Annotated in this window: 199 protein-coding genes and 28 pseudogenes (1 of these 227 running past the window's edge); 134 read left to right on the top strand and 93 right to left on the bottom strand. The window is 70.4% G+C overall.

What is annotated here, in order from left to right:
* The first annotated feature begins 35 nt into the window (after positions 1–35).
* A complete protein-coding gene (locus tag OHA81_RS01350) occupies positions 36–332 on the top strand; it encodes a YkvA family protein (RefSeq protein ID WP_329191882.1) in 297 nt (98 codons plus the stop codon).
* Between the two features lie 98 nt (positions 333–430).
* On the opposite strand, the gene OHA81_RS01345 is transcribed toward OHA81_RS01350, so the two are convergent.
* From OHA81_RS01345 to OHA81_RS01335, 3 genes are all read right to left on the bottom strand, one after another.
* Complete coding sequence (locus OHA81_RS01345; RefSeq protein WP_329191880.1) at positions 431–646, bottom strand: DUF6243 family protein; 216 nt, start codon at positions 644–646, stop codon at positions 431–433.
* 481 nt (positions 647–1,127) lie between these two features.
* Entirely contained in the window at positions 1,128–1,751 is a 624-nt protein-coding gene (locus OHA81_RS01340) for an Hsp20/alpha crystallin family protein (protein WP_329191879.1), read from the bottom strand.
* A gap of 132 nt (positions 1,752–1,883) precedes the next feature.
* Entirely contained in the window at positions 1,884–2,153 is a 270-nt protein-coding gene (locus tag OHA81_RS01335; protein ID WP_329191877.1) for a hypothetical protein, read from the bottom strand.
* 622 nt (positions 2,154–2,775) lie between these two features.
* On the opposite strand from OHA81_RS01335, the gene OHA81_RS01330 reads away from it, so the two are divergent.
* Positions 2,776–4,011, top strand: coding sequence for a serine hydrolase domain-containing protein (locus tag OHA81_RS01330; RefSeq protein WP_329191875.1), 1,236 nt, complete (start codon positions 2,776–2,778; stop codon positions 4,009–4,011).
* A 673-nt stretch (positions 4,012–4,684) separates the two neighbouring features.
* On the opposite strand, the gene OHA81_RS01325 is transcribed toward OHA81_RS01330, so the two are convergent.
* Together OHA81_RS01325 and OHA81_RS01320 are read right to left on the bottom strand one after the other, a co-directional pair.
* Positions 4,685–4,927, bottom strand: coding sequence for a hypothetical protein (locus OHA81_RS01325; protein WP_329191873.1), 243 nt, complete (start codon positions 4,925–4,927; stop codon positions 4,685–4,687).
* A gap of 182 nt (positions 4,928–5,109) precedes the next feature.
* The gene (locus OHA81_RS01320; protein WP_329191871.1) at positions 5,110–5,898 is read right to left on the bottom strand and encodes a PLAT/LH2 domain-containing protein; all 789 of its coding nucleotides are present in this window, start codon (positions 5,896–5,898) and stop codon (positions 5,110–5,112) included.
* Positions 5,899–6,395: 497 nt separating this feature from the next.
* Between OHA81_RS01320 and OHA81_RS01315 the strand changes: the two genes are divergently transcribed.
* Together OHA81_RS01315 and OHA81_RS01310 are read left to right on the top strand one after the other, a co-directional pair.
* A complete protein-coding gene (locus OHA81_RS01315) occupies positions 6,396–7,922 on the top strand; it encodes a serine/threonine-protein kinase (protein ID WP_329191869.1) in 1,527 nt (508 codons plus the stop codon).
* Positions 7,923–8,473: 551 nt separating this feature from the next.
* Entirely contained in the window at positions 8,474–8,905 is a 432-nt protein-coding gene (locus OHA81_RS01310; RefSeq protein WP_329191868.1) for a VOC family protein, read from the top strand.
* Positions 8,906–8,920: 15 nt separating this feature from the next.
* Here the strand turns inward: OHA81_RS01310 and OHA81_RS01305 are convergent.
* Positions 8,921–9,403 (bottom strand): annotated as a pseudogene (locus tag OHA81_RS01305) (transposase); the annotation flags it as partial.
* Between the two features lie 42 nt (positions 9,404–9,445).
* On the bottom strand, positions 9,446–10,294 hold the full coding sequence (locus OHA81_RS01300) for a LysR family transcriptional regulator (protein WP_329191867.1): 849 nt from the start codon (positions 10,292–10,294) through the stop codon (positions 9,446–9,448).
* A 96-nt stretch (positions 10,295–10,390) separates the two neighbouring features.
* On the opposite strand from OHA81_RS01300, the gene OHA81_RS01295 reads away from it, so the two are divergent.
* Positions 10,391–11,122, top strand: a complete 732-nt coding sequence (locus OHA81_RS01295) for an SDR family oxidoreductase (protein WP_329191866.1) — start codon at positions 10,391–10,393, stop codon at positions 11,120–11,122.
* 198 nt (positions 11,123–11,320) lie between these two features.
* Here OHA81_RS01295 and OHA81_RS01290 read toward each other — a convergent pair whose 3' ends face one another.
* Positions 11,321–12,118, bottom strand: a complete 798-nt coding sequence (locus tag OHA81_RS01290) for a maleylpyruvate isomerase family mycothiol-dependent enzyme (RefSeq protein ID WP_329191864.1) — start codon at positions 12,116–12,118, stop codon at positions 11,321–11,323.
* A 79-nt stretch (positions 12,119–12,197) separates the two neighbouring features.
* Here OHA81_RS01290 and OHA81_RS34550 point away from each other — a divergent pair.
* Positions 12,198–12,503, top strand: a pseudogene (locus OHA81_RS34550) (hypothetical protein); the annotation flags it as partial.
* 94 nt (positions 12,504–12,597) lie between these two features.
* The gene (locus OHA81_RS01280) at positions 12,598–13,338 is read left to right on the top strand and encodes a class I SAM-dependent methyltransferase (protein ID WP_329191862.1); all 741 of its coding nucleotides are present in this window, start codon (positions 12,598–12,600) and stop codon (positions 13,336–13,338) included.
* A gap of 371 nt (positions 13,339–13,709) precedes the next feature.
* Here the strand turns inward: OHA81_RS01280 and OHA81_RS01275 are convergent, their stop codons facing one another.
* Positions 13,710–14,015, bottom strand: a complete 306-nt coding sequence (locus OHA81_RS01275) for a chaplin (protein ID WP_329191860.1) — start codon at positions 14,013–14,015, stop codon at positions 13,710–13,712.
* A 401-nt stretch (positions 14,016–14,416) separates the two neighbouring features.
* Complete coding sequence (locus tag OHA81_RS01270) at positions 14,417–16,972, bottom strand: ABC transporter substrate-binding protein (protein ID WP_329191858.1); 2,556 nt, start codon at positions 16,970–16,972, stop codon at positions 14,417–14,419.
* A gap of 889 nt (positions 16,973–17,861) precedes the next feature.
* Here OHA81_RS01270 and OHA81_RS01265 point away from each other — a divergent pair.
* Positions 17,862–18,293: a CAP domain-containing protein gene (locus OHA81_RS01265; RefSeq protein WP_329201938.1), complete on the top strand. Its 432-nt coding sequence runs from the start codon at positions 17,862–17,864 to the stop codon at positions 18,291–18,293.
* A 1,131-nt stretch (positions 18,294–19,424) separates the two neighbouring features.
* On the opposite strand, the gene OHA81_RS01260 is transcribed toward OHA81_RS01265, so the two are convergent.
* A complete protein-coding gene (locus OHA81_RS01260; protein WP_329191856.1) occupies positions 19,425–20,426 on the bottom strand; it encodes a pentapeptide repeat-containing protein in 1,002 nt (333 codons plus the stop codon).
* Positions 20,427–20,919: 493 nt separating this feature from the next.
* Here OHA81_RS01260 and OHA81_RS01255 point away from each other — a divergent pair, with 493 nt between their 5' ends.
* From OHA81_RS01255 to OHA81_RS01215, 9 genes and pseudogenes are all read left to right on the top strand, one after another.
* A complete protein-coding gene (locus OHA81_RS01255; protein ID WP_329191855.1) occupies positions 20,920–21,378 on the top strand; it encodes a MarR family winged helix-turn-helix transcriptional regulator in 459 nt (152 codons plus the stop codon).
* Between the two features lie 11 nt (positions 21,379–21,389).
* Positions 21,390–21,809, top strand: coding sequence for a hypothetical protein (locus tag OHA81_RS01250; RefSeq protein ID WP_329191854.1), 420 nt, complete (start codon positions 21,390–21,392; stop codon positions 21,807–21,809).
* Positions 21,806–22,558: a DNA alkylation repair protein gene (locus OHA81_RS01245; RefSeq protein ID WP_329191853.1), complete on the top strand. Its 753-nt coding sequence runs from the start codon at positions 21,806–21,808 to the stop codon at positions 22,556–22,558. The genes OHA81_RS01250 and OHA81_RS01245 overlap by 4 nt, the downstream gene beginning before the upstream one ends.
* Before the next feature lie 249 nt (positions 22,559–22,807).
* Entirely contained in the window at positions 22,808–23,143 is a 336-nt protein-coding gene (locus OHA81_RS01240; RefSeq protein ID WP_329191852.1) for a hypothetical protein, read from the top strand.
* Positions 23,140–23,586, top strand: coding sequence for a MerR family transcriptional regulator (locus OHA81_RS01235; RefSeq protein ID WP_329191850.1), 447 nt, complete (start codon positions 23,140–23,142; stop codon positions 23,584–23,586). The genes OHA81_RS01240 and OHA81_RS01235 overlap by 4 nt, the downstream gene beginning before the upstream one ends.
* Positions 23,567–23,881: a hypothetical protein gene (locus OHA81_RS01230; RefSeq protein WP_329191848.1), complete on the top strand. Its 315-nt coding sequence runs from the start codon at positions 23,567–23,569 to the stop codon at positions 23,879–23,881. Before OHA81_RS01235 ends, OHA81_RS01230 begins: the two co-directional genes overlap by 20 nt.
* 59 nt (positions 23,882–23,940) lie before the next feature.
* Positions 23,941–24,216: pseudogene (locus OHA81_RS01225) on the top strand (YnfA family protein); the annotation flags it as partial.
* Positions 24,217–24,557: 341 nt separating this feature from the next.
* A complete protein-coding gene (locus tag OHA81_RS01220; RefSeq protein WP_329191845.1) occupies positions 24,558–25,088 on the top strand; it encodes a GNAT family N-acetyltransferase in 531 nt (176 codons plus the stop codon).
* 413 nt (positions 25,089–25,501) lie between these two features.
* Positions 25,502–26,281: an SDR family NAD(P)-dependent oxidoreductase gene (locus OHA81_RS01215; RefSeq protein WP_329191844.1), complete on the top strand. Its 780-nt coding sequence runs from the start codon at positions 25,502–25,504 to the stop codon at positions 26,279–26,281.
* 308 nt (positions 26,282–26,589) lie between these two features.
* Here OHA81_RS01215 and OHA81_RS01210 read toward each other — a convergent pair whose 3' ends face one another.
* On the bottom strand, positions 26,590–26,958 hold the full coding sequence (locus tag OHA81_RS01210; RefSeq protein ID WP_329191842.1) for a hypothetical protein: 369 nt from the start codon (positions 26,956–26,958) through the stop codon (positions 26,590–26,592).
* A 74-nt stretch (positions 26,959–27,032) separates the two neighbouring features.
* Entirely contained in the window at positions 27,033–27,608 is a 576-nt protein-coding gene (locus OHA81_RS01205) for a hypothetical protein (protein WP_329191840.1), read from the bottom strand.
* 87 nt (positions 27,609–27,695) lie between these two features.
* Here OHA81_RS01205 and OHA81_RS01200 point away from each other — a divergent pair, with 87 nt between their 5' ends.
* The gene (locus tag OHA81_RS01200; RefSeq protein ID WP_329191837.1) at positions 27,696–28,379 is read left to right on the top strand and encodes a GNAT family N-acetyltransferase; all 684 of its coding nucleotides are present in this window, start codon (positions 27,696–27,698) and stop codon (positions 28,377–28,379) included.
* A 300-nt stretch (positions 28,380–28,679) separates the two neighbouring features.
* Positions 28,680–29,237, top strand: coding sequence for a GNAT family N-acetyltransferase (locus tag OHA81_RS01195; protein WP_329191835.1), 558 nt, complete (start codon positions 28,680–28,682; stop codon positions 29,235–29,237).
* A gap of 31 nt (positions 29,238–29,268) precedes the next feature.
* Here OHA81_RS01195 and OHA81_RS01190 read toward each other — a convergent pair.
* Positions 29,269–29,448, bottom strand: a pseudogene (locus tag OHA81_RS01190) (TetR/AcrR family transcriptional regulator); the annotation flags it as partial.
* A 910-nt stretch (positions 29,449–30,358) separates the two neighbouring features.
* On the opposite strand from OHA81_RS01190, the gene OHA81_RS01185 reads away from it, so the two are divergent.
* The 5 genes from OHA81_RS01185 to OHA81_RS01165 all read left to right on the top strand — a co-directional run bounded on the left by OHA81_RS01185 (position 30,359) and on the right by OHA81_RS01165 (position 34,571).
* Positions 30,359–30,727 (top strand): hypothetical protein, encoded by a 369-nt coding sequence (locus OHA81_RS01185; protein WP_329191833.1) that lies wholly within the window; start codon positions 30,359–30,361, stop codon positions 30,725–30,727.
* A gap of 648 nt (positions 30,728–31,375) precedes the next feature.
* Positions 31,376–31,897 carry a hypothetical protein gene (locus OHA81_RS01180; protein WP_329191831.1) on the top strand — a complete coding sequence of 174 codons (522 nt, stop codon included), beginning with the start codon at positions 31,376–31,378 and terminating at the stop codon, positions 31,895–31,897.
* Positions 31,898–32,085: 188 nt separating this feature from the next.
* Positions 32,086–32,670 carry a hypothetical protein gene (locus OHA81_RS01175; RefSeq protein WP_329191829.1) on the top strand — a complete coding sequence of 195 codons (585 nt, stop codon included), beginning with the start codon at positions 32,086–32,088 and terminating at the stop codon, positions 32,668–32,670.
* 159 nt (positions 32,671–32,829) lie between these two features.
* Positions 32,830–33,576 (top strand): hypothetical protein, encoded by a 747-nt coding sequence (locus OHA81_RS01170; RefSeq protein ID WP_329191827.1) that lies wholly within the window; start codon positions 32,830–32,832, stop codon positions 33,574–33,576.
* Positions 33,577–34,046: 470 nt separating this feature from the next.
* Positions 34,047–34,571, top strand: a complete 525-nt coding sequence (locus OHA81_RS01165; protein WP_329191825.1) for a peptidylprolyl isomerase — start codon at positions 34,047–34,049, stop codon at positions 34,569–34,571.
* 571 nt (positions 34,572–35,142) lie between these two features.
* On the opposite strand, the gene OHA81_RS01160 is transcribed toward OHA81_RS01165, so the two are convergent.
* The gene (locus OHA81_RS01160) at positions 35,143–35,877 is read right to left on the bottom strand and encodes a dienelactone hydrolase family protein (protein ID WP_329191823.1); all 735 of its coding nucleotides are present in this window, start codon (positions 35,875–35,877) and stop codon (positions 35,143–35,145) included.
* Between the two features lie 434 nt (positions 35,878–36,311).
* Here OHA81_RS01160 and OHA81_RS01155 point away from each other — a divergent pair.
* Positions 36,312–36,580: pseudogene (locus tag OHA81_RS01155) on the top strand (ATP-binding protein); the annotation flags it as partial.
* On the opposite strand, the gene OHA81_RS01150 reads toward OHA81_RS01155, so the two are convergent.
* On the bottom strand, positions 36,510–36,959 hold the full coding sequence (locus OHA81_RS01150; protein WP_329202655.1) for a hypothetical protein: 450 nt from the start codon (positions 36,957–36,959) through the stop codon (positions 36,510–36,512). The pseudogene OHA81_RS01155 and the gene OHA81_RS01150 sit on opposite strands and share 71 nt — an antisense overlap.
* A gap of 428 nt (positions 36,960–37,387) precedes the next feature.
* Between OHA81_RS01150 and OHA81_RS01145 the strand changes: the two genes are divergently transcribed.
* Positions 37,388–37,864: a hypothetical protein gene (locus OHA81_RS01145; RefSeq protein ID WP_329191821.1), complete on the top strand. Its 477-nt coding sequence runs from the start codon at positions 37,388–37,390 to the stop codon at positions 37,862–37,864.
* Positions 37,865–38,816: 952 nt separating this feature from the next.
* On the opposite strand, the gene OHA81_RS01140 is transcribed toward OHA81_RS01145, so the two are convergent.
* Genes OHA81_RS01140 through OHA81_RS01130 form a run of 3 tightly spaced genes read right to left on the bottom strand, consistent with a single transcriptional unit; the run spans position 38,817 to position 40,460 of the window.
* On the bottom strand, positions 38,817–39,179 hold the full coding sequence (locus OHA81_RS01140; protein ID WP_329191819.1) for a hypothetical protein: 363 nt from the start codon (positions 39,177–39,179) through the stop codon (positions 38,817–38,819).
* Between the two features lie 10 nt (positions 39,180–39,189).
* Positions 39,190–39,858, bottom strand: coding sequence for a hypothetical protein (locus OHA81_RS01135; RefSeq protein ID WP_329191817.1), 669 nt, complete (start codon positions 39,856–39,858; stop codon positions 39,190–39,192).
* Entirely contained in the window at positions 39,849–40,460 is a 612-nt protein-coding gene (locus OHA81_RS01130) for an RNA polymerase sigma factor (protein ID WP_443056395.1), read from the bottom strand. The genes OHA81_RS01135 and OHA81_RS01130 overlap by 10 nt, the downstream gene beginning before the upstream one ends.
* A 216-nt stretch (positions 40,461–40,676) precedes the next feature.
* Here OHA81_RS01130 and OHA81_RS01125 point away from each other — a divergent pair, with 216 nt between their 5' ends.
* The 5 genes from OHA81_RS01125 (at position 40,677) to amaP (ending at position 43,207) form a co-directional block, all read left to right on the top strand.
* Positions 40,677–41,168 carry an Asp23/Gls24 family envelope stress response protein gene (locus OHA81_RS01125; protein ID WP_329191815.1) on the top strand — a complete coding sequence of 164 codons (492 nt, stop codon included), beginning with the start codon at positions 40,677–40,679 and terminating at the stop codon, positions 41,166–41,168.
* A gap of 99 nt (positions 41,169–41,267) precedes the next feature.
* Positions 41,268–41,444: a hypothetical protein gene (locus OHA81_RS01120; protein WP_329191814.1), complete on the top strand. Its 177-nt coding sequence runs from the start codon at positions 41,268–41,270 to the stop codon at positions 41,442–41,444.
* The gene (locus OHA81_RS01115; RefSeq protein ID WP_329191812.1) at positions 41,441–41,848 is read left to right on the top strand and encodes an Asp23/Gls24 family envelope stress response protein; all 408 of its coding nucleotides are present in this window, start codon (positions 41,441–41,443) and stop codon (positions 41,846–41,848) included. The genes OHA81_RS01120 and OHA81_RS01115 overlap by 4 nt, the downstream gene beginning before the upstream one ends.
* A 40-nt stretch (positions 41,849–41,888) precedes the next feature.
* Entirely contained in the window at positions 41,889–42,554 is a 666-nt protein-coding gene (locus OHA81_RS01110) for a DUF6286 domain-containing protein (RefSeq protein ID WP_329191810.1), read from the top strand.
* A gap of 44 nt (positions 42,555–42,598) precedes the next feature.
* Positions 42,599–43,207: an alkaline shock response membrane anchor protein AmaP gene (gene amaP / locus OHA81_RS01105; RefSeq protein WP_329191808.1), complete on the top strand. Its 609-nt coding sequence runs from the start codon at positions 42,599–42,601 to the stop codon at positions 43,205–43,207.
* A gap of 270 nt (positions 43,208–43,477) precedes the next feature.
* Here amaP and OHA81_RS01100 read toward each other — a convergent pair whose 3' ends face one another.
* On the bottom strand, positions 43,478–43,753 hold the full coding sequence (locus tag OHA81_RS01100; RefSeq protein WP_329191806.1) for a hypothetical protein: 276 nt from the start codon (positions 43,751–43,753) through the stop codon (positions 43,478–43,480).
* 327 nt (positions 43,754–44,080) lie between these two features.
* On the opposite strand from OHA81_RS01100, the gene OHA81_RS34545 reads away from it, so the two are divergent.
* Positions 44,081–44,401 (top strand): colicin E3/pyocin S6 family cytotoxin, encoded by a 321-nt coding sequence (locus OHA81_RS34545; protein WP_443056394.1) that lies wholly within the window; start codon positions 44,081–44,083, stop codon positions 44,399–44,401.
* Here the strand turns inward: OHA81_RS34545 and OHA81_RS01095 are convergent.
* Both OHA81_RS01095 and OHA81_RS01090 read right to left on the bottom strand, forming a co-directional pair.
* The gene (locus OHA81_RS01095; protein ID WP_329191804.1) at positions 44,349–44,777 is read right to left on the bottom strand and encodes a YunG family protein; all 429 of its coding nucleotides are present in this window, start codon (positions 44,775–44,777) and stop codon (positions 44,349–44,351) included. The genes OHA81_RS34545 and OHA81_RS01095 overlap by 53 nt on opposite strands.
* A gap of 231 nt (positions 44,778–45,008) precedes the next feature.
* A complete protein-coding gene (locus OHA81_RS01090) occupies positions 45,009–45,332 on the bottom strand; it encodes a DUF427 domain-containing protein (protein ID WP_329191802.1) in 324 nt (107 codons plus the stop codon).
* Positions 45,333–46,265: 933 nt separating this feature from the next.
* Between OHA81_RS01090 and OHA81_RS01085 the strand changes: the two are divergent.
* A pseudogene (locus tag OHA81_RS01085) lies at positions 46,266–47,042 on the top strand (collagenase); the annotation flags it as partial.
* A 284-nt stretch (positions 47,043–47,326) separates the two neighbouring features.
* On the opposite strand, the gene OHA81_RS01080 reads toward OHA81_RS01085, so the two are convergent.
* Together OHA81_RS01080 and OHA81_RS01075 are read right to left on the bottom strand one after the other, a co-directional pair.
* Positions 47,327–47,782, bottom strand: a complete 456-nt coding sequence (locus OHA81_RS01080; RefSeq protein ID WP_329191800.1) for a hypothetical protein — start codon at positions 47,780–47,782, stop codon at positions 47,327–47,329.
* Positions 47,783–48,178: 396 nt separating this feature from the next.
* Positions 48,179–49,060: an NAD(P)-dependent oxidoreductase gene (locus tag OHA81_RS01075; RefSeq protein ID WP_329191798.1), complete on the bottom strand. Its 882-nt coding sequence runs from the start codon at positions 49,058–49,060 to the stop codon at positions 48,179–48,181.
* A gap of 96 nt (positions 49,061–49,156) precedes the next feature.
* Between OHA81_RS01075 and OHA81_RS01070 the strand changes: the two genes are divergently transcribed.
* Together OHA81_RS01070 and OHA81_RS01065 are read left to right on the top strand one after the other, a co-directional pair.
* On the top strand, positions 49,157–49,519 hold the full coding sequence (locus OHA81_RS01070) for a winged helix-turn-helix transcriptional regulator (protein ID WP_329191796.1): 363 nt from the start codon (positions 49,157–49,159) through the stop codon (positions 49,517–49,519).
* Between the two features lie 501 nt (positions 49,520–50,020).
* On the top strand, positions 50,021–50,524 hold the full coding sequence (locus tag OHA81_RS01065; protein ID WP_329191794.1) for an N-acetyltransferase: 504 nt from the start codon (positions 50,021–50,023) through the stop codon (positions 50,522–50,524).
* 866 nt (positions 50,525–51,390) lie between these two features.
* Here OHA81_RS01065 and OHA81_RS01060 read toward each other — a convergent pair.
* Genes OHA81_RS01060 through OHA81_RS01050 form a run of 3 tightly spaced genes read right to left on the bottom strand, consistent with a single transcriptional unit; the run spans position 51,391 to position 53,530 of the window.
* The gene (locus OHA81_RS01060; protein WP_329191792.1) at positions 51,391–52,221 is read right to left on the bottom strand and encodes an MBL fold metallo-hydrolase; all 831 of its coding nucleotides are present in this window, start codon (positions 52,219–52,221) and stop codon (positions 51,391–51,393) included.
* Positions 52,214–53,086, bottom strand: coding sequence for an NAD-dependent epimerase/dehydratase family protein (locus tag OHA81_RS01055; protein WP_329191790.1), 873 nt, complete (start codon positions 53,084–53,086; stop codon positions 52,214–52,216). Before OHA81_RS01055 ends, OHA81_RS01060 begins: the two co-directional genes overlap by 8 nt.
* Positions 53,087–53,134: 48 nt before the next feature.
* Positions 53,135–53,530, bottom strand: a complete 396-nt coding sequence (locus tag OHA81_RS01050) for a nuclear transport factor 2 family protein (protein WP_329191788.1) — start codon at positions 53,528–53,530, stop codon at positions 53,135–53,137.
* Positions 53,531–53,845: 315 nt separating this feature from the next.
* Between OHA81_RS01050 and OHA81_RS01045 the strand changes: the two genes are divergently transcribed.
* The 3 genes from OHA81_RS01045 (at position 53,846) to OHA81_RS01035 (ending at position 56,563) form a co-directional block, all read left to right on the top strand.
* On the top strand, positions 53,846–54,328 hold the full coding sequence (locus OHA81_RS01045) for a hypothetical protein (protein ID WP_329191787.1): 483 nt from the start codon (positions 53,846–53,848) through the stop codon (positions 54,326–54,328).
* Between the two features lie 39 nt (positions 54,329–54,367).
* Positions 54,368–55,258 carry a LysR family transcriptional regulator gene (locus OHA81_RS01040; protein ID WP_329191785.1) on the top strand — a complete coding sequence of 297 codons (891 nt, stop codon included), beginning with the start codon at positions 54,368–54,370 and terminating at the stop codon, positions 55,256–55,258.
* Positions 55,259–56,056: 798 nt separating this feature from the next.
* The gene (locus OHA81_RS01035) at positions 56,057–56,563 is read left to right on the top strand and encodes a fascin domain-containing protein (RefSeq protein ID WP_329191784.1); all 507 of its coding nucleotides are present in this window, start codon (positions 56,057–56,059) and stop codon (positions 56,561–56,563) included.
* Between the two features lie 328 nt (positions 56,564–56,891).
* Here OHA81_RS01035 and OHA81_RS01030 read toward each other — a convergent pair whose 3' ends face one another.
* The gene (locus OHA81_RS01030) at positions 56,892–58,196 is read right to left on the bottom strand and encodes a YhgE/Pip domain-containing protein (protein ID WP_329191782.1); all 1,305 of its coding nucleotides are present in this window, start codon (positions 58,194–58,196) and stop codon (positions 56,892–56,894) included.
* A 384-nt stretch (positions 58,197–58,580) separates the two neighbouring features.
* Between OHA81_RS01030 and OHA81_RS01025 the strand changes: the two genes are divergently transcribed.
* Positions 58,581–59,003: a hypothetical protein gene (locus OHA81_RS01025; RefSeq protein WP_329191780.1), complete on the top strand. Its 423-nt coding sequence runs from the start codon at positions 58,581–58,583 to the stop codon at positions 59,001–59,003.
* Positions 59,004–59,060: 57 nt separating this feature from the next.
* A complete protein-coding gene (locus tag OHA81_RS01020; RefSeq protein ID WP_329191778.1) occupies positions 59,061–60,086 on the top strand; it encodes an alcohol dehydrogenase in 1,026 nt (341 codons plus the stop codon).
* Positions 60,087–61,097: 1,011 nt separating this feature from the next.
* Here the strand turns inward: OHA81_RS01020 and OHA81_RS01015 are convergent.
* From OHA81_RS01015 to OHA81_RS01005, 3 genes are all read right to left on the bottom strand, one after another.
* The gene (locus tag OHA81_RS01015; protein ID WP_329191776.1) at positions 61,098–61,427 is read right to left on the bottom strand and encodes a DUF6233 domain-containing protein; all 330 of its coding nucleotides are present in this window, start codon (positions 61,425–61,427) and stop codon (positions 61,098–61,100) included.
* Positions 61,424–61,720 carry a hypothetical protein gene (locus OHA81_RS01010; protein ID WP_329191774.1) on the bottom strand — a complete coding sequence of 99 codons (297 nt, stop codon included), beginning with the start codon at positions 61,718–61,720 and terminating at the stop codon, positions 61,424–61,426. The genes OHA81_RS01015 and OHA81_RS01010 overlap by 4 nt, the downstream gene beginning before the upstream one ends.
* A 535-nt stretch (positions 61,721–62,255) precedes the next feature.
* On the bottom strand, positions 62,256–62,987 hold the full coding sequence (locus OHA81_RS01005; protein WP_329191772.1) for an SDR family oxidoreductase: 732 nt from the start codon (positions 62,985–62,987) through the stop codon (positions 62,256–62,258).
* Positions 62,988–63,256: 269 nt separating this feature from the next.
* On the opposite strand from OHA81_RS01005, the pseudogene OHA81_RS01000 reads away from it, so the two are divergent.
* A pseudogene (locus OHA81_RS01000) lies at positions 63,257–63,690 on the top strand (glycoside hydrolase family 15 protein); the annotation flags it as partial.
* Between the two features lie 62 nt (positions 63,691–63,752).
* On the opposite strand, the gene OHA81_RS00995 reads toward OHA81_RS01000, so the two are convergent.
* On the bottom strand, positions 63,753–65,165 hold the full coding sequence (locus OHA81_RS00995; RefSeq protein WP_329191770.1) for an MFS transporter: 1,413 nt from the start codon (positions 65,163–65,165) through the stop codon (positions 63,753–63,755).
* 201 nt (positions 65,166–65,366) lie between these two features.
* Here OHA81_RS00995 and OHA81_RS00990 point away from each other — a divergent pair, with 201 nt between their 5' ends.
* Entirely contained in the window at positions 65,367–65,624 is a 258-nt protein-coding gene (locus OHA81_RS00990; protein ID WP_329191768.1) for a hypothetical protein, read from the top strand.
* Between the two features lie 171 nt (positions 65,625–65,795).
* Here the strand turns inward: OHA81_RS00990 and OHA81_RS00985 are convergent, their stop codons facing one another.
* Positions 65,796–67,031, bottom strand: a complete 1,236-nt coding sequence (locus OHA81_RS00985; protein WP_329191766.1) for a PP2C family protein-serine/threonine phosphatase — start codon at positions 67,029–67,031, stop codon at positions 65,796–65,798.
* A gap of 812 nt (positions 67,032–67,843) precedes the next feature.
* On the opposite strand from OHA81_RS00985, the gene OHA81_RS00980 reads away from it, so the two are divergent.
* From OHA81_RS00980 to OHA81_RS00955, 6 genes are all read left to right on the top strand, one after another.
* Positions 67,844–69,217, top strand: a complete 1,374-nt coding sequence (locus OHA81_RS00980) for a chloride channel protein (RefSeq protein WP_329191764.1) — start codon at positions 67,844–67,846, stop codon at positions 69,215–69,217.
* 470 nt (positions 69,218–69,687) lie between these two features.
* Positions 69,688–70,332: a GAP family protein gene (locus OHA81_RS00975; protein WP_329201934.1), complete on the top strand. Its 645-nt coding sequence runs from the start codon at positions 69,688–69,690 to the stop codon at positions 70,330–70,332.
* Positions 70,333–71,047: 715 nt separating this feature from the next.
* Complete coding sequence (locus OHA81_RS00970) at positions 71,048–71,653, top strand: hypothetical protein (RefSeq protein ID WP_329191762.1); 606 nt, start codon at positions 71,048–71,050, stop codon at positions 71,651–71,653.
* 889 nt (positions 71,654–72,542) lie between these two features.
* Complete coding sequence (locus tag OHA81_RS00965; protein WP_168713964.1) at positions 72,543–72,698, top strand: DUF6131 family protein; 156 nt, start codon at positions 72,543–72,545, stop codon at positions 72,696–72,698.
* A gap of 647 nt (positions 72,699–73,345) precedes the next feature.
* Complete coding sequence (locus OHA81_RS00960; protein WP_329201932.1) at positions 73,346–74,002, top strand: hypothetical protein; 657 nt, start codon at positions 73,346–73,348, stop codon at positions 74,000–74,002.
* A gap of 14 nt (positions 74,003–74,016) precedes the next feature.
* A complete protein-coding gene (locus tag OHA81_RS00955; RefSeq protein WP_329191760.1) occupies positions 74,017–74,472 on the top strand; it encodes a hypothetical protein in 456 nt (151 codons plus the stop codon).
* 87 nt (positions 74,473–74,559) lie between these two features.
* Here the strand turns inward: OHA81_RS00955 and OHA81_RS00950 are convergent, their stop codons facing one another.
* A complete protein-coding gene (locus tag OHA81_RS00950; RefSeq protein ID WP_329201931.1) occupies positions 74,560–75,396 on the bottom strand; it encodes a serine hydrolase domain-containing protein in 837 nt (278 codons plus the stop codon).
* 491 nt (positions 75,397–75,887) lie between these two features.
* Here OHA81_RS00950 and OHA81_RS00945 point away from each other — a divergent pair, with 491 nt between their 5' ends.
* The 3 genes and pseudogenes from OHA81_RS00945 to OHA81_RS00935 all read left to right on the top strand — a co-directional run.
* The gene (locus OHA81_RS00945) at positions 75,888–76,346 is read left to right on the top strand and encodes an ATP-dependent DNA ligase (RefSeq protein ID WP_329191758.1); all 459 of its coding nucleotides are present in this window, start codon (positions 75,888–75,890) and stop codon (positions 76,344–76,346) included.
* Positions 76,337–76,594, top strand: a complete 258-nt coding sequence (locus OHA81_RS00940; RefSeq protein WP_329191756.1) for a hypothetical protein — start codon at positions 76,337–76,339, stop codon at positions 76,592–76,594. The genes OHA81_RS00945 and OHA81_RS00940 overlap by 10 nt, the downstream gene beginning before the upstream one ends.
* A 124-nt stretch (positions 76,595–76,718) precedes the next feature.
* A pseudogene (locus OHA81_RS00935) lies at positions 76,719–77,082 on the top strand (transposase); the annotation flags it as partial.
* A 248-nt stretch (positions 77,083–77,330) separates the two neighbouring features.
* Here OHA81_RS00935 and OHA81_RS00930 read toward each other — a convergent pair.
* Positions 77,331–78,623: a penicillin-binding transpeptidase domain-containing protein gene (locus OHA81_RS00930; protein ID WP_443056392.1), complete on the bottom strand. Its 1,293-nt coding sequence runs from the start codon at positions 78,621–78,623 to the stop codon at positions 77,331–77,333.
* Positions 78,624–78,687: 64 nt separating this feature from the next.
* Positions 78,688–79,152 carry a recombinase family protein gene (locus OHA81_RS00925; protein WP_329191753.1) on the bottom strand — a complete coding sequence of 155 codons (465 nt, stop codon included), beginning with the start codon at positions 79,150–79,152 and terminating at the stop codon, positions 78,688–78,690.
* A 983-nt stretch (positions 79,153–80,135) separates the two neighbouring features.
* Between OHA81_RS00925 and OHA81_RS00920 the strand changes: the two genes are divergently transcribed.
* Both OHA81_RS00920 and fxsT read left to right on the top strand, forming a co-directional pair.
* Positions 80,136–80,372, top strand: a complete 237-nt coding sequence (locus OHA81_RS00920) for a hypothetical protein (RefSeq protein ID WP_329191751.1) — start codon at positions 80,136–80,138, stop codon at positions 80,370–80,372.
* Between the two features lie 173 nt (positions 80,373–80,545).
* A complete protein-coding gene (gene fxsT, locus OHA81_RS00915; RefSeq protein ID WP_329191749.1) occupies positions 80,546–82,984 on the top strand; it encodes an FxSxx-COOH system tetratricopeptide repeat protein in 2,439 nt (812 codons plus the stop codon).
* Between the two features lie 415 nt (positions 82,985–83,399).
* Here fxsT and uvrA read toward each other — a convergent pair whose 3' ends face one another.
* Positions 83,400–85,868, bottom strand: a complete 2,469-nt coding sequence (uvrA, locus tag OHA81_RS00910) for an excinuclease ABC subunit UvrA (protein WP_329191747.1) — start codon at positions 85,866–85,868, stop codon at positions 83,400–83,402.
* A 443-nt stretch (positions 85,869–86,311) separates the two neighbouring features.
* On the opposite strand from uvrA, the gene OHA81_RS00905 reads away from it, so the two are divergent.
* The 6 genes from OHA81_RS00905 to OHA81_RS00880 all read left to right on the top strand — a co-directional run bounded on the left by OHA81_RS00905 (position 86,312) and on the right by OHA81_RS00880 (position 91,732).
* On the top strand, positions 86,312–86,605 hold the full coding sequence (locus OHA81_RS00905) for a HopJ type III effector protein (protein ID WP_329191745.1): 294 nt from the start codon (positions 86,312–86,314) through the stop codon (positions 86,603–86,605).
* Positions 86,606–87,557: 952 nt separating this feature from the next.
* Positions 87,558–88,391, top strand: coding sequence for a PIG-L family deacetylase (locus tag OHA81_RS00900; protein WP_329191743.1), 834 nt, complete (start codon positions 87,558–87,560; stop codon positions 88,389–88,391).
* 71 nt (positions 88,392–88,462) lie between these two features.
* Positions 88,463–88,636, top strand: a complete 174-nt coding sequence (locus OHA81_RS00895) for a hypothetical protein (RefSeq protein WP_329191741.1) — start codon at positions 88,463–88,465, stop codon at positions 88,634–88,636.
* A gap of 399 nt (positions 88,637–89,035) precedes the next feature.
* A complete protein-coding gene (locus tag OHA81_RS00890; RefSeq protein WP_329191740.1) occupies positions 89,036–90,202 on the top strand; it encodes a serine hydrolase domain-containing protein in 1,167 nt (388 codons plus the stop codon).
* Positions 90,203–90,303: 101 nt separating this feature from the next.
* Positions 90,304–90,741: a hypothetical protein gene (locus OHA81_RS00885; RefSeq protein ID WP_329191738.1), complete on the top strand. Its 438-nt coding sequence runs from the start codon at positions 90,304–90,306 to the stop codon at positions 90,739–90,741.
* A gap of 328 nt (positions 90,742–91,069) precedes the next feature.
* A complete protein-coding gene (locus tag OHA81_RS00880) occupies positions 91,070–91,732 on the top strand; it encodes a serine protease (protein ID WP_329191736.1) in 663 nt (220 codons plus the stop codon).
* A 176-nt stretch (positions 91,733–91,908) separates the two neighbouring features.
* Here OHA81_RS00880 and OHA81_RS00875 read toward each other — a convergent pair.
* The 3 genes and pseudogenes from OHA81_RS00875 to OHA81_RS00865 form a co-directional block, all read right to left on the bottom strand.
* Positions 91,909–92,019: pseudogene (locus OHA81_RS00875) on the bottom strand (CsbD family protein); the annotation flags it as partial.
* Positions 92,020–92,936: 917 nt separating this feature from the next.
* Positions 92,937–93,218: pseudogene (locus tag OHA81_RS00870) on the bottom strand (TetR/AcrR family transcriptional regulator); the annotation flags it as partial.
* A 32-nt stretch (positions 93,219–93,250) separates the two neighbouring features.
* Positions 93,251–94,006 (bottom strand): polysaccharide deacetylase family protein, encoded by a 756-nt coding sequence (locus OHA81_RS00865; protein WP_329201930.1) that lies wholly within the window; start codon positions 94,004–94,006, stop codon positions 93,251–93,253.
* 860 nt (positions 94,007–94,866) lie between these two features.
* Between OHA81_RS00865 and cseB the strand changes: the two genes are divergently transcribed.
* The 5 genes from cseB to OHA81_RS34540 all read left to right on the top strand — a co-directional run bounded on the left by cseB (position 94,867) and on the right by OHA81_RS34540 (position 101,143).
* Positions 94,867–95,595, top strand: a complete 729-nt coding sequence (gene cseB, locus OHA81_RS00860; protein ID WP_329191734.1) for a two-component system response regulator CseB — start codon at positions 94,867–94,869, stop codon at positions 95,593–95,595.
* The gene (locus OHA81_RS00855; protein ID WP_329191732.1) at positions 95,592–96,863 is read left to right on the top strand and encodes a sensor histidine kinase; all 1,272 of its coding nucleotides are present in this window, start codon (positions 95,592–95,594) and stop codon (positions 96,861–96,863) included. Before cseB ends, OHA81_RS00855 begins: the two co-directional genes overlap by 4 nt.
* Positions 96,864–97,437: 574 nt before the next feature.
* Positions 97,438–98,211, top strand: a complete 774-nt coding sequence (locus OHA81_RS00850) for an ABC transporter ATP-binding protein (protein ID WP_329191730.1) — start codon at positions 97,438–97,440, stop codon at positions 98,209–98,211.
* A gap of 80 nt (positions 98,212–98,291) precedes the next feature.
* A complete protein-coding gene (locus OHA81_RS00845) occupies positions 98,292–100,853 on the top strand; it encodes an ABC transporter permease (RefSeq protein ID WP_329191728.1) in 2,562 nt (853 codons plus the stop codon).
* A gap of 41 nt (positions 100,854–100,894) precedes the next feature.
* Complete coding sequence (locus OHA81_RS34540; RefSeq protein WP_443056741.1) at positions 100,895–101,143, top strand: DUF6924 domain-containing protein; 249 nt, start codon at positions 100,895–100,897, stop codon at positions 101,141–101,143.
* A gap of 29 nt (positions 101,144–101,172) precedes the next feature.
* Here the strand turns inward: OHA81_RS34540 and OHA81_RS00840 are convergent.
* Together OHA81_RS00840 and OHA81_RS00835 are read right to left on the bottom strand one after the other, a co-directional pair.
* Positions 101,173–101,960, bottom strand: a pseudogene (locus OHA81_RS00840) (IS5 family transposase).
* Positions 101,961–102,274: 314 nt separating this feature from the next.
* Positions 102,275–102,704 (bottom strand): annotated as a pseudogene (locus tag OHA81_RS00835) (pyridoxamine 5'-phosphate oxidase family protein); the annotation flags it as partial.
* A 330-nt stretch (positions 102,705–103,034) separates the two neighbouring features.
* Here OHA81_RS00835 and OHA81_RS00830 point away from each other — a divergent pair.
* From OHA81_RS00830 to OHA81_RS00800, 7 genes and pseudogenes are all read left to right on the top strand, one after another.
* Complete coding sequence (locus OHA81_RS00830) at positions 103,035–103,319, top strand: SgcJ/EcaC family oxidoreductase (RefSeq protein ID WP_329191726.1); 285 nt, start codon at positions 103,035–103,037, stop codon at positions 103,317–103,319.
* Positions 103,292–103,573, top strand: a complete 282-nt coding sequence (locus tag OHA81_RS00825; RefSeq protein ID WP_329191724.1) for a hypothetical protein — start codon at positions 103,292–103,294, stop codon at positions 103,571–103,573. Before OHA81_RS00830 ends, OHA81_RS00825 begins: the two co-directional genes overlap by 28 nt.
* 321 nt (positions 103,574–103,894) lie before the next feature.
* Entirely contained in the window at positions 103,895–104,305 is a 411-nt protein-coding gene (locus OHA81_RS00820; RefSeq protein WP_329191722.1) for a nuclear transport factor 2 family protein, read from the top strand.
* A 1-nt stretch (position 104,306) separates the two neighbouring features.
* Positions 104,307–105,584 (top strand): glycosyltransferase, encoded by a 1,278-nt coding sequence (locus OHA81_RS00815; RefSeq protein ID WP_329191720.1) that lies wholly within the window; start codon positions 104,307–104,309, stop codon positions 105,582–105,584.
* Complete coding sequence (locus tag OHA81_RS00810) at positions 105,581–106,888, top strand: MFS transporter (protein ID WP_329191718.1); 1,308 nt, start codon at positions 105,581–105,583, stop codon at positions 106,886–106,888. The genes OHA81_RS00815 and OHA81_RS00810 overlap by 4 nt, the downstream gene beginning before the upstream one ends.
* Positions 106,889–106,934: 46 nt before the next feature.
* Positions 106,935–107,064, top strand: a pseudogene (locus tag OHA81_RS00805) (transposase); the annotation flags it as partial.
* A 280-nt stretch (positions 107,065–107,344) separates the two neighbouring features.
* Positions 107,345–108,154 (top strand): annotated as a pseudogene (locus OHA81_RS00800) (IS5 family transposase).
* Here the strand turns inward: OHA81_RS00800 and OHA81_RS00795 are convergent.
* A complete protein-coding gene (locus tag OHA81_RS00795) occupies positions 108,155–108,460 on the bottom strand; it encodes a barstar family protein (RefSeq protein ID WP_329191716.1) in 306 nt (101 codons plus the stop codon).
* Between the two features lie 112 nt (positions 108,461–108,572).
* On the opposite strand from OHA81_RS00795, the gene OHA81_RS00790 reads away from it, so the two are divergent.
* Positions 108,573–109,733 (top strand): IS701 family transposase, encoded by a 1,161-nt coding sequence (locus OHA81_RS00790; RefSeq protein ID WP_329191714.1) that lies wholly within the window; start codon positions 108,573–108,575, stop codon positions 109,731–109,733.
* A gap of 164 nt (positions 109,734–109,897) precedes the next feature.
* Here the strand turns inward: OHA81_RS00790 and OHA81_RS00785 are convergent, their stop codons facing one another.
* Positions 109,898–110,290 carry a hypothetical protein gene (locus OHA81_RS00785; protein WP_329191712.1) on the bottom strand — a complete coding sequence of 131 codons (393 nt, stop codon included), beginning with the start codon at positions 110,288–110,290 and terminating at the stop codon, positions 109,898–109,900.
* A gap of 94 nt (positions 110,291–110,384) precedes the next feature.
* On the opposite strand from OHA81_RS00785, the gene OHA81_RS00780 reads away from it, so the two are divergent.
* Positions 110,385–111,356: an LLM class flavin-dependent oxidoreductase gene (locus OHA81_RS00780; protein WP_329191710.1), complete on the top strand. Its 972-nt coding sequence runs from the start codon at positions 110,385–110,387 to the stop codon at positions 111,354–111,356.
* A gap of 75 nt (positions 111,357–111,431) precedes the next feature.
* A pseudogene (locus OHA81_RS00775) lies at positions 111,432–112,660 on the top strand (TerD family protein).
* Between the two features lie 153 nt (positions 112,661–112,813).
* On the opposite strand, the gene OHA81_RS00770 reads toward OHA81_RS00775, so the two are convergent.
* The 5 genes and pseudogenes from OHA81_RS00770 to rpmG all read right to left on the bottom strand — a co-directional run bounded on the left by OHA81_RS00770 (position 112,814) and on the right by rpmG (position 115,585).
* Positions 112,814–113,062, bottom strand: coding sequence for a hypothetical protein (locus OHA81_RS00770; protein ID WP_329191708.1), 249 nt, complete (start codon positions 113,060–113,062; stop codon positions 112,814–112,816).
* 612 nt (positions 113,063–113,674) lie between these two features.
* Positions 113,675–113,910 (bottom strand): annotated as a pseudogene (gene rpsR, locus OHA81_RS00765) (30S ribosomal protein S18).
* Positions 113,911–113,980: 70 nt separating this feature from the next.
* Positions 113,981–115,132 (bottom strand): CobW family GTP-binding protein, encoded by a 1,152-nt coding sequence (locus OHA81_RS00760; protein WP_329191706.1) that lies wholly within the window; start codon positions 115,130–115,132, stop codon positions 113,981–113,983.
* Complete coding sequence (locus tag OHA81_RS00755; RefSeq protein ID WP_329191705.1) at positions 115,132–115,377, bottom strand: type B 50S ribosomal protein L31; 246 nt, start codon at positions 115,375–115,377, stop codon at positions 115,132–115,134. Before OHA81_RS00755 ends, OHA81_RS00760 begins: the two co-directional genes overlap by 1 nt.
* 43 nt (positions 115,378–115,420) lie before the next feature.
* On the bottom strand, positions 115,421–115,585 hold the full coding sequence (gene rpmG, locus OHA81_RS00750; RefSeq protein ID WP_329191703.1) for a 50S ribosomal protein L33: 165 nt from the start codon (positions 115,583–115,585) through the stop codon (positions 115,421–115,423).
* A gap of 78 nt (positions 115,586–115,663) precedes the next feature.
* On the opposite strand from rpmG, the gene rpmB reads away from it, so the two are divergent.
* Entirely contained in the window at positions 115,664–115,900 is a 237-nt protein-coding gene (gene rpmB / locus OHA81_RS00745) for a 50S ribosomal protein L28 (protein ID WP_329191701.1), read from the top strand.
* Entirely contained in the window at positions 115,900–116,205 is a 306-nt protein-coding gene (gene rpsN / locus OHA81_RS00740) for a 30S ribosomal protein S14 (RefSeq protein WP_329191699.1), read from the top strand. Before rpmB ends, rpsN begins: the two co-directional genes overlap by 1 nt.
* A 595-nt stretch (positions 116,206–116,800) precedes the next feature.
* Here the strand turns inward: rpsN and OHA81_RS00735 are convergent.
* The gene (locus tag OHA81_RS00735) at positions 116,801–118,609 is read right to left on the bottom strand and encodes a putative Ig domain-containing protein (protein WP_329191698.1); all 1,809 of its coding nucleotides are present in this window, start codon (positions 118,607–118,609) and stop codon (positions 116,801–116,803) included.
* Positions 118,610–118,954: 345 nt separating this feature from the next.
* Positions 118,955–119,170, bottom strand: a complete 216-nt coding sequence (locus tag OHA81_RS00730; RefSeq protein ID WP_329191697.1) for a hypothetical protein — start codon at positions 119,168–119,170, stop codon at positions 118,955–118,957.
* Positions 119,171–119,425: 255 nt separating this feature from the next.
* On the opposite strand from OHA81_RS00730, the pseudogene OHA81_RS00725 reads away from it, so the two are divergent.
* Positions 119,426–119,678, top strand: a pseudogene (locus OHA81_RS00725) (hypothetical protein).
* Positions 119,679–119,729: 51 nt separating this feature from the next.
* On the opposite strand, the gene OHA81_RS00720 reads toward OHA81_RS00725, so the two are convergent.
* Positions 119,730–119,984: a hypothetical protein gene (locus tag OHA81_RS00720; RefSeq protein ID WP_329191696.1), complete on the bottom strand. Its 255-nt coding sequence runs from the start codon at positions 119,982–119,984 to the stop codon at positions 119,730–119,732.
* 247 nt (positions 119,985–120,231) lie between these two features.
* Here OHA81_RS00720 and OHA81_RS00715 point away from each other — a divergent pair, with 247 nt between their 5' ends.
* The 5 genes from OHA81_RS00715 (at position 120,232) to OHA81_RS00695 (ending at position 124,338) form a co-directional block, all read left to right on the top strand.
* The gene (locus tag OHA81_RS00715; protein WP_329191694.1) at positions 120,232–121,011 is read left to right on the top strand and encodes an ArsR/SmtB family transcription factor; all 780 of its coding nucleotides are present in this window, start codon (positions 120,232–120,234) and stop codon (positions 121,009–121,011) included.
* 80 nt (positions 121,012–121,091) lie between these two features.
* Positions 121,092–122,069, top strand: coding sequence for a DMT family transporter (locus OHA81_RS00710; RefSeq protein WP_443056740.1), 978 nt, complete (start codon positions 121,092–121,094; stop codon positions 122,067–122,069).
* Between the two features lie 73 nt (positions 122,070–122,142).
* Positions 122,143–122,535: a TraR/DksA family transcriptional regulator gene (locus tag OHA81_RS00705; RefSeq protein WP_329191690.1), complete on the top strand. Its 393-nt coding sequence runs from the start codon at positions 122,143–122,145 to the stop codon at positions 122,533–122,535.
* Between the two features lie 404 nt (positions 122,536–122,939).
* Positions 122,940–123,401: a DUF5709 domain-containing protein gene (locus tag OHA81_RS00700; protein WP_329191688.1), complete on the top strand. Its 462-nt coding sequence runs from the start codon at positions 122,940–122,942 to the stop codon at positions 123,399–123,401.
* Positions 123,402–123,867: 466 nt separating this feature from the next.
* Positions 123,868–124,338 (top strand): SPW repeat protein, encoded by a 471-nt coding sequence (locus OHA81_RS00695; protein WP_329191686.1) that lies wholly within the window; start codon positions 123,868–123,870, stop codon positions 124,336–124,338.
* A gap of 275 nt (positions 124,339–124,613) precedes the next feature.
* On the opposite strand, the gene OHA81_RS00690 is transcribed toward OHA81_RS00695, so the two are convergent.
* Positions 124,614–125,771, bottom strand: a complete 1,158-nt coding sequence (locus tag OHA81_RS00690; protein WP_443056390.1) for a PP2C family protein-serine/threonine phosphatase — start codon at positions 125,769–125,771, stop codon at positions 124,614–124,616.
* A 254-nt stretch (positions 125,772–126,025) separates the two neighbouring features.
* Here OHA81_RS00690 and OHA81_RS00685 point away from each other — a divergent pair, with 254 nt between their 5' ends.
* The 3 genes from OHA81_RS00685 (at position 126,026) to OHA81_RS00675 (ending at position 127,219) form a co-directional block, all read left to right on the top strand.
* Positions 126,026–126,343 (top strand): hypothetical protein, encoded by a 318-nt coding sequence (locus OHA81_RS00685; protein WP_329191682.1) that lies wholly within the window; start codon positions 126,026–126,028, stop codon positions 126,341–126,343.
* Positions 126,344–126,511: 168 nt separating this feature from the next.
* Positions 126,512–126,742 (top strand): hypothetical protein, encoded by a 231-nt coding sequence (locus OHA81_RS00680; protein ID WP_329191680.1) that lies wholly within the window; start codon positions 126,512–126,514, stop codon positions 126,740–126,742.
* Positions 126,743–126,841: 99 nt separating this feature from the next.
* On the top strand, positions 126,842–127,219 hold the full coding sequence (locus tag OHA81_RS00675) for a DUF2255 family protein (RefSeq protein ID WP_329191678.1): 378 nt from the start codon (positions 126,842–126,844) through the stop codon (positions 127,217–127,219).
* Here the strand turns inward: OHA81_RS00675 and OHA81_RS00670 are convergent.
* Positions 127,181–129,910, bottom strand: coding sequence for an ATP-binding protein (locus OHA81_RS00670; protein ID WP_329191676.1), 2,730 nt, complete (start codon positions 129,908–129,910; stop codon positions 127,181–127,183). The two genes, OHA81_RS00675 and OHA81_RS00670, sit on opposite strands and share 39 nt — an antisense overlap.
* Positions 129,911–130,130: 220 nt before the next feature.
* Here OHA81_RS00670 and OHA81_RS00665 point away from each other — a divergent pair, with 220 nt between their 5' ends.
* From OHA81_RS00665 to OHA81_RS00655, 3 genes are all read left to right on the top strand, one after another.
* Entirely contained in the window at positions 130,131–131,486 is a 1,356-nt protein-coding gene (locus OHA81_RS00665) for an MFS transporter (RefSeq protein WP_329191675.1), read from the top strand.
* A gap of 6 nt (positions 131,487–131,492) precedes the next feature.
* Positions 131,493–132,842 (top strand): carotenoid oxygenase family protein, encoded by a 1,350-nt coding sequence (locus OHA81_RS00660; RefSeq protein ID WP_329191674.1) that lies wholly within the window; start codon positions 131,493–131,495, stop codon positions 132,840–132,842.
* A gap of 105 nt (positions 132,843–132,947) precedes the next feature.
* The gene (locus OHA81_RS00655; RefSeq protein ID WP_329191672.1) at positions 132,948–133,391 is read left to right on the top strand and encodes an SRPBCC family protein; all 444 of its coding nucleotides are present in this window, start codon (positions 132,948–132,950) and stop codon (positions 133,389–133,391) included.
* Positions 133,392–133,672: 281 nt separating this feature from the next.
* Here the strand turns inward: OHA81_RS00655 and OHA81_RS00650 are convergent.
* Positions 133,673–133,798, bottom strand: a pseudogene (locus OHA81_RS00650) (IS21-like element helper ATPase IstB); the annotation flags it as partial.
* Position 133,799: 1 nt separating this feature from the next.
* Here OHA81_RS00650 and OHA81_RS00645 point away from each other — a divergent pair.
* A complete protein-coding gene (locus OHA81_RS00645; RefSeq protein ID WP_329191671.1) occupies positions 133,800–134,048 on the top strand; it encodes a hypothetical protein in 249 nt (82 codons plus the stop codon).
* A gap of 509 nt (positions 134,049–134,557) precedes the next feature.
* Here the strand turns inward: OHA81_RS00645 and OHA81_RS00640 are convergent.
* A complete protein-coding gene (locus tag OHA81_RS00640; protein WP_329191669.1) occupies positions 134,558–135,550 on the bottom strand; it encodes a DUF4344 domain-containing metallopeptidase in 993 nt (330 codons plus the stop codon).
* A 291-nt stretch (positions 135,551–135,841) separates the two neighbouring features.
* Between OHA81_RS00640 and OHA81_RS00635 the strand changes: the two are divergent.
* The 5 genes and pseudogenes from OHA81_RS00635 (at position 135,842) to OHA81_RS34535 (ending at position 139,843) form a co-directional block, all read left to right on the top strand.
* Positions 135,842–136,610 (top strand): annotated as a pseudogene (locus OHA81_RS00635) (transposase).
* Between the two features lie 327 nt (positions 136,611–136,937).
* A complete protein-coding gene (locus OHA81_RS00630; protein WP_329191667.1) occupies positions 136,938–137,501 on the top strand; it encodes a papain-like cysteine protease family protein in 564 nt (187 codons plus the stop codon).
* A gap of 10 nt (positions 137,502–137,511) precedes the next feature.
* Positions 137,512–138,393: a hypothetical protein gene (locus OHA81_RS00625; RefSeq protein ID WP_329191665.1), complete on the top strand. Its 882-nt coding sequence runs from the start codon at positions 137,512–137,514 to the stop codon at positions 138,391–138,393.
* A 117-nt stretch (positions 138,394–138,510) separates the two neighbouring features.
* Positions 138,511–138,822 carry a hypothetical protein gene (locus OHA81_RS00620; protein WP_329191663.1) on the top strand — a complete coding sequence of 104 codons (312 nt, stop codon included), beginning with the start codon at positions 138,511–138,513 and terminating at the stop codon, positions 138,820–138,822.
* A 175-nt stretch (positions 138,823–138,997) separates the two neighbouring features.
* Positions 138,998–139,843, top strand: a complete 846-nt coding sequence (locus tag OHA81_RS34535) for a replication-relaxation family protein (protein WP_443056389.1) — start codon at positions 138,998–139,000, stop codon at positions 139,841–139,843.
* Positions 139,844–140,058: 215 nt separating this feature from the next.
* Here OHA81_RS34535 and OHA81_RS00605 read toward each other — a convergent pair whose 3' ends face one another.
* A complete protein-coding gene (locus tag OHA81_RS00605) occupies positions 140,059–141,105 on the bottom strand; it encodes an L-serine ammonia-lyase (RefSeq protein WP_329201929.1) in 1,047 nt (348 codons plus the stop codon).
* Between the two features lie 248 nt (positions 141,106–141,353).
* Between OHA81_RS00605 and OHA81_RS00600 the strand changes: the two genes are divergently transcribed.
* The 10 genes and pseudogenes from OHA81_RS00600 to OHA81_RS34525 all read left to right on the top strand — a co-directional run bounded on the left by OHA81_RS00600 (position 141,354) and on the right by OHA81_RS34525 (position 151,201).
* Positions 141,354–142,472 carry a helix-turn-helix domain-containing protein gene (locus OHA81_RS00600; RefSeq protein WP_329191661.1) on the top strand — a complete coding sequence of 373 codons (1,119 nt, stop codon included), beginning with the start codon at positions 141,354–141,356 and terminating at the stop codon, positions 142,470–142,472.
* Positions 142,473–143,768: 1,296 nt separating this feature from the next.
* Positions 143,769–145,025 (top strand): S8 family peptidase, encoded by a 1,257-nt coding sequence (locus OHA81_RS00595; RefSeq protein WP_329191659.1) that lies wholly within the window; start codon positions 143,769–143,771, stop codon positions 145,023–145,025.
* 156 nt (positions 145,026–145,181) lie between these two features.
* Complete coding sequence (locus tag OHA81_RS00590; protein WP_329191658.1) at positions 145,182–146,078, top strand: alkaline phosphatase family protein; 897 nt, start codon at positions 145,182–145,184, stop codon at positions 146,076–146,078.
* Positions 146,079–146,080: 2 nt separating this feature from the next.
* Positions 146,081–147,352 (top strand): MFS transporter, encoded by a 1,272-nt coding sequence (locus OHA81_RS00585; RefSeq protein ID WP_329191657.1) that lies wholly within the window; start codon positions 146,081–146,083, stop codon positions 147,350–147,352.
* Between the two features lie 86 nt (positions 147,353–147,438).
* On the top strand, positions 147,439–148,461 hold the full coding sequence (locus tag OHA81_RS00580; protein WP_329191655.1) for a TolB-like translocation protein: 1,023 nt from the start codon (positions 147,439–147,441) through the stop codon (positions 148,459–148,461).
* A 199-nt stretch (positions 148,462–148,660) separates the two neighbouring features.
* Positions 148,661–148,807 (top strand): annotated as a pseudogene (locus OHA81_RS34530) (transposase); the annotation flags it as partial.
* Positions 148,808–149,307: 500 nt separating this feature from the next.
* Entirely contained in the window at positions 149,308–149,601 is a 294-nt protein-coding gene (locus OHA81_RS00570) for a hypothetical protein (protein ID WP_329191652.1), read from the top strand.
* A gap of 181 nt (positions 149,602–149,782) precedes the next feature.
* Positions 149,783–150,457: a YqjF family protein gene (locus tag OHA81_RS00565; RefSeq protein WP_329191650.1), complete on the top strand. Its 675-nt coding sequence runs from the start codon at positions 149,783–149,785 to the stop codon at positions 150,455–150,457.
* A 208-nt stretch (positions 150,458–150,665) separates the two neighbouring features.
* Positions 150,666–150,944 (top strand): annotated as a pseudogene (locus OHA81_RS00560) (SPW repeat domain-containing protein); the annotation flags it as partial.
* A 29-nt stretch (positions 150,945–150,973) separates the two neighbouring features.
* Positions 150,974–151,201, top strand: coding sequence for a DUF4142 domain-containing protein (locus OHA81_RS34525; RefSeq protein WP_443056739.1), 228 nt, complete (start codon positions 150,974–150,976; stop codon positions 151,199–151,201).
* 247 nt (positions 151,202–151,448) lie between these two features.
* On the opposite strand, the pseudogene OHA81_RS00555 reads toward OHA81_RS34525, so the two are convergent.
* A pseudogene (locus OHA81_RS00555) lies at positions 151,449–151,649 on the bottom strand (cold-shock protein); the annotation flags it as partial.
* A 739-nt stretch (positions 151,650–152,388) separates the two neighbouring features.
* Here OHA81_RS00555 and OHA81_RS00550 point away from each other — a divergent pair.
* From OHA81_RS00550 to OHA81_RS00505, 10 genes are all read left to right on the top strand, one after another.
* Entirely contained in the window at positions 152,389–153,249 is an 861-nt protein-coding gene (locus OHA81_RS00550) for an SDR family oxidoreductase (RefSeq protein WP_329191646.1), read from the top strand.
* A gap of 733 nt (positions 153,250–153,982) precedes the next feature.
* The gene (locus tag OHA81_RS00545) at positions 153,983–154,618 is read left to right on the top strand and encodes a DUF6875 domain-containing protein (RefSeq protein WP_329191644.1); all 636 of its coding nucleotides are present in this window, start codon (positions 153,983–153,985) and stop codon (positions 154,616–154,618) included.
* Between the two features lies 1 nt (position 154,619).
* Complete coding sequence (locus OHA81_RS00540; RefSeq protein ID WP_329191642.1) at positions 154,620–155,462, top strand: tryptophan 2,3-dioxygenase; 843 nt, start codon at positions 154,620–154,622, stop codon at positions 155,460–155,462.
* A complete protein-coding gene (locus tag OHA81_RS00535) occupies positions 155,459–156,151 on the top strand; it encodes a hypothetical protein (protein ID WP_329191640.1) in 693 nt (230 codons plus the stop codon). Before OHA81_RS00540 ends, OHA81_RS00535 begins: the two co-directional genes overlap by 4 nt.
* Positions 156,152–156,187: 36 nt before the next feature.
* A complete protein-coding gene (locus OHA81_RS00530; protein ID WP_329191638.1) occupies positions 156,188–156,949 on the top strand; it encodes a hypothetical protein in 762 nt (253 codons plus the stop codon).
* A 55-nt stretch (positions 156,950–157,004) separates the two neighbouring features.
* On the top strand, positions 157,005–159,275 hold the full coding sequence (locus tag OHA81_RS00525; RefSeq protein WP_329191636.1) for an MMPL family transporter: 2,271 nt from the start codon (positions 157,005–157,007) through the stop codon (positions 159,273–159,275).
* A 791-nt stretch (positions 159,276–160,066) separates the two neighbouring features.
* Positions 160,067–160,228: a hypothetical protein gene (locus OHA81_RS00520; RefSeq protein WP_037792689.1), complete on the top strand. Its 162-nt coding sequence runs from the start codon at positions 160,067–160,069 to the stop codon at positions 160,226–160,228.
* Positions 160,229–160,483: 255 nt separating this feature from the next.
* Positions 160,484–160,624 (top strand): hypothetical protein, encoded by a 141-nt coding sequence (locus tag OHA81_RS00515; RefSeq protein WP_329191628.1) that lies wholly within the window; start codon positions 160,484–160,486, stop codon positions 160,622–160,624.
* A 115-nt stretch (positions 160,625–160,739) separates the two neighbouring features.
* On the top strand, positions 160,740–161,201 hold the full coding sequence (locus OHA81_RS00510; protein WP_329191626.1) for a hypothetical protein: 462 nt from the start codon (positions 160,740–160,742) through the stop codon (positions 161,199–161,201).
* A gap of 405 nt (positions 161,202–161,606) precedes the next feature.
* Positions 161,607–162,407 carry an MBL fold metallo-hydrolase gene (locus tag OHA81_RS00505; protein WP_329191624.1) on the top strand — a complete coding sequence of 267 codons (801 nt, stop codon included), beginning with the start codon at positions 161,607–161,609 and terminating at the stop codon, positions 162,405–162,407.
* Positions 162,408–162,426: 19 nt separating this feature from the next.
* Here OHA81_RS00505 and OHA81_RS00500 read toward each other — a convergent pair whose 3' ends face one another.
* Complete coding sequence (locus OHA81_RS00500; protein WP_329191622.1) at positions 162,427–163,263, bottom strand: enoyl-CoA hydratase/isomerase family protein; 837 nt, start codon at positions 163,261–163,263, stop codon at positions 162,427–162,429.
* 603 nt (positions 163,264–163,866) lie between these two features.
* On the opposite strand from OHA81_RS00500, the gene OHA81_RS00495 reads away from it, so the two are divergent.
* On the top strand, positions 163,867–164,175 hold the full coding sequence (locus OHA81_RS00495) for an STAS domain-containing protein (protein WP_329191620.1): 309 nt from the start codon (positions 163,867–163,869) through the stop codon (positions 164,173–164,175).
* Positions 164,176–164,219: 44 nt separating this feature from the next.
* Here the strand turns inward: OHA81_RS00495 and OHA81_RS00490 are convergent, their stop codons facing one another.
* Entirely contained in the window at positions 164,220–164,756 is a 537-nt protein-coding gene (locus OHA81_RS00490; protein WP_329191617.1) for an ATP-binding protein, read from the bottom strand.
* Positions 164,757–164,836: 80 nt separating this feature from the next.
* Between OHA81_RS00490 and OHA81_RS34520 the strand changes: the two genes are divergently transcribed.
* Both OHA81_RS34520 and OHA81_RS34515 read left to right on the top strand, forming a co-directional pair.
* A complete protein-coding gene (locus tag OHA81_RS34520) occupies positions 164,837–165,226 on the top strand; it encodes a polyprenyl synthetase family protein (protein WP_443056387.1) in 390 nt (129 codons plus the stop codon).
* Positions 165,127–165,408 carry a polyprenyl synthetase family protein gene (locus tag OHA81_RS34515; RefSeq protein ID WP_443056386.1) on the top strand — a complete coding sequence of 94 codons (282 nt, stop codon included), beginning with the start codon at positions 165,127–165,129 and terminating at the stop codon, positions 165,406–165,408. Before OHA81_RS34520 ends, OHA81_RS34515 begins: the two co-directional genes overlap by 100 nt.
* 522 nt (positions 165,409–165,930) lie before the next feature.
* Here the strand turns inward: OHA81_RS34515 and OHA81_RS00480 are convergent.
* The gene (locus tag OHA81_RS00480) at positions 165,931–167,712 is read right to left on the bottom strand and encodes a 2-isopropylmalate synthase (protein WP_329191613.1); all 1,782 of its coding nucleotides are present in this window, start codon (positions 167,710–167,712) and stop codon (positions 165,931–165,933) included.
* 157 nt (positions 167,713–167,869) lie between these two features.
* Here OHA81_RS00480 and OHA81_RS00475 point away from each other — a divergent pair, with 157 nt between their 5' ends.
* Positions 167,870–168,562, top strand: a complete 693-nt coding sequence (locus tag OHA81_RS00475; protein ID WP_329191611.1) for a FadR/GntR family transcriptional regulator — start codon at positions 167,870–167,872, stop codon at positions 168,560–168,562.
* A gap of 316 nt (positions 168,563–168,878) precedes the next feature.
* Here the strand turns inward: OHA81_RS00475 and OHA81_RS00470 are convergent, their stop codons facing one another.
* The 4 genes and pseudogenes from OHA81_RS00470 to OHA81_RS00460 form a co-directional block, all read right to left on the bottom strand.
* Positions 168,879–169,172 (bottom strand): YciI family protein, encoded by a 294-nt coding sequence (locus OHA81_RS00470; RefSeq protein ID WP_329191609.1) that lies wholly within the window; start codon positions 169,170–169,172, stop codon positions 168,879–168,881.
* A 142-nt stretch (positions 169,173–169,314) separates the two neighbouring features.
* Positions 169,315–169,533: pseudogene (locus tag OHA81_RS34510) on the bottom strand (hypothetical protein); the annotation flags it as partial.
* 71 nt (positions 169,534–169,604) lie between these two features.
* Positions 169,605–170,096, bottom strand: coding sequence for a DUF1772 domain-containing protein (locus OHA81_RS00465; RefSeq protein WP_329191607.1), 492 nt, complete (start codon positions 170,094–170,096; stop codon positions 169,605–169,607).
* 37 nt (positions 170,097–170,133) lie between these two features.
* Entirely contained in the window at positions 170,134–170,784 is a 651-nt protein-coding gene (locus tag OHA81_RS00460; protein ID WP_329191605.1) for a maleylpyruvate isomerase family mycothiol-dependent enzyme, read from the bottom strand.
* A gap of 40 nt (positions 170,785–170,824) precedes the next feature.
* Here OHA81_RS00460 and OHA81_RS00455 point away from each other — a divergent pair, with 40 nt between their 5' ends.
* Both OHA81_RS00455 and OHA81_RS00445 read left to right on the top strand, forming a co-directional pair.
* Positions 170,825–171,115 carry a hypothetical protein gene (locus OHA81_RS00455; RefSeq protein ID WP_329191604.1) on the top strand — a complete coding sequence of 97 codons (291 nt, stop codon included), beginning with the start codon at positions 170,825–170,827 and terminating at the stop codon, positions 171,113–171,115.
* 219 nt (positions 171,116–171,334) lie between these two features.
* Positions 171,335–172,270 (top strand): annotated as a pseudogene (locus OHA81_RS00445) (serine hydrolase domain-containing protein); the annotation flags it as partial.
* Here the strand turns inward: OHA81_RS00445 and OHA81_RS00440 are convergent.
* The 18 genes from OHA81_RS00440 to OHA81_RS00355 form a co-directional block, all read right to left on the bottom strand.
* On the bottom strand, positions 172,192–172,419 hold the full coding sequence (locus OHA81_RS00440; protein ID WP_329201928.1) for a hypothetical protein: 228 nt from the start codon (positions 172,417–172,419) through the stop codon (positions 172,192–172,194). The pseudogene OHA81_RS00445 and the gene OHA81_RS00440 overlap by 79 nt on opposite strands.
* Positions 172,420–172,858: 439 nt before the next feature.
* Positions 172,859–174,022, bottom strand: coding sequence for a zinc ribbon domain-containing protein (locus tag OHA81_RS00435; protein ID WP_329191601.1), 1,164 nt, complete (start codon positions 174,020–174,022; stop codon positions 172,859–172,861).
* 5 nt (positions 174,023–174,027) lie between these two features.
* A complete protein-coding gene (locus tag OHA81_RS00430) occupies positions 174,028–174,600 on the bottom strand; it encodes a phage tail protein I (protein ID WP_329191600.1) in 573 nt (190 codons plus the stop codon).
* Entirely contained in the window at positions 174,597–176,579 is a 1,983-nt protein-coding gene (locus tag OHA81_RS00425; RefSeq protein ID WP_329191598.1) for a putative baseplate assembly protein, read from the bottom strand. Before OHA81_RS00425 ends, OHA81_RS00430 begins: the two co-directional genes overlap by 4 nt.
* Positions 176,579–177,001, bottom strand: a complete 423-nt coding sequence (locus OHA81_RS00420; protein WP_190184825.1) for a GPW/gp25 family protein — start codon at positions 176,999–177,001, stop codon at positions 176,579–176,581. The genes OHA81_RS00425 and OHA81_RS00420 overlap by 1 nt, the downstream gene beginning before the upstream one ends.
* Entirely contained in the window at positions 177,001–177,318 is a 318-nt protein-coding gene (locus tag OHA81_RS00415) for a PAAR domain-containing protein (RefSeq protein WP_329191595.1), read from the bottom strand. Before OHA81_RS00415 ends, OHA81_RS00420 begins: the two co-directional genes overlap by 1 nt.
* Positions 177,319–177,365: 47 nt before the next feature.
* A complete protein-coding gene (locus tag OHA81_RS00410) occupies positions 177,366–179,183 on the bottom strand; it encodes a VgrG-related protein (protein ID WP_329191593.1) in 1,818 nt (605 codons plus the stop codon).
* Complete coding sequence (locus OHA81_RS00405) at positions 179,180–179,905, bottom strand: CIS tube protein (protein WP_190184828.1); 726 nt, start codon at positions 179,903–179,905, stop codon at positions 179,180–179,182. The genes OHA81_RS00410 and OHA81_RS00405 overlap by 4 nt, the downstream gene beginning before the upstream one ends.
* Positions 179,906–179,950: 45 nt before the next feature.
* The gene (locus OHA81_RS00400) at positions 179,951–180,376 is read right to left on the bottom strand and encodes a phage tail protein (protein WP_190184829.1); all 426 of its coding nucleotides are present in this window, start codon (positions 180,374–180,376) and stop codon (positions 179,951–179,953) included.
* Positions 180,377–180,404: 28 nt separating this feature from the next.
* A complete protein-coding gene (locus OHA81_RS00395; RefSeq protein WP_329191591.1) occupies positions 180,405–183,617 on the bottom strand; it encodes a hypothetical protein in 3,213 nt (1,070 codons plus the stop codon).
* Between the two features lie 4 nt (positions 183,618–183,621).
* Positions 183,622–183,780, bottom strand: coding sequence for a DUF6760 family protein (locus OHA81_RS00390; RefSeq protein WP_167739575.1), 159 nt, complete (start codon positions 183,778–183,780; stop codon positions 183,622–183,624).
* On the bottom strand, positions 183,777–184,277 hold the full coding sequence (locus OHA81_RS00385) for a zinc-ribbon domain-containing protein (protein ID WP_190184832.1): 501 nt from the start codon (positions 184,275–184,277) through the stop codon (positions 183,777–183,779). Before OHA81_RS00385 ends, OHA81_RS00390 begins: the two co-directional genes overlap by 4 nt.
* Entirely contained in the window at positions 184,274–184,714 is a 441-nt protein-coding gene (locus OHA81_RS00380; RefSeq protein ID WP_190184833.1) for a phage tail protein, read from the bottom strand. The genes OHA81_RS00385 and OHA81_RS00380 overlap by 4 nt, the downstream gene beginning before the upstream one ends.
* Positions 184,715–184,764: 50 nt before the next feature.
* Positions 184,765–186,327 carry a phage tail sheath family protein gene (locus OHA81_RS00375; RefSeq protein WP_329191586.1) on the bottom strand — a complete coding sequence of 521 codons (1,563 nt, stop codon included), beginning with the start codon at positions 186,325–186,327 and terminating at the stop codon, positions 184,765–184,767.
* 162 nt (positions 186,328–186,489) lie between these two features.
* Positions 186,490–188,598, bottom strand: a complete 2,109-nt coding sequence (locus tag OHA81_RS00370) for an AAA family ATPase (protein ID WP_329191585.1) — start codon at positions 188,596–188,598, stop codon at positions 186,490–186,492.
* A complete protein-coding gene (locus OHA81_RS00365) occupies positions 188,595–189,317 on the bottom strand; it encodes a DUF4255 domain-containing protein (RefSeq protein ID WP_329191583.1) in 723 nt (240 codons plus the stop codon). Before OHA81_RS00365 ends, OHA81_RS00370 begins: the two co-directional genes overlap by 4 nt.
* Positions 189,314–192,493: a hypothetical protein gene (locus OHA81_RS00360; protein ID WP_329191581.1), complete on the bottom strand. Its 3,180-nt coding sequence runs from the start codon at positions 192,491–192,493 to the stop codon at positions 189,314–189,316. Before OHA81_RS00360 ends, OHA81_RS00365 begins: the two co-directional genes overlap by 4 nt.
* A gap of 151 nt (positions 192,494–192,644) precedes the next feature.
* Positions 192,645–193,376 (bottom strand): helix-turn-helix transcriptional regulator, encoded by a 732-nt coding sequence (locus tag OHA81_RS00355; protein WP_329191579.1) that lies wholly within the window; start codon positions 193,374–193,376, stop codon positions 192,645–192,647.
* 179 nt (positions 193,377–193,555) lie between these two features.
* Between OHA81_RS00355 and OHA81_RS00350 the strand changes: the two genes are divergently transcribed.
* On the top strand, positions 193,556–194,908 hold the full coding sequence (locus OHA81_RS00350) for a COG1470 family protein (RefSeq protein ID WP_329191577.1): 1,353 nt from the start codon (positions 193,556–193,558) through the stop codon (positions 194,906–194,908).
* Between the two features lie 1,710 nt (positions 194,909–196,618).
* On the opposite strand, the pseudogene OHA81_RS34505 reads toward OHA81_RS00350, so the two are convergent.
* Both OHA81_RS34505 and OHA81_RS00340 read right to left on the bottom strand, forming a co-directional pair.
* A pseudogene (locus OHA81_RS34505) lies at positions 196,619–197,182 on the bottom strand (eCIS core domain-containing protein); the annotation flags it as partial.
* Positions 197,183–197,455: 273 nt separating this feature from the next.
* Positions 197,456–197,647 (bottom strand): annotated as a pseudogene (locus OHA81_RS00340) (PucR family transcriptional regulator); the annotation flags it as partial.
* 1,039 nt (positions 197,648–198,686) lie between these two features.
* On the opposite strand from OHA81_RS00340, the gene OHA81_RS00335 reads away from it, so the two are divergent.
* Positions 198,687–199,661 (top strand): TolB family protein, encoded by a 975-nt coding sequence (locus OHA81_RS00335; RefSeq protein WP_329191573.1) that lies wholly within the window; start codon positions 198,687–198,689, stop codon positions 199,659–199,661.
* Positions 199,662–200,760: 1,099 nt separating this feature from the next.
* On the opposite strand, the gene OHA81_RS00325 is transcribed toward OHA81_RS00335, so the two are convergent.
* Both OHA81_RS00325 and OHA81_RS00320 read right to left on the bottom strand, forming a co-directional pair.
* Entirely contained in the window at positions 200,761–201,216 is a 456-nt protein-coding gene (locus tag OHA81_RS00325; protein WP_329191572.1) for an STAS domain-containing protein, read from the bottom strand.
* A 1,256-nt stretch (positions 201,217–202,472) separates the two neighbouring features.
* Positions 202,473–202,997 (bottom strand): deaminase domain-containing protein, encoded by a 525-nt coding sequence (locus tag OHA81_RS00320; protein WP_329191571.1) that lies wholly within the window; start codon positions 202,995–202,997, stop codon positions 202,473–202,475.
* 920 nt (positions 202,998–203,917) lie between these two features.
* Between OHA81_RS00320 and OHA81_RS00315 the strand changes: the two are divergent.
* Positions 203,918–206,221 (top strand): annotated as a pseudogene (locus OHA81_RS00315) (glycoside hydrolase family 3 C-terminal domain-containing protein); the annotation flags it as partial.
* 26 nt (positions 206,222–206,247) lie between these two features.
* Positions 206,248–207,315, top strand: a complete 1,068-nt coding sequence (locus OHA81_RS00310; RefSeq protein WP_329191570.1) for a LacI family DNA-binding transcriptional regulator — start codon at positions 206,248–206,250, stop codon at positions 207,313–207,315.
* A 133-nt stretch (positions 207,316–207,448) separates the two neighbouring features.
* Here the strand turns inward: OHA81_RS00310 and OHA81_RS00305 are convergent, their stop codons facing one another.
* Complete coding sequence (locus OHA81_RS00305) at positions 207,449–208,759, bottom strand: ROK family transcriptional regulator (RefSeq protein WP_329191568.1); 1,311 nt, start codon at positions 208,757–208,759, stop codon at positions 207,449–207,451.
* A 155-nt stretch (positions 208,760–208,914) separates the two neighbouring features.
* On the opposite strand from OHA81_RS00305, the gene OHA81_RS00300 reads away from it, so the two are divergent.
* From OHA81_RS00300 to OHA81_RS00285, 4 genes are read left to right on the top strand one after another with little or no spacing between them, the layout of a single operon-like run.
* Entirely contained in the window at positions 208,915–210,234 is a 1,320-nt protein-coding gene (locus OHA81_RS00300; protein ID WP_329191566.1) for an ABC transporter substrate-binding protein, read from the top strand.
* A 10-nt stretch (positions 210,235–210,244) separates the two neighbouring features.
* Positions 210,245–211,246 carry a carbohydrate ABC transporter permease gene (locus tag OHA81_RS00295; RefSeq protein ID WP_329191564.1) on the top strand — a complete coding sequence of 334 codons (1,002 nt, stop codon included), beginning with the start codon at positions 210,245–210,247 and terminating at the stop codon, positions 211,244–211,246.
* Complete coding sequence (locus OHA81_RS00290; protein ID WP_329191562.1) at positions 211,236–212,099, top strand: carbohydrate ABC transporter permease; 864 nt, start codon at positions 211,236–211,238, stop codon at positions 212,097–212,099. The genes OHA81_RS00295 and OHA81_RS00290 overlap by 11 nt, the downstream gene beginning before the upstream one ends.
* On the top strand, positions 212,096–213,514 hold the full coding sequence (locus tag OHA81_RS00285) for a GH1 family beta-glucosidase (protein WP_329191560.1): 1,419 nt from the start codon (positions 212,096–212,098) through the stop codon (positions 213,512–213,514). The genes OHA81_RS00290 and OHA81_RS00285 overlap by 4 nt, the downstream gene beginning before the upstream one ends.
* A 331-nt stretch (positions 213,515–213,845) precedes the next feature.
* Here OHA81_RS00285 and OHA81_RS00275 read toward each other — a convergent pair.
* The 3 genes and pseudogenes from OHA81_RS00275 to OHA81_RS00265 all read right to left on the bottom strand — a co-directional run bounded on the left by OHA81_RS00275 (position 213,846) and on the right by OHA81_RS00265 (position 218,962).
* Positions 213,846–215,575 (bottom strand): annotated as a pseudogene (locus OHA81_RS00275) (galactose-binding domain-containing protein).
* A gap of 41 nt (positions 215,576–215,616) precedes the next feature.
* Positions 215,617–216,687 carry a DUF1996 domain-containing protein gene (locus OHA81_RS00270; protein ID WP_329191558.1) on the bottom strand — a complete coding sequence of 357 codons (1,071 nt, stop codon included), beginning with the start codon at positions 216,685–216,687 and terminating at the stop codon, positions 215,617–215,619.
* A gap of 118 nt (positions 216,688–216,805) precedes the next feature.
* Positions 216,806–218,962 carry a discoidin domain-containing protein gene (locus tag OHA81_RS00265; RefSeq protein ID WP_329191556.1) on the bottom strand — a complete coding sequence of 719 codons (2,157 nt, stop codon included), beginning with the start codon at positions 218,960–218,962 and terminating at the stop codon, positions 216,806–216,808.
* Between the two features lie 40 nt (positions 218,963–219,002).
* Between OHA81_RS00265 and OHA81_RS00260 the strand changes: the two genes are divergently transcribed.
* The gene (locus OHA81_RS00260) at positions 219,003–219,167 is read left to right on the top strand and encodes a hypothetical protein (protein ID WP_329191554.1); all 165 of its coding nucleotides are present in this window, start codon (positions 219,003–219,005) and stop codon (positions 219,165–219,167) included.
* A gap of 817 nt (positions 219,168–219,984) precedes the next feature.
* Positions 219,985–220,767, top strand: a complete 783-nt coding sequence (locus tag OHA81_RS00255; RefSeq protein WP_329191552.1) for a hypothetical protein — start codon at positions 219,985–219,987, stop codon at positions 220,765–220,767.
* Between the two features lie 49 nt (positions 220,768–220,816).
* On the opposite strand, the gene OHA81_RS00250 is transcribed toward OHA81_RS00255, so the two are convergent.
* Positions 220,817–221,110, bottom strand: a complete 294-nt coding sequence (locus tag OHA81_RS00250; RefSeq protein ID WP_329191550.1) for a hypothetical protein — start codon at positions 221,108–221,110, stop codon at positions 220,817–220,819.
* On the opposite strand from OHA81_RS00250, the gene OHA81_RS00245 reads away from it, so the two are divergent.
* Positions 221,106–221,582 carry a nuclear transport factor 2 family protein gene (locus OHA81_RS00245; protein ID WP_329201926.1) on the top strand — a complete coding sequence of 159 codons (477 nt, stop codon included), beginning with the start codon at positions 221,106–221,108 and terminating at the stop codon, positions 221,580–221,582. The genes OHA81_RS00250 and OHA81_RS00245 overlap by 5 nt on opposite strands.
* 572 nt (positions 221,583–222,154) lie before the next feature.
* Positions 222,155–222,730: an RICIN domain-containing protein gene (locus OHA81_RS00240; protein WP_329191547.1), complete on the top strand. Its 576-nt coding sequence runs from the start codon at positions 222,155–222,157 to the stop codon at positions 222,728–222,730.
* Positions 222,731–223,339: 609 nt separating this feature from the next.
* Here the strand turns inward: OHA81_RS00240 and OHA81_RS00235 are convergent.
* Positions 223,340–223,720 carry a nuclear transport factor 2 family protein gene (locus OHA81_RS00235; RefSeq protein WP_329191544.1) on the bottom strand — a complete coding sequence of 127 codons (381 nt, stop codon included), beginning with the start codon at positions 223,718–223,720 and terminating at the stop codon, positions 223,340–223,342.
* 113 nt (positions 223,721–223,833) lie between these two features.
* On the opposite strand from OHA81_RS00235, the gene OHA81_RS00230 reads away from it, so the two are divergent.
* Positions 223,834–223,989, top strand: a complete 156-nt coding sequence (locus tag OHA81_RS00230) for a hypothetical protein (RefSeq protein WP_329191542.1) — start codon at positions 223,834–223,836, stop codon at positions 223,987–223,989.
* A 405-nt stretch (positions 223,990–224,394) separates the two neighbouring features.
* Positions 224,395–225,649, top strand: partial view of a sensor histidine kinase gene (locus tag OHA81_RS00225; RefSeq protein WP_329191541.1) — the 5' portion only. The gene runs 401 nt beyond the window's last position; 1,255 of the gene's 1,656 nt are visible here — the first part of the coding sequence; the start codon lies at positions 224,395–224,397; the stop codon falls past the right edge of the window.

Below are 225,649 nucleotides of genomic sequence, written 5' to 3'. Positions count from 1 at the left end.
CGGTACGGGGGCATCCAACGGGGTATACGGCGGCAATGGACGGAAAGGTCTGGCTCACGCTGGCCGCGGTCGTCGCCGCCGCGCTCGCGCTTTACGCGGCCGTACTGCTCGTACGGGTCTTCAAGGCGCGGCGCCTGCTGCTCGACGCCGGGATCCCGCTGCGCGACAAGGCCCTCTTCTGGGTCGCCGTGCTCTACACGGTCTCGCCGGTGGACCTGATCCCGGATCCGGTGTACCTGGACGACATCGGCGTCCTGCTGCTGGCCCTGCGCTCCCTCCACGCGGCGGCGGCCCGGCTGCCCGCGTCCAAGGACACCGCACCCGAGGCGTAGAGCCGAACGGCGGGCGGGCCCCTCATACGGCGGCTGGGACCGACCGCGCGTCGCGGTCGGTCCCAGGCCCGGGTCTGCGGCGGGTGCGGCGGTGCGTGTCAGCTCTGTGCGGTGTCGCCGCTCGCCTGCTCGGTGGCCTCGGCCGTGCCTGCCTTCTCACGCATCTTGCGCACCAGCTCCGCCTTCTGGTCGGCTGCACTCTGGCGGTCGCGGTTGCGGTGGGGGCCGTTGTTCTGTCGTTCGGCGCGGGACAGCTTCTTGCGCTGGCCGCCGCCCTGGCCCACGGGGTTGTTGATGTTCTTGCTGTCGGTCACGGGTTCTCCCGGTAATGATTGAAGTGATCTACGGATTCATCGGTGGGGGACGGGCGGCGACGTCGGAGGACGTCAGCAGGGGCCCATCTCGCTCTCACTCGTGAATCGGCGCCTGGAAGAACATGACAAAGACGTTACCCGGTTCCGCCGGCCCCGCGCACCATCCTGCCCACTGGTGCGGAACACCCCGATGGGCCCTGCCGTCCCGCCCCACTGGGGGTAGATGGCCTGTGGACGGGTGGTGTGGTGGCAGCGGTTGGTGTGCCTCTGCACCGCGTAGCCGCCGACCTGCTGCAATACCTCCCGCTGGCCCGCAGGGGAGAGACCGGAACCAGGCAACCCCGTCGTCCCAGGTGCGGAGCTCCTGGGCGAACCCGGCCCTCGGCCGGTCCGGAGGTGGACTGACCAGCAGGATTCATCGGGCCTGAGACGGATCGGGCCGACCAAGTTCTCGTTATTCCTGCTACGGGGGCAGGTGCATTCATGCCGCTCCGGTGGGGCCAGTGCGGCCCGACGTGTCATCGCTGCTCCGCGGGCCGGCGGCCGGGGTCGGGGCGGTGGTGCCGGGCTCGAAGGTGTTGCGTGCTTCGGCCGTGGTGGGTCCGCCCTCGCCCGTGAGCTTGCTTGGGGCCTGTCCTTCGAGGGTGCGGTGTCCTTTTCCGATTTCGATCTTGCGGCGTTGCGGTTGTGCCGTCTTGGGGACGGTCAGGGTCAGGACACCGTTGTCGAGCTCGGCGTCGCAGTGCTCGACGTCGGCCGCGGCGGGCAGGCTGGTGCGGTACATGAAGCTGCCGTGCCTACGGGTGAGGACCTTGCCCTGGTGTTCTTCGGACAGTTCGCCGCTGATCACCAGTTCGTCGCCTTCCATCTCGATGTCGATGTTCTCAGGCGGGTACCCAGGCAGCTCGAGCTTGAGCGTGTAGGAGTTCTCGTTCTCCTCTTCCTCGGCCATGGGCAGCCAGGTGCCGCTGCCTGTGGCGGGGGCGGCGGCCTGTTCCAGGTACCGGCCCATCTGGTCCCACATCTTCTCGAAGTCCGCAAGCGGGTCCAGTCCGCTGATCAGTGCGCCGGGGCTGGTTCCGCGGCGTCGGATCGGTAGTGCCATGACACTCGCCTCCCGTCGCGATCCCGGGCGGCGGGAGCGCCTCCCGGTACAGGGCGGCTAACCCGGCCATCAGCGGTTAAACCACAGGGGGCTCGCTTAAAGCTTGCGACGTCTGGGCGCGAGGTGACGGGCTCAGGGAGCGGGGGCAGCGGCGAGGAGGGTGGTGGCGTGCTGGGTGAGGGGTCCGTCGTATGGGTGTGGCGAGGCGGCGCAGGGCCTCCGGGGCGGCGTCGCCCGCGGCGATGGCACGGACGAGGGTGCCGACGAGGCGTCCTCGCCGAACAGCTCGCCGTGGGTGGACCAGGCTTCGGCGACGCCGCCGGTGTGGATGAGGATCCGGTCGCCGGGCTCCAGCCGGCAGCGGTGGATCGAGGTGGGTGAGCCCGGGGTGTGGGAGCTCATGCCCAGGGGGCGTTGCGAGGAGGTCCGACTGTGAGCCGGCCGAAGGAGACCTGGGCACCGGGGACGTCGGCCGGTTCGTGTGGCGCGGCGACGTCCCGCAGACACAGGCGGCGCCGGGGGGGGGAGTACCACCGGGGCCGGTCCACGCCGTCGATGCTGCCGCGCCCCGGGTTCTCGCGTACCCGGATCCGCCGAAAGCGGGACCGGAGTGACGGGGGACGTCACGACCCCAGGTGCTTCTACGCCCCTGATCTCTGCGTGGACGCAAGGCGGAGGCGTCTCTCCAGCGGCCAGGCTCGCGCTGCTCGGCCCGCACGCTGGGCGGCGCCCGCGTCGTGCCGATCTGGCCTCTTGTTCCCGACAACGGGGACCTCCTCGAGTTGCCCCGGAGTGCTGTGACCGGAGTGCTCCGGGTCGCCGTCCGAAAGCCTCAGTGTTCGGCGGGCCGGGCACCCTGGGGCAGCCGGCCACCACGGCCCGCGCTGAGGCGTCCGGCTGCGCCTGATGCGGCCCGGCCGCCCCTGCGGCCCCGGTCGCCGCCCTGGATCCGGCTTCCTACCATGGGAAGGTCGGCTCGGGGCTTCGGATTCCGCTCGGGGACGTGCATCAGGGGTGATCCTGTATGGGCCGGTACCGCACGCCCACCGTCGTGGCCGCCGCCTCCCTCTTGCTGACCGCGCTGTGTGCGGGCCAGGCCCCCGCCGCCGCGCCGCCGGGCCGGGTCGGCATCGACGACGTGATCGCCGAAGAACTCGACGACGCCATCACCGCGGCCATGCGCGAGGCCGGCATCCCCGGCGTGGGCGTCGGCCTGTGGGTCGACGGCAAAGACGCCTACGTACGCGCCTTCGGCACCTCCGACAAGACCACCGGCACCCCCATCAAGACCGATATGTACACCCGTATCGGCAGCGTCACCAAGACCTTCACCATCACCGGCGTCCTCCAACTCGTCGACCAGGGGAAGGTACGGCTCGACGCGCCGATCTCGACGTACCTCCAGGGCGTGCCCGGCGGCGACCGCATCACCGTCCGGCAGCTCGCCGACATGCGCAGCGGCCTCTACAACTACACCGAGGACCCCCGCTGGCTGGCCACCTTCAAGGCCGCCCCGTACCGCGCTTGGAGCCCGCAGCAGCTGCTGGACATCGCCTTCCGGCACCCGGCGAAGTTCCCGCCCGGGGCACGCTGGGAGTATTCCAACACCAACACCGTCCTGCTCGGTCTGCTCGTCGAGAAGATCAGCGGACAGCCCCTGCACACCTACCTGCAGCAGCACGTCTTCGCACCGGCCGGCATGGACGCGACCTCGCTGCCGACCGGCACCGAGATCACCAGCCCGTACGTGCACGGCTACACGAACTTCACCCCGGACGGCACGACCGTCGACGCCTCCGGCTGGAACCCGTCCTGGGGCTGGGCGGCCGGCGCGATGATCTCCACCATCGACGACCTGCACACCTGGGTTCCGACCATGGTCAGCGGGCAGCTGCCGGACGGCCACCGGCTGCTGCAACCGGCCGTCCAGGCCCAACGGCTGCACATGCTGCCCACCGGGCACCCCGGGCTGGGCTACGGGCTCGGCATCGCCGACTTCGCCGGCTGGATCGGCCACAACGGCGAGCTGCCCGGCTACGAGACCATCGCCGTCCGCCTCCCGCAGGACCGCGCCACCATGGTCATCGTCGTGAACTCCGACGTCGACGGGAAGTTCGGCAACCTGAGTTCTCTCATCGCCAACAGGATCACCAAGATCGTGTCACCGAAGCACATCTGGTCGCTTCCGACAGAGGCCGAGCCCAATACGCTCCCGGAGCCGTCCACGTCATCCGCACCGCCCGCGTCGCCGAAGCCGTAGGACCGTCCGTTGACCTTCGGGCCGTAGCGCCGTTCGCCATGGCCTTTGCCCATGGCCTTCGGCCCTGTTGCACCGACCCGCGGATTCCTGGGCTCGGGGATCGGTCAGCAACGCGTCCGACGCGATCATGACAACAGCCCGCGCGGCCGGCCGTCGGCTCGGGTTTTCGGGCTGACCTTGCGGGCGCGGCCTGGGAGCTGGAGCGCTCCGGCGACCGGTGACGGCTGCCGCTTCGGGTACCGTCCGCCGGGCCGCGTGCCCGGTCCGCGCCCCGCTGGTCCGGGAGGGCGAGCGTGAGGGCGAGAAGGCCCGGCAATGCTGTGTCCGCCGGTGGAGCCGATGCTCGGGCAGGCTGCCGAGGCGCTACCGGGCCCCGGCCGCCCTGCATGCAGGTCTGGCCTATGAGCGTCACCGGCACCCTTACCCGCCCTGACCTGCTGGTCCGGGGACGCCACGACGCGGCGGGCCGGTGGAGCGCGGTCGGCCGGGCGGTGCCGCTGCGCCCGGGGGGCGGCCCGCCTGGTCGGCGACGGGGCGCGGCCCGGCTGCGCCGGCGCCGACCCCACCACCTGTCCACCACCGGACGGTCGCGGTCACCCCTGGGAGAGCGTCACGTTCCTTTGCGTCGGGGATGAGGCATGCCCGTGGCGTCCGGCGGCTTCCAGGTTGTCGGTCAGCTGGGACAGGTTCCGTTGCCCCGCTTGATGGTGCCGGTGTCGTTCTTGCCCGAGTCGGCCCGGTAGTTGAGCATGGTGGCGGTGCGGCCGCCGATGCCGCCGGTGGTGGTGACGGTGTCCGTGCAAGCGGCTTCGATGACGTGCGCGTTGGCGTTGCCGCCGGTGGCGCCCTTGCCGTTGTCGCGGCCGTATCGGCCAAGGCGGCCGCCGTCGCCGCCCGCGCCACCGGTGACCTTCACGGTGTTGTCTTCACCGGTGCTGAGGATGCTGCCGGTGTTTCCGGCACCGCCGGTGCCACCGTTGCCTCCGTACCCCCTCCACTGGGCGTAATCGCTCTCGTACTTGTCATTCCTCTCCTCGGAATCGCCCCCCTGGCCGCCGTGCCCGCCCGCGCCACCGGTGACGGTGATCTTGTCCCTGCCTACGCCGCCGTTGATGGTTCCGGTGTTGCCGGTGGCTCCGGCACCGCCGTTGCCACCCCGCAGTCCGCCCTCGGCACCACGGTCCTCGCCCTTGGCCCCGCTGCCACCGCGGCCTCCGGATACGGTGATGGTGTCGTTGCCCGGGCCGCCGTTGATGGTTCCCGCGTTGCCGGCCTTCCCGTCCGTGCCCGATTCGCCGAAAGCCTTGCCGTCCATGCCGTGCCGACCGGTGACGCGATCCGGTCGTCTCCGCCCAGACCGTTGACCGTGGTGTCGCCCTTGACGCCCTTCGGACAGTCGATGACGTCATTGCCGCTGGTGCCCTCGATCATGGTCCCGGTGACCAGGCGCCCGTTCACCGTGCAGGCGGTGCGCCACGGCTGGGCCCTGAAGCCGACGGAGCCGACGCCTGTCTGGACCCAGGGGTGGGCGGGCTCGGACTTGGTCTCGTAGAGGGTGCCTCCGGGGCCGGTCGCCTCGATCCAGTCGACGTGCCAGTCATCGGGGCCACCGCCGGCGAGCCGCATTTCCACGGTTGTCAGGCTGGTGCAGTTCTCGGCGATGTTGTCGACGGTGTACTCGTCCGTGGCTCCACGCTCGAAGTCGTCGTAACCGGTCTTGTCCAGCGTCCGCCAGTCGCTGGAGATACCGGAATTGGGCTGGCACCAAAACCTGACCTGCACCTCACGGTCCGTGCCGGCGTTCCCGTCGTTGAGGGTGGCGATGGTCAGGTGAGCAGTCTTGTAGTTGGGCGCGGCTGCCACGGGCATGGCGCCGGCGAGCACCATGGCCCCGGCGAGAATTCCCAAGCCAAGCGATCGTGTGTTCTTGACGTTCAGGCACCTTCTGTTGAGCGGGTTGCCCTGGGGGCCAGGGCGGAACAGGGAGGGGAGTGATCAGGGCGGTCGGCGCGGATCTCGCGCGACGACGCCCGACCAAGTCGGGCCAGATGCCGATCACGGGTGACGTGATATCAGTTCAAGTCGGCAACACAACGGCTCGGCCCATCAAGATCACCCAGCAGAGTGGTCACATTCACCGAAGAAACGGTCAGGCTGTACACCGACTCGAAATCAGCGCAAGGCCGCGTACGGAGTGGCTTGAACGGCCAAAGGCCGGCGCCCGGACTCCCAGCCACGCCCTTCGATTGATGGCCGGCTCTGTCGGGACGCTCGACCCACGGCGCTCGTCCCGGCAGCCGACGGCCCTGACGAGTCGGTGGCGGCCCGCACGCTATGTGTGTTCTGAGTTCTGCGAGCAGGTGTGTTGGGTTAGGTTCCGGGGTGTGACTGACGATCGTGGACGACTGCTGGCCGGCCGGTACCAGTTGACGGAACTACTGGGCCAAGGCGGCATGGGGACCGTCTGGCGGGCCCACGACGAGCAACTCGACCGGGAGGTGGCCCTCAAGGAGCTCCGCCTCCCCGAGGACCTCGATGCCCCACGGCGCAAGGCATGGATCGACCGCCTCGACCGCGAGGCGCGCGCGGCCGCCCGACTGAAACACCCGGGGGTCATCACCGTCCACGACCGGATATCCAGCGACGACGGCCGCCCGTGGATCGTGATGGAACTCGTCCACGGCCGCTCGCTGGACGACCTGATCAAGAAGGACGGCCCGCTTCCGTCGGCCCACGTGGCCAGGATCGGTCGACAGATGCTGGACGCGCTGCGCGCCGTGCACGCCACGGGCGTCACCCATCGGGACATCAAGCCCGCCAACGTGCTGCTCGAAGGGGAGCGGGTGGTGCTTACCGACTTCGGGATCGCCGCCGTCGAGGGCGAGCCCGGTCTGACCCGGTCAGGGGCCCTCATGGGGACCCCGGCCTACATGTCCCCCGAGCAGGTGCGTGGTTTCCCGGCGACCGCCGAATCCGACTTGTGGTCCCTGGGCGCGACGCTGTTCACCGCCGTGGAGGGACATCCGCCATTCAGCGGCTCCGGTTCCTGGGCCGTCTTCGTCGCCGTCGCCACCGAGGAACCTGCCACTGCCGTCCGCGCCGGGGGACTCCTGCCGGTGCTGATGGGCCTGCTCCGAAAGGACCCGGCGCAGCGCCTCACCGCCGTGGAGGCGTACGACCTGCTCGCGGAAGCGGCGGGTGAAGCGGAGTCCTCCCGGCCGGACCCCGCGCCGACATCCGCGTCCACGCTGCGGCTGGGTGCGGCGCCGGGCGCAGGCACCGGAGCGGGACGGCCGACCCCACCGCTGCCCGGCCCCGCCCGTCCTTCTCGGCGGTCGCGGTATGCGTGGGGCGGCCTTGTGGCAGTCGTTGCGACCGTCTTGCTCGCGATGCCCTGGTGGTTACCCGGGTCCGGATCCCGCGACGATGACGCCGGCCGCACCCGCGCGACCCAGACCACGGCGCCCACGCACCGCTCCCCGTCCCCATCCCCGTCTGCCTCCCCTGCCGCACCCACCACGGCCACCCCGTCCAGCTCCCCCTCCAGTCCCAGACCCAGCCTCGCATCCAAGCCCGCACACCCCCCCCTCGACCGCGGAGCCGTCGAGCGCGTCTTCGCGCTCTACATGAACGGCCTGGCCGACCACGACATGACCTCCCTCCGCCGAGGCACCTGTCCCCGGCTGCGCGCAGGGCTGCTCGGATTCGCCCTCAACGGCTACTTCGTGGACCGTTGGGAACTCCAGCCCTACGAAATCCCCCCGAACATGGACCAGCTCAGCGTCGAAGCGAAGATCACCCGGCGGGACCCCGAGACCGGGAAACTCGCAGGCGACGTCCTCAACCAATGGATCATCGAGCGGGATGCAGACCAGCAGTACTACGTATGCGGCTGGCTCAACGAGGAGTGACCCGGCCGCGCCACATGCGCCGGTCCGCGAATGGCGACAGCTCCGCCCGCTAGCGACGTGCTCCTTGCGAATGGCGGAAGTTGCGGGCTTGTCCCTGCGCGGCGACGCGTGCCGCCTCAGGCTGCAGGCCGCGGGCGTCATGGCCACGTGCTCGGAGCGAGGGCCTGCTCTTCTCGATATGTGTGGGTGTACAGGCGCCCGGAAAGGGCGATCAATCGGCGCCGCAGCACGGCCGAACCGGAGGCGGGCGGGGCCTCGACGAGACTTGTCGCGAGCCGATGCCGGTCTCACGGACGAGTGAGCCGGGACGCGGGTACGTTGAACCTGGCCAGGCATGTTGGAATTACCAAGGGCTGTCCCGTCACTGATCTTTGGCACGAGAGTGGTCGGCTGAGATCGGATCCTGGGTCCCACCCTTTTGGGAGAGGCGCCGACCTCGGTTCACCCCTGTGACCGCACGACACAGCAGCGGATGGCAGGGGCCGTTCTCCCGGCAACGTGTGGATCCACGCGCCCGGGGAGACGAGCAGGGCCCCTGTTATCGTGCGCCGATGTCAATGATCAAGCAGTTCCAAGTGACCTTCGACTGCGCGAAACCTGCGCGCCTCGCCGCCTTCTGGTGCGAGGTGCTGGGGTACGTCGTACCGACAGTCCCGGAGGGCTTTGCCACGTGGGAGGAGTACCACCACTCGCTGCCGCCTGAGGATGAGATCTACTTCGCGTGCACTGATCCCTCGGGTGTGGGCCCGCGCGTGCTCTTCCAGCGAGTTCCGGAAGGCAAGGTCGTCAAGAACCGCGTGCATCTCGATGTGCGGGTCGGCACCGGCCTCGTGGGTGACGAGCGCCTGGCCACACTCGAGGCCGAATGCGCACGGCTGATGGCGCTCGGCGGGAAACATGTGCTGACGCAGCGCGCCGATGGCGTCAACGAGTCGTGCATCACGATGCAGGACATCGAGGGCAACGAGTTCTGCCTCGCCTGATTCTCCTCCGAGACTGCGAGGGCGGCGGTGGGGCATGAGGAGGCCGGTGCCCGGATAGCCGACGTCGGTCATCGTGAGGGTCCTGCCCACGGCGGCCTTCGCGCCAGACTCCTCCCATGCCCGGCAGTCGTTGCTTTTGCCGTTCAAAGGCTCACGACAACAACGACCAGGCGGGTATCCGCGTCAATGACGACCTGGTGGTTGGTGGAGTACCGGTAGTTCTTCGACTGTTCAGCGATGCTGTGGTCCTGGGTAGGCACCAGGGTGCCGTCGACTACCAGCACGGTGTCCTTGGCGAACCGGCGTCGAAGCTGGAATGCGATGAGCGGGCCGAGCTGGTCGATGATGCGGGCGGCTGCCGACTTCGAGATGCCGAATGGCGGGGCGAGTTGGCGCCCTCGCGGCAAAGCGCGGTCACCAGCTTGCCGAAGACGCGCGGGCTCAGCCCGGTAAACGGGCTGCTCAGGACGGTTCCGACGCCGTGATCACACCTGACACGATCAAGAGCATTGCAGAGCGAGATCACTTACGGGACAACCCTTAGAGGCTTGTCGCAACCCGGACAAGGTCGGCGACGGCTCTGGACCGACTCTGCGGCGGCCAGGCGATCACGGTGGTGACTGTCGGCGCATCCAGCACGGGCACGGCGGCGAGGTCACCGTGCAGCTGGGCTCGGCACGACTCCGGTGAGACCGCGCAAGCACGGCCGAGCGCGACGAGCTGCATCAACTGGGCGTGGTCGCGGACCTGCGGGCCCGGGCCGGGCGGGTAGGTGCCGTCGGGCTCGGGCCAGCGTGGCAGGGGCAGGCCCGGCAGCCCGGTGATGTCGGCCATGTGTACATGGGCCCGGGCGGTGAGCGGATGCCCGGCCGGCAGGACCACGACCTGGCCTTGTGTGCTGAGCTCCTCGGTGTGGAACTCGTCCGTCGAGTCGAACGGCCGGTGCAGCAGCGCCACGTCGGCCCGGCCCTCTCGCAGGAGCCGTGCCTGCTCGGCCGGGCCGCACAGGATGACTTCGACGGGGACCGCGCCGGGTTCGGTGGCGTAGGCGTCGAGCAGTTTCGCCAGCAGTTCGCTGGACGCGCTGGCTTTCGTGACCAGGACCAGGCCGGGACGGCCGGTCGTGGAAAGGGCGGCGCGGCGGGTCCGGCGTTCGGCGGCGTCGACCGCGTCGAGGGCCGCCCGGCCCTCGACCAACAGCACCGAGCCCGCCTCGGTCAAGGCGATGGTGCGGCTGGTCCGATCCAACAGCGCCGCCCCGAGCCGCCGTTCGAGCTGCTGGATCGCCCGTGACAAGGGCGGCTGCGCGATCCCGAGCCGCTGCGCGGCGCGCCCGAAGTGCAGTTCTTCAGCGACGGCGACGAAGTATCGCAGTTCCCGGGTCTCCATGCCGGCCACGCTATCCCGGATCAATACCCTGACGGTATCGCTGACCACCCGATCGGTCTTGGACCCCCGCCGGGGCCCGAGGGCAGCATGGTCCCCATGAGTGAACGAACGATCGCGCTGGTCACCGGCGCGAACAAGGGAATCGGCTATGAGATCGCCCTGGGCCTGGGCGCCCTCGGCTGGCGCGTCGGCGTCGGCGCCCGCGACGACGAGCGCCGTGAAGCCGCGGTGGAGAAGCTGAGAGCGTGCGGCGTCGAGGCGTTCGGCGTACCGCTGGACGTGACCGACGACGCGAGCGTGAGCGCCGCCGCACGGCTGATCGAGGAGCAGGCCGGCCGCCTCGACGTGCTCGTCAACAACGCTGCCATCACAGGCGGCATGCCACAGGAGCCCACCAAGGTCGATCCCGCCACCATCCGGACGGTCGTGGAGACCAACGTGATCGGCGTCATCCGCGTCACCAACGCGATGTTGCCGCTGCTGCGCCGCTCCGCCTCACCGCGGATCGTGAACATGTCCAGCAGCGTCGGCTCCCTCACCCGGCAGTCAGGAACCGCCGCCGAGCAGACGACGGGTCCGATCGCCGCAGCGTACCCGCCGTCGAAGACCTTCCTGAACGCCGTCACCCTCCAATACGTCCGGGAGTTGAGCGACACGAACATCCTGATCAACGCCGGTTGCCCCGGTTACGTCGCGACCGACCTCAACGGCTTCAGCGGCGTGCGCACCCCCGCACAGGGCGGGGAGATCGCCATCAAACTCGCGACACTGCCCGACGACGGCCCGACCGGCAAGTTCTTCGAAGACGCCGGAGTAGTGCCCTGGTGAGGTGCGCGGCGGTCATCACCTGCCGGGTAGACGGAGTTCACCGCGTGTTGTCGAGCTTGGGGCTCTGACCAGGTAGATGGTCGGCTGGTGACGCCCCGAGGCCGCCTCACGGGTTTGAGCCCGGTGCCGCGACTGACGAACCTGGCGAACAGTCGTGTCCGTCCGGCTCGAGGCGCGGCCAACCGCCCCCACTACGTCCTACTCCTCCGGCTCCCAGGCGCGGAGCAGGTCGAACAGCCCTGCGTCTCCGTCAACTTGCAAGGAGCCGGCCGGGATCCGGTCGTACAAGTAGAGGACCAACTCACTGGCCGTGCCATGGATGGAGGCACCGGCTGCGTCCGAGCCCTCACCGGTCGCGGCAGTGGGCGCGGGGATGCGGGTGGAGCGTGCGCCGTCGCCGTCGACCGTGAGGCGCCAGGAGCGGCCCTCAGCGGTGTGGAAGTCGAAGGTCGTGGGCTTGTGCGGCCAGGCGCTGGGCGTCGCGACGCAGGTGAACAGGAACTCTTCCACACCGTCGAGTGCCACCTCGGCCGGTAGCGGCTGTGGGGCGCCACCGGTGAGCTGGGCGTCGTACGTGTGCACCGCGGTCTCCTGTGCCCGGTGCCGGGCGACTCCGCCGGAGGCCCGCGGCGTCTGCAGGGCACTCCACCACGCCCAGCAGCCGGCGTCCGGGCCCGCCCCGCGCAGGGCGCTCAGCAGAAGCTGCGTCGACGCGGCCAGCCAGGCCAGCAGGGCCTCGCGCTCCCGCGGCACTTCCAGAGCGGCGCGCGCAGCGATGGCCTCGGCCGGGGGAGCGTCGGCAGGCCCCGCGCCGACGATGGCGGCCCAGAAACGGTCTCCTCCACCCAGGTGCTTCACCAGATCGAACAGCGTCCACTCGGGGCAGGTCGGCACCTGTGCGTCGAGACTGGGCGCGGCGGCAACCGCGGTGCGGAAGGCGGTCGACCGTTCATCGATCAGTCGCAGCAGCTCAGGGAACTCAAGATTCTTCTCCACGCCGGATGTCTATCACCGTGCTCCGGTGATCGGACAGTGGTTTTCACAGTCGCCGCAGGTTGGCCAGTGCGGACATCGTCTGGCAGATGGCACTGCCGCTGGCTGGCGCTTTCCTGAGGGGGCTGCCCGACAAGTGATCAGCGAAGAAAAAAGTGCCTCTGACCAGTGGCAACGAGGATTGCCAAGGTTGCCCAGGTACGTGAATCCAGGTGTCGAGTCCGCCATATCCCCAGCCCTGGATCCGTGGCGCAAACCGCGGGCCATCCACGAACCCGGCAAGATCCTCCTGAACGTCGCCCTGGCGGTCGCACTCGGCGGGGACTGCCTCGCGGACGTTGCGATGTTGCGGTGGCAGCCGGCCGCCTTCTGCCCGGTCGCCTCCGATACATGGGCCGAGCCAGGGCCGGACCGAGGCGAAGGCCGGCCAGTGTGCCCTCATCGTGTTGACCGCCCCCGGCAGGCAGTGCTGGAGTCGGCATGTGGAAAGCATCCCCGCCAACCGGCGGCTCTGGAACCGGATCAGCAGCGCCTACCAGCACGAGCACGACCCGCAGATCGGTGCCACGCCCCGGTTGTGGGGCATGTACTCCATCCCCGACGCGCACCTGCACGCCCTGGGCGAGGTCACCGGCAAGCGCGTCCTCGAAGTCGGCTGCGGCGCCGGCCAGTGGTCCAGAGTGCTCGCCGCCGAGGGCGCCACCGTGGTCGGGCTCGACCTGTCCGAAGCCCAACTCGCCGCAGCGGTCCGCGCCATGGGAGCGGCCCGCTACCCGCTGGTGCAGGGCGCCGCCGAACAACTCCCCTTCGCCGCGGACAGCTTCGACCTGGTGTTCTGCGACTTCGGTGGGCTCAGCTGGGCGCCCCCGCACCTGGCCGTCCCGGAGGCCGCACGCGTCTTGAGACGAGGCGGGCGCCTGGTGTTCAACGTCGCCAGCCCATGGTTCGAAGCTTGCTACGACGAAGCCGCCGGCCGCGTGACCACGACGCTGCAGCAGGACTACTTCGGGCTGAACACCATCGCCGAGGACGACGGCGCGACCAGCTATCAGCTCACCTACGGCGGCTGGGTCAAGGTCCTGCGCGGCGCGGGTCTCCTCATCGATGACCTCATCGAGCCGCGGCCCGGACTCGGAACACCCAACGGCTACAACGAAACCGACCCACCCGACTGGGCGCACCGCTGGCCGGCGGAACTGCTCTGGGTGACCCACAAACCGTAAGTTCCGTGCCGAGTCGTGTGGCGTGTGCGCATTGCCTCATGCGGGTGCGGGTGCGGGTGCCGGCACAGGCGGGGCGTTGGGGGAGTGACGGGTCTGTGATGCGCACCCCGGGCCGGTACTCCGGACGCGCGGGGGTGGGAGCGTGGGCTGGGGCCCGGGGAAGCTGCTCTTCTACACTTCCAGCACCTGACTAACCGCCTCACCGCGCGCACCCATCGCCCGGGGCCCGTCACCGTGTCGGGTGGCGGTCCGGCCTCCCCGGGACGCGGGGGAGGCCGGACCGCTCAGGGGGTGTGCAGTGCGGCTGGTTCAGAGGATTGAGTGCTCTGTCGGCTCACTGCGGCTGCCGACGGATCAGCAGCCGGTGGTGCTCAGTACTCGCCGTGCCCTTCGCCCTTGTGGTGCTGGGCCATGTGGTGGTCTTCCTTGTCACGGCCGCCGTCGTTGATGCAGACGTTGCCGAAGGCCGGGTTGAGGACGCCGACGACGTTGATCGTGTTGCCGCAGAGGTTGATCGGGATGTGGATGGGTACCTGGACGACGTTGCCGGACAGGACGCCGGGGGAGCCGATGGCAGCGCCTTCGGCGGTGGCGTCCGCGGCCGCCAGACCGGCGCCGCCGGCGAGGAGGGCGGCGGCTGAGGCGGCGACCGCTACGGCCTTTGCGATACGAGACATCAAGATCTCCTTGAGAAGTGGACTTGCCGCAGGGAGTACGGCACGTGCGCCCCTCAAACAGCACGGGCAGGTCAGGGGTTACGTACATTGGGCCGGACCAGTGACCTTGAGGCGGCCGTCTCTCCGGTCCTGTCGGCAGGGCGGGTCGCTGTGGGGCCTGGAGCTGGGGTGCGGGCGCAGGACCGGCTGCTCATCCCGGGACGGACCCCCAACCGGATCACCGCCACGTGACGGTGCAGGCCACGCCGCGCGGCCTGGGGTGCGGCCACCTGCTTCTCGTCGGAGTTCTCGCCCTGGCCGGGCAGGAGGGACTTCCTTGCCCCCCGAGCAGTCCCGCCGCATCGGCGTCCGTGCGGCCGCCGGCTTGCCACGGCGGCCACCGGACTCGGGGCACCAGGTCCCTAGGCGGAGGGGCAGGGGCGGGTCTTGCCGGGGCGGCCCCAGGTGGCAGGGTTGTTGAGCGTCGGTGGCTGGTCGGGCAGAAGGCCGCACGCCATCCATGTCGTCACGCTCTTGTCCGTGTGTGACTCCAGGACGTAGACGGCTTTGTTCGGCGGATACTTGTGGCGGCTGTCAAGTGACAGGAGGCCCGAGGCGCCCGAGAAGTTCTGGACGCCCGGGTTCGACAGGCGCGCGTACACGTCCGTCGGCTGGAACGGCGCGCTGCTGTTCTGCGGTGTCTTGTACTGCGCGTAGACCGAGTTGATCACTTCGGAGGCCACCCGGAGGGCGTCGTAGGCCCCTGCCGCATTCCCTTCCGGCACCGAGCCGTCCTTGAAGACGCTCCGGAAGCGGACCGTGAATTCGGAGTACGGGCTGTCGGGGCTCTCCATGCCTGTGGAGTTGTTGAGCATCACGTAGAAGGGCCTCAGCAAGGAGTGCTTCTGGAGCATGTCCTCCGGCTCCTGCATGTATTTCGCGGCTGTGCTCTCGGAGAAGACGGCAACCGGCTTCCCGTCCGCCTTCCGGCAGTCCGCGCTTGCCTGCAGGGCGTCGAAGAGCTTCGGCATCTCGCCCGAGCGGCCCGCGTACAGGATGTATCCACCGGAGGCCCGGATCTCGGCGCAGACGTCCCGCGCCACTTCCGAGACGATCTGTCCGTTGCGGTTCTCGTAGTAGGGGACGGTGACCACCTTGCCGCCCTTGTAGTGATCCGTGAACTTGCGCTGGAGGTCGGAGCTGAAGAACTCGTCGTCGGGGTCGTAGACCATCACCGCCGTCCTGCCGCCGTCCTTGCTCGTCGTGAGCTCACCGATCTGCTCGGAGTACGCAGCGAACTCGGCCATCACCTCGGCTATGCGGTCGTTCGAGGGGGACACCTGGAAGTAGTAGGAGGGGGCACGCTCGTCCACCATCCGGCTGCCCGTGACGGAATTGCCGATCACGGGAATGCTCGCGGCCGAGATCTCCCCGACCGCGGCGAACGAGGACGGGCGGCTCTGGGTGATGCCCACCACGGCAGCGATCTTGTCCCGGTCCTTTCGCTCGATGATCTCCCTCGCGACATCGGGTTCCTGGCCGTTCCGGGATCCGTAGGCGAAGTACTTTCCCGCGTTGGCGATCAGCAGACGTATCTGGACGATATCGCCCTCGCGGCTGTTGACCTGGTTCTGGGCGGCAAGCGAGCCGCGCAGGCTCTGGATGCTGACCGGGGTGGAGTCGCCGGGCTCGGCGGTGAGCGGGGCGAAGAACACCACTGTCCGGTACGGGCGCCCGCTGGTGACGGCGTCGTGGTTCTGCTGTGCCGCGACCGCTTCCAGGGAGAGCAGTTCGTCGTCCCGGCCGGGGATGCCCAGGTGGCATTCGCGTCCGTCGGTGACCCCGACGATCTCTCCCGAACTCACCTTGCGGCACGACGGTGACGGTCCGGTATCGCGCTCGACGAAGTACAGGCCTCCGGCGACGAGGACGCACACCAGCACCGGGGCCGCCAGGGCCCGCACGTAGTCGCCCCGGCCGCTCGCCCGTACGCTGACCTTCGGGTTGGTCTCCACCCACTGGTCGGCCGGACCGTCGTCGTCGCTCGCGGACAGCGGGACGACGTACACGGCCGAGGCGGAGCCCCGGGTGTACAGGCTGTGGACCCGGTCGGCGAGAGCGGTCACGCTACGGGAGTCGGCCGGTACGGTCTGGGCGTATGACGGCGGCTCACCTTGCAGCGCGCCGAGGACCATCAGGGGCGCGGGCGGCTCGGTGCGGACGATGTCCGCGTAGGTGTCGAGCAGCTGACGGACGAGAGTGCCCTCCTCGCCGACCTCGGGAAGCAGCAGGACGAAGGGCCAGCGCCGGCGGGGCCGGTGGATCCAGAGCCGGGACGGCGCGGCCGCCCTGGACAGATCATTGAGCAGGGCCATGAGCAGCATCCGCTGGACCAGGGCGTGGTTGCTCCGGGAGGTGCCGGAGGGGGTGATGGTCAGTGCCATCCGGAGGAAGTTCGCGCCCTTGGGACGCCGCGAGCCGACCCAGCGCAGACTGCGGCGTCTGCTGAGCCACAGGCCGTAGGCGCGACGGGGCAGCCCGACGACCAGGAGCTGGAAGAGGGAGAGCCAGATGTTGACCAGGAAGTTGTCCCCGGTGGCCCCGGCCAGTCGCGCCAGTGTGCCCAGGAAGGGGCGCCGGAGCAGGAGCTGAAGGTACAGAGCGTCGCGCAGCCGGCGTCGTTTGGCTCCCATGGACCCGGCGCCGACCGGCACATCCAGGGCGGCACGGCAGGTGTGGAACCGGGGCAGCCGCAGTTCACCGGCGCCCGGGGGCATGGTGTCTTCCAACTGCTCGACGATGGCGTCGAGCAGGGCGACGTGCTGATCGGTCACGCTGCCGGGGACGGCGTCGCGCGGGGCGGCGTCAGCGTCCTCGATCAGGGCGTGCGGGACCAGGTCGACCGAACGGCCGAGATCCTCCTCGCACAGACGGTCCCGGTAGCCCAGAATGACGGTGCGGCCGGTGGATGCCTGCATGGTCCCCGGCGGGGCTGCATCCCGTTTCAGCAGCATCACGGGTAACCGGCGGCTCGCGCCACGGTTCCCGGCGAACGTATCGAACTGCTCGATGAGGTATTCGATCCCCTGGGGAAGCGGCCGTTGCACGCTGCTCCTCTGCATGTCAGGACGCCAGGCGGCGAAGCCGGCCGTCCTCCGGATACACCACCGCAGGGCAGAGCTCGGCCAGGTGCCATCACACCCAGGCGGTCGCGACCGACCACCTGCCCCCCAACGGCAGTGAGTTCCGCCACACTAGCGGGACGCACTGCCGCGCCGCTGGGGAACGGCCTGCTCGCCGATGCGGTCCTTCAGACGCCCCTGGTTCCGGCCGAGTACGGTCAGGGGTTGCTCTGGACGCCGACGTGTGCCGTGTGACGGCACGCCGTACGCCGACCGTGCGTACTGGTCGATGGGGGCAGGGCGACCGGCTGGGAGGCGACGCGATCGTCCGCGCAGCTCTCGGTGACCGGTGACCGGTGGCCGGTGCGCCGCTCACCGGTCCGTCGGACGGCCGGATACCGCCGTAGGCAGCACCTCCGGTCACCGCGGTCAGGACCGATGAGCCGGTGGCGTACAAGCCATACCGGAACCGAAGGGCGGTTCCTTTCCCGGCAGCGGCCGCATCGGCTCCGATGGCGACCGGGTGGTCCGGGTGGCAGCCTGGAAATGACGTCGAAGCGAAAGCGACTGGTCGCCTCACCCAAGCGCTCGAAACCACTGTTCGTTGTCGCGGGAGGTGTACCTCGTGAAATGCACTGTTTCGCCGACCCGAAGGCTCATCGGTCCGGCCGTTGCCGCCATCCTGGCGGCGACGCTGGTCCCCGCAGCCGCGTCCCCGGACGCAGTTGCCCAGCCCGGGGATGTTGTGGCCTTGATCAACGCTCAGCGTACGCAACGCGGTCTGCCGGCGCTCACCGTCAACTCCGCCCTGAACACCGCGGCCCGACAGCACGCCACTGCGGCCGTGCAGCTGAAGTGGTGGGGGCCGGGCAAGGACTCGCACACCAACCCACAGACGGGCTCTACACCGCAGAGCCGCATCATGGGGGCCGGCTACTGCCCGAACCCCCGGTCATGGCAGGTCGCTGAAATCACGTACACCGGCTGGGGCGCCTCGGGCACGCCGAGCGCCGCCGTCAACTGGTGGATGAACAGTCCGGGACACCGCGCGAACATCCTCAGCGGGACGCTGCGCGAAATCGGCAGCGCGGCGTTGGCCGGCTCCGCGGACCGGGCCGGAGCCGGCGCGAGCGGCGCCGCGACCTACGTGGTGACGTTCGGGCGGTGCCAGCAGTGACGTGCTAGGTGGATCGAGGGCGGCGTGCCCGGCGGGCTCCACGCGGCGGTGCGCAGGCGGTCCTGCGCGCCGTCGCCGCCACCCACCCAGACCTCGAAGAGATCGCCTCCGCCCCTATCCACCGACGCGCCACCTCCCCCCGCCCCCGCCCGACCTGTGTGTTCCACGCAGGCCTCCGAAATTGCAATCGGGGAGGCAAAGATGCACCCCTCGCGTTATTTCCCCGCCGTCGGACTCCTCCTATGTGCTGCCCTCGCATTTCCGTCTGCCTCGGCAGCGGGCACCACCGTGCCTGCCGTGGAGAGGGCGGTACCGCACCCGAGCCCCCAGGTCCTTGCACAGGGTCCCCCTTGGTCGGGATGCGGCTACATGGAGTTGAACCAGCCCTATTGGCGAGGCCACTGTGATGGTTACCTGGAGGGTGAGCGACAGGGAAAAAGAGCCGCTTGGAGCTGTTCCCGCTGGGGCCCTCCGGAGTTCTTCCCGCAAACCACTGTCTACGAAGTGGGCTACGCCAGGGGCTACAGATTGGCTTACAGGTACTACTACACGGTGTACCTCAATAAGAAAGCATGCGAGCTGCGGTCCGGACAAAATCCTCGTGGGCCCATCACCCGCTGACAGCACCGCCCCACCACACTCAGGCTGTCTCGCGATGCTGTGCGAGGAGGCGATCCGTGCAGTCAGACGCTCGGACGGCCCGGTGGTCGAGGCGAACTGGGTCTGAACCACGGCGTCCCCGAGGCTTGCAAGTGCCGTACGCCATGACCCTTGTGGAGCTGACCGGCGTAGGTGCTTGGTGGCCGGCCTTCGAGCGATGGGTCTTGACGGAACCTCACTGGGCTGAAGGGAGGGCGATGATTCGTGGCGATCACCGATTCGACATCGCGGGCGTGCTCACCGCTCATCTTGAGCGCTACCCGTGAAGGCCGAACAACTGGTCGAGCCGCTGCGACTCCTGTCCGAAGACACGCGGTGGGGGGCCTACTGGGCCGGCGCGCCGGCAGGGCGCGGTGGTGTCGAACGCCTCGTGCAGCGAGGGGAAGCCGAACCGCGCATAGGCAGACCGGTCGCGATGGCGAGGAGGTCCTGGATGGGGCGTCCGAGCCGGTCCTGCGATGCAGGTTGGCTCTACCGGAGGGGCGGCGGGAGGCCGCGTGCTCCCTTGAGCTGGGCGCCGCTGAGCTTCGTGCCCTTCAGGATGGCGCCGGTGAGGTTCGCATCGGTGAGGTTGGCCTTCGACAAGTCGGCATTGGTGAGGTCCGCCCGGGACAGATCAGTGCCCGCCAGGTCCACTCCTGAGAGGTTCGCATCGCTGAGGTGCACGTCCCGAAGAGTGGCACACGTGGGCACGACCTCCGGCTCCTTGGTACTTCCGACGGGAGCCAGAAACATTTCCGCGCAGATCGTCGCCTTCCTGAGGTCCGCCCCTACAAAGGAGGCGCGGGTCAGGTCTGCACCCGCAAAGCTTGCCCCCGCCAAGTCCGGGCACTTGATGCCCCAGCCGCAGAGGTCGGCGTCGGTGAGATCGGCCCCGTCGAAGGCCGTGTTCCGCAGCTGTGCCTCCTCGAAGACGACCCTGGTGAGGGTCGCCATCGAAAGGTCTGCCCGGCTGAGGTTCGCCTTCTCCAGGCTGGCGTCGGAGAGATCTGCGCCCCCGAGTTGGGCATCGCTGAGGTCTGCCCCCGTGAAAATCGTTCCTCGCAGGTGGATGACCCGCCCTTCGTACGGATGCGCAGGCTTCCAGCCCCGTAGATCGGTGCGGCTCAGGTCCAGTTCCAGCCCCTTGTCGCTTTCCGGGCGGCGGCGCACCAGTACGTTCATTGCCGCGCTGATGTCGGCCGTCGGCGCGCCAGTGGGGACCGGGGCGTGTCGGCGAACGTACGCGGACAGCACCGACACAACGGTCGCCTGGTCGCGAGGAGAGTCGTTCATGATGCGTTCCAGGGCGTAGATCCCGCCCAGCCGGACGTCAATCGAGCCCGATCCCAGATTGCCGATGGCCGCGGTGAAGCGGTTGGTGATCTGACCCTCCTCGGCGATCCGCACTTCCTTGCCGGTCTGGTTCACCTGGAGCCAGGTGAACAGCAGCGCTGCCACGGCTGCCAGCCCGGGCAGGCTCAGGAGCAGCAAGGAGAGACGGGAGACCCGACCGCTGTCGGATCCGTCGCCCGCGGCACTACGACGCCGGTTGCGCAGGCGGCGTCGTGCGGCATGCCGGGAAGCGTTCCGGCGGAGGCGGGCGAGGGGGGACGTCCCGGTCATCTGATCATTGGCACACGCCGGGGTGGAACAGTTCGGCCGCCACACCGCGCTGCCCCCGATCGAGTCGCCCTCCGCTGGGTGGTCTCGTTCGTCCTTGCGGTCTCCCCTGGGTCCGGCGGTCGTCGACGGTCACCAGGGAAGCGGTGTGAGGGAACGTGACCTCCGGGGGGCGTCGGCGAGCGCAAGGCGGCCGCCCTTGAGCTGGGGCACGTACTTCCTGCTTGGAGCAGCCGAGCCGGTCGGGGAACGCGACGAGAGGGTGTGTCTCCAAATCGGTCGATAGATGGCAGACGCGCAGGTGCACAGACGCGAGCGGCAATCGTTGTCTTGACAACAGTTGCCGCGTCATTCATGCTGAAGCGTGACCACTTCCGCCAGCGGCTTGCGCGACCACCTCGGCTATTGGCTCCGCCGACTCTCCGACGAAGTCCACGGCCGGTTCGAACGAGAACTCGTCGAGCACGGCGTGACCGTCTCCCAGTGGGCGGTCCTGATCACCGTGTACCGGGGCGACGCCGCCACCACCAGGGAGGTGGCCCGGTACGTGGACATCGATCCCGGCGCGGTCTCCCGCCTGGTCGACCGTCTGGTGGCCAAGGGGCTCATGACCCGCGAACCGGACCCCACCTCCCGCCGCACCCTGCGGCTGGCACTCACCGACGCCGGCCGCGACCTGGCCCCCCGGCTCGCGGAGATCGCAGACCGCAACGACGCCCACTTCTTCGCCGGCCTGGAACCGGTTCAGCGCCGCCAGCTGGAGGAGTGGATCCGCCGCCTCGTCGGCGAAGCCCACCCCGAGCCCCCCACACCGGCCCAGTGAAAGGCACCCTCGTGAGCACCACCCCCACCACAGCACGCGCGGTCACCAAGACCGTCAGCATCGAGCGCCCCGTCGCCGACGTCTTCGCCTTCCTCGCCGACGCGTCCCACTGGCCTGCCTGGGCGGTCGTCAACGTCCAGGCGATCGAGCCAACCGCCGAGCCGGACTGGTGGCTGATGACCACCCCGCAGGGTCCCGCCCGGCTCCGCATCCGTGGCAACGCCGAGCTCGGGATCCTCGACCACGACTATGTCGACGACCAGGCGTCCTGGCAGGTCCCGGCCCGCGTCGTGCCCAACGGCGCCGGGGCCGAATTCATGATCACGTTCTTCCAGCCGCCGACCCTCACCGATACCGTCTTCGACGAGCAGGTCACCCTCGTCGACACCGAGCTCGCCACCCTCAAGCGCATCCTGGAAACCGGCGCGTGAGCCTGTCCCACGCCCGACTCGCCGAGGCGGCCAACCAGCTCATCGAGCAGCTGGCCCGCCTCGGCACCTCACAGCGCGCTGCCTGGGACCGCGACTACCTCCACAGCGACCTCGTCCACCTCGGCGTCCCCATCCCGGATCTGCGCCGCGCCGTCAACGCCACCCGCCGCCGCCTGCCACCGCTCGCCCGACCGGACGCCCTGGCTCTGGCCGATCTGCTGTGGACCAGCAACATCTACGAGCACCGCCAGGCAGCCGTCCACCTCCTCACCCACCACGCAGCCCTCCTCACCCCGGCTGACCTCGTGACGGTGGAAGCGATGCTGCGAACCGCCCACACCTGGGCCCTGGTGGACACCCTTGCCGTCCACGGGGCCGGCGTGATCGCCCTCCAGCACGAGGAAGCGGCCGGGCTCGCCCTCGACCGCTGGGCCGTCGACGCAGACTTCTGGCTCCGCCGCTCAGCCCTCCTCGCCCTGATTCCCGGCATCCGCGCCGGGGAGCCCGACCTGAAGCGACTGGGCCGCTACGCGGACGCCATGCTGGAAGAGCCCGAATTCTTCATTCGAAAGGCCATCGGCTGGGTGCTGCGCGAGACCAGCCGCCGCGACAGTCACTTCGTGACCGCATGGGTGGAACCCCGCGTCGACCACATCTCCGGCGTCACCTTGCGCGAAGCGGTCCGCCGCCTCGGCGACGCGGACCGGACCCGCCTGCTGGACGCCTACCGCCGCGTCGACGGCAACTGACTCCTCCCGCAACCCGGTTCAGCCCCGCTCGGGTGTCCCCGGGGTGTGCCGGTAGGCGGTGACAGCTCGGAGATATCCGGAGGCCGTACGCGACGTGATCGGGCAGGACGCCGATGCTGTCGCCGCGTGACGGTCTCCGTGGCGGCCGGCGCTGATCCGTCGGCGTGAAGGCTTGCAACCGATACCCAGGTACAGGTTTACCGTCGGAGGTGTCCCCGCCACCGGGGACTGATGACGGGAGTGAGCGCGATGAGTGATCTTTCGTGGGTGCCGCAGTCCTGCACCCTGCCCACCGAGGAGCGGCCCCTGCGGGTCGCCGAGTGGGACGCGCTGTTCGCCGAGCAGCTGACCTCGCTGTCGAGGCCCCAGCCGCTCCACCTTCGCCTTGACCTGGCGGGCGGAGAAGGCGTGGAGGACCGGGTCCGTGACCTGGTTGCACGCGAGAGCGGCTGCTGCTCCTTCTTCACGTTCACCACCACCCCCGGTCAGGACCTGATCCGGCTGGACATCTGCGTCGACCAGGTGCACGAGCCGGCGCTGGACTCACTCGCCGCCCGGGCCGCTGCCGCCGGGGAGTCACGGTGAGCGCGGGCCTGCGCAGCGGGCGGGTCGCCGAGGCGGCCGGAGTGAACATCCAGACGCTGCGCTACTACGAGCGGCGCGGCCTGCTGGCCGAGCCGGAACGCAGCAACGGCGGCCACCGCCTCTACGCCGAGGACGCGGTGACCACGCTGCGGGTGATCAAGGCCGCTCAGCGGCTCGGCTTCACCCTGGAGGAGGTCGCCGAGCTCCTGGAGACCGGCCGCCATCGCCACGGCCGCCCCGTGGCCGGGCTCCAGGACCGCGCCGCGGCCAAGCTCGCCGAGGTGGACGCGAAGATCGCCGACCTCACCACCATCCGCACGGCCCTGGCAGCCGCCGTCGAGGCGGGCTGCGACGACCTGACCGTGTGCGCGTCCAGCACGTGCTGCCCGATCCCCTTCCCCGACCTCGCCCAGGAGAACCGACATGCCGGCCCCTGCTGCTGACCACCGCCCCCAGCGCGCCCCGAAGGCCCTCGGGGGACTTGCCGCGCTGGCCTGTGTGGCGTGCTGCGCGCTGCCCGTCCTGATCACAGCCGGGGTCGTCGGTGCCGGGGCCGGGGCGGTGGTGGGCTGGCTACCCGCCCTCGCCGTCGTCCTGGCCGTACTCGCCGCCGGAACCTGGTGGTTCGGCCGGCGCCGCCGCTCCTGCTCCTGCCCGCCGAAGACCGCAAATGAGGGCGGGTGCAGCTGCCAGAGGCCGGCCGACCCGTTGAAGACCAGCGGCGCGGGCCGCCGGTAGGGTCAGCCGATACGACTGTCGCTCGTTCCCTCGTCTTCGTCGTCGCCGCCCTCTGCGAGATCGGCGGCGCCTGGCAGGTCTGGCAGGAATCGGGGAGCACAAGGGCGGGGGTCTGGATCGGCGCAGGCGTCGTCGCCCTCGGCCTCTACGGGGTCGTGGCCACCTTCCAGTCCGACAACGAGTTCGGCCGCAACCTCGCCGCGTACGGCGGGATCTTCGCGGCCGGGTTGATCGCCTGGGCCATGGTCGCCGACGGTTACCGCCCCGACCGCTACGACGTCATCGGCGCCCTGGTCTGCGTCGCCGGGACAACCGTGATCATGTACGCGCCCCGCAGGGATCTCCGCGCGAGCGCGTGGCGGCTCTCATCCGTGGTTGGCACGACCTGTAGCGGGGGCCCCGAATCCTCGAGGAGTTCAGGGAGCAGCCGACGCCGCTCGGTGTACCGGCGGCCTCTGACGTCGCCGAGGTATGGGGGGGCCGGGAGATCGAAGACGGCGTACGAGGCGGGGGTTCGCGCGCCGGCTTGCCGGGCCGCGGCACGGTGGAGGCGGCCCGGACCGTACCGTCCGAAGTCGGCCTTTCCCGCGTGCCAGATCGCCGCCGCACCTGATGCTTACGGCTCGGTCCGGATATTCGCTGTTCGCCGCTCGTTGAAGGTGGTCATACTGCCGCGGTGGATCCAGTGACTCTTGAGACCGGCCGTCTGGTGCTGCGGGCCTTCACACCTGCCGACGTGGATGCGGTGTACGAAGCCTGCCAGGACGAGGACATCCAGTTGTACACCCCGGTGCCGGTGCCGTACCGCCGTACGGATGCGGAGAAGCTCGTCGGCGAGACGCTGCCCGCCCAGTGGGCCGAGGACAGGGACTACACCCTCGGCGCGTTCCGCAAGGACACCGGCGCCCTGGTCGGCTCGTACTGCCTGACCCTCATCAGCCGCGGCGTCTGGGAGCTCGGATACTGGGCGGTCAAGGAGCAGCGCGGACGCGGGTACTCGGTGGAGGCCGCTCGGGCCCTGTGTGACTGGGGCTGGGCCACGCTCGACGTCCACCGCATCGAGTGGTGGGCCATGGCCGGGAACACCGGCTCGCGTGCCGTCGCCGAGAAGCTTGGCTTCACCATCGAAGGGACACTGCGCAATCGCAGCATCGCCAACGACGGCAAGCCGCACGACTGGTGGGTGGGCGGATTGCTGAGGCCCTGATGCTCGGGCCGGTGCTTCGTCGGCTGTACTTGGGTCTTCTGCAGGGAAGTTCCCAGCTCGGACAGTTCCCGCAGAAGAGCCACCCATTGTTCATCGGCGGGCAGCCGTGACGTGGGGGTGGCCGCGAGGGTTCTTCGAGTTGGCCGATTTGTGGCGAGCACGGCGCGAGTCGGAGCGGCGTGGTGCCGAGCGGCAGCGGGAGGCCCGTGTCGGCCCGACGCAAGCCGAGCACCGAGCTCGTGCTCGCCCGGCCGCCTGCTGAACAACCACCAGCCGACCCGTCAGGCCAGCATGGCCAAACCTCAGTCGCGGACCAAGTCGTGAGGGGATGGCCACACCCGCTCAGTCGATCTCCCCGCGCCACGTTCCGCCCCGGGCGATGCCGCCGCGGACGCGCCGCCTAGGGTGCGGGTATGACCTCGTCTAGCTACCTCTCCGAACTGTTCTCACTGGACGGCCGGGTCGCCGTGGTGACGGGCGGCAGTTCCGGCATCGGCCGAGCCATCGCCGGGGCTCTCGCGCGAGCGGGGGCGAGCGTGGTGATCGTGGCGCGCAAGGAGTCGGAACTGACCGCCACGGTCGACGAGCTGGCGGCGGACGGCTGCCGCGCGGCCTGGGTGAGCGCCGACCTGAGCGCCCGTGAAGGGGTACGCGCCGCGGCGGAGCAGGCCACCGAGGTGTTCGGCGAGCCCGACGTTCTCGTCAACAGCGCCGGGATCAACCTGCGGCCGCCGATGGGCGAGCTGGGCGAGGACGTGTGGGACGCCACGATGGCGGTGAACCTGGAGGCGCCCTACTTGTTGGGCCAGCGGTTCGGGCCCGGCATGGCCGAGCGGGGCTTCGGGCGGATCATCCACATCACCTCCCAGCAGGCGCACCGGGCGTTCGTCCAGAGCGGTGCCTACGGGGTCTCCAAGGGGGCGCTGGAGTCGCTGGCCCGCTCTCAGGCTGAGGCGTGGTCGCCACACGGCGTCACCTGCAACACGCTGGTACCCGGCTTCGTCATGACCCCGCTCAATGCGCGGTTGTCGTCCGACCCCGGGAAGGCGGCGGCGCTGGCCGCGCGCACGATGGTCGGGCGCAACGGCCTGGCCGAGGACTTCGCCGGAGCCGCGGTGTTCCTGGCCAGCCGCGCCTCCGGCTACGTCACCGGGCAGGCAATCTTCGTCGACGGCGGGTTCTCCGTTCACTGAGCCCAACTCTGAGATCGGCATCAGATCGAGCACGGCGGCGTCCGGCCTCTCGTCGCGCCGATTCGACCACCCGTTCGGCGAGGTCCACCTCGACACGGCGTCCCGCCTGGACCGCGCCGAGGCCACCATTCCAGGATTTCGCTCCCCGGACGACCCCGACGATGGCCGAGGGCCGTACGGCCAGGCCCCCCTGCGCGCAACCGGCGGCGGGCGTGTACATGTTAACGGTGAGTCAACCGGATCAGGCTGCTGAAACGCCAGATGTTCGGCCGCGCAGGCTTCGCACTCCTCCGTAAGCGGGTCCTGCCCTACTCCGAAGCCGGTCGTTCAACCTTCGGCGCCGGCGAAGGTGGGTCGTTTTCGGCAGCGAGGGTGACTTGCGCGGTCCATGACCAAGGCTCCTGGGGCGGCTCCCAGCTCACCGCCACATCGGTGTCGTGGAAGTCGCGCGCGAGTTCCGTCACCATCACCGCCGCAGCGGCCCGCGCGTCTTGCGGGTCGGTGTTGAGCGGCACGTCCAGCCGTCCGCGGAGCATTCCGCTTTCGGTGAGGACGCTGGTGCGCCAGCCCTCCGGCGTCGCCAACAGGACGATCCCCCTCGGAATGCCCCAAGCGGGCCGCTTCTTCTTCTCCTGCTTGCGTCTCACCATGCCGCTATCCAACATCGTCGGGTTCATGGTGATGAGTCTGGGTGCAGGGCCGACCGCCGTGACGCGGTCTGGTGCCTGTCTTGTACGGCAAGCTGAGCCGTTCAAGACGCATCGTCGATGAGCCCGAAGCCCTCTGGGAACTCTTCCAGGAACGTGCGGCGAGCCGGGTTGGTCTCGGCGGCTGCCATCTCGCCGATCAGGGCGATCAGCTCCTGTTGTTGATCATTCGACAGCGTGCTGACCACGTGCGCGACGCCCTCCAGAACCTTGACCGCGTCGTCCGGATCCATCTGCTCGTCTTCGCTGCCGTCGACAAACCACAGGACGTCGACCAAGGCCTCGGCCAAGGCGTGAGTCAGGGACGGGTACAGGGACGTCACGAAGGGCTCCCAGAAGATCCACGGTGCAGTCGTCCGGCCATCCCACCACACACCACTGACATCACTGTCCGCGAGCCTCCACAGGAAGTGGATCAGAGCTCGAGAACAACGAACAGCGTAAGTGCCGACGTAGCCGGGCTCCTGACCGCCGCGCACCGCCAGGGCGTCGGCGTCGACCGGGCCGTCGCCGCTCTCCTGGCCCAGCAGTGCACCGTCGCACTCGCAGCCGGCCCCGCGGCCACGGCCGGGCGGCCTTTTCCGTGCTTCTACCCACGCCGGTTGCAGACCGACCGGCAAAGGGAGGGCGGCGTCGTCCGGCAGCAGCGAACGACGGGGGACGGCTATTCGCCCGTGCACCGGTGGCGGTCGTGCTCTAATCGCCGGATGACGGAGATCGAATCAGAGCTGATACGACGCTGGGTGAACGGCTGGACCGTCGCTCGCTCCCTGCCCGAGGCCCAGCCGGTCGAGTCCGCCGGAGACGGCCTGCGGTCCCAATGCGACCAACCCGGCCGCGAGGTCGAGGTGTTCGCGCTGCGTGCGGACGAAGAACCCGAGTCCTTGCCACGGCTGGCGGCAGCCGTCGCCGCCGCGAGGCAGAGCACTTGGCTCACCGTACCTACGCTGCGCCCAGGCGCCGTCGAAGCCGTCGTAGGCGCCGCCGGACTGGAGTTGCTCCACCGCTCCGAGTGGTTCATGACGACCGATCTGACCAAGCACCCTCAGCACGCGCCCGCCGCGCCCTACGCGCGCGAGGTCCGCACGGAGGGACCAGTCACGGTCGTCTCCCTCCATGACTCCTCCGGAGAGGTGGCGGCGCGTGGCACCATCGCCGTGGTCGGCGCCGATGCGATCGCCGATCGCATCGAGACGGATGCGGCACACCGGCGTCGCGGCCTGGGTCGCGCCATGATGAGCGCTCTGGTGGAGGCCGCCGTGGCTCAAGGCGCCCGTACCGGTCTTCTCATCGCCAGTGAGGAAGGCCAGCGCCTCTACTCCGCCCTCGGCTGGCGCCACGAAGCCGACGTCGTGATCGCCCGGCGGCCGATGGTTCCCTCCGACCGGTAGGACTGGCTCACGCCGGCCGATCCGCCCTTGCGCATGGCGCATGGCGCACGGCAGTCGCCGGTCGACCGGCCCGTGAATGCCGCGGAGAATTGACGGCATCGCCGTGGCTTGAGGTGCAACCGCCAGACTGCCATCGCACCCACTTGTGGGCCGCTCTCGACGGATCGCGGTTCGCTGGAGGAGGCGGGAGATGCGGGGACTGATGTGCCGGTTGGCCGGGTGTCGCCGGCAGCTCCCGGCAGGTGACATCCCGGGCCGCGGCGCGGACCCGCGCCCCGACCGCCGTGGCAGCATCGGCGCATGCGCTACCGATACGCCACCGAGGCCGACGCAGTCGCCCTGGCTCGGCTCTTCGCCGCCAACCACCACGATGCCCTGACCGAGCAGCAGCGCACCGCGCAGGGCTTCGTACAGGGCACGTTTGACGCCGCCACTCTGCGCGACATGGCCGCCGCCGGCGAGCTGCTCGTGGCCGACGACGGGGAGGGCGGCATTGCCGGGCTGCTCGCGCTGTCGGTGGCCGCCGACATGGCCGACCCGCCGGCCGCGGTCACCGGACTGCTCCGGGCTCAGTCCGCCCTCGCCTGGCGGGGCCGTCCCCTGGACGAGGTGCCGTGGCTGCTGTACGGGCCGGTGGTGGTCGACGCCGCCTTCCGCGGGCAGGGGGTGGCCCGGGGCCTGTTCGAAAAGGCCGTCGAGACGTCGGCGGGCCGCGCCGAGGCCCTGGTCGCCTTCATCGAAGCGGGCAACACGCCCTCCTGGCGCGTCCACGTGGAAGCCTTCGGTATGACCCCGCTGGGCGACTACATCGCCGCGGGCCGCACCTACCATGCCGTCGCGACCGCCGCGGTGTTCTGACCGGCGGCCCGGCCCCTGGGCGGTGTCCAGCGGCCGAGGTCCAGCCCGCCGCGCGGAGCCGCTCGAAGCCGTCCAGCAGCGGGTCCAGCGCGAACTCGAACTCGAACTGGTCGTCGCAGCCGGCGCCCACCACCGACCCCGCGTCGCCCGCGGCCGCTCTTGCCGGCTCGGCGATGCGCGGGAAGCACTCCGCCAGTGCCGGATCGGGGGGCGAGCCGCCGCTCGCTCCTCCTCCCGAGGCGTTCCTGAACGCCCTGTCCGACGAGGGGAGCGGATGGGAGAAGTACCGTCCCTGCCACGAGATCGCGATCGCCTTGCACGAGTCCCCGACCGTGCGGGCTGAGTCCCACCATGAGCCCTGGCGTTGAACCGACGTTGCTCGTCAAGGCATCAGCGTGCAGTCCGCCGGACGGCGAAGACCAGCCACCAGCGCACTATCAAGTCATCTGCGCACAAGTAATCTCATAGCACCCTCGGCGCTCACACCTCGGAATTCTGTTCGCGGAACGGTCTCCGTGACCGATCCGTGAAGGCGGGCCGAGGACCTGCACCGGCAGGTCGCCGATCAGGAGTTCGATGCGCGCGGCGTCGTAGCCGGCGTCCATCACCACCAGGACCTCCGGATGCCCCCCTTCGCCTGCGCGGCGGCGATCAACCGGTCTTCCGTGTCGCTGAGTTGGTACGTAGTTACGGAGGCCAGGTCGGCTCCGGGCTCCAGCCGACTGCGTCCAGGACCGTCGTCCAGTACGCGCGACCGACCTCCAGTGCGGCGACGAGGAGCATGCATCCCGCGGTGCGTCAGAGGCAGCGTCAGACAGGTCGTCGCGCAGGCATCAGGTCATGTATCAGCGTGCCGGCCCGCGCGACCTGGAGAGACATCTTCACGGACAGTGTCAGCGAGGAGTCGCCCTCAGAGGAAGGTCTCCACAGGCAAGCGCTGCTGTGGCGTGACCGGGGGAGTGAGGGGCACCCACAAGCGGTCGGAGTGTCCGTGCGCTCCCGGTTCCTCACATCCGGGTGTTTAGCCCCGTGAGATATGGTCTGGGCTATTTGGGTGGGCAGGATGGCGGTCGGCGATGAGGTCCCGGTCGGCGGGGCCTCACCGAACGTGAAGGAGCAGGATGCGAGGCTTCAAGACTCTCGGGGCGGCCGCGCTGGCGGTGGCCCTGGTGTCAGGCGTCGGCTGGGCAGCGCACGCGTCAGACAGCCAGGCGCCGGCCAAGCCGAAAGCAGCCCCCGCGGCTGCATCGGTCGACGGCTACCAACTGGTGAAGCTGCCGAATACGAACGTGCCGAACTTCGAACGGCGTACGGTGTTCTGTCCGCCGGGGAAGGTTGCCATTGGCGGCGGCGCGGAGGCGCAGGGCGAGGACGCGGTCCTCCTCGGGTCGTTCCCGACGGAGGACGGAGAGGGCTGGATCGGCCTCGGACGAGACTCCATCCGGGACAACGTCGGGATCTCGGTGTACGCGATCTGTGCCAACCGCTAACAGCTCCTGACCCGCGCCCCACCCCTGTCTTCGGGGGCGGGGCGCCGTGCTGTGACCAGAGGCAGCGATCCCGGCCGGACAGCCCTTGTGGTGTGCGGGCCGGGTGTAGGACTCGCCGGTGGCGAGGATGCGTCCGGCGCCGTAGCGGGAAGCTGGTCGCCGATTCTTGGATTCAGAAGGGCGGCCAGGGTCAACCTGTACGGGAAAACGGGCACACCAGTCCGTGCACCGAAACCCAGCCGGCCCGAAGTTCCGCCGGTCGTTCCCAGGGGCGGCGCAGGTCCCGCGCGAGGGGGCGGCGAGGTGGAGTTGGGCGTATGTGGCCAGAACGAGCCAGGTGCAGCGGTCGGCTGCGCCTGAGCGGGTCAACTGGGTCAAGAGAGCCGTCCTCCGACCGTGGATCCCCAGCTTCGTACACAGGCTCGCCGGGGCTGCACCAACGGCACCCTCTCCCGGGGTGTCTGGCCTTCCTGCTGGCGGTGCCCGCAGGAACGGCGAAAACGGAGTACTTCGGCCACCTCTGCGAGGTACCTAAGCCGACGGAGCACTGCTTCGCGAGGGCCACAAGGGGGTGGCTTGGGTGGGCCCCGGTCCCTGACGTACTTTCGAACCTGTGACGCGCACCCTGAGATCCCGGCTGGTGGCCCAGTGAGCGGCTGGTGGGCCTACCTGGAGGAACGGACCTGCCGAGAGGTCGATGCCGATGTGTTGCGCGACCGCCGGCTGTCGGCGGTCAGGTCCGTCTGGGAGGCGCTGCGCCCGCTGGGGGTGGGCCTGCACGAAGCGGAGCGAGTGGTCCACGCGCGATACGAGGCCCTGGGCGACCGCGTGCAGCGCACACCTCCTGATCCGTTGGACCTCCCCTCGCTCGCAGTCCGTGCCGCGGCTCTCCCTGGCCGTGTGGCGGCGGTTGAGGCGCTCTGGGACGGCGATACAGTGCACGACTGGTTCGTGCTCCTGGTCGCGGTCCTGGACGCCCCGGAAGGGGAGGGTCATCTGGCGACCGTCTACCACCGCTCTGGCGGCCCTCTTCCTGGTGCTGCCGCCGCCGAGGCCGGCCGGGCGCTGGCCGGCCACCTTCGCGTGCCTTTTCACTTCGCGTCTCCGGACATCCCTGATGACGACGCCCCGCGCTGGAGGACGATCCAACGGTTGGCGGAAGGACCGTGACTGGCGGTGTGGACGGTGCGCGGCGACCCCAAGGAGGTCGGATCATCTGGTGCCTCCCGTTGCGTCAGAGCCGAAATCCGTGAACAAGGCCATACGAGCCACCGCGCGGTTCGCGGCGGCAGCAGCCGCAAATCACCCGTTCGCTGTCATGACGGCCATGCCCAGCAAGTGAGAAAGGCTTTTCGCACATGTCCATCGACCAGGCGTCCTGGGAAGCGGCGGTACGGCACCTGTACGAGGACGCGTTCACGTTCAGCGCCACCGGCCCGCGCAAGCACGAGGACTGGCGGGCTGACGTGGTCGCCGTCATGGAACGCGCCGTCCCCGACCCGCGCGGCTGGGTCGGGTTGGACGACACCGCTGCCGAGCGAGCGGCGGGAGGGCCCGCCTTCCCCTTCCGCCCGCCCTACAAGGCCGATCCCCAGCGTCGGCTCACCCCGGCCGACGTCGGGGAACGGTTGCACGAGATCGACCGTGCGAGCGCCGAGACCCTCCTCCTCGCCCTCACCGATGGCGGCTGCACCCTACGGAACCTCGAACGGTTCACCGAGAGCTTCGACGAGCTGCAGGACATGGCCCGCATCATCCTCGCCCGCTACGGGGACACGTTCACCTGCTACACCAACGTCACCGTCGGCGCGGGCAAGAACGGCACGCTGGACTTCGGGGCGTCCCACTGGGGCTACACCCCGATGACCTTCTACTTGGAGGACGCCGGCCTGGTCATCGTCTCCGACACCGAGGTCGGGCTGTTCTGGACATTCGACGTCTGAGCCCAGGGGACGAATCCATGGCGACCCGATCCATCGAGCCCGGCACCGGGGAAGCCGGGCTGGTGGAACTCTGCCCGGGTGCCCGCGTCCTCCCGGCCGGGCCGGGGACGAGGGGAAAACGGTGTGACAACCCGCCCGGTGCGGGCTCAGGCTGGGTGCATGCGTACGCATTTGAACGTCTTCGGTATCGATGTGATCCCTTCGGATCCGCGGGACCGTCACGACAACCCCGAAGTCCGCCCGCTGATCGACGGCTCGGACTTCATCGAGCACGACTACTACGGGGCGGTCTGCGGTGACGCTCTCAGATGGCTGCTGCCGGATGGGCCCTTCGCGGTGGGGGAGGTGCCCCACGAAGTGGAAATGGCGGCGTGGTGCTGTTGCCGCTCCGCGCTCGATGTCGTCATGCGGCGCGAGGGCGACACGGTGGTGTGGGCGTGTAAGGAGCCCGAAGACACTTCCTCTTACGAATATCGCTTTGATGCCGGGCAGTACGACGCCGAGGTGGCACGGGCCACCCGGGACCGTGGCTGGGAGTGGCCCTCCGCGGCCGTCGCCCGGGAACTGGAGGGCATCCTGCGCGCCCGCGCCACGTGGCTCGACACCTGGACTTGTGAAGTCGACCAGGTGTGGGCGACCCCCGGGAGCCTCGACGAGATTCGCCTCGCTCTGCGGACCTATGCGCTCCAACCCGGTGGTGCCTGGCGTTCCCTGGGGCGCATCGGGCTCGTACGACCGGTGACCGACGAGGATCCGCTCCTCCAGGCCGAGCGTCTGGCGCGGGAGATCACGGCGGTTGATCCGCGCACGGTGGACGGCATGCGGGGTGACACTCCCGGCGCGCCGCTTATGGACTGGCTCGGCAGTCCACGGGAGTTCGGGCCGAGCAGTCACAAGTGGAGCTGAGCGCCCAGTGGCTGACGGTGCGACGGTGCGACGGTTCGGACGGCATGGAAGCGGCTGGCGGAGTCGCGTGAGGGCGGTCTGGAGTCGGTGGTGCGGCCGTCGCCTGCACCGGCAGTGGTTCGGTCGAGGAGGGACGTCAACTGGAGTGCGAGGACCTCGGGGACGGCCGCGTGAGCCTCCTGCCGTTGACCATTCCCGCGGACCAGACCCACGCCCTAGACTGCGACCGCTCCAGGACGGACCTGGCGATCATCGGGAGGGCGTGCGAGATGAACCGAGCACTGATCAGCGTATTCGCGGCCGTGGGGTTAGTCGTGGCCGGGGGGAGTGTCGCCACTGCTTCCGACGGAGCACCGCCGCGCACCACACACGGCCCTTGCCAGTACACGCAGACCCCGGACGAGCCGCCGGCGCGCCCTGTTCCGCTGGCGCCTGACCCGCGGCGCACCCCCAGCCGTGGCACGGTTGACATGGCTGTTCCGACCAGCCAGGGCCCGCTCCCGCTGCACTTGGACCGGGCCAAGGCGCCGTGCACGGTCCAGAGTTTCCTGCACCTGGCACGGCACGGGTTCTACGACCGTACGGTGTGCCACCGTCTGACGGCGTACCCGACACTGAAGGTCCTGCAGTGTGGCGACCCGACCGGTACCGGTGAGGGCGGCCCCGGATACAAGTACAAGGACGAGCTGCCGGTCGACCTGCCGCCGGCACCAACCGATCCGACCGGCGCGCGCCGTCTCTATGGGCGCGGCCTGCTGGCGATGGCCAACGCCGGTCCCCACACGAACGGTTCGCAGTTCTTCGTCGTTTACGGCGACTCCGCGCTGCGACCGAACTACACGGTGTTCGGCACGGTCGGCACCGACGGCCTGACGACACTCGACAAAGTCGCCGCCGGAGGCATCGAGCCGACCGCGGAGAACCCGGCGCCGGTCGACGGCGCACCCGTGCTGCGGACTGAGCTGCTCCGCGTCCGGCCCTCCTACCAGCACTGACGCACCGCGGCCCGGCCACGTCCTCGATAAGCGTGCCTAGTCCGCCTGTGGCCGCCCCGGGCGGACTACGCCGGCCCGGTGAAGCTTCTGGGTGCGGAAGCGGAGAGCTCCGGACCTTGTGCCCGCACTACGCGAAGCGCCCCAGGTGCAACCAGTGGACTTCGTACGGTGCCGCCCCTGGACATCGCACCACCGTCCGGTCCCGGCTCCCTGCCGGGGCCGGAGTCCGCGACGGCGCAGAGCCAGATGCCGGGCCATGGAGCTGGTGGGCAGGAACAGCCAGCCGGGACCCCGAACGGATCTGCCGGTCCTGCTCGACCGGCAGGTGCTCCTCCGCCCGGACCAGGCGCCAGCAGCCGCCTCGGCGTCCGCGGAGCCGATTCCGACCAGATCGCCGGCCGCCTTGGGGTGGCTGTCCCCGTCCGGGTCGGTGGAGGTGGGAGGTGGATGACAAGCACCACGGCGGGGGTGACCCTAGTTGCGTTGTACTCGGTGTTCCCGGGTGTATCTGTGTGTTGAGGGTCGTGTGACGGGGCTGGTTCGGTGGCGGCCCGGCTGGCGGACCGCGGCCTCAGCGGCTGGACAGGGCGTGGTCGAGGAGGGGGAGCAGGCGGTCCCAGTGGTGCCTGAGCCCGGCGGCGCTGAAAGCGTCGGTGTCGGACATGGTGAAGCCGTGGACGGTGTGGGGATAGATCTCGGAGGTGTAGCGGACACCTGCGGCGTCCAGGGCCTGGTTGAGCTCCCCGAGGGCCTCGGGCGTCAGGTCGCCTTCGGCATGGCCGAGATGGACCTGGGCGGTGACCCTCAAGAAGAGGTCGGGCCCGTCGGCGCCCACGGGGCCGTGGAACGAGGCGGCGGCGGCTACCCGGCCGGGATGGGCAGCGGCGGTGCGCATCGCCAGGAGCCCGCCGATGCAGTAGCCGGTCACCGCGACCGGGCCGGCGCCGACCTCGGGCTGGGCGGTGAGGAAGTCGAGGTAGGCGTCGGCGTCGCTGCGGACACGTTCGGCTGTGTGCGCCTGGATCAAGGGCATCAGCTGGGCCATGATCTGAGGGCGGTCCTGCTCTCCGATGTGTTGGGGAAGCTCGATTACCGGTGTCGGGCCGTGCCGGTAGAAGTGGTTGGGGACGAGCACGTAGTACCCGTGCCCGGCCAGCTCGCGGGCCAACTCCCGTATCACGGGCCGAATGCCGAAACCGTCCGCGTACATCAGCACCCCTGGGTAATGCGTGCCGTGGTCGGGGAAGGCGGCGAAGGCGTCGGCCTGGCCGTCCGCGGTGGGAATCTGCAGGGTCTTGGTGGGCATGGATGCTCCTGTCGTGGTTGATGTGGCGAACCCTTGATCAAACACGACGGAGGCGGAGCTCGCGCAGCAGCGCAAGTTCCTCGATCGGCCAGCGGGACCAGACCATCCCGCACGGTGCTCAGAGGCGCACCGGGTCACCAATCCGTGTGTGGCGCGATGCCGTCCCGGTAGTCATGCCCACAACGTAGACCACGGAACAGGACGAAGCCAGCATCATCAGCCCCAGCGCACCTCAAGCACTACGGCTCGCCACACACAGAACCTGACAGGGAATCTGCGGAGTCCGTGGCCCTCCGCCAAAGCCGGCAACCGCGCTGCCGACACCCACGCGCTGCGCCACCCGGGCACTCTGCGGTTGTACGGGGGTCGCCTGATACGTGGTCGTGCGTCGGTCAGGCGGGATAAGTGTGGGGCTTGTTCGTTGTGTGACTGGCGGCTCCGCGGCCGCGATGAAGGGCCACCGTGTGCGCTACACCCTCGCCAAGAAACCCGTGAACGAGCTCGTCGAGACCGCCGATGAGAAGAACAGCGTGGCGATTGCCTTGAACGTATCGTTGGGCGGGTGGACGAAGACCTTCACAGACTCCCGGATCTGCGCGGCCATCGTCGACAGGCTCATCTTCGGCGCAACATCATCCAGCCCGGAACCGAGTCCTGCGACCTCGCCTCGACCAGAGGCCAAGCTGAGCGAGCAGTCGGCTGAGTGGCTTGGCAATTGTGTCCTGAGGCGCTGACGGGGCTCCAGCTTCGATCTTCCGCAGCAGTTCCCCATCATCGTGATAGAGCTCAAGTTTGAACCGCAGGCCGAACCGGGTCAGCAGCGCTGCGAGATGCTCGAACCGCTGAGGATCGACAACCCCGTTCAGGAGGGTGTCCCCGTCGGTCGGGTCGACCTCGATGCGGCACCAGCTGGTCTCGACCTCATATGACTCCCACGAAGCCGATCGGGCGCTCCAACCAGCACCGACGAACTTCCCGGCCACCAGCGAGGCACTTGGAGCCCCTGCCAGGCTGCCACACACGTTGTTGTTGATCTCAAACCAAACGGGATCGAGCGGCTGTCCCTCATCGGATATGTCCACAGCTGGATTATGAAGCAGACCCCGCGCCCTCCGATCGCGCACACCATCGACATCTGACCAGGCGTCACAGGCGACGCTGCGCCAGACAGTGGAAGCGACTCACCCAGGCCAGACAGATCGCATCGCGTAGATCATCCGGAGCGGTATGACCGCCGGCGCCAAGCGCCCCCTGCGGTCGTCGGCGCCGTCACCGGCACCCTCACCCGCCCGCAGCTCCTCGTCCTCGGCCGCCACGACCAGACAGGCCGGCTCCGCGCGGTCGGCCGACCCGTACGGCTGCGCCCGGAGGCGGCCCGCCCGGTCAGCAAGCACCTGGCGGCCGCCGACCCCGGACACCCCTGAGAGGGTGTCACGTTCACCGCGATCTGGGGGGCCGTCCGCAGCTCGAGAAAGGGGACGGTCAGAGGTGGGCGCTAGCGTGTGCGGTTATGGCTGACATCTTGGAGCTCATGCTCACGCTGGATCTACGCGACGAGTTGTCCGAGGACGAGCTCGCCGAGCTCCGATGGCACCTCGGGCTGGGCCCCAAGCCGGAGATCCTCCGTATCGTGACGGAGTTTCCGTTCGTGGACGAGGATGATGACGGGGTACTCGTCGTCGAGGACCACCCTCAGCCTCTTCTGGGTCAGCATGGCGAGGCGTTCGAGGTGGATGGCGCGCTCGTCTCGGTTCTCCTTCGCCGAGAGCGCACCTCGTTCGGAGCGTGGGCTCTGACCAGCCGGCAGGAGATTCACCCCGACCAGTTCGCCCTCACAGGTAGGCTGCTCGGCTGGCTTGCGGCCAAGGCCGACGACCGTCGCCGGCGCTTCGACGGCAGCGTGGACCTGGGGTGGACCCGGTTCTACGAATCACGCCAGGTAGAGCCGCTGGTTGTGCGTGAGGGAGTCGTCATCTGGCCGTCGTAGTCAGCAACCTTGGTCGGTTGCCCGAGGGATCCAACCTGCTGGTGCTCGTGTGTGATCTCCAGCCGCGTGGCTCCCCGTTCCGCCGGTGTTCTTGAGGATGCGGCTGGTGGTCTTGTCGTGGTAGCCGAGGACGCCCGCCACAACGGGGGCGGGAAGTTCGAGGAGTTGTCGTCGGATGGCGGCGCCGCGGGCGGCGGCGGGGGCTCTCCCGGCGCAACGCACTGTCGAAGTTGTGCGACGTGCTGCCGTGCATTGACGGGGCCGGTCCGCTCGCTCGTGGACGTGGCCCTTGCGCCCGAACGCCGGCGAGCTGCCCCGTCGTGCAGGACCGCACACCCTGCGCGGGGGTGGTCATGGCGCGCCCGGGCCGACGTGGGTTCATCGGGGCTCGCACGGTGAGCCACTGCACCGTTCCTCGGGCACACCCCGCGGCGCCGGTGTCGCCGGTGCCGGCTCCGACGGCGGATGCCACGGGGACCAACTCCTGTCATCGGCACCATCGTTCTCCCCGCAGTGGCCGGCCACCGCGCGGGGTGCGGCGCTTCTGGCCGGTGCGGGAGGGTTGACGCCGGAGGTGCGGCGCGGTGCCATGAGCCGGTAGGAGGGGGTGTGCGGTGGCCGACGAAGACGGCGGTGCCGGGGGTCGGGGTGGCGAGGGGGCGGTGGGCGCCCGGATCGCCCGCATAGCCCTCATCGTCCAGGGCCCGAGGACCACTTCTGGGTGGCGGTGCTCGTGCTGATCGTGGTGGTCCTCTTCCTGGTCGGTTTCCTGTCCAACGTGGACATGGACACCGGGACCCCGACCCAGGACTGGAACACCGTCTGGCGCTGACGGCCTGGCCTGACCAGGGCACTGTCCGCCCGCCCCCCGAGCCCGCAGGCGGTCCAGGTGACGGGAGGTCATCGAACAGCCGGAGGACTACAGCCGTAGCGATGGAGTACAGGTCCGGGCTCACACGGTGCTGGTGACCGTCACCACGACGGTCAGAGGTTCAGTGGTGCTGTGGCGGGCGAGATGGGCCGTGACCGCCGCTCTTACGTGATCACGTACTTGCCGGGCCACGTCGACGATGCGGCGGTCGGAGTGCAGGACGCAGCGCACTTCCACGAGCCAGCCCCCTGCCTCGGTGGCTTCACAGCGAATACCGCCCGTCTCGCGGGAGGCAGCGATTCCGGTAGTCGACTCGTGCCTGGAACGGGAGGCGGCGAAGGTAAGGCGGTCGGCGAGGGCGGGCTGCAGCGCTGCCACTCCGGGTACGGCGAGGGCTGCATGGGCTGCTGCCAGTCGGATGTCCTGGCGGGGAGCGGTGCTCATGTTTCGTTTCTCACGGGTTGCCTTCCACCGGTCGGGTGGGGGATTCCAGTACGGCGTTGATGGTCAAGTCAACGGTCGCGACGGCGAGACCGAGGAGGTGGTCAGCCGCACCCAGCACGGCTTGGCGGACCTCTTCGGCCAGTTCCGGCAAAGGATCGTCGAGGGCGGCGGCGATTGTCATGGAGACGGTGTGCAAGGTGTCGCCCTCTTGCAGGGGCGTGAAACGGCAGCTGGCGGCCCGGGCTCCGGGGATGCTGTCGGCTGCCCGGCGCAGCACCTTTGCCGCAGTCCTTTCGGCGATGCGCAGATTTCGGTCGGGGTCGTCGAGCAGCAGCATGGGGCCCAGCCGTGTCTCGGCCCGCACGGCGTTGATGATCCGATCGCCGAGGGTGCGGACGTCGGGGCGTTCCTCGGCGCGCAGAGCGCGAGTGGCCCGGTCCAGGGCTGTCAGCGCTTCGACGGCCTCTCGGCAGAAGGTGCAGCCGGTGGTGTGCGGGTCGGCTGCTGCGGCGGCGGGATCGCGGGCCTGTTCCCAGGCACGGGCAAGCGGGCGTCCGCAGGGAAGGCGTTCACTACCGAAGGCCGGGTCGGCATCTGTGTCCGGGCGTGCCTTCGACCCCGCGCGGTCCAGGGGTCCGGGGGCGTTGCCAGAGGTGGGGTGCGGGTCGTCTAGCGCCATGGGCGCATCGCCTCCATCAAGGCGCGTCGTGCGCGAAAGAGCCTGCCGCGCACTGTCTGTTCACTGCTCCCCACCACGTGGGCGATCTCCGCATAGGACAGACCGTGCAGTTCCCGCAGGACCCAGCACACCCGCAGCTCCGGGCCGAGTTCCAAGAGGGCGCGTGACAGGGCGGCTGCGGCGGCCTCCGACTCGGCGACTCGTGGCGGCGAGCTGCCGGGGTCGGCGGCAGCGGGCTCGGGAAGTGTGTCCAGGGACAACGGGCGTCGCACACGTTTCATGTTGAGACAGCGGTTAGTGACGATACGGTACATCCAGGTGCCGAAAGAGGCATGCTGGTGGAATTCGGGCAGCTGTCGCCACGCGCTGATGAAGGCGTCTTGCACGGCGTCCTCGGCGTCCGTCGGGCTGCCGAGCAGGCGCTGCGCGAGGGCCAGCAGTCGGCCGCCGTGCCGACGGACCAGAACCGCGAAGGCGTCCTCGTCTCCTTCCCCGGCACGTACGGTCAGCAGGCCGTCAGGAAGGTCGGCATGGAGATCCTGCCCTGTCGAAGACCCTCGACCTGCCGTGATTCCGGCTTCCGGCTGTGGGGTGGGCCGCAAGGGGAGAGCGGGCCCGCGCGGGGGTGGCGGGGGTGGGGGCCGGGACGGGTGGTGCATCGCCCTCTCCTTCGTGAAGGGCTTTTGCGATCTCCTGCCGATTTCTGATGATATGCGGCTTTCGGCGTGGATGCCGTGTGAGGAATGTGCGCGCAGCGTGTCCAACGTGATGGAGGGCACCACACCGGTGCCCGGACGGGAAACCTGGGGAGGTTCCTCATGTCGGACACCATCAACCCCGCCGCCGGTGGGGGAGAGCCCGGGTCGGGTCTTACGGCCAAGGCCCCGACCGGTCAGGTCGGCGCCGGCACGGCGCCCCAGTCTCGGGGCCGGACGACCATATCGGACAGTGTGGTCGAGAAGATCGTAGGAATGGCAACCCGCGAGATTCCAGGCATCCACAGTCTCGGCGCGGGTATGGCCCGCACCATCGGCGCCGTGAAGGACATGGTTCCCGGCGGACGCAGCAGCGTCAGCCGTGGCGTGAAGGTGGAAGTGGGTGAACGGCAGGCGGCCGTCGACCTGGACGTCGTCGTGGAGTACGGGGTGGCCATCGTGGACCTCGCCGGCGAAGTCCGCCTCAACGTCATCTCGGCCGTGGAACGCATGACCGGCCTGGAAGTCGTGGAGGTGAACATCACCGTCGATGACGTCCACCTGCCCGACGAGGAAGACGAGGACGAGGAAACCGCGGCGACGCGCGTGCAGTGACCCCCACGCGATCCGCGAACGAACGACCCGGTCGCGATCAGCGGGCGAGCGGTCCCGACACGGCAGAAGCACGTTATTGCGAAAGGGCAGGTGAGTGAGATGAGCGCAGCGGCAGTGGGCCTGCTGGCCGGCATAGCTCTGGGATTTGCCGCATTCTTCGGCGGGTTCTGGGCCTTCCTCCTGGTGCTGGTCCTGGGCGCGGTCGGTCTGGTGCTCGGCCTCGTGGCACAAGGTGACGTGCAGAGGTCCGACTTCCGTCCCCGGGGGCGACAATGACCTCGGATCCCGCCACCGGCCCGTCCGCAGGAGCGGCCGACGCCTCACTCGCGGGCGCAGTGCCCCCGGCGGAACGCGGCGCCACGGTCATCCCGGACAAGGTCGTGGCCCGCATTGCGGCCCGGGCCGCACGGGAAGCGCTGACCGAGGAAGCGGCGGCGTCCCCCGAGCGCGGCAGTCTGAGTACTCCGAGCGCCTCGGTCACCACCGGGAACGGCACGGCGCGCCTGAGGCTCTCCATGAATCTGCTCTATCCCACGGACCTCGTCACTGCCTCTCGCCGGGTGCAGCAATACGTCGGCGAGCGGGTCACCCGACTGACCGGAATGAAGGTCATCGAGGTCTCTGTGGTCATCGAGCAACTCGTCGCGTCCGGCAGTTCTCGACAAGGTCGTGTGCGGTGAGCGGCCGGGTGCCGCCGCCCTCATCGGAAGGAGAGCCGGCATGAAGGGTCATCTGGATCCGCCGGTCCGGACGGAGCAGCCGGGCACCGATGACGCCGCCGCCGGCGCGACCGGGCAACCGGCCAGACACCCTCCGGGTACCGAGCAGCCCGGTGGTGGCGTCGTCCGCGGGCGCCGACCGTGGTCCGCCCGCCGGATACCCGCCGCGCTGGTCGCCTTGGTCGTCGCAGGTGCCGCCGTACTCGTCCTGGTCGACGTCATCAGGGTCCGCGTCGGCCGGTCCGCCGCGGCGTGGCGCACGAGCCTCGCCCGCGAGCTGGCCACGCGTCCTCTGGACGACGTCTGGATTCGGATCGGTGCCGTCGTCGTCGCCCTCCTCGGTCTCTGGCTGATCGTGCTGGCTCTCACCCCGGGCCTGCGCCGCCGGCTGCCGCTCAACAGTTCCGACGCCGACGTCCGCGCCGTGCTGGACCGCGGCGCCGCAACTGTCTTCCTACGCGATGCAGCCCTGCGCGTCCCCGGGGTAAGCCGCGCAACGATCCACCTCGGTAGACGCCGCCTCGCAGCCCGAGCGGAGGTACGGTTCCGCGACCCGAGCGAGGTCAGGGCAGATGTGTCGACCGCCCTGCGGGAGCAACTCGACCGGCTGGGGCTGGCCAACCCTCCCACCCGGATCTCCGTCCGGGCACGTCACTTCCGAAAGTGACGCGTCCGAGACGCTCACCGACGACACAGCACAGGACGGCTCCCATGAAGAGGCAATCGGCAGTCAACCGGATCCTTGTGGGCCTGACCGGCCTGGTCCTGCTCGGTGCGGGGCTCCTCATCCTCGCGGGCGGTTTCAACGTCTACGAGCGCCGGCACGTCACGCCCCCCAACGGCTGGCCGCTGGCCACTCCTGGCGCCGTCGTACTGAGCTACCGCACCCGTACCCGCTGGACGGACCAGGACTGGTGGTGGCCCGTGGTGATCGCCGCCTTGGTCATCATCATCCTGCTGGCCCTGTGGTGGCTGCTGGCCCAACTACGCCGGCCCCACCCGGGCCACCTGCGCCTCGGGCAACCGGCGACGCCGGAGGGCGGCGTGGAGCTGAGAGAGCGCGCCCTCAGCGACGCCCTGGCCGCCGACGCACGCAGCCAAGCCGGCATCGGCCAAGCCACGGCGCGCACGCTCGGCACGACGCGCCACCCGGAAGCCCACCTCGACGTCACCCTCACTCCGGACAGCAGCCCCGCCGAGGTCCTCCAGGCGCTGTGCGACGGCCCACTGACCCGAGCCCGTCAGTCCACCGGCCACAGTCATCTCCCTCTCCAGGCGAACTTCCGTGCCACCCGGCACAAGCCGCATCGCACGGAATAGGCGGAGACAGCCCATGGACCGGGTGATGACGGGGCGAAGCCGTTACCCGGTGCGCGCAGGGGGCACCTATAGGTGCCGTGGCCGGTCCGCGTCAGCGGGCATGGCTGACAGCCTTGCAGACGAGGACGAAGGAGTAGGGCAGATGACCGTGCCCCGGCCGGCAGACGCGTAACGACTCCCCCCGGACGGTCAGCCTGTAGTGCATGGTCCTCACCGATCGGCCAACGAACCAAGTGGCTGCCTGCACCACGTGCGGCCCGTCCGGCAAAGTCAGGTGTGGACCAGGCTGTTGCGACCGTCGTGGCTGTCGGGGCGCTCGTCATCGAACCAGTGGCCTTCCGCCGCCAGGTAGCGGAAGGAGTGGACACTGTTGACCGGCAGTGTGACAGTGACCGCGCGCATGCCGTCGTCACGGGGAAAGAGGGTGTCGAAGCAAGGCTGCCAGTTGTTGAAGTCACCGACGACGCTGACCGGGCCGGGTGGGGTGGCGGCCGGCAGGACGAACGTAACCTCGGTGCGGTCCTTGAACTTCTTGAGTTCGAGCATGGGGACTCCTTCACGAGGGATGTTTGTCTTACCATCCGTCAGCGGTGCCTGAATATGACGGAGGCGGCCACGGTCGCGTGCAGGCTTCACCCGCTCGGTGGGCCGACTACGCCGACCTGACAGACGTCCTGGTCGAACCGCCGTGCCGCTGCCCGGACAACCCGCCCGCACCTGCGCACCGGCGTCGGCACCGGTGCGCACCAGTGCATGATCATGCTGCTCTCCGGGGCCCCGTCGCCCCATCCGCCGCCTCGACCAGCTGGGCGGGGGACGGCATGACCAGGATCGACGAGAGCCTGAGCGCTGCCCTGCGTAACGCGAGTAATCGTGCCAACGCCTCGCAGAAGGTTGCCACGGGCCTGGCACCCACGCCCACGCCTGAGGGGCTGCCCGCCTTCCCCCCCCGCGGCGAAGCGAGCCAGGTCGAAGGCTTCCATTCAAGGCGGGGGAGGGCTGCGCGCACGTGGGAAGGACGCCAAGGGTCGGATTGATGAGCACGACCGGCAGCGCGACACGGTCGGGAATACGACACGATCATCGAGACCGGCACCGACTCCTACCGCCTGGCTACCACTCGCGGACGACCCGAACGGGGTCAGGCAGGCTGACGAGACGCGGCCGTTGAGGCCGTCGCCTGCTGCCGATTGAGCTTCTCCAAGACGCGGTCGCGGAGAAGCTCGTATTCCTCACGGAGCCTGCGCCACTCCGTCACGGGCGGGCGGGGGATCACGATGCCTCCGGTGACGATCTCCTCCGGTCCGAACTGCTCGCGGGTGAGGTCGATCTCGACGCCCATGCCCAGGCGGTTCCACCAGTGGTAGTCCACACGCTCCCCGTCGACGTGGACCTCTCCCCGGATCAACTCGCCTCCCAGCAGGTCATTGAGCACCATGGCGGTCACCCCGCACTGGTCCCGCGCCGGATTGTCCTCGGTCCAGCGCGATCGGAACTCAGGAGTGCACGTCTCGGCACTCCAGCTGTTGCGAATGGCTCGTTCGACGTCGGTGAGAAGCAACGGTGTCATGCCGGCGATCCTGCCAGCAGGCACTGACAACGGTCGTACGCCGGCAGACACGGCAACCGGCTGCTGCCATCAGCAGGTCGCAGCCAGCTCGGCCCACATCTGGCGCTTGAGCATCTTGATCCGGTTCGGTGAGCGAAGTGGTGAGTCACCAGTGCGTAGGGGCCTGTTCGCCGACTCACCCGGCGGGCGCGGTATCGGCGCCGGGGGAGTCGCAGATCGCCGCAGGCGGGGTCAGAGGACCTCGGTGTCGTAGAAGCAGAGGTGGTCTTTGATCGCGGCGACGTCTGGCTTGGGGTCCGCGTACGCCCAGACGAGGTCGGTGGCCCCGGGGACGGACCAGTAGCCAGCCTCCCCCTTGAACGGGCAGTGGGTGGTGGTGTCGGAGGGGGTCAGCAGGTCGGTGCGTACGTCCTCGGGCGGCAGGTAGTACCGCGGGGGGCAACCCGTCTCGCGCAGCACCAAGGGGCGCCGACTTTCGGCCAGCACCTGTCCGTCCTTCACGACGCGAACGTGCTCGGTGCCCTGTTCGATGGTGATGTCGTGTCCACGTGTCATACGCTCCTCAGCGCACCCGGCCGGGGAATTCTTCCCGCGACCCCTGCCGGGCGTCGCGGAACATCAGTCCAGAGGTAGACCAGGAGGTCGCGCAGGAGCTTGGCGGCCGGCGCTGCACGTCAGGCAGGGCGGGGCTTCGCAGCAGGCGAGACGGCCCACGTGCTGCCACGCTGCTGCGAAGCCGGTCGTTCGACGCTGACCCCCGGGTAGCGCCGTAGAGGCAAGGCGGATTCCCCAGCTGTCGGCAGGGGAACCCGGGCCATTTCTTGGGCGGCCCCAAAGTCCCGCGAACGAGCATGCGGAGGGCTGCGCCCTGCGTGTAGCGCCTACCTCAGGCAGCCGCGGGCCGCGTTCTGAGAGATCAGCCAGGTCAGCGGGATCGTTCCGTCGACAGCGGGTTTCGGGCGTCCGCCCGGCGAGACGGACCCGCGAAAGGGTGAGGTGTGAGCTCAGGGCCGCTCTTGAGCCCTGAGCCGGACCACCGCACGTCCCTCCGTCCGGTGCCCATGGTCATGGCCACCGGCATCCGCCCGGAGTCCGTGGAAGCCTTCGCACCGGACTCCGCGGACGGCGCCCCGCCGCTCTCCTGCTTGCCATTGCCATTGCCATTCCGGCCGGGACAGTGAGCCGGTGGCCAGGTCACGTGCGCTGCCGGGAGTGAATTTGATGAGTCCCTGCCAAAATCATTGAAACGCCATATGACATGTGCCATTTTACAGCGCAGCCCGTCGTCGACGGGACCTCAACTCCCATCCCCAGGAGTGGACTTTGCGCGCCATGGCCGTCGCCACCGCCCTGCTCATAGCCGCCATCGCAGCCTCCCCCGCCCAGGCCTCCCAGACCTCCGAGGCCGATCCCAAGCCGGACCACGTATTCGCTGACCCGGGCCAGCGCCCGGCACACGGCAATGCCAATGGCGCTCCCGGCGAGACCGGGACCACCGACGGCAGACTGGAGTCGCGCATCCTGCCGATCGTCCACACCTGCAGCCCGACGCTGCGGATCCGCGCCCAGGAGATGACCGCCGCCCAGCTGGCGGCGACCTGCACGAGCCTGGCCAACCAGGACGCCTACTTCCATGGCGTGGTCAAGGACTCCGGGCCGGTCGCGAACGACTACAACACGACCCTGGAAGTCGACGTCTTCAACTCCAGCGCCGACTACAAGGCCTACGCGAGGAAGATCTACGGCATCGACACCAACAACGGCGGCATGTACCTGGAGGGAGACCCCGCCAAGACGGGCAACCAGCCGCGGTTCATATGCTACGAACGCACCGATGTGAGCCCTGGCTGGCAGATCTGGAACCTCAACCACGAGTACACCCACTACCTCGACGGCCGCTTCGACCTGTACGGCGACTTCAGCGCCAGCCAGACCACCCCCACCGTGTGGTGGGGCGAGGGCTTCGCGGAGTACATCTCCTACTCCTACCGCGGCGTCACCTACGCCGGCGCAGTCGCCGAGGCGGGCAAGCACACGTACTCCCTGCGGACGCTGTTCGACACCACCTACGCCAACAGCGACGTCAGCCGCACCTACAACTGGGGCTACCTCGCCGCCCGCTACATGATCGAGAAGCACCCGGCCGATGTCAGCACCGTCCTCGGCTACTACCGCGCAGGAGACTGGACCGTCGCCCGTTCCTTCCTCACCTCGCTGGACTACGAGAGCGACTGGAACGCCTGGCTGACAGCCGTGGCAGCGGGCGCCTGACCCGTACGCCCGTTACGGCCTGACTTCCCCGAACAAGCAGCAACCGCCCCTGAAAGGACGAAGGTCCCGTTCGATCTTCCGATCGGACGGGACCTCGTCACCCTTCGCGAGCTCATACGCCAACTCGACGGGCATGCGACGGAATCTCCGCCGTGAGGGTACCGCCCGGTGGCCGCCACCCTGGAGCAGGCCCGCTGTGTGGAGGTTCAGCACCCGTCTTCGAGCCGGACGGCGACCGTCTCCAGAGCTCCGTCAGAGCCGTGATCTCCAGCTTGACGTCAGCAGGTGAGGGTGACCTCGTGCACGACCGGCCGGGGCGACCAGGGGAAGGAGGCCACGCCGAACGTGCCGCGGACCGTCGTGCCACAGGGGACGGTGGTCGCCGGGCCACGCACGTCGAGCGTCGTGGTGGTGAAGACGACCGGCTTGTCCTGCGTGAGGGGCGGGACGCCGGCGCCCACGACCTCGGCGGACAGCGTGGTGGACAGCTCCTTCGGGGCCGGCGCCGGGCTGCCGGGAGAGGGCGGCCCGGCGAGGCTGACCCTGCCGTAGAACTGCACCGTGTTACCGGTGACCTCCGCGCACAGCCGGGTGAGCAGGCCTGCCTGGAGACCCGAGTTCCCGCAGGTGGTCACGGTCTGGTCGGCGGCGGCCTCAGGGGCTGCGGCAGCCGGGCCGGCGGCCAGAACGGTCAGGCCGGCAACGCTGACTGCGAGAAGGGCTAAGCGGTTCATGGGGAGGTGCTCTCCTTGTGTCTTCGTCGGTGCGTGACGGGTTATCAACGCATCTTGTGTGATGTGATATTTCACATCACACAAGAATGCAAGATGACGACGCCCTGAACTCCTTCCGTCCGGGGGTGAAACTCTCCGGCGCAGCAATCAGCCCGGCGTTCCGAGGCCGAGCTGCGCCGGCTCCGCCCGGCGCAGCTCCGTGTCCGCGGCGCCGGCCGAGTCGGTGAGAGGAAGTGGGGCGGCTGACTCCCGGCCCTGGGAACACTGCCGGGGGCGGAGTCACTGCTGCCGCCCTGGCCGACGAGGCCTGGCCGCGGCGGGGGCGAAACGCCGTCGCCGTCCCGAGGCGCCGCGACCCGTCGCGGGCGTCCTCCAAAGGGTGTTGCGATAGTGCTGTCAGTGCACGAGCAGGTCGATCACGCCTGTCAGGTCCTCCTCGCCGCTGCCCTGGGCCAGGCGGCGCCGCATCAACTCGAAGTAAGGGCTCAGTAGTTCCGGGCTGACACCCTGCTGCTCGGCAGTGCTCAGGAAGGTCGGCGTGCCGGCTACCTGCATGGCGAGGTTGGAGACGACGCCCTTGGTGTAGTCGCCGCTGCGCAGCTGGTCAGCGGTCTGGTGAACCGTCGGGGCCATCGCGACGAGCCAGTCGGCGAGCAGCGGGGCGAGGGCCGCGGGGTCGATGTCCTCCTTGCGGATCAGGGCGAAGGCGTGCGCGACCCCGGCGAACATCCCGTACATGGCGCTGAGCAGGGCCAGATCGTGCAGGGCCGCGAAGCCCGCGTCCTCGCCGACGTAGGTGGTGCCCGCCGGGATGGCCAGGGGCTCCTGGTGCTGCTCGAACAGCTCCCGCGAGCCGCTGTAGAAGACGTAGCCTCCGGCTTCCGGGACGCCGATCATCGGAGGGACGGCCATGATCCCGCCGTCCAAGTAGCGGGCGCCGCGCTCGAAGGCCCACTCGGCGCGGGCGCGGGCCTGGGCAGGGGTGCTGGTGGTCAGGTTGACCAGGTCCCTGTCGGATAGGTCGGTGCCGGTCAGTACCTCGTCGACCGAGGTGTCGTCCAAAAGGCAGACGACGACCAGGGTGTTCGCCGCGACCGCCTCAGCGGCGCTGTCCGCGACCCGTGCCCCCTCGGCGGCGAGTGCCGCGGCACGGGCCGGGGTGCGGTTCCAGACGGTGAGCGGGTGGCCGGCGGCAAGCCAGGTACGGGCCAGCGCGGTGCCCATCGCGCCAAGGCCCAACAACGTGACGGGAGTCTTCTCAACGGTGTTCTGTGACATGCCGATTAGACTGGTCACAGGCCCGGCGGTGATCAAGTACGCACTTGGCAGTAGGTGGTTACCCCGGGGAAAGCGGGCACGTCAGAGGGGTAGGGCATGACGACGCTGAACCGGCCGGGTGCACCAGACGGGCACGTCTGCGGGATCGACACCGCGATGGAGGTGATCGGCGGCAAGTGGAAGGTGCTGATCCTCTGGGCGCTCCACGAGCACCCCTACCGCCGCTTCGGCGAGCTGCGTCGACTGCTTCCCGGCATCACCGAGAAGGTGCTGGCCTCCCACTTGCGTGAGCTGGAAGCGGACGGCGTCGTGCACCGCGTCTCTTACGACGAGGTGCCGCCCCGCGTCGAGTACTCGCTGACCGAGGACGGCATGCGCCTCAACGACGCGCTCCAGCCGCTGGCCGCCTGGGGGCGCGAGCGGCCGACCACTCGAGGGCTGGAGGAGGAGGCGGGCTAGTGCCTATGGTGAACGTGCTGGTCACAGCGACTCGTTGATGGCTGCGACCAGCACGGTGGTCTCGTAGCGGACGCCGAGTTCGTCGTATCGAGTGCCCCCGCCCGGTGGCGTTTCGGCCGATTGATGCCGCACTCCACGGCATGGCGCTCTTGGTAGTGGAGGTCCCGCATGCGATGTAGGGCTACTCGCGGGCGAACTTCCCGCACTGGACGCGACAGGTATGGAAGTTGCGGACTGGCGCACGGACGATGGCGCTCCGGTTCGGCAGTGGGACTGCACCAACCAGCAGAACCCCCCAAAGGGAACTGCTGAGGTTGAACTCGTGAGGTCGCTGAGTTGCTCAGGTGGGTCTGATGGTCAGGCCGGTCTCGGCGAGGCAGCCAGACTCCGTGATCGGTGTGGCAACGGCTTCTACGGCACATCCAGTACCGCAGCGACCCCTGGCGGTATGCGGAGAAATCAAGGGGAGCGGACGGCTGCGCGCTGCTACGGTCGGGCGCCATGAGCTGGCTTCCCGATGACTTCGTCCACCCCGTCCTGATACCGCTGCCGGGCGGTGGTCAACACCTGCGGCCGATCCGGGAGGTGGACACCCCGCTCGACTATCCGGCTGTGATGGGTTCGCGCGAGCGGCTGTGGACCATCTTCGGCCCGGCCTGGGGCTGGCCCGCGGCCACCATGACCTACGAGGCCGACCAGGCCGACCTGTTGCGGCACGAGAAGGAGATCGCCGCGCACCAGTCCTTCAACTACGCGCTGTTCGACGCAGCGGAGACAGCTCTGCTCGGCTGTGTCTACATCGACCCACCGGAGAAGGCCGGCGCGGACGGCGAGATCTCCTGGTGGGTGGTGGACGAGCTGGTGGGCAGCGAGGTCGAGCAGGCCCTCGACGCGCTGGTGCCGCAGTGGATCGCCGCCGACTGGCCGTTCGAGCAGCCGCGCTTCCTCGGCCGCGAGATCTCCTGGTCGGACTGGCTCGCCCTGCCGCAGCATCCCGACGCGTAAGTGGTTGCTGCCCGTATCGATCTCGAAGGCTGTCGATCGAACGGGAGTCTCGCTCGGGTGACTCCAGCGCGCCTCCTGGCCCGGCCACGATCCCGTGGCCGGCACTGAACCCGAGGAGCGATGGGGGGGCGAACTGCGCCTGGCTATGGGACGGTTCGGGGTTCCATGTCACCGGCTGCTTGGAGAAGGGTGAGAAATGACGGACGAGTTGGAGGGTGTCTGGCTGACGGAGCGCCAGGTGAGCATTTTGTGGCCGGGCGTCGCTGCTCGCTCGGTGTATGTGAATGCGTTGGCCCATGGGGTGCGGGTCCGTTCGGAGAGCTGGATGACCACTACGGGGTCCGCCGGCAAGAGGTGGTATCACGCCGAGGACGTGCGCCGAGTGGCCACGCAGGTAGCAGCCCAGCCACCCCTCAAGGGACCGTCCTCGATACCGTGCTGTCTGCTGTTGATCGTTCTGGCGGCGGGACCGGTCGTGTGGCTGGTGATGGCCATCCGAAGTGGGCAGTAGAGATCAATTGAGTGTGGCTGCGCGGCTGGTCAGCCGCGAGATGCCGGGTGTCAGCTGCATCGTCTCTGGCTCGTTGGGCAGGGCGCCGCCGAGTCTCCAGGAGAGGCCGGTCAGATGCCTGCACGCGTGGGTACGGCTTACGCACGTCCGTAGCCGAGCACCTGGTGAGGACTGGTCGGAACGTGCACCGAGGCGGTAGCCGCCGCCCCGGACGCGGACCTGCCTGGCCGTACGGTCGACCCGCGCCCTCAGCGCCCCGGGCACCGCCTTGGGCGCGGGGTCACCGGCCGCGCATCGTCCGCCCCTGGCGCCGCGGCAGCGGCGTCGGCTCGTTCTCCCGTCCGGCACCACCCGGTCAGGAGCCGTCCTTCATCGGCGGGGCCTGCTCGTGGCGGAGGTAGCGTTCGACCGAGCGGGCCAGCACCTCGTTCCCGCCGGCGGTGACCGCGCCGTCCCACCAGGCGCCGTAGATCCGGTCGAAGCGGTAGCCGGCGAGCAGTTCGCCGGCGGCGCGGACGGCGTCGGGGCGCTCGGGGACGTGGTTGGCGTAGCTGTACATGATGCTCACCCACCGGGGGTCGGGTCCGACGTTCACTATGTCGCCGGTGAAGAGCGCGCCCCGGCCCACGTTCCAGTGCATGACCGCGCTGCCCGGGAAGTGGACGCCCGGGTTGATCAGCGTCAGTTCGTCGGTCAGCCGGTGGGTCCGCCCGCTCCAGAAGCGCAGGGCGGGGTCGGGGCGGCCGACCCACTGCCGGTCGGCCTCGTGGAGGTAAACGGGCGCGTCGAAGGCATGCGCCCAGTCGGCCATGGTGGAGTAGAAGTGCGGGTGGCTGATGGCGATCGCGGTGATGCCGCCGAGCTCCCGCACCTCGCGGATCACCGCGTCGTCGAGGTAGGGCACGCAGTCCCACAGCACGTTGCCGGCAGCCGTACGCAGCAGCAGCGCGCGCTGCCCGATGGCGAACTCGGGCGTGCTCCCGATGCCGAGGACGCCGGGGCCCTGTTCCTCGAAGCGGCCCTGGTGGCCGTCGGCGCGCAGCTCGGCCACGCTGGTCCACTGCTGGCCGCCGCGTCCGACGTACTGGCGCTCGTCCAGGCAGACCGGGCAGTCGGGGCGAGGGGCGGCGTACTGGGTGCCGCAGGTGAGGCAGACGGGCAGCGTCGCGCCGGTCAGGTCAGCCACGGTCGCCTCCGGCAAGCTCGGTGAGGACGTACGGGCGGCTGGGCCGCCAGCCGAGTTCGGCGACGGCGCGCTGCCCGGACACCACCTGGTTCAGGCCGAGGGCCTCGGCGAACGGGCCGCCCAGGACCTCGGCGGCCTGCTCCTGCGGCCAGGGCTCGGCCCGGCCGGTGCCCCCCGCGGCGAGGTCGGCGGCCGCGGCGAGCGCTGCCACCGGCACCGCTTCGTGCGCCACGCCGTGCAGCACGCTGCCCCCGTCGGCCTTCGTCACCGTCAGCACGAAGAGTTCGGCGAGGTCGTCCACGTGCACCATCGGCCAATGGGTCGCCGCCGAGCCGACGTACCGGCCGGTGCCGTGCTCGCGCGCCCAGTCGGTCATCAGGCCGGGGATGCCACCGCCGCGGCCGTACACGATGCCGGGCCGCACGACGACGGCGCGCACGTCGTCCCGGCCGGCGGCCAGCACGCGCTGCTCGATCCGCGGGCGGTAGCCGACGATGGCGATGGCGTCGGTTGGCGCGTCCTCGTCGAGGGCCGCGTCGCCGGTGGCGCCGAGCACCCATACACCGCTGGTGTACACGAAGGCCCGTCCGGTGCCGCGAAGCCGCTCGGTCAGCGCGTCCACGGCCGCCGTGTCCACCGCCTCGTCGCCGGTCGGCGTCGCGAGGTTGACCACGGCGTCGATGTCGTCGGTGACCGCCGTCCGCAGCGAGGCCGGGTCGGCCAGGTCGCCGATGACCCCCGTCGCCCCGGCGGGCAGCCGGCCTGCGTCCTTCACGAGACGGACCACCTGGTGGCCCTCCGCCTCGAACCGCCTCACCACGGCCGATCCGATGTAGCCGGTCGAACCCAGCACGAGTGTCTTCATATCTGATCTCCTACTCTTGTAGATGAGTTGAGGCGGGATTCCCCCAACTCACGGACGTCCACGCAATCCGGGCGACGGGGCGTTGCCCGAGGTCTTGCCGTAGCCGAGGGACTCGGCGATCCGGCCGTCCCGCACCAGCACGAGGCTCACGCCGCGGACGGAGTCGGCCGGTCCGTCACCGAAGCGGTACCGCCAGCGGACCGTGGCCCGTTCCCCGGTGACGACGACGGCCTCCGGCTCGAACCGGCCCGCGCGGTCCTCGGCGAGGGCCCGGCAGAACTCCAGGCATTCGGCGCGCCCTTCGTAGCGGGACCCGTCGGGAGCCGGGCTCCTCGCCTCCATCACGCAGTCGTCGGCGATCAGCTCGGCGAGTGACGAGGTGTCACGGTCGAGGAAGGCCCGGCTGAAGTGGCGGACCACCTCGGCCGTAGTGAGGAACGACATGCCGCACCCCCTCAGCAGCCCCGCGACAGGCTGATCAGACCGATCAGGGCGGTCCCTCGGTCGAGCCGGGCGATCACCACCGGGAGCAGTGGCGCCGCGACGGAGGTGACCAGACCGGTGTGCTCCGATCGGTAGGGGTCGGTCCTCCTCGAAGGCGTCGTGATCGGCGGCCGTGGTGCACTGGGCGACGGCGATCCGCCATCGCCCCTCGTCCTTGGCCAGTACGTACACCGGGGCGCCGGGGCCACGTCGACTTGGCGGCCGTCCCGGGTGATCGGCCGCTGCCGGAGCTTGACCGCCGCGAGATCGGGCCGTATGAACACGATGGACTCGGCTTCGCAGGTGACGGTCAGCGGCCGGTGGACCGTGCTGAGCAGTGATCTGCGGGCAAAAGGCGTTGATCGCCTCCAACCCGGTCAGCGGCTCGCCGTGCGGGAAGGTCCACATGGCCTCCCGGCGGAACAGCTCCGTGAACGCGTCCGGCAGTCCGTTCTGCTGGGCGTGCTCGATCTGGGCGACGGGCCTGACAACGGCGGGCACGTCCTCCTGCGGAACGGTGACGCCGGAGACGAGCGGCGGCATGAGAGGTCTCCTCCCTGGCTGCGTGGCTGTGCTGACGCCCTGGGACAACAGCTGGTCTCCCGTCCGGCACGCTGTCGGCGGCCGCAGGCGGCCCGCTGGGCGGTGCGGTGTCACCGGTACGGGCGCCGCACCGTTCACGGCTTGCCGAACAGCGGTTCCGGCATGCCGTCGATCTATCAGCTTCCCGCCGTGCCCATCAACATCGAAGATCAGTAGGATCCGATAACCAAGGCTTATGACGGGGGTCGGGAGCACGTGGAAGTACGCGACATCGAGATTTTCCTGACGTTGGCCGAGGAGCTGCATTTCGGCAGGGCCGCCGTCCGGCTGCACCTCACGCAGGCTCGTGTCAGTCAGGTGATCGGGCGTCAGGAGCGCAGGCTGGGCGGTTTGTTGTTCGACCGATCGAACCGCCGCCAGATCCGCCTGACCCCGCTCGGCCAGCAGCTTCGCAGCGACCTGAGGCCGGTCTTCGCGAACCTGCGTGACAGCCTCGAACGCGCCCGGATGGCCGCCCGCGGGAGGACGGCGCGCCTTCGCGTCGGCATGCTGCCATTCAACGTGCCCGACATGTACCCCTACTGGGAGACCTTCCGCTCCCGTCATCCCCAGTGGGAACTGCAGCTGCGCCGGGCGCCGTACGTCGACCCGTTCGCCAGGCTGCGCGAGGGCGACATGGACGTCTTCCTCACCTGGCTGCCGGTGGACGAGCCCGATCTCACCGTCGGCCCCGTCCTCTTCCGCGACCCCCGCGTGCTCGCCGTCGCCGCCGGCCACGAACTCGCCGAACGGCCCGCCGTCCCCTTCGAGGCCCTGGCCGACTTCGCCCATGCCATGCCACCCGACATGCCCGACTACTGGGAAGACGCCTACCTGTCGTTCCACACGGCCCGGGGGAGGCCGATCGAACGCATAGAGCAGGTCACCAACGCCGACGAGCTGATCCACCTCGTCGGCACCGGCGAGATCGTCCATCCCTTCCCGTCCCACGTCACCCACTACTGGTCCATGTCCCACGTCCGCTTCGTCCCCGTCCCGGAGATGGGGACGATCCCGTACGCCCTGGTGTGGCGCAGGGACGCCGAGAACGACCTCATTCGGGCCCTCGCCCAGACCGTCCGCGATATCGGAGTCCTGCACTTCTGACGCCTCGCGCGCAATCGTCGGTGCGCCGGCTGACCGCGCCTGGTGCCGTGCGGGTGGTGGAGCGGTCGCCGCACGTTCAGACGGCCCCTCAGGCCGCCGTCGACGCACCGGCTGGCATCGGCACCATCGCCTCGTAGTGGACCGGGGTTTCGCTGCCCGCCACCGGCACGTGGAATGGGCCCGGCAAGGGTGGAGCCCAGGCCGACCTCGTTCTCACTGCCCCGCAGGACCAGGTGCCGCTGCTGTTCATCGAGGTCGACACTGCCACCCGACGACAGCGGCACGATCGGCGCACCGACGTCGGCGAGGTTCCGGGAGGACCTGGCGGCGCTGCGCGTACGGAGGCGGCCGCAGGGCGGGGAAGCCCGCCGCAGGGTGAGCCAGGACGTCGAACGTCACTTATGCCGCCGGGTGTTGGTCGGCGAGTATGGCGGTGACCAGGGCGAGCTGGCGTACCCCTCCGCAGTGCGGGGTAGACAGAGCGTGCCCACCCCCATACAGTCCGTATCGGGGCCTGCTAATGCAGGAAAAGGGGGCAGAGGGTATGTGTTACTGCGCTATTCCATGCCAGCACGCACTTTGGCGGACTTTTCCCTTCGCGGCCACGGGAAGCCGATCACGGGCCCTGTAGGGCCTTTCGGGTCACCCGAAGGCGCCCCGCTGCGACCGGTACGCGCTGAACGGAAACCTCCCTCCAGCCTCGTCCTCACATCAGCGCCGCGAAATCTGCCGACGACGGCGCTCATCAGCTCATCCTTCTCTCCTCCGCGTTATCTCCAGACGGAAGGAACGGCCAACATGGCTTTATCGGAAGCCGACCTCGCGAAGCTCGGAGACACTCCGATCGCGATCCAGTCGACGCACTACCCGAACGTGTACCTGCGTATGGACGGGACTGGCGTGACCGCCCCCAGTGAGCCCGGCGGCGGTAAGGTCAACTGTCAGTACGGCACCGGGGCCTGGACGACGTTCAAGGTCCGGCCGCAGGCCGACGGCTCGTACGCGTTCGAGTCAGTGGCCTTCCCCAGCGTGTTCCTGCGCATGGACGGCGCCGGGGTTCCCACCAACATGAGCGGTGGGGGTACGGTCAACTGCCAGTCCTTCATCGGCCCCTACGAGAAGTTCCGTGCGCGCGCCCAGCCCGACGGTTCGTTCTCCTTCGAGTCGGCGGCCTTCACGAACATCTTCCTGCGCTTGGTGACCGGCAGCGGGGTCACCGCCGCCACCGGCCCCGGCGGAACGGTGAACTGCCAGTACAACGCCAACGGCGGCGGCGACGAAAAGTTCTTCCTCGACAAAGCATAGTGTGATCCCTTCCGGCCTTGTGCGCGTCGCATCGGGCCGGAAGGGATCGTTGGACCGGCGCCCCCTGGGGTGGTGTACATACGCCACCGGCCGCCCACCCCAGGAGGGCTGGTCGAACTCGCACAGGGGCTGCCGATGGTTGCACGCCGAAGTCACGGATGTCGTCTCGGACTGCTTTTGCGTCCCCGTCCGAGAGGTTGAGCAGGCGATGGACGCCGTCCGGGAGCCACACCCCCGGATCAACGCCTTCCGAGTGACCCGACCACCCCGGAGATCATTTCGCTAGGAGTTCTTACTGCTGTGCGGACCCTCGGTGGCCCGATGCCGATCACGGTGCCTCGCCGGACGTTGCGGCAGCCCGCGCGACCAGGCGGTGCAGCCCCTTGCGGTCGTAGTAGAGGGTCATGGCGAAGCCGAACAGCAGGGCGACGGTAACGCCGATGGCAATCATGACCCAGCCACGGGTCAGGCCGGCGTCAGCCCGGGCGTCGAAGTAGAGGATGGCCCGCACGCCGCCACTCAGTTGGCGCATCGGTTCGAACAGCGCCAGGAAACGGTAGAAACCCGGAACGGCATGGAGGGGAATCGTCGCCCCCGAGGACGGCAGGGCCAAGGCGATGAAAACGAACATGGACACCACCTGGCCGATCCCGCCGAAGGCCGCGTTGATGGCTTGCACTCCCAGGCCCACGGCCAAGCTCGCGCAGTAGGAGAAGATCCACAACAGCGGCAGGTGAGTTGCGTCCATGCCCAGGATCCCGATCGCGGCGATCATCAGCAGGCTGGTGGTGAGAACAGTGATTCCCGCTGTCATGATCATTTTCAGCAGCAGTGTCTGGGTGCGGCTGATCGGCACGGTCGGCCGTCGCGTGTGCCAGGGCCCGATCTCGTTGTCGGTGTAACCCAGGGCCGCGTCGACGCCGCTGTTGATGATGTTTCCGCCGATGAACCCGGTGAGCACCAGAAGCAGGGCGAAGTAGAACGCGGTCAGGCCGAGGCCGCTCTGTCTGCCGATGGGGTGACCCACCCGGGTGGTCACGGTGATCGGGTCGCCGAGGAGGGTACGGGTCGTGGTGTCGGCACCCGCGACGGTTGCCTGGCTCACCAGCTCTCGGCCGATCTCCAGCGAGGCTTGATGAGCCGCACGCTGGGTGATCTGGCCGGCCAGGGAGGAGCCGAGGCTGCCCAGCCCGGGGTTGGTCAGGACAGTGAGGGTGGGCCGTGCCGTGCCCCGGGGAGTCGCCAGGGCCGCCACCGAGCCGGTGAAGTCCGCTGGGATGACCAAGGCGCCGTACACCTTGCCCGACGCCAGCTGATCCTGCATCTGAGCCTGGCTGAGCCGACGCCAATCCACGGTGCCTGCCGGGGTCGCCGCGATGACCGACTGGCTCACCCGCGCGCCCAACGTCTGTTGTTGTCCCGGCAGCGGCGGTCCCTGGTCCGCGTTGACCAGGGCGATCGGCAGACGGTGCAGGTTGCCTTGGGGGTTGAGGATGCCACCCATGTAAAGCAGCGTCAGGAACAGTGCGACCAAGCCGCACAGGACAGTCGGCACCAGCCAGATCTTTCCCCGACGCGCCACAGTGAAGGAGCGCGCGAGCGCTTCCTGCTTTCCGGAACCCGCCGAGGTCATGGAACTCCTATGGGACACGTCCTGCCGGTCCGGATCTGCCGCGGGATCAACCGTTGCGCAGGAGCCACACGGTGCGCCCTCCAGGGAGGATAGCCATCCGTGGTCGAAGCATCACTCAAAGACACGCTCCACGGCCCCCGTGAGCGGGCACGGTGTCCTGCCGGCCAGGAACCTCCTCGTGCGGAGTGCCGGGCCAAGGTGCATTCTGAAAAATGGGGCCGTTCAGGTCGGCAAGCCTGCCCCGGAGGCCCCTACCAAGCCCAGGCACCGGACCCCAGCAGGGTGCGGTGTGCGATCCGGCGCCGGCGGAGCGAGCCAGGCTCCCGCGAGAGGCGCGCCGAAGCTGCCGGGCAGAAACGGTTTTCCCGAACCAGGGAGCAGGTCATGCCATCCCTACACTTCCACGTGAACTCCTCGATGAGCCCAGCCGAGGTGATGGGAGTGCTGACGAACTTCAGCCCCTCCCGCGTCGAGGAGTGGCCGTCCATCGATGCCGAGCACTTCCAGGTCCACGAGCGGGGCGATACCTGGGCGGAGGTGACCGAGGGCAACGACAAGTCGTGGGAGCGCGCACGCTACGAATGGGACCCCGCGACGCAGAGGGTCAACGTCACCACTCGCGACTCGGTGCCCTTCGGCTCGGGAGGCTGGCAGTTCCAGATGACTCCCATAGAGAACGGCACTCGCGTCGACGTCAGACTCGAACGGCACCCCACCTCGCTCAAGGCAAAAATAACGTCCTCGATCATTCCCTTCGCCGGGCCGGTGTTCCGCAAGTCGTTCAGGGAACCCCTGCACACCACGTAGTGGCACCGCGCCTGCAAAGGACCGCGCCCGCAACCCGCTCTGGCACCGGAGAAACGCATGAGCACCTATCGAGCCGCGCAGGTCGACACCGCGAACGGATCCTTCCGGATCGTCGAGCGCGAGGTATCGCCTCCGAGCCCCCGTCACGTACGGATTGCGGTCGAGGCCTGCGGAATCTGCCACAGTGACGCCATCTTCGTGAACGGCGGCATGCCCGGCACGCGGTTCCCTCTGGTTCCGGGCCACGAAGTCGCCGGGCGCATCGAGGAACTCGGGGAAGGAGCCGAGGCCGACAACTGGAACGTGGGAGACCGGGTCACGGTGGGTTGGTTCGGAGGGAGTTGCGGTCACTGCACTCCCTGCCGGCAGGGCGACTACATCGTCTGCGACAACCTCAAGATTCCTGGCTACGCCTACGACGGAGGGTTCGCCGAGGCCCTGATCGCACCGATCGACGCCCTGGCCCGGATTCCCGACGCCCTCCAGGCGTCCGACGCGGGACCCATGGCGTGCGCGGGCGTCACCACGTACAACGGTCTGCGGCGCAGCTCCGCCCGGCCCGGCGACCTCGTGGCCGTCCTGGGCATCGGTGGGCTCGGTCACCTGGGGGTCCAGTACGCGGTGGCCATGGGTTTCGAGACCGTGGCCATGGCCCGAGGTACGGAGAAGGCCGAGTTCGCCAAGCAACTGGGAGCGCACCACTACATCGACAGCACGGGACCGACACCGGTCGCGGAATCCCTCCTGTCCCTGGGCGGTGCCAGAGCCGTACTGGCCACGGCCGGAAGCTCCGAGGCCATCGCGGCAGCGGTCGACGGCATGACGCACCGAGGCGAACTCGTGGTCATCGGAGCGAGCCCCGACCCGCTGGGCGTCAGCCCGCTCCAGCTGATCATGCGCGGCAGGACCGTACGTGGGCACCCGTCCGGCAGCGCACAGGACGTGGAGGACACCATGGCGTTCAGCGTTCTGCACGGCATTCGTCCCATGGTGGAGACCGTGCCGCTGACAGAGGCGGAGGGTGCCTACCGGAAGATGCTTTCGGATGCAGCGCGTTTCCGGATGGTGCTCACGAACGGCTGACCCCGCCGGACCGACGGCCGTGGTGAGCGGTGGCGCCGGCGACATGCAGAGGGTGTGCAGGCCCGCGCGTTTCCAGGAGCGCAGGAGTTCGTAGTCGCGCGGGGAGACGAGGGACCCCAGGGCCCGTCCCCAGTCCCCGATCGGCGAGAACTGGTGAAGTCCGCCGTTGGGTTGAGGACATCGCGGGGACCTTGCGGTCGACGCCGAGCAGGTCCCGACACGTAACGGATGCGCATCCGCCCGCGTCGCCGAAGCCGTAGGACCTCCGGTGACCTTCAGGACGTGAAGCCGTTCGCACTCCCACTTCGGGCAGCGGCTCCGCGAGCGCCCAAGCTATACGGCGCCTGGCCCGCCGAGCGGCCCGCGCTCACCCCCGGCGTGCCCTGCTGAGGGATGGCCGGCCCGTGACATCACCGTGAACGCCTTCGGCGGCCCCAGCAAGGGGGCCGGGATGATGCGATCGCCGCTGTAGGCGTACAGGTCCGGCGCTCCGAAAGGACCTCAGGAGCCGAGCACGTGCTTAGATGCGTCGCGTTTCCGGGACCATCGACGAGGGTTCGCGTGATGGCCTGGCCGTCAGGCCGGTGGTTGCGAGGCTTTCCAGCCGGCCCCAGGGCTGTTCCACCTCACGGCGCAGCGCGTTGCTGCTTTTCAGGGGTGCGCGCCCCGCGCGAAGTCGAGGTCGTCCGGCAGAACCGCTTTCAGCGCGTCTTTCCAGGCGCCGGTTGGTGAACGCCTGAATGCCTTCAAGCGGTGCATGCATCCCGGGAGGCGGTGGGCCCGGTGGCTCACCGGGCCCACCGTCGTCGGGTCTCCTTTTGCTGCTACCCGAGCGACGCTCGTCCGGCGCGGGATCATCCGTGGGGTAAGCCTGGGGGAAAAGTATGGGGTATCCGGGGGATAAGCGGTCCTCCACGTGATCCGTGTTTTGCCTGGTCAGGTGTGGTTCTTCGGTCGGTGCCGAGCCGGATTTTCATATGTCTGGGTGGGTGGTGCGGGGCGGTCGTCTGGTCAGCCGGGCATGCCGAGGGCGTTGTCGGGTCTGCAGTACGGGCAGGGTTCCACGCCGTCGGCGAGCATGCGGCGGGCTTGGTCGCGGTCAATGGGCTTGCCCTTGCCCATCCCGCACCCGCCGACGTGCACGCGCAGTGCTTGAGGGCCGTCGGCGGTGCGGATGGCTTCGGCTTTCCAGTCCGGGGGAGGCGGCAAGGGAAGTCGGCTCTGCTCCTCGGTGAGGGCGGCTTCGAGTGCGGCGACGGTGCGTGCGACCTGGTGTTGCTGCCAGGTCAGCCAGGCCTGGACCGCCCGCCACCGCTCAAGACGCTCCTCGGTGTCACTCATGACGGCCGCGCCCCTGGGTCGGACACGACGAAGGCGCCGTCGATGTAGCGCACCACCAGCTCCTGTTCCCCGCCGGGCGCCGCCTCGGCCGCCTCTCGCAGTTCCACCCGCCGCAGCGCGCCGTGTCCGCCCGCCCGCCAGAACGGGTGCGCGCTGATCCGACAGAACAGGCGGATCAGCTCCCGCCGTAGCTCGGCCCCGCCCCGCTCCGGCCGGACGGCGAGCAGGTTGTACGTGCGGGTCCACTGCTGCTGGAGGTGGATCAGGTCGTCGGGGAAGGGGAGTGGTGCCATCCACTTAGTGAAACATGTGTTCGAATATCTGTGCGACGCCTGCGGGCTTCAGGTCGGGAATGCGGGGGTGGTGAAACGGTTCACTGAGTGCCTTCGTCGAGAGGATCCGCGTTACTGCAGGCTCCTGCAGGGCAATCTCGCCTGGCACCACCGTGTCAACCGCTACCGGGAACCCAGTCCCCTTGACTGACCGCAGGGAAGAAGCCCGGTCGAAGGTGTCAACACGGAACGACCTTCCCTACGCGCTCCGCCGAGTGAAGCGCTCATGGTCCAGCGCCGCTTCCAAGCCGCAGCAGCCGACGGACCCGGCCCCGATTCGCGCGCAGGGCGCGTGTGACTTCCTTGGGCAGGTCCCGGCCAACTTCGGTGTCCTCCGGCTCGTCGGGTATGTCCACATCAGCGCGGACTGCCGCACGCGATCACCGAGGCCGTCGGCCCATGCGATCGGAGAAGCCCAGCGGTCTGGGGGCTGCCGGGGCCGGGCGCAGCCGCCGGCTGCCCCCGCCGGTGTCAGGCAGGGGCGGCCGGACCCGCCTCAGGCGGCGTGGCCGCCGTCGACGGAGAATTCGGCGCCGGTGATGTAGGTGGCTCCGTCGCCGGCGAGGAAGGTGACCATGGCGGCGATCTCCTGCGGACGGCCGAACCGGCCCAAGGCCGTCATCGCGGCCTGGGGGCCCGCGTAGGGCCCGTCGCCGGGGTTCATATCGGTGTCCACCGGTCCGGGGTGGACGATGTTGGAGGTGATCCCCCTTCCTCCGAGTTCGCGGGCGAGGGCTTTGCTGAGTCCGGTGAGCGCGGACTTGCTCATCGTGTAGAGGGTTCCCCCGGGGCCCGGCACCCGCTGGGCCATACAAGTGCCGATGGTGATGATCCGGCCTCCCTGACTCATATGGCCCGCTGCCGCCTGAGAAGCGAGGAAGGCCCCCCGCACGTTGACCGCGAGCACGCGATCGACATCGGCCAAGGTGAGCTCCTCCAGCGGACCGACAACCCCCACGCCCGCATTGTTGACCAGTACATCGAGCCGGCCCAGTGACTGCGCCGCCCAGTCCACAGCGGCCGCTGCGTCGGCGACGTCGCCCGCGTCCGCTCTGACCGCGACGCCCCGACGGCCGAACGCCTTCACCTTGCCGATCACTTCCTCCGCCGCCACCTCGTTGGCCGCGTAGGTGATGGCCACATCGGCTCCCGCCTCGGCCATCGCCAGCGCGATCGCCGCACCGATCCCCCGACTGCCACCCGTCACCAGTACCGCCTTGCCGTTCATGTGTCCTCCTCATCATCGTTGGTTGATGATTCAAGGAAACGAGAAAGCGGCCCTGCGCGCTGGCGGGAATCCGACCTGGCATTCGCACCTGCCGCGCCCACCCCCGTGCGCCGCAGCCACCGTCGGCGTACGGGGCGCAGGGCCACCCGGATGTGGCTGGGGTGATGTATTTGGAACGGCCCACCAGCCACCCCCAACCCGGAGAAACGGTCCGATTGCCCGGCGGGCCGGCACCCGCCCCCGCAGCAACAACGCCCTGGAAACAGGACGCCGGGGGCACCGCCTCCGGAGAACCGCTGCAAATCGTGTATCGCATCGACGGCGAACCGCACCTGACCGAGGAGGTGCTCGACCACTTGGAAGGCCACCGCCGCTCGGCCCCGGTACGGGCCGAAACGCCGCCGTGGACCAGATCCAGCTCGACCTCTACGGCAAGGCCGCCTGCGCCCTCGCCCAGGCGGAGGACATCGGCGGCATCCGCGGCTGGCACGCCTTCGCACGCGTCATCGACTGGCTCACCCACCACTGGGACCGCCCCGACGAGGGCATCTGGGAGAACCACCTCGGCCTGTTCGCCGAAGAGATCGGCCCCGCTGGCGAACAGCTCGGCAACTTCCCGCAAGCCTTCACCCACCTGGCCCTGATCGACGCCGCCCTCGCCCTGGACGAGGAACTCGACCGTGCTGAGGGCCGCACCGGCTGACCGCACCTACCCCGGCCACCCTGCGCTCTCCATGGGCGGCCAACCGTGTCGTCCAGGCGGAGTCACTGCTGTGACGCGTCTGGCGGCGTCGTCGTCCCGGCTCCGATGGCCGAGGGCCGGGCGCCGCGGGGCAGCAGGCCCGCGGCGGTCAGTCCGCCCAGGCCGACGACCGCGAGCGCCGCCATCGCCGCCGCATACGCGCCCTTGCTGAGCCCCGACACCAAGATCGTGCCCGCCACGGCCGTGCCGAGTGAGGAGCCGAGGTTGGAGATGCTGCGCGACAGCCCGGAGATCTCGCCCTGCTGCGTCTCGGGGAAGCACGACTGGACCATGTTCACCGAGGGGGTGAGCATCACTCCCAGGCCCAAACCGATCAGCAGCAGGCCGGGAGCGAACGCCCAGGCACCGGGCTTCCAGGCGACCAGGGCGAGGAGTAAGGCGATGCCCGCGATCGTCACGATGAAGCCCACCATGATGAGGGTCCGTTGCGCATGGCGCCGGGCCAGCTTCTCGGCCGCCAGCGAGGAGGCGAGGATGCCGAGGGTGGCGGCGGTGAAGATGATGCCGGTCTCGATCGCGTCGTAGCCGCGCACGACTTGCAGGTAGGCGGCGACGGTGAACGAGACGCCCATCAGCATCAGCCACTGTGTGTTCTGGGTAACCAGGCCGAGGTTGGAGGTGCGGTTGCGGAACAGCGCGGTCGACAGCAGTGCCTCCCGGCCGGCGCGCTCACGGCCGCGCACCCAGGCGAAGAAACCGACCAGCCCCAGCGCGCCACCCAGCAGCAGGCCCAGCGCCAGCCAGCCGTTGTTGTCGACGGCCAGGATGCCGGTCACCAGCAGCACCAGGCCGGCCGCCGACAGAACGGCCCCCACCGTGTCGAAGGGCCGGGCCGGGTCGGGCGGCAGCGGGTCGACGAGCCGGCGGCTGAGCACCACGATCACCACGATCACCAGCGCCTGGAACACGAACGCGGCCCGCCAGCTGATCGCGCTCGTGATCAGCCCACCGATCAGCGGACCGGCGGCCGCCCCGATCCCGCCCATCGCCATGATCGCGCCGAACGCACGCGCCCTCGACGCCGTGTCCGTGAACAACAGCGTGGTCAGGATGTAGACCGGCGGGATCAGCAGCGCCGTGCCCACGCCCTCCAGAATCGAGTTCCCGAGGATCAGCACACCCAGCCCCGGCGCTGCCGCGCTGAGCACCGCCCCGACCCCGTAGATCACCAGTCCTGCCAGCAGACAGCGCTTGCGCCCCCACTTGTCGGTCAGTTTCCCGCCCGGGATCATCAGCGCAGCCATCACCAGCAGGAAGATCGTGATCGCGACCTGGACACCCTGCACGGTGGTGTCCAGGTCCTCGCTGATGTCGTTGATCATCACGTTCATGTTGGAGCCGGCGAAGCTGCAGATGAACTGTGCCAACGCCAGCGGGGCAAGCACCCGTCGAGCCCCCGCCGCCGTCCCCGCCATTGCGCCACCTGCCCATCCGCCAAGTCCGATGCTCTGAGGAACTGCGACTTTCTACGCAAGCAGGCTGCCGCTGACATCACGCAACCGCCATCCCGACCGTCGCACGGCCAAACGCCGCTGGGCCGAAGGCGCGCAGGAGCTATCTCACGGGGACACCGTGGCCGAGGAGGCTGGCGCTGGAACTGCGACCAACTGGACGACATGAGCCGCCGGGAGGCGATCGACCCCGCGCAGTACAAGGCGTACGCGGACGATCCGGGCGAGCTCCACCTGAACAACCTCTGCACCGCCCCGGCTGGAAGACCGGCGGCTGGACCCGCTGGAGCCCCACCGGGCCCGCCGCCCCTGGGCGCCCGGGACGGCAACTTCACCTTGATCGACATCACCGGCGGCAACAGCCTGCAGCTCCACGTCTGCCCGTCTTCTCCGTACCACCCCCACTTCGAGCTGCTCCAGTGAGTTCGTGCGGAAGTCCTCCGCGCCGACGCCCAAGCCACAATCGGCACCGCGATCGACTCTCCGGTCAGCAGCCTTGGCCGACTACCAGGTGATCCAAACGACGGGCCCCAGCCTCCAGCGGACCGGGACGGCAATGAACAGAATGACCTCGAGCTCTACCCAGGTCGTACGTCAGAGGCGTACGACGACGAGGGCGATGTCGTCACGGGCGCCGCCGACGACACCGAGTTGCGCAAGCAGCGTATCGGCGAGCTGCTCCGGGCCGAGGTCGACCAGGCCGCCGAGGGCCGTGGTGAGGCGGCTCAGGCCGGAGTCGATGTCCTCATTACGGCGTTCGATCAACCCGTCCGTATAGAGGACGAGCGTGTCACCCCGGTGGAAGGCGGTGCCCGATTGGGGCCGGGGAACGTGTTCGGGCCGGGCCCCCAGCGGCGGGTCGGTGGCCTGGTCCAGCAGCTCGCAGGTGCCGTCCGTATGTAGCAGCACCGGCGGCGGATGCCCGGCACTGGAGTAGACGAGCAACTGGGAGCGGGTGTCCACGAGAACGGTGACCGCGGTCGCCGCGAGTGCCCCGTCGACGGAGCGGGCGTACATGCCCAGCACCTCCAGGGCCTGGGCCGGTCCGACGACCGCCCGGCTGGCAGCGGACAGGGCACTGCGGAGCATGCCCATGACGGTGGCGGCTTCCAGGCCGTGGCCGACGACGTCGCCGACAGCGACGGTAAACCGGTCCTGGGGCAGGTCGACGGCGTCGTACCAGTCGCCGCACACGTTCAGCGAACCGATCGCGGGCAGGTAGCGCACCGCGACATCGGTGTGGCGGGCAAGGTCCGGGGAGCGCAGCATCGCCTCCTGCAGGGTGAGGGCAACCTCCCGCTCCCGGGCGTGCGCCTCCCGCAGCTCCTCGTTCAGCCGCTGCAGTTCCCGCGCCCGCGCGTACAGCTCGGCCTCCATCCCTTCCTTGCGCGGCTGGCCCTCGTAGTAGTGGCGGAACCGGCGGGACCGCATCAACGCGGTCACGTCCTCCACCCGGTGGATGATCCACGCCACCCGGCCGTCCGAGCCCTTGACGGGCGTGTTCACCGGCGACCACCAGCGCTCCTCGAACACCCCCGGTTGCGAGACCACGGGGATGTCGTACTTCTGCACCGGCATGGTGTCCGCCTGACCCGTGGCCAACACCCGGCCCAACGACGCCCCGAGGTTGCTCACCCCATCCGCGCTCGGATCACCCGGATTGTCGGGAAACGCCTCGAACACATGCTGGCCCACCAGGTCCTGACGGCTGCGGTCCGTCGCCCGCAGATAGGCCTCGTTGACAGCGACGATCACCAGGTCCGGCCCCAGCACCAAATACGGGCTCGGCGTTGCGGTGAACAACGCCCTGTAGTCGATCTCCGGCCTCACGACCAGCGGCTCCTCATCCAGGCATGCCCCTGCGGCCAACGTACCCAGCCACTGCGCCATCCGCGCGCCGGGCATCCATCCTGTGCGGCGCCGCGAAGGCCGCGATCAGTGGCGCACGCCCCCGGGCCGGGGACGACACCATGGGCACGCAGCCAGTGGCACGGTGGCGTGCGCACGGTGTCCTTGTTGAACGACGGGAGCCGATGCGGGGAAGCCTGCGCATCACCGACCGCTTCCAGGCCCCGCTCGCATGCGCGATCTGGGCAATGTTGCCCGTGGGCGAGACCTGAAATGGTTCCAACGGGTGGATTCCTCCACTCGGGCCGGCGTGGCAGGGGGACTGGCCGGCAGCCGGGATGTGTGAATGTGGGTGCCCAGGATGCTGCCCGCTCCGGACGGCGGGTACGGCAAGCCGCCTCCTCGCTCGTGAAGCCGTCCGTCGCCCATGGATGGGAGACGGCCGCTTCGCACCGGGGTCGCAGGGGCGCAGCGGCCTCTGCCTGGGCCCTCGCGCCACCGCACCCTCTCCTGGGGTGCGGATGTCCAGCGCCGTGCTCCTTTGCTCCAGCGCGTGGCGCCGCCCCACGGCCCATGCGCCAGGGTGCGCGGGAAGTCCGGCGCGGCAGGGCGCCGATTGCGCCGGCATCCAGAGGGGGAGATGACTGCACATCCGCGAGCCCGTCCGACACCTGGAAGCGCCAGGTCTCCGCAACGTCGGCCCGGGTTACCGCCGGACGGCTGATCCTGGCGGTGCCCCAGCAGCAGACTCAGGCCCGGTGCGGTCGGGTCGGATCTTCGAGGAGACGATGCACATGCCTGCCGGACCGCCCGCCGAGTCCTCCGATTCGGCCGGCCCCGCTGCCGCGCCCCCGGACCCGCTGGCCATCGTCCGGACCCGCGGATACGTGGCGGTGTTGCTGATCTCCGCCCTGCTCGGTGTCCCGATCGCCGCCGCCGCCTTCGGCTTCCTGGCTCTCGTCTCCGAGCTCAAGAAACTGGTCTACGACGACCTGCCCAAAACCCTCGGCTTCCACGGCACTCCCGACTGGTGGGCGATTCCGCTGCTCGCCGTCGCGGGAGTCCTGGTCGCCCTGACGATCCGACACCTGCCCGGGGGCGGCGGCCACAAGCCGGCCGAAGGGCTCAAGACCGGCGGCACGCCCTCGGCCGCCGCGCTGCCGGGTGTGGTGCTCGCCGCGCTCGCATCGCTCAGCCTTGGTGTCGTCCTCGGCCCGGAAGCCCCGCTGATCGCGTTCGGCGGCGGCCTCGCCGTCGGCGCCGTCAGGCTCCTCAAACGCGATGCCCCGCCCAGCGCCGTCGCCGTGATCGGGGCGGCCGGCAGCTTCGCAGCCATCAGCGAACTGCTCGGATCCCCGCTGGTCGGCGCCTTCCTGCTGATGGAGGCCACGGGACTGGGCGGCCCGATGATGGGTGTGGTGCTGGTACCCGGCCTGCTCTCCGCCGGCGTCGGATCGCTGACCCTCACCGGTCTGGGCACCTGGACCGGCCTGGGCACCTACTCGCTGGCGCTGACCCACGTACCGCCGGCCGGCCGGCCCACCCTCGGCGAGTTCGCCTGGGCGATCCTGGCGGGCGCCCTCGCAGCCCTCCTCGGGGAGGCGATCCGCCGTGCCTCGCTCTCCCTGCAAGACCTGGTCGAACGCCACCGGCTGGCGCTCTCCGTCCTGATGGGCGCCGCCGTCGGGGTCATCGCTCTGCTCTACGCAGTGATCACCGACCGGCCCGCCACCGGCGTGCTGTTCTCCGGCGAGGACGCACTCGGCCCGCTCCTCGCCGACAGCGCGACCTACACCGCGGCCACCCTGGTGGCCCTGCTGGTGTGCAAGGCTCTGGCCTACTGCGCCTCGATGAGTGCTTTCCGCGGCGGTCCCGTCTTCCCCGCCCTGTTCGTGGGCGCCGCCGGCGGCCTCGCCCTCTCCCATCTGCCCGGCCTGGGAACCACCGCGGGATTCGCCATCGGCGTCGGTGCCATGGCGGTGGCCATGTTGAAGCTGCCGATGACCTCCGTACTGCTTGCCAGCCTGCTCCTCGGCACGGAGGGACTGGACGTGATGCCGCTCGTGATCGTCGCCGTGGTGGTCTCCTACGTGGGCACGCTCCGGCTCGCCCGGCGTCCTGCCGCACCGCACGGCGCAGGGCTGCAGCCGGCAACGCCGGCCCCGTGATCAACCGCAAGCTCGACGGCGGCCTGCCCAGCCGGCAACGCAGGCCGGATCCTATGGCGAGGCCTGCCGCAGCCCACGGACGGCAGCAGGCGGTGGTCCCGTGTCGGATGCGCCCTCCCCCCGGACGGAAAGCGCGAGCCGCCTCCCCAAGGGCGGTGCGGGCGAAACCCAGGACGCTGAGGTGGCTGCCCCCGAGTACGGTCACACGTGCAGCACGCACGACTCCCGGTTTCGGCAGTTCCCCGCAGGCCGTGGATCCGTGTCCGGCGACCACCTCGTGGTGCAGATCGGTGCGCACGCGGGCAGAGCATTCGGGGGCACCGCGTGGCTGGCTTGACCCTTCGGGCCGGGAGCCGCAGAGTCGGGACACGGCGCCATGCCGGTACCAATACCCCCGTCCTCAGACATACCCGTGCACAATACCCGCCGGGAATCCCGGGCGGGTCCGACCTCCGGGAGTGGTCGTGTCGATGGTCGTCGACCTGCTGGTGATCGGCACGGCCATCAACCTCGGACCGCTTCACAACAGTGCCTTCATCCTGCTGCTCGCCTCACGCCGCGGTGTCCGCAAGGGCCTGGTCTTCCTGCTGTCCTGGCTGGCCAATCTGGTCGTGGTGGTGGCCTGCGTCGTGCTGCTGACGGGCGGGACGCCGCCCGAGCATCACAGTGGCTCGTCCACTGCCGCCGTCGCCGCCAAACTGGCGATCGGCGCCGGTCTCGTGCTGTTCGGTGGCTACCGGTTCCGGCAGCCTCCCCGCCCGTACCGGCCGCCGAGCTGGACGGCCCGCGTCGACAACGCCTCACTCGGTACCGCCGCCGCACTCGCCTGGCTGCTCCAGCCCTGGGCGCTGGTGGGAGTTGGTGCCGCCACGGTCGTCGACGCCGACCTCTCCTCCCTCTCCGACTGGCTTGCCCTGAGCGGCTACTGCCTGCTGGCCACCCTCAGCCTTCTTGTCATGGAGCTGTACACCGTGTGGGCGCCGGGTGCCGCCCAGGCCCGGCTGAACGCTCTGCGGACTTGGCTCGAGCACCACCAGGACCAGCTGATCGTCACCCTCTCGCTGCTGGCCGGACTGTGGCTGATGGGCAGCAGCATCTACGCACTCGTTGCCTGAGGCCCGCCCCGGCTGCGCGAAGCCTCCGCGTGCGGCCAGGGCCAGCTCGCCTTTCCGGGCGCAGTCCGGAAACGCTCGAACCGGGGGCCGGGCGGACCAGGGCCCCACCGTGTGGCTGCAGGCACCGGACGCGCTGCTGTCGGTTCGAAGAACTGAAGGGCGTTGTCCACCGCCTCCGTGCGGGTGCGTCACCGGCCTGTCCGGCGGTGAGTCCGGCGCTGCCGTCTGCCAGGGGTCCATGCGCGGGCTGCGGCAGGATCTGGACGGCTGCGGCCTGTTGTTCCTGGACGGCCCTCCCGGGGTAACGGCCCCTCTCGCCCGGTACCCGGCGGTGCCGCTGCTTGCCGGCGCTCTTATCCCGGGCTCGGGTCGTGGTCCCGGACGACTACGACCGTGACGAAGGGCAGGCTCTCGTGGCCCGCTGGATGTGCAGCACCCCGACTGGAGCCTTGAGGGCCTCGTGCACCGTAAGGGAACGGCCGGGCTGTACCTGCCGGACATGGAACCGGTCTGAGTGCCACACCCGCCCTTTCCGCGCCCGCGGGCGCCACTGCTGCGCCAACCTGGCAACGTGCGTGCGGACGTGTATTCGTGAACAGCGGTCGAACGGCCGGGGCCGACGTACGGTCGAGTAACGGACCGAGCCGTGTGGCCGGCCCCGTACACCCTGGCGCGAGCCTCGGCCGGCGCCTCGACGTTATGACCGGAGCAGCCCATGCTTCTCTACGCCCAAATCCCAGCACGGCGGAACCGCCAGATCCTCGCGGACCTGCTGGCCGTGGTCGTCATCGCCTGCGCGGTGTGGTTCGCGTTGGCAGTCCAGGACGCGATCATGCTTCTGGCCGAGCCGGGACGAAAGGTGGAAAGCGCCGGCGAGGGCTTCGCCGGCGCTCTCCACGACGCGGGCCAAAGTGCCTCGGACGTGCCGCTGGTCGGCGGCCTCCTGAGGAAGCCTTTCCAGTCCGCGGCCGATGCCGGCACCGGGCTTGCCGACGCCGGGCAGTCCCTGCAAGACGCCGTCAGCCAGTTGGCTTTCCTGGTCGCGGTGGTTCTGATCGTCGTCCCCGTGGCCTTCGTACTCCTGGTGTGGGTTCCCCTACGCGTGCGCTGGATCCGTCGCTGCGCCACCTTCCGAAGCCTTTACAGCGGACCCCACGGCGCCGACCTCCTTGCACTGCGCGCTCTCACCGGACCGCCCGGTGACCTCCGTACGATCCCCGCCCCGCCGGGCGGCCTCGCGGACGCCTGGCGCCGCGGTGACCAGCAGGTCGTCGCCGCTTTGTCCGAGATCGCACTCAGGCGGGCGGGCTTACGGCCCTGACAAGCGCAACAGTGGCCAGTACCCCTCCGTCACCCGCCCGCCCAGTTCGGGCCGCGGTCGACGGCGGCGGAGCGGGCCACGGTGGCTCGGGCACGTACCAGTACGCCTGGCCATTCTCTGAGGTGAGCGCCCGGTACCTGCGTGGGTTCACAGACCGGGGGAACCATGATGTCCGGCACCTACCCCCGCGATGCCGAGCTCGGCGGCGTTGTCCGTGTCGCCGGTGGGGGCGGCTTGGAGCGCGAGGGCGCCTTGCCCAGCCGTACGCCCACCGGCGCCTGGACGTCAGCCTCGTCCACCGCGACCTCGACAAGCCCGTCGAACGCTGACCCCCCTCCGCCCCTGCGCTGCCTCTCTGGGGTCTGCGCGGCTGTCGGTAGCACCCGCACCCAGGGGGCGAAGCGCTGATCTGGTCTGCCTCCTCCCGCCAGTACCGCAGGACCGTTCCCTGCACGATGTCGAGCCGCTCGGCGGCGATGAGGCAGGAAACGGGCTCCGCGAATACGCAGACGGGCGGGGCGGACCCGCCATGTCTCCCCTTCTTCCTCACGAGTGATTCTTCGGTGTCCATGTGGCGCGACGCGTTCGCGCGCACCGCCCGAGCCAGGTGAGGGCAGTGTCCCCGCACGCAGGGCGCGGTGGAGGGTGTTGAAGCAGGCGGCCTGGACCGCTGGGTCGCCCGCAGCCGAAGCGACGCCCGAGATGTCAGCCCGGGTGTGCCCGACGCCCTTCCACTCCGCCCCTGGTCCCCTGGTCCCCGGTTCGAGACTGGATGCACCACAGGGGGGTGATCATGCCGGCTCCGGGTATGCGCAGTGCGGAAGAGGAGTGCCGGGCTGGGGGAGCACTCCTGAACTGGAACCTGACCCCCGCGAAACGGGAGGACACCATGATCGTCCTCGGTGTCATTCTTCTCATCGTCGGCTTCCTGACGAGTATCAGCATTCTGTGGACGATCGGCATCGTCCTCGTCGTCATCGGACTCGTGCTCTGGATCCTGGGCGCCGTCGGGCACGCCGTCGGCGGCCGTAAGCACTACTACTGATGTCCGCGCGAACGCGAACCCGCCGCCATCAGTGCCACCGCCGCCCACGGGGGAGGGTCCTGGGCGACGAGGGCGGTGAGCAGGGCGGCTCGCAAGAGCAGCGGCAGCGCCCCCGCGCATAGCGGCCACGGCACCGGCGCCGCCACAGGTGAAAGACGTATGGGGTGACGACGCTGCCCGCCCCCAGGGCGCTCCCGTCGGTGAGCGCAGCCGTCGCGTACGCGGCTACGCTCACCGACTCGATCCCGTTGCGTCCGCCGGTCCAGACGGCACTGGCGGCCGCGCATCCATGTCAGGCCGGTCCGAGTACGAGCCGGCCGTAGCGGACCCCGGCGCGGGCGGTGTCGGCCGGTGTGGCGCGGCGACGTCCCGTAAGGCGTGCGGCCCGGCGGCACGAAGCCCCGGGAGTCAGCCATTGACTTGTCTCAGCGAATCTGGGGCGCGTCTGAGCAAAGGTGGGTCTCCGAAGGTTCGTCTCAGTGAAGATGGGCCACCGCCCTATCCGTCTCATCGAAGAGGGGCCGAACTGCTCCGTCTCCGTGATGGTGGGCCGGCCTCGGATCAGAGATCGGCGAAGACGGGGATGCTCGGCCTAATCGGGAGGCGGTATCGGCGACGGATGGGGGACACTTCGCCAGGTGATCGTGATGCAGCCCGTCCTGGAGATGAACACCCCCGATGGCTTCGCCCTCTGGCCTGTGGCCGAGACCGAACGGTTCGGCTTCCTGTCGCTCAGCGGTGGGCTTTCACCCGCCGAGATCGGGACGGCGCTCATGCGCATCGCCGCCTGCAATGACGTGGACCCCGCAGACGATGGCGACCTTCCACCTCGGCCGGCCGAGCCTCTCAGCGGCTTCCTCCACGGGCTGCTGAACCTCGACAACCTCTACGCGGCGGGCGGCCTGCGCATCACGGACATCTCCACGAGCATTACCTTCTCGCCGGGCTGCTGTGACGGACTGGAGGACTGGCGCGACTGGTACCAGGTCCTCGACGGCAGCGGCATCATCGGGTACGGCCACGATCCGCTGCCGTCGCTGGCCGAGCGTATCGGGGATACGATCCGCCTCACCGTCGACACTGCCCGGGACGACAGCCCAGCGATCGAGCTGTCGGTCACCGAGCTCCGCCGTCTGCTCGCCGGCGCCGAGCGCGACCTGACCGAGTTTCTCGCGGCGGCAACGGACTGGGTTACCGAGCACCTACCTGACCACTCCGTTCCTCTGACCGCTGCCCTTGCCCGCGTTCTCGCTCTTCCCGCGCCGGGCATAGCGCCAGCCCCGCTTGGTGCGGAACGGACGTGACTACCGGCATGCGTATGTCCTGGACTCTCGACGGACATGGCTGGGCCACCTGCATAGTTGCAGATCAACAGGCCAAGGTTGAGCTCACCGCGTCCCCTATCACCAACGCCCCGGAGGAGTTCCTGACTGCCGTGGCCCGGCTCGTCTCAGGCGGGACGGGCACCCGGGCGCAGTTCGAAGCTGAGCCCACCGCCTTTCGGTGGATCTTCCACCGTCAAGGCAACGACGTCTGGATCCGCCTCCTGGAATTGGGCCGCGGCAGCGACCACGACAGCAAGGGCGCCGAGATCTGGTCGAGCCAGTTTCACGTCGAGGCATTAGCCCGAGCCGTAATCCGCTGCTTCGACGAGGTGGCTGAGACCTACGACGAAAGCGGCTACAGGGGCAAATGGGGTGAGCATTTCCCTCGAAGCGAACTCGAAGCCCTCAGACGTCTCTGGAACGCACATCGACACGAAGACGACACATAGCCCACGGTCGCCCGCTGCTCATGAAGAGTGCGGCGCAGCCACGCGTGGGGCACGAACGGCCTGACCGCGGTGTCGAGTGCATGGTGGTCATGTGGTGCGGCACAGAGCGTGGTCGATGAGGTTGCGCAGTGCGTCTTCCTGACGGGCAGCGGTCTGCGGGTCCGCGGAGCGGCTGTGCGCGGAGACGGTGACAGTACGTCGGCCGTCTGTGGTTGTCGCGGTCCGGATGACATATCCGAAGCCGCTTCCTCCATGCCCGAGGTAACCGTCGCCGCAGGACAGGGGGGTGAAGAACAGTCCCAGGCCGTCCCGGGTGCCTGCCGGGTGGCCGCTGTCCTGCGGCACCGCGACTGTGGGCCGCATGGCAGCGAACTCGGCGGGCCTCAGCAGCCGTCCGTTGGCCAGGGCGGTGAAGAAGCGGTTGAGGTCGCGGGCCGTGCCGGTCATCGAGCCGTCGGCCCCACTGTCGAAGGGACGGTAGGGGATCGTGGTGTCGACCATCGGGCCGTCCAGGGCGAACTGCTGGTAATTGGCCGCGTGCGGATGCGGGAGGAAGGGCTTTGTGCCCGGGGTGTCGGTGTGCTGCAGGCGCAGGGGGCGCAGGATGCGGTCGTGGACCTGCTGTTCCCACGTGCGGCCGGTGATCTTCTCGATGATCATTCCGGCAAGTACGTAGTTCGTGTTGGAGTACGCCCAGCGAGTGCCGGCTGGGAAGTCAGGCCCATGGCGCAGGGCCAGGGCTACCAGCTCTTCGGGCTGGTAGGCACGCCACCGATTGGCGAAGTACGTCTGGGCACTGGGGCCGGGGAAGACGTCGTAGATGTAGTCGGACAGGCCGCTGGTGTGCTGCAGCAGGTCGCGGACGGTGATCGTCCGGCCGTCGTTTCCGGTTCCGGACACGACCCCGGGCAACAGTTGCTCCACGGGGCGTGACGCGGCCGAAGCCGCAACCGAGGACAGAGACGGCACGGCCAGCGCAAGCACCGCAGCTGATAACCACACACTACGAAAGATCACGACCTGAGGCTAGGAACAGGAGGGGCCACCAGCCATCCGGGATTCGCCCCTTGTGAACGGGGGGCAGCCGGATGGACAAGCGCACCAGGCATCCGGCATCACCACCGAGCTTCCACATCTGATCAAGCCCTCTGAACAGCGGAAAGACCGCTGGACCTGACTCAGCCGCGTTGGTTCAGCGCTCTGGTCAGATCCGGGTTGGCCTCCCTCGCGGCATCGAGATCGGATCGGGCCTCCTCCAAGGCGCAAGTCAGTTCGACGTTGTGCTGCTCCAGCCTCGTGATCTTCCGCTGGAGCTCGTCGATGTCCGCCGGGCTCCCAGCCCCGACTCCTGCCATGCCTGAGCACCCAACGCCCGCGGCAGCCGCTTCTCCAACTGCTGAAAGCGGGCCGCCGAGGTGATCCCCGCCTCGCCCCGTAACAGTTCGGGTCTCACATTTGAGCAGAAGTTCGACGGGTACCGGGCGTTGGTGTCCACTCCGTTGGCCCCAAGTGGGCGGGTGCTGCTCCAGACCCGCCGCGGCTCCCTGGTCCAGAGAGTGTTCCCGGACCTCGTCGCGGCCGCCGAGCAGCTGTCCGTCGGCTTGGTCCTGGACGGCGAGGTGATCGCCTGGGACGTGGGGGCCGACGCCCTGTCGTTCGGGGGGTTGCAGCGCCGGGCTGCCGTCCGCGCTGGCGGCGCCTCCGCGCTGGCCGCGTCACTGCCCGTCCGGGGGCAAGCGCGAGGGGGTGGCCTCTATCCAGGAGGCTCCGCCGCCGTGATCATGCCAGCCGTCGGGAGGTCATTTCAGTTGCCGACACCGTTCCCCACGACGATCTTGGGCTACGAGCAATCAAGGGGGACATCGTGGGACTGATGCTTTTCCCAGGCGACGACGACGTGGCGAGCCCGGACGTCTCCTGGTCCTACACCGGCTTCAGCCTGTTCAGGAAGTGGTTGGCCCAGGCCGAAGGGATCACCTTCGCCGAGATGGAGGGCTTTGGCGGAGAGCGCCCGTGGTGCAGCGTGTTCACCACGTTGGCGCCGCTGCTCAACCATCCAGACGACGATGGCCCCGACCTCGCGCCGCTCAATGTGCGGCCATGTTGCCCCGGCTGGAAGTGATTCTCGCCCAACGTCAGCCTGACGACAGCGACCCCGTGCTTCGACGGCGCATCGATGACGTCAGGCAGTTGATCACCGTCCTTAGAGGTCGCTTCTTATGGCGTGATCGTTCGTTGAGCCGTGGATGACGGATGTGGTTGAGCGGTTGGTGCCGGAGGAGTTGTGGGTGCTGTTCCGGCGGGTGGTGCCACCCACTGAGGTGATACGCCCGCAGGGCGGCGGCCGAAGCCGGGCGGGGTGACCGTGAGGCCCTGGCCGCGATCATCTTCGTGGCGACGTCGGGCTGCACCTGGCGGCAGTTGCCGCCGGTGTTTGGGCCGGCCTGGCAGGCGGTCTACCGACGATTCGCCCAGTGGAGCCGGGACCGGGTCTGGGCCCGGCTCTACCGTGTGATCCTCGACGAACTCGGTGCCCGGGGTGCGCTGGACTGGTCGCGGTGTGCGATCGACTCCGTCAGCCTGCGGGCGGCAAAAGGGGGCTCACTGGGCAGGTGCCAGGACAGCAAGCCAACGGAACAGAGCACACACATCCCCGCTCAGCGGCCATGTGTCAGACGAGTCCTCATGGGCGCGCAACCCCGTGCCCGTGCGGGATCGCCGCGGGGCCGGCGCCGGGTGAGGATCTCAACAGAACCCGGGACAGGCCCAGGCCCTGACGACAGGTCCGGCACCGGCCTCACATGCCCAAGATCATCCACCGCCCCTTATGGCGCATCCGGCTGGATGACCTCAACGGGCTACTGCTTGGCGGCCTCGATGACCCTCGCGGCGATCTGGGCGGCCTCCCGACTAGTGTCGGCGCCGCTCAAGACGGATACGGCCACGGCCAAGGGGCGGCCGCCGGGGGCCTGGGTGTGTGCCATGGCCCAGGTGACCGACGCTGAGGGCACCCACGCGTTGACCGAACTGCCGACCGCTTGCCGCAACTGGTCGGCGGTGTGCTGGGAGACCGCACGTCGGCTGGGCGTGGGAGTTTTGGGATCGGTCACCACGCGAGGAGAGGCCCAGTTCCCGTCGTTGCCGATCGCGCCCATCACGATCGCCATCTGCAGGGGGGTGGCTGTGGTGTCGAAGAGGCCGTTCGCCGTGAGCGCGAGCTGCGCGGCGTTGCCCGGTTTCCGGGGCCACTTGCTTTCGAAAGCTCGCGCAGGCGTGTCCATCTGCTCCGTGTTGAAACCGAAACTCTCTGCCGTGGCCGCCAGCGTCTCCGCCCCCAGGTCGGTGGCCAGGCGGGCGAAGACGTTCTGGCAGGCATACCGCAGGGCCGCGCGCAGACTCGCGTCGGTGCAGTGTGCGGGGTCCCCCGAGAACTGCACCGAGCTGTCCGGGACGGTGTGGACGGCCGGGCTGCGCGTGGGCGCGTCCACCGACGCGACCAGCCCTTTCTCCAGGGCCGCGGCCGCCACGATGATGTGGGCGGCGGAGCCTGGATTGTGGAGGTCGCGCAGAGCCCGGTTGACCAGGGGCTTGCCCGCGTCCGCGTTGAGCTGCTTCCACGCCTTGTCGTCGGAGGTGACGTATCCGCTGAAGGAGTTGGGGTCGTAGCTGGGAGTGCTGACCAGCGCAACGATTTCGCCCGTCCGCGCGTCGAGGGCGACCGCCGCACCGGTACGGCCGCGCAGCGCGTCGAAGGCGGTCCGCTGCACCACCGGATCGATGGTGGTCGCGACGTCCTTACCCGCGTCGAGGTCCTCCCGCAGAATGCTCTCAAGCTGGGTGTTTCCGAACGCCAGGGAGCGGTAGCCGGTGACGGGCGCATACAATTCCCCGTCCGTGTAGGTCCGCCGGAACGGGAACCTTGGGTGCCCGGAGGGAACCGTACCGGTCACAGGACGGCCGCCCACCAGGATGTCACCGGGCGCCCCCGCGGGCTTCGGCACGGGCGGTTTCGCCTCAGCCGTCCCCGCCGCGCCGGACGGCTTCACCCTGTGCGCGTCGGGCTGCTCCGAGGAGCATCCCGAAAGACCGGCCGACGCCAGGGTGAGCAGCGTGACAAGGACAGCGACGCGGGGGCGTGACGGTACGGGCATGAGGCCATCCTAGAAACAAGATCGCGTCCTCTGCACCGCAGTTCGTTGCCTTGGTGGGGCCCGCTCACCCTCGCTTCGGGGCGCCGGCGGTCGGCCCGGCGTTGGCGGTAAGGGGCGCACGGGCCGTGCGGTTGCTCCTTCTCGTCGTCCTCGGGTTCGGATTCACGGGACCCGGGCGAACGCGGGAGAGTCGGTCGAGCCGGGTGACCTTCAGCGTGCCGCGTTCGCGCAGCAGCTGCATGACGAGGTCAAGCCCAGGGTGGGGCGCCTTCGCGCCACTCTCGGTGTCCAGGGGGGTGTTGTTGCGGTCCACGCCGGCCCGTAGCAGGGCGTCGATCTGATGATCGGGGTTCTGGTCGGCGGTCGAGACCCGTACGTAGCCGATCAATATGTGTCGGAATCCATCGGCCGGACCGTTGGCCCACGTTGATTGTCGACGCGAGTTGCCGACAATGCCCACCTGCGGGTTCGTGATCACGGTGCCGGTGTCGGCAGACGATCGTTTTTCGACATCTCTCGGAATCGCCATGGTGGAGTGTTGCTCTGCGCGGGCCGCGGCGGTGACGGCGCGGGCGCCGGAGGCGCGGACATGGTCCCTGACACGGGCGGGGTCGTTGCGGACCGGGATGCGGGAGAGGGGGGGGCGAAAACGGGGAGGAGGGAGGGACGGAGGCGGCCGGGGACGGACTGCCGACGGCCGTAGCGGTGGGGCCGGTGAGTAAGACAGCGCCGACGGCAAGAGCGAGCGGGTTAACCATCCAGTCAAGGGACTGCTTCCTGAGCGGAATGATGACGCAGCGACAAGAGTCGTAACGGCGCGTCAATTCGGCGAGGAGGCGGGCGATGCAGCGACCTGTATATCGTCCACATAAAATAAATGGATTCAAATGGCTATAAAATCGATGAGGATAGGTACCGCCGCAGCGACGCTGATGCTGCTCCTGTCCGGAGGGAGGGGCAGCGCGTTAGCGGCTTCTGACACGGATCCGTCCCGGCCTCTGCCCAGCGGTGCGGAGTTGGCCGTCCGGCCCGGCGAACGGGTCAGCGTCACGACCGAGGCCCGGGTTTCCGGAGACCGTTCAGCGGCGTGCGGGTGAGCTCTCCAGCCTTCGCTGCCGACGGCAGGTTGCGGATGGACGACGACCTCCTCGTGGCGGTGGCGACGGTCTCCTGCGCCGCCGTACCGGGTGACTACGAGGTGCGGTTCGGCTCGCCACTCGGCAATGAGAATGCTTCCAAGATCGACCAGCTGTGGGGCAGCTTCCAAGGGCGCCCGCCGATGCAGCGGAGCGGGCGGCCCGTTCGGGTGGTCGGCGCTCGGCGCCTCCCTGACCCGGGCCATCAAGTGGGATGCGATCGAGAAGCAGTTCGATCAGATGGTCAAGAGGTCGTGGAGAACTGGAACAGCGCGAACACTGGCCTGCACTGCGGCAAGGACCGCGCCCTGAGCGGCCCGGACAAGGAACACGCCGAGACCTCGATGCTCGCGCTGCACCTGCCCAGTCCGCCCTGGTGCACGTCCACACCCTGCTGTTGCAGCAGGCCCTCGCCGAACCGGCCTGGGCGAAGAAGCTGTCCGACGAGGACCGGCGAGGACTGACTGCGCTGTTGTGGTCGAACATCAACCCACACGGCACCTTCCGCCTCGACACGGCAAAGCGGCTCGACCTGCTGCCTGCCCTGGTGCCCGGGCCGCGCCGGGCGGCGGATGACGGCGTTCAAGCAGCAGGCTCGGTATCCGGCCGCTGAACCGGAGCAACACCACCGCCCGCGTCGTGACCACCCGCCACCTTCCATGGACGTGATCCAGGCGGGAGCATGTCGGTGGACGGGGGTGGCAGACCATGGGGCGTAGGCGGGGTGCGTGGGCCGGGTCGGCGGTAGCGGGAGCAGCCGCAGCGGTGGCGGCTGTGCTGGGGCCGGTGACCAACTACGCCAGCGCGGCGGTGCCTGGCTGGGCGGCGCAGGCATGGGTGATCTGGCCGGTGTTCGCCGTGCTGGTGGCGGTCAGTATCGGGCTGTTGCTGTGGGGCCGACATCTGGACACCGCAGCAAGGCCCCCGGCGCGGCTGGCACCGGTGAGCCGACTGGCCCGGGACCAGCAGGCTTCGTTACGCCCCCCGCATGTTCAGCGCGTACGGGGGCGTGAGGGCGAACTCGCCGTGCTGACAGGCATGCTTCGGCGGCCACAAGGCCGGTTCGCGGTGCTGTGCGCGGTCGGCGGGATGGGCAAGACAACGGTGGCCGCGCAACTGGCCACCCAGGCCGAGGCGGCGGGCTGGCGAGTGTTTTGGGTGCGCTGGCGTGACGGTGCCGAGCTGGCGCAGCAAATGGTGCAGGTGGCGCTGGCCTGCGGCCTTCCGGAGGCAGAGCTGGAGGCCGCGCGAGCGGGGCGGGCGAGCCATCCGGATGTGGTCTGGCGACAGTTGGGCCGGGTGCGGAAGTGGCTGCTGGTCGTGGACAACGCCGACGAGCCGCACGAGATCGGCCCGGCAGGGGAGCCGGTGGCCGACTATCGCGGCTGGATCCGTCCTTACGGCCGGGGCCTGCTGGTGGTGACCAGCCGGGATGGCAGCGAGCAGAGCTGGGGTCCGTGTGCACAGCTGCTGCCACTGGAGCCGCTGGCGGTGCGGCCTGCGGGGCAGGCCCTGCTGGACGCTGCTCCCGCAGCCGGCACCGCCGAGCAGGCCCGGGAGCTGGCGGCGCGACTGGGCGGGCTGCCACTGGCGTTGCACGCGGCCGGCACCTATCTGGCCGGACCCACCAGCCGCTACCGCACCTTCGCCGCCTACCGCCAGGCCCTGGAACAGGAACTGCGGTCCCTGTTGGGAGCGGCGCACCCGAATGCCTCCCGTCCGCAGGTCGCCCGCGCCGTGGTGCGGCACACCTGGGAGGTTTCCTTGGATCAGCTCGCCGGGGAGGGCAACGCTCTGGCCCGCCCCGTGTTGCGACTGCTGGCCCTGCTGGCTCAGGCCCCCGTCCCACTGTCCCTGATCACCCCGGAGCTGCTGTCCGTCGTCACCGGACACGACGTCACCCCGGTGGCACTGGAAGCCGCGTTCGCCGGCCTGCACCGCTACGGTCTCCTCGGCCTGCCCCACTCTCCCGGCAGCACCGGCCCGGCGTCGGGCAGCGGTGAGGGGGCACAGGCGGTGCTGCATCCCCTGATCCGAGAGATCAACGCTGTCGCCCTCGCGGCCGAGACCTCCGATCTCGCCGTGTGGCACCAGGCTCTTGCCGAGCGGCTGACCACGGCCGTGCACGAGACCATCCAGCGCGGGCGCGCCGGTTGGCCTGCAGCCGTGCTCCTCGCCCCCCACCTGCCGCTGCTGCTCGACTATGCGGACCCGCGCACTGCCACACACCACCGCACCACTCTCAACGACCTGGCGCAGGTGCTGCAGAAGGCCGGCGCTTTCGGTGCGGCGCGCCTGCTGCACGAACGGGTCCTCGACGTCGAGACCCGCATGCTGGGCCCCGAGCACCCCGATACCTTGACCAGCCGCAACGACCTGGGCAATGCCTTGTTCGGAATGGGAGAGCCGGCCGAGGCAATACGCCTGCTCCGGCAGACCCTGGAGGACCGCACCCGAATCCTGGGCCCCGAGCACCCCGACACCTTGACCAGCCGCAATGACCTCGCATGCGCTTTGGACGGGACGGGTGAACATGCCGAGGCGGTAGGTCTGCTGCGGCAGACCCTCAACGACCGTACCCGTGTCCTGGGCCCCGAACATCCGCATACCCTGGCCAGCCGGGACAGCCTCGGTCTCGCGCTGGACGGGATGGGCGAGCACGCACAAGCAGTGCGCATGCACCGCAGCACCTTGGACGACCGCATCCGTGTCCTGGGCCCCGAGCACCACCTCACCCTGCTCAGCGGCCACAACCTCGCCAGCGCCCTGACCAGGGCGGGTCAGCAGACGGAAGCGATACAGCTGCTGCGGCAGGCGTTCAACGACCACGCCCGCATTCTGGGCGACGAGCATCCGCACACGCTGGCCGGCCGGGACAGCCTCGGTCTCGCGCTGCACGCGACGGGCGAGCACGCACAAGCAATACGCCTGCTCCGGCAGACCCTGGAGGACCGCACCCGAATCCTGAGCCCCGAGCACCCGGATACCCTTGCCAGTCGCCACAACCTCGCCCTCGCTTTGACCAGTGCAGGTGAGCAGGCCGAGGCGATAGACCTGCTGCGCCGAACCCTCGATGACCGGGCTCGCATCCTGGGCGACGAGCACACGCATACCTTGAGCACCCGCAACGCGCTGGAGACAGCGCTGGCCATGTCCACCCAACGGCCACAGAGCCGGTGGTGGCACTGGCTGCGGCCCAGGAACGTCGCATCCGGTGGCGGTTGAGGAGGCCCTGCATCCCCGAGCCGCCGCCAAGCGACAAGTAGCACTCTTGTTGTTCACCGTCCACGTCGGGCCTGCGCCGATCACCACCGGCAGCCCGTACATGGAACTGCCCGAGGAGATCACCGCCGAGATCCTCATGGCCGAGCTCGGCGGGCAGATCGCCAACTGCGCGGAAGGCTGGCACACCTGGGCCAACGAGCCGACACAGGAGGCATGGGACACCGTCCGGCCCTGGGCCGAACGGCAGGTTCGCCGCCTGTTCCCGGACCTGACCTGGCGCATCGAGCCGGACCGACGGTTCCTGCCGCCCAGCAGCTCAACCCGTGACGCCAGGCCACAACTGCCCCACCTCGGGGTGGCAGGTTCCCCCGAAACGCCGGATCCGGCCGACTGGTGCTCAGCCCTCGTGCCGTCGTCAGGAGCGGGCGAGGCGGGCCGCGAGATAGGGCGCGGTGGCGCTGCGGCGGGCCCTCGCCACCTTGGCCGGCGGGCCCGCCGCGACAACCCGCCCGCCCGCGTCGCCGCCACCCGGCCCCAGGTCGATGACCCAGTCGGCGGTGGCGATCGTATCCAGGTCGTGCTCGACGAGGACTACGGTGTTGCCGGCGTCGACGAGCCGGTGCAGCTGTGTCAGCAGCAGCGCGATGTCCGAGGGGTGCAGCCCCGCCGTCGGCTCGTCGAGCAGGTAGAGCGCGTGCCCGCGGCGGGCTCGCTGCAGTTCGGTGGCCAGCTTGATGCGTTGCGCCTCGCCACCGCTGAGTTCCGTCGCGGGCTGGCCCAGCCGCAGGTATCCCAGTCCCACCTCGCGCAGCGTCTCCAGACTGCGGGAGGCGGCCGGGACGGCGGACAGGAACTCGGCGGCGTCGTCGACGGACAGCGCCAGCACTTCCGCGATGTTCTTGCCGCGATAGGCGACTTCCAGTGTTTCGGCGTTGTACCGGGCGCCCTGGCAGGTCGGGCACGGCGCGTAGGTGCCGGGCAGGAACAGCAGTTCCACCGCGACGAATCCCTCGCCCTGGCAGGTCTCGCACCGCCCTTCCGGCACATTGAAGGAGAACCGCCCGGCCGAGTAGCCGCGCGCCCTGGCCTCGTCCGTCGTCGCGAACAGCTTGCGCACCGCATCGAACATTCCCGTGTACGTGGCCAGGTTGGACCGGGGAGTCCGGCCGATGGGCCGTTGGTCGACCCGGACCAGCCGGTCGAACGACTCGACCCCCGAGGCGTCCTGGACGTCGACCTCCAGCTGCGCCTCGTCCGCCTCCTCGGGTACGAGCCCGAGGTGGCCGCGGACGACCTCGGCGAGCACCTGCGTCACCAGCGTCGACTTTCCGGAACCGGACACGCCCGTCACCGCCGTCAGTACGCGAAGCGGTACGTCGACGGACACGTCGTGCAGATTGTGGCGGGAGACACCGCGCAGGTGCAGCCAGCCGTGCGGCGTGCGCGGCCGGTGATCGAGCGGCCGGGCGCGCCCGAACAGGTACTGGCTCGTGGCCGACTCCCCGACCCGCTCAAGACCGGCGACCGGGCCGCTGTACAGCACGCGCCCGCCGCCCTCGCCCGCACCGGGGCCGATGTCGACCACCCAGTCCGCCCGCCGTACGACGTCCATGTCGTGCTCCACGACGAACAACGAGTTGCCCGCCGCCTTGAGTCGGTCCAGCACGTCCAGCAGCGGCTCCGCGTCAGCCGGGTGCAGGCCCGCGGAGGGTTCGTCGAGGACGTAGACGACGCCGAACAGCCCCGAGCGCAGCTGGGTGGCGATCCGCAGGCGTTGCGCCTCGCCGGGCGACAGGGTCGTCGAACGGCGCCCGAGGCTGAGATAACCGAGGCCCAGGTCAAGCAGTACCTCGACCCGCGCGACCAGATCGCCGCAGATCCGGACCGCGACCTCGGTCGTCTCCCCGGATCGGGCGGTCGACGTGGTGGCGTCGGCCTCGGACCGCCCCGCGACGGGCCGCAGCAGCGCCACGACCCCGGTGAGCGGCATCGCGTTGATCTCGGCGATGGAACGTCCGGCGAAGGTCACGGCGAGCGCCTCCGGCCGCAGTCCGCTGCCGTGACACCCGGGGCAGGGCACACTCCTGACGAACCGGAGCGCCCGTTCGCGCATCTTCTCGCTCTTGGAGTCGGCGAGGACGTGCATGACGTGCTTGCGGGCGCTCCAGAACTTGCCCTGGTAGCCGTAGTCGACCCGGTCCTCCTCCGGCTCGATGTACACGGAGGGCTGCTCGTCCGTGTACAGCAGCCAGTCCCGGTGCTTCTTCCTGAGCCTGCGCCACGGTCGGTCGATGTCGATCCCCAGGCCGCTGACGACACTGCGCAGGTTGGCGCCCTGCCAGGCACCGGGCCAGGCGGCGATCGCCCCCTCGCGGATGCTCAGCGAGGGGTCGGGGACGAGCAGGTCCTCGGCGACGTCGTGTACGACGCCTAGTCCGTGGCACTCCGGGCAGGCGCCGGCCGCGGTGTTGGGTGAGAACGACTCGGCTTCCAGCCGTGCGGCCCCGGGCGGATAGGTGCCGGCGCGGGAGTACAGCATGCGCAGCAGGTTGGACAGCGTGGTGAGGGTGCCGACCGTCGAACGCGAGCTGGGCGACCCGCGTCGCTGTTGTAGGGCCACGGCGGGTGGCAGGCCGGTGATTTCCTGCACGTGGGGTGCGCCGACCTGTTGCAACAGTCTTCGGGCGTACGGTGCTACGGACTCGAAGTAGCGCCGCTGGGCTTCCGCGTACAGCGTGCCGAACGCGAGCGAGGACTTGCCCGAACCGGAGACGCCGGTGAAGGCGACCATCGCGTCCCGCGGAACGTCGACATCGATGTTCCGCAGGTTGTTCTCACTGGCGCCCCGGACATGTACGAAAGGGTCTCTCGCGTCCTTGTTCACCGTTCCTGATTACCTGATCGCGCCGGGAACCGCGCGACAGGCGCCGTCGCCGAACCCCGCTCACAGGAGTACCGGAAAGCCCCGGACGAGCGGCTCCCGGGGAACATCCGTTTCGACGCCCTTCGGCGAGAGCGGTGACTCGTCTCCCGGTGGCGCGTTCGTCCCGGCGGCTCGGCCCAGGGCGCGCACATGCGCCCCGGCCCCCCCGCCTTGCCGCGGCGCGCGACCGAGCCGCCCTGCGACACAGGACGGCAACGGCAACAGTCTGCTGTCAGCGCAGCCCTCGCGGTCGGTACCCGCCCGGCCCCACCCGGCTTTCGGTGGATCGCACAGTCGCACGGTGTGACCTGCGGAGATGCCGCTCCTTACCCGCTGGCCTTGAGGGGATACGTCGTCCGGTCACGGACGCCAACCGGCCGTCTGTCCAACCCAGGGGAACCGCCATGACTGATCTGAACACCCTGCGGGCAAGCCTCGCGTCGGGTGAGCACGAAATCGCCGACACCCTGGCCTTCGTCGCCGCGCACTACGAGTATCAGCCGCAGGCGTTTTGCAACGGGGAACTGGAAAATGCCACAGGTGAGAACGAGGGCTATTGCAAGACGCTGGGACTGGCCCTGCTGGAAGGGCTGAGCGACCCCGGGCTGGCGCCTACAGCACCGTTCACCGCTTCCGCCACGCCGACGCGCACCTGGAGGCCTTCCGCACCGGCCGGCAGTGACACGTCGACCAACTGATGCCCCGCACCGCCCCGAATGCCCCGGGAAGCCGCCGTGCGCTGCGCCACCACCCTCGCCGACGCCGTGGCCCAGGCGGTCGCCCGGATCGACCTCCGGGCTGTCCAGGCTTCCGACCACACGGACGACCACCTGCGCGTGAACGCCGCCGCGGGCTGGAACGTCCTCGATCCAGCCACCGGCCGCGCGATGGCCTGGGCCCGCGCGACGTCGGCGACCCTACCCCCGGCAGCCGGCCGAACACGAAGGACTCGTCCCCGTGAACAGCAGCCGCAGCGCCGGCGCCGAGACGGCCGAGATCATTGCGGCGGCGCCGATCCTCGGGCCCTCCACGGTGACGGGCAAGCCGATCTCCAGAGTCGACCCACTCCGGGCGGTCGATCGACGGGCAGGCGGAGGCCGCGGACGTACTGGCGCGGCTCCCGGTGACGCTGGTCGTCGTGGCGCCCGCCGACCCCAGGCGGACGGCTGCGACCCGGTGCCGGAGATGACCACGGACCGGCTGCGGGGGGTCCGGCGACCACCGCGACCGCAGATCTCGGGGCCACCACTCCACTTGCATCATGTCCAGCGGGCCTGGCGCTGCCGCGCACGGCAATCGGCCTGCCCGTGATCCGGGGGGCTTCGGGAGCGAACCGACGCTGTGCGCGCAACGCCGGGGCCGAGGGCGAGGCCGACGATTTCAACCGTCGCAGCGGACCAGACGCTCCGCGCGGATACGAGGTGGAGCGTCCGGGTCCGGCCAAGGCGCCCCATGACCGAGACGGTCCGAAAGGCCATGGGGCCGTGGCCGGGAACAGCCGGTGCGGTCGGCGCTGTTTAATCGACGGACGGACCGGCCTGGGAGTGCGGCAGTAAGGCGTTCGCCCCACCACGCTCCAGGCTCCAGGGTCGCTGTACACCCGCCGCACACTCGGACCAACCGACAGGTGCTTCTGCAGGAGGAATGTTCATGACTGACCGGCCCTTGACGCTCATGGCTGTGCACGCGCACCCCGACGACGAGGCCACGGGAACCGGAGGGGTTCTCGCGCGGTACGCGGCGGAGGGCGTCCGCACGGTTCTCGTGACGTGTACCGATGGAGGTTGCGGTGACGGACCGGGGGGTGTCAAGCCTGGCGATCCCGGGCACGATCCGGCGGCGGTTGCCTTGATGCGCCGTCAAGAGCTCCTGGCGAGCTGTGATGTCCTCGAGGTCAGCGATCTGGAGCTGTTGGACTATGCCGACTCCGGGATGATGGGCTGGTCGAGCAACGATGCCCCCGGATCCTTCTGGCGGACTCCCGTAGAGGAGGGCGCCGCCCGACTTGCGGAACTCATGCGGCACTACCGGCCCGACGTGGTGGTCACTTACGACGAGAACGGCTTCTACGGCCACCCCGACCACATTCAGGCCCACCGCATCACGATGGCGGCGCTGGAGATGACCGCGCTGACACCCAAGGTGTACTGGACGACGATGCCCCGCTCCAGGATGCAGCGGTTCATGGAGATCATGAGAGATTTCCACGAGGACATGCCGGAGCCGGATCCGGCCGAGGCCGCGGCGATGGCCGAGATCGGCCTTCCCGACGATGAGATCACCACGTGGGTGGACACCACCGCGTTCAGCGGTCAGAAGTTCGATGCGCTGGCCGCACACGCCAGCCAGGGCGAGAACATCTTCTTCCTCAAGATGGGCAAGGAGAAGTTCGGCAAGCTGATGGGCATGGAGACCTTCGTACGGGTCAAGGATGCCACCGGCGCAGCCGTACCCGAGAACGATCTTTTCGCCGGACTGCGCTGACCCGTCCCTCCCTGCACGGCAGGACCCTGCGCGACGACGACGGCAACCGCTACCGCTTCGACGATGTCCGCATGAATGGACGCGCCACCATACACATCCACACCGGCACCGGCCGCGACACCCGCACCGACCTGTTCCAATACCGCCGCGACTGCATCCGGGACAACCACGCCGACACCACCACGCTGCGCGATGGCCGCGGCCGCATGGTCGACACCGAGTCCTGGGGCCGTCGCCACCACTGACCGGTGTCAGGTGCGGGCGGTCGCCTGGACGGCTGGCGACCGCCCGCACCACACCCTGAAGAAGGCGCGTCGGCAGGCCCGAGTGAGTGAGCAGGGCAGTGCCGGGGCTGCGGGTCCGGAGGCTTCCGGTGCCGACAGAGAGCCAGGGCAACAGCCCGCCGAGTCGGGCCTCGGCCGTGACGGCTCGAAGCAGGCGACGAGAGGCTGAGGCCCGGGAGCCGGGCGCGGGTCTCGACGACGTCGGTCAGGACCTCGCATGCACAGACTCGGCGAGGGCCAGGACGGGGAGGGGTGGGGACAGCCCCCGTATCCCCCCGGGCGTCAGCCGGATGGGCAACTGGTGCGGCGCCCCGGCACGCTGGGCAGGAACGGCACAGGCAACAGAAGCAGGAGCAATCGGTGAACGCACGTGCGGGGGGCGCAGCACTGTGGGCGGGGATTTGTACGTTGGTCGTATCAGGGGTCTTCCCGGCGGCCGCGGCGGAGCAGGCGCCGGCCTTGCCGCCCGCCGGCCTCAAGGAGGCCATCGAGCAGACGGTCGCGGACGGATTCCCGGGTGCCGTGGCATACGCCAGGAACGGAGAACGGGAGTCACGGATGGCGGCCGGGCTCGCGGACACGGCGAGTGGCGAGCGGGCCCGGCCGGACCATCGGTTCCGGATCGCCAGTAACACCAAGTCGTTTGTGTCGACGGTGCTTTTGCAGCTGGAGGGCGAAGGGCGGATCTCGCTCGACGACAGCGTGGAGAAATGGCTGCCCGGCATGGTCCAGGGAAACGGCAACACTGGCAAGGCCATCACCATCCGGCAACTGCTCAACCACACCTCCGGCATCTACGACCCCACCACCGAACCGGAGTTCTTCGCCCCCTACCTGGAGCGCCACGAATGGGGCCACGTTTACACCCCTCGGGAGGTGATCGCCCGTGCCGTCCGGCACCAGCCGCTCTTCGCGCCCGGCGGCGGCTGGTCGTACTCCAACACCAACTACCTCCTCGCCGGTCTGGTGATCGAGGCGGTAACACGTCACAGTGCGCCCTCCGAAATTCATCGGCGGATTCTCGCCCCGCTCGGCCTGAAGGACACCTCCTTCCCGTTGACCGATCCGGCCATTCACGGCCCCCATCTTCACGGCTACGACCTCACGGGACGCGACGTGACCCGATTCAGCCCGTCTTACGACTGGACTGCCGGCGCCATGATTTCCACGGTTAACGACCTGGCCCACTTCCACCGCGCCCTGTTCACCGGCCGGCTGCTGCGCCCCGCCCAGCAGCGCGAACTCCTGACAACGGTGCAGTTCCCCAAGGCGCCGGCGTACGGACTCGGCGTGCAGCGCATGGATGTGCCATGCGGCTCGGAGCAGGACACCAAGCCGATCAGTGTCTGGGAGACCGACGGCGGCGGGCCGGGCTTCACCAGCGTGTCCCTCACCACCGCCGACAATGAGCGACAGCTGGTCCTGGCCGTCAATGTCTACGACCTCGGCGAGGACCTCAAGGGCGAACCGCCCGTCCCCCGCAGCAAGGGACTGCTGAAGGCGCAGATGACAGCCCTGTGCGGCTGAGGCGGCGTCACGGCCGCCGCCGCCCTGGTTCCTGCTGCGGTGGTGCGTGAGGTGTGTGCCGTGTCCGCCCGGGGGTTGAGCCCGTCGTGGGGCGGTGCGCGATGGAGTGCCGCCAGAGCTCCGCCGTCCCCGGGTCGACCGGCCGCCGGTGGTGGAGTCGCGCGACCGCACGGCCGTCGGCCCCCGGGTCTTCCGGACCCGCCATCGGCGTGCGGACCGATCGGGGGGAGTCCCTTGCCTTCTGCACCTGCCCGCATACGCCGGCCCTACTCCGTCTGGGGGCGCCGCCTGATCTCCTTCGCCACGGGTGGCGCCCTCGCGCTTACGGGGTGGTCGCTCCGCCCGCGCCCGCGCTCGCCGCGACCGGCCCGCTCGCCTATGTGGCCAACATCGGTGGCAACACCGTCTCGGTGTTCGACACGGCGACCAACGCGGTGACCGCGACCGTCCCTGTCGGGAGCAGCCCCCTCACGGTGGCGCTGACCGGTCGGGCGGCCCTCGTCGTTGCTCACGCAGGCGCAGGCCAACGGGCTCCGTAGAGCGCCGTAGGCAAAGGGGTGTGCCGGGGTTTTGGGAACGGTGAAGGTCTGGGCCGCGCACGACGGGTGCCGGTTTGGACGCGGGCGGTTTGACCGGTGGCCGTGGTGACTGACCGGTGCCGTGTTCGTTGAACGCATCATCCTGACACGTGGCTCCGTACGCCACGTTGTCCATACGAAGGGGGAGGCACCTGTGAGGGGTTCAACGGCAGGGCGTGTGACACGGGGTTGGGCGCGGCGGGCGCGGTGGGCAGGTGTTGCGTTGACGGCGGCATGCCTGGCCCTGCCGGTGACGTCCGCGCAGGCGGTCTCCGGTGGTAGCAGCGTGATGAGCGCCTCCCAGTTTCCCTACATGGTGTCCGTGCAGGGGCCAGTCGTGATGTGTGAAGGGGCGCTGGTCGACCTCAAGCACGTCGTCACTACCGCCACCTGCGTGAGCGCCCTCGCACCCTCCGACGTCAACGTCCGCGTCGGCTCCAACAAGTACTACGATGGCGGACTTTCAGAGGCCGTGACGGTGATCACCGTGCATCCGGCGTTCGACAAGAGCACCTACGACAGCAACATCGCCGTGCTCACGCTGGCCCGCACCCTGCCCGCCGGCACGTCGATCAAGCCGATCCCCCTTGCCGAGAACGATCCCCCGGGCGGGAGCCTCGGCGTCGTCACCAGCTTCGGCGCGACGAACACCGAAAACGCCTTGCCCGACCTCTTGCAGCAAGCGCCACTCACCACACTCTCCGCCACCCAATGCCAGAACTTCAAAGGCGGGAGGGTCACCATCCGTATGATGTGCGCCGGCGACCAGACAGGCGTCAAGGACCTCTGTCCGGCAGACCAGGGCACCCCACTCGCCTACCAGGGCCGGCTGGTCGGGATCTACTCCTGGGGCGGCAGCTGCGGGCTGGCAGCCCCAAATTCCAGCAGTCCCGTATTCAACCGCATCAGCACCTTCGCCACCTGGATCAACTCCGTGATGAGCAACGGCTGACCCTGACCCGATGCATCCCCAACCTGGTAGTCGGCGGCCTCGCTTTCTCTTCGGCCAGGCTGAGCCGTCCCGGCCCACCCGGCCTCAGCCCGCCGCTGCTTGATCGTCCCGGCTGACCGCCGGCATGAGTGAGGGCCCGAACCGCTCCGCGATCCGGGCCCTCACGGCGCGTAGGTTCAGTGCTTGAACACGTCCTTGATCTTCTCCTTGGCTTCACGCGCTTCGCCTTTGGTCTGCTCCGCGCGGCCCTCGCCGGCCAGCCGCTCATCGCCCGTCAGGCGGCCAGCACATCCAGGATCTCCGCGATCTCGACGGGGACCGACAGATGGGGCGCCGCACCCTGCCCATGCTCTTCGGCGAGACGCTACACGCCGCTACTTCGCCGTGCTCCTGTTCCTCTTCCCCGCCCTCATCCACACCCTGCTGTACGCGTCGTTACCATTCGGGCCTGCCCGTCCTCGGCTGCGACCTGGCCCTCACTGCCTCATGCTGGACCGTCGCCTACCGGGTTCTTCACCTCTCCGGACGGCACGCAGACCACAAAACCTACATGGGCTACACGTACATCTACTGCCTCGTCCTGGGGAGCGGCATCCTCGTTTTCTGAACCCGCCCCCGCTCCGTGCGACACCGTCAACGCGAAAGCCGAGCACCCCATGGAGGGCTTGCTTCCGATCCCCGCCACCCCAACTCTGCGGCCTTGGTAGGTACTTGATGCGGTCAGTCGAGGATGGGGACGGGCAGGGGCAGGCTGACCGCGAGCCCGTCCCGCCCAACCTCACGTGCGACACCGGCCGCCAAGAGGGCGGCGAGGCACGCAATTACTCCGACGGCGCCTGGAGCCGCGTTTCCCCCGCACCACCGCCATCGCCGGCCTCTACGACGACAGCGCCAAGGAGGTCAAGGGCATCACCGCCGTCTGGCACGCCTCGGCCCCGCTACTACCGCGGCCCCCGACCGCCGCCGACCGCTCGCACCCGCATGTCCTTCTGGCGTTCCCGCCTGAGGCCTTATGTGGCAAAGCCTGCGCTTGGGCTCGGGTGGAGGCCCGCCTTGCGGAGCTGCGCGAACCGTTTGCGACCGAATGCGAGGGCTGGGCGGGCCGCCAGGACTCCTTCCAGGACTTCAGCGCGATTCTGCGTGAATGGGGCGACGTGATGACCGAGGCAGCGACCCGCGGTTGGGGGCTGCTGGTCGGTCTGCCCTAGGCCAGGAGCGCCGTCGTGCACTGTTCGGTGAGGTCTTCGGCGTGCGGTGGTAGGGGAGTGCCTGTGCGCAGGTGGCGGCGGACCACGGTGAGCGGCAGGTCGACGAGTGCCAGGACGATGCGGTCTTGGCCCTGCTCGTTCTGTGCGCCCAGGGCTTCCGCCAGTCGGGCCAGGGCTGCGAACACCCGGCGGTTGCCGGCGTCGGCGCGCCGGCTGAGCTCCTCGGGCCAGTCGGCGCCGCCGAAGTCGGCAGCGCCGTAGAGGAGGAGGACCGCCTCGTCCAGGCCAAGGCCGCGCCCCGCCGCCGCGGTCACGGCGCTTGCGACGCGAGGAACTCGCGCAGGTCCACGACCGCGTACTCCTCCTCCAGGGCCGCGTCGATGATCTTCGGCAGGGCCTCGGCGTCGAGTACCACCCCGTCACCCGTGCTGCTCCCCACATGCATCTGCAGGACGGCCCCGGGCTCCAGCGAGTCCACCGCCCTGCGTACCGCCTCGTTCACGGTCATGCCGCCGGCCGGCCCCAGGTAGCCGTTCGTGTCGTTGGTGAACTCGATCGCCGCGTAACCCAGGTCGTTGACGTCCGCAACCGAATCCTCGGTCGTCGAGCTGTACGGGAACCGGAAGAACGGCAGGGGCTCGGCCGCCGACGCCTTACGGATCGCCGCATCCGCCGCGCGGACCTCCCGCGCCCGCTCCTGCGTACTCAGGTCGTCGAAGTAGGGGTGGCTGTAGGAGTGGTTGCCCAGCCCGTGCCCCGCCTCGGCCATCGCGCGCACGGCCGCCCGACGGGCCTCGGCGTACATCCCCGTGGGGAAGAACGTGGCGGGCGCCCTCCGTCGGCGCAGCTCCGCCAGGACCGTGCCCAGGCCGCTCTCGTCCCACGCGGCGTTGAAGGTGAGAGCCACCACCCTGCGGGACGTGGGTAGCCGCCGGATCTCTCGCCCGAGAAGCCCCGCCGGCGGCCGGGGACCCGCGACGGGACCGGTCCCGCGCCCCCGGGCCGTCGGCGCGGCCAGAGTGTTCGGACCGGGCCCCAGCCCCGCGGCCAGCAGCGCCTCCAACACGGCACGTCGTCCCACCGTCACCTCGGTCGCTCCCTCGGGCACCGCGCCACCCCGCGCGGCGCTCCCACGAGTGTGCGAGAGCAGCGGGTGAGGGTCCCGCGCGGCCGTGCCGGGCAGCCGGGTGATCTCTGCGCGCCGCACCGACGGGGCCCGGTGTAGCCGGTGCGCTGACGTCTGCACCGGCGCGACGAGCGCAAGGCCGTTCGCCGTGCGCCCGCCCGGCCGCCGCGGGCCGGCGATCCCTTCGCCGGACCCGTCGTCAGGGTGCCCGTCTGCGACCCGGCGGTGGTTCACCGTCCTACCAGGTCGTAGCCGAGGGAGTCGACGCTCGCGTATAGGGGGGCGGACAGCCCCCGCTGGAGCGGATGGGCGGTGAACAACGGCCAAAGAAAGGCACGAAAGGGCGGCCGAGAGTCTTGCCCCTGCTGCCCTTTCTGCCGGTCAGAGGCCATCCGGGCGCTCAAGTCCTGAGGGGTTCGCAAGCCTATAGCGCGGGTTCGATTCCCCTCATCCGCTCTTGAACGAAAGCCCTGGTCAGAGGTCAGGGCCTTCGTTGTTGTGCGGGTTGCCCGGTGGCCTTTGTATCCGGGGCGTGTCGGAGGGGGCTCGGGCTGGTATCGAACCGGAGTGTCCGGCGAGTCAGCCGACGGCATGCCGGGTGCCGTCGCCTGACGGCCGGCAGGGATGCGACCTGCGGTTTCTCCGGGTGCGAGGAGGGTGGCCCCATGGCTCCGGGTGTCCGTGCGAGGCGCTGGCCTGTCCGCTAGCTGCCGTATCGTTCGGATTGCGGGGCGGTCGCCCGCACGTCGGGGCCGTGAAGTCGGCCCGTCCGCGCGTCCGTCGTTTGAACAGGAGTGCCTTTGTCGTCGCCCGTCTCCTCCGCGCAGACCGCCCGCGTGCTCCTCGTTGAGGACGATGACCTGATCCGCCGATCGTTCTCCATCGCCCTGGAGCGCTATGGCTACGACGTGCGGGCCGTCTCCGACGGCCTCGCCGGGCTCGAAGCCTTCCGTGAGCACGACTTCGACCTGCTGATCCTTGACGTGATGCTGCCCGGCCTCGACGGGATCGGGCTGTGCCGCCGGGTCCGGGAGACCAGTCTGGTGCCGGTGCTGATGATGTCCGCGCGCGGCGACGGGCTGGACGTGGTCGCCGGACTGGAGGCCGGGGCGGACGACTACATCGTCAAACCGGTCGAGACCTACGTCCTGGTGGCCCGCATGCGTTCGCTGCTGCGTCGTGCCACGTACTCGCCCGTCCCCGCAGAGGGACCGGCTCAGGCCGGCAGCCGGCCGGCCGGGGCGGAGGTGCTGGAGTTCGGGGACCTGAGGATCGACACCGCCGGGATGGAGGTGTTCCTCGCTGGCCGGCCGGTGGCGCTCACCCCGACGGAGCTCAAGCTGCTGCTGGAGTTCGCCGCCCACCCCGGGGTCGTGCTGGAGCGGCACACCCTCCTGCGGGACGTCTGGGAGTACGGCTTGGACGGGGACAGTCGGGTCGTCGACCTGTGCGTGCAGCGGCTGCGCCGGAAGGTGGGCCGGGACCGGGTCGAGACGGTCCGGGGCTTCGGATACAAGTTCCGGCGGTGACCGTGCGTTCCCTCCGCGCGCCGTGGGCGGGCCGCGCCCCGCTGCGCCGGAAGATCGCCGCGCTCGCCGCGGCCACGGCCCTGCTCGTCGTGGCGGCGGTCGGTGTCCTGGTGCACCTGTGGACCGCCCAGGACATTCGCAGCCGGGGCGAGGCACGGGCGATGAACACCCTGTACGCGGCCATGGACGTCTACCGCCGCACCGGCGTCCTCACCGACGGTGCCGAACTCGATCCCGACGACCTGCCCGCCGCACTAGGGGCCCCGGCTGACGGCGAACGGCACCACGTCTACGACGGGCAAGCCGACGGCAACGTCGGGCCGAGCGTCTGGGCGGCCCAGCGCACCGGTGGCCGGGGCAGCCCGGTCCTCGCCGTCCAGATCAACCTGAGCCCGGACCGCGCCAACCTGTCGCGCCTCGACGCGGCCATGGCGCTCGCCTCACTCGTCGCGCTCGCGGGCGCCGTTCCCCTGGCCGTCTACGGCGCGGGCTTCCTGTCCCGGAGACTGGGCCGGGTCGCCGAGACGGCGGCGCGGATCTCCGCCGGGGACCTGGACGCCCGCTCCGGGCCTACGAAGGGCCGTGACGAAGTCGCGGACATCGCCGCGACCGTCGACCGGATGGCCGACAGCCTTGCACTGCGGCTGCGCACCGAGCGCCGGTTCACCGCGGACGTGGCCCACGAGCTGCGCACCCCCGTCGGGGGATTGCTCGCCGCCGTCGACCTCCTTCCTCACGGCGAGACCGAGGACCTGCTGCGGGCCCGGGTGCGTGACCTGCGCGACTTGGTCGAGGACCTCCTGGAGATCTCCCGCCTGGACGCCGGCGCAGAGGAAGCGGTCCGCGTCCGGGTGCCGCTCGGTGCCGTGGTCGCCGAGGCGGTCTCCCGTACCGGTCTCGCCGCCGAGGTCACCGAGGCCGCCGAGGCCGTCGCCGACGGCGGCGCGCGGACGGTGGAGACCGACCCGCGCCGCCTGGAGCGGATCGTGGGCAACCTCGTCGTCAACGCGCACCGCCACGGTGCCGGCCCGGTCCAGGTCACCGTCGACGGACCGACGGTCGTCGTCCGTGACCACGGCCCCGGGTTCCCGGCCGACCTGCTGCTCCACGGCCCGCGCCGCTTCCACACCGGCGCCCGGGAACGCGGCTCGGGTCACGGCCTGGGGCTCACCATCGCCTTCGGCCAGGCACGCGTCCTCGGCGCCGAACTGCTGCTGGCCAACGCCCCGGACGGCGGGGCCGTCGCCACCCTCCGGCTGCCCCCGTGACGGACGCCCGCGGGGTCAGTACGCCGTGGAGCGGGCACTGATGCACGGCAGCCCAGGGCCGATGCCTTGCTCCGTCACTCTTCGACGGACACCGTGTCCTGTACCGGGCCCGGCGCGGGACCCACTGCGAGGAGGCCACCGAGGCCACCGTGAACCCGTCCGTCCACACCACCGCCCTGTCCCGTGGCGTCCTGTGCATCGGCGCTCTCACGCTGACCTGTCCTGCTGCTCGTGCGGTGTCACTGCGAAACCCGCGGCGGGCGAGACGGGACAGCCCGCCGGAGTGCCCGGTGTGATCGGGTTGTTCCTCGGCGGGACGCTCCTGGCCGTCGGCGCGCTTGCCCGCTTCGTCGCCGGCCAGGCCGGACACCGGTAACGGCGGCGCCCCTCCCGGGCCTCCCCGTGGTGTCCGCGCCCCCGACGTGTGGACACCGCGGGGAGGCCCTTGTCCGTGCCCGGCTCGCTACAGCCTTGCCGCACGCCCGAGCGGCCACCGATACACGGCGGTCCAGGCCCCGATACGTTCCCCGGAGACCCTTCACGTGCGCTTTCCGTACGAGAAGAGGAGCCCCCTATGACCGCCGACCTCCTGTCGCCGCACCCGACGACCGGCATCGCGGCCGCCACCACCGACTTGTCCAAGGTCTATGGCAGCGGCGACACCCGGGTGGTCGCTCTGGACCGGGTCAGCGTCGCCTTCCGGGAGGGCGAGTTCACCGCGATCATGGGCCCTTCGGGCTGCGGCAAGTCCACCCTGATGCACTGCGCCGCCGGACTCGACTCGCCCACGTCCGGGTCGGTACGCGTCGGCACCACCGAACTCGCCCGACTCGGGGACCGGCAGCTCACGCAACTGCGCCGGGACCGCGTCGGGTTCGTCTTCCAGGCGTTCAACCTGCTGCCGACGCTGACCGCCCTGGAGAACATCACCCTGCCGATGGACATCGCAGGCCGCCATCCCGATCGCGCGTGGCTGGACCGGATCGTCTCCATGGTCGGCCTCGCCGACCGGCTCGGCCACCGGCCCGTCCAGCTGTCCGGCGGCCAGCAGCAGCGCGTTGCTGTCGCCCGCGCCCTGGCCTCGCGCCCGGCGATCGTCTTCGGCGACGAGCCCACCGGCAACCTCGACTCGCGCGCCGGGGCCGAGGTCCTCGGCTTCCTCCGGGACTCGGTACGCGAGCTGGGGCAGACCGTGGTCATGGTCACCCACGACCCCGTCGCCGCCGGCTACGCCGACCGCGTCGTGTTCCTCTCCGACGGGCGCCTCGTCGAGGAGATGGCCCGGCCGACCCCGGACCGCGTCCTCGACCTGGTGAAGAGCCTGGGCTCCCGCTCCCACGGCAGCTGAGCCGCGCCTCCGCCGTCCCCCCGTACCGCCCTGGGAAGTCCCCGACCTCCCCAGAATCTCTCGGAAAGCCCTGAAGCCCCATGTTGAGAACAACCCTACGCAACCTCCTGGCCCACAAGGCCCGGCTGTCCATGACCGTCCTAGCCGTCTGCCTGGGCGTCGCGTTTGTCAGCGGCACCCTCGTCTTCGCGGACTCCACCGCCGCCGCTCACCGTGCCGCCGCGTCGAAGAACTTCGCCGGGGTCGACGTCACTGTGACCGAGAAGGCCCCCGAACCCGGTGCCGGCGGTGGATCGCGGGCCGGAGTGCTTGACGACGCGCTCGTCGCGCAACTGGCCCGGGTTCCCGGTGTCGCCGCCGTGCGCCCGTCGGCCGACGGCTCGGCCACCCTGAACGCGTCGGACGGGAGCCCGCTGCGGGCCGGCCGAGCCTGGTCCAACCTGGCCGGCGCGTACGTACCGGACCGGGACGGCAAGGACAGCCGCCATCCGCTGGTCGAGGGCCGCGCCCCCACGAACAGCGGTGAGATCGCCGTGGACAGCGGAACCGCCTCCGCGGGCGGTTTCCGGCTCGGCGACACGGTCACCCTGGCCACGGACGGCCCGGTGGTGACCCCGCGGCTGGTCGGCATCGTCACCGCGGACGACACCCGGGTCACGGCCGGCGGCACCCTCGTCCTCTTCGACAAGGCCACCGCGCAGCGGCTGTTCGCCGCCCCCGGCCGCTACACCGGCATCGACCTGACCGCCACGCCCGGCACCACCGCGTACGAACTCGCGGACCGGCTCACAGCCCTGCTGCCCGCGGGCCGCGCCGAGGCCACCACGGGCCAGGCACAGGCAGCCCAGCAGGCCATCCTCGTCGACACCCTGACCCGCGGCTACGAGAAGGTGCCGATGGTCTTCGCTGGGGTCTCGCTCTTCATCGGCTCGTTCCTCATCGTCAACACCTTCACCATGCTCGTGAAGCGGCGCACCCGCGAGACCGCCCTGCTCCGGGCGATCGGCGCCACGCGACGCCAGGTGTCGCGCTCCGTTCTTCTGGAGGCCCTGATGGTCGGTCTTGCCGCCTCGGTGACCGGCTTCCTGCTGGGGCTCGGTATCGCGGCGGTACTGCCCGACATCCTCGGCGCCGACGGTGATGTCCTGCCCAGTGGCCCTCTCGTGATCGGCCCGCGCTCGGTCGTTGCGGCGCTCGGCGTGGGCGTCGGCGTCACCGTGCTCGCGGCGTGGCTGCCCTCCCGCCTGGCAGCGCGGACCTCCCCCATGGAGGCGCTGCGCACGGCCGAACAGCCACCTTCGGCACAGCGGTTGCGGCTGCGGGGCGCGGTGGGCCTTGGCCTCCTCGTGCTCGGCGCCGGCTGGCTGGTCTCACTCCGAGGCGCGAAGGACGCCTCGGAGGAGAACCTGCGTGATGCGATGGCCGGCTGCGGCCTGTTCGCCGCCGCCCTGATCGTGCTTGCGCCGCTGCTCGCCGGCCCGGTGATCCGGCTGACGGGGCAGTTGACCGGGCGCTTCGGCGTAACCGGCCGCCTCGCCCGCGAGAACGCCCTGCGCGACCCGCGCCGCACCGCGGCCACCGCTGCCACCCTGCTGATCAGCACCGGCCTCGTCACCGGACTCGCCGTCATCGGGCACTCCACCGGACAGGCACTCGACCGCCAAGCCGCCTCTGGGCTCGGCGCCGACTACGTCGTCAGCACTCGCTCCACAATGACGGGCATCGACCCCGCTGTCCTACGGCGGCTGGCCGAGACTTCCGGCGTGCGCGCCGCGCACCCGATCGCCGACTCGACCCTGTTCACCGGAAGCGGCGTCCGCCAGATCACCGGCGCCGACCCCGCCACCGTGCGCGACACCATGAAGCTCGACTTCGTCTCCGGCTCCGCCGAGAACCTGGCGCCGGGCTCGATCGCCATCTCCGCCACCGTCGCCCGGGAGAGCGGGGTGACGACGGGCGGTCTGCTGAAGGTCCAGATGGGTCGCGCGGGGAAGTTCACCTCGTACAAGGTCATGGGCGTCTACAAGGACAACCCCGTCGCCCACGACGCGCTCGGCAGCCGTAGCGAGGTCGCGGCCAACAGCTTCCTGCCGGACTCCGTCCAGCGCGTGCTCCTGCGCACCGACGGCCAGGCGACGGGGGCATTGGAGAACCGGCTGCGCACCGCCGTCGGCAACAGCCCGCTCCTCAAGGTGCAGGACCGCGAACAGTTCGTCCGCCAGGCCGCCGGCACCATGGGCGACCTGTTGGACGTGATGTACGGCATGCTCGGCATCGGTGTCGTCATCAGCGCCCTCGGCATCGTGAACACACTGGCCATGTCCGTCGCCGAACGCACCCGAGAGATCGGCGCGCTGCGCGCACTCGGCATGGACCGCGCCGGCGTCCGCCGCATGATCCGCCTGGAGGCCCTGACCGTCGCCGGTTTCGGAACTCTCCTGGGTCTGACGGGCGGCCTGTTCGGCGCCTGGGCCGTCGGCTCCCTCGCCCACGGCGCCGTCGACCAATACACCCTGGCCCTGCCCTGGAGAACCCTGCTCCTGGTGTGCCTGCTCTCCCTGGCGATCGGCGTCCTCGCGGCCGCCGCCCCCGCCCGCCGGGCAGCCGCCCTGAGCCCCTTGGAGGCGGCCGCGAACACCTGACGGCCGGGGCTGGTTAGGGGAGGGACGGTTCTGCGCCATCGATAGAGGCTGCTGCGGATGAGGACGCCCAGTTCGGCGAGGTCTTTCTGGCTGACGCGGCCATGATGGAGGGTCCGGATCACCCGCTCTTGGCCGTGGACCTCTCGGACGAGCCTAGGCGGACGTTCAGGCTTCCTGTTCAGTGGTTTCCTGATGTCTCGGCCAACCTCAGCATCGCCAGTATGGACTTTGCCGAGTTCGCCGACGCCGTGGACGGGTCAGGGACCTTCCGCGGCTTTGGCGAGGCCTGACACTTTTTACGGAGGCCTGTCCGGGCGGGCTACGTGCCGCGCCAGTTCAGCGTGGCTTCGCGGGTGAGGCGGCGACTCATCAGGTCGGTCATCGCGATGCGGATCATGGCTTCGGAGCGGTGCGGTGGGTTTCGTAGTCACGGGCCAGGCGCCGGTGGTGCATGAGCCAGCCGACGGTCCTCTCGACGACCCATCGTCGCGGGATGACCTTGAAGCCCTTCTCGCCGGGGGCGCGGCGGACGACTTCGACGTCGATGCCGAGGCGGGCGCCGTGGTCGATGGCCGTGATGCGGTAGCCGGTATCGGCCCAGGCCTTCGTCACCCGCGGGTGAGCTGTCGCGATCTGCGAGAGCACCTGGATGCCGCCGGCGTTGTCGGAGACGCTCGCGGCGGTGACCAGCACGGCCATGGGGAGGCCGAGAGTGTCGACGCCGATGTGACGCTTGCGGCCTGAGATCTTTGCCCGCACCGATGCCCTGACCAGCAGCGGGGACGTTCCCGGAGGGCTTGAGGTGCTGCGCGTCCACCACGCACGCGCTCGGCTCGCCCTCCTTGCCCTCCGCCTCCCGGACCAATCGCCTCAGCACCCCGTTGAGCTGGTCGAAGACGCCCGTCCTTCTGCCAGGCAGCGACGTAGCCGTAGACCGTCTCCCACGGTGCGAAATCATGAAGCAGGCAGCGCCAGGGAATGCCGGTGCGGTCGACGTAGAGGACCGCGTCCATGATCTGCCGCAGGTCGTGTCCGGGTGGCCGGCCTATGTCCAGGCCGGCCCTTCCCCCTCCGCTCGGCCCTCCAAGCCGACCGGATGGGCTCCATCAACTCCCACCGGGCATCGGGCAGGTCACTCGGATACGGTCGATGTCGGGCCGTGTTTCGGTAGTACCGCCAACAGTCCCCGGACTACAGGGCGCAAACGGGGGTGACCTGGGGCGCCTTGGGATCAGACAGGAGCGAAGAGAGACTCAAACGGACCTCCGACTGCCATCCCCCGCCACATGCGTCACGTCAGCCGACACGAAGCTCTGCCGCCTCTGCCGGGACGGACATCCAACTTCCACCGACCACGCCAGCCGGGCCAAAACGCTCTTCGAGGAGCGGACGGCCTGGCGGCGCGCAGTCGACAGGCTCTGGCCGTCGATGTCGAGTGCGGTGCCGTACCCAGGCGGTTCACCTTCAGCCGGATGACCACCCGGTGTTCGGCGACCAACTGCTCCAGGAACGCGCCGTCGGCTTCCGGCTTCGAGGCTTGCGGGATATCGCAAGCAGTTCTTGCCCCACGGCGTCACCGGGAACGGTCGTGCTCCCGGAAACCTCGGCCTCGCCTTCGGCGACGGCGAACGACCACACGTCGACGCCCTGCACATGAAGCGCCGCATCCGGGTTGCGCCGCAGATGTACGACTTTGACCCGGTCGGCCGTCGTCGAGAACGGCACCGTGCGGGTTTTGGGGTCTCAGCTGTACAGCATCGTGGTCAGGTGGGGGTGGCCGCTGCGCTTGACGGTGGCCAGTGTGCCGAACTGCTGCCTGCCGAGCAGGCTGGAGAGGGCTTCGTCGGCCAGGGGGCGAGGCGCTGGTCCTCGAAGTCAAAATGCAGTTCTAGGCCAACGTCAGAAAGACGTCGATGTCGCGTACTTCCACCTGTGCGACTCCCGTCATAAGCCTCGGTTATCGGATCTTACTGATCTTCGATGTTGATGGGCGCGGTGGGGAGTTGGAAGATCGACAGCGGCCGGGACCGCCGCACGGTGGTCCGTGGGCGGTGCGGCGCCCGTACCGGTGACACCGCACCGCCCGGCGGGCCGCCTGCGGCCGCCGACAACGTGCCGGACGGGAGACCAGCTGTTGTCCCAGGGCGCCAGCACACCCGCACCCCCAGGAAGGACACCCTCATGAAGCCCCCCGTCGCCGGCGTCACGATTTCACAGGAGGAGGTGCGCGCCGTCGTCAGCCTCGTTGCGCAGGTCGAGCACGCCCAGCGAAACGGCCTGCCGGACGCGTTCGCGGAGCTGTTCCGCCAGGACGCCTTCTGGACGATGCCCTACGGCGACCCGCTGACCGGCCTGGAGGAGATCAGCGCCTTCGCCCACCGTGCTCTGCCCAGCGCGAGCCGTCAGCCGGTAACCGTCACCTACGGAGCCGCGCCCTCGTGTTCATCCGGCCCGACCTCGCCGTGATCAAGATCCGTCAGCGGCTGATCACCGGACGACGCCTGCACGAGGTGCTCCGCGCTCACGGCGATCCGGCTCGGCGGAGCAGCTGTGGCAGACCTGGCGCGGCCGAGCGCCGGTGGGCGTCCGCAGTGGCCGCCCACCCCGAAGCCGCCCCCGGCACGCTGCTGTACGTCCTCGCCAAGGACGACGGCCGATGGCGCATCGCCGTCGCCCAGAACACCACGGTCATCGACCACGGCGCCCTCGCCGCATGCTGAGCCCTGCAGACCAGAGCCTCGCGTTTGACATCGCCCGCAGCGCACGGACACCTGGGCGGCATGGGAGCACGTCAGCCGCGTCGCAGAACAGGCGATCGACGCTCCCGCCACCACGGTCGAGGAGGCGGGGACCGGCCTTCTGCAGGAGACGCGATGCCCCGACGACCCGCAGGCACTGGCCGAACCAGACCTCTCGGGCCACCGGGGGCGCCCGGCCGTCGGCAACCTGGCCGGCACCTGCACGTCTGGAAGCCCGGCTGCCCGGCCGGGCCCGAACGGGAAACGGCAGACCGACCGTTCCACTTCCGAGGAGTTGCGGCATTGACGTTCCGTACCACGGCCGAGGTCATCCACTGCTTCAACCGCGCCTTCATCGAGCACGACGCCTCCTCGCTCGCCGACCTGATCGCCGACGACTGCGTAATGGAGGCGAGGGAGCCGGCTCCTGACGGAGCTCGCTACGAGGGCCGCGCCGAGTGCCTGGAGTTCTGCCGTGCACTCGCCGAGGACCGCACGATCCAGTTCGAGCCGGAGGCCCTCGTCATCACCGGTGAACGGGCAACGGTCCGCTGGCGGTACCACTTCGGCGACGGACCCACCGACTCGGTCCGCGGCGTGAGCCTCACGCTGGTACGGGACGGGTTGATCGTCGAGTCCCTCGGCTACAGCAAGACCACGGGCGACGCCCCGCCGGCCAAGGCCGGAATCCATGGAAGGCAAGGGAAATCCTGATATGCGTGTGTTGTTGGTGGCCTACGGGTCGCGCGGGGACATCGAGCCGATGCTCGGGCTCGGGGCGGAACTGCGGGCACTCGGCGCGGAGGTGCAGATGTGCGCCCCGCCGGACTTCGCGGAGCTGCTGGACCGTGCCCGCATCCCACTGGTGCCGCTCGGCCAGTCGTTGCGCGCGATGGCGACCAGGGCGGTGACCGGGACGGGGAAGCCGCTGCCGGCGGAGAGCCTCTCCGAGCGTGCGGCCCGGATGCTCGCCGCGACGTACGACTCGGTCACCGGGGTGGCCGAAGGATGCGACGTCGTGGTGGCGACCGGCTTGATCCCGGCCGCGGCCGCCGCGCGGGCGGTGGCCGATGAGCTGGGCGTCCCCTACGTGTTCGCCGCCTACTTCCCGACCTACCTGCCGTCGCCGCACCACCCGCCGCTCGCGTGGCCGGGCCGGCCGCTCCCGCCGGAGGTGACCGACAACCGGGTGCTGTGGGACCTGAACACCGAGCACATGAACGCGCTCTTCGGCGAGGCGGTCAACAACCACCGGGCCGCGATCGGTCTGCCCCCGGTGGAGAACGTCCGCGACCACGTCTTCACCGGCCGCCCGTGGCTGGCGGCCGACCCGGCCCTGAGCCCGTGGCCGCAGCCGGCCGACCTCGACGTGGTGCAGACCGGCGCGTGGATCCGGCCGGACGAAAGCCCGCTCCCGGCCGCTCTGGAGGCGTTCCTGGACGCCGGCGAACCCCCGGTGTACGTGGGCTTCGGCAGCATGCCCGTCCGCGACGCGCAGAGCGTCACCCGGGCGGCCGTCGAGGCGGTCCGCGCGCAGGGCCGCCGCGTCCTCCTCTCCCGCGGCTGGGCCGGCCTGGCCCTGACCGACGACCGGGACGACTGCTTCGCCGTCGGCGAGGTCAACCAGCAGGTGCTGTTCACTCGGGTGGCGGCCGTCGTGCACCACGGCGGCGCGGGCACCACGACGACGGCTGCCCGGGCCGGCGCGCCCCAGGTGGTGGCAGCCCAGATGGCGGACCAACCGTACTGGGCCGGCCGGGTGGCCGAGCTGGGCATCGGCGCGGCGCTCGACGGTCCGACCCTGACCTACGAGTCCCTGTCGGCCGCACTCGAGACGGCCCTGACCCCCGGTACCCGCACACGAGCGGCTGCCGTAGCCGCCACGATCCGCACCGACGGGGCGAGGGCGGCGGCGAAGCTGCTGCTCGACACGGTCGGCCGGGAAAGACCGCCCGCGTCCGTGTCTCACCCCGCACTTGAGGAGAGGGCATGAAGGTGAAGGACCGCCGGGTGCCCGGCGAGCGGAACCTGGCCGCCGGGATGCTGGTGGACGCGGTGGGCACGGGTATGTACGTTCCGTTCAGCCTGGTTTTCTTCCAGCGGATCACCGGACTGCCACTGCCGACGATCGGCACCGTCCTGACCGTTGCCGGGCTGCTGGCGATGAGTGCCATGCCGGTCGGCGGCTGGGCCGTCGACCGGTTCGGTGCCCGGCGGGTGCGGCTGGCCCTGTATCTGGTGCGCGGCCTCGGCTTCCTGGCCTTCCCGCTCGGTACCACCCTGCCGGTCTTCGCCCTGGTCGCCACCCTCACCGCGGCCGGCGCTCAGGCCTTCCCCGCGACCCAGCAGGCCCTGATCGGCGAGCTCGCCCAGGGGGAGCACCGGGACCGGCTGATGGCACTCGCCCGGAGCGTGAACAACGCCGGCCTCGGCGCTGGCGGCCTGCTCGCCGCCGGATTGGTGCAAGTCGGCGGTGACCGCGGCTTCCTGGCGGTCGCCTGGCTGAACGCGGCCACCTTCTTCGTCGCGGCACTGTTCGGGCTGCGGATCAGGACCCCCCACCCGGTCGGCCCCGCGACCGGCCGGCAGCGGCCCGGCTACCGCGCGGTGCTGCGCGATCGCCCGTACGCCGGGCTCACCCTGGCCAACTTCCTGATTGCCCTCGGCTATTCGGCGCTCAGCGTGCTGCTGCCGGTGTACGCCGTGAGCCAGTTCGACCTGCCCGCCTCGGTGGCCGGTCCGCTGTTCGCGGTCAACACGGCGCTCTGCGCCTTCGCCGGCGTACCGGTCGGGAGAGTCAGCAGGCGCTTCGCCCGGCGCACCCGGGTGGCTGCGGTCGGCGCCCTCATCTTCGCCACCGCGTTCCTCGGGTACGCGCTGCTGGGCGGCATCCCCCGCCAAGGCGTGATGGCCGGCCTTGTCGGGCTTCTGGTCCTCTACACGATCGGCGAACTGGTGCACAGCCCGAGCGCCGGCGCCCTCTCGGTGAGCGCCGCTCCCATCGAGGCGCGCGGCCGTTACCTGGCCACCTACCAGCTGTCCTGGGCGCTGTCCCAGACCTTGGCACCGTCGCTGTTCACCGGCCTGCTGGCCGTCGACGGCCGGCTGCCCTGGCTGGTGCTGACGGCGAGTTCGATGGCAGGGGCCGTCATGCTGCTCGCCCTGGAGCGGAGCCTGCCGGCCGAAGCTGTGTACACCACGACCGCCGAAGCCGTGCCGCCCGCACGCCAGCCGGGACCGCGCCAGCTGAGACCTGTCCGGGCCGATCATGTGGCTAGGTCGTCCACCGATCGTTGATGTGAACATGGGGTGGGGTGGTCTGACGCATGCCGAGTGAGAACGGCTGCGGCCATTCCTCCCGGTGAGCAACGGTCGTTGTGGGCCGGTGGCGGGATCACCGTCAGGTGATCGACGGGACTCTGCACCGGGTGCGGACCGGCGTTCAGTGGCGGGACCTGCCCGAGCGGTTCGGTGGCAAGCCCATGGACCCGGGCTGTCTGGTCACGGCTCCGGGTCCGGGCGTGCCCGTGGATGGTGTGGTCCGGCGAGGGCTGGTCCTGGTGGAGACCCCGCGAATTCCCAGTCAGCGTGAGGTACGCGTACTTCTGCGGGATTGCCTCCAGTCCCGCTTCGGAACCGCAGGCCACGCGTCCAGATCCACCGAACAGCCGCGGGACCTGGACGCGTACGGCGATGAAGGGCTCGGCGCGGTCTAGAGCGTGTCTCTTTAATGGGCTGGTCCGTTGATCGGATATGTCCATCCGGTTTGTGATCACTGATGCGACGTGCGACCGGATCAAGCCGCTGATGCCGGCCGATCCGGTCCGCGGTCGGCGATGGGCCGACCACCGCCGCACCCTTGAGGCCATTGCGTGGAAGTACCGCACCTGTTCGCCCTGGCGGGACTTGCCGGGGGAACTCGGCTCCCTCCAGACGGCTCACAAACGCCTCATTAGGTGGGCCGTCGACGGCACCTGGGCACGGATCCTGGCCGCAGTCCTGGCCACCGCCGACGCTGATGACGACGTGAAATGGACGGTCTCGGTGGATTCCACCATCTGCCGGGCCCATCAGCACACGGCTGAGGCTGTGAAAAAGGGGCTGCGCGACGGTCAGAACCCGACGACCACGCACTCGGACGTTCTCGTGGCGGCCTGAGTACGAAAGTACATCTGGCCAGCGACAACCGGGCACGGCCGCCGTCATGGCCAGGATCCGCGTCCCCCGAGGCGGACTCGGCAGGCCCCGGACTCGACCGGCTCGTCCTTGCGAACCGCGCGTATTCTTCCCGCGCGATCCGCAGCCATCTCCGATGGCGGGGCCTTCGCGCCGTCGGAGATGGCTGCTGACCAGGTCGGACACCGCCTGCGAAGAGGGCGAGCCGGAGGTCGGCCGCCAGGTTTCGACGCGGAGGCATACAAGCAGCGCAACACCGTCGAACGGTGTATCAACCGCTTGAAGCAATGGCGTGGTCTGGCCATGCGCACGGACAAGCTTGCCCTGGCCTACGAGGCTGCTTTGCACTTGGCAGCCATCCTGATCTGGTCCCGCTCGACGCGGTGATCAGAGCAGCTCGTGCACGACCAGGCGCGACTGCTTCCCCGAGAAGGCGCTTCGCAGGGCTCGGGCCTCACGGTTCCGGGCAGCGAAGACTCCTTGCTTGTCCACGTGCACGACCAGGACGTCATAGCTATCGATGACCTCGGAGATGCCCCGTGTCTGGATGGTGTCCCGCCAGGCTTCCGTGTTCCGACCGAACCAATCCGGCAGTCCGCAAGGCTCAACCACGGCGTCCCAGAAATCGTTGAGCGTCTCGATCGGCCTACCTCGCAGGTCAACCACCAGTTCCGACTCAATCCTCTTGGCCATCACGACAGAGTAATCGGCCCTCTTTCGAGGCGTCAGGGCTCCAAAGAGACAGGTCCTAGTACTGCAACGGTGTTTGCCGTGACGGTTGGGCAGGTCGGTCGTTGGTCGGTTCATGGGTGGGGAACTTGCTGATGCCCGGTCGTGGGCTGGTGAACTGAAGTCTTTGCACGAGCGGTTCGTGCACCGCTTCTCCAGGTCGGAGCCGCGGGAGTCGGCTCTTGCCTATATGCGGGGGCTGGTCGCTCCGCTGGAGCGGAAGAACGGCTGGACGCTCGCGGAAGAGGCCGGGCATACGGGTCCGGACCAGATTCACCGGCTGTTGAACCGGATCGACTGGAACGCCGATGAGGTCCTCGACGATGTGCAGGACTATATCGTCGAGCATCTCGGCGATCCGGACGCGGTGCTGATCGTGGATGACACCGGGTTCCTGAAGAAGGGTGTCCGCTCGGCCGGGGTCCAGCGTCAGTACTCAGGGACCGCCGGGCGGACGGAGAACTCCCAGATCGGGGTGTTCCTCGCCTATGCCGGCGGCCGTGGCCGCACGTTGATCGACCGCCGTCTGTATCTGCCCACGTCGTGGACGGATGACCGGGAACGGTGCCGGGCGGCCGGCATCGACGACACGGTCGCCTTCGAGACGAAGGTGGTGATGGCCAAGGCCATGGTCCGCCGGGCCATCGCCGACCGGATTCCGTTCCGGTGGGTGACCGCGGACGCCGCCTACGGCTTCTCCAAAGGCTGGCGTTCCGAGCTGGAGCGGGCGGATGTCTTCCATGTCATGGCAACCACCCGCCATGACACCGTCGTCTCCCGCTGGGCCATGGATCATCCCGTTCACGACCTGTTTCCCGGGCTGCCGAGGCAGAAGTGGAAGCGCCGTTCCTGCGGCGACGGTGCCCACGGCCCCAGGGTCTACGACTGGGCGAGGGTCGAGGTCCGTCCCTGGCATCGCGAGGACCGCCGGCACTGGGTGATCGCCCGCCGCAGCGTCCGCCGGCCAGACGAAATCTCCTACTACATCGCCTACTGCCCGGCCGAAACCACCTTGGACGAGCTGATCCGCATCGCGGGAAGCCGTTGGGCGGTCGAGGAATGCTTCCAGAGTGCGAAACAGGAGTGCGGCCTGGACGACTACCAGGTCCGCCGCTACGACGGCTGGCACCGCCACATGACCCTGGCGATGGCGGCCCACGCCTGCCTCACCGTCCTGCGGGCCCGCCAACTCGACACCGGGAAAGCAGAAACGGATCCTCCCAGCTCATACCCCTGACCCTCCCCGAACTCCGACGCCTGATCTACCGCCTCGCCCACCGTCACCCGGCACCCGTCGACCACGTCCTGCACTGGTCACACTGGCGCCGACGACGACAGTTCCAAGCCCGCATCAGCCACTACAAACGACGCGGCCACACACCACCCGAAGCCAACAAACCATCACGAAAGAGACCGTTGCAGTACTAGCGGACGAGTCCAGTCGAACACTTGGATGGGCAGGCAGTCTGCAGGGTCGTCGCCGGCCTCCGACGAGCCGTACTGCTTGCCAGCCGACGCCCACCAGCCGAGGTCAGGCAGTACGGGACGTACTTGCGCCAGGACGTCCGGTGATCTGATCACGGCTTCGAAGTCGACCTCTGCATAAGCGATGTCTGCGATGCCCAGCGAGGTGCGCACCGCACGTATCGCTTCGGCAAGGCCGCCCTGGACATGCCCGTCTACGCCTACGCCTACGCCGCGAAGGATGGCACACGGACGCGGATCAGTACCGTGAAATCGCCCGGCACCGCCCTGCCGCTGTCCGGGCTGGTCATCAACCTTCGGAGTCGTCATGTTCCGATCCACTGGTACCTGACCTCCGCTGCACGCGTGCTGCCCGTGCCCACGAGTGCCCCCCGTGCAGGCGCATGATCCCTATGCTGACGACATGCTCGACATACCTCTTTCAGCACTGGAAGTCGCGATGGTCCAGACGGACACCCGCGCCGTGGACACGCTGCGGGACACCGCGGCCTTCGCACAGGGACTCGAACGGCTCGGCTACCACCGGCTCTGGTACGCCGAGCACCACCACTCACCCGCGATCGGCGCGTTCCCGCCGGTCGTGCTGATCGCGCACGCCGCCGCCACGACCTCCGTCATCCGTCTCGGCTCCGGCGGGGTGCTGGCACCCAACCACGCCCCCATCATGCTGGCGGAGCAGTTCGGGACACTGTCCGCCCTGCACGGGGGCCGTATCGACCTGGGCATCGGCCGTGGCCCCGGAACCTTCGACGAGGCCACCGCGCGGGCGCTGCGCCGCGGCGCCGGACCGACGACCGACGCGGAGTACGGGAGCGACGTGGCCTCGGTCCTCTCCCTCCTGGTGGGCGAAGTCGCCCTCGACCCGCTGCCGGAGCCGTGGCTGCTCGCCTCCAGCACCGCGGGCGCCGCCCTCGCCGCGGAGCTCGGCCTGCCGGTGGCCGTGGCCCACCACATCCGACCCGACAACACCCTTGCGGTACTCGAGCGTTACCGGGCGGAGTTCACCCCGTCCCGTTGGTGCGAGCGGCCCCGGGTGTTGTTGTGCGTCGAGGCGGTGTGCGCGGAAACCGACGAGGAGGCAGTGCGGCGGACGGGGCCCATGGCCGTCGTCAAGGCCGGGCTCCTCAAGGGGGTGAGCGACATGCCCTTCCCGACCCCCGCGCAGGCCGCCACCCACCCGTTCACGGAGGAGGAGCGAGCGGTGCTGGCCCACTTCCGGGCACAGCAGGCCGTCGGGGCCCCGGAGACAGTCGTACGCCGGCTCGAACGACTGGCGCGCGAGACCGGCGCGGACGAGCTGATGCTGACCACGCCCGTGCACGACCTCGGCGACCGCCTGCGCTCCTACGAATTGATCAGGAAGCACTGCGGCTGAGCGAGAAGTACCGAGACGGGCGGGAAGCCCTCGTACGCTGCAGACGTCGGGGGCAGTCGAGCAAGGGGGGCCCGCATGGGCTTGCGAAAAGGCGCCAATGTGCCGGTGGAACACACCTCGGTGCGGGTGGAGGTGGGATGGCAGGAGCGCCCCGGAACTCCGGACGTTGACGTGTCGGCCCTGCTGCTGACCGCGGCCGGAAAGGTGCGGTCGGACGTCGACTTCGTGTTCTACAACCAGCCCGCCCACCGCAGCGGCGCCGTCTGCCACGAGGGCAGGCGACAGGACGGCGCGAGCGTAGTCGAGACGATCAGCGTGACGTTGTCGGCGGTGGAGCAGGACATCACGACCGTGGTGGTCGCGGCCTCACCGACGGCGCGTTCGGCCGAGTGCCCGGTCTGTTCGTACGCGTACTGGACGCGGAGAGCGGGGCCGAGGCGGCGAGGTTCGACGCCACTGACGCCGACTCCGAGACGGCCTTCCTGCTCGGCGAGCTGTACCGGCGGGGTGGTGCGTGGAAGTTCCGTGCGGTGGGCCAGGGCTACGCCTTGGGCCTGGCCGGGCTGGCTACCGACTTCGGCATCACCGTGGACGAGCCCACCACACCGTCATCCCCACCGGCACGTCAGCCGCCGCCCGCCCCGGTGCCCCCGGCGTCCGAACCCGTACGGCTGTCGAAGATCACTTTGACGAAGGCCGCTCCCGCGGTGTCGCTGACCAAACAGGGAGCCACCTCGGGGGCCATGCGGGTCAACCTCACGTGGAGCGCGGCCGAGCCGGGGCGCGGCCGGCTGGACAGGGGCAAGGTCGCCGTCCGGCTGGACGACGTCGACCTCGACCTCTCCTGCATGTGGGAGCTGCGGAACGGAACGAAGGGGATCGTCCACCCCATCGGCAACGAGTTCGGCTCGTTTGACCGACCGCCGTACGTCCTGCTGGACCAGGACGACCGGACCGGCGGCAGCGAGGACGGCGAGAACCTGATGATCAACCTTGATCACTCGGAAGAGATCAAACGCCTCCTGGTGTTCGTGGTCATCTACGACGGGGCGTCAGACTTCTCGGGACTGCACGGCGTCGCCACCCTGTATCCGCCCGCCGGCCCTCCGATCGAAGTGCGTCTGGATGAGTGCACCGTCCCCTCACCGGTCGCCGCGATCGCGCTGATCGAGAACGTGGGCGGCGAACTGGTCGTACGGAGAGAGGCGAAGTACCTGGTGCTCGCGCCGGGCGTCTTCAAGCAGCAGGCCGCCGACCTCGAATACGGCTGGGGGATGAGCTGGCACTCCGCCACCAAGGACTGACACCGAGGACCGGCACCGAGGAGTGGCCGATCATCCGGCGAACAGGATGTAGGAGGCCGTCGTGGTCAGAAAGAATCCCGCGGGCTGGACGGGGAGCAGAGCCCAGAAGCACAGGTGCACACAGATGCCGACGGCATCGGCGTAAAGGCGGATTCACGGGACGAGCAGCCCGACGGGCAGGAGGGCTTCGATCGCGATCACCAGGGTCGACATGGGCCTGCCGGCGCGCAGCGCGTGCGGGGTTCCGCTGCCCAGGAGGCGGACGGGGCGCGTGGGGTAGAAGTACTCGCGACGGGGGAGGAGCGGGCGCGCGGCCGCTCCCGCCTCGATGCACTGCGCCACCCGCAGCCCGGAACGGATGTGCGGCGAACGTGCCTTGATCCATGCGCTGTTGACGTACATGTGGGGCCGCCGCCTCAACGAGATGTTCACCCTCTGGGGGCTGTTGTGGGGCGCCGGCTACGGCACAAGCGTTCCAAAGCCACAGAGCGTCACGTGACGACTCAGGGGGAGTCACATGACGCCCCTACCAGGTTTCACCATGGTCTTCACCAGGAGAGGGCTGATGTCGTTCAACAACCTCAGGTGGATGACCTAACCCCTGTGAAGGAGCTGGCAACCCAGGGCTCCCATGCGATGGCTCCCCTCTTCCGCCGGCCTCTATGAGCGTCACCTTGCGACTTGCGATCGCTGTCCCCGAAAGATTGGTGCCCGGAAGGATCCCACCTCCGGCGATACCTCACGCAAGAACAAACCCGGAAGCGAGCTCACCACCTCCATGCAGGGAGACGCCGTGCTCTCCAAAGGGGCGAAGATCGACGTCAGAGGCGGGCAAACCCGCCTCGCAAGCGCCGCACAATCCCTGCGCCGCACCTTCTCCGCCGCCCTTGCCCGCCACACCGGATCATCAAGGGTGAGGGCGTTGCGTTGCCTGTCTCTCGTCGCTCGAGGACTCGCGCCGCGAGGCCCGCCAACGGGCGGCCGGCGGTGTGGGGGTGGTAAGCCCGGGTGCCGTCAGCGGCCGGTGTACGGCAGCAGCGCATCTCGCGTGCGTTCTTGACGGCGGTGGCGAGGGCCCGCTGCTGCTGGGCCGTGACCCGGGTGACGCGTCGGCTGCGGATCTTTCCGCGGTCGGAGACGAACTTCCGCAGCAGGTCGGTGTCCTTGTAGTCGATGTAGGTGATCTTGGCCGCGTCGAGCGGGTTTGGCCGGGACTTCACGGGCTTGCCGGGGTGTGGGCGTCGGGCCATGGGGATGCTTCTCCTTGCAGGAACGATTCGGGTTCGGCCTCGTCGGGCCGTGATCAGGTGTGTGTGGGTGTCAGACGGCGTCGAGGAGGGAGTCGAAGGCGGCGGGCAGGTGCTTCCACGCTTCGCGCCCCGGCTCGTACTCCGCGTCCGTCAGCAGGCAGGAGTCGAGGAGTTGTTCCAGCCCGTCCCGGTCCAGGCCAGGGGAGGTGAAGACGAGGTGCTGACAGCAGTCGCCGTGGTCCGGGTGCCAGTCGAGCGCGGCGGCCGCCTGACGCATGGGCGGGACCATCTCCCAGGCCGCGGCGGGCAGTGACGCCAGCCACGGCCCGGCGCTCTCCACGCACAGAGCTCCGCCGGCCGCGTCCCAGGCGAGCAGCGTGTCGGGGCGGTCGGCGAGCCAGTACCGGCCGCGGCTGCGGGCGGCGGCGCAGCACAGGTCCTCAAGTGCCTGGTAGAGACGTTCCGGGTGGAACGGCCGTCGGCGGTGCCAGACGAACGTCGTGACGCCGGCCTCGTCGGCGTCCTGGGGCAGGAGCGCGCACGCGGGGTGCTGGGCGGCCGCGGCGGCCTCTACGTCGAAGCCGGCGAAGGCGGCCCTTGCGAGTTCGGTGGACGCGGCCGGGACCCGGCGCGCGGTGGGGTGCAGTTGCGCGAGGAGGGCGTGGTCCTCGTCGTCGGCCTCGTCGCTGTCGATGACGGCGAGGACGGGCGCGTACTCCAGCTGGCGGGCCCAGGTGTCTCCGACGGTCCGTTGGTCGGTGGGGGCTGCGGCGAGGCCGGCCTCGGCTAGGTCGTCGCCGTTGGCGAGGTAGGGCAGGACAAGCGCGGGGTCCACGGCAGTGATCACGCTTGTCAGGGCCATCCGGTCTCCGCCGTGCGCCGCGATCACCTCCGCCATGGCCTTCGGTTCGACCGAGTCCCACAGCTCGACCACGGCGAGCCGGGTCAGGCCGCTGTCCGCCATCCGCTCCAGTTCCGGGACCAGGTCCTCGCGCAGTGCGCAGCACGCGCAGTCGTTGACCAGGGGGGTCTCATCACGGGAGAGGGTGCCCGACGCGTCGCGGATCAGGCGGAGCACAGTGCCGTCGGGTGCTCCGGCCAGATCGTGGTGGAGCGCCACACTGCCCGGGACGGTCCGCAGGAAGCGCTCTACGACTTCCTTCCGTGCGTCGGCGTGGAGACCGGCGACGATCACGACGTGGAGCTGGTGGTCGTGGGTCATCAACGAGCTCCGTAGCGGCGCTCGAACTTCTCGACGCGGCCGGCCGTGTCGAGTACGCGAGCGGTGCCCGTGTAGAAGGGGTGGCTCCCGGAGGAGATCTCCACGTCGACGACCGGGTAGGTGTTGCCGTCCTCCCAGTCGACGGTCTTGTCGCTGGTCATCGTGGAGCGGGTGAGGAACGCGGTGCCAGAGGCGGTGTCGCGGAAGACGACGGGCGCGTAGGCGGGGTGGATTCCGGGCTTCATGACAGGCGGCCTTTCGAAGGGTTGGGGCGGGGTGTGCGGGGGATCAGCGCTCTTCGCGGAAGTCGACGTGCCGGCGTACGACGGGGTCGTACTTGTGCAGCACCAGCCGGTCGGGGTCGTTGCGCCGGTTCTTGCGGGTGACATAGGTGAACCCGGTGCCTGCCGTGGAACGGAGCTTGACGACCGGGCGGATCTCGTTGCGTGCCATGAGGCTAGTATATGACATTGGTTTTCATTACCAATACGCAGCCCATCAAGACGGTCACCAAGAAAGGCGGCACCTTCCATGTCAGCCCACTGCCAACTGACCGGCGCCAAGCCGGGCTTCGGCAATGCCATCTCCCACTCACACCGGCGCACCTCGCGCCGCTTCGACCCGAACATCCAGCGCAAGCGCTACTGGCTGGCGAGCGAGGGGCGCCACGTCCGCCTGACGCTGAGCGCCAAGGCGATCAAGACGGTGGACGCGATCGGCATCGAGGCCGCCGTGACCCGGATCCGCGCACGGGGAGGGAAGGTCTGATGGCGAAGAAGAGCAAGGTCGCGCAGAACGAGAAGCGCAAGGAGACCGTCGCCCGATACGTCGCCCGGCGGGCCGAACTCAAGGAGGCCATCCGCCGCCCGTCCGCCACCGCGGCCGAACGGGAGGCCGCCCTCGCGGAGCTCCGCCGGCAACCGCGCAACGCCAGCGCCACCCGCGTCCGCAACCGCGACAGCGTGGACGGTCGCCCCCGCGGCTACCTGCGCAAGTTCGGACTCTCCCGCGTACGAGCCCGGCAGCAGGCACATGCGGGGTTCTTGCCAGGAGTGACGAAGTCGTCCTGGTAGGCGACACCCGGACCACACGCCCGACCCGCTCGATCGACCACTACTCGCACACTGCCCCAGAATGGTTAGTGAGCATGATTACCATTAAGAGTTAGGGTGCGTCCCGTACGCGTGCGGCACCTCGACGGGCAAGCAAGGGGGGCCCGAAGGGGGCCGCACGCGTACGTCGCGAAAGCCGAGCCGTCACGGCGGAAAGCGGCTCGGCTTCCGAGACAGTCTCGCGACGCGCACGCCCGCCCGTGGGCCGGGTGCGACCCTGCGCCGTCCACGGTGAGCCGCGACTCCGATCCCCGCGCCGTCGCCACGTCCCGGCCGCCGGCGGTCACGTCACCCTCAACCGGTTTCGCGCCTCCCACGCGTCGGGCGCATCCAGCATGAACCCGCATCCACACCCCCGTGCACCCACAGAGGCAACCCCGACTCCGACGGCGAGCCGCTGCGCCACCCTGCGCGCTCCGGCCAGACGCGATGAGCTGTACGGCGATGTCCCGCTGGCAGGTGACCGTAATCGTCGGCTGAACGGCGCGGGCGGCGCCGTACGCGCGGACGGGCCCGGACCGATGCCTGCGGTCCGGGCCCGTCGTTCACGGAGCGGTCAGCTGATGGTGAGCGCGGTGTCGTCGATCACGAACGAGGTCTGGAGGCTGGAGTCCTCGGTTCCGGTGAACTTGATGGTCACCGACTGCCCCGCGTACGAGGACAGGTCGAAGGTCTTCTGCGCGTAGCCGGTGTTCTTGTTGAGGTTGGAGTAGGAGGTTAGGGTCGTGGAGTTGGCCTGCACCGTCAGCTTGTCGTAGGTGGTGGTGGTCGTCGTCTCCGCGGTGTCGATGTGCACGTAGTAGCTGAGGGTCGCGTGGCACCCCGCGGGAATGGTCACCGACTGGGACAGCGAGTCGGTGTGCGTGGAGCCGTAGCCGTCGAGCCAGGCCTTCCATGAGCCGGAGTGCGCCGCCTCCCCGCTGCCGTTGTCGACCACGCCCGCGGAGGCGGTCCACGGACTGGCGCTGCCGGTCTCGAAGCCCTGGTTGCCGAGGAGCTGTACCGGGGCGCAGTCTCCGCCCACCGGGGTGACGGTCCAGGTGAAGGAGGTGGTGCCGCTCGCGTTGGTGGTGTCCTTGGCGGTGACCGTCACGTTGTAGGTGCCGGCGGTGGTCGGCGTGCCACTGATCAGGCCGGTGGAGGCGTTGATCGACAGGCCGGGCGGGAGTCCGATGGCGCTGTACGTGAGGGTCTGCCCGCTCGCCGAGTCGGTGGCCTTGATCTGGAGGGAGGCGGCCGTGTTGACGGTGGTGGAGCGGCTGCCGGGGTTGGTCACCGTGACGGTGTTGCCTCCGGTGGAGCCGCCCGCGAAGGCGCCGGTGCCGTTGGGTGTGCCGAGGCCGGTCGGGCCGTCGTAGCCGGACTTGGCGGTGCACAGGTAGCTGCTGCCGCAGGAGCCGTTGGCGCCGCTGGTCACGTCGTTGAGTGCCGAGGTGTGGGCGTAGGGGTACGAGGACGGGTAGCTGCCGGCGACCGGGGTGCCCGCCAGGGCGTAGACGGAGGCGATGATCGGCGCCGAGGCGCTGGTGCCGCCGTAGACGTTCCAGCCGCTCGCCTGGTAGGTGTCGTAGACGGCCAGGCCGGTGGCCGGGTCGGCGACGGCCGAGACGTCGGAGACGGTGCGCTTGGCGCAGCCGCTGTCACTCTGCCAGGAGGGCTTGGTGGTGTAGGCCGAGCAGCCGGAACCGGCGCCGTTGCCGCCGGCGCTGGTGCCCCAGACCGATTCGGACCAGCCGCGGGTGGTGCCGCCCGCGCGGTTCAGCGAGGTGCCGCCGACTGAGGTGACGTACTGGGAGGCCGCCGGGTACTCGACGCCGTAGCCGCTGTCACCAGAGCTGACGGTGATCGCGACGCCGGGGTGGTTGAAGTACGGGGCGTCGGAGCTGGGGTCGGTGGAGTCCTCGCCGCCGCCGTAGCTGTTGGAGACGTACTTCGCCCCCATGGCCACCGCGCGGTTGACGGCGGCGCCCAGGTCCTCCATGGACGGCTGGTTCGCCTCGACGAGCAGGATGTGGCACTGGGGGCAGACGGCGCTGACCATGTCCACGTCGAGGGAGATCTCTCCCGCCCAACCGGAGTCGGCCTTCGGGTAGTTGGTGCCGCCGTTCTGGTCGAACTTCTTGAAGCAGCCGTTGGCCGTGGTACAGGCCGGCAGGCCGTACTGGGAGCGGTAGGTCGCCAGGTCGGACTCGGCGTTCGGGTCGTCGTACGCGTCGATGATGGCGACCGTCGCGCCGGCTCCGGCAGAGGCCGACAGCGCGTACGCGCTCTGCAGGTCAGCGGGGCCGTAGCCGGACGGAAGCAGGTTCGGCGCGAGGCGCAGTTGCTGCTTGACGTCGGTGCGGGCCAGCGCGTGGCAGGCCATGTAGCCGGCCTTCGTTGGCTCCGAGCAGAGCCGCTGGGAACCCGAATACGCTGATCAACAACGGCAGACGGAACTCTGCCCCACCCGACCGATCATGCCGCCCAAGGCCCCGACCGCGGTCCCGCAGGCAAGCGCCGACGGGATCGAGCGCATGGCACGGTCGGGCAGGGCATCGGGTCTGGTGCTCACGGACGGAACCTCTCTGGCACGGCGCGGAACCCGCGCGACTCGCGGGTAACCCTCTTGGCGCCCGCCCCGTAATTGCGGCTCTGGCGGCCCGTTCCCTGATACTCCGGGCTGGGGGGCGCCGTGCCAGAAACCCGGCTTTTTCTCGGCGGGAGCGGGTCAGGCCGTCCCGACGGAGTCGAGCCTGCCCGCCTTGGCGTCCTCTATGAGGGAACCGAATTGATCAGCGCTCATCTCCACACGCTGCCCGAAGTCGTCGGTCATCGCGACGCGGCGTTCCGCCGGGGCGGACTCGTCGACGAACAGCTGCAGGCAGCCGCAGTCGCACTTGCCGCAGAACGTGGCCACGGCTTCCAGGGAATTGGTGTCGGTCATCTCGGGCACCTTCCGTAGTCGCGTCCGCCCACGGAGGTGCACCGCCACCCGTATCCCGAACGTGGTGGGAATGCCCGTTCGGCGAGGCGGGCAAGCGCCGGCCGCGCACCGGATCGGAGCACGGCCGGCGGATGCTGTGCTCCCACTGCTCCCAGCCGCCGGGGAAGTGACGGAAACCAGAAGGCACATCGGTACGACTACCTGGGAGAGGCCGGTGATCCGGCAACTCGCACGGGTGAGACTCTCCGAACCGCCATCGCTCACCGGCCTGAAGAAGGAGAGTCGGCAGCGTTCGCCTCGATCGGTCTTTCGATCGCCACGTGGATGACGTCCCTAAACGCCGAACCGGGAGCTGGCATTGCCCGCGCCGACCGGTGGGGAATCTTCATTGGTGAATGGGCCCCCACCTTCCTCGGGCTCGGTCTCGCCCCTATCCCACTACGAGCAGTCGGACGGCACCCTCCTCGCCGGCGTCAGCGACGTCCGCCAGGAACGGGAGGCCATGTAGCACCCACGTCCCGCCCGATCCTTCCCACGGGCGGCTCGCCGCGCGCCGGAGTCAAGGCAGGTCGACCGGCGGCGGCCCGGGCTCCGGCTCGTACTCGTGCGGCCCGTCGCCCTGCCAGACGATCAACGGCGAATCGCCGAGGACCAACTCGTCCGGATCCGGTACCTCGATCAGCCGCAGGAACTCGATCACGTCCGCGTCGGAGTAAGCGATGCCGAGGATCGTGTCGGTACCGCGCACGTGGAAGCTGACCCGCCGGCCGCCCGACGGGGAGATCCGGTGCACGACGATCGGTGCGCGGCCCATGGGTCCAGCCTGCACGCGGCCGGTTGGTCCAGCACGCCGAGCGCCGCGTCCGGGCATCAGTACAGGCAGGGCCGACGATCCACGCCGAGCGCCCGAAGCGCCGCATCCAGGGTCAGCGGCTGCCGCCTGCCTTGTGCCGAGGGGGTGACTGGAGTTACCCCTCGTCCGGCGCGGCCGGAGACGGGTAGGCCAGCCAGCAGCACCAACCTTTCGTCATGGACCGAAGTGATGAGGCATGCTTGGGGGCATGACCAAATCGCATACGGACATGCTGACCTCCCGATCGCCGAGCCCCGGAGCGCCGGGCGACGGGGCGCCCCCGGAGGGCGCCGCCCCGGCCGCGCGCCTCGCGGCTCTGGCTGCGGCCCTGGCCGACGAGACCCGGGCCGCCATCTGCATGACGCTTCTGGAGGGGCGGGCCTGGACCGCGGGGGAGCTGGCCCGGATCACCTCGGTCGCGCCGTCCACCGTGAGCGGGCACCTGGCCCGCCTGACAGAGGCGGGCCTCTGCGTGACCGAGCGGCAGGGGCGGCACAGCTACGTGCGGGTCGCCGACGCCGCGACGGCCCGCCTGCTCGACGAGCTCGCCTCGTACGCGGTTCCGGACCGGGACGCGGCGCACGCGGTGCCTGTGGTCGCGGCGCCCGACCCGCTGGCCCGTGCCCGTACCTGCTACGACCACTTCGCGGGCCGCTTGGGAATGGCGGTGACGGACGCGATGGAGCGCCACGGGCTGCTTCGCACAGAGGGCGTTTTCGAGTTGACGGAGGCCGGTCGGCGATGGTGCGCCGAGGCGGGTGTGGGCCTCCTGGCCACGGGCCGACGGCCCACTGCGAGTTCCTGCCTGGACTGGACGGAGCGCCGTCGGCACCTGGGCGGCGTCGTCGGGGCTCGATTGTGTGCGCGGGCGTTGGACCGCGGATGGGTGGTGCGACCGGCCGGCGGCGGACGGACCCTGGAGGTGACCGCCGTCGGCGAACGGGCGCTGCTCGACCTGCTCGGAATCACTCCCGAGGACTGGAGCTGAACTCACGGGCCGGACGGGTGCAGCCAGCGAATCATTTCGGTAGACACCGAAGTATTTTGCGATAGGGTGAACCCATGACCATGACCCTCCTGCGCCCGAGCCGAATATCGCCCAGCGTCCTCACGGTCGGCGCCGTCACCTTCACGGTCTTCGCCTGGGCGTCCGCCTTCGTCTCCATCCGCAGCGCGAGCGCCGCCTACTCGCCTGGCGCCCTGGCACTCGGCCGCCTGATCACCGGTTCGGGGGTGCTCGCCGCCCTGTTGCTGATCCGTCGCCAGGGCTTGCCGCCCCGCAGGGCCTGGCGGGGCATCCTGATCTCCGGGGTGGTGTGGTTCTGCGGCTACACGGTCGCCCTCAACTGGGGGGAACGACTGGTCGACGCCGGTACGGCCGCCCTGCTCGTGAATACCGGCCCGATCCTGATGGCCCTGCTCGCCGCCCGTCTCCTGGGGGAGGCGCTGCCGCCGCGCCTGTTGTCCGGCATGGCCGTCTCGTTCGTCGGAGCGGTCGTCGTGGGCCTGTCCATGTCCTCCGGCGGTGGGTCGGCCTCGGTGCTCGGCGTGGTCCTGTGCCTGCTGGCGGCCGTGGCCTACGCGACCGGCGTCGTCTCGCAAAAGCCCGCGCTGTCCTTCGGTACGCCCCTGCAGATCACCGCCTACAGCTGCATGACGGGAGCGTTGGCCTGCCTGCCCTTCGCCGGGCAGCTGGCCACGGAACTGCCGAGGGCACCGATCTCCGCGACGCTGAACATGATCTACCTGGGTGTGGTTCCGACCGCCCTTGCGTTCATCACCTGGACCTACGCCCTGGCGCGCACCCCCGCCGGCAAGCTGGGCGCGACGACCTACGCCGTGCCCGCCATCGTGGTCCTGCTGAGCTGGGCCCTGCTGGGCGAGGTGCCCGGCTGGCTGACTTTGCTCGGCGGAGTGCTCTGCCTGGCCGGGGTCGCGGTCTCCCGCTACCGGCCCCGCACGGCCACCCCGTCGCAACCGGCCGCCCCCGCACCGGCCGGGCCTGACACGGGCGCCCGCCCCGGCAGTCCCTGCGCCCGTTCCTAACCCCTTTCCGCCACTCCGGGCGCTGGACGCAGGTAGCGGGAATCGGGGGGCGTGGCCCCGCGTTACCGCACCCATGGGCGATGAATCCGGACACGGCCGGGCGGCGCGCCGCCCGGCCACCGTCGCGGCGGTCCGCGCCCGCCTCGCGGCCGACCGCGCGGATAGCCTTGCGCAGGCGGCGGCACTGGGCCGGGACTTCGACGCGATCGTCGACGCGAACGCCCTGGTTGCGGTCGACGACGAGCATGACCCAGAGGGGGCCAGCACCGCCTTCGAGCGCGCCCATGTGGCCGCCCTGATGGCGCGGGCCCGCGAGCACCTCGAAGAACTGGACCGGGCAGTGGAACGCCTCGAACGAGGCGAGTACGGCCAGTGCGAGCACTGCGGCGAGGCGATTCCGCCCGAGCGCCTCGAAATCCGTCCAGCGGCCACCACCTGCGTTCGCTGCGCCCGTCATGGCAGCTAGGAAGTGACGAAGCACCTTCTGTCCGGCGTGTTCGACGAGGCCGACACCGCACGGGGCGCCGTCACCCCGTTGGGCGGTGTCATGCCTTTCCGCTGGTCTCGGTTCGGCTGTCGTGCCACCGCGCCATGAGGTGAGGGTCGAACTGCCCGATGGTCAGGCAGAAGCCGGGTCGCCAAGCACGCTGAAGGCGAGCACAACAACGGCTTGCTGCAGAACGACGCGACCGTGGTGCCCCGCGAATGGCACGGCCACCCCTGAGCCCCCGTTTAACGCTGGGACAGGCCTGCGCTCGTCGGCGCGGGGGAGACACCTCCGCGGGCATGCTTAGGACCGGCCAAGTGGGAAAGGCGCAGACCGCGGCGTAAAGGAGAGCAGCCGCACAGCCGACTCGACAGGGAAGTGCCATGAGCGACGAGCAGATGGCGGATGACGTGTACCAGCCCACCGGAACGAACGAGGAGCAGGAGGACGCGACCCCGCTGGACCTTCAGAACGCCATGGACGAGCGCTCGTACGACGACATGCTCGACGAGGGCTACTCACCCCCCGAGAAGCCGCTCGGCGTGACGAAATACGGTACGACCGCTGCCGAACAGCACGAGGGTGAATCCCTGGACGAGCGGCTGAGGCAAGAGATCCCCGATGCCGGCCAGGACCCCGGTGAGTACTCCGGGCCCCGGGCGGAACTGCCTGATCCCGAAACGGGCACCGCCCGCGCGGGCCGGTTGACCGCCCCGGACGAGGGCGCGCATCCCGACAGGACGAAGGAGCTCATCGCCGAGGACCACGGAATCGACTCGGGCGCCGCGAGCGCCGAGGAAGCCGCGGTCCACGTCATCGAGGGCGAGCCGGACGAGTCCTTGTAGGCGCGGGCGGATCCCCCGCTGGTCCTGCCCCACGTATGTCGACGTCGACATACGTGGGGCAGGACGGGAGGCACCCAGTGATGCGGGACTCCGTCCCACGGGGTGGCCGGTACCACCTGACCCGCCCGAGCCCCCCTACCGCCGCCGATCGGGGCGGCCGGGGGCGGTAGGGGGCCAAAGGGACCTCAGCCGGTAAGGGTGCGGGGCTTGATTGAGCGCCTCCTCAAGGAGATGTGCAGATGCGGAGCAAAGCCCCGCTGGGCGCAGCTGCATCCGGCTCTTTCCCGCTTTCCTCGAGCCGATCCGTACATGGTCCCTGAAAAACCACACACGGCTGATCTGCAAGTGTGCCCAGATTGCTGTCGTCTACCTCCGAGGCATCTCGACGCGAATTTCCCGACAGAATGTCCGTGAGTGTCCATTTTGAGGGTAGGGGCGGGTCACTACTCCCTCTCTGGAGGTCATCATGGCTTCAACGCACCGCGCTTCCATCGAGGACCACCCCGACCTGATGGATCTGCGTGCCCGGCACGACCGCGCGGCCGCCACACCGCGCGCCCAGATGATCGAGGCTCTGGCTCTCATGACCGGTCTCTACCTCGCCGCGTCTGCCTGGATCGTGGGCTTCAACGGCTTCACCACCCTCGCGGTCACCAATCTCATCGCCGGTATCGCCTACATGCTCCTGCTCGGCGCACTCGGCAATTCCTACGAACGCACCCACTCCATGGCCTGGGCGGCCGCGGCCCTCGGCATCTGGACCTGCATCGCGCCCTGGGTCGTCGCAGGCGATGTCGCCCGCACCCGGTCCATCACCAGTAACCTGATCGTCGGCGCCATCGCCACCCTCCTCGCCCTCGCCGCAGCCTCTGCCGCCCGCGACAACGACACCCGCCACGGCCCCGGCGCCCGCCGCCCCATGCCCGGAATGCACTGACGGCGGGGACCTGGCAACAGTGCCGAAGGCGTTCTGGCGCCCCCCTGGTGGCGGTCTACCGGCAGCGCCACAGCGCCTTCCATATCGAAGCGCAGGCCGAGTGCCCGATCCGGTCGGCGTCCGCGAAGGTCAGAGCCGTCAGCGCGCCGGTGAAGGGCGACGGCGCCCCTTTCGACGGGGTGGGGCCGCCCCCCCCGCCGGAAGCCGGGGTACCTTCCGCCTGTACAAGCCGGGAGCGGGCGCGACCCGACGCGGTACCGGGTCGCACCGGCGGGTTATGCCCGTGGGCCGTGCCAGTCCAGACATAGAACTGTGGCATCGTCTCGTGGAGGACGGCCGCCGCAGGCGTCGCTGACGGCGGCGACCAGAGTGCGTACGACTTCGCGCGGATGCTCTGTCGCGGTCTTGCGCAGGAGGCCGGGCAAGTCCACTGCTTGGGCCTCTCGTTCCTGCATGCCGTCGGTGTGCAGCAGGAGGCGGTCACCGGGGCGCAGGTCGAGGTTCTGCATCCGGTAGGCGCCTTGAAGGGCGACGCCGAACGGCATGTTCACGGTCAGGCGTAGTTCCTCCACGGTGCCGTCTCGCAGACGTAGGGGCCAGGGGTGGCCGGCGTTGACGAGCTGGGCTCCGGTTCCGTCCAGGGCGATGCGCAGGAGCTGGCCGGTGGCGAAGGTTTGCTGACCGTGGTCGAGGAGGGCCTGGTGGGTCTGGCGGGCTTGCTCGGCGAGGTCTTCGCCGGCGCGGCGGGCACCGCGCGAGGCATTGACCAGGAGGGTGGCCATGAGTGAGGCGTTGACATCGTGGCCCATGGCGTCGGTGACGGACAGGTGCAGGGTGTCGTTGTCGAGGCTGTAGTCGTAGGTGTCGCCGGCGATGGCGGAAGCCGGGACCAGGGCTCCGGCGAGGGTGAACTGGGGGGCTTCGCAGGAGGAGGCGGCGGGCAGGAGCTGGCGCTGGATTTCAGCGGCCAGGCTGACCGTGGTGGTCCGGTTGCCCCAGTAGTAGAGATCGGTGAAGCGGCGGTCGGTGACGATGATGTACGCCAGCGCGTGTGCGGCCTCCTCGACCTGTTCCAGCACGTCAGGCGTGACCTGGGTGAGGAAGAGTTCCAGGACGCCGATGGCGTCGCCGCGGTTGGTGACCGGGGCCAGCACCCGCCGGCCGTGGCCGGTGTCTGCCCCCAGTACGAGTTCCTGGGTGCGCAGGACGTCGTCGTAGGCGCCGCTTCCCGCGAGGGGAACCTGCTCGGCGCGCTCTTCCTGGCCGGCGGCCTCTGTGTCGTTGACGCGCAGCAGGCGCCGGCCCACAACATCGACGAACAGGAACGACACGTACCGCGCGCCGAACCGGTCGCGCAGATTCTGTGCCACGACATCAAGGGAGTCCACCGGCGCGGCAGCCTCCGCCGCAGCCAGCACCTCAGCCAGTCCCATCCGGTCATGCCCCACGTCAGCCTCCAGGCGTTGCGGACTCACATTCCCGCGAAAACGGGATTTAGCACGCCGAGAATTACAGACCGGCCGGGGCGGCGAGGGCATCCTGCGAACGGCACTGCGCCGCGCCCTAGACGCTCAGGGTTTCCCACAGCCAATCGCAGCGGTTCTCTGCCGTACTTCCGGGTGCCTACGGCTACCAAGAAGTGTCCCTCACCCGGGAGCACGTCGGTTCCTAGCGGGCGACGGCCCGCATGGCCGGTGTCGCCCGCGGCCCCGAGGGCGAGGCGGGCCTGCGCGAGCGGCTGAAAGCCGGGCTGGGGGAGAACACCACCTTGCAGCAGGGCCCGCCCTCCGAGCTCGCGGGCCGCATGGTCGGCCAGGCCCTGCGCGCCCTGACGACCCCGCCCCGGTCCCCGACGGCCCCCGCGCAGCTGCCACCGCCGCCTGCTCCCGCTCCACCACCACGACCGGTGCCGCCCCCCGGGGCAGGCCGCGCCGGCGAACCCCGCGATGCCCGCGCACCGGCAGCAGGCAGCGCCCGCCAAGGGCACGAGGCACGCCCCCGGTGACGACCGGGGCATCGGCACCCGTACTCGGCCGCCGTATCGCCTTCGACATGGCGACCTCCGCCGAGCCGTTGTGGACCTCCTCCCTGGTCATCTTCGGCTCCCAGCCCGCGTTCTTCCACGCCATCGACCCCCGCGAGCGCGCTCGCCCCGTACGCGGGCGCCGAGCCGGTGGTGCTGCCGCCTTCGCTGGGCCGCTGGACCGACCTGTGGGATGCGATGGACCTGCTGGCGTTCGTCACCTCCGGGATGTGCCGCCTCCACGACGGCACTACGCCCGTGGACGTCCCCTTCCCCGCCCCGGCGAGCGGTGTGGGCTGGGGGCGGACACATTCGGCGTACCGGGAGCTGCCGCTGGTCGCCACGGAGATGGGCAAGGCCATGGCGGCGGCACTGCGCTGACCGGAGGCAGCGCGGCGGCCGCGCCCCATCGCTGACCGGTGGCCACATAGGTGATGACCACCGACGCGTAGGGGGTGGGCGCCGGGTCATGGTGGCTGCATGAGCGGTGACTTGGATCGCACGGAGATCGTGCTGTGGGTGCGGGGCGGCGGCGGGCGGTGGTCGGGCCGGACCGTGTGGGTGGTGGTGGTCGACGGGGAGGCGTACGTGCGTTCCGCGTTCGGGCGGCGCAGTGCCTGGTACCGGAGGGTGCTGCGGCGGGCGGACACGGAGGTGGAGGTGGTGGCCGGGGTCCGGCTGGGGGTGGTGCTGCGGCCGGTGGCGGAGCCCGCTCTCGTCGAGCGGGTGTCCGCCGCGTACCGGGCCAAGTACGGGCTGTACTGGCCCGGTCCGGTGGAGTCGATGAACGGGGAGGAGGCGGCGGCCGCCACCCTTCGGCTAACGGATGTCGGGGAGGTCGCGCAGCTGTCGGCGTGAGGTGAGTCCGAGTTTGCGGAAGATGTTGCGCAGGTGCGCGTCGACCGTCCGGGGGCTGAGGAAGAGTTTGGCCGCCACCTCCTTGGAGGTGGCGCCGTCGGCCACCAGGCGGGCGATGTGCAGCTCTTGGAGGGTGAGTTGGTCCGAGGCCTTCGAGGTGCGGCTGCGTGCCTGCTCTCCGGTGGCGCGCAGTTCCCCGGCGGCGCGTTCGGCGAACGCCTCGGCGCCGAGGTCGGACAGTGGTTCGTGCGCGCGGCGCAGTGCGGTGCGGGCTTCGCGGCGCCGGCCCTGGCGGCGCAGCCACTCCCCGTACAGCAGGTGGGCCCTGGCGCGGTAGACGGCCAGGGTGCCGTCTTCGAGGAGGGCGATCGCCTCCTGGTAGGCGTCCTCGTCCTCGGTCACCAGAGCGCGGGCGTATGCCTCGACGCCGAGGCCCCACGCGTGGCCGCCGGCGCCGGTGCGGGCCTGGAGCAGGGCCAGGGCCTCGGCGGCGGTCGCGCGCTCGCCGCACCGTACGGCCGCTTCGACGAGTTCGGGGAGGGCGAGGCCTGCGGTGCCGACGGCGCCGTACTCGACGGCCCGGCGAGCGGCTTCCAGCGCGGCCGGGTAGTCGGCGAGGCCGTTGCCGAGGACGGCCGTCGCCCACTGCACGCTCAGGCTCATCCGCTGGTCCACGGAGGCGAACAGTTCGAGTGCTTGCGCGCGTCGTCCGCGCAGCGCGGCCAGGTGCAGGCGCGGGTAGACGAGGGGGGCGGCGCCGGTGGCGTCGGCCAACGCCTCCTCCTCGGAGATCAGCTCCGTCGCGGTGCCGAAGTCGCCCGTGTGGACGGTCGTGGTGGCCTGCATGGCCAGGCCGATGGGCAGGGCGTGGAAGGAGCCGGTCCGGCGGCCGGCGGCGACGGTGCGGACGGCGATGCCGTGCATGGAGTCGAAGTTCCAGAACTCGGCGGCCAGCAGGTAGCCGAGCGAGGGACGGGCGGCCCAGACCTCGTCGTCGGGATCGGCGACGACGGGGCCGAGGACCGCTCCGGCCGCCCGGTGCCCCTCGTCGGCGACCAGTGCGGTCACACCGGACAGGAGCCTCGTCGCGGCGGTCGCGGGACCGTCCGTCGGCGGGGCGTTCCGGGCGGCCTCCACCACGTGGTCGAGGCCGCCGAGGAGCACGCCCATCTCGACGGCGTCCAGGTAGCACTCCCGGGACCGGTCGGGGTCGGTGGCCGCCAGCCGGGCGGCGGCGCGCAGGAGGTGGGCGGTGGGGCCCTCGTCGCCGCGGCGGCGGACGAAGGACAGTTTGCCGCGCAGCAGGTCGGCCCGCGCTGCCCGGCCCGGATCGTCGCCGGGCACGGTGGTGAGCAGGTCCGCCGCGGTGTCGAAGTCGCCGACGGAGAGCTTGGCCTGGACGGCGGCGAGGACCCGTTCGGCGCGTCGGGCCGGGTCGGCCGTGAGGGCCGCCGCGCGTTCGAGGAAGGCCGCCGCGGCCGCGATGCCGCCGCGTTCCTGGGCGCGGGTGGCCGAGGCTTCGAGCGCGGCGGCCACCTGGTCGTCGGGACCGGCGCTGGCCTGGGCGCGGTGCCAGGCCCGCCGGTCGGGGTCGGCGACCGGGTCGGTGGCGGCGGCCAGCGCCTCGTGCGCGCGGCGCCGGTCCTGCGGTGTGGCGGCCCGGTAGGCGGCGGAGCGGGCGAGGGGGTGGCTGAAGCGGATGCGGGTGCCGAACTCGATGAGCGGGACGGAGCCGGCCACGGCCGGCGCGTCGATGCCGAGGAGTTCGGCCGCGCGCCACAGCAGCCCGGGGTCCCCGATCGGGTCGGCGGCGGCGACGGTCACCAGCAGCCGGGCGGGCGGGTCGAGGAGTTCCAGGCGGGAGCGAAAGCTCTGCTCGATGACGGCAGGTACGGAGTCGGGCTGGGCGAATCCGCCCGCCATCCCGGCGAGTCCGGCGGTCCTGGGCAGCTCGACCAGCGCGAGGGGGTTGCCGCGCGCCTCGGCGAGGATCCGGTCGCGGACCCGCTCGTCCAGGGGTGCGCGGACGGCCGTGCCCAGCAGCGCGCGGGCGTCGGACTCGCCGAGGCCGTGAAGGGAGTGGGCAGGCAGCCGGGCCAGTTCCGGCAGGCCGCTCTCCTCGCGGGCGGCGAAGACGAGAGCGATCGGCTCGGCCGCGATGCGGCGGGCCAGGAAGGCCAGCGCCTTGGCGGACGCCTGGTCCAGCCACTGGGCGTCGTCGACGAGGCACACGAGCGGGCGTTCGGCCGCGGTCTCCGTGAGCAGGCCCAGGGCGCCGACACCGACGAGGAAGGGATCGGGGACGCCGGTGTCGAGGCCGAAGGCGACCTGGAGCGCGGCGCGGTGCGGTGCGGGGAGCTCCGCCAGGCGGCTGGTGACCGGCGCCAGCAGCTGGTGCAGCGCGGCGAACGGCAGTTCCATCTCGAACTCCGCGCCGGACGCCCGCATGACGAGCAGTCCGCTCGCGGCGCGGTGCAGGTGGTCCAGCAGCGCGCTCTTGCCGATGCCCGGCTCGCCGCGCAGGACGAGGGCACCGCCCCGGCCCTTGCGGGCCGCGTCGAGCAGGGCGTCGAGCCGGCGTATCTCGTCCTGACGGCCGATCAGCACGCTGGCGCCGGCGCCGGCGCCGGAGTTCGTGTCGGCGGCCGTGACCGTTTGCGTAGCCGTACGCGGGTCCGCAGGCGGGTCCATACGCGGGTCTGTACGCGCGTCCGTGTTCGTGTTCATTGCGGGCATGATCGTCAACCTATGCGGGGGCGCCCCCCGGGGAAATGGGGGAACGCCACCCTCCGCTCCCGTCGTCGCACCCGGGGTGCCGAGCCCTTCGCGGACGGCACCTACCGAGTCCCGCGCTACGTATAGGTGATGACTACCGACGCGAGCGAGGTGCGCCCGCCGCGAAGGTGGAGCCATGAACCGCACCGCATCACCCCAGGCCGGCACCCACCCGGCACCGCGGACCGACCCAGGCTGGACACCGCTGGCGGTCCTGGCCACGGCCCAGTTCCTGGTGGTACTGAGCACCTCGATCGTGAACGTCGCCCTCCCCGAGATCCGGGCCGGCCTCGGACTGTCGGACGCGGGCCAGGCCTGGACGGTCAACGCCTACGTCCTGGCGTTCGGCGCGCTGCTCCTGGCGGGCGGCCGCGCGGGGGACGCGTACGGGCTACGCCGGGTGTTCCTCGCCGGTATCGGGCTGTTCGCCGCCTCTTCCCTCGGGGCGGCGCTGGCGCCCTCGGCGGCCGTGCTGATCGTCTGCCGGGCGGTGCAGGGCATCGGGGCCGCGCTGATGGCGCCCACGGCACTGGCGCTCGTCCTGACGCTCCATCCCGCCGGCCGGGCGCGGGGCACCGCGCTCGGGGTGTGGGGCGCGGTCTCCGGGGCCGGCGGTGCGGCGGGCGTCCTGCTCGGCGGGGTGCTGACCGGTTCGTACGGGTGGCGTGCGGTGTTCGCGGTGATGGTGCCCCTTGCCCTGGCCGTGCTGGTGGCGACCCGGCTGCTGGTCGGGGCCGACCGGCCGCGTGGCGGGAGCATGGACGCACCGGGCGCAGTGACGGTGACGGCCGGTCTGGTCGCGCTCACCTACGGACTGTCGGGCCCCTGGGTGATCGCCCTGCTCGGGCTGGCGCTGCTCGGAGTGTTCGTGGTGCTCCAGCGCCGGTCCGCCGATCCCCTGCTGCCGGCCCGCATGAAGGCGGTGGCGGTGCCGGGGCTGCTGATGGCCCTGCTGGGCGCGGTCTGGCTCGGCCTGTTCTACTTCCTCCCCCTCTACCAGCAGCGCGTCCTCGGCTACTCGCCGCTGGAGGCGGGACTGACCCAGCTACCCCTCGCCCTGATGATCAGCCTGTCCTCGTGGGTCACCGGCAGGATCTCGGTCCGGCTCTCCGACCGGCTCGCGGGCCGCCTCGTGCTCCCCGGGGGACTGCTGGTTCTCACGGCCGGACTGGCCTGGCTGTCGCGGACCCCGGACGACGGCAGCTTCCCGGTGGACCTGCTCGGCCCCACGCTCCTGATCGGCACCGGGCTCGGGGTGGCGTTCGTACGGCTCACCGCGATGTCCTCGGCGGGGGTCGCCCCGTCGGACAACGGCCTGGCCGGCGGGTTGGCCAACGCCACCCGGCAAATCGGCGGCGCCGTGGGCCTGTCCTTCCTGACCTTGCTCCCCTCCCACGGCGCGGCCTTCCTGGCCTGCGCCGCCCTGACCCTCCTGATCTCCCTCGTCTCCCTCCTCTCCGCCCTCCCGGCGCCCTCGACCCGAAAGGCCTGACCGACCATGAGCCTGCACGCGAACCTCGACAAGCCCTACCTCAGCGGCCACTTCTGCCCCGTCACCGACGAGATCACCGGCCACGACCTGAAGGTACGCGGCACCCTCCCGCCCGAGCTGAACGGCCGCTACTTCCGCAACGGCCACAACCCCAAGTCGGGCATCACACCCAGCCACTGGTTCCGGGGCGAGGGCATGCTCCACGGCATCCGCCTCAAGGACGGCCGGGCCGAGTGGTACCGCAACCGGTGGGTGCGCACCCCCTTCCTGGACGGCGTGCCCTTCACCGGGACCGAGCTCGACGTCAGCGCCGCCGCCACCAACATCATCTTCCACGGGGGCCGCTACCTGGCCCTGCAGGAGGCCAACCTGCCCTACGAGGTCAGCGCCGAGCTCGACACGATCGGCGTCCACGACTTCGGCGGGAAGCTCACCGGCGCGATGACCGCCCACCCCAAGGAGGACCCGGTCACCGGCGAGCTGCACTTCTTCGGCTACGGCCCCTTCCCGCCCCACCTGACCTACTACGTGGCCGACGCCTCCGGCGCGGTCGTCCGCTCGCAGGTCGTCGAGGGCGCCGGCCCCTCCCTGATGCACGACTTCGCCATCACCCGCGAACACGTCGTCTTCATCGACTCGCCGGTCGTCTTCGACCACGCCGAGCACTCCGGCATCCCCTACCGCTGGCACGACGACGTCCCGCTGCGCCTTGGTGTCATACCGCGCCCCGGGGGCCCGGCCCGCTGGTTCGAGGTGCCCGACCAGGCCGCGCTGCTGCACGTCGCCAACGCCTACACCGACGCGCAGGGCCGGATCGTGCTCGAAGCGCCGTCCTTCGACCGCTCGGCGTGGGAGAGCTCCTGGAAGTGGTGGGTCGGCGCGCCCGGCTTCGGCGCCGCCCCGGCCACCGGTTCGACGTTCAACCGGTGGGTCGTCGACCCGGCGAGCGGGAAGGTCACGTGCGAGCCGCTGAACGGCCTGGTCACCGAGTTCCCGTCGATCAACGACGCCCACACCGGTGCCGACTACCGCTACAGCTACGCCATCGCCTTCCCCGGGGCGGGCCTGTCGGGCTACCACACCGTCAAGTTCGACACCCGGACCGGCCGGGAGAAGCTGCTGGCGCACGGCGAGGGCCGGATGCCGGGCGAGGCGGTCTTCGCACCGGCCGCCGGGGGCACCGCGGAGGACGACGGCTACCTGCTGACCATCGTCAGCGACCTGAAGGCCGACGCGTCGGAGCTGCTGGTCCTGGACGCCGGCGACCTCAGCACCGTCGCCGCCGTCGAACTCCCCCGGAGGGTCCCGGCCGGCATCCACGGCCACTGGATCCCCGACACCGACCAGCCCGCCTGACCGGCTGCCCGCCCCCCAGCCGCCCGGACCGCCGCCGCTTCCCCCGCAGCGGCGGCCCGGGCCCTCACACCACACCCACAGGCACACGCACGCCGAGGAGTCGTCATGACCTACCCCACCACCATCGACGAGAACGCGCCCGTCATCGCCGACCACACCATCCGGATCGCCGCCCCCCTCGCCCGGGTCTGGGAGCTGCACACCCGGATCGGTCTCTGGCCCGAGTGGCACCCCGCCATCTCCGAGGCCCGGCTCGACGGCCCCGTCGCCCCCGGCACCACCTTCCACTGGGCGACGGCGGGGCTCTCCATCGACTCCACCGTCTACGAGGTCGACGAGGCCCGGCACCGCATCCTGTGGGGCGGCCCTGCGCACGGCATCACCGGCGTGCACGAGTGGACGTTCACCGAAGACGACGGCACGACCGTGGTCCGCACGCGGGAGTCCTGGGCGGGCGCCCCGGTCGAGGCCGACAGGGACAACCTCGCTGCCGCGCTCGATGACTCGCTCAGCTCCTGGCTGGACGCCCTGAAAAAGGCCGCGGAATAGGCGCCCCCGACGGACGGCGGGCCGGGACGGCTCGACGGCGGATCCCGCCGCCGGGCCGTCCCGGCCGTACGGCAGGGTGGGGGCAGGTCCACGTACGAGACGATGCCTTTCCTGGAGACCGAGCGGCTGGTACTGAGGCATGTCTTCGGGTCGTACGCGCGAGGTGCGCTGGAGTCGATCGGCATCCGCATAACCGCGCTCACGGCCATCCTCCCTCATCAACCCTCCGAGGCTCCGATTGTGGTCCAGGGTCACGGGGCCTGCAGACGGTTATGACAAGATCAGCCGGCCTTGGCCGACTCCTCGGCTCGGGCTCGGGTGCTGGCGAGGCGGTAGGAGTCGGTGCCGGTCTCGATGATGGTGCCGTTGAAGGTGAGGCGGTCGACGATGGCCGCGCAGAGGCGGGGCGTGCCGCTGCCCGAACCGCTGGCCACACTTCTCGTCGCGCTACCCAAGCAGCTGACCGCCACGGCCGCGGACACGCCGTTGGCCGCGCTGCGCGCCGCCGGTGTGCTGGAACGGGTCGCCGCCCGGATGGGCCGGGAGCCCGCCGGGGCGCTGTGCGGCGACGGCATCTCCGCCGAAGCGGTGGCCACCGCGCTCGGGACCACCCCCTCCAAGGCCCTGGTCCTGCTTCTGACCGCCCAGGACGGGTAACGCCACGCACCCCCAGCGTCCACCTTGCCGGCTTTTGGTTTTGCCGGAGCGGATCGCAGTCCGCGGGCTGGGCGATGCCGTGGTGACGCTACGCCAGATGACGGTCCAGGAGTTCCGGTTGAGCCAGCAGCCGGCCACCGCGCCCGTGCCCGAACGACTGCCCCTCGACGAGCACCTCGCCGCGTCCGTCCTTGCGTACGCGGCCGAGCAGCGGGCGCAGGTCGTGTCCTCGCCTCGGTGCGGGAGGACATCGCCGCTCACGGCTATCCCGCCCCGGAGACCGGCGTCCTGGGGGAGACCGCCCGCCTTGTCCACCCGGCCCACCTCGCGGATGAGCAGCCTCGTGTCGCCTGCCCCCTCCGCGCGCCGCTCGCGCGCCGCGAACGAGACGCACCGCCTGGACCGCGTCATCGTCGCCATCAGTGTCAACCCCCGAACTCGCCATCGAAGTCCCCGAGCCCTGCTGCGCGACTACGCGGACGAGATCGACGGGGTACGCGTCATCCGACTCATTGACCGCTGCGGATCTCGTCGATGCGCTTCGCCAGAGTCTCCGTCTCCGCGATCAGCCTCCCGTGCGCCTTCTTCTGCTCCTCGGCACCCCGGTCCCTGAACGCCCCGCTGAAGTGGGGTCGGAGCTGGGTCCACCAGCCGTAGTCCAGCATTGCCCACGCCTGCGGGCAGAGGGGTGCGCGGGTCTTCGGGAGATAGCCGCTGTCGACCAGGGACTGCTGGTACTTCTTGGGGTCGCTGCCCTCCAGGTAGCACAGGAAGTTGAAGGCCCGCTGCTGGGTAATGGGGTGGTCGCTCGACATGCCTTCCAGGGTCGGCGTGCCTTCCTTGCGTGCGATCTCGTCGAAGAGGATCGCGGCGGCCAGCGACGGACCCGGCCCGACCTCGTTGACGGTATAGAAGGACGCGAAGCCGTCCGCCGCGTCTTCTTCGAGACCGAGGTTGGCCAGGAGGAGCTGGCGCTGCAGGGCATGGCCCATCTCGTGGCCGAAGATGAATTCGGTCGACAGCACGGTCAGGTCGTCGGTGTTGTACTCGGACGCGGGGAACGGGGCGGGCCGCTCGACGGTCTTCACGACGTCGGTGAGGGCCTTCTCGATCTCGGTCAGGAACGGTGGCGGGACGAAGATCGTCCTGCCGTCGGGCTGGGTGACGGCGTCGGTAACGCCGGGTGGCACGGCGGCGGTGACCTTCACGACCATGTCGTGCGGGAGGGTGAGTGATCTGTTCACCCAGTCGGCCGTACGCTCCAGCACGCGGGAGGTCCGGATCAGTGCCACGGCCTCCCGGTCCTGCGGTTTGACCGTTTGGGCCTCGTAGACGACGGTGACCCTGCCGGAGCGCGCCACCTGGGGGCGGGGCCCTGCTCCAGTCCCCTGCCCGGCATCGCGGGCCTCGCCGCTGCACCCGGTCGAGACGACCCCGGCGAGGAGCAACACACCGGACAGGACGATGCGCGCCCTCTTCGAGCGACCAGCGGTGTTCGTCATCCTTGATCGGCTCCCGTCGCGTGTCCCCGCACTGATCCTCCGGCCGTCCGGGGGCGGGTGCCCGTCGAGCCGCCCGTACGAGGGACCGTTCGCTGTGTGGGCGACCTTCGGGAGGCCGCCTGCTTCGACCCGTTCGACAACCGCAGCATCAGGGATCCCCTACGCGGCCTGGCGCCAGCTCCGCAAGCAGAACGGCGGGACTGTGACCTGGACCTGGACTCGTCGTTGAGCCGGCCTGAGCTAGCTAAACGATGTCCCGTAAGCCCTGATCAGGTATGTGATGATCTTGATGTGAGGCCTGTGGTCACGGCGTCTGAGCCGGGGTGGACAGGTCTGTTCTCCGGGCTGAGCGAGCGGCAGTTCCGCAAGCTCATCGGGATGGTGCGACGCCGTGGCGGTGGTGCGCCGACGGGCGGCCGGCCGTGGTCCCTGTCACTGGAGGACCGGGTCATGCTGGTGTCCGCGTACTGGCGCTGAATCCGACCATGAGGCAGCTCGGCCCGCTGTTCGGGGTGTCGAAGTCGGCGATGGACCGGGTCATCGACGACATCGCACCACTTCTCGCGCTGGCACCGGTACGGCGCCGGCACCCTGCGGGCACCGTCCTGATCGTGGACGGCACCCTGGTACCCACCCGCGACCGCAGCATCGCCGCCTCCTCCAAGAACCACAGGTACTCCACCAACGACCAAGTCATCATCGACGCGAACACCCGGCTGGTCGTGGCGGCCGGACGGCCACTGCCAGGCAACCGCCACGACGCCCGCGCCTACCGGGAATCCGGCGTGGACCGCGCCGTTGAGAACGCGCCGGTCCTCGGCGACGGCGGTTACCGAGGTGCCCCCGCCCTCATCCCGCACTGGCCACGGCCAGGTCGGCCCCTCGCCCCTCAACAAGAAGCGGACATTCCCTCCACCGCCGGGCCAGAGCCCGAGTCGAGCACGCTTTCTCCAGGATGAAAACATTCAAGATCCTCCGCGACTGCCGCCTGCGCGGCGACGGCGTCCACCAGGCCGTACTCGGCGTCGCCCGACTCCACAACCTCGCTCTCGCCGGATAACCCGCGCGGCACCCCAGAGACTTCGATCTACCCACACGACCCCTTACGGGACATCGTTTGGTCCAGGACGGACAGTCGGGCGCGCGACCCTTGACCGTATGGAAACTCTGCCGGATGACGGCCGGCCCACCGGACCGCGGTGCTGGATGTCGGCCGCGCCCATCGACATGCACCGGGTCCCGTACGCCGCAAATTATCCGACAAGTGGTCAGTAGGGGTGAATTCCCCGCCGGATCCCTATCTGGCTTTGGCATGGTGCGCTGTCATATTCCTGTCAGATTGCCCCGTTCATCTCGTTGCACCCATCAGCCAGGGGAAGGCAGGAAAATGGGCAGGTTCAGGTACGGAACCACGGCGTCGGCCATCGCGCTGGCCGCCTTGGGATCGCTCGCCGCCGCGGGAGGCACGGCTCACGCGGAAGCGGGCCAGGACACCATCAGCATGCTGAAGCAGGAAAAATCCCAGTGGTGCTGGGTCGCCTCCGGGCTGACCATCGCCAAGTTCCAGGGCTTCGGCTCCACCCAGACGGACTTCTGCAACCGGGCCCAACCCTCCTACGGCTGCAACAACCAGCCCGCCACGCTCGACGACATGGCCAGGGGCTGGGGCAGCCTCGGCATGACCCGCACCGGATCGGGCCTGAGCAGCGCGGCCACGTTCAACCAGGTATACACCGACGTCAAGGCGGCCCGGCCGATCGGTGCCCGCATCGGGTGGACGTCCGGTGGCGGCCACATGAACGTGGTCTACGGCTTCGACACGTCGAACAGCACGATCGCCGTGGCCGACCCGTGGCCGGACACCACCACGTACACCTGGTGGAACTACAACGACTACGTGAGCAACAGCTCGTCCAAGTGGACCCACTCCCGCATCGGTATCTCCCGCTAAGGCAGGCGTCATGCGCGACACCAGCGGCACCCGAATGTCCAGGACGCGGGCGGCCTCTCGCTCCTCCCGTCTGTCCATCGTCATCGCACTGAGTGCATCTGCACTGCTGTCCGTCCTCGGTCCGGTCCACGCGGCCCCGGCCAAGGACCCTCTCCCGGCTGACATCCCCGACTACCAGGCCGCCCTCGACGCGGTGAAGTCCACCGACGTCCGCAACACCGTCTGCCGCTTCCTGCGTACTCCGGTTCCCACCGACGGCGTCAACGGACCGGTGCAGACGATCCCCGAAACGGCCGAGCCGTGCGAGGGCCTCCCGGCCTTCACGATCAAGGACCCGCTGGCACGGAACGAGATCACCCCCGGGTTCGTCGCGGGCACCGCCCAGCCGCTGCCCACCGAGGCGATCAAGCTGACGCAGTTGGTTTCTTCGCTGAGCACGCCCGTCAACGGCCGCAACGCCACCGTCATGCTCGCCCCCACCCAGGGCGGCGGCTGGCACCTGGCGGCCGTGAGCGACGGCGACAGCGATGCCACGTACGCCGGCAAGGCCACCGTGGGCACGTTGGTCTTCACCGAGCCGCAGATCCGCGGCTGGTATCAGCTCAAGCTCTTGACCGTCGAGCCGCTCAACGACGAGGCCCGGCAAGGACTGGGCGGCCGGGCGTCCGTGTCGCTCGGCGACTACCAGAAGCTGGTGAAGGCCCGCTACGCCGACAAGCTCCCGGGCTCGGAGTACGACTCCAAGGGCTACTCCAGCGGCTACAGCGCCCAGAGCGAGGCGGACGACGCCTCGTCCTCCACCCTGCTGCTTGCCGGCGGTTCCGGCACAGCACTCGCCGTCGCGGGCGCAGCCGCCGTGCTCCGCCGGCGCCGGCGCGCAAGCACCCGCTGAGCCCGGCCCCGTACGCTCCCTCGCTCCGCCCCGGCAGCCAGCCGGGGCGGAGCGAGGAGCGTACGGCCGGACCGCCCGTACATTCCGGCACGGGCGAAGTTCGAGCAGCAGGTCACCTTGGAGGAGTTCGACTGCGTGCCGCGTCAAGCACGTCCCGCGCGCGTCCGGCATCTACGAACCATCACGCGGGGCGCCGAGACCGGCATCCTGACCGCCCGGCAGGCGGGGTACCTCGACGATGGCCGGAAGATCCACAACGGCATGGCACACGGCCAGACCACGCACATGGCGATGGCGCCGGCTATGGCTGTGCCGATGGTGACGGCCTCGTTCACGATCGTCTCCGAGCTCTGCGCCGCACCCGCCCAAAGATCACGGCTCGATAACAGGCGTCACGCCATCGGCTTCCCCGGCACCAGTACCAGGTGAATGCGGGAGTCTGCCCGGAGTCCCACGCCACCCGCGTGAGGAGCCCGGTGACGCACGCCGGCGATGCCCGGCAGCCCGAGCCGGAGCCGCGCCCGACGTGGTCAAGGGGTGCTGAGAGCCCTCTGGATGGCCCGGAACCCAGTGCCGCGTCCAGGCCGTGAATGATTCGAACGTCGTGCCCATCACCGCAGCTCACGCCGCCCGAAGGGGGCTGCTCGGCAAGGCACCAGCGAAGGGGACGACCAGGAAGGTACGGGCCGAGGCGCTGTGGATGCTGAGGATGGCGCAGGTGATCACGGAAGCAGGGTCGGACGGCCGGTTGTACGTGCGCAGGGCCATGGTTGAACTGGCGGAGCTCGGGCCGGCGGAGACGAACGGCAAGGACGGCAAGCACCAAATCTGGAACCTCACCCCGGCCGGGCAGAAGGCTCTGGCCGACGGCAACGAGCTGCCACCCCGACCGAAGGCCGGCACCGGTGCGAAGGCAGGGAGAGCCGGGTTGGGAGTGCACGCCGTCGCAGTGACCGACACGATCCTCGCCTACACCGACACCGACACCGACACCGACACCGTCCTATCCGGTAGCCGGGAGTACCTGACCGACTGGCAGGTGGAGGTCAACCACGCCATCAAGGAGACCGGCCTGTCCCTCAACACCGACGCCGTCCTCGCCCTCCCGACCACTGGGCCGTACCTGGTGGCGATGCCGCGCCTCTGCTTCAAGCGGTTGAAGCACCGCGCCGGTGCGGTGCCGTTCGACGACGTTGCGGTGCTTGTAGACGTCGGGGTCAAACGCCGGTGGGCGGCCGCCTCGGCTGCCTCGACGGGCAGCTGTTCTCTGCCCTGGGTGGTCGGCAACGTGTCACGACACGGGTCGCGTCAAGGGGGTTGGCTGACTCAACGAGCCAGACCCTTGATGGGGGCGAAGCCCCGCGCCGGCCTCGGCGGACGTCGTGGACCTGATGGCGATGCTGGAGTAGTCGGGCAGCGAAGCCGAAGCCTCCCGCAGCGGCGGCGGTGACGCCACCGTCCACGACCTGCCCGCAGCGGAGAAGGCCGCCAAGAAGACAGTGCCGGTGAAGAAGGCGGCCGCCAAGCAGGATCCGGCGAGGAAGAGCGCCGGCCGCAAACCCCCCAGCGCCGGAACGGGGGACCGGACCGGGCTGGCTCACTGTCGCGGGGCTGGTCGCCGGCCTTGCCCGGTGACGGGACGCGGGCCTGGCGGCCGGTGAACGATCAGCAGCCTGCTGTCCGGGGTTCGGTCAGTCCGGCGGCGGCCATGGCGGCGGCGGTGCCGACCTCTCCCTGGCAGCCGACCTCGGCTCCGGAGATGGAGGCGTTGTGCTTGACGATGATGCCGATGGCGGCTGCGGTGAGAAGGAAGCGTACGGTGCCGTCCTCGTCGGCGCCGGGAACGAACCGGTGGTAGTAGTGCAGGACGGCGGGGAGGACTCCCGCGGCGCCGTTGGTCGGCGCGGTGACGACGCGGCCGCCGGCGGCGTTCTCCTCGTTGACCGCGAGGGCGTAGAGCGCGACCCAATCCATGGCGTGCAGCGGGTCCCCGGAACCTCCTTGCTGCTGGAGGCGACGGTGGAGCGCCGGAGCGCGGCGGGGAACGTTCAGGCCGCCGGGCAGGATGCCTTCGGTGCGGCAGCCGCGATCGACGCAGTGGCGCATGATCTTCCACAGGTGCAGGAGCCGCCGGCGGACCTCGTGCTCTGGCCGGCGGACCGTCTCGTTGGCGAGCATGAGGTCGCTGATCGGGCCGTCCCCGGTCAGGTCGAGGAGTTGTTCGGCATTGGTGAAGGGGCGGGGGACCTGGTGCGAGGCGTCGTGCGTCTCGTGGAGTAGGAAGCCGCCGCCGACGGAGTAGAAGGTGCGGCTGTCCAGGACGGTGTCGTGCCGGTCGAGCGCGGTGAAGATCAGGGCGTTGGGATGGGTCGGCAGGAACCGGTCCGGGTGGAGGGTCAGAGTGCAGTCGACGGCCTGCGCTCCCGGCAGCGGCACCCGCCGCTCGGCGGTGAGCCGGCGGAAGCGCTCGTCGGCGGTGGCGGTGTCGAGGGTCTCGGGTTGCTCGCCGGTGAGTCCGAGCAGGACGGCTTTGTCGGTGCCGTGGCCGGCGCAGGTGGCAGCCAGCGAGCCGAACAGTTCGACGTCGACGGCCGCGGCGTCGGCGAGTAGGCCGTCCTGGTCCAGTCCGCGGACGAAGCGGTGCGCGGCGCGCATCGGGCCCACGGTGTGGGAGCTGGACGGGCCGATGCCGACGCGCAACAGGTCGAACACGCTGATCAAGAGGGGCTCCAGGGGAGGCGGCCGGGTAGTTGTTCACGGTCTACCGCCGACCGGGTCCGCGGGGTGGCGAGGGGTCGCCACTGGCGTGGAGGGGCGTCCGGTCGAGGAGATGGTCCTCTTGCCGTGCAGCGTTCTTGGTCCGAGGCACCGGCCGGATGATGTTGATCTTGGTCGGAGGTGGTGTGGATCTTGGTAGGGGAGCGGTATCGCCTGACAGCTACCGGTTGGTACGTGTCACGATGCCCGGCACACCGCACGCAGCCGGCGGCGACGGGACCGGAGTGGCCGTGCCGCTTCCGGCGCACGCCCGAGCCGGCCTGCCTTCACCGGAAGGTACGCTGATGACCGATGAGGACCTGTCAACCCACCTGTGTCGCCTGGGGTTGACGCGCCGTGAGGCGAAGGCCTACGTGGCGTTGCTCGCCGCCCGATCCGACGACGGCGAGCAGTCGGCAAACAACCCGGACCGCGACCGGGAGGGCCCGGAGTGCAGCGGCCCGGACAACAGCCCGGCACTGGAAGAGGATCTCGCGCAACTGCGCAGGCTGGGCTTGGTCACCGTCTCGGAGACCGGTGGCCGCCGGCACGTGCCGGTGGAGCCCACCATCGCGCTGGAGTTTTTAGCGCACAGTCGCGCCGCCGAACTCCGCGAGGCCCAGCAGGCCGCCGTCAATGCCTACGACGGCTACCGGCGCTCCGTCAGCCCACAGCCGACCGAGAACCTGGTCGAGGTCGTCACCGGCGACTCCATCATCGAGCGCATCGAAACCATCGAGGCGGCCGCCGAGACCGAGGTCCTGCGTTTCGACTCGCCGCCGTATCACACGCACGGCGCGGCCAACCCGATCCAGATCGAGAACCTGCGGCAGGGCGTGGAGTACCGGGTCGTGTACTCCCGGTCCGCCGTTCAGAACGCCGCGTACTACGCCGTCAACATCCAGCCTTGCATAGCCGCGGGGGAGCAGGCCCGGATCCTGCCCACCGTTCCCGTGAAGCTCACCATCTTCGACCGTCGCCTGGCCATCGTGTCGATGTCCTTCGTCGAGGCCGAGGTGAACGACTCGCTGCTGTTGGTCCGTCCGTCGAGCCTGCTGTCCGCGCTCACGGGGTTGTTCGAGACCTCGTGGAGGGCGGCGCTGCCGATGCACCTGAGCGGCCGCGTGCCGTCCGCCCTCAGCCCGATCCACCGGCGCATCATCGAGCTGTTGGCCACCGGGGTCACCGACGCGACCATCGCCGAGTTGCTGGGCATCAGCCGCCGCACGCTCTCGCGCCACCTGGAGCAGCTCAACTCCCGTGCCGGCTCCGTCACCCGGTTCCAGATGGCGCTGCACGCCGCGCGCAACGGCTGGATCTGAGCGAAGCGGAAGCCGGGCGCGGATTGACGTCGATCGGGGGTGCGTGACCTTTATGGCCAAAGCGCGCCACTGGCAAAAAGTCACCTCCGGCGCATGTCTCTGACGGTAGATCTAGTGCCCCGGCTCGCTCCGCCGGAACGGGCTCCTCCACCCCGGGTGCCAAACCCGGCCGCCCCGGAACCCGGTCAGATGCTCGACCGGCCGGAGCGCCCGGTCGAGTCCTGGAGTCCGATCCCCGACCCCTCACCAGGAGACCTGCATGTTGGCGAAGTTAGCGCTCTGTGCCGGCGTCGTGTTGTGCGTCGCCGCTCTCGTCCCGGAGGGTGCGCAGGCTTCCACGTCCTCGGCGCAGGGCAAGAAACGGTGGGAGTCGGACGTCAGAGCCGTCCCCCAGAACATCCAGTCACACCTCGACGGTCGCCGGCCGGGGCGAAGAACGGCGACAGGCCGGCGTTGGCCCCGGGCATGGACCACACCTCGCTCGCCACCCATCACGACAAAGGCAGGCCTCGAGCCGATCCTGGGCATCACCGGGTATGCCAGGCAACACCACGCGTCGATCCTCGTCGCCTCCTTCCGCGACGACAGGGACAGCGACTCCACCTCAAGCAGCCCAAGACCGTCGACTACACCGTCGTGACCTCTGCGCGAGGGCCAAGGACGACGCTTCCCAGGACGACGTCGAGCTCTGCCGCAAGAGGTACGCCAAGGGCGGCTACACGCTCGTGGCCCACATCGCCGACCGCGCCGCCGACTTCCGGGGCGGCCGCTACGAGAAGGGCCTCAGGAACCCTCGGCGACGCGGCCTGAGTCGACGTCCGGCCACTCCCCGCCACGACGACGTGGAGGGGGGCGCCGATCACGGCGGGAAGCGGGAAGACGCGCGTTCGGGTGATCAGCCGCAGGACGTGGGGCGCTGCCGGAAAGGCCGAGCACACCACCGCCGCGGAAGCACCCCACGCCACGCTTCCAGGGGATGGCGAAGACCTGATGCGCGACGAGTGTGCCTCTGGGCCCGCGATACGTGAGGCTGCTCCCACCCCACCCCAACCCCGGCCTTTCGCCGTGCCCGGACGTCTCGACAAAGCCGCGGAATTGGTCGTTCCCGGCAACTGTCTCCTCCGCGCGCCGCAGGTCGGCCGAGCTCGCCGTAGTCGATTGGCGCCAACGACGGGCACCCGCCACGTCACCGACGGCGCGCCACTACCGAACCACACGCTGAATTCACTCCTCCAAGGAGGCACTTTGTCCCGGAATCATGCACCTCGCCACGCTCGTAGGAGGAAACCGTCCGCCGTGGTCATCGCGGCCACCGTCGTGGCCGCGGCGGCAGCCGCAGCGGTCACCAGCCCGGCGAACGCCGCCCTGTATCCCTCCGACACGCTCCGCACGGTCGGCGAGCCCATAGCCGGCCGCTATCTGGTGGTGTTCAAGGACGGCGGGGTGCCGTCCCCGGACGCCGCGCGGACAACCGCCGCCCAAGGAAGACAGGCCGAGCAGGCGACGGTCGCCTCCGTCGCCGAGCGGCTGGCGAAGGCCCACGGCGGCTCCGTCCGTACGGTCTTCGACACGGCCCTGCACGGCTACGTCGCCGAGATGACGCCGGGCCAGGCGCAGCAGGTGGCGTCCGATCCCGCGGTCGAGTCGGTGGAGCGGGACAGTGTGCAGCACTCGGCCTCGGCACCGGAGGCCGCCCAGGCGGCGTCGGTGGCGAGTTGGGGCTTGGACCGCGTCGACCAGCGCAGCCTGCCGCTGGACGGAAGCTACACCGCGCCGAACACCGCTTCCAACGTCACCGTCTACCTGGTCGACAGCGGGCTGCGGACCACGCACAGCCAGTTCGGGGGGCGGGCCGGCATCGGGGTGGACTTGGTCGGTGACGGTCGCAACGGCGGGGACTGCGTCGGCCACGGCACCCACGTCGCGGGCACCGTCGGCGGCAAGGACTACGGCGTGGCCAAGGGCGTCAGGCTGGTCTCCGTCCGCGTCACGCCGTGCAACGACTCCATCCCCACCTCGGCCATCGTCTCCGCCGCCGACTGGATCACCAAGCGCGCCGTCAAACCGGCCGTGGTGAACATGAGCATCAACGGTGGGGTCAGCGCCGCGGAGGACAAGGCGATCCGCAACTCGATCGCCTCCGGGGTCACCTGGGTGGTCTCCTCCGGCAACAGCGGGGCCGACGCGTGCAGGAACTCGCCCGGCGACATCGGCGAGGCCATCGTGGTGAACAACTCCACCTCCGGTGACCAGCGCCGCTCGGACTCCAACTGGGGTGCCTGCACCGATCTGTTCGCGCCCGGCACGGGCATCACCTCGGCCTGGAACAGCGGTGACAAGGACAGCCACAAGCTGACGGGCACCTCGATGGCCGCCCCGCACGTCGCCGGCGCCGCCGCCATCTACCTGTCGGCCCACCCCACGGCCACTCCCGCGCAGGTGCAGGACGCGCTGATCAAGGCGGCTACCACCGGCAAGATCGGCAACGCGGGGACCAACACCCCCAACCGGCTCCTCTACATCGCGGGCTTGGGCGACAACCCCACCAAATGACCGTCAGCCCGCGGGCCAGAGGTCCACCGACCAACCCTGGGCCGGCAGGCCCTTCAACCGCCTGCTGACCCTCGCACCCTGCCCGGACCGGCGGTCGCATACCGCCGCCGAGGCACCGGACGACCACCCTCCCACACCCCTGACACAGGAGACAGAATGTCCGCTGGTACCCAAGGCCGTCACCGCCGCAACCGGAAGAAGATCCTGCTCGCCGTCGCACTGCCGACGGCCGTGGCGGCGGGCGCCGTCACCTCCCTGGTGAGCATCGGCTCCGCCTCCGCCGCGGGGGCCGTACCCAAGCCGGACCACGTCGTCGTGGTCATGATGGAGAACCACGCCTACAAGCAGATCATCGGCAGCAAGGACGCGCCGTACCTCAACTCGCTCGCCAACGGAGGCGCGGTCCTCAAAGCGTCCTACGGCATCACCCACCCCAGCCAGCCGAACTACTTCGCCGTCTTCTCCGGCAGCACCCAAGGCATCACCGATGACGGCTGCTACCACGTCGGCTCCATGTCCGCCCCCAACCTGGCCTCCGAGCTGACCGGGGCCGGCAAGACCTGGGGCAGCTACAACGAGTCGCTGCCCAACGAGGGCTCCACCACCTGCAAGAGCGGAAAGTACGCCCAAAAGCACAACCCCTGGTTCGCGTTCAAGAACGTCCCGGCCAACACCGGCCACACCTTCGCGCAGTTCCCCAGCGACTTCAGCAAACTCCCCACGGTCTCCTTCGTCACCCCCAACCTCTGTTCCGACATGCACGACTGCAACGTGGCCACCGGAGACGGCTGGATCAAGAGCAACCTCGGCGCGTACGCCGCCTGGGCCAAGACCCACAACAGCCTGCTGGTCATCACCTACGACGAGGACGACAAGCACAGCGGCAACCAGATCCCCACCGTCTTGTACGGACAGCCCGTCAAGGCCGGCAGCGCGCCCACCACCAAGTACAACCACTACGACATGCTCCGTACCCTGGAGGACCTCGCGGGGACCGGAAAGCACGCCGGTAAGGCGGCCAACGCCACCGACATCACCGGCGTCTGGAACTGACCATGTACCTCGCGGACAGCCGACGCTCCACGGCGTCCGCCGCCGCCCCGGCCCTCGGGCCGGGGCGGTCCGCGCGGATCGCCCCCACCGTACTCGCCCTCGGTACGGTCAGCCTGATCACCGACGTCTCCTCCGAGATGGTCACCGCCATCCTGCCCCTCTACCTCGTCACCGCCCTCGGTGTATCCCCACTCGGATTCGGCGTCCTGGACGGTGTCTTCAACGGTGCCTCCGCCGTCCTGCGGCTGCTCGGCGGCTTCCTCGGCGACCGCGGCGGCGGACGCCACAAGGCCGTCGCCACCGCCGGTTACGGCCTCTCCGCGCTCTGCCGGCCGGCGCTCCTCCTCGCCCACACCACGCCGCTGATCGGCCTCGTCCTGGCCGCCGACCGGGTCGGCAAAGGACTGCGGACCGCACCCCGCGACGCCATGATCTCTCTCGCCACCCCGCCCGAACGGCGCGGCCGCGCCTTCGGCGTGCACCGGGCCATGGACACCGCCGGCGCGCTGACCGGACCCCTGCTCGCCTTCCTCATCCTGCGCGGCGCCCCCGGCAGCTACCACGCCATCTTCACCGTCAGCTCATACGTCGCCGCACTCGGCGTGCTCGTCCTGGTCCTCTTCGTCCGCGGCCGCAGCCTGCGCTCCACGCCACCGACCTCAGCAGCGCGGCCACACCTGCGCGAACTGCTCCACCTCCCCGCCCTGCGTCGAATCACCGCGTGCGCCGCCTTGCTCGGGCTCGCCACGGTCAGCGACTCCTTCGTCTATCTGCTGCTCCAGCGCCGCTTCGACCTCCCCGCGACCTGGTTCCCACTACTGCCGCTCGGCACCGCTGCCGTCTACCTCCTGCTCGCCGCCCCGGCCGGCATGCTCGCCGACCGGATCGGACGCCGGCGCATGTTCGTGCTCGGCCACGCCGCGCTGCTGACCGGGTACGCCCTGCTGCTCGCCCTCCCCGGCGGCGGCGCGGGACTCGCCGCCGCGGTCCTCGCCCTGCACGGACTCTTCTACGCCGCCACCGACGGCACCCTCGCCGCGGCCGCCGCGGACGCAGTGCCAGAGCAGCGGCGCGGCGCCGGACTCGCGCTGGTCGGCACCGGCCAGGCCGCGGGCCGGTTCGCCTGCTCCCTCACGGTCGGCGCGCTCTGGAGCCGCTGGGGCGACACCACCGCCCTGGCCCTCATGACCGCCGCCCTCACCGCCGCCGTCGTGATCGCGGCGCGACTGCTGGACCCGCTCACCGATGACCGGGCGCGGGCGGCGGCCGATTGACCCGCCTGATTGACCCGCCGCCGACAGGCGTGCGTTCCGCCTGCCTGTCCGCCCGCCGAAGAACCCCACGGAAGAGGAACTCATACATGACTTTCGCCCGCCGTCTCCTCGTCCTGTGCGCCGCCGCCGCCGTCCTCGTCGCGGCCGGCGTCTGGACCGTCCTGCGCGCAGGCGACGAAGCCCGGGGCGCCAACCGGGCGGCCGACGGGCCGCCGGCCAAGGCGGGCATCGTCGGCCTGGGACCCCACACCGACGGAGCGCGACTGGTGTTCCGCAGCATGACCTGGGGTGCCCAGCGCGACCACCTCGCCGCGGTCCCGCTCACCGAACCCCGGGGCACCCGGACGGTGGCGACGCCGGCCTGCCTGCGTTTCCACGCCGCCGCCGGTACCGGGGTATGCCTGCAGGCCGTCCACGGCGTCCTGGAGGACACCTACCGCGCGGTCGTCCTCGACGCCGACCTGCACGAACGCCGCCGGTACGACCTCGCCGGCATCCCCACCCGGTCACGGGTATCGCCCTCGGGCAACCTCGTGGCCTGGACGGTCTTCGTCGGCGGGGACTCATACGCAGGCACCGACTTCTCCACCCGCACCTCGATCCTGGACACCCGCACCTGGACCCTGCAAGAAAACCTGGAGACCTACGCCATCACCCTGGACGGGAAGCCCTACCGATCCGCTGACACGAACATCTGGGGCGTCACCTTCGCCGACGACGAGCATTTCTACGCCACCCTCGCCACCGGCGGACAGACCCACCTGGTCGCCGGCGACGCAATCCAACACACCCTCACCACACTGCACGGCAACGTCGAGTGCCCCTCCCTGTCGCCCGACGGCACCCGCGTCGCCTACAAGAAGCGCGTCTCCGGCCTGAGCGACGACGCCCCCTGGCGGCTGTACGTCCTCGACCTGAAGACCATGGGCGAGACGGCCACCACCGAAGGCCGCAACATCGACGACCAGGCCCTTTGGCTCGACGACCACACCCTCGCCTACTCCCTCCCCAGCGACGACAGCAGCGACCTGTGGACCGTTCCCGCCGCCGGCACCGGCACCCCGGCCCTGCTCGCCCCCGCCGCGCTCGCCCCCGCCGTCGTACGTTGACGAGGCCGACGTCACCCACGAGCCGTGTCACCGCGTCGCCGTCGGAGGTGCACCTTGCGCCGGCGGTCGGCGAAACGGACAGTCTCGCCCGGCTCACCGGCGATGTCGTCGCCTTCCGGAGCGCGCGCACGGATCGAGGGTGCACGCGGTGGGGGCTGTAAATCGTTCGGTGTAACTCCCGATCAAGGAAGATGCACCGATGACCAGTGAGAACGTGACCGAGGCCGAGACCGTCGAGCCGGCGGAGCCGAAGCCGTCGAAGGCGGTGGACGACCGGCTGACCGACGAACTCGTCTCCCGGGCTCAGGCCGAGGCCCTGCAGCTGACCGGCGAGGGCGGGGTGCTGGTCACGGGGACGTGGTGGGGCTCACGTCCCCGGCTATTCGCACCGCTACATCCTTTGGCCTACTACGTTTTCGTTCATGAGGAGGACGATCTGCTTGGACTGGGCGGTGGTCGGGCAGGGGCGGTCATACGGCATGAGTGCTCCTTGCGGATAGAGGCCGCCGGAACACGGCCGGGCGATCTGCGCCCGAGCGACCGGCGGCCGGCTGAAGCGGGACCTTGACAGGCCGCCGTTCTCCTGGCTGGTCTCGCCGTCTTTGCGGCGTGACCACGCTTCAAGTAGGCGCGTCGGCGGCAACCCCCGTCATGCCCCTGGAGGACGTGTCTTGACGGGAGGGCCCGGGTCTGAACGGCTCGGTGCTCACTGCCCTCGAAACGATGCGAGCCCCCGCTCTGCCCTTGCTTTCCTCGTCGACATCCGGGACGTGGAGGTCTCCGACGAGGAGACCGACCGCGGCCGTCGCTCTTGCGGACACACTCTCCGGCCGGGACATCGGCGAGATGCATGACGAGTACCGCCAGGCGCTGGAGAAGCTGATCGAGGCCAAGGCCGCCGGCACCCGCCCTGAGCCGGTCGAGGCCCCCGAGCCGGCCTCGGCGGAGGTCGTGGACCTGATGGCGATGCTGGAGAAGTCCGTCAGTGAGGCCAAGGCTTCCCGCAGCGGCGGGGCCGATGCCAGCGTCCACGACCTGCCCACCGCGAAGAAGACCACCAAGAAAACTGCCGCGAAGGAGGCAGTCGACAAGGCGGTTCCGGCGAAGAAGAGCGCCGACCGCAAACCCCGCAGCCCCTGAGAAATGAGCTGTCCTGCAAGTGAGGCCCGTCGGCACCGCGGGTTTCAGTCATGAGCCGGAGTGCGGGCGCGGCGGTTTCTTGTGGCCTGCGCTGGCGTCCCCGCGGCATTCTCGGATGCGCCGGCGGGTAGGCGCTGCACACCGGGAGCTGGTGAGGCAGCTGGAGGGTGCAGTGCAAGGTGTGAGGGTTCCCTTCCTGTCGGTGTACTGGACGCGGCAGGCGTTCGTGCACTGGCCGTACCCCCCAGCCGTCATCCAGAGCCTGCTGCCGCCCCACCTCGAAGCCGACGTCTTCGCAGGACAGGGCTGGGTGAGCATGACACCCTTCCTCATGTCACGCACCCAGGTCCTGGGCGTGCCGATGCCCCGGGGAACTTTCCCCGAGACGAACCTGCGCACCTACGTACGGCACGGCGGCGGACCGAGCGGCCTGTGGTTCCTCGCCCTCGACGTCACCCACCCGGCCATGCTCACCGCACGGCTCCTGGGGATCCCGTACTCCCGGGCGCGCCTGGTGGTGGAGGAGCACGGCGGCACGTGCCACTACGCGGGCCGGCGAGGGCGCCGAGGCCCCCGATACGACCTCGAAGTGCGGACCGGTCAGCGCATCCGAGCGCCCCGCCCGCTGGACTCGTGGCTGACCGACCGCTTCCACGCGTACTCGGTATCCGCAGGCGCGCTATGGCGGACACCGGTCGTCCACGAGCCCTGGCCGCTCTCCACCGGAGCCGTCGTGCGCTTGGAGGAGTCCCTGCTGTCCGCCGCGGGATTGCCCGAGCCGGCCGATTCCCCCCTCGTCCACATCTCGCCCGGTGTCGGCCCGGTACGCTTCGGTTTCCCCCGCCGCGCGGCCTAAAGGCCGCGCCTGTTGGCGAGCCAGGCGGCGGCACGACCATCCTGCTCACCCCAGAACCGGAACTCGTGACCAAAACCAGTCGTATGCGCCTGCGGCGGTTCTTGGCCTCCCCTCCTCCTCTACTGGGCGTCGTGGGTAGACGAGACGAGCATCAAGGTGAGCGCCGCGACGCGTGACCGGATGATCATGGCCCTCGCTCTGGTCACATCTCATCGCCGGTATCGCCTACATGCTCCTGCTCTGCGCTTCCGGCAATTCCTACGAACGCACCCACTCCACGGCCTGGGCGGCCGCGGCCATCGGCATCTGGACCTGCACCGCGCCCTGGGTCGTCGCGGGCGATGTCGCCCGCACCCGGTCCATCACCAGTAACCTGATCGTCGGCGCCATCGCCACCCTCCTCGCCCTCGCCGCAGCCTCTGCCGCCCGCGACAACGACACCCGCCACGGCCCCGGCGCCCGCCGCCCCATGCCGGGAATGCACTGACGGCGGGGGCAACAGTGTCGAAGGCAACGATGACAGCCTGCGTAAAGCAGGTGGGTGCCAAGCTGGTCACCGACCACCAGAAGCTCGACAAGGACCTGCCGGCCATCGCCACCAAAGGCGGCATGACGCTGCCTGCCGCACCGGCGCCCGGGCAGCAGCAGGCGCTCAGGGGCGTCAGTGAAAAGGCCGGAACGGCTGGATACGACCCCGCATGGCTGCCAACCAGGAAGCCGCCCACACGAAGACCCTGGCCTTGATCGACACGCAAATCCGCTCGGGCAGCGACACGGCCGTCACCAACGCCGCCAAGAAGGCATGCCCGATCGTCGCCATGCACCTCGACATGGTCCGCGGCGGCACCTGCCACGCCCTGTAGGAACCGCCGCTCGACAGGACGGCCGGCACGCGACACCGGGTCCGTCGTGGGCATGGGCGCGTGGAGTCTGACCTCGCACCGCGCATCGAGGCGATGAGGGCACGCTGAGCGGTCGGATGCGGTGATCGGGCCGGTGTGACGTTCTCGGCCTGCGGTCCCTTCGGTCCCTGCGTGACATCGAAGCGGATCTTCTGGGCTTCTTGCAGGACCCGGTTGCCGGCGCCGGCGATGGCCCGGTAGTGAATGAACAGGTCAGGCCCGCCGCCGTTCTGCTCGATGCAGCCGAAGCCCTTTTCCGCGTTGAACCACTGCACCGTGCCGGTGGCCATATCGGTCTCCGCTTCATTGCACATAGGGCGCACGCAGTGCGACGGCCGAGTTCGCGACCCGTTCCTCGCCCTCCATCTCAGCTCCACGGGCCCCCGCGGTGGGTGTGCTCCCGCGACGGTGCGTGCCCCGGATGCCGCTGTCACGGTGCGCGCTACGGGACGTGGTTCCAAGCTGAGGGGTGGGTGCCGGAAGCGGTCCGGCACCCCATGGTTGAGAGGAATCCGTCGTGGAGACAGCAGAGCTGGAGAGCTAGGTCCATGAGCTGGAGAAGGCCTTGGCTGTGGCGGAGGCCACCCAGTCCGGCGCGCAGGCCGCGCAGGCAGGCACGCAGGCCGGTATGACCTCGATTTCTCCGCGGCTCACGCCGGAACCTGGGCCGTCATGGGTGCCGGGAGCGTCGCCCTGGTGGTGGGTCTGTTCCTGGGCATGGCCATCAGCAGGCAGAACGCCTGAGTAGGGCACGGCAGCTGCTGATCCTGCCGACCACGGTCTCCCGCAGGCTGCGCCTGTGGGAGACGGTGCTGTATGGGAAGGCTGCGGTCGTGCTGGCCGGCGACGCGGAGGGGGAGGACCGGGTCTCCGGCTGGTTCACCGACGAGGACGCCAACGCGCTGGCCGTCCTCGCGTCGGGCGGTGGTCTCCCGTTCCTGCTTCTGACCTACGCAGCCAAGGTGTGCGCTGGCGTGCACGCTGTCAAGGGATTCGCCGTAGTTGTTGTAGGACCAGGAGGAGAACACGATGGCTCCCACCTACGCCGTCACCGGCGCCACTGGCCACTTGGGCGGACGCATCGCCCGCCGCTTGGCCGCCGCCGGGATCTGGCAGACCCTCCTGGCCCGTACCCCCGCCCGGGTACCCGACCTGCCCGGCGCCACCGCCGTCCCCGGCGACTACAGTGACCACGACGCCTTGGTGCGAGCCCTGCGCGACACCGACCGTGTCCTCATGGTCTCCGCTTCAGAGACCCCCGATCGCCTCCAGCGGCACCGCACCTTCATCGACGCCGCAACCCAGGTCGGAGTCGCACACTTGGCGTACATCTCGTTCTACGGCGCCGCGCCGGATGCGACGTTCACCCTGGCCCGCGACCACTGGCACACTGAACAGCACATCCGCGCGAGCGGTCTGCCCTTCACGTTCCTGCGCGACAACCTCTACGCCGACTTCATGCCCGCCCTCGTGGGCGAGGACGGCGTCATCCGCGGCCCCGCTGGGGACGGACGGGCCGCCGTCGTCGCTCAGGACGACATCGCCGACGCCGCCGTCGCCGTTCTGCGCGACCCGGGCCCACACGCCGGCCGCGCCTACGAGCTGACCGGCCCGCAGGCCCTCACCCTCACCGACGTGGCGGCCACGATCGCCGCCGCATCCGGACGCCCTGTCTCCTACCACCCGGAGACGGTCGAGGAAGCCTACGCCTCCCGCGCACCTTACGGCGCTCCCGAATGGCAGCTCGACGCCTGGGTCTCCACCTACACCGCCATCGCCGACGGCTCCCTCGCTCAGGTGACCACCGCCATCAACGACCTGACCGGCCACCCCGCCACCCCGCTCCAGCAGGTACTGCAGTCTGAGCCCGGCCCGGCAGTTCGCCCCTGAACCCGAGCACCGTCACCTTCCCGCCAGTGGGTGCACTCTGTTGCCTGGGCAGTACGGCTGTGACTCTGGACCGGACGGCTTCCGAACCAGACAGCCACGGCTGCTCTTCCTTGCTTCGCCTGTCTCATCGTCGATACGAGCATCAGGCAGTTGCCGTTGCACCGACGCAGGTCAGGGGCCACTCCGTTGTTTTTTCGGCGATTACCGAAGGAACCCCATATGCGGCGCCCCTGTCCCCTAACTTGCGATCTTGACTGATGTCCAAGTGATCTTGACGGTCGTGGACGGCCGGCTGCCGCTGCCGTCGACCCTGACCAGGTCAACAGTGCAATGTCAGCGAACAAGGGCGAAACACCCGATGGAAGGACGCTCCTGATGGATCAACACTTCGATCTCTATGCTCGCACCCGTGGGCCACACGGGATCCCGCTCTTTCTGCCGCATGGCGCTTTTCGAGGAGTCAAAGTGTGGCAGGACGGGTGTGGCCGCTGTGGCGGGCTGCGCAGATGAGTTGTTGTCGGGCGGTATCACTGCTCCCCGGTAGGTGTGGTTACCGCCCTGCCGGTCGGGCGTGCTCGTCCATGGTGTGCGCGGCAGCGCCATGCACCGGCACACCCATCCCTTTGGGTGATCCGTTTGGTCCGCCAGTGTCCCTGTTGTCGATGAACGTGTTGGATCTTCGGACCGAGGACCGGGTGGTCAGTAGCAGGAGAGCGGCAGGAATGTGGTGGCGATGAGTCTGGAGAAGGCCCGGGAGTGGTTCTCCGACTATCTCTGTGTCGCAGATGCGCGGATCGGTCGACCGGGCGCGGTGTGCCCTTTTGTCGCCCCGGCACTGCGTGCGCGCAGTCTTCGGCTGGAGGCGTGGCCGGTAGACCCGCAGATCACTGTTGCGGGGTTGGTATCTCTGGTGAGGCAGATGGTCGCCGTCTTCGAGAACACGCAATGGGCGACCCGGAACCGGACTCTCCACGCCTTGGTGGTGGTGCTGGCCGGACTGCCCGCGGACCGGCTGAGCCTCACCGATGAGGCGCACCGGTACACCAAACCGGCGCTCGTAGCGAGGGGGCTGATGCTGGGACAGTTCCACGCGGACTGCGATGAGAGAGCAGCTCGGAATCCCTCGTTCCGGGCGTCACGCTCTCCCGTTCCCATGCTGGCCCTGCGGCACATGGCGGTTCACGACGTGCTCTTCCTCGACGGGGACAGCCGGTCGTTTGCCACATACGACCAGCGTTACGGTCGCAGGTACGACGCCGGGGCGGTTACCGACCCCTTGCTGCAGAAGCACTTCGCGCGGGCGCGCGCCCGGTTCCGCCCCGATTCCGCTCCTGCGACCTCGGCCGGCAGTGCGTACACGGGGGCATGACGTGAGTCCGCTCGATCCGCGTGGCGTCGAGGACGGCCCCATTTTGGACTTCCCCGGCCCCAGTACTCCTTACATCGATTACCAGAGCATCGATGTCCTGCTGTCCCTCCAGCACCCTTTGTCCGACGCCCCCGCCGAGCCGACGTTCTACATCCTCGGACAGGTGAAAGAGCTTCTGTTCAAGCTGCTCTACGGGGAACTGTGCACCGTCCGCCAAATGCTCGACGCCGATGATGTCGCCCAAGGCGTGTGGACGCTGCGCCGCGCGCATCGGGTGGTCGAGTTGCTCACCCGAACCTGGGACGTGCTGAGCACCCTGGCTCCCACCGAGTTCAACGCCTTCCGCGCTCACTTGGGCCAGGCGTCGGGCTTCCAGTCGTACATGTACCGGATGCTCGAATACGTCCTGGGCAACAAAAACGCTGCCATGGCCCGGGCGCACCGCAGGGTGCCGCAGGTGCACGCGCAGGTCCAGACGGCTCTGGCCGCACCGAGTGTGTACGACGCCGCCCTGCACCTATTGGCACGGCGCGGTGCCGCCATCCCGCAGGCCGTGCTCGTACGGAACCCTGCCGAACCGTATGTGCCACACGATGCCGTGGAACGGGCATGGGCGGACGTGTACCAGGCCGGTGGTCCGGGTGAGGTCATGTTCGAGCTCGCCGAGGCGCTCATCGCTGTCGCCGAGGGTTTCGGCCGCTGGCGTGCCCTGCACCTGCTCACCGTGGAACGGATCATCGGTACCAAGTCCGGGACCGGCGGAACCGCCGGGGTGGAGTGGCTGCGGCGCGCCAGCGAGCACCGGATCTTTTGCGAGCTGTGGAGCGCCAGGAGCCTTTTGTGATGCCGACCGAACGAGAGAAAGGCTGGGTCGTGACCCCAACTGTCAAAGCCGGGCCGAAGATGAGGCTTGAGGCCAGGCACAGCGGGCAGGAGCGGGAATTCACCGTCGAATCCCTGTCTCTCACCGACGTACCGGACGAGGCCGACCGCCAACGGACACAGGTGGCTCGTCTGCGACGAGACTTCGGGTTCCCCCTGCCGGCCCCCGACTGGGAGCCGGAGGACGAACAGGCCCTGGTCCTGCTCTGCCATGCCGATGGTGTGCCGGTCGGTTCCGTCCGCCTCGTGCGGCGCCGAGGCGAAGCGGACCAGTGGTGCCCCTACCTCACGCCAGAGCTGGGCGCCGCACTGCCATCCGACCCTGCCGGCTTCCTTTTCGGGGAGCGGCTCGTCATCGCACCCACCGCCCGCTCGTTGGAAGCGCTTGCCCTCGTGATGCATGCGGCTGCCACCTGGGCGGCCGCCTTGTGGCCCGTCCGGGAGTTCGCCGCGATCACCCGTCCGGATCTGGTGCGCCTCAGTCGATGGATGGGCGCCCGGCCGCTGTCCGAGCCCATGGTTCTTCCGGGCTCCGACGGGCTGGGGCTGCTCATCGGCGGCCGCCTGGACGAGGCCGCGACCCGTACCCGGGACTTGTTCGCGACCGGCGGGTGGCACCTGACGACCGCGACTGCACCTCCTGCCCAGTAAAGGGCCGTCAGCGGCCCCCGACCAAAGGACGTCGCAATGTCCTCCACGCACGTGACACCCTCCGAGTCGACGACTACCGACCACGTCGTCGCTGCGACGCGGTCGGTCATCGACGGCCGCGTACAGCTGACCTCCCGCACGCTCGACGAGTACCGGATGGTGTTCGGCCTGACCGACGACGACCTTCTCGCCGGGCCGGTCCTCGACTGTCCCGGCGGCGCCTCGTCATTCGCCGCCGAGAGCCGAGCGCTCGGCGCGAGCGTCACCTCCGTCGACCCGGTGTACCGCCTGGCACCGCAGGACATCGAGCCTCTGGTACGCGATCACCTCGCGGCGAGTGCGGCCTTCGGCCTCGCAATCGCAGACCAGCTCGACTTCTCCTGGGCCGGGTCGCCAGAACGCCATCTCGAGCGTTGGCAGGGCGCCGCCGACACGTTCCTGAACGACTACGCCGCCGACCGTCTCGCTGGCGGGAGCGAACGCCACTACGTATCTGCGGCACTGCCGCGGCTGCCGTTCGCCGACCGGCACTTCCACCTCTCCTTGTGCGGCTTCCTCCTCTTCACCTTTCCCCAGGCAGCAGACCAGGAAGAGGCGATTCTGGAGCTGGTGCGGGTCACCGCCGGCGACGTGCTCGTCGGCCCGCTGGAAGACCCTCTCGGCGTGCCCTCCTCCACCCTCGACTCCCTGCGTGCCCGGCTGGCAGACGGGGGCGTGACCACGACGACACGCGACATCGACTACAGCATCCACCCCGGACAACGGGGCGTCCTGGTCTGCCGACGACGTACCGGCTGACCGGCCCGCCCCGCGCCACACAGACGGCTATCCGGCAACGTCCGACGAGGGTCCCGTGCCACAGAACACCGCCCCACCGACGCAACGCAGCACCCAGCCGACCTCTCCACTTCACTGGGCGGCGAAAAGACCGTGGCGGCTGCTCGGTGCCACAGCCCTGCTCACGGTGGTCCTCGCCGCGGTCGGCGCCATGGCCTCGACAGGACTGTCCGCCGGCGGGTTCACCCCCACCGGCACGGAATCCTCCCGCGTGGAACGCTTGCTGACACAGCACTTCGGCGTACCCCAGAGTGACCTCCTCCTGTATGTACGAGGCGACATCGACGACCCCGTGGCGGCGACCGAGGGCCGGGACCTCACCCGGCGCCTCGCCGCCGAGCCGGGCGTCGCAAGCGCACAGTCCTTCTGGAGCACCGGGGCCGGCGAACTGCGCGCCAGGGACGGTCACGCCGCCCTGATCACCATCGATCTGTCCGGCGACGACACGCAGGCGGCAGCCGCCGCGGCCCGCATCGTGCCCCACGCCACAAAGAGCGTCATGCACCTGGAGGTATCCGCCGGCGGGCCGGCCTGGACGAGTGTCCAAGCGACCGACCAGAGCCGCAAGGACCTGTTCCGGGCCGAGCTGATCGCCGCCCCGCTGACCATCCTCATCCTGCTGTTCGCCTTCGGCTCAGCCACCGCCGCAGTCCTGCCCGCCGTCGTCGGCGTCGCCACCGTGACCCTCACCACCGCAGTACTCGGCCTGCTGACCCGCGTCATGGCGGTGTCCGTGTTCGCAACCAACATCACCACCGCATTGGGGTTCGGGCTCGCGGTTGACTACGCACTGCTGGTGGTGACCCGCTTCCGCGAGGAACTCGCCGCAGGGGCAACCGTCACCGAAGCCGTCGTCACCACCATGCGCACGGCAGGACGCAGTGTGCTCTTCTCCGCAGCAACGGTCGCCCTCGCGCTCTGTTGCCTCTTCGTCTTCCCCCTGCAGTTCCTGCGCTCCATGGCCTGCGCCGGGCTGGCTGTCGTCGTCCTCTCGGCCCTCGCCACGGTGACTGTCATGCCCGCTCTGCTCACCTTGCTGGGCAACCGAATCGCCGGCGCGACAAACCGGCCGAAGCCGTCCCGCGAACCGACGGACAGCGCAGCATGGCGGCACATCGCCCAGGCCGCCGTCACCCGCCCGCTGCTGCTGGGCGGAGCCTGCGCTGCGGCACTCATCGCCCTGACGATCCCCTTCGGGCACGTCCAGTTCGGTATCCCCGACGAGCGCGCCCTCCCGGCCCACCTCGAAGCCCATGCCACAGGCGAGTACGTACGCCGCGACTTCCCCGCGCCCGCGGACCGCACCCTGGCGGTCCTGCTCCCCGCCACCGACCCCCTCACGCAGGCCACCGAACTCAGCCGCTACGCCCAACGCCTCGCCGACGTTCCCGGCGTGGCCACCGTGGAAGCAGCCACCGGCACGTTCTCACCCGGCGCCCCCTCCATCGCGCCCGCCGCCGGCCACCGGCGTTTCACAGCACCGGGCACCACATGGTTGACCGTCTCCGGCCGTCCCTCGTTGGACACAGCCGGCGCGGACGACCTCGTACAGCGCGTACGGCATGTGACCGCACCCGGCCCCCGCCTCGTCGGGGGCCTGCCCGCTCAACACGTCGACACGCTCACGGCCCTCGGCGACCGGCTGCCTGCTGCGACCGCCATCGCGGGTTTCAGCACCCTGCTTCTCCTCTTCCTCTTCACTCGCTCCGTCCTCATCCCCTTGAAGGCGCTGCTACTCGCCGCGCTCAGCCTGACGGCCTGCCTGGGCATCATGGTCTTCATCTTCCAGGAAGGGCACCTTCATAGCCTGGTCGGCGAGTTCACCGTCACCGGCCAGCTGGACGTCGCCATGCCGCTGCTGACCATCGTCGTCGCCTTCGGTCTGTCGGTCGACTACGAGGTCTTCCTGCTCGCACGGATCAAAGAGGAATACCTCCGCACCGGCGCGCACTCCCCGTCCATCGTCTTCGGAATCGCCCGTACCGGCCGCCTGGTCACCGCTGCCGCCCTCATCGTGGCCACCATGATGGGCGCGCTCGCCAGCTCCGGCGTCACCCCGCTCAAGATCTTCGGCACAGGTCTGGCCCTCGCCGTCCTCATCGACGCCACCCTCGTCCGCGGCGTTCTCGTCCCCTGCCTCATGCAACTCACCGGCAAAGCAAACTGGTGGGCTCCATCCTTCCTGTCGCGCCGCGAAGCGACCGACGGTTCCCTGCCGAAGCGCTCCGAGTCACCCCTCCCACACCAACATCCGGCAGGAGACCCCGCCAACACGCCAAGCCCGTGACCACCAACAGGGGCATAGGAGCGGACGCCCCGACGGTGGCGCCAAGGACGGCGGAGGTGAGGAGGTTGCCGCGTTCGGGGAGCAGGGGCAGGAACCCGCCGCCCGGGGCAGGCGAGGGCCACATACCGCTCGGCCCCGCCACGCCCGACTCCCCCTGGACCCCGGTGGCCCAGGTGCGCGGTCGGGCGCACAATGCCGCCGCCGAAAGCCGAGCACAGCGAGTAGTCGTCCTGTTGGGGTGAGAGCAGTCGCAGCGTGTCGGCGAGCCACTGGCGGGCTGTGCCGCCTGTCCAACCAGGCTCTCGCCGCCTTCCTCGCAAGCCTGCGCTGAGTCCTGCGTCCTGGGTGCCGGCCTGTGCTGCACCGACCCCGCACGCCAACCCGGCAGCGGCGCCTGTCGGCCGGTCACAGCGCCCGCGGCCCCACGACTTCGACGACGTCGTCGGGTAGGCGTCGCGCCGGCCGGGCCGCCGGCTGTGGGGGCGGCCGCAGCGGTGGCGTGGGGGAGCGGAATCACCGCTGTGGCCGGCCGCCCTGTGTATTGCCCTCGATGAGGTCGGGTTGGCTGCGAAACCACCCGTGCGCATGGAGAGGCGCGGGCCGGGTTTAGAGGCCGGCGTGGTGCTCGCATATGTGGGCCGCCCGTAGCCGGTGTCAGGCCGGACTTCTTGTTTCGGTGTCGTGGATGCGGGGCGTGTCCTTTTGCCCGCCGTGCGCAATAAGAAACACATAAAATTCGCGCGCATGGGTGGAGGGGGGCCGGGCAGTGGGCGGTTCGGAGGTTGATAACTATGGTTCCCCTGCTTCTTGTTCTTCTGCTCGCTCTGATCCTGTTCGGTGCCGGTTTCGCGGTGAAGATCCTCTGGTGGGTCGCCATCGCGGTGCTGGTCCTGTGGCTGATCGGTTTCGTCGCCCGTCCCAAGGGTGGCAGCGGCCGCTGGTACCGCTGGTAGCCGCCCATGACACCAGGCCGGAGCTGACACGGCACGGCTGTGGCCTGCACCCTTCCCGGGGTGCAGGCCACTGTCATGTCCGGCGGTCCGGGGCAGAACCCGATATTGGGTGAAAGGGGACGACGGGGGTATCCGAGGGGACGGCCCGGGGCGGTCGCCGTGACGCAGCAGGGAACCTGCTCACCTCCAACGATCGACGGCCGTCCCGGCCCCGGCGGGACGCGTCCCGGTGGCGTGCCGCCCACGGAACTGCGGATGGGTGACCAGGTCCTGACCGGGGGCCGGCTGTCCGCCCTCACCGACCTGCGCTACCGCCACGGCGCCCCCCGCACCATGATCCTGGACAGTCGCCGTCGCGTACCGCACGGGCGCGTCTACCGGCCCCGCAGCGGCTGACCCCCCGCTACATCACGAGCCGGCCGAGTGCCTGTGTCTGCACCCGGGGCCACGCATTTGGCCAGGTCAGGGAATCGGACACGTCAGGGCCGGTCGACTCATTAGAGTGAGCCGCATGGACATGCGTAGGGTCGTCGCGCTGCTCGCCGAGGAAGCCGAGCAGCAGATCCAGGAACAGGTGTGGCAACGGACGGCGAGCGAGCGCGTACTCGCTCTTGAGGCTGGGACCAGGCTGCGTGACGTTGTCGGCCCGCAGGATGTCCAGGAGGCGTTGCCGCAGATCGAGCGGCTTGAACGCCTGCGGGAAACACTCGCTGTCCTGGCGGTCTCCCTCGCTCGCACTCACGGACGCCTGGCCTGGTTCCTCTCTGGTGCTGTAAACGCACTCGAACCGGTCTTGCGCTGGCGTGCGCTGCCTGCCGGCCCTGGCGGCACCTTCGGCACTGTCCTCGCGAGTCCTGAGGAATACAGGGAGGCGGAGGATGCCGTCCGTCGACTCCGGGAGGTTCTTGCGCTGATCGCCCAGGCAGGCGCCCCCGGCGGTGTTTGTCGAGGTCAGGAGTCGAACGGGGGCTGAGTCGGCAGACTTCGCCCCAGTCATTACGGGACGTCGCCCCGCCACACGAACCGACGTCGACGGCGCCCCGCTCTCCTTCGGCCGGGGCACCCAGGCGACGTCAGCGGCTGCCTTTCGGCTTGCGAATGCGGGCTGCGGCCGACGCAGCCGCTCAATCGCGGCGGCCGAGTTTGACGGCTCAGGCGAGCAGGATCACGGACAGCGCGGGGATGCGCAGCAGGTCCGGGAACACGCCGAGCAGTACTGGCTCATCTGCCAGTGCTGCAGTTGCCGAGGTCTGCCATGCCACGGAAGGTGGAAGCCGGTCGTGCGCGGCGCAGACCAGCGGAACAACAGCGAGGCCGGCGCGGGCCCCCTCGCCGCGGAGAGGAACCGAGTGGCATGGCATCCCCATTGAGCGTGAACGTGTTCACAGCACCAGAGAAGGAGCTGGTGGCCGAGCGGTCCCGACCCTTCGGCCCGCCGCCGGCCTGGGATCCAATGACCTCGACCCTGGTCTTCGGCGAGCACGACGCTGTCCTGGTCGACGCCCTCACCACGGCCGACGAGGCCGAGGCCCTGGCGGCCTGGGTACGGCTGCACCACCGCAACCTCACCACGATCTACATCACCCACGGCCACCTGGACCATTTCGCCGGCCTCAGCGTGCTGCTGAACCGCTTCCCCGACGCCCGTGCCATCGCCACTCCGAAGACGGTCGAGTATGCACGCCAGCAGGTCGGGCGGCTGCCGGTCTACCGCAAACTGTGGCCCGGTCAGCTTCCGGCCGCCATCACCGTGCCCGAACCCTGGAACGAGGAGACCTTCTCACTGGAGGGCCACGAGCTGCGGATCATCGAGCAGGGCCAGACCGACGCCGTCGACTCCACCTCCCTGCACGTGCCCACCCTGGACCTCGTCATTGGCGGAGACGTCCTCTACAACCGGTGCCACATGTTCGTCGCCACCACCACACCCGAGAGTCGCGAGAACTGGATTGCCGCGCTGGACCGCCTCGCCGCCCTGAACCCGAAGATCGCGGTCGCCGGCCACAAGAAGCCGGGCGCCCCCGACACTCCCGACATCATCACGGCGACCAGGCAGTACCTCACCGACTTCGGCCGCCTCCAGCAGGAGACCGGCAGCGACCAGGAGCTCTACGATGCCATGACCGAGCTGTATCCCGACTGGGTCAGCCACCAGGCGTGGCTTATGTTCGGGTTTTAGCAGGCCTGCGCGCCAGCGGTCAGCGAGGGAAGTCCCCCACGGCCTTGCCGAGGTCGCGTTCGAGATCACCAGGCGTCTGGAGGCCCCACCCGGCAAGGTAGTCCAGGCGCTCACGGCTTTCGGGCCGGGCGATCAGGCTCTGGAAAGTCGCGGCGTCGGAGCGGATGTGCGCGGGGGACGCCAGCGTTAGGTCGTTGACGACACGTTTGGCCACCCGCACCCCTTCGGACGGGAAGCCGGCGATGCGTTTCGCCAGGCGCTCGACAAAGCCGTCCAGCTCGGAGTCGGGCAGGGCGCGGTTGATCCAGCCATAGCGCTCGGCGGTGTCGGCGTCGAAGTCGTCGGCGCTGACGATCACCTCGATGGCACGGGCCCGGCCGAGCCGCCGGACCAGATGCTGAACACCACCCGCGCCCGGTAGGGCGCCTGTGCCGGACTCGAACTGCCCAAAGACCGCCTTCTCACGCGAGGCGAAAATCATGTCGCATGCCAAGGCGAGTTCGTTGCCCCCGCCGCGGGCGCGCCCGCGCACCTTGGCGATGGTGATCACGGGAACCCGCGCCAGCTTGTACAGGAACATGCCGAGCGAGGCATCGCCAGGGCCACCCGCCTTCGCGGCCTCCGCGGTGTACTGCGGGACCGCCGTGAGGTCCACATGTGCGGAGAAATAGTCCGGCGAAGCGCTGTCGATGACGACGACGCGCACGTCACCTGGGTTGCCGTACAGCACGTCGACAAGGGAGACCAGGTCACGGACCAGGTCGACACCGAGGAGGTTCAGCGAGCCCGCGTCGATGGTGGCGAACAGCACGCCGTCCTCCAGCCGGGTCCGGATCGACGGGTGGTCGGCGCTCATGGCGGCTCCTGGAAGTGAGTGGACGCGGGACTGGGCCGCCGTCCCAGGATGCGCCTTTCCCGACCGCGGACGCACGCTGGGACGTGGGGAGTGCCTCGCCTGCGGAGGCCGTGCGGGTACCGCGAGGCGGAGTCGCCGCCAGAGGGGTGTCTCCCGAAGCAGGGTCTGTCGTGCTGCTCCCCCTTCTTGAGTGCCGGGCAGATCCCGGCATCACCGTCCATCGCTTCCCCACGGCGCGGCCACAGCCGCGCCGCCCGCCTGCGGTGCACTCGTTTGCCGACGACAGGCACCTGCCTGGTGGCTGGCGATCACGCGGAGGGCTGGGCAAGGAGTCGTCCTGAGCTCCTCCTCCCCACTGCCGCCATGAGTGCACCCACGCGGAGCGGGGGTGGCCTTGACTTGAATTCGGCGAGGGTTGACTGCGGCTGATTGTGCAGGGGCCAACGCGCCAGAGAGCCCGGCTAACTTTGCTGGGGCATGTTTGTGGACCGGGAAGAACAGCCTTCCGCGTCCTGTTGTCCCACGCCCTCGTCGTTACGCTCTGATCTGGGGTTGTCGGGTGGTGGAGGTTTCCTTCGCTGCCACGACTGGCATGCTGTGGCCATGGCAGACACGTACAGTCGACAGCAGGTGGCGGTGGTCACCGCTGTGGGGGAGTTCGATGCCGACACCATCGGGCCCATCGCCGGCCGCTTGACCGGTGCGGCGGCGACGCACCCCGTCGTCGTCCTGGACGCCTCGGCCCTGACCTTCGCCGACTCGACGTTCCTGAACCTCCTGCTCCAGGTACGCCGCCAGACGACCTTGCGCATTGCCGCCCCTGGAAAGTCCTTCCTGCGGCTGCTCGCGATCACCGGCACCGACACCGTTCTCGACGTGCGCCCCAGCGTCGAGGACGCGGTGAGGCCCTGACCGAAGGCAGCTCCCGCCCACGGGGCCGGTGCCCCTTCTTCGGGTCAGAGCAGGTATCCCGCGGGGTGTCCGTTCGGGTCGTCGGCCAGGGTGATGGTGGCCCGGATGAGTTTGCCGACCGGCTGGCGTCGTACTTCAAAGCTGTGGCAGACGCTCATCACGATTTCCAGGCCGTGTTGTCCGACCCTGCCGGGGTCCGGCGCCAGGGCTGTCGGCAGTGTCGGGTCGGTGTCCCACACGCTGACGACCACGGAGCCCTCGTTCGTCGTCATTTCCAGCAGGCAGGGCCCCGGGGCGTATTTGCGGCTGTTTGTCACCAACTCGCTGACGACCAACTGCACCATGTCCATCACCCGTTCCGATACCGGGATGCCGTGGACGCCCTGGACCTGGGACAAGTAGGCGCGGGCGGCTGCCCGCGCCTCGGCCAGCGGCTGTGACCCGCAGAAGCCGACCGTCGTGCTTATGGAGCGGGCCGCAGTCGACGAATCCGCGTTCTCGCTCACCACAAGCCTGTCCACCGTTCCCGCCTGACTGATCGAGCCAACCGCTTCCCCCTTACCCCCCAAACGAAAACGCATGCAGGTGGTGTTGGAACAAGCACTTCCTGCAGGCGTTCAGGCACGAGGCGCTGTCTCAGAGCGGCACTGCTGCTCCTGCGGTGCTGCTGTACGAGTTCGTGGCAGGTGGGAGCAAGCGATTACGGCCCGTCTTGTGTGTTCTGGGGTGGCTGGCCGCCGCCGGAGGGGAGCCGGCTTCGGCGTTGTTACCCGTGCCATTGCCGGTGCTGCGGGCTGCTGCCTCGCTCGAGTTGCTTCACGCCTTCGCTCTCATCCACGACGACGTGATGGACGGCAGCGATCTGCGCCGTGGCCGGCCCACGGTGCACAGGCCGTGGCCGCCGCTCAGCCTGCCGGCGACGCCGCGGCCGCGGAAAGACTGGGGCAAGGGGTGGCGATCCTGGTCGGGGATCTGGCGCTCGCCCTGTCGGACCGTTTGCTCCACCGTGCGGGTCTGCCGCCGGACACCCTCATATCCGCACAGCACCTGATGGCCCTCCGAAGCGACCTCGTCCATGGCGAGTACCTCGACCTGACGGCCGCGGGGCACTCTCATCCGATTCGTGCGGCGCTGACCATCGCCCGCTACAAGACGGCGAAGTACACCTTCGAGGGCCCGTTGCGTCTGGGATCTGTGCTGGCGGGGGCACCGCAGGGGCTGCGGACGCACTGAGTGCGCACGCGCTCCCCGTCGGCGAGGCGTTTCAACTGCGTGACGATCTCCTGGGCGTCTTCGGAGACCCGGGCCGCACGGGCGAACGGCGTTTATTCGCCGAGACCGGCGCGGTCGCGGGACAGGCGGCCGCCCGCACTGATGTCTACAGGACTGTAGACGACAGCTTCCGGGCTTCCGCAACCGAGCCCCGCTGCCGGGACGGCCGTACGACGGGGTGGGCCGCGCCCGCTGGTGGGGCTCGATGACCTGGGAGTGGGGCCACTACTGGGACCTGGACGTCTATCGGCAATGAGCTCCTGACCGAGCTCCCCGTCCGGTCGACACCACCTGCCACGCCTTGTGCGCTCAGTTCACCGCGCTGCCCCGGATCCAGCGACGTGCCCGGCCCCTGTTCGTGCACTCCTTGGTGAACGAGCACGTCGATGACCAGCCCCGGGATCCCGGTGACTTCACCCACCGACGGTGGTGATGGATGCGGTGTGGAGCAAGGGTGGCGGCGCGGGCGGGCCGGGTGCTGCCTCAGGCTTCGTACGCTCGGTTCACTGCGGAGAGGACGGCCTGTACGGAGGCCGTGAGGACGGAGGTGTCCAGACCCGCTCCCCAGACGGTACGGCCCCCCACCCTGCACTCGACGTAGGCCGCCGCCTCTCCCGCGCCGCTGGTGGTGACCGCGTGCTCGGCGAAGTCGAGGACCTCGACGGGGACTCCGGCGCGCGTGAGGGCGTCGGCCAGGGCGGAGAGCGGCCCGTTGCCCTCGCCGTCGGCCGGTACGGTGCGGTCGCCGACGCGCAGGACGCAGGCGAAGCGGTGGCCGCGGCCGGTGAAGCCGGCGGTCTCGACGTCGACGTCGGTTCCGGTGCCGTGGCCGGCGTCGTGGGCGGTGCTCCAGGATTCCAGGGCCACGGGGCCCGCGCCCCGGCCGGGCTCCAGGTAGGCCGTGCGGAAGAGCGCGTGGAGGTCGCCGGGGGATGCCTCGCGTCCGCTTTCGTCTGTCACCTCCTGGACGGCCCGGGAGACATCAGGGCGCATGCGCTCCGGCAGGTCGAGGCCGTGGTGGGTGCGGATCAGATGGGCGACTCCGCCCTTCCCCGACTGGGAATTGACGCGGATGACGGCTTCGTAGCCCCGGCCGAGGTCGGCGGGGTCCAGGGGCAGGTAGGGCACGTTCCAGGGGGCGAGCTCCGGCGGGATCCCGGCCTCGGCGGCGTCCTTCGCGTGCCGGGCGAGCCCCTTGCTGATGGCGTCCTGGTGGGTGCCGGAGAAGGCCGTGTGCACGAGGTCGCCCGCGTAGGGGTGGCGGGGGTGGACGGGGAGCCGGTTGCAGTACTCGACGACGTCGCGGACGGCGTCGATGTCGGAGAGGTCGAGCATGGGATCGACGCCCTGGGCGTAGAGGTTGAGGGCAAGGGTCACCAGATCGACGTTGCCGGTGCGTTCGCCGTTGCCGAAGAGGCAGCCCTCGACGCGCTGGGCCCCGGCGAGGACGGCGAGTTCGGCGCAGGCCACGCCGGTGCCGCGGTCGTTGTGGGGGTGCACGGAGAGGATCACCGCGTCGCGGCGGGCGAGGTGACGGTGCATGTACTCGATCTGGTCCGCGTACACGTTGGGGGTGGAGATCTCGACGGTGGCGGGCAGGTTGTGGGTGACCGGCCGGTCGGGGCTGGCGTCCCAGAGCGCGGTGAGGCCGTCGCAGAGCTCCAGGACGTAGTCCGGTTCGGTCAGGTTGAAGGTCTCCGGGGAGAACTGGAAGCGGATGTCGGTGCCGGGGCGGACCTCGGCCAGCCGCGCCATGAGAGTGGCGGCCTCGTGGACGGTGCGCCGGACCTCGGCGCGGTCGCGGCCGAGGACGGTGTCGCGCCAGACCGGTGACGTCGCGATGTAGAGGTGGACGACTGCGCGGGGCAGGCCGTCGAGGGCGGCGAAGGTGCGCTCGATGAGTTCAGGGCGGGCCGGCGTGAAGACGACCGGGGTGACGTCCTCGGGGAAGCCACCGGAACCGACGAGTCCGGCGAGGTGGCGGACGAAGTCGAAGTCGGCGCGGCTGGCGGAGGGGTAACCGACCTCGATCTCCTTGAAGCCCGTACGGACGAGCAGCTCGAAGAAGCGGTGCTTGCGGTCGGTGTCCATGGGCTCGGCGAGGGCCTGGTTGCCGTCGCGGAGGTCGACGGGCACCCAGAGCGGGGACCGCTCCAGCCGGGCGGAGGGCCAGAGGCGCTCGAACTCGGGGACGTGGACGCGGTCCTGGAACGCGCGGTAGCGGTGGTACGGCATGGGGCCGGGGCGCTGGGGATTGGGGATCATGGCCGGTACCGTAACCACTCCTCAGCTCCTCAGACAAGTGCTCCTCAGACAAGTTGCGGTAGATTTCTCGGCGAACGCCCCCGGCATCCGGCGGCCGCGCCCGCCATCCGGAGCGTCGGAGCCTCGGAGTCCGGACATCAGAGAATCAGGTGATCCCATGCCGCTCGGTGCCCTCCGTCCCAGCCCTCTGGTCGAACAGGCCGCCGAGCGGCTGCGCGAGCAGATCGTCGGGGGCCACTGGCCGGTCGGCACGAAACTTCCCGGCGAGACGACGCTCGCCAAGGAGCTGGGTGTGGGGCGCTCCACGGTCCGCGAGGCGCTCCGTGCCCTGGCGGGCGCCGGGCTCGTCCAGCCCCGGCAGGGAGCGGGCGTCTTCGTCACCGCGACCCGGCCGACGGAGGACTGGCCGGCCCGGCTGCGCAGGGCGGCGGTGACGGACGTGTACGAGGTGCGGATGCTGGTGGAGGTCGAGGCGGCCCGCCTCGCGGCGCAGCGCCGGACCGAGGAGGACGTGACGGCGATGCGGAAGGCGCTGGACGGCCGACGCAAGGCCGCCGAGGGCGACGACGCGGGTTTCGTCGACGCCGACATCGCCCTGCACGCGGCGGTCGTGGCCGCGGCGCGCAACCCCGTCCTGACCGACCTGTTCGCGGAGTTCGCGCCGGTACTCCGCGAGGGCCTGATCGAACTCCTGGACCTGCTGGGGCTGCGCGGCACCGACCTCCGGCACGGTGAGGACGCCCACGCCGACGTGGTGCGGGCGGTGGAGGCCGGCGAGGCGGAAGAGGCCGCACGGCTGACCCGCCAGGAACTGGAGTCGACGCTGACGCTTCTCCAGTCGACCCCCTGAGCCCCGGGCCGGGCCTCACCAGCGAGCAGGCGGCTCACGCCACGGCGTACGCCTCATCGCTCACAGGGTCGGCCGTCGAACAAACTCCGCGTTCCCCGCCGGGGACTTGGCCGTCCTCGTCGCACGCAGGACAGGGTGAGTGCCGACGAGACATACAACAAGGTCCGCGCGCGCCTACTTCTGCCAGCGAGGCATCCGGCATGTGATCTCTGATAAGAAGCACCACAGGGCTGATGTCTGCGTCGGGGTTCACGCGGCGGACGGCCCTCGGGCGCCGTACTCCTCATCTGGCTCCGCTCGTGGCACGGGAATTTGCTCACTCCAGGGACTTGAGGTCCTCCAAGCCGGCCGCGACCAGCAGCGGGGTGAACTCCACAACGCTGTGCGTGGCGACACCCTTGAGGACATACGGATCGGTGGCGAGAAGCCGGTCAAGTTCTTCGGCGGGCATCCGGGGGGCGAGGTAGACACCACCGACCAGAGGCACCTGGCGCCCGGCTACCAGAAGCAATTGCCTTGATATGAGCTGGTTCAACCAGTCGCCGTGGGCTGGTCTCCATCGGTCCACTTCATCCGGCGGTGCCGTGTAGGTCACTGTGACAACGAACATGTACGGGACCGTAGCGGAACACCAAGGGCTGCCGCGATCACATTCCATGATCCAGGAGACAGACCCGTGTGAATGGGTGGTGTGGTGGCAGCGGTTGGTTGTCAGCAGGGTTTTGTGTTGGGTAGAGGGTGGGTGCCCCCGCCTACGGCGTAGATGTCGTGGGGTGTGAGGACCGGCGTGAGGGGCCAGTCGAATTGTCTTGGGGACGGTGGGTGCCTGCCCGGTCTCGGCGGCGGCCAGCGAGAAGACGACCTCGGGGGTGTGCTGCAAACAGGTGCTGGATCTCGTTGCCAGTCAAGGGGATCAGACCGTCCGGGGTAGGTCTGTCGCGGCGTTCGGTTGCGGCGGTGACGGCGAGGAAGTCGATTACCTGCCCGGCTTCGCGGCCCGACAGGCGCGACTCCGCCGCACGGGCTGCGTGGGGCGTTGAGATCAGGTCGGTTCCTGCGGATTGTGCGTCACAAGGCATGGGGTCTCTCGCAGGGCCAGGATGGTGAGGAGGGCGAACGCCGCCAGGGCGGTGAGGGTACGGACGTCGTTGAACAGTTCCCAGCGGTGCAGAATGCGCGCGTGGTCGGCCGGTGGCGCGGTGGCGGCCCACTGCTTGATGCGGCCGTTGATCGGGACGTTTCCGAACCGGGTGATCAGGAAGGACGCGACGGTCAGGCCTCCTGCCGCGGCCGCGAGGACCCGGGTCCGGCCGCGCGTGAGTCCGGCCAGGGCGAGGGAGCTGAGGGTCGAGACCGCCATGGCTGCCTGCATGGTGATCCCGTTCATCTTCATCAGCTCGGCGTGGAAGTCCAGTCTCATGTCGAGAGGGACGGCGTTGAAGGTCGGGACGAGATTCGCGGCGCCATAACCGAAGGCGCCGGCAAGCAGCCCGGTGGAGAGCAGGGACAGTGCCTGGAGAAAGCGGGTGCGCACGTGGGTCTCCTTACGGGCGTGAGTGGTACAGGGGAGTTCAGACGGCGGTGAAACGACTGCTCGGTTCGCCGCGGAGCCGACCGCTCGGCAGCCTGCGGCCGAAGGCGAGCAAGAGGAGGTCCTGGGCGGCGCCGTACACGGGGGCACCCGATCCGTAGGACCAGTCCGGGTCCTGCGCACACAACCGCACACCGGCAACGTCGACGCTGAAGAACCTCAGGCCGCTTGGCCGGATCCCGTCGAGCAGCACACGCACCCGTTCCTCGGGGACACGCCGGCCAAGGCCGAGAGCGACGGTGATGTCCAGGCCGTGCACCACGTCGTGGCCCAGCGCCGCCGCGAACCCGCCGACCGGGGGAGTCCAGTGGTGGTGCGCACCCTCCCGCAGGAACGCGGCGAGTTCGGCGGTGGAATGGGCGGCCGCGTCCCTGCGGGCGACACGGTCGGTCATCCGGTGCAGGTTCCCTCGCGCCCGGACGAGCTCGCCCACGGTCGCGGGCAGCGAGAGCCGGAACCCCATCGACATGTGCGCCGCGACCTCACTGACCCGCCATCCCGCGCAGAGGCTCGGCCTGTCCCATTGATCGTCCCGCACACTCTCGAGCAGGTCGGCCAGCTCCCGGCGTTCACCCGCGATCCACGCCCTGACCTCGGCGTTCCCTTCCCTGCGCGTTGTCGCGGTTTCCATGCGATCAAGCCTGTGGCCGGCCGAACCATACGTCCAATACATGGATCTGCTGCGATCCAGAATCGCTGGTTATGGAGCTTCGCGGGAGCAGCGCGCACTGATCGTGGCCAACACCAACGATGGTCTCGCCTCCGCACGGGCCCGCGGCCGGGTCGGCGGGCGTCGACCGAAGTTCACCGAGGACCAGGCCGCGCTCGCCCAACGGCTCTACGACGAGCGGGAGAAGACCGTCCAGCAGATCGACGACATGTTCGGCGTGCGGACTGCGAAGGGCCTGCCTAAGCTCGGAAGGGGCCTCCCTGCGAACCAGACGGTGCCGAGCGGCCGATGACGCTCGGTCTTAGCGCCGGGTGGTGTGCGTCGTGACTGTTCCGATCAAGGTCTTTCCGGCTACCGAGTCGCACTCGATCTCGCTGCACCAGTTCCACACCGCTGACGGGGGCCGGGCCTGGTACCGGAAGGTCTGCGAGGTCGACGGCAAGGAGCTGCGGTCACGGACGAGGACCTGGACGCACTGCGGCGGCCACGGCCAAGACTCGCGGCCGCCGCCATGTCGGCTCCCAACCTCATGGAAACGAGCGCACCTGAGGCGGGGAAGCCCACCGTGCAGGACATCATCGGCCACCTGCCCGACGACATCGTCGCAAGTGCGGTGGTCAGACGGGACGGCATGGCCACCACCGCTGGCCCGGTCACCGAAGACGCTTACCTCCGCACCGGGAGTGTCACCAAGACGTTCACCGACACCATCGTGCTCCAGCTCGTATCCGAGCACCGGATCGCCCTTGACGCACCAGCGCGACGGTACGTTCCCGGAGTATTGCCCGTGGCGTACGACCGGGTCACCGTGCGCCAGCTCCTCGACCACACGAGCGGCCTGCCCAAGCCCGCCCCGACGCCCGATCCGGTCGACGGCCCCGGATGGCAGTTCCACTCGGTGACCCCGGCCTCTCTGCGCGAGTCGTTCGCAGCGGCCACCGGCACGCCGCCAGAACCCGGCACCGAGCAGCAGTGCAACGGGCTCAACGCACTCGTCCTCGGCCTCATCGTCGAAAAGGTCGCCCACCACTCCTACGCCCATGCACTCGAATGCAGGATCATCCGGCCGCTGGGCCTGCGCCACACCAGCCTGCCCGCCGCTGATGACCTGGCGATTCCCTCTCGCCACGCGACGGTGTTCGTCAAGGGGGAGGACGTAACCCAGCAGAGCACTTACCCGTGGGCCGAGGGCGGCATCATCTCCACTACCGCCGACCTGGACCGCTTCTCTACCGCGCTGTTCCGGGGGCGCCTGCTCCCACCCGCCCAACAAGCCCTGGTGTGCAATGTGCCGAAGGTGAAGAGCGCCTCTGACAACAAGAACTGCTTCGAGGGGGACGCCTGCTACAGCATCGGCGGCCTCATGCGCTACAAGCTCTCGGAGCAAGAGGTCGCGTGGGGCAAGACCGGCTCCCGTCCCGGCTGGAACATCGGGTTCTTCGCCACCCAGGATCTTCGGCACCGCGTGGTGTACTCCCTGAACCCGAAGGGCACCGGCAGTGACCTCCCGCACATCAAGGCGATCGTCCACGCGGTCACGAGGAGGGCGCCGCCCGTGTACCCGAGGTCGGAGCTGTCGGAGAGGAAGTCGCCCATCGAGGTGCCCAGGGTGTTGGACACCAGGATCGCCGGCCAGAAGAGCGCTTCGCCCTTGAAGGTGACGATGTCGCGGATCTGGAACGTCATCCCGCTCAGCCTCCAGGCGACGAAGATCGCCAGGAGGATCGGGATCAGGAGCGCCGCTCCAACTGGGTAGCCCAGACCGAGGCCCTGCGGGCCCCAGCCGAGCTTCTCCGCGCCTTCCCCGAGGTACTTCGCGCTGGCGTCGCGATTCGCGTGCCGTCGACCACGCACTGGTCGGCGTACGACGCCCACGCCACCCGCCCGTGTGCCGACGCCCTGGGCGCGCGGTGCGCGTGCGGCTGGCGCGGTGCCGCCGAGTACCCGCTGGACTGGGCCGCATCGCCATGGCCGCAGCCACCCTGCGCACCGCGCTCCACACCGACCGGTAGGAGCGGGCGGACCCGGGCCGGCATCAGGAACGTTGGAAGAACTCCACTTCCGCCAGGGCGAGATGGCGGCCCTGGTCCAGTCCGGCGGGTGCGTCGAGGGTTAGCCGGATCGACGTGGCGTCGTTGATGCCGGTTGGGAAGGTCTGCGGGCCCGGTTTGTCGCTGAGGGTGAGGCTCTTGTGGTGCTTCGCGCCGTCCCGCGCCGTCACCTCCATCTCGATCTGGAGCGCCCGGCCCTGGCGCGCGTACTCCTCCGGGGAAGGCGAGGCGCCATTGGTGACGATCACGCCGACCAGCCGGAAGGGCTTGGCGAAGGTGTACGTCACCGAAGCGCCGGGGCCGGGGGCGCCCCAGTAGCGGTTGCTGAGCCCGTCGGTGGTGCTGGCCGGCGGGTGCCCGGGCAGCTCGGCGGTCGCCTCGACGCGGGTCGGGGTCACCGCCTTGCTCTTGCCGAGCTTGTCCCGGGTGTCCTCGATCAGCTGTCGGCCGGCCGGCAGCAGCAGGAAGCCGCCGGCGCACAGGGCCAGTACCGCGGCCAGGATCACGAGGAAGCGCACCAGTCGGCCGGAGCCGGCGCGGGTGCGGCGGCGCAGCGGCCAGATCGTCCGCCACCAGGGAAGCGCCGGCGCGACGGTTCTGGGCGTCAGCGGCGTCGCACAGCGGCGGCAGAAGCGCCGGTCGGGCGGGTTGGGCGTACCGCAGGAGGGGCACGGCACCCCGGACACGTCCTCGCCGACCGAGGGCGCGTTGACGACCGGCCGCGGAGCGACGGCCCTGGCCGGGCGCACGGGCACCGGATCGGCGGCCGCCCGCCCCGCGGGCGGCACGGCGGCGGGCCCCGAACCGGCGGGGGGCGCGGGGTCCGCCGGCGGGGTGGTACGCCGCGGCGGCGCGGGGCTGTCGGGCGGCGCGGGGGCGTTCGAGGCGCCGTCGGCCGGCTCCGTGATCGACGCGGAACCGGTAGGCGCCGAACCGGCCGACGTCGAACCGGCCGACGTCGAACCGGCCGGGGCGGAACCGGTCGACGGCGGCGCGGGGTCCGCGGTGGCCGGGGTGGCCCGGCCCGGTTGCGGGGGCGGCGTCTCCCGCGTCGCGGCGGCGTCCGACCAGCCGAGGTAGGAACCGCAGTTGCCGCAGAAGTCGTCCGTCGGTTCGTTCGAGGCACCGCACACGGGGCACGCGCGCATCGCCGTCACCTTCCTTCACCCGCGGGCGGGCCCGGCAGGACCTCGACCCGGCAGACCGTGTGCACCGGACAGAGGGAGCGGACCAGCGCGCGCACCCGGTCCGCGTCCACCTCGTGGACGCCTCCCGCGGCGGGCGGCCACACCCGTACCAGGACCTCCCCGGCCGGCGCGGGCGGGGGCTCCGCACCCGCCGTACGGGACCACACGGCCCCGCCGTCCCCGCTCACCTCGGCGACGACGCCCAGGACCAGCCGCAGCGCCTCGACCAGGCCGCGCCGGGTACCGCGCCGGCGGTGCAGTTCCACCGCCCGGGCCACCGCCTCGCGGCGCAGCTCGACCGGCCACCGGGGGTCGTCCACGCCGCCGACCCAAGCGGCCAGCCAGGACAGGAAGTCGGCCGGGGCCAGCCGGGGGTCGAAGTACGCGGGCAGGTTGTCGAGGGTCGCGAACACCGGGGCCAGGACGGTGTCCAGGCCCGCGGTGAACCGCTGCGCGAAGTCGTCCTCGGCGTACAGCGCGGGCAGTTGCCCGCCGATCGGGTACCGGCTGGGCAGGCCCGGGACAGCGGCCCGGTTCATCGACGCACCTCCGGCTCGCGCGCCGTCACGACCACCTGGTGCTGGTAGGAGAAGACCAGCGCGCCCGATCCGATGTCGATCCGGTCGACCGGGGCGCCACGCCGCCCTGTGATCGGGTCGGCGGCGAACAGCCGGATCTCCTCCACCAGCACGTCCCCGATGGCGCGTTGCAGCACGCCGAAAACCTCGCCGTACTGCACCGGCCGCCCGAACGGCCAGCCGGTGCCGTCCGGCCCGCCGCGCAGCGGGTTGAGGTGGCGGAACAGCGCGGCGAGCGCCGCGTCCCGCACCCGGTCGGCGTCCGCCTCGGGCGCCGAGAGCCGGGCCACCACGGTGACGCCCTGGTAGACGGGCGGCTCCACGATCAGCCGGGTGCCGATTAGACGCCGTTCGTCCAGGGTCGTAGTGACCGCCGTGAGCACCTGGTCGGAGGGGATCAGCTGCTCGAAGCGCAGCCGGTCGCCCTCGTCGGCCACCGCGTCCGGCACCACGAGGACCCGGACCGCGCCCGGGCCTCCTCCGCCGTCCCGGTCGGGCAGGCAGCGGACGCGGCGCACCGAGGGCGCCGCCTGGCGGGCGATGATCTCGTAGTCCTCGGCGGTCACCGCGCGCTCCTGCATGCGCAGCGTCTCCGGCGCCCGCAGCTTGGCGTTGTCGATGCTCTCCCCCGCGACGCCGCCGCGCGCCGCCTCCCGGTTGACGACCCGTGCGACGTACGGAACGGAGCTGCGCAGAACGGAGATCGCCCCACGGGAGACGTTGCCCGCCGGGCCACCGCCGGTGCGGTAGCGGGCCACGCGGACCTGGGAACCCTTGGGCGGTACGGCGCCGCAGGGGCGCAGCGTGCCGTCGGCCTCGCGCAGCACCGGCGGGAACAGGAACTCTCCGTTCGTGGCGTCCACCCGGACGTGCCGGTCCTCGGGCCTCGAGCGGCCGAAGTGCTCCACCACCTCCCAGCGCTGCCATCCCTCCGGGGAGGACACCTCCACCACCGGGGGCTCCCCGTCGAGGAGTACGGGCGGCCGGCCGAGTCGGAACGTCTGGCCGGCCACCCCCTCCGACGCGCCGAGCGGTACGTCGGCCACGCGCTCGGCGTGCTCCACGGCCATGGTGCCGCCGACGGTGAACACCTCGGCCTCGCGCACGGTCGGGGACTCCGAGTAGAACGGCTGGCCGGGTTCGGCCTCGGTGACCCGGCAGCGCAGCCAGCCCGCGCGGATCCCGCTGATCAGCGACGCGGTGTGCCCGGCGGGCACGTACACGATGACCTCGCCGGGCCGGTTCAGGCCGCCGGTGCTGTCGTCGCCGGTCTCGCAGCGCTGCCACCGGCCGCCGTCCCACGCCTCCCACACCAGCGGGGGCTGGCGCGGATCGACGCCGACACCCTCGACACGGCTGTCGAGGCGGACCGCGACCACACAGCGCGGTACCGCCGTCGGCAGGCCGAACAACAGCGCGTCGCCGGGCTCGGGCGCCGCCTGGAAGCACGGGATGTCCAGGCCCTCGGCGAGCGCCCCCGTCCGATCGGTCACGTCACCGGTACGGGGCGCGGTGACCAGGCGCGTCAGCTCGCTCGGCACGATCCGCAGGTCGTCGGTGGTGGCGAAGACCACCGCCTCGGTGTCGGTCTGCGGATCGGTCTCGCCGACCGCGGTCGTCACCTCGGTGCCGGCGGGCAGCGTCACCGTCTCCGGCTGCGGGGCCGACAGCCAGAAGTCGACATCGGCGACGGCGGCCGACGGCGGGTACAGCTGGATGCCCAACAGGTCCAGGAACGCCAGGTAGTTCTTGTCCGGCACCCGGTTCAGCCGGTACAGCAGCTGGTCCACGAGGTACGCGAACGTCTCGATCAGGGTGACGCCCGGGTCGGAGACGTTGTGGTCGGTCCACTCCGGGGCGCGCTGCTGCACGTACCGCTTCGCCTCGTCGACGAGTTGCTGGAACCGCCGGTCGTCCAGGTTGGGGGAGGGCAGGGCCATCAGTCCGCGACCATTTCCTCGGCCCCCTCCTCGGAGGGGATCGTGTAGAAGGGAAAGACCAGGTTGCGCCGGTCATTGGTGGTGCGCACCGTGTAGTGCACATCGATGTAGAGGGTGCCCGCCTCGACGGCGTCGAAGGCCACGACGACCTCGTCCACCGCGATCCGGGGCTCCCACCGTTCCAGCGCCTCGCGCACCTGCTGGGCGACCCGCCCGGCGGTGTCGCCGTCGCCGGGGGCGAAGACGTACTCGTGGATGCCGCAGCCGAACTCGGGCCGCATCGGCCGCTCGCCGGGCGCGGTGCCGAGCACGAGGCGGATGGCCTCCTCCAGCTCCCGTTCCCGCTCGACCATGGCGATCCCGCCGGTCGGCCCGACCCGCAGGGGGAAGGCCCAGCCGCGCCCGATGAACCGCTCGCTCATCACACACCGCCGACTAGGACGGTGGGGGCGCCGGTCAGGACCATCGCACCGCAGGCGGTCTGGTCGCGGGCCCGGGCGGCGGGCAGCCCGCCGATGAGCACCAACCCCGCGGTGGCCGCGGCCGGGTTCGGTACGAGTACGTTGGCCGGCCCCAGGGCCGCGTGCGGCACGACCGGGCAGACGTGCAGGCTGCCCACGACGGCCGCGGGCAGGCCGCCGATCAGCACCGTCGCCACCGTCGCGGCGGCGCCGGGCGGGGGCGTGCCGATCCGGCCACCGTGGTTGGTGGGGTCGCCGGTACGCGCTGCGGCTGGCATCGGGTGCTCCTAGGGGAAAGCGGTAGCGGGAGGAGAACAGGAAGGGGTCAGTTGATGCGGATGAGGCGGGCCTTGAGGACGCCGAGCAGGCCGCCGTTGATGGTGACGTCGGACTTCCCGTTCACCTGCACCGACCGGCCGCCGATGCTGACCCCGGCGGTGCCGTCGATGTCCACCTGCCGGCCGGACACCTTCACGGTGCCCCGCCGGGCGTCCAGCGTGATGCCGTTCTTGTCCAGGAGGACGGAGGTCAGCGGTCGGCCCCGGCCCGCGTACACGGTGAGCTCGATCCGGTCCCGGCGGTCGTCCATGCGTACTTCGAGCCGCTCGTCCCCGGTCACCAGCCGCAGCCCGGAGGGCCCCGGCGCCCGCGCGTCCAGCAGCTCCACCCGGTGGCCCGAACGGGACACCACCGAACGGCGGTTGACCTTGCCGCTGGTCTTGTCGATCAGCGGCACGTCGTGCGGGGAGGGCTGGTCCACGCCGTTGTACAGGCCGCCGATGACGTACGGACTGTCGAGCAGCCCCTGCTCGAAGCCGACCAGCACCTCGTCGTTGACCTCGGGACTCACCACACCGCCGCCGCCCTTGCCGCCCCACTGGACGGTGCGCACCCAGTCGGTGACGTACGTGTCGTCCAGCCAGGGGAACTGCAGCCTTACCGCGCCGCGTTGGGAGCCGTTCGGCTCGCGCACGTCCGTCACCACGCCGATCGCCAGACCGGGGATGCGCGGGCCGCGCCCGGGCGCGTTGGCCCCGGTCACCAGGCCGGCCAGGGAGCGGTCCGGGCTGGCGCTGACCCACACGGTGGTGCGGTAGCCGCCGTGCGGTTCCAGCACGTGCTGCACGGCCGTCGCCGTGTACCGGCCGGAGAACGCCTGCCCCACGTTGCCGAGCGCCACCGGCTTGCCCGCCCGCAGCATGGGATTCCCCTCGGTCACCGCCTCCAGCTCGCCGAACCCGGCGCTGACCTGGCCGGCCGCCGCCTTCGCGACCGCCGTCGTCTCGGCCTGCGTACGGTACGGAGTGTCGGTGACGGCCACCGCCGACGTCCCGAACCGGGCGCCGAGCTGGGGGCTGAGACCCGGCGCCACGGTGTCGCTGACCACGGACGGCTGCTCCGCGACCAGCGGCCGCTTCGTGGTCACGTCCCAGCCGCGCACCTGCACCTTCGAGGCGCCGTCGGCAGCCGACAGGGCGGCGCGCAGGGCGAGGAGGTTGCGTCCGTACTCCAGGACCATCGGGTTGCGCGCGGCCGACGTCGACGGGGCGGGTGCCCCGGAGGCCTTCGTGGGCTTGGTGAACTGGAGCAGGCCCTGGTCGTCGACGCGCACCAGCGCGCCGCTCTCGGCCGCGAGGTACTGCAGGAAGTCCCAGTCGGAGACGTTCGCTTGCGACAGCTGCTTGTACGTCACCGGCGCCGCCTCCACCTTCCCGACGGCCAGCCCGGCGCCCGCGGCCACCTTGCGCACGATCGCGGCGGCCGTCATGTTCCGGTACGCCACGACCTTGCGGCCGCGCTGGAGGCGGTGCGCCTTGGAGTAGGCGCGTACGACGGTGAACGAGCCGGTCCGGTCCCGGTCGATCTCCAGGGCGGTGACCTCGCCGTTGAACAGCCGCTCCCGGGCCTGCCCCTTCACCGTCATCACCGACACCCGCAGCGGGCTGCCGATGGTGATCCCGGTGGCGCGCAGGAACTCGTGGTCGGGGTCGCGGTAGGTGAGCACCGCCGTGTCCGGCAGGCCCACGTTCTCGTCCACCACGCAGCTCACCAGCTGCGCCGCCCAGATCGGCGCGAGTTCGCCGGGCGCTTCCACGATCGGGTCCGCCGCGAACGACCGGCCCCCGGATTCGGCTCCGCTCACCGCTGCTCCTCCTCGCCGTGGGTGTCCTGGAGGCCCGGCACCACGAGTTCGGAGCCGGGGACGAGCGCCATCGGGTCGTCGATGCGGTTGGCCTCCGCGATGGCCCGCCAGGCCGTCGCGTCGCCGTACTCGCGCCAGGCCAGCATCGCCAGGCTGTCGCCCGCCACGACGGTGTGCGTACTGCGGGCGGTGCGCGCGCCCGACGTGGGGTTCTGGCCGGGCGGATCGACGCTCGCCTCCTCGATGGACAGCGAGCAGGTGGCCCGCAGCGGCTTGCCGTCCACGTCGAAGAGCGTGTACGAGACCGAGAGGTTCGACAGCACCCCATCGAAGGACGTCGTGCGCGCGCTGCCCCACTCGAAACGCACCCAGGGGCTCGCCGGCTTCTTCCGGCCGAGGCTGGCCGGTGTCGGCACGCAGGCCTTCATCAGCTTCTCCACCGCCTGCTCCACCGAGTTGTCGTGTTTGGCGGTGGCATCCAGGAACACGTCCAGGCTCAGCGTGCGCGGGCCGCTGCCCACGAACTCGGGCAGGGCCGACTGGCCGGCCATCCGGGAGGGGGTGCGCCGCCACTCGGTGGTCTTGCCCAGCTGGAGGGTGGAGGGGTTGAACTGCAGGTCGAGCTTCGCGATCGTCCCGCCGGGCCTGGCCCCGACCGAGGCCGGGGGCTCTTTGAGGGTGAGCTGGGCCCGGGCGCGGCTGGCGCGTGCCGATGAGGCCATGACCGTGGGGTTCCTTCCGGAGCGGGGGTTGCGGGGGCGGGGCGGTCAGGAGGGGAGCAGGCCCTCGTGGGCGATCTCCAGGGTCTCCACCGCCGCTTCGGAGTGGGCCGGGTCGAAGGACGGGCCCTGCCAGCGCACCGGGACGATCCCGAACACCTGCCAGCTGATGATCCGGCTCAGGTCGGGGCGCAGGGCGACGATCTCCCCGTCCTTGGGCTCGACCCGCCGCAGCGTCTCGTCCAGCCAGCGGCCGATCTTCGCCGTGTCGGCGGTGACGGGCCGGGTGAGGGTGATGTTCGACCAGGTCACGCGGCCGGGCAGTTGGTGGGTGAAGCCGTTGTTGCCGCCTTCGGCGTAGCTCTCCATCTCGACCTCGGCGCCCATGCCGGAGCAGGTGTGGAAGGCGCCGAGGTCGTTGCCGCCGATCGCCAGCCGGAAGAACACGCTGGTCGCGAAGATGTTGTCCGTCATCGTTTCTCGTTCCTGGTTGGTCCGGTGCTCAGCGGCGGCCGTCGAACGGCCTGCCCGCGCGTTCGCGGCCGCGCCGCAGCTCGGTACGGAGCAGGCGGGCGACCGGGTCGAGCAATCGACGGGCCAGATCGTCCAGATCGAGGTCGCCGCCGCCGCTGCCGCTGCCTTGTGGTGGGGGGCCGGCTACCGGGGTCGGTGCGGGCGTGCCGTTGCCCCGGCTGCGGGCGGGCTCGCGCTGCACCGACGGCGGGTCCGCCGGCCGGGCGGCGGGGGGCGCCGCCCCGGGCCGCACCACGGGGACGGGGTGCGCCGCCGGCCCGGCCGGGGCGGGCTGGACCACGAGCGGCGGCGCCTGCGGGGCGGTCACGGGCAGCCGGGTGGCGGGCGCCGCGACCGGCGCGGGCGCCGGGCGGGGCCCGGGCACCGGGCGTATGACGGGGGCGGCGCGCGGGGTGGGCACGGGGGTCGCGGACGTCGGTCCGGGCCGGCCGGCCGCTGCCCGCTGGAGCGGTGGGGCGGTGGGCGAGCCGGGCCAGCGTGCCGCGACGACGGGACGGCTTACCGCCGGGCGGGGTGCGGGGGCGGCCGCGCTCCCCATGTCACCGGTGCTGCCGAGGGTCAGGGGCCGGGCCGCCAGGAGCTGGACGGTGCGGCGGTGGGGCGGAGTTCCGCTCCGCTCGCTGCCGGCGGGGGCGACGACGGGCGGAACGGGCCGGTCGGCGCGCCGGACCCCGGCGGGGGCTCCCGGGTGGCCCGCGAGGTGCGGGGCCGCGGGCCCGGTGCCGGTGCCGGTGGCCTGCGGGGTGGCGGCCCGCTGGACGAGCGGGGGCACGGCCGGGGAGGCCGGGGCGGTGGAGGGTTCGGCGGTACGGCGCTGTACGCCGCTCCCCTCTCCCAGCAGCGACCTGTGGTCAGGTGCGAGCGCGCGCTGTACGTCGGCACGGGAGAGGGGCGGAGCGGCAGCGGGCACCGAGGCGGTCGGCGGCAGCGAGGGCAACGGCGCCCCCAGCCCGCTCCGGACGCGCGGCTTGGCGGCGCCCGGGCCGCCGGGCCCGCGATGCGCCTCGGGCCGGTCCGCGTGGAGCCGCGCCCCCTTGTCGGGTTCGACCTGGCGCTGGACCACGGGCATCGCCGGGGCGGGCGCGGAGCCGGCTGCGCCGGGGGCCGACGGCACTGCGGTGGGCGGCAATTCGGCCAGGGGGGCGCCGAGCGGTGCGCGGCTGCCCGCACGCTGCACGGGCGGCGTGACCACCGGGGGGACGGCGGGACGCACGACGGCCACGCGCCGCGCGGGCGTCGCGGGCCGCCGGGCGACGGTCAGCAACCGGCCGACGGCGCGCGCCCGCACCACGGCGGCTGCCTCCGGGGCGGCCCCGGATCCTGCTCGGCCGCGGGCTCGCGTGGATCGCGAGGTGCCCGCCGAAGCAGGCCGGTCCGATGGAGCTCCGCCCGTACGGCCGACACCGGCACCGGCGTCGGCCGGGACGGCCCCGGAGGCCGCGGCCCGCTGTCCGGGAGGCCCCCCGCCGGTGCGGCCGGGGTTTCGGGTGGGCCCCGGCGTACTCGACGCGGCCCGCTGGGCAGACGTGTCCCCGCCCGTACGGCCGGGACCGGCGCCGGGGTCGGCCGGGACGGAACGGGACCCGGTTCTTGTGGCGGAGGCGGGGCTGGGACCGGCGGACGCGCCTACCGCCGGGGTGCCCCCGGCGGTAGCTCCGGGGACCACCGCGATACGGCGCACCAGCGGGAACCGCGCGGGCGTCGGCGTACGACCGGGCGCGTCCGGGGACCCGGCGGTGCCGTCGCCGGCCCGCTGTACGGCGGCCGGGGGCGTGCCGAGCACCGCTGCGAAGTGCGTGGGCGTGAGGCCACGGGTACCCGCCTTCCCCGCGCCGCCACGGCCGGAGGGCCGCCCGCCGGCAGGCGCACCCGAGCGGTCAGCGCCGGAGGCGGACGGAACGGAACCGGGCACCGAGCCGTCTGCGGACGCGGCCGCGCGGTCGGCGCCGCGCGATGGCGAGGCGGAGTCCGGCACGGTCCGCCGCTGTGCGGGCGTCGGCGTACCAGGGGTCCCGGACCCCGCGCCACCACGGCCGGAGGCCCGCCCGACGACCGGACCGGGCGCGCCGCCACGGGTGCCGATGGCAGAGGCAGGCGGTACGGAAACCGGCCCGGAGAGGACCGGACCCGGCACGGCCCGCTGAGCGGGCGTCGGCGCACCCGGGGTCGCGGATCCCGCGCCGCCACGGGCGACGACCGGACCCGGCGTGGCCCCGGCAGCGCCACCCGAGCGGACACCGCCAGAGGCAGGCGGTACGGAACCCGGCCCGGAAACGTCCCCCGCGCCGCCACGCCCCGAGGCCCGCCCGACGACCGGACCCGGCGTGGTGCCCGCCCGGCCACCCGAGCGGTCGGAGGCGGAGCCCAGCAGCGGCCGCCCCGCACCCGGCGCCCCTGAGGGGGCCCGCTGTGCGGGCGTCGCCGTGCCCGGCGTCCCGGACCCCGCGCCACCACGGGCGACGCCCGGACCCGGCGCGACGCCGGCAGCGCCACCCGGACGGTCCGAGGCCGAGTCCGGCACGGCCCGCCCCGCACCCGGCGCGGCCGGGTGTGCGGGCGTCGCCGTGCCCGGGGTCCCGGATCCCGTGCCGCCACGGGCCGAGGCCCGCGCGATGACGGGATCCGGCGCGCCGCTGCCGCGCACCGGTTCGGCGGAGCCCCGCACGGCTCGGGCCCGGCTCGGCGAGCCCGACGCGGAGGGCTCCGTGGCCGCCGCCCGGCCGCCACGCGTGGTGGCACGGGCAACCGCCGCCGCGTCGGTCCGCCGTACCGGCTCGACCGGCGGCTGCGCCCCCGGCGCGGGTTCCGCTTCGTCCGGGCGGCGCAGCGCGCGCAGCAGCAGCGGGCCGCCGCCGGTGTGGGTGGGGTGGCCGGTGGCGGGGCGGGCCACGCCGCGTACGAGACCGGCCGGGGCGGTCGGCAGCAGGGCGTGGGCGAGGCCGGTGTCGAACGACGGGTCGCGCCAAGCGGCCAGGCCGGCCCGGAAGGCGAGTCCGTCACTGACGCCCATCGGCGCGCGGGACACGGTCAGCTCGGGCGGCGCCGTCCGGCGCCAGCCGCCGTCCCAGTCGCCGGGCACGCCGGGGACCGGCACGCCGACGGCCGGCCCGGCAGCAGCCGTGGCCGACGCCGTACCGGAGGCCGCCACGGCCCGCCGGCGCAGCCTGTCCCGCCATGCCATCTACTCAACCGCCTTCGTTCACCCGGGTGTTGATACGTGCGATCTCGGTGACCCACTCCTGCCGTTCACCGTGGGTCAGGTCGAGGATCTCGTCGCGCTGCCAGTGGAAGTGGTAGGCGATGTACGCGATCTCCTCCCTCAGCCGGGGGAGCGCGTACGTCACGATTCCCCCAGGCGCCCACCGGACAGGTCGACCTCGAAGCCGCCTTCGCAATGCGGGCAGGTGACCGCCGCGCGGGTGTGGCCCTCGCTGTTGACGCGCCGGTAGAAGTCCTGCAGGAACGCCACGTCGGTCGCGTACATCCGCTCCACGACCCCGGCGTGCACGTCGGTGATGGTGCCGAGCCGGGTGATCACCTGGCTGAGCAGCACCACGCTGAGGTACGCCGGGTTCTCCTTGACCCGCAGGTCGATCTGCGGGCGCAGCTCGTCGCGGGCGGTGGCCAGCCGCATCGACCCGTGCCGGTGCACGGTGCCCGCCTCGTCCACGTATCCACGCGGCAGCTCGAACTCGAACTCCGTGCGCAGCCCGTGGTCCTGCCGCGCCGCCGCCGGAGCGGCGGCGGCCGGGGGTGGCGCCGGCTGCTCTGGGGCCGTGGCGGGCGCCGTCACCTGGAGGATCTCCTCCAGGCTGCCCGCCGTCACCGTACGCCGCCTCATTCGACGACGATCTCCTCGAACACGATGGTCACGGACTCGGTGGCCGCGGCGGACTCGCCGGCCTTGAGGGAGGGGCCCTCCCACTTGGAGGCCCACCCGTTCATCAGCTGGATGCGGCGGACGGTCTCGCCCGTGGAGTCCTTGATCTCGATGGTGAGGTTCTGCCGTGCGGTGTCGACGGCCCCGTTGTTCAGGGTCTCCTTGATCCACTTGGTGAACTCGCTGCTCTTGTCGAGTCCCCGGGTGATCGTGACCTCGCCGGCCTGGCGGGCGCCGGGCTGCTTGCGGATGATCTGCTTGCCGTCCTTGCTGACCTGACGGACCTCGACCACCTCCTCCTCGACGGTCATGCCGCTGATCTCCTGGACCGATTCGACCAGGTAGCCACCGAGCTGTACGCCGAAGATATGGGTGGAAAGAGCATCGCCCTCTGCCATGACTGTCTGTCACCTCTCCTTGCTGGAAACGAATGTGATGAGCGCGCCGGTCACTCGTCGACGAGGCTGGTGCTGTCGGAGAACTGGGCCAGCCGGAACACCACGAACTCGGCGGGCTTGACGGGCGACACGCCGATCTCACAGATCACCCGGCCCAGGTCGATCGACTCCTGCGGGTTGTTGTCCCGGTCGCACTTGACGTAGAACGCCTCCGCCGCCGTACGCCCGAACAGCGCGCCGCCCCGCCACTCCTCGGTGAGGAACGCGGTCACGTTGCGCCGGATGCTCGACCAGAGCCGGTCGTCGTTGGGCTCGAAGACCACCCACTGGGTGCCCAGGAGGATCGACTCCTCCAGGTAGTTGAAGAGGCGGCGCACGTTCAGGTAGCGCCAGGCCGGGTCGGAGGACAGGGTGCGGGCGCCCCAGATCCGGATGCCCCGGCCGGGGAAGGCCCGTACGCAGTTCACCCCGATGGGGTTCAGCAGGTCCTGCTCGCCCTTGCTCAGGCGCAGTTCCAGGTCCACGGCACCGCGGATCACCTCGTTGGCGGGGGCCTTGTGGACACCGCGCTCGGCGTCGCTGCGCGCCCACACGCCCGCGATGTGACCGCTCGGCGGGACGGTCGCGTTGCGCCCGGCGGCCGGGTCGAAGACGCGGATCCACGGGTAGTACAGGGCGGCGTAGCGGGAGTCGTAGCCCGCCTCGTCGTTGCGCCAGCTGCGGACCTGCTGCGCGGAGAGCCCGGGCGGGCTGTCGAGGACGGCCACCCGGTCGCCCATCTGCTCGCAGTGCGAGATCACCGCGAGCTGCACCGTCCGCACGCCCTCGGAGTCGATGTCGCCGCGCTCGTAGGCGCTCATCAGGTCGGGCACCGCGACCATGGTGATCTCGTCGATGGTCTCCAGGCCGGCGAAGCCGGTACGGGCCCCCGCGTCACCGACGTACTCGGCCGGGTCGAGCCGGGCCACGTCGCCGCCCTGGCCGGCCGGAGCGGGCGCTGCGGCCGCGGCGTCCGGGACGGCAACGGTCTGGCCGGCGGGCCGGGTCTGGGCCGCGCCGCGCTGCTCGGTGACCTCGATCAGCTTCGAGGCGCGGGCCACGGAGACGAGGTAGCCCTTGACGTTCTTGCGGGCGGACGCCTCGTAGGTCTCGGCGACCTGGTCGCCCTGCCGGACGACGATCTTGAAGCGGTCCTCGGGCGGGTTCTCGCCGTCCGCGTCGGCGATCTCCACGGACACGCCGGTGACGCCCGGCCGGGCCGCGACCAAGAAGCCGCCGAGCTCGACCGGGTCCACGGGGCGGGGCTGGGGGCGTCCGCCGGTGGCGGCCGGTGCGGAGGCCCCCGCACCGGACCCGCCGATGCGGACGACGTACGCGGCGCCGCCGCCGTTGGCGAAGTACCCGTACACGGAGTGGGGCAGGTAGGCGCCCTCGGTGAAGCCGCCGAAGTGCTGGGTGTACTGGTCCCAGCTGGTGACCAGCGTCGGCTCGTGGAAGGGCCCGCTCTGGGCGAAGCCGACGAACGCGGCGACGGCGGTGCCGACCCCTTCGATGGGGCGGGCACCGGACTGCACCTCCTCCACGTACACGCCGGGGGTGAGGTACGTCGCCATTGCTCGCTCCTTCGTATTACGGCCAGTGCATCAGGTCCGTCCACAGCCTTTCCGGTGGAGATCACCGACGGGAGGTGCGTTCGGACCTGGCCGGGGGCAGGTGCGCTGCCCTCCCGGTCGCCCCCGCCGGACCGTCCAGGCAGCGCAGCCGTCCCGTCCGGCTCACACGTGGGCGACCTGGTCCGCGTACGGCCCGAACTCGCCGGCCAGGACCAGCCGGCCGAGCTTGCGGTACTCCTGGGCGACGGCCGTCACCACCTGCCCCATGGTCAGCGGTTCCCCCGAAGCGGCCGCGAAGTAGGCGGCGGTCACCGCGCAGGCCCGGATCGAGCCTCCGGCCAGTTCGAACCGGTCCGCGCAGAAGGCGAGATCGAGGTCACCGGCCCTGGGCACCGGGCTGCCCAGGCAGCGCTCCCACAGGGCCAGGCGCTGGGTGGCGTCGGGTACCGGGAAGTCAGCGACCACGTCCAGGCGGCGGGTGAACGCCTCGTCGAGGTTGGCCCGCAGGTTGGTGGTCAGGATGGCGATACCGTCGAAGGACTCCATCCGCTGCAGCAGGTAGGCCGACTCCATGTTGGCGTGCTTGTCGTGGGCGCCCTTCACCTCTGAGCGCTTGCCGAAGATCGCGTCGGCCTCGTCGAACAGCAGCACCGCGTTGACGGCCGACGCCTCGGTGAAGATCCGCTCTAGGTTCTTCTCGGTCTCGCCGACGTATTTGTCGACGACCGTCGACAGGTCCACCACGTACAGGTCCATGCCCAGGTCGGCCGCCACGACTTCGGCCGACATGGTCTTTCCGGTACCGGAGGAGCCCGCGAACAGCGCGATCACCCCGCGTCCGCGCCCGCCGCCGGGCCGCATGCCCCACTGGCCGAGCACCTGGTCGCGGTGGCGGGCGCGCATCGCGAGGTCCCGTAGCCGGCGGTGGGTGGGGGCGGGCAGCACCAGGTCGTCCCAGCCCACCGCGGGCTCCACCCGGCGGGCGAGGCGGGCGAGGCCCGCGCCGTTCTGGGCGCGTACGGCGGTGCGCAGGTCGGCGGCGGAGAGCGGGCGGCCGTCGAGCGCGGCCGTACGCGTCGCGGCGCCGGCGGCGCGGCGCAGCTGCCCCGCGTCGAGGCGGTGCGCGGCCACGGACCGGGCGAGCGCGTCGGCCCCGGCGTCGGCCCCGGCGTCGGCCCCGGCCGGTCCGCCCTCCTCGGCGTGCTCCGCGGCGGCCCGCTCCAGCGCGTGCCGCCAGCGCGCGGCCTGCCGTTCGGGGGTGGGGGCCGCCACCGTCAGGGTGACGGGGGTGTCGGCGGCCCAGGCGGGTTCCCAGCCGCTCGTGCCGTAGGTGAACAGGGGGATGTCCCGCAGCACCGTGCACAGGGTGCGCAGGACGCGGGCCCGCTCGTCGGGCTTGTCGGACAGTTCCTCGACCGGTCCGAGCAGCACGCCGCCGCTCAGCAGCCGGGCCTCGCGGGCCACGGCCCCCACGAGGCCGGGCACGGTGCGGGTGTCGTGCGCCAGCGCCGCCGCGGCCAGGCCCAGGGGGCGCAGCCCGCGTGCGCGGAGCGCGGCGGCGGCCAGGCCCTCGGCGTCGCCGCCGCGGGTCCGCAGGTGGACGTGGCCGGTGCCGCTGCCGGCCGCGGCGGAGGCCCGGTGCAGCTCGGCCGGGTCGACGGCGGGGTCGTCGGCGGGGTCGCCGAGCACGTCGGCCAGTCGGGGGTCGGGCGAGGCGCTGCCGAGCAGGTGGGCGGTGACCCGGTCGGGAACGACCAGTACCCGGGACAGGGGCGGCCGTTCGGGCTCGGTGACCTCCAGCAGGCCGCCCGCGACCAGCGGCGCGGTCGGGGCGAGCCGGAACCGCGCCGCCGCCGTCCCGGTGCGGCCGCACAGTTCCAGGGCCAGTCCGACGGTCGGCCGACGGCGCGTCAGGTCGTCGTTGAGGAAGCCGTAGAGCCGCTCGAAGCGGGCGTCCAGGTCCGGCGCGAGGGCGATCAGGAGTAGGTCCACGTCCAGCGGCGCCAGCGCGAAGCGCCTGGCCAGGACGTCGAGCGGGGATCCGAGCGGCGGACCGTCCGGGTCGAGCGGGGGCAGGGCGGCCTGATACCCCGGGTCCAGGATCCGGGCGACCACCTCAGGGGTGAGGTACTGGCCCCGGTACGGGTCGTCCGGATCGGGATCGACGGCGCGGCGCAGCGCGACGGCCTGCCGTACCCGCTCCTCGACGAGCCGCAGCCGCGTCCACAGGTACGGGACCGGGTGGGCCGCAGCCCGGACGGTGTGCGTCACGGTTGCCGTTCCCCCCGTCGGCGGCGGGCCGGAGCCTGCGCCCGTTCCCGGGAGCCGCCGAAGCCCTCCGGGCCCGGCTCGGCCACCTCCACGTAGCGCAGTCGGCGCAGGGCCTCCGGGGTGTCCCGCTCGTCCGGTCCGGGCCGGCCGGTGCGCTGCCCGGAGCGTACGGCGAGCCCCTCGGTCACCGGCGGGGCGACGGCCGTGGTCGCCCCGGCCAGCGGCGCCCGTACGCGCAGTCCCAGCGACGGCTTCAGTTCCCCGCCCAGCGCCGACCACACGTCGGAGGCGGCGGGCGCGTCGAGCCCGGTGCCGCCGCCGTCCATGCCCACGATCAGACCGAGTTCGGCGAGCGAGCCGGTGAGCAGGCGCGGGGGCAGCGAGTCGGTCGACACGAGGCAGGCCAGCACCTGGGAGAGCAGCCGGTGTTCGTCCTGCGGCCGGCTCGCCCATGCGGTGACCAGGTACGTCAGCTCGAACCACCGCGCCGGGGCACGGCGCGCGGCGAGGAACCCGTCCGCGTCGTACACCTCGCCCCCGCCGCTGGCGCGACGGGTGTGGTCCTCGCGCACGTCGTACAGGAACACGCAGACCGTGGGGGCGCTGCGGCGCGCCGCCCAGTCCCGCGTCGGCGCGTCGAACACCACCTCGACGCCCGACGCCTCCAGGCCGGACTCCGCCAACAGTCGGCGGAGCCCTTCGTCGACCTCGTGGATCACCGGCGGACCGTCTCGTTGGGCGGCTGGATGGTGCCGCTGACGACCAGGAAGCCGGTCTGCACCGGGGAGAAGCCGGGGCCGCTCGCGGTGATGGTGCGGGGGCCGGTCTGGTCCTTGGCGAGGATCAGCAGCTGGCCGATGAACCGGCCGTCCCGCCCGGGCCGGGTCGGCGCAGCCGCGGCCGTGATGCCCGGCTGCCACGTGAACCGCACCGGCGCGCCGGGCGGGAAGTCCTCGCCCCGCACCGAGGTGACGAAGCCGGGCTTGCCGATCGGCGGCACCGCGACGATGCGGGGCTGGAGGATGCGCAGCTGCTGCCGGGCATTGTTGTCGCCGGGGTCGGCGTCGGTGCCGGTCGTGGTGAGGGCGCCGGTCAGCAGGCCGGTGAGCGCCTTGTCGGGACTGAGGACGACCTGGATGACGGTCCGGGCGCCCGGGGCCAGGTCCGGCAGCGCGCACGTCCAGGCCTGGTCGCAGCCGGGCGGCGGCCCGCCGTGGGGGACGCCCTCGGGGAGGCCGATGCGCAGCCGCAGGCCGGTGGCGAGGGCGTTGCGGCCGTTGCGGATGGTGTACGTGACCACGACGCGGCCCCCCACGTAGCCGGGGTTCGGCTGCGCCGTGAGGCTCAGCCCGGGCCCGGCCGGCGGCGCGGGCGGCGCGGGCGTGGTGGTCGGCGGGTCCGGGGTCGGCGGCTGCGAGGTGGTCGGCGGGGTGGGTGTGTGGGTTGGCGGCGGCGATGTCGGGGGTTCGGGCGCCGTGCGCACCGGCACCACGGTCCGGCCGGCATTGTCCGTGGGGCGGGGGTCGAGCACCGTACCGGTGACGGACCAGTCCACGGGCTGGTCGCCGGGGGTGACGCCGGTGAAGGTGGCGGTCACCGGGACGGTGGCGCCGGGAGGCACCACGCCCAGGGCGCAGGTCAGCGCCGCCGCGTCACAGGTGGCGCCGGGCGCGGTGAGCCCGGTCACGGTGAGGCCGACCGGCGGCGCGACGGTCAGCCGGGTGCCCGGTGAGGCCGCCGGGCCGTGGTTGACGACGTCGACCCGGACGCCGGCGGAGTCGCCGACGGTGAGCGGCGCGGCCTTGTCGGGCGCCTGGACGGCGAGGTCCACCGACTGCTGCACACCGGGTTCTTTCTGCCGGCCCGGCAGGCCGCTGACGAGCAGCCGGTGCGCGCCGGAGGCCACGTCCACCAGCTTCAGCTTCTCCGGGCTGTTGGCCGCCCGGGATCCGCGGGCGCTGAGCACCAGACTCTTGCCGTCGGCCGTCCAGGCGGCGTCGCGGGGCTGGAACGGGCCGCCGGCCGGGGTGTCCGGCAGGTCCCGGCCGCAGGCCCCGGGTACGTCGCGGGCGGCGGCGGGCAGCAGGACCCGGCAGGAGCGGCCCGTCGCGGAGGCCAGCAGGATGCCTCCGCTTTCGTCGAGGCGGCCGCCGCCCTTCTTGCGGTTGAAGGCGAGGGTGATGCCGTCCGGGGAGAACGCAGGGCTGTCGTCGATGACCTCGCAGGCACCGGGGCAGATACCGGCGCTCAGGTCGCGCTGCCGGTCGAGGTGGTCCACCGGAACGGTCCAGACGTGCTTGTTGCCGCCACCGCCGTTGATCACGTGGTTACGGGTGAAGGCCAAGGTCGTGCCGTCGGAGGACCAGGTGGGCTGGGCGTCACCGGACCAGGCCAGGCCCTCCGGCGAGCGGACTTCGCCGCGCAGCGCCCCGGTCGCGGCGTCCGCGATCAGGATCCGCCCCCGGCCCGAGGCTCCGCCGACCCCGCCCGGCGAGGTCCGGGTGAAGGCCAGCAGCCTGCCGTCGGGGGAGAACGTCGGGTCGGTGTCCCAGTCCTTGGGGCCGCGGCCCGCGAGCGGCAGGGGCGCCGCGTTGGCGCCGTCGGCGTCGGCCGTCCAGATCCGCTCGATGCGGCCGTCCGGCGTGTCCTCGAAGCGGGTCAGCACGATCCGCCGGCCGTCGGGCGTGTAGTTCTGCCGCTCGGTCCACGGGTCGGACCCGGCGGCGGGCTGGAACAGCGGGTCCTTGGCCGGGTCCGTGTTCGTGTCGGCGGCCGGGTCCTCCTTGAGGATGGGCAGGCCCAGGTCGCGGGGGTCGGAGCCGTCCATCCGGGCGTCCTGCAGGGTCACCACGTGCGGCCCGGCCGCCGAGGTGCGCTCGACCACCGTTCCGCCGCCGTTCAGCGGACCGAGCCAGGTCGGCGAGCCGACCTCGCGGTCCTCGCTGAGTACCACGTCGGGGGTCTTGTCCGAGTGCGCGGGCACCCGGAACACGTGGTCCCAGTCGCCCTCGCAGGTACAGGTCCGGTCTGGGCTGAGGAAGAGCAGCCCGTCGCCGTCGGGCAGCCAGGCTGCCCCGTGGGTACGCCAGCCCGCCTGAGCACCCGACAGCAGCGGCCCGCCGCCGCGCCCGTCGGTCCACCAAAGGCGCGGACCGTTCGGCCCGGTGGCGGTGTACGCGATCACCTCCCGGTTCTCCGCGTCGTCCACCGGGTTCCACACCGGCTCGGTGGCCGTGCCGTTGCCCGGGTCGGAGACGCGGGTGGCCGGGCCGCCCCGCAGGGCGCGTATGTACACCTGCCGTCCGGCGGTCCGGTCGTCGTCGGAGGAGTACGCCAGCCGTGCGCCGTCCGGCGAGACCGTCGGGTGCTCCTCGTTCGCGGGGGTGTCGGTCAGCCGGGTGAGCCCGGTGCCGTCGGTCTGCACCCGCCAAAGGTCGCGTTGGACGCCGCGGCCAGGCCTGGCCGGCCCGGCCGCGTCGAAGACGACCGACCGGCCGTCCGGGGTCAGCCGCGGGTTCGCCGCGTCCAGGCCGCTGGTCAGACGGCGTACCGAGCCGTCCGCGGACCGCAGGTAGACCTGCGGGGCCGGCTCGTCCCGGCGGCTCGCGAAGACCAGTCGGTCGCCCAGCGCGGCGGGCTGGACGTCCTGGTGGGCCGGGCCCTCCCCGAACAGCGGGGGGCTGTCCTTGCCGGTCGCCCCCACCCGGCCCAGGCTCCGGTGGCGGGTACCGGCGTACACGACCCGGTTGTCGCCGGCGTCGGCCGCGACGGTCCGCGCCGTCGCGCCGCCCGGGCCGGCCGCCGCCGTCACCGCGAGCAGGGGGACCAGCAGGAGCAGCGGAGCGCCGGCCCTCCCCCAGCGGTGTCGCCGACTGCCGGAGTCACCCGTGCCCATCACGGTCCACCTCACAGTCCGGTACAGCTCTACGTATGACCCCGCCACTCTGCCGACCGGCAGGGCCGGCCGGCAGGGCCGCGGGGCCGGACCCGGGGGAAGTACCGGCTGCGCTTTCGGGCAGCCGGTGGGCGGCCGCCGGGCCGTACGGTCAGATCAGCCCGTTGCGCAGGGCGTACCCGACCGCGTGCGTACGGTTGCGCAGGTGCAGCCGCGTGATGATCTCGTGCAGCACGTTCTTGACGGTCCGTTCGGAGTACGAGGTCTTGCGCGCGATCTCCGCGGTGTCCAGCCCCTCCGACACCAGGCGCAGCATGTCCGCCTCGCGTGCGGTCAGGGTGGACAGGGACACCGCGCGCGGGTCGAGCGAGGACCGCTGCAGGACGCCGACGTGGTCGAGGAGCTTCGCGAGCAGGTCACCGGGCAGCACGCCCTCGCCGTTCGCTATCGCCAGGACCAGCCGCAGCAGCCGGTCCTGGTCGGCCTCGGTGCGTCGCAGCACCGCGGTGACCCCGCATTCGATGGCCCGCTGTAAGGCGTCGCCCGATTCGAACGTGCCGACCACGAGCCCGGTGCGGGTCTCGCCGTTGTGCCGCAGCCGGTACAGCAGCGCGGCCGTCTCGTCGTCCACGCTGTCCACGGCCACGAGCGACACCTGGGCGCGGTGCGCGCCGGCGTCGTCGACGAACTCGATCTCGGGACGTTGGCGCAGCTGGTGGACTATCCCGACGTGCAGGACCGGATCCGACGCGTACACGGCGACGGTGACCCGCCGGCCGGGGCCGGCGGGAGGCGTTCCGGGTGGATTCCCGGCCGGGACCGGCGCCTGGGGCGCGGTGGTGCCGAACGCGGGGGCGGGTCGGTTGTGGTCAACGCAGGTCATGTGTCGTACCTGTTCTGTGATGCGTCAATGGGAATGCGTCGGGGCCGGCTTTCGCGGGTGAACGCCAACCGATGTGGCTGAGAGAGGAGTTGGGGGGAGACCGCAGGGGCATCGGAGCTGCCCGGGGAGTTGCCCTCGCGACCGTGGAGGCGGCCGGACCGGCGCCGTAGCGTCGCCGTGTGACATCCCCAGCAGCCTCTCCCAGCCCTGGCGCGCCCGGCCTCGACATCCCGCCGGTGTCGGTGATGCCGGGAGGCACCGCCTCCACCAGCCTGACCGTTCGCAACGACAGCGACATCGTCGAGGCGTACCGCCTGGAAGTCGTCGGCGACTGCGCTGCCTGGACCACGGTGGAGCCCGACCGCGTCTCCCTCTATCCCGGCACCTCGGAGACGGTGACGATCCGTCTGGCGCCGCCGCGCTCGCCGCAGGTGCGGGCCGGCGAGGTTCCGCTCGCCGTGCGCCTGCTGCCCACCGAGCACCCCGAAGCCGTACGGGTCCCCGAGACCACCGTCCACATCGGGGAGTTCCGGGAACTGCGCGCCGAGAGCGCTCCCAGACGCCGCCGCGGATGGCTGCGCGGACGCTATCGGCTGGCCGTGCGCAACGAGGGCAACAGCCCCGTGAAGGTAGGCTTCACCCCCGCGCAGCCCGGCGAGGAGCTGAAGTTCGACGTCCGCCCCACCGGGCTGGAGCTGGAGCCGGGCGAGTCCTCGCAGGTGCGGCTGCGCGTCCGCACCGGCCGGCCGGTGTGGTTCGGATCCCCGGTGACCTGGCCCTTCACCGTGGACGTCGCCGAAACCGCCGCCGCAGAGGCCGACGGGGCGCGCCCGGAGCCGGACGTCGTCCGCGCTCCGCTGGACGTGGAGTTCGTCCAGATCCCGATCTTCCCGAAGTGGCTGCTCGCGGTCCTGGCCGCGCTGCTCGCGCTGCTGCTCGCCTGGTTCATGCTGGTCCGGCCTGCCGTGCGCAGCACCGCCAAGGAAGCCGCCGACGAGGTGGCCCAGAAGCGGCCGGTGCCCGGGGCGGACGTGAACGGGCAGAATCCCGCGACAGGCGGCGCCCGGCAGCCGGGCGGCGGGGGCAAGAGCCCCCAGCCCGGGGCGGGAGCGGGCGGCACGGGCACCGGAACGGGGAGCGGTACGGGTACGGGTACGGGTACCGGCGGGGGCGGCGGGCAGCAGGGTTCCGCCACCATCGACCTGCAGACCGGCGGCGGCGAGACCAAGACCGGCACCTACACCGTGCCCAAGGGCAAGACCTTCGGGATCACGGACATCGTCGTCGCCAACTTCCAGGGCGACGAGGGCGTGGTGACCATCAACTTCGGCGAACGCAAGGTCACGACGATCGCGCTGGAGACGTTCCGCAACCAGGACTATCACTGGGTCACCCCCATCAGGATCACCGAGAACGAGACGGTGACGGTCCAGGTGACGTGCGCGAAGCCGGGCACCCCGGCTACCGGCCGTCAGGCGCAGGAATGCCATGAAGTCCTCAACGTGAGCGGTGTGCTGAGCGACCTCAGGTGAATCAAGCAGTACGGATATCGTCTGTCAGGTTTCACCCGGAGCAAAAGGGAGCATTCGCTTCCCCGTCCGAAAACAGCTTCCCGGGCCGGCGGTGAGACCTCCCCGTTACCCGCCGTACGCTTCCCTGACGCCACGGTCCGAACAGCCCTCGCCGCCCTCCGGACCGCCCTCGGGAGAGGGTCGAAGATGACTTGATCTTGGCCCTCTCCCGCCCGCGACCGGTCAGCTCGCGGGGACCGCGAGCTGCTGCCCGGACGCCGTGACCACGCGGGCGTTGCTGAGGTCGACCGTGTTCGGCAGCATCACCTGCGGTCGCAGGAGGTCCTTGAGCAGGTAACGCATCAGCTCGTCCCCGGACATCGCCTTGAGCCGGGCCGCGAGCTGCGGGTTCACCTCCCCGATGCGCTGGATCTCCACGATCCCCCGCTCCGCCAGCCCCGGCACGATGTCCCGGCCCATCAGGGTGTTGGACCGCAGCCGCTCGGGACGGACCTGCTCCTGCTGACCGGACCCGTAGGTCATGGTGCTGTGCGGGTCCGCCAGCGCCTGGGTCATGGCGAACATGACCTGGCTCCGGCGCTCCGCGTCCTGCTCCGCCCCCATCGCCTCCATCATCTTCTCCATGTCCGGCAGTTCAGCCTTCCCCGCCCCGACGTCGAAGTTCCGCACCGGCAGGGAGAACTCGTCCGAGAAGGTGTCCAGTCGGGTGCCCAGCCGGCTCTGCGTCTGCGCCGGGTCCCCGGGCTTCGCCCGCACGGTGGGGTACTCGCGCTGCGCGAAGTCGCTCAGCATCAGCCAGCCCTGGCTCATCAGGGGGGACCGGGTGAGGGGGATCTCGATCCGGGCCGGCTCGTCATCGGCGTCGCCGGTGAACCTCGTCTCCCGGAACGGGCTGCCCGGTACCTCCAGGAAGAAGAAGACGAAGCCCTCGTTGGCCAGGACGTGCCTGTCGTAGGCCTCCGAGGTGTTCGGCGCGTCGGGATCCGCCTTGAGCAGTTCGGTCTTGGACTTCATCTGCCCCTGGCCGAGCATCGTCGCGGCCCGTGACGTGCCCGTGTAGTGGCACAGCACGCTCTGCTGGAGCGCGGTCGTCAGCTTGTTCCTGACGTCGCCCACCCAGTTCCGCTCGCCCCCTCCTCCGGCGATCTCCTTGGCCATTCCGGCCCGGTTGAGCTCCGACAGCTCGCGGAAGTAGCTGGCCCCGTGCATCTGGAACGCGGCCGCGCTGTCGGCCCACTGCTGCTGCTGCCACAGCATGCCGTTCTCGGTCATCGCGGTGAACGGAGCCCGAGCCGCGTCGGGCAACGCGTCGTCGCGGCTGAGCTGGTCGTTAACCAGCTGCAGTTCGTCCTTGACCGAACGGAGCGCGGCATCCAGCCAGGGCTTGACGGCTTCGGGGGCGTCGTCCCGCTCCGGGGCGAAGGCCATCTGCAGATTCGTCAGCGCCATCATGCAGTGCATGGGGTCCCGGTTGGGATCGTTGTCGTACGCCGTGATGGCCGCCCGCGCCCGCGCCACCAGGTCGTTCTGGGGCTCCGGCTGCTTGCGGGTCATCGACTTGAACCGGCCCAGCAGCCCTCCGCCGCTCGCCGGATCGGCCGGAAGCGAGGGGCCGAGCTCATCGAACCCCTTGCGCTGGACGACCGCCGACGCGCCCGGCCCGTGCGTGTGCGCGTGTGCGCCGTGCGTCTCGCAGGCGTCCCGCTGTACGGGGGCGGGGCCGTTCATCACCCGCCTCGCATTGGCCTCGGCCGCCCGCTCGAACCGGTCGCCGGGGTCACTGACCCGCAGCCCGTCGCCGGTGTCCGTCCCGGTGACGGGCCCTTGCCGCTGCTGGATGACGTGGGTCAGCTCGTGCGCGAGGGTGTGCTTGTCCCCGCCCCCGGCCCCGATGACGACGTCGCTGCCGGAAGTGTAGGCCCGCGCCCCGATCTCGGCGGCGGACCGCTGGGCCGTCGGCCCGCTGTGCACCCGTACGTCGGAGAAATCGGCGCCGAGCCGGCTCTCCATCTCTTCCCGCAGGGGCCCGTCGAGCGGGCGCCCGGCCGAGCGGAGCACCTGATGCGCGGTAGCCCGCTGCACCGCCGCGGCATCCCGCCCGGACGCGAGCATGCGCGTCACCGCCGCGTTGCCGACGGTCCGCTGGAGTGCCATCGGCGCCCCGGGCGCGGGCGCTTCAACGGCCCGCTCCTCCGCCGGGGACACCTGCCGGACCCGGCCGGAGCCGTCCTTGGCGGCGTCGCCTGCTGCCTTGTCTCGGGCGGGGATGCGCATGGGCTGCCTCTCGGATATGGCGGTGGGACGCTTCCTGCTTACTCCCGAACCCCCCACAACGCCATGCCCCTTCGTGCACACCAAAGGGAACCCGCCCTGCTCGCGCCGCACCCCGCCCGACGGCCGCCCGGTACCGGGCACTCGGCGCGGATACAACCGGACGGGCAGGATCCGCACACTGTTGCCGATGCGGCCGCCCAGGCGCTCTGCGGGCGGCTATCCGGCAATTTCGATCTTGCCGTGGGATGAGCTCGGTCCGGACCCGGCCGGCCCCATCCGCCCGGCCGGCTCCAGCACGTTGAGCGCCTCCTCGTAGGAGTGCGCCACGCCACCGGCGCCGGGGTGCGAGCGGCCTATGGCCACCTTGCCACCGCCGGTGGCCGCGCACGCCTGCTTCGCGAAGTACGCCAGAACCTCCGGCTGGCCACCGGGCGCGAATCACCGGCCGTCCTTCGTGGTCAGCAATCGGACACTCCGCGCCCGCAGCTGATCGCCGTCTCGTGACAGCGAAACGGTGGAGAACATGCCTTCTGTCACTGGTTGCGGGGGGAGAGAAGCAAGCTGGACAAGAGCGCCTGGGTCGCGGCCGCCAGGAGTCCGTAGGCGAGGAAGACCACCCACCGACTCTTCGTGTGCTCTTCGACGCGGGGCACAGCCGCCGTCGCGGCTGCACGTACGTTCTCATTCCTGCTTTCGGGCAGTGCGTGACGACCGAGCGACTCGCCGCGCCTCCGGGTGCTGCGTCGGATCATGACCGTGGCGACTCCACCTACACCTACGGCGGCAGCTCCGCGTGACCGTCGCTGAGCGGTCGTCAACTGCGGCATTTGTTGTCCTCGTCGGTCGACGGTGGTGCTCCACTGTCGCGATCCGGACCGTCCTTGGGTACGACACACTGCACCCTGGTTTGCCCGACCCTGTGCACTCGGCACTACCGGCGCGGGCCCTGTCACCGGCGCGTGCTCGGAGGTGGGCCGCCGGGCAACCGCCCCGGCCATAGCGTGGGTAGAGCACCGCGGGCAGTGAGCCGGGCTCCGGGCCTTGGCTGGCAGTGGCATGGCCGTTCGCAGGTCCAGGCCTGGCCCCTACCGCCGTTGCGGTCGGCAGCGGCCTGACCTCCGTCGTTCCCCCGTGACAGCCGGCGCATCCCGTCGCACCATCAGACCACCGTGGGCAACGACGGCCCCACGGTGGTGGGGAACGGCTTCGGTCCCCCCGGCACACTCCTGGGTGGCCTCATCGTGGGGTTGGCGGGTCTCGTGAACGGCGGAATGGGTGGGAACTGACGGCTCCTGAGGCCCAGGACGGCTCCTCCCCGCGAGCAGGACGAGAAGCACCTGCTCGTGTGGGACGACGAGGCCGGTGCCCTGTCGTTCGAAAGGTTGAGGCCTCGACGAACTTGCGGTAGGCCGCGCCCAGCTCGACCACCTCCACCGAGGCGTGCACCAACGGGCGGGGTCCGAGACAGCGGGGGTAGCCTCGAAAGAGACAGGCAGCACGGGAGATGGTGACGATGAAGCTGCGGTCGCGGTACCTCGTTGTCGGCGCATTGGCAATTACCATGCTGGCACCGTGGGCGCCGAACGCGTACGCGGCGCCCGACGCGTTTCCGGGCCGGAACGGAAAGATCGTCTTCGTGAGCGACCGCGACGGCAATGACGAAATCTACGCCATGAACGCGGGGAGAACGCGGGAGGATGTCGCATCGCTGAGGCGACTTACCAACAACTCGTTCCCCGACCGGGACCCCGTCTTCTCATCCGATGGAAGCAAGATCGCTTTTGCCAGCCTCCGCGACGACAACTGGGACATCTACACCATGAATGCCGATGGTACGGATGAAACGCGGATCACCGAAGAAGCGTCGGGCGAGTTCCAGCCCACCTTCGCCCCGGGGTTTTCCCGGCCGCGGCAGACCATCGCCTTCACGAGCACCCGTGACGTGTCCGCCAGGCAGCCGTTCAATTACGAGATCTACCGCGTCGACCCCGAAAGTGCCCGGCTCGCCACGCAGCTCACTTTCGATCCGGAACTTGACACGGAACCCGCATGGTCTCCGACTGACTGCAAAATCGCCTTCTCCAGCAAACGGGCGGGCGGAAACCGCGATATCTACATCATGGGATGCAGCGGCCTGGATATGCGTCGGCTAACCACCGACTCAGCGAGTGACGCGTGGCCCGCTTTTTCTCCCGACGGCAAGAAGATTGCCTTTCAGAGCAATCGGAGCGGGAACACCGACATCTACGTGATGAACGTCGACGGCTCCGGGCAGGAAAGAGTCACTACCGACGTCTCGGAGGAGTGGCAGCCGGCCTTCTCACCGGACGGCGCCTGGATCGCCTACAGCTCGTGGAACCGACTCGGAAACGCCGATATCTACACCAAGAAGTTGGACGGAACGGCGGAGCAGCGGATCACAAGCGGGCCCCGCGAGATGGTCCACAACGCGCAGCCCGACTGGCAGCCGCTGCCCTGAGGGTCGCTGTTGCGCGCCACCTGCGCGCTCACCTGACCCCACGATCTGTTCCGCGTCTGGGAACGAAAGCCGACGACATGGGCGCCGAATCGGCCAGTGATCCGCGGCCGAGGACGGGGACGGGCAATGGGGGCGGGGCGGTTTGGCGGGGTGCGCTCAGCTGGTCGGCTACTGGTGGCACGGGTACGGCGGCGAATGCGGCGTCCTGCCGGGCTTGGAGCCCTTTCTTGCGGCCCGGGGTGGTGGAGGGCAGGCGCTGCTTGCCGTACAGGAGGTGGGTGACCTCCTGGGCGTGCTTGCTGGCGGGGGCGTGGAACTGGACTTCGAAGAGCTGCCCGGAACGTGGGGTGCGCCGGCCGGTGTTGAGGCCCATGTAGCCGCTGGTCCGGCCCCAGGCGTCGGACCACTTCGTTCTGTCGTTGCCTCAGGCGGACAGGAGTGCGGAGGCGGTGGTCGCGCCGTCGGTGTAAGCGCCGTCCGGCCACTGGAGGGCGTAACGGACGATGTCGCCCGGTTTGGCCAGGATTGTGTCCACGTGCCGCTACGGGGGCGCGCCATCTGCCCCTCTCACCCCGACGATTCGGGAGCGAGGGGCGGTCACGGTGACCATCCCCGTGGGGGACAGGGGGCGGGTGCGTAGACCACGGTGGTCGTCGGGTAGTCCTCGGCACAGCCCGAGGAGGGCCTGGCGCTCGCTCTCGTCGACCGCCAGGTACCCACGCAGATTCGTGGCGACCCAGGTCGCAACGTACGTGCAGTGATACGAGCCGTGAGAGGGAAGCCACTCGGCCGGGTCCTTGTCAGCCTTGCTGCGGTTGGACTCGGCCGAGACCGCGAACAGCGTGTCCGGGGATCCCTGGTCGTTCGCCTACGCCTCCCGCCGCGCCGCTGACCAAGGGGTCTGCTCAGAGTCGTAGACCTCCGCCAACGGCACGAAATGATCGACATCCAACCGGGCGCTTCCGTCACCACCGCGTCCTCGTACGCGCTGCACCACGCTCGCCGGGGGCCGGCTGCCTGGGGTCTTCCCGCGCCCACAGTTCCCGCTCGTACGCGCGACGTGACCGAGATTGCCGGGTGCCTGCGGCGAGGAAAAGGTCTACTTCGTACGGTTGGCCAGTGCTGTGCGCATGCCACTAGCGGGTGTGGGCGCTTCGGGGCGAAGCGGTGCTCGGTCCGGCACCCGGTGTCCCGAGCACTCACACAGGCTTCGAGCGGGTTCGCCCCGTTGCGTGTTGTGTGTGAGGAGGGCGTAGGTCCCCGTCAGCACGAGCAAGTCTCTGGGCTGGGATTGCAGGCCGGTGACGGTGAGGCATCCACCGGCCGCCGTCAGGTGTCGACGCAGCACGAGCAGCACTTTGAGACCGCTGGAATCCATGAAGGCGACTCCCGACAGGTCCAATTGCAGCAGCCGGCCGGTGACGGCAACCGCGGCCGCAACCTGCGAGGCTTCCTTGAGTTCGGGATGGGTCTTGACGTCCATGTCGCCGACGACAGTGATCACGCTGTGGGCATCGTGGAGGTTGCGCCGCTTCACTGCGGTGGATTCGTTCATGGTCCACCCCTCGATCGGGGTCGAGCCTCGCGCCCCCGGGCGGGGAGGGCATCAAGCACGCGGCGTAGGGCCGCGTGCAGCCAAGCAAGACAACCCGTACCGCGCCCCGGTCATGTCATGACCCCAAGGGCGGCGCGGGGCCTCCTACCAGACCAGGCTGGTTGTCTGTGCAGCGTTGCACATACCAGGCACTTCCTGCCAGCCTGCCCTCACGAGGCAGCAAGAGCACCGGCTGCCTCGGTATCTCCGCTCGCCTCCCGACGTGAAGGGCGCCGCACGTCGGGCAGCCCAGGCGCGGTCTGCCGCATTTCCCCCGAGCGGACGCCCCACTCGACCGGATCTTGGAAGACCGTGAAGGCGTGAAAGGAATTGATCCGCTGGTCGATAGCGATGCCGATGCGAGGCGGTTTCCGCCGGGGACCGGGGCAACCGTCGGAGCGTTGACACGCCTCCCATTGGCCAGGCGCGGTGTCAGCCGGCCCCTCCGGCAAGCGTCGTCGGTCGCCGCGCCGCCGATGCGGCGTCGATCGGCCCCTGGCCTGCCCACGGACGGGAGGGGAGGGGCGTTCCCGGCGATGCCTGGGCCGTCACCCGTGCCGCCCGAACAGGTCTGCGGGGTGAGGGCCGAAGAAGACGGCGGACCATGACAAGTCGGCGATGGCAGATGAGGGATCCGGCCGTGTCGGGTGGCGCCCAACTCGTCGCAACCACGACCTACGCGACCGGGACCGTCGGCACACGTCACGGTCCGCCTATGCCTTGGCCGGCTCCATGGAAAACCTCAGCGCCGTCTAGACGGTGGCCCTGCCGAGGTGCGGTCGACAGGGCAGTCGGGCGGACCCTTGACGCCCAGGCCGCGCTGTCGGTGCTCGTCGTCACCGTTGCGGATATTGAGTGGACGGTTTGAGGTGACGGCCCGGCTTCATGCGTAGTACCGGGCCGCCCGGCGGGCAAGGAGGGTGACTGGTCCGGGTGCAGGATTCGCTAGGGGCGGCGAAGCCGGCACCTCCGCGCCGACGCGCAGTTACTCGTTGAGCTCCAGGCCGGTGCCATCCCTCGGCCGCTGAGCGAGCTCGGCCGAGGGTCCGTTCATGGAACCTTCCCGAGCAGGGGAGGAGTGCCCAGGATTCCACGCTTGCGCAGCCGTTCCAGTTCGTCCGGGCTTGCGGGGCTGTGCAGGGGTGGCGGTGATGTTGGCCTAGGTTGCGCGGACACGCCAGTCAGTGGGGCCTACCGGCGGATGCTGAACCGGGCAATCAGGCGAGGACCTTGCACCAGAAGCCGTTCACTTCCACGGCGTCCTCGTAGCCGTACGCGCCAACAAGGTTCCCCCCGGCCGGCGCCAAGGCCGGGATCGGCTTGCCCCATCCGTCTGTCTTGCGGTACCTGACCTGGAAGCTGAGCATGGGGTAGTCCGCCAGGAACTTCCTGATGATCGGCCGGCAGGAATGGCAAGGGCCCTTATCGGAGTAGAGCGAGATGCTGCCTCCGGTGATCTGGGCCATGATGGCCGGTAAGTACTGGCCATTGTTCTGGCATCCCAGACGTGCGTAGATCGCGTTGGCCAGGAGATTGATGGTCTGCTTCTCAGGGTCTTTTTCGTGCATGTACTGGTCTTTGAGGGGCCCGTTGCCCCCCTCCGGCTTTCCCTCGTAGTGGCTGTAGCCGACCACCGCGCTGCCCGACACGCTCTCGAAGCTGCCTTCGAGGTCAGGGCCTGCGGTGAATGAGATCTTGTACGTCAGCTTTGCGCTGTTGTCGGAGTTGACCGCCGTCGTCATACCTGCTCCATTCGTCGGTGAGATGGCGACGCGGTGCACCGTGGCACACACCGATAAACAGCGGATCAACATGCAGGCCAGCATATGTCACGTGCCGGGTTGTCCGGTCTCGGCGAACCTGGCGGGACTTCGGTGCAGTGGGCGAACCGGACGCCACTCATCGCTCTCATGTTTGAGAGATGGCGGCCAGAGCCGGCCCCGGGCCGAGGCCGGGGCATGCCTACGCCAGAGCGTTCTTCTCCTGAGCCGGGTGATCGCGAACAGCGACCACAGCTAGAAACAATGGGCCAGGGCGGTGAGAGGCGACGTAGCCGTGGGCGCTGCCGGGGCGGGGGCAAGGGCGGTCAGCGGGAGGGCCGACTTCAGTTCGCGCAGGGTGACCAACGGGTGACCACGGCCAGAAGGAGCAACAGGACGGCGACCTCCGCCAGCTTCCAGCCGGAGTCGAACCCAGCCTTCGGCAGAGCGAAGCTGGTGGCCAGGGAGAGGGCCGCGCAGACCGTGGTCGGGCGGGCGAGGCAGCCGAGCCGCTGACGAACTGCGGCACGGGGGCGGGCAACGCGGTGCCGACCCGGCCAAGGCCGAAGAGGCGCACCTCGGCGAGACACTCGTTGCGGGGCTGCGCGACGCGATACTGGGACTCGGCCGCACACCCTCCGACACACCCCCGGACATCCTTGCGGTAGAACGTCGGGGCGCCTCGGCCGACTGCAACGACTGCGCCTGCTCCAGCGTCGCCCTCTGCCTGCCCCGCCTCATCTCCGCCGGTCACCAGTCCACCAGCAACGGCGACAACTTCACCATGCCGGCCCAGGCCTGCCTCCCGGCGACACGGATCCTCATCGAGCTCGACTGGCCGCCAACCCGGCGGGATGGCCGCCGACGGCGCCTGAGAGTTCGCCTCTGCCGCCGGGGCGCCCCTGACGGTTGCGGAGGCGCCCCGCCAGCAGGCCGTCCTCGCCCGCAAGACCGGCAGGCACGACCAACGCAGCCCGCTCGCGGGCCGGCACTTCGAGTGTTTCGCCGAGGATCCGCTGCTCACCGGCCGGACCGGTGCAGCCCTCATCCGGGGCGTCCAGTCGCGGGGTGTGGCGGCGACAGCGAAGCACTACGTCGCCAACGACTCCGAGACCGAGCGGCTGACCCTCGACGTGCAGGTCGCTGAACAGGCCCTGCGGGAGCTGTATCTCGCGCCCTTCGAGGCTGCCGTCCGCGCGGGCGTCTGGGTGGTGATGTCGGCGTACAACAAGGTCAACGGGACGTCGATGAGCGAAAGTCCCCTCCTCGCCGATCCGCTGAAGGGCGAGTGGGGCTTCGACGGGGTGGTCGTCAGCGACTGGGGCGCCGGCCGCTCCACCGTCGCCACCGCCCTCGCCGCCCAGGACCTGTTGATGCCGGGCCCGGGCGGCCCTTGGGGCGAGGCGCTGCTGGACGCCGTGGAGCGTGGTCTGGTCCCGCCTGAGACCGTACGGGAGAAAGCCCGCCGCGTGCTGCGGCTGGCCGCCCGCGTCGGGGCCTTCACCGAACCCGGTGCGACGTCGGTGCCGTGCGAGCCGAGGATTCCACCCAACGACTCCCTCCACGCCGCCGAGGCAGGAGCACTCAGCTCGGCGCCCGGCCGTGCCGGGTCCCCACCCGAGGCCGGCCGCGGCGCGGCGCCCGGAGCTCCGCCTGCCGCCGGGGATCGTGGCGTCCGGCGGCTGCTGCGCGAGGCCGCCGCCGCGAGTTTCGTCCTGCTGGAGAACCGGGGGGCGCTGCCGCTGGACCCCGGAGCGCTGGCCTCGGTCGCCGTCATCGGTACGCACGCCCGGGACCCCCGCGCCCAGGGCGGCGGTAGCTCGGAAGTGTTCCCGCACGGGGTCGTCGCCCCGCTGGCGGGACTGCGGGCAGCCCTGCCCGCACATGTGCGCGTGGGCTACGAGCCGGGCCCGCCGCCGGAGGGCTCAGGGGGCCCGGGCCCGCTCGGCGCACGGTACGCCCGCGACCCGGAGACCAGGGCCCCGGGCGTACGGCTGCGCGTACTCGACGCCGCGGGGGCCGTGCTGTACTCCGCACACCAGCCGTCGGGCCGGGTCCTGGAGCCCGGACTGCCCCCGGGCGCCCGAACCGTCGAACTGGCCGCGGTCCTCCACCCGGACACGACCGGCCCCTGGACCCTCGGTCTCGGGGGCTTCGGCGCACTCAGCCTTGCCGTCGAGGGGACACCGCTGCTGGAAGGCGAGTTCCCGCCCGCCACGGACGACCCGGCCGTCATCCACGTACGGCCGCCGCAGCAGACCGCCCGCATCCACCTCACCGCCGACCGCCCCGTGGAGGTCCACGCCCGCCGCGAACTGGTCCCCGGCACCGGTCGGGCCACCGTCCTGACCGCCTCACCACCCGCCCCCGACGCCACCGCCGCCCTCGCAGCCGCGGTGGAGGCCGCCCGGGACGCAGACGTGGCCCTCGTCTGCGTCGGCACCACCGAAGGCGACGAGTGCGAGGGCAACGACCGCACGACCCTGCGACTTCCCGTACCTCAGGACCGGTTGGTGCGCGAGGTCATCCGCGCCAACCCCCGCACGCTGGTCGTCGTCAACAGCGGTGGCCCCGTAGAGCTTCCGTGGCGCGCCGAGGCCGCCGCCGTCCTGCTGACCTGGTTCCCCGGCCAGGAAGCCGGCCACGCACTCGCCGACGTACTGCTCGGCCGCGCCGAACCGGGCGGCCGGCTCCCCACCACCTGGCCCGGAACCGTTGCCGACGCCCCCATCCGCGCCACCCGGCCCACGGACGGAGTCCTCCCGTACGAGGAGGGACTGCACATCGGCTACCGCGCCTGGCTGCGCGCGGGCACGAGCCCGGCGTACTGGTTCGGCCACGGTCTCGGCTACACGACCTGGCAGTACGAGCGCATCGGTCCGCCCGAACCTGCTCCGGACGGCGGTTGCGTGGTCCCCGTCATGCTCCGCAACACCGGCTCCCGGGCAGGCAGGGAGGTCGTCCAGCTCTACCTGGCGCGCCCCGGCTCGGCGGTCGACCGGCCGGTGCGCTGGCTCGCGGGCTGGGCGGCCGTCGAGGCCGAGCCGCAGGAGCGGGTGACGGCGCGTCCCCGCATCCCCGCCCGCGCCTTGCAGCACTGGTCCCCGGCGGCCCGTGCCTGGGAGCGTGAACCGGGCCGGTTCACCGTCCTCGCGGGACCCGACGCAGCCCGACTGCCCCTGCGGACCCACCTCGACGTCTCATAGCGAGACCCGGCCGCTACAGTGCCGCCATGGACACGGGGCGGCGTACGGGAGAGAGCACGGGCGTGGGGGCGAGCCCGACGCTGGAGGACGTGGCCCGCAGGGCCGGAGTGTCCCGGGCGACCGTGTCCCGTGTGGTCAACGGGGTGCGGAACGTCGACCCGGACATTGCGCAGGCGGTCCAGCAGGCCGTCACCGCGACCGGTTACGTGCCCAACCGGGCTGCCCGCTCCCTGGTCACCCGCCGCTCCGGCACCGTCGCCCTGGTCATCTCCGGCGCGGACTCGAGGTCCGCCGGCGCGCGGGACGAGTTCGCGGCCGGGGTGTTCCAGGACCCCTTCTTCGGGCGCGTGGTCAGCGGAGTCGTGCGGGCGCTGCGACCGAAGGGCATGCACCCGTTGCTCATGTTCGCCGACAACGCCGAGGACCGCGCCGAGGTGGTCGCGCACCTGACGCAGGGCAGCGCCGACGGGGCCCTGCTCGTGACCACCCGTCCCCGCGATCCGCTGCCCGGAGTGCTCGCGGCGGCCCGGCTGCCGGCGGTGCTGTTCGCGAGACCGCCGGCCGGGGTTCTGCTCGACCACGTGGATGTGCGGCACCGCGAAGGCGGGTCACTGGCGGCGCGGCACCTGCAGGCTCTAGGACGCGGCCGACTCGTTGCGATAGGGGGTCCGGCGGCCCTGCCGGCGAGTCGGGAACGGGTGGCGGGGTTCCGGGAGGCGGCGCGCGGCGGGGAGGTCCGGGTGGCCGAGGGGGACTTCACCCTCGACGGGGGCGAGCGGGCGATGCGGAGCCTGCTTGCCGAACAGCCCGCTCTCGACGGGGTGTTCGCCGCCAACGACCTGATGGCGCAGGGAGCCTGCCTGGTACTGCGCGAGCACGGCCGCCGGATTCCGGACGACGTGGCGGTGGTCGGCTTCGACGACTCCGGCGCGGCGGCGGCCTGCCGGCCGAGGCTGACGACCGTGAGGCAGCCGGTGGAGGACATGGCGGCCGAGATGGTCCGACTGCTCCTGCACCGTGTCGCGGGCGCGTCGGACACGGGGCCGGCGTCGGTGTTGTTCGCGCCCCACCTGGTAGTGCGCGACTCGGCGTGAACGCCCCGGGGCTGATACCTGGCCCCCGCCTGGAGCTGGTCCTGCGGCGGCCGCCCGGCGGTGCAAAGGCGTCGGGGCTTCGCGCCAAAGTGCCCCGCGTGCTCGGTGGTGGGGCCGGCAGGCCGGCGTCCGGTCACGCGCGGCGGGGCGTCGTTTCGCCGCGGACGCGCAGGGCCGTGCGCCAGGCCGGGGGCTCGATGTGGGGCTGGGGTGCCGTGCGGCGGCCGCCCGTGGCGAAGAAGGCGGACAGCGGGAGCGTCGCCGCGCCGACCGTCACGGCGTCCGGCCCCAGGGAGCCCATGCCGATGGCGACCCGGCCGGCGGGATGACGCAGCGAGTACCGGGTCGTGTGCTCACGTACCGCCGCAAGGATGTGGGGGCCCAGCACCAGGCCCGCCCAGCCGCCGATCAGGATGCGCTCCGGCTGGAAGAGGTTGATGAGGCCGGACAGACCCGCCCCCAGGTATTCCGCGGTCTCCTCCAGCACCTCCAGCGCGACGGGGTCCTCCGTACGGGCCGCCGCCAGCAGCGCCGAGAGGGCCTCCTCCTCGTCCACGGAGTCCACCGGGCCGCCGCCCCGCTCCGCCCACCGCGCCAGCAGCGACTCCGCCCCCGTATAGGCTTCCAGGCAGCCCAGACCCCCGCACCGGCAGCGCCTGCCGCGCACCGAGACCGTGAGGTGCCCGCACTCCAGCGGCATCCCCTCCGTCGTCCCGCCGTCCGGCGAGCCGTCGGTGATCAGGCTCGCGCCGACGCCCGACCCGAACAGCACGACCAGCGCCTCCCGGGCGCCGCGCCCCGCCCCGAACCACATTTCCGCCTGGCCGAGGGTTCGCGCGCCGTTGTCGATGATGTAGGGGACCTCGTTCGGCACGGCTCCGGTGGCGCGCAGCAGCTCTTCCAGCGGTACGGCGTCCCAGCCGATGGTCTGGCCGTGTACCACGGTCCCGCCCGGTGCGCCCCGTTCGACGATGCCGGGCACTCCGACGCCCACGCCCAGCAGCCGCTCGGCGCCGATGGCCGCCTCGGCGAGTACGGCGGCGATCCCGTCCTTGATGTGGGCGACGATGGGGCCCACGTCGTAACAGCCGCGTGGCAGCAGCGGCATTTCGGCGCGGGCCAGTTCTCTCAAGGTCAGGTCGAACAGCTCGACACGGACGCGGGTCTCGCCGACGTCGACGCCGATCATGTGCGCACTGCCCGGGGCCACGCGCAGCAGCGTGCGGGGGCGGCCGCCGTCGGAGTCGACGACGCCGGCTTCCTCCAGGAATCCGTCGGTGACGAGCTCTCCGACGACATTGCTGACGGATCCGGAGCTCAGCCCCGTGGCGGGCCCCAGCTCCTGGCGGCTCATCGGCCCGCCGAAGTACAGACGTTGGAGGACGGCGCTCCGATTGCCCCGCCGCAGGTCCCGTACCGTTCGCCCGCTACGTCCCGTGGTCATCCGGCCCCTTCCGCAGTGGCATCGCTCGCAACATACCGTTGTGCGAGCCCTTGACGCGACCCTTTCACAGAGCTTAACTCACGTCCTAAATTAAGGCCTGGACGGAGTGCGCCGCGTCGGCCTTCCCGCATCCCGCCGAAAGGGACCGAGCCGCCATGCGCAGAACCCGGGTCGCTGCCGCCGCCGTCACAGTCTCCCTCCTCGCCACCGCCGCCACTGCCTGCGGCGGCGGGTCGACGGACAGCGGGGGCGGTTCCAACACCGCCCCCCAGGAGCTCACATACTGGGCCTCCAACCAGGGGCCCGACATCGCGGCGGACCAGGCCGCGCTCGCTCCCGAGCTGAAGAAGTTCGAACAGCAGACCGGCATCAAGGTCAAGCTGGAAGTCGTCCCCTGGGCCGACCTGCTCAACCGGATCCTCGCCGCCACCGCCTCCGGCCAGGGCCCGGACGTCCTCAACATCGGCAATACCTGGTCCTCCTCCCTCCAGGCCACCGGAGCGCTGCTGCCCTGGGACACCGAGAACTTCCGGGCGATCGGCGGCCGGGACCGCTTCGTCGAAGCCGCCATCGGATCGGCCGGTGCGTCCGGCAAGGACCCGGCAGCCGTCCCGCTCTACTCGATGTCCTACGCGCTCTACTACAACAAGAAGATGTTCCAGGAGGCAGGCATCGAAAAGCCGCCGGCCACCTGGGACGAGATGGTCACCGTCGGCCAGAAGCTGTCCAAGGACGGCAAGTGGGCGCTGGGCGCCGAGGGCTCGAACCTCTCCAACAACATCCACCAGGCCTTCGTGCTCTCCAAACAGCACGGCGCCGCGTTCTTCGACACCGCCGGCAAGCCCACCTTCGACACCCCCGCCAACGTCGAGGCCGTCAAGCAGTACGTCGACCTGATGGCCAAGGACAAGATCATCGCGCCGGGCAACGCCGAGTACGACAAGAACCAGTCCCTCCAGGACTTCGCCAACGGCAAGACCGCAATGGTCCTGTGGCAGAGCGCCGCCAGCAGTTTCAAGGCGCACGGCATGAAGGAGGGCGACTGGGGCGTTGCCCCCGTTCCCGTCCCGGCCGGCGGCGCCCCCGGCACCGGAAAGAACACCAACTCCATGGTCGCCGGCATCAACATGGCCGTCTTCAAGAACACCGACAACATCGACGGCTCCCTGAAGTTCGTGAAGTTCATGACCAGCGACGAAGAACAGAGGCTCCTGAACAAGACCTACGGCTCCATCCCGCCGGTCAAGGCCGCCCAGAACGACCCCGCCTTCGCCACCGAGGACCTCACCGTGCTCCGCACCACCCTCGCCACCAGCGCCGCCCCGCTGCCGCAGGTTCCCGAGGAGTCGCAGTTCGAGACCACCGTCGGCACCGCCGTCAAGGAGCTCTTCGCCGACGCCGCGGCCGGTCGCCCGGTGACCTCCGAGTCGGTCAAGGCGAAGCTCACCAAGGCCCAGCAGCAGATGTCGAACTGAGCCCCGCCCGATGACTTCCGCACCCACCGTGATCCCGCCCGATACCACCCCGCCAGGGACGCTGCGCCGCGCGGTCGGCGGCGGCCGCCCGCCCGGACGGCTGCGCCGCGCAGCCCTGCCCTACCTCCTCCTCCTGCCTGCGCTCCTCCTCGAACTGCTCATCCACCTCGTCCCGATGGTGATGGGCATCCTGATGAGCTTCCGCCGGCTCACCCAGTTCTTCATCCGGGACTGGTCCGGCGCTCCCTGGACGGGCTTCGACAACTACCGACTCGCCGTGGACGTCAACCGGCCCGTCGGCGAGGCCCTGCTCGGATCCTTCCTGACGACCTGCCTGTTCACCCTGCTCTCCGTGGCCCTGTGTTGGCTGCTCGGCACCGCGGCCGCCGTGTTTATGCAGGAGGCATTCCGCGGCCGAGGCTTCCTGCGGGCCCTGTTCCTGGTCCCGTACGCCCTGCCCGTCTACGCGGCCGTGATCACCTGGGCTTTCATGTTCCAGCGCGACAACGGCCTGGTGAACCACGTCCTGCACGACCAGCTCGGCATCGGAGGAACCGCGCACACCTTCTGGCTCCTGGGCGACAACAGTTTCTGGGCCCTGCTGACGGTGTCCGTGTGGAAGGGCTGGCCGTTCGCGTTCCTCATCGTCATGGCCGCCCTGCAGAACATCCCCAAGGACCTCTACGAGGCCGCTGCACTGGATGGAGCGGGCATCTGGCAGCAGATCCGCCGCATCACCCTGCCATCGGTCGGCGCCGTGAACCAGGTCCTGGTCCTGGTGCTGTTTCTGTGGACCTTCAACGACTTCAACACGCCATTCGTGCTGTTCGGCAAGTCCGCACCCCAGGCAGCGGACCTGATATCCGTCCACATCTACCAGTCCAGCTTCGTGACCTGGAACTTCGGCACCGGGTCGGCCATGTCGGTGCTGCTGCTCCTCTTCCTCCTGCTGGTCACCGCCGTCTACCTGCTCGTCACCACCCGCGGCCGGAGGGAAGCCGATGCCCGCTAGAGCCCGCAGCCCGCTCGATCCGCCCACCTCCTTCCGGGTGATCCGGGCCGTCTTCCTGACCCTGCTCGCAGGCTTCGTGCTCCTGCCCGTCTACGTGATGGTCACCAGCTCCCTCAAGCCGCTCCAGGACGTCTCGGGCCAGTTCCGGTGGATCCCCACCGGGCTGACCGTCCGCCCCTATATCGACATCTGGCACACTGTCCCGCTCGCCGAGTACTTCGTGAACTCCCTGATCGTGGCGGGAGCAGCGACCGTCTGCTCCGTGGTCATCGCAGTGTTCGCCGCCTACGCCGTCAGCCGCTACCGCTTCCGCGGCAAGCGCCTGTTCACGGTGACCGTGCTGTCCACCCAGATGTTCCCGGGGATCCTCTTCCTGCTCCCGCTGTTCCTGATCTTCGTCAACATCGGCAACAGCACCGGGGTCGCCCTCTACGGCTCCCGTGGCGGGCTCATCCTCACCTACCTCACCTTCTCCCTGCCCTTCTCCATCTGGATGCTCATCGGCTACTTCGACTCGGTGCCCCGAGACCTCGACGAGGCGGCCACCGTCGACGGCTGCGGCCCGCTCGGCGCACTGTTCCGCGTCGTGATCCCCGCAGCGGTCCCCGGCATCGTCGCCGTCGCCGTCTACGCCTTCATGACCGCCTGGGGCGAAGTGCTCTTCGCCTCCGTCATGACGAACGACGCCACCCGCACCCTCGCCGTCGGACTGCAGGGCTACTCCACGCAGAACGACGTCTACTGGAACCAGATCATGGCCGCCTCACTCGTCGTCAGCATCCCCGTCGTCGCCGGCTTCCTGCTGCTGCAGAAGTACCTGGTGGCCGGACTCACGGCAGGAGCCGTCAAATGACCCTTTCCGAAAGCCTCCCCCTGACCGGGCGCGGGGCCGCCGACGACGCCGTCGGGCACCCGGCCACCGAGGACGCCCTCGATCTGGCCGCCCTCCCCGCCGACTTCGCCTGGGGCACCGCCACCTCCGCCTACCAGATCGAGGGAGCGGTCGATGAGGACGGCCGCGCCCCCTCCATCTGGGACACCTTCAGCCGTGTCCCCGGCGCCATCGACAACGGCCACACCGGCGACACCGCCTGCGACCACTACCACCGCTGGCCCGAGGACATCGCCCTGATGCGGGACCTCGGTACCAACGCCTACCGGCTGTCCGTCGCCTGGCCGCGCATCCTGCCCGACGGAGACGGCCCCGCCAACGCCAAGGGCCTGGACCACTACGACCGGCTGATCGACGCCCTGCTCGCCGCCGGAATCGAACCCAACGTCACCCTCTACCACTGGGACCTCCCACAGGCCCTCCAGGACCTCGGCGGCTGGCCCGAGCGTGCCACCGCCGAGCACTTCGCCGCGTACGCCGGCCTGGTGGCCGGCCGGCTCGGAGACCGCGTCACCCAGTGGGCCACCCTGAACGAACCGCTGTGCTCCGCCTGGATCGGCCACCTGGAAGGCAAGATGGCCCCCGGCTGGACGGACCTGACTGCCGCCGTCCGCGCCTCCTACCACCTGCTGCTCGGCCACGGCCTCGCCACCCAGGCCGTCCGCTCCGCGGCCCCCGGCGCCCGGATCGGCATAGTCAACAACCTCTCCACCATCGAACCCGCCACCGACAGCGAGGCCGACCGCGCCGCCGCTCGGCGCATGGACGGCCACGTCAACCGCTGGTGGCTCGACCCGGTCCACGGGCGCGGCTTCCCCGCCGACATGCGCGAGGTCTACGGCGTGGAACTGCCCGAACGCCCCGGCGACCTCGCGGCCGTCGCGGCCCCTCTGGACTGGATCGGCCTCAACTACTACTTCCCGCAGGTCGTCACCGCCGACCCGGCCGGTCCCGCCCCCTTCGCCCGACAGACTGTCCGTCCCGGCGTCCCGCGCACCGGCATGGACTGGGAGGTCGACGCCAACGGCCTGGAAACACTCATCATGCGGCTCCACGAGGAGTACGGGGCCCGGCGCATCCACATCACCGAGAACGGCTCCGCCTACCCGGACACCCTCGCAGCCGACGGCAGCGTCCACGACCCCGAGCGCACCGCCTACCTGACCTCCCACCTGACCGCCTGTGCCCGCGCGGCCCGCCGCGGCGCTCCGGTGGCCGGCTACTACGCCTGGTCGCTGCTGGACAACTTCGAATGGGCCTACGGCTACGACAAGCGCTTCGGCCTGGTCCACGTCGACTACGCCACCCAGGCCCGCACAGTGAAGTCCAGCGGCCGCACGTACGCCGGCATCATCGCCGCCCACCGCTCCCGCTGAGACCTCCTCCCTCCCTCGCGCCCCCGCGCCCGCCCCCGCCCCCGCCTGCCGGGGGCGGGCGCGGTCGGCGAGGGCGAGTTGCATGGCGTGCGGGTCACGGGGGTCGCGGGTGCGCTCGATCAGGCCGGCCGACTCCCGCGTGAGTGAGACCCAGCGGGGCCACCGCGCGGTCGACCGTGACACGCCACCTTAATTTGGCGCAGGTGACGGTGCACCCGAGCAAACCAACGCCCCCGACACTTTCCGAACACGCCCTCACCCGCGCGCGCCGCCCCTGCGAAGCAGAAGGGGCGGCGCGCGGAATCCGGAAGGGCCTCAGGCGGCCGGGCGGTCAGGCATAGACCCCGAAGTGGAACAAGGAGTAGCCGTAGCCGGTGCCGCGTTGGCCAGCTCCAGCCGGACGTAGCGGCCCGACGCGCTGATGGCGAAGTCGTCGATCCCCCCGTCACCGGACGACGTGGCGTACGCGGTGCGCCAGTTCTGGCCGTCGTCCGACACCTTGATGCTGTACGCCTTTCCGTAGGCGCTCTCCCACACCAGCTGGGCGTGCTTCGGCTGCCTCACCGATCCCAGGTCCACCTGGAGCCACTGCGGATCGGCCCAGGTGCTGGCCCAGCGGGTGTCATTGCGGCCGTCGGTGGCCAGGGCCGGGGTGCACGGGCAGCCGCCGTAGCCGTCGTTCTGGTAGGTGGAGGCGGTCGTGGGCCGGCCCAGTGCCACGTCGGTGCCCGCCACCGGAGGCGGTACCACCTTGACCGAGCGCTGTCCTACGCCCACGTTTCCCCGCCCGTCCTTGACCTTGACGTACAGCTTCCATGTGCCGGTCTTCGCCGGCGCGGTGACCTTCAGGGTGCCGTTGCCGAGGTTCGTGGACGGCACGGAGACGAGACCGCTTCCGCCGTCGACGTACTTGCTGCCCCACAGGACCTCGTAGGCGAGCTGGTCGCCCTCGGGGTCCGTCGCCGGGACCTGGACGGTGATCTCCTTGCCGGCCGGAACGGTGCCCGGGTCAGCCACGGAGGGCACCGACACGGTGGACGGCTGGTTGTCCCCGGCGGTGCTGCCCCCGTACACGCGCTTGAGCGCGTAGTACGACGTGCGGCGCTCACCGGCGGGGGTCAGGTTGAACCAGTGGCCGCCGAAGTCGTACTCGGTGCCGTAGTGGAAGACCGTCGCCCCCAGGGCCACGCCCCGGTGGCCGGTGACGCAGTTCCAGGCGTTGGTGTAGCCGTCCGCCTTCGCCTGGTCGCCCGGCTCCAGCGGGACTCCGTTGGCGTCGTTCGGCACTTCCCATTCACCGGCCGGTCCCGTCTCGGTGATGATGTACGGCTTGGTGTAGCCGCCCTGCTCCCAGGCCTGGCGGACGCCGCAGACCTCCTTGTACGAGTTCACGGCGTACAGGTCCAGGTCGGGAGAGTTGCGCTTGTAGTACGTCCAGGCGCCGACCCACGCGTCGGTGGACGTCACGGGATGGTTGGCGTCGATGCGGTGGACGGCCTTCGCCACGTCGTTCACGAAGGTGGTGTAGGCGTTGCGCTGGTTCTCCAGCTCGGTCCCGCTGTAGCAGTTCTGCAGGCCGAGCACCGACTCGTTGCCGATGTTCCACATCAGTACCGACGGGTGGTCGCGGTAGTTCTCCACCCACTTGGTGAACTCGGCCAGCATGTTGTTCTTGTACGTGGTGTCCGTGACGTAGTCGGTGCAGCCGGCGGAGCCCGGGCCGCCGCCCGGCCGGAGTCAGAACCCGGCGACCACCTTGATGCTGTTCGAGGCCGCCGCGTCCAACAGCTGGCGGCTGCTCGCGTCGGTGCCCCACGTACGGATGGTGTTGGCGCCCAGCGACTTCACGTCGGGCAGCAGCCGCCCGGCGTCCGCCGGGGACGGGCCCCAGGTGACGCCCTTGACGACGAAAGGGGAACCGTTGACCGTCAGCTGCCAGCTGCCCTGCGAGCCGGTCACCTTCACCACGCTGCCGACGGCCTGCGCCGGTCCCGCGGGGATTACTGCCGCGGTGCCCGCGAGGCGTGCGGCCGCGACGAGGGAACGCATACGGGAGTGCATGCCTGGACCTCCTTGGAAGGGGGTGGGGGAGGAGGAACGGGTCACGGGAGCCGGTAGTCCGGACCGAGGACGGATCCCGCCTCGGGGTGGGTCTCGTCGTAACCGCGGGCGTTGCATTGGAAGCCGCCGTTGATGCACTGGTCGACAAGGGCCTTCAGCGTCCGGTCGTCCCATGCGTTGAAGAAGTCGTAGTGGAAGGAGTGGCCACTGCCGCTGGACAGCCTCACCTGCGACATGTCACCGCTGACCGGGAAGGCCATCTTGAACTCGACCATCGGCAGCGCGACGGGGTGGTCGGCCGGGCACACGTTGTCGTTGCTGCCAGGCTTCACGATCGGGTAGGCCATATGGGCCTTGTGGTCGGGCGTGTCCAGATACTTGCCGTCCCAGCAGCTGGGTGACTGCATGCGGATGTTGAGCTGTGTCCCGGCGGGGCAGTTCGCCGGGAACTCCACGTTCTTGAAGCTGTCGCCGCACTCCCAGCCCTCGACCCAGCCACGGTGGGCGCGGAACTCGGCCGCGGTCTGCGTCGGGCTGCCGACCACGAAGCGCAGGCCCTTGGGGAAGGGGCGCACGCTCTTGTAGTCGGTGACGCCGGTCTTGTAGTAGATCACCTGAGGTCCGGTGGGCAGGACGGGCTGATTGCCGTTGTACAGCGTCGGCATCCAGTAGCCGGACAGGTCGCCGGGGGCGTTGCAGCGCGTGCCGCCCGCGCCGAGTGAGGCGGTGGTGGAGTTGGCGTCGGTCGTGGTGTTGCCCATGAAGGTGTGGTTGTGCGAGGCGCCGGGCCGGCCTGCGAAGACGATCGGGTCGTCGGGGGCGGTCTTGCTGACGGCGCAGTTCGCCTGGAACTCGTGGAAGTAGCGGTCGGGTGGGTTCGCCCAGGAGGGGGTGACGCCGGTGACCGGCGGCACGGCCGGGATGTAGCCGTCCCCGTCCGGGTCGTCACCGGTGGCGAGGGGCGCGACGGCGGCATGGTCCATGTGGACGGCCGCGCCGTTGGGGGGAGAGGCCTGGGCGGTCAGGGCGAGACCGCCCAGGCCCGCCGCCGCGGTCATGGCGAAAGCCGCCGAAACCAGTAGGGCGGACAGGCTCCGAGGTCGGAGATTCACTTCTGCTCCTGCGGATGGTGGGGGAAGCCCTCTGGATGGGAGAGCGCTCTCTCAAACGGACCGGAAAACGCGGGGCGGCCGACTGCCGCCCCGCGTGTTGCGCGGGTTCGGGGACAGGTCAGGGGAAGGAGACGACGGCCGACGGGGTGGTCGAGGTCCCCGAGGTCGGGGCTCCCGTGGCGTTGATGACGTGCTCGTACTGGCCGTTGCCGCCGAGCGAGACGACGAGCAGGTCGTGGAACTTGACGCCCGGCTTCACCGGCACCTCGAAACCGTGGTCCTGCCGGATGGTCGGGTCCACGTTGTAGTAGCAGTAGCTGCCCAACCCCCACCCCTCGTGGGTGTTGACCGAGTCGGCCACCTTGTAGGCCGCGAACCCCTTGGTGGAGCCGTTCTGGACGGCAGCCTGGTTGGGCGCGTCGTACGCCTTCTCGTTCTGGAAGAAGATCGTGCGGCCCCGGTCGCCGTTCCACTGCACGTCGTACTTGTTGAAGTGCTCGACGAACAGACCGGTGGCCAGGACGTCGTCGCCGTTCACCCGGAAGCCGTAGTCGGAGCGGTTGGTCTCCCAGCCGACCCCGTCACCGTGGTCGGCGCGCCAGATCCACGTGTGGTCGACGATCGTGTCGTGGTTGTTGATCACCATGCCGACTGTGGCCCTGCCCGCGCCCGCGCCGCCGACCCGGACGAACACGTCCTGCACGGTGGTCGGGTTCGCCGCGTGGTCCGTGGTGGTGCCGGCCGGGCCGACCTCCAGGAGGCTGGGCGAGTTGACGGGGCCCGCGTCGATCAGGAGGCCGGCGAGCCTGATGCCGTCTACGTCGGCGACCTTCAACGCGGTCACTCCGTTGTCCGGGACGATCGTCGCCAGGCCGAGGCCGAGGACGACCGTGTCCGGGCGGTTGACCTGGATGGTCTGGCTGACGTGGTACACGCCGGGGGTGAAGAGCAGGTGCAGGCCCTGGGCCAGTGCCGCGTTGATCGTCGCCGCGCTCGCGCCCGGCTTGACCACGTAGAACTGGCTCAACGGGATCGAGGACCCCTGCGGCGTGCCGTTGCCCCAGGAGGTGCCGCGGGCGCCGGTGCGCTTGGCCGGTACGAAGACCTTGTACTGGGTGCCGTCGAGGTAGAGGAAGGGCTTCTCGCGGGAGACGGGCGTGCTGTCGAGCGTGGTGTAGGGGGCGTTCGGGAAGCTCTGGGCCGGTGCGCCCTGGACCCCCGAGAACACCTGGTTCCACACGGCGTTGGACCATCCGCCGATCGAGCTGTCACGGGTGTACCACTGCTGCTGCGAGTAGTTGCCGACCTGTCCGTCGATCTTGGAGTCGGCGATGTAGCCGCCCGAAGCCCAGCCGTAGCCGTCGGGCGCCAGGTTCAGGCCGCCCTTGACGTGCATCCGGCGGAACGGCGCGGCCTGTGAGACGGCCCAGCGGTCCGTACCGCTGACCGGGTTGAGGGCGAGGTTCTCGGCGGAGCGCCAGAAGTTCTGGGTGGCGTTGCCCCCGAACCAGCCGGCGTCGACGGTCACGTCGCCGTTGATGGTGGTGTCGTCGGGATTGAGGCCGAGGCCGGAGATCGAGGTGTAGAAGCCGATCTGGGCGTTGAGGCCGTTGTACGTGCCGGGCTTGAAAAGGAACTGGTAACGCCCGGAGCCGAATTGGGCCGATTCCTGCTGCGCGAAGACCTGGTCCAGCTTGGCCTGGATGTCCGGCATCGAGGGGTCGAAGACGATCACGTTCGGTCCGAGGTCACCGCCGCCGGGGATCACCGGGCCGGTGCCCGTGGTGCCGTAGACCTGGAACTCCCAGAGCGAGTAGCCGTAGGCGGTGGCTCGTTGGGTGCCGTAGACGCGGACGTAGCGCGCGGTGCCTGTGATGTCGTGGGTCTGGACCCCGCCGGTGCCTGCGGTCGTCGAGTAGGCGGTGGACCAGGTGGCGCCGTCGGTGGACAGCTCGACCCGGTAGGACTTCGCGTACGCCGCCTCCCAGCGCAGGACCACCTGGTTCACCTGGGCGGGGGTGCCGAGGTCGACCTGTATCCACTGAGGGTCGGCGAACTGGCTCGACCAGCGACTGCCGTTGTCGCCGTCGACGGCCGCACCGGCCGGGGTCCCGGCGCCCTCCACGCTGGAGGCGGTGGCGGGCTTGCCCTGGGAGAGCAGAACGGGAGCCGCCTGGGCCGCGGTGCCGGGCAGCAGCACGAGGAGGGCCGTGACCAGGGCGGCGGCGAGCGCAGCGACGGTGAGCCGCGGCGGGCGGTCGGAGAGGAGTGGCATGGGGGCGCTCCTGACGTCATGAATCCGGGGGGATCGAAGCGTGAGTGAACTGCCCTCCAGCTGGACCGTCAAGGGTTTCCGCATTCATGAACTGAAGATCCTCAGCGCGATCCACGCCCACCAGACCTGTGAACTCGAGGTTTCTTCAATCCTTGTGAAAAGTATTGACGAAAAAAATTCTGCGGGTCTCTACTGGTGTCCCTGACCGCTCCGCCCCGCCGTCGCTGGCGGCGCGACGGATCTGGGCAGAGTTCAGGAAGTGAGCCATGAGCAGGCGGAGTTGAGGGCTACGTCTTCGTTACTTGTCCACTGTCAGCACGCGGCAGGCCGCCCAGAGGGCGTCGAGCACGTCGGAGCGAGGGGCTTCGCGGAGCTGAAGCGGCCACGATGAACGGCATGTACCAGACCGGTCAGGCCCTGCGCCAAACGCGCTGTTGGCGTCCCGGCTGCTGATCCCTTCCAGTCCTGGGCGATCGCGGGCCGGTGGCGGACGACCAGATCGTCCTCCAGCTCGTCCAGCCGGGGCAGCATCGTCGGGCTGACCGAAAGCACGGGACACCGATGGCGCCAACAGCAGCCATCGCGGATCTGCAGCCCTACCAGCCAGAACCCGGACCCGGGACGGTCCAGTGCCTCCCCAACGCCGTCGCAATGCTGTCGGAACGCGTGTACAGAGCCACCCGGGCAAGGGCGGCACCCCCCGGGAGTGCGCCGGCCGCACCGGCTCCTTCTTTCTCAGGCACCCCGACGCCCACCCGGACCAGGTTGCCGCTCTCGCCCGCCGCCGGGACCTGCCCGCCCTCCTCGACCGTCACCTGCCGCTGGGTCCGGACCAGGCCGCCCGCCGGCTCGGTGTCCGCCGCGCCGACTTCGACCAGGTCGTCCGCCTCGGTTGGGTCGCCCCGATTCGGATCGGTGGAGATCGACTACAAGCGCCACGGCGGCGTCACCACCGTCCCGCTGCACGACGCCCGGGACGTCGCCCTGCTTCCCGTCGTGCGGCCCTCGGTGGACTGGCGGCGGTGTACGCGGTCACTGCGGGGCGCCGTTCCCCGCTCGCCGCGCTCGATGCGAATCCGGTGTGGGAGCGGGTGTTGTTGGCGGAGGTGGCGCGGATCGCCCGGGTGAGCCGGGCCGCGGTGGTGAATTGGCGCCGCTGGCACCCCGACTTCCCCGAACCGGTGGCCGGCAGCGACGTGCACCCGCAGTTCGACCGGTCGGCGGTGGTCGCCTGGCTGCTCGCCCACGACAAGATCGAAGTACCCATGGCCATGCCGGCGGCCTCGCTGGTGCTGACCGCCGTTGGAGGCGCCACGCGCCGGTTCCGGCTCGATGACCCGTGGCTGACCCTGGCCGACGACGCCGAGGGGGAGGACGAGTTGGCCGGCTGGTCCAATGACGCGGATGCCGACGCGTTGGCTGAGCTGACGGCGGGGGAGTTCGGGGCGGCGGTGCGCCGGCTGACCGCGCCGAGAACGGCCCCGTTGGCGATGCCCGGGGAAGTCCGGGTGGTCGAGCGGTTCCGGTCGGGGTCGGGCGGGCTGCGGGTGACGCTTGCCTGGCCGGCCGGCCTGCGGGGTACGGACGCGCCGACGCCGGGGGGCGAGGTGGTCCGCCACGCGGTGGACTACGCGGGCCCGGGGGAGAGCTGCGTGTGCGCGCGGTACGACTGTGGCGGGGTGGTCCCGGTGTCCTGGTGTCCGGAACACGGCGACACAGCGGGCCCGGTGATGGAGTGGTATCCCGGCGGCGGCATTCGCTGCGCGGTCCTGGCGGCGCGACAGACCACCGCTGTGCGCGGCTGACCGGCCCCCGGGGGGCGGGGGACGGTCTGGGCGGCCGTCCCCCTGTGGTTCAGGCCTGGATCTCCGTGAGGAGCATGCGCAGGGTGAGGCTGTGTTTTTCCGGGGGGAGGGCGTTCATGGCGGCGGTGGCGTGGGTGATGCCGCCCGCGCGGTCGCCGGAGCGGGCGAGCATCAGCCCCCGGTGAAGCTCCAGGTGGATCGCGAAGCGCGGCAGGGAGGCGGGGAGTTCGGACAGCGCCTGGTCCTGCGCTTCGGTCGCGGCGCGTTCGTCGCCGAGACGGGCGAGGAGCAGGGACCGGAACACGTTCAGGCGCCCAAGGGCGACCTGATATGAGTTGATCACGAATGCTAAAACTCTCGACCCGATACACCGTCTGCTCGCAGAGCGGGCTTGTGAACGGCTGGTTGTCGAGTTTGTCCACCGGCTCGACCTCGGGGACCCGAGCTCGGTGGCGGACCTCTTCACTCAAGACGGCACCTGGGAATGGCCCGCCGGCGACCGCCGCATTGCGGGTCACGAGGCCCTGCGCATCTACTTCGGCAACCGGCCCGCAGACCGTCTGTCACGCCGTGTATGCACCAACATTCTGGTTACCGTGACCTCTGCGGACACCGCCGCCGCCACCACCTACTTCACCACGTACCGTGTCGACGGCTACAGCGAGGGCCTCGTGCCGCCGCGGCCCCCGGTCCAGGTGGGGCACTACGAAGACACGTTCCGCAAGGTGGACGACACCCGGCTGCTCACCACCCGGACTCTCTTCCTCTCCTTCGCCGGTCCCACCGAACGCCTCGACGGGCCCGGCCAGTCATGAGAGCGGCCCCCAGTCGACCGGACGTCAAGGGCCCGCCGCCGTGGGGAGCGACACTCCACAGAACTTGAGCCAGAGCCCGAGAACGGACAGCGAATGTTCACGAGACCGGGAGGCAGACGCAGGGCTGATCGCCTTCGCTGCGTAAATTCTCGGCACCGACGGAGCGGGGCATCATCGGGATCCCCGGGGCACTCCTCGGCAACGCCCCTAGGTAGTGCCCGAACAGCGCAAGCTGTCCCACGCCATGGAGTAGGCCGACGTGCTGGCCCGCCCTTCCCGCGGGCCAGCCCTTGCTTACTTCGATTCTTCCGCAGGCCAGATGCCCTCCCGGTCTCGTGAACATTCGCTGTCCGTTCTCAGGTTCTGGCTCAAGTTCTGTGGTGCATCAACGCTCTGTAATTGTTGATCTTCGTATTGTGCTCTGAGTAGGCCTCCTACCTGGGGATGCCGGAAGCAGGCGAAAGCAGAGGCCAACACCGGGTCACCCGAATGGACGCACCTGAGGCCTGGTGGCCCCCGGAGGGCGACTAGCGTCGGCTTTCAGGTATCCCCATATGGCCGAAGGAGGACCCATGACCCGCATATCCCGGCGTCCCGCGGCCCGCGTGGCCGCAGCCTTCGGGATCATCGCCGCGCAGTCCCTGGCCATGGGTGCCCTGGCTGCGGGCCCAGCTCACGCTTCCGTGCAGTACTACGAGATCCGCAGTCCGGACGGCAAATGCCTGGCCGTCCCGGGATCCTCCCAGTACTCCGGCGCGGATGTAGTCCTGTGGGACTGCCTGGGAATCACGGACCAGCGGTGGCGGGTCACAGACGGCCTCGACACCCCTGTCGGGCAGTTGGAGGACCGGCCGGCCAGCCAGCAGACCGATCACATCCTCTTCGTCAAGCTCCGGGCCCAGCACAGCGACAAGTGCCTGGTCCTGACCGGGGACCGCTTCGAACTGGGTGGCGACATCGTGCAGGCGGACTGCTCGGACCAGAATCTGAACACAGAGTGGGGCCTGGAAGGACACGGGGACCGCTTCGAGATCGGCGACGTGCACTGCGTCGGTGTGGCGGGCGGGAGACACCGCAACGGCACCCCCGTCGTCTACCAGGCCCGCACCGAGAAATGCCCGAAGTGGCTTTTCAAACCCTGGCAATGACCTGGATTGCTCTGAACTTTTCCTCCCGGTGAGTGCCTGGCCGCACCTCTCACGGGAGCATCGGCCCACAGCCCATCAGGCAGCCAATGCGTCACCCAGGAGTGCGGATCACGGAAGTTGGGCCAGAACCCGTTCTCATGAACAAAGCCACTGCGGCCTGGTCAGGACCCACGGGCGAGCTTCGCTCCCGCCTGGCTGCGCTCACTGCTCGTCGGTGTACGGACTCCATATGGTGGGGCCGCCACCACGCCACTCGATCAGCAGCGGATCGTCCAGCCGGACGTCGTCGGGGTCCAGGCCGGCAGCCGCGGCTACGCGGCCGGGTCGCTCTGGCCTGGCGTACAGACGGCCCCTCCAGCCCCGCGGCCACCGTCCTCCTCGCCCTGCTGCGGACCACCCTCATCGCGCCGGGAACCGACTGACCGGCCGAGGCGGACGGCGAGCCACAACGGCATTGTCGTCGCGGTCGACGAAAGTCCTGCGGACGGCATACGAGATGCGGTGCGGCGCACGGGACGGCGCAGAACAGCGGCGGTGTTCTCTCGGGCTCGTGCCGGGCACGGGCACGGGCACGGGCACGGCCGCGGCCGCGGACCGGGCCTGGGCTTGTCAGAACATGCTGTTGTCGTTCTTTGAGGTGGGCGGGATGACCTGGAGGACGTCCCAGTGTTCCACGATCTTGCCCAACGCGTCGAAGCGGAAGATGTCGATGCCCGCGTACTCCTCGTCGGGCCAGATCTGGTGGCAGTGCAGAACGACGTGGTCCCCTTCGGCAAAGGCGCGCTTGAATTCGACGCGCTTGCCGGGATACTCCGCGGCCATGCGTTCGAAGTAATCGATGAAGGCCTGCTTGCCGTCGGCGACGTGGGGGTTGTGCTGGACATAGGTGTCGCCGGCGTACTGGGCAATGGCTTCGGCGGGGCGGCACTGGTTGAACATGAGGTCGTAGAACGCCTTGGCCGCGGCCTTGTTCTTCTCCGGGTCGCTCATGACGGTCACCGTAGGGCTCACGTTGTCGCAGGAGCAACTGCTACCGGTGTCAGCGCGCCTCCCGGTCACCCTTCCGTCTTCACGCTGCCGGGCGCCCGGTGCGCCGGGGTGCCGTGTCCAGAACGGCCCACATCCTTCGTCCGTCCTCCGCGCTGTCCGTACCGACCGAGTCGACCGTGGCCAACGTCGCCACCCCGGCCGAGCACGGCGTCGTCCGGCGCCGCGCACAGATGGCTCAGGACGGCCACCAGGACCCTCTCTGCTCCTGATCACCGAGATGCACGCTGATCAGCTTCCCGCCATCCGCGACGGCGGCCTCGACGAACTGTTCGACGGCCACCGCGAGGTCTGCCACGGCCAAGCCCGGTGGTGGTCCCAGCCGAGTACGGTCTCCACGGCCTGCCGGGCGGCCTTCTTCGCCGCCCACTCGTCGGCGCGGAAGATGAACGCGACCGTGCGCCGGTTGCACACGATTATGCGCGGGCGCCGTACGGCGACTTCCGTCCTCGGCTTCGGTGCCGACTGGGGCCGCGGCTCGGTGCTCCGCGCCCGCCCGGCTCTGCCCAAAGACATAGCCGGGATCGGTCCGCAGGTCGACACCCGGCCGCCCGACGGGATCGATACTGGGCGATGTGTCGCTCATCAGCCGTTTCCGTCGACCCGTCCCTCCCGGAGTGGCAGGTCCGGCCCGTCATGCGGGTACCGGCCGGGGAATCGGCCGGGCCGCCGGCGAGACCGCGGGGGTGACGGCCGCCGCGCTGTGCCTGTTCGCGGTCGCCCTGCGGTGGTGGGATCTGCCGCACCCCGGGTTCCAGCTGTGCGCGATCGCGGTGGCCGGGGCGCTCTTCCCCCTGCGGCGGCGCCGGCCCGGCGTGGTGCTCTTGGTCCTCGCCGTCCTCACCGGCGCGGCGCCCGTCGTCGGCCCGGTCACGGCGGCGTCCTCGTACGCGGCGGCGATTGCCGCGGGGCGCCCGCGCCGGCACGCCCGGCTGCTCGGCGGCGCGAGCCTGCTGATCTTGCTGTCGGCGGTCGCGACCGAACCCCGGGTCGGCCCCGGTTCGGTCGTCCACGCGTCGGAGCTGGCGGTGGTGCTGGCGGTGACGGCGGTGGTGGTACCCGGCCTAGTCGGAACGGTGTACGGGCAGCAGGCCCGACTGCTGCTGGCGCTGCGCGAACGCGGTGACGCGGCCGAGCGCGCCCGCCGGTCCGCGGACAGCGAGGCGCGCACCCGTGAGCGGTCCAGGATCGCCGCCGAGATGCACGACCTGGTGGGGCACCGGCTCAGCCTCATCTCGCTGCACGCCGGCGGCCTGGAACTCGCCCTCGGCGAGGCCGATCCGGGGCTGCGGGAGGAGGCGCTCCTGGTACGGCGCACCACCCGGGACGCGATGCGCGAACTGCGGCAGGCTCTAGGGGTGCTCGGCCCGCTGGGCCGGGACACCGGGCCGGACGCGCTGACCGACGCCACCGGCACCCGGGCCGACGTCGAGGCGCTGGTCGCGGAGTCCCGGGGTGGCGGGATCGCCGTGCGCCTGGAGTGGAGCGGCCCCGATCTCGACGCGCGGCCTGCGCCGGTACGGCGGGCGGTGCACCGGGTGGTGCGCGAGGCGCTGACGAACGTGCACCGGTACGCGCCGGGCTCCCCCGTGCTCGTGCGGGTCGAGCATGAGGACCGGATGGTGCGTCTGACCGTCCGCAACGGCGCGTCGGCCGCCCGTGCCGGGACACCGGCACCGGATGGTGTCGGGACCGGGCGCGGCCTGCCGGGCCTGCGCGAGCGGGTCGAGCTGCTCGGCGGCGTCTTCGAGGCGGGTGCGCTGCCGTCCGGCGGGTTCGGCGTGTCGGCGGCCGTCCCGGCGGAGCCGGACGACGCCGTCGTGCGCGATCCGTTCGCCCCCGGCGCGGAGGCCTCCCCGCCGGAGGCGTTCG

Source organism: Streptomyces sp. NBC_00667 (assembly GCF_036226825.1).
Taxonomy (GTDB): Bacteria; Actinomycetota; Actinomycetes; order Streptomycetales; family Streptomycetaceae; genus Streptomyces.
The sequence above is the reverse complement of the archived record's forward strand: the minus strand, read 5'-3'. Positions and strand labels throughout refer to the sequence as shown.

What these genes read in the sequence shown, in the direction of transcription:
- OHA81_RS01340 (WP_329191879.1), bottom strand. Translation starts at nt 1,751, where the DNA reads ATGGCACTACCGATCCGACGCCGCGGAACCAGCCCCGGCGCACTGATC.
- OHA81_RS00970 (WP_329191762.1), top strand. Translation starts at nt 71,048, where the DNA reads ATGCTTCTCTACGCCCAAATCCCAGCACGGCGGAACCGCCAGATCCTC.
- OHA81_RS01025 (WP_329191780.1), top strand. Translation starts at nt 58,581, where the DNA reads ATGCCATCCCTACACTTCCACGTGAACTCCTCGATGAGCCCAGCCGAG.
- OHA81_RS01240 (WP_329191852.1), top strand. Translation starts at nt 22,808, where the DNA reads ATGAGTGATCTTTCGTGGGTGCCGCAGTCCTGCACCCTGCCCACCGAG.
- OHA81_RS01110 (WP_329191810.1), top strand. Translation starts at nt 41,889, where the DNA reads ATGAAGGGTCATCTGGATCCGCCGGTCCGGACGGAGCAGCCGGGCACC.
- OHA81_RS01200 (WP_329191837.1), top strand. Translation starts at nt 27,696, where the DNA reads ATGACGGAGATCGAATCAGAGCTGATACGACGCTGGGTGAACGGCTGG.
- OHA81_RS00975 (WP_329201934.1), top strand. Translation starts at nt 69,688, where the DNA reads ATGGTCGTCGACCTGCTGGTGATCGGCACGGCCATCAACCTCGGACCG.
- OHA81_RS01350 (WP_329191882.1), top strand. Translation starts at nt 36, where the DNA reads ATGGACGGAAAGGTCTGGCTCACGCTGGCCGCGGTCGTCGCCGCCGCG.
- OHA81_RS00980 (WP_329191764.1), top strand. Translation starts at nt 67,844, where the DNA reads ATGCCTGCCGGACCGCCCGCCGAGTCCTCCGATTCGGCCGGCCCCGCT.
- OHA81_RS00335 (WP_329191573.1), top strand. Translation starts at nt 198,687, where the DNA reads ATGGTGACGATGAAGCTGCGGTCGCGGTACCTCGTTGTCGGCGCATTG.
- OHA81_RS00420 (WP_190184825.1), bottom strand. Translation starts at nt 177,001, where the DNA reads ATGAGCGAGCGGTTCATCGGGCGCGGCTGGGCCTTCCCCCTGCGGGTC.
- OHA81_RS00995 (WP_329191770.1), bottom strand. Translation starts at nt 65,165, where the DNA reads ATGGCGGGGACGGCGGCGGGGGCTCGACGGGTGCTTGCCCCGCTGGCG.
- OHA81_RS00300 (WP_329191566.1), top strand. Translation starts at nt 208,915, where the DNA reads ATGCGCAGAACCCGGGTCGCTGCCGCCGCCGTCACAGTCTCCCTCCTC.
- OHA81_RS00845 (WP_329191728.1), top strand. Translation starts at nt 98,292, where the DNA reads ATGTTGAGAACAACCCTACGCAACCTCCTGGCCCACAAGGCCCGGCTG.
- OHA81_RS00720 (WP_329191696.1), bottom strand. Translation starts at nt 119,984, where the DNA reads ATGGGCCGCGCACCGATCGTCGTGCACCGGATCTCCCCGTCGGGCGGC.
- OHA81_RS00585 (WP_329191657.1), top strand. Translation starts at nt 146,081, where the DNA reads ATGTACCTCGCGGACAGCCGACGCTCCACGGCGTCCGCCGCCGCCCCG.
- OHA81_RS00290 (WP_329191562.1), top strand. Translation starts at nt 211,236, where the DNA reads ATGCCCGCTAGAGCCCGCAGCCCGCTCGATCCGCCCACCTCCTTCCGG.
- OHA81_RS00495 (WP_329191620.1), top strand. Translation starts at nt 163,867, where the DNA reads ATGGCAGACACGTACAGTCGACAGCAGGTGGCGGTGGTCACCGCTGTG.
- OHA81_RS00810 (WP_329191718.1), top strand. Translation starts at nt 105,581, where the DNA reads ATGAAGGTGAAGGACCGCCGGGTGCCCGGCGAGCGGAACCTGGCCGCC.
- OHA81_RS00925 (WP_329191753.1), bottom strand. Translation starts at nt 79,152, where the DNA reads ATGGCGATTCCGAGAGATGTCGAAAAACGATCGTCTGCCGACACCGGC.
- OHA81_RS01055 (WP_329191790.1), bottom strand. Translation starts at nt 53,086, where the DNA reads ATGAAGACACTCGTGCTGGGTTCGACCGGCTACATCGGATCGGCCGTG.
- OHA81_RS00850 (WP_329191730.1), top strand. Translation starts at nt 97,438, where the DNA reads ATGACCGCCGACCTCCTGTCGCCGCACCCGACGACCGGCATCGCGGCC.
- OHA81_RS00520 (WP_037792689.1), top strand. Translation starts at nt 160,067, where the DNA reads ATGGTTCCCCTGCTTCTTGTTCTTCTGCTCGCTCTGATCCTGTTCGGT.
- OHA81_RS00470 (WP_329191609.1), bottom strand. Translation starts at nt 169,172, where the DNA reads ATGTTCGTTGTCACAGTGACCTACACGGCACCGCCGGATGAAGTGGAC.
- OHA81_RS01160 (WP_329191823.1), bottom strand. Translation starts at nt 35,877, where the DNA reads ATGCCCACCAAGACCCTGCAGATTCCCACCGCGGACGGCCAGGCCGAC.
- OHA81_RS01270 (WP_329191858.1), bottom strand. Translation starts at nt 16,972, where the DNA reads ATGCAGGCATCCACCGGCCGCACCGTCATTCTGGGCTACCGGGACCGT.
- OHA81_RS01050 (WP_329191788.1), bottom strand. Translation starts at nt 53,530, where the DNA reads ATGTCGTTCCTCACTACGGCCGAGGTGGTCCGCCACTTCAGCCGGGCC.
- OHA81_RS01185 (WP_329191833.1), top strand. Translation starts at nt 30,359, where the DNA reads ATGCGAGGCTTCAAGACTCTCGGGGCGGCCGCGCTGGCGGTGGCCCTG.
- OHA81_RS00375 (WP_329191586.1), bottom strand. Translation starts at nt 186,327, where the DNA reads ATGGCGACGTACCTCACCCCCGGCGTGTACGTGGAGGAGGTGCAGTCC.
- OHA81_RS00895 (WP_329191741.1), top strand. Translation starts at nt 88,463, where the DNA reads ATGAATGGACGCGCCACCATACACATCCACACCGGCACCGGCCGCGAC.
- OHA81_RS00405 (WP_190184828.1), bottom strand. Translation starts at nt 179,905, where the DNA reads ATGGCCTCATCGGCACGCGCCAGCCGCGCCCGGGCCCAGCTCACCCTC.
- OHA81_RS00690 (WP_443056390.1), bottom strand. Translation starts at nt 125,771, where the DNA reads ATGGGACTGGCTGAGGTGCTGGCTGCGGCGGAGGCTGCCGCGCCGGTG.
- OHA81_RS00830 (WP_329191726.1), top strand. Translation starts at nt 103,035, where the DNA reads ATGAAGCCCCCCGTCGCCGGCGTCACGATTTCACAGGAGGAGGTGCGC.
- OHA81_RS00880 (WP_329191736.1), top strand. Translation starts at nt 91,070, where the DNA reads ATGAGCGCCTCCCAGTTTCCCTACATGGTGTCCGTGCAGGGGCCAGTC.
- OHA81_RS01005 (WP_329191772.1), bottom strand. Translation starts at nt 62,987, where the DNA reads ATGAACGGCAAGGCGGTACTGGTGACGGGTGGCAGTCGGGGGATCGGT.
- OHA81_RS00965 (WP_168713964.1), top strand. Translation starts at nt 72,543, where the DNA reads ATGATCGTCCTCGGTGTCATTCTTCTCATCGTCGGCTTCCTGACGAGT.
- rpsN (WP_329191699.1), top strand. Translation starts at nt 115,900, where the DNA reads ATGGCGAAGAAGAGCAAGGTCGCGCAGAACGAGAAGCGCAAGGAGACC.
- OHA81_RS00760 (WP_329191706.1), bottom strand. Translation starts at nt 115,132, where the DNA reads ATGACCCACGACCACCAGCTCCACGTCGTGATCGTCGCCGGTCTCCAC.
- OHA81_RS00415 (WP_329191595.1), bottom strand. Translation starts at nt 177,318, where the DNA reads ATGCCAGCCGCAGCGCGTACCGGCGACCCCACCAACCACGGTGGCCGG.
- OHA81_RS01215 (WP_329191844.1), top strand. Translation starts at nt 25,502, where the DNA reads ATGACCTCGTCTAGCTACCTCTCCGAACTGTTCTCACTGGACGGCCGG.
- OHA81_RS01125 (WP_329191815.1), top strand. Translation starts at nt 40,677, where the DNA reads ATGTCGGACACCATCAACCCCGCCGCCGGTGGGGGAGAGCCCGGGTCG.
- OHA81_RS01310 (WP_329191868.1), top strand. Translation starts at nt 8,474, where the DNA reads ATGTCAATGATCAAGCAGTTCCAAGTGACCTTCGACTGCGCGAAACCT.
- OHA81_RS00310 (WP_329191570.1), top strand. Translation starts at nt 206,248, where the DNA reads ATGGACACGGGGCGGCGTACGGGAGAGAGCACGGGCGTGGGGGCGAGC.
- OHA81_RS00570 (WP_329191652.1), top strand. Translation starts at nt 149,308, where the DNA reads ATGCATGACGAGTACCGCCAGGCGCTGGAGAAGCTGATCGAGGCCAAG.
- OHA81_RS00625 (WP_329191665.1), top strand. Translation starts at nt 137,512, where the DNA reads ATGCGCGACACCAGCGGCACCCGAATGTCCAGGACGCGGGCGGCCTCT.
- OHA81_RS00955 (WP_329191760.1), top strand. Translation starts at nt 74,017, where the DNA reads ATGTCCTGGACTCTCGACGGACATGGCTGGGCCACCTGCATAGTTGCA.
- rpmG (WP_329191703.1), bottom strand. Translation starts at nt 115,585, where the DNA reads ATGGCACGCAACGAGATCCGCCCGGTCGTCAAGCTCCGTTCCACGGCA.
- OHA81_RS00735 (WP_329191698.1), bottom strand. Translation starts at nt 118,609, where the DNA reads ATGGCCTGCCACGCGCTGGCCCGCACCGACGTCAAGCAGCAACTGCGC.
- OHA81_RS00770 (WP_329191708.1), bottom strand. Translation starts at nt 113,062, where the DNA reads ATGTACGTCAACAGCGCATGGATCAAGGCACGTTCGCCGCACATCCGT.
- amaP (WP_329191808.1), top strand. Translation starts at nt 42,599, where the DNA reads ATGAAGAGGCAATCGGCAGTCAACCGGATCCTTGTGGGCCTGACCGGC.
- OHA81_RS00600 (WP_329191661.1), top strand. Translation starts at nt 141,354, where the DNA reads ATGCCCGGCACACCGCACGCAGCCGGCGGCGACGGGACCGGAGTGGCC.
- OHA81_RS01020 (WP_329191778.1), top strand. Translation starts at nt 59,061, where the DNA reads ATGAGCACCTATCGAGCCGCGCAGGTCGACACCGCGAACGGATCCTTC.
- OHA81_RS00990 (WP_329191768.1), top strand. Translation starts at nt 65,367, where the DNA reads ATGAGCCGCCGGGAGGCGATCGACCCCGCGCAGTACAAGGCGTACGCG.
- OHA81_RS01145 (WP_329191821.1), top strand. Translation starts at nt 37,388, where the DNA reads ATGGCTGACATCTTGGAGCTCATGCTCACGCTGGATCTACGCGACGAG.
- OHA81_RS00235 (WP_329191544.1), bottom strand. Translation starts at nt 223,720, where the DNA reads ATGAGCGACCCGGAGAAGAACAAGGCCGCGGCCAAGGCGTTCTACGAC.
- OHA81_RS00530 (WP_329191638.1), top strand. Translation starts at nt 156,188, where the DNA reads ATGTCCTCCACGCACGTGACACCCTCCGAGTCGACGACTACCGACCAC.
- OHA81_RS00675 (WP_329191678.1), top strand. Translation starts at nt 126,842, where the DNA reads ATGAGCGGTGACTTGGATCGCACGGAGATCGTGCTGTGGGTGCGGGGC.
- OHA81_RS00960 (WP_329201932.1), top strand. Translation starts at nt 73,346, where the DNA reads ATGCAGCCCGTCCTGGAGATGAACACCCCCGATGGCTTCGCCCTCTGG.
- OHA81_RS00670 (WP_329191676.1), bottom strand. Translation starts at nt 129,910, where the DNA reads ATGGACCCGCCTGCGGACCCGCGTACGGCTACGCAAACGGTCACGGCC.
- OHA81_RS01170 (WP_329191827.1), top strand. Translation starts at nt 32,830, where the DNA reads ATGCGTACGCATTTGAACGTCTTCGGTATCGATGTGATCCCTTCGGAT.
- OHA81_RS00500 (WP_329191622.1), bottom strand. Translation starts at nt 163,263, where the DNA reads ATGAGCGCCGACCACCCGTCGATCCGGACCCGGCTGGAGGACGGCGTG.
- OHA81_RS01275 (WP_329191860.1), bottom strand. Translation starts at nt 14,015, where the DNA reads ATGTCTCGTATCGCAAAGGCCGTAGCGGTCGCCGCCTCAGCCGCCGCC.
- OHA81_RS01135 (WP_329191817.1), bottom strand. Translation starts at nt 39,858, where the DNA reads ATGGCGCTAGACGACCCGCACCCCACCTCTGGCAACGCCCCCGGACCC.
- OHA81_RS00475 (WP_329191611.1), top strand. Translation starts at nt 167,870, where the DNA reads ATGCCGCTCGGTGCCCTCCGTCCCAGCCCTCTGGTCGAACAGGCCGCC.
- OHA81_RS01165 (WP_329191825.1), top strand. Translation starts at nt 34,047, where the DNA reads ATGGCTGTTCCGACCAGCCAGGGCCCGCTCCCGCTGCACTTGGACCGG.
- OHA81_RS00905 (WP_329191745.1), top strand. Translation starts at nt 86,312, where the DNA reads ATGACTGATCTGAACACCCTGCGGGCAAGCCTCGCGTCGGGTGAGCAC.
- OHA81_RS01065 (WP_329191794.1), top strand. Translation starts at nt 50,021, where the DNA reads ATGAGCTGGCTTCCCGATGACTTCGTCCACCCCGTCCTGATACCGCTG.
- OHA81_RS01140 (WP_329191819.1), bottom strand. Translation starts at nt 39,179, where the DNA reads ATGAGCACCGCTCCCCGCCAGGACATCCGACTGGCAGCAGCCCATGCA.
- OHA81_RS00515 (WP_329191628.1), top strand. Translation starts at nt 160,484, where the DNA reads ATGGGTGACCAGGTCCTGACCGGGGGCCGGCTGTCCGCCCTCACCGAC.
- OHA81_RS00240 (WP_329191547.1), top strand. Translation starts at nt 222,155, where the DNA reads ATGACCCGCATATCCCGGCGTCCCGCGGCCCGCGTGGCCGCAGCCTTC.
- OHA81_RS00480 (WP_329191613.1), bottom strand. Translation starts at nt 167,712, where the DNA reads ATGATCCCCAATCCCCAGCGCCCCGGCCCCATGCCGTACCACCGCTAC.
- OHA81_RS00665 (WP_329191675.1), top strand. Translation starts at nt 130,131, where the DNA reads ATGAACCGCACCGCATCACCCCAGGCCGGCACCCACCCGGCACCGCGG.
- OHA81_RS01175 (WP_329191829.1), top strand. Translation starts at nt 32,086, where the DNA reads ATGTCCATCGACCAGGCGTCCTGGGAAGCGGCGGTACGGCACCTGTAC.
- OHA81_RS00730 (WP_329191697.1), bottom strand. Translation starts at nt 119,170, where the DNA reads ATGACCGACACCAATTCCCTGGAAGCCGTGGCCACGTTCTGCGGCAAG.
- OHA81_RS00460 (WP_329191605.1), bottom strand. Translation starts at nt 170,784, where the DNA reads ATGGAAACCGCGACAACGCGCAGGGAAGGGAACGCCGAGGTCAGGGCG.
- OHA81_RS00630 (WP_329191667.1), top strand. Translation starts at nt 136,938, where the DNA reads ATGGGCAGGTTCAGGTACGGAACCACGGCGTCGGCCATCGCGCTGGCC.
- OHA81_RS01080 (WP_329191800.1), bottom strand. Translation starts at nt 47,782, where the DNA reads ATGAACCGCTTAGCCCTTCTCGCAGTCAGCGTTGCCGGCCTGACCGTT.
- OHA81_RS01230 (WP_329191848.1), top strand. Translation starts at nt 23,567, where the DNA reads ATGCCGGCCCCTGCTGCTGACCACCGCCCCCAGCGCGCCCCGAAGGCC.
- OHA81_RS00660 (WP_329191674.1), top strand. Translation starts at nt 131,493, where the DNA reads ATGAGCCTGCACGCGAACCTCGACAAGCCCTACCTCAGCGGCCACTTC.
- OHA81_RS00755 (WP_329191705.1), bottom strand. Translation starts at nt 115,377, where the DNA reads ATGAAGCCCGGAATCCACCCCGCCTACGCGCCCGTCGTCTTCCGCGAC.
- OHA81_RS00455 (WP_329191604.1), top strand. Translation starts at nt 170,825, where the DNA reads ATGGATCTGCTGCGATCCAGAATCGCTGGTTATGGAGCTTCGCGGGAG.
- OHA81_RS00320 (WP_329191571.1), bottom strand. Translation starts at nt 202,997, where the DNA reads ATGACGACGGCGGTCAACTCCGACAACAGCGCAAAGCTGACGTACAAG.
- OHA81_RS01095 (WP_329191804.1), bottom strand. Translation starts at nt 44,777, where the DNA reads ATGACACCGTTGCTTCTCACCGACGTCGAACGAGCCATTCGCAACAGC.
- OHA81_RS01195 (WP_329191835.1), top strand. Translation starts at nt 28,680, where the DNA reads ATGCGCTACCGATACGCCACCGAGGCCGACGCAGTCGCCCTGGCTCGG.
- OHA81_RS01120 (WP_329191814.1), top strand. Translation starts at nt 41,268, where the DNA reads ATGAGCGCAGCGGCAGTGGGCCTGCTGGCCGGCATAGCTCTGGGATTT.
- OHA81_RS01330 (WP_329191875.1), top strand. Translation starts at nt 2,776, where the DNA reads ATGGGCCGGTACCGCACGCCCACCGTCGTGGCCGCCGCCTCCCTCTTG.
- OHA81_RS01115 (WP_329191812.1), top strand. Translation starts at nt 41,441, where the DNA reads ATGACCTCGGATCCCGCCACCGGCCCGTCCGCAGGAGCGGCCGACGCC.
- OHA81_RS00815 (WP_329191720.1), top strand. Translation starts at nt 104,307, where the DNA reads ATGCGTGTGTTGTTGGTGGCCTACGGGTCGCGCGGGGACATCGAGCCG.
- OHA81_RS00930 (WP_443056392.1), bottom strand. Translation starts at nt 78,623, where the DNA reads ATGCCCGTACCGTCACGCCCCCGCGTCGCTGTCCTTGTCACGCTGCTC.
- OHA81_RS01030 (WP_329191782.1), bottom strand. Translation starts at nt 58,196, where the DNA reads ATGACCTCGGCGGGTTCCGGAAAGCAGGAAGCGCTCGCGCGCTCCTTC.
- OHA81_RS00400 (WP_190184829.1), bottom strand. Translation starts at nt 180,376, where the DNA reads ATGACGGACAACATCTTCGCGACCAGCGTGTTCTTCCGGCTGGCGATC.
- OHA81_RS01295 (WP_329191866.1), top strand. Translation starts at nt 10,391, where the DNA reads ATGAGTGAACGAACGATCGCGCTGGTCACCGGCGCGAACAAGGGAATC.
- OHA81_RS00325 (WP_329191572.1), bottom strand. Translation starts at nt 201,216, where the DNA reads ATGAACGAATCCACCGCAGTGAAGCGGCGCAACCTCCACGATGCCCAC.
- OHA81_RS01300 (WP_329191867.1), bottom strand. Translation starts at nt 10,294, where the DNA reads ATGGAGACCCGGGAACTGCGATACTTCGTCGCCGTCGCTGAAGAACTG.
- OHA81_RS00785 (WP_329191712.1), bottom strand. Translation starts at nt 110,290, where the DNA reads ATGACGACTCCGAAGGTTGATGACCAGCCCGGACAGCGGCAGGGCGGT.
- OHA81_RS00490 (WP_329191617.1), bottom strand. Translation starts at nt 164,756, where the DNA reads ATGCGTTTTCGTTTGGGGGGTAAGGGGGAAGCGGTTGGCTCGATCAGT.
- OHA81_RS00700 (WP_329191688.1), top strand. Translation starts at nt 122,940, where the DNA reads ATGAGCGACGAGCAGATGGCGGATGACGTGTACCAGCCCACCGGAACG.
- OHA81_RS01100 (WP_329191806.1), bottom strand. Translation starts at nt 43,753, where the DNA reads ATGCTCGAACTCAAGAAGTTCAAGGACCGCACCGAGGTTACGTTCGTC.
- OHA81_RS01015 (WP_329191776.1), bottom strand. Translation starts at nt 61,427, where the DNA reads ATGAGTGACACCGAGGAGCGTCTTGAGCGGTGGCGGGCGGTCCAGGCC.
- OHA81_RS00295 (WP_329191564.1), top strand. Translation starts at nt 210,245, where the DNA reads ATGACTTCCGCACCCACCGTGATCCCGCCCGATACCACCCCGCCAGGG.
- OHA81_RS00545 (WP_329191644.1), top strand. Translation starts at nt 153,983, where the DNA reads ATGAGTCTGGAGAAGGCCCGGGAGTGGTTCTCCGACTATCTCTGTGTC.
- OHA81_RS01070 (WP_329191796.1), top strand. Translation starts at nt 49,157, where the DNA reads ATGACGACGCTGAACCGGCCGGGTGCACCAGACGGGCACGTCTGCGGG.
- OHA81_RS01010 (WP_329191774.1), bottom strand. Translation starts at nt 61,720, where the DNA reads ATGGCACCACTCCCCTTCCCCGACGACCTGATCCACCTCCAGCAGCAG.
- OHA81_RS00695 (WP_329191686.1), top strand. Translation starts at nt 123,868, where the DNA reads ATGGCTTCAACGCACCGCGCTTCCATCGAGGACCACCCCGACCTGATG.
- OHA81_RS00550 (WP_329191646.1), top strand. Translation starts at nt 152,389, where the DNA reads ATGGCTCCCACCTACGCCGTCACCGGCGCCACTGGCCACTTGGGCGGA.
- OHA81_RS00640 (WP_329191669.1), bottom strand. Translation starts at nt 135,550, where the DNA reads ATGACGAACACCGCTGGTCGCTCGAAGAGGGCGCGCATCGTCCTGTCC.
- OHA81_RS01090 (WP_329191802.1), bottom strand. Translation starts at nt 45,332, where the DNA reads ATGACACGTGGACACGACATCACCATCGAACAGGGCACCGAGCACGTT.
- OHA81_RS00790 (WP_329191714.1), top strand. Translation starts at nt 108,573, where the DNA reads ATGGGTGGGGAACTTGCTGATGCCCGGTCGTGGGCTGGTGAACTGAAG.
- OHA81_RS00590 (WP_329191658.1), top strand. Translation starts at nt 145,182, where the DNA reads ATGTCCGCTGGTACCCAAGGCCGTCACCGCCGCAACCGGAAGAAGATC.
- OHA81_RS34525 (WP_443056739.1), top strand. Translation starts at nt 150,974, where the DNA reads ATGACAGCCTGCGTAAAGCAGGTGGGTGCCAAGCTGGTCACCGACCAC.
- OHA81_RS00885 (WP_329191738.1), top strand. Translation starts at nt 90,304, where the DNA reads ATGGAGTGCCGCCAGAGCTCCGCCGTCCCCGGGTCGACCGGCCGCCGG.
- OHA81_RS00655 (WP_329191672.1), top strand. Translation starts at nt 132,948, where the DNA reads ATGACCTACCCCACCACCATCGACGAGAACGCGCCCGTCATCGCCGAC.
- OHA81_RS00510 (WP_329191626.1), top strand. Translation starts at nt 160,740, where the DNA reads ATGGACATGCGTAGGGTCGTCGCGCTGCTCGCCGAGGAAGCCGAGCAG.
- OHA81_RS00580 (WP_329191655.1), top strand. Translation starts at nt 147,439, where the DNA reads ATGACTTTCGCCCGCCGTCTCCTCGTCCTGTGCGCCGCCGCCGCCGTC.
- OHA81_RS00685 (WP_329191682.1), top strand. Translation starts at nt 126,026, where the DNA reads ATGGCCGGTGTCGCCCGCGGCCCCGAGGGCGAGGCGGGCCTGCGCGAG.
- OHA81_RS00795 (WP_329191716.1), bottom strand. Translation starts at nt 108,460, where the DNA reads ATGGCCAAGAGGATTGAGTCGGAACTGGTGGTTGACCTGCGAGGTAGG.
- OHA81_RS01045 (WP_329191787.1), top strand. Translation starts at nt 53,846, where the DNA reads ATGAACACGATGGACTCGGCTTCGCAGGTGACGGTCAGCGGCCGGTGG.
- OHA81_RS00360 (WP_329191581.1), bottom strand. Translation starts at nt 192,493, where the DNA reads ATGGGCACGGGTGACTCCGGCAGTCGGCGACACCGCTGGGGGAGGGCC.
- OHA81_RS00380 (WP_190184833.1), bottom strand. Translation starts at nt 184,714, where the DNA reads ATGGCAGAGGGCGATGCTCTTTCCACCCATATCTTCGGCGTACAGCTC.
- rpmB (WP_329191701.1), top strand. Translation starts at nt 115,664, where the DNA reads ATGTCAGCCCACTGCCAACTGACCGGCGCCAAGCCGGGCTTCGGCAAT.
- OHA81_RS00355 (WP_329191579.1), bottom strand. Translation starts at nt 193,376, where the DNA reads ATGACCTGCGTTGACCACAACCGACCCGCCCCCGCGTTCGGCACCACC.
- OHA81_RS00305 (WP_329191568.1), bottom strand. Translation starts at nt 208,759, where the DNA reads ATGACCACGGGACGTAGCGGGCGAACGGTACGGGACCTGCGGCGGGGC.
- OHA81_RS00900 (WP_329191743.1), top strand. Translation starts at nt 87,558, where the DNA reads ATGACTGACCGGCCCTTGACGCTCATGGCTGTGCACGCGCACCCCGAC.
- OHA81_RS00710 (WP_443056740.1), top strand. Translation starts at nt 121,092, where the DNA reads ATGACCCTCCTGCGCCCGAGCCGAATATCGCCCAGCGTCCTCACGGTC.
- OHA81_RS00385 (WP_190184832.1), bottom strand. Translation starts at nt 184,277, where the DNA reads ATGAGGCGGCGTACGGTGACGGCGGGCAGCCTGGAGGAGATCCTCCAG.
- OHA81_RS00705 (WP_329191690.1), top strand. Translation starts at nt 122,143, where the DNA reads ATGGGCGATGAATCCGGACACGGCCGGGCGGCGCGCCGCCCGGCCACC.
- OHA81_RS01335 (WP_329191877.1), bottom strand. Translation starts at nt 2,153, where the DNA reads ATGAGCTCCCACACCCCGGGCTCACCCACCTCGATCCACCGCTGCCGG.
- OHA81_RS00435 (WP_329191601.1), bottom strand. Translation starts at nt 174,022, where the DNA reads ATGCGCGCGTGCCCCGTGTGCGGTGCCTCGAACGAACCGACGGACGAC.
- OHA81_RS00265 (WP_329191556.1), bottom strand. Translation starts at nt 218,962, where the DNA reads ATGCCACTCCTCTCCGACCGCCCGCCGCGGCTCACCGTCGCTGCGCTC.
- OHA81_RS00285 (WP_329191560.1), top strand. Translation starts at nt 212,096, where the DNA reads ATGACCCTTTCCGAAAGCCTCCCCCTGACCGGGCGCGGGGCCGCCGAC.
- OHA81_RS00425 (WP_329191598.1), bottom strand. Translation starts at nt 176,579, where the DNA reads ATGGCCCTGCCCTCCCCCAACCTGGACGACCGGCGGTTCCAGCAACTC.
- OHA81_RS00715 (WP_329191694.1), top strand. Translation starts at nt 120,232, where the DNA reads ATGACCAAATCGCATACGGACATGCTGACCTCCCGATCGCCGAGCCCC.
- OHA81_RS00780 (WP_329191710.1), top strand. Translation starts at nt 110,385, where the DNA reads ATGCTCGACATACCTCTTTCAGCACTGGAAGTCGCGATGGTCCAGACG.
- OHA81_RS00430 (WP_329191600.1), bottom strand. Translation starts at nt 174,600, where the DNA reads ATGAACCGGGCCGCTGTCCCGGGCCTGCCCAGCCGGTACCCGATCGGC.
- OHA81_RS00440 (WP_329201928.1), bottom strand. Translation starts at nt 172,419, where the DNA reads ATGGGCGACTTCCTCTCCGACAGCTCCGACCTCGGGTACACGGGCGGC.
- OHA81_RS01075 (WP_329191798.1), bottom strand. Translation starts at nt 49,060, where the DNA reads ATGTCACAGAACACCGTTGAGAAGACTCCCGTCACGTTGTTGGGCCTT.
- OHA81_RS00395 (WP_329191591.1), bottom strand. Translation starts at nt 183,617, where the DNA reads ATGGCATGGCGGGACAGGCTGCGCCGGCGGGCCGTGGCGGCCTCCGGT.
- OHA81_RS01210 (WP_329191842.1), bottom strand. Translation starts at nt 26,958, where the DNA reads ATGAACCCGACGATGTTGGATAGCGGCATGGTGAGACGCAAGCAGGAG.
- OHA81_RS01035 (WP_329191784.1), top strand. Translation starts at nt 56,057, where the DNA reads ATGGCTTTATCGGAAGCCGACCTCGCGAAGCTCGGAGACACTCCGATC.
- OHA81_RS01320 (WP_329191871.1), bottom strand. Translation starts at nt 5,898, where the DNA reads ATGGTGCTCGCCGGCGCCATGCCCGTGGCAGCCGCGCCCAACTACAAG.